The 228,675-nt window shown below is 42.1% G+C and carries 236 protein-coding genes, 21 tRNA genes, 12 rRNA genes, 1 other RNA gene, 1 pseudogene, 1 riboswitch and 3 other annotated features (1 of these 275 only partly in view); of the genes and pseudogenes, 232 read left to right on the plus strand and 39 right to left on the minus strand.

The features are described 5' to 3' along the window. Positions 1–517: the 5' portion of a YaaC family protein gene (locus NSQ11_RS00065; protein WP_025206586.1), read on the minus strand. The gene continues 452 nt to the left of window position 1, outside the view; only the first 517 of its 969 coding nucleotides appear in the window; its start codon is at positions 515–517; its stop codon lies beyond the left edge, outside the window. 121 nt (positions 518–638) lie between these two features. Between NSQ11_RS00065 and guaB the strand changes: the two genes are divergently transcribed. Together guaB and NSQ11_RS00075 are read left to right on the plus strand one after the other, a co-directional pair. After that, the gene (gene guaB / locus NSQ11_RS00070) at positions 639–2,105 is read left to right on the plus strand and encodes an IMP dehydrogenase (RefSeq protein WP_008342039.1); all 1,467 of its coding nucleotides are present in this window, start codon (positions 639–641) and stop codon (positions 2,103–2,105) included. 160 nt (positions 2,106–2,265) lie between these two features. After that, positions 2,266–3,591 (plus strand): D-alanyl-D-alanine carboxypeptidase family protein, encoded by a 1,326-nt coding sequence (locus NSQ11_RS00075; RefSeq protein ID WP_008342036.1) that lies wholly within the window; start codon positions 2,266–2,268, stop codon positions 3,589–3,591. 42 nt (positions 3,592–3,633) lie between these two features. Here the strand turns inward: NSQ11_RS00075 and NSQ11_RS00080 are convergent, their stop codons facing one another. Beyond that, a complete protein-coding gene (locus NSQ11_RS00080; RefSeq protein ID WP_008342034.1) occupies positions 3,634–5,112 on the minus strand; it encodes a PLP-dependent aminotransferase family protein in 1,479 nt (492 codons plus the stop codon). Positions 5,113–5,357: 245 nt separating this feature from the next. Between NSQ11_RS00080 and pdxS the strand changes: the two genes are divergently transcribed. The 5 genes from pdxS (at position 5,358) to NSQ11_RS00105 (ending at position 9,599) form a co-directional block, all read left to right on the plus strand. Then, entirely contained in the window at positions 5,358–6,242 is an 885-nt protein-coding gene (gene pdxS, locus NSQ11_RS00085) for a pyridoxal 5'-phosphate synthase lyase subunit PdxS (RefSeq protein ID WP_008342033.1), read from the plus strand. A 20-nt stretch (positions 6,243–6,262) separates the two neighbouring features. Continuing rightward, the gene (gene pdxT, locus NSQ11_RS00090; protein WP_116307718.1) at positions 6,263–6,853 is read left to right on the plus strand and encodes a pyridoxal 5'-phosphate synthase glutaminase subunit PdxT; all 591 of its coding nucleotides are present in this window, start codon (positions 6,263–6,265) and stop codon (positions 6,851–6,853) included. Positions 6,854–6,906: 53 nt separating this feature from the next. Continuing rightward, positions 6,907–7,122: a binding site (T-box leader), on the plus strand. Positions 7,123–7,170: 48 nt separating this feature from the next. After that, the gene (serS, locus tag NSQ11_RS00095) at positions 7,171–8,445 is read left to right on the plus strand and encodes a serine--tRNA ligase (protein ID WP_008342028.1); all 1,275 of its coding nucleotides are present in this window, start codon (positions 7,171–7,173) and stop codon (positions 8,443–8,445) included. Between the two features lie 101 nt (positions 8,446–8,546). Continuing rightward, the gene (locus NSQ11_RS00100; RefSeq protein ID WP_007496062.1) at positions 8,547–9,374 is read left to right on the plus strand and encodes a methyl-accepting chemotaxis protein; all 828 of its coding nucleotides are present in this window, start codon (positions 8,547–8,549) and stop codon (positions 9,372–9,374) included. Between the two features lie 132 nt (positions 9,375–9,506). After that, positions 9,507–9,599 (plus strand) — tRNA-Ser (locus tag NSQ11_RS00105). Positions 9,600–9,684: 85 nt separating this feature from the next. On the opposite strand, the gene NSQ11_RS00110 is transcribed toward NSQ11_RS00105, so the two are convergent. The 4 genes from NSQ11_RS00110 to NSQ11_RS00125 form a co-directional block, all read right to left on the minus strand. Further along, positions 9,685–10,344 (minus strand): deoxynucleoside kinase, encoded by a 660-nt coding sequence (locus NSQ11_RS00110; RefSeq protein WP_024719578.1) that lies wholly within the window; start codon positions 10,342–10,344, stop codon positions 9,685–9,687. Next, positions 10,341–10,964: a deoxynucleoside kinase gene (locus NSQ11_RS00115; protein ID WP_017366700.1), complete on the minus strand. Its 624-nt coding sequence runs from the start codon at positions 10,962–10,964 to the stop codon at positions 10,341–10,343. Before NSQ11_RS00115 ends, NSQ11_RS00110 begins: the two co-directional genes overlap by 4 nt. Positions 10,965–11,043: 79 nt before the next feature. Further along, positions 11,044–12,345, minus strand: coding sequence for a glycoside hydrolase family 18 protein (locus tag NSQ11_RS00120; RefSeq protein WP_216099606.1), 1,302 nt, complete (start codon positions 12,343–12,345; stop codon positions 11,044–11,046). Between the two features lie 45 nt (positions 12,346–12,390). Next, entirely contained in the window at positions 12,391–12,945 is a 555-nt protein-coding gene (locus NSQ11_RS00125) for an isochorismatase family cysteine hydrolase (RefSeq protein WP_041091587.1), read from the minus strand. A gap of 79 nt (positions 12,946–13,024) precedes the next feature. On the opposite strand from NSQ11_RS00125, the gene tadA reads away from it, so the two are divergent. The 25 genes from tadA to rsmI all read left to right on the plus strand — a co-directional run bounded on the left by tadA (position 13,025) and on the right by rsmI (position 32,019). Continuing rightward, positions 13,025–13,501: a tRNA adenosine(34) deaminase TadA gene (tadA, locus tag NSQ11_RS00130; RefSeq protein WP_008342015.1), complete on the plus strand. Its 477-nt coding sequence runs from the start codon at positions 13,025–13,027 to the stop codon at positions 13,499–13,501. 76 nt (positions 13,502–13,577) lie between these two features. Further along, positions 13,578–13,842: signal recognition particle sRNA large type (ffs, locus tag NSQ11_RS00135), an RNA gene on the plus strand. Between the two features lie 330 nt (positions 13,843–14,172). Continuing rightward, complete coding sequence (dnaX, locus tag NSQ11_RS00140) at positions 14,173–15,885, plus strand: DNA polymerase III subunit gamma/tau (protein ID WP_058214430.1); 1,713 nt, start codon at positions 14,173–14,175, stop codon at positions 15,883–15,885. Between the two features lie 25 nt (positions 15,886–15,910). Continuing rightward, positions 15,911–16,234, plus strand: coding sequence for a YbaB/EbfC family nucleoid-associated protein (locus tag NSQ11_RS00145; RefSeq protein WP_008342011.1), 324 nt, complete (start codon positions 15,911–15,913; stop codon positions 16,232–16,234). 15 nt (positions 16,235–16,249) lie between these two features. Continuing rightward, positions 16,250–16,846, plus strand: coding sequence for a recombination protein RecR (gene recR / locus NSQ11_RS00150; protein WP_003218094.1), 597 nt, complete (start codon positions 16,250–16,252; stop codon positions 16,844–16,846). 18 nt (positions 16,847–16,864) lie between these two features. Beyond that, positions 16,865–17,089 carry a YaaL family protein gene (locus tag NSQ11_RS00155; protein ID WP_008342008.1) on the plus strand — a complete coding sequence of 75 codons (225 nt, stop codon included), beginning with the start codon at positions 16,865–16,867 and terminating at the stop codon, positions 17,087–17,089. Between the two features lie 66 nt (positions 17,090–17,155). Then, the gene (locus tag NSQ11_RS00160) at positions 17,156–17,419 is read left to right on the plus strand and encodes a pro-sigmaK processing inhibitor BofA family protein (RefSeq protein ID WP_008342006.1); all 264 of its coding nucleotides are present in this window, start codon (positions 17,156–17,158) and stop codon (positions 17,417–17,419) included. Between the two features lie 274 nt (positions 17,420–17,693). Further along, positions 17,694–19,242, plus strand: a 16S ribosomal RNA gene (locus NSQ11_RS00165). A 95-nt stretch (positions 19,243–19,337) separates the two neighbouring features. Next, positions 19,338–19,414 (plus strand) — tRNA-Ile (locus tag NSQ11_RS00170). A 14-nt stretch (positions 19,415–19,428) separates the two neighbouring features. Further along, positions 19,429–19,504, plus strand: a tRNA-Ala gene (locus tag NSQ11_RS00175). A gap of 98 nt (positions 19,505–19,602) precedes the next feature. After that, a 23S ribosomal RNA gene (locus tag NSQ11_RS00180) occupies positions 19,603–22,533 on the plus strand. Positions 22,534–22,594: 61 nt separating this feature from the next. Beyond that, positions 22,595–22,710, plus strand: a 5S ribosomal RNA gene (gene rrf, locus NSQ11_RS00185). The 16S, 23S and 5S rRNA genes sit together here with 2 tRNA genes alongside, the layout of an rRNA operon. 170 nt (positions 22,711–22,880) lie before the next feature. Continuing rightward, positions 22,881–23,072, plus strand: a complete 192-nt coding sequence (locus tag NSQ11_RS00190; RefSeq protein ID WP_060831988.1) for a sigma factor G inhibitor Gin — start codon at positions 22,881–22,883, stop codon at positions 23,070–23,072. Between the two features lie 128 nt (positions 23,073–23,200). Continuing rightward, complete coding sequence (locus tag NSQ11_RS00195; protein ID WP_138824857.1) at positions 23,201–23,815, plus strand: 5-bromo-4-chloroindolyl phosphate hydrolysis family protein; 615 nt, start codon at positions 23,201–23,203, stop codon at positions 23,813–23,815. A 21-nt stretch (positions 23,816–23,836) separates the two neighbouring features. Then, on the plus strand, positions 23,837–24,898 hold the full coding sequence (locus NSQ11_RS00200) for a toxic anion resistance protein (RefSeq protein WP_138824859.1): 1,062 nt from the start codon (positions 23,837–23,839) through the stop codon (positions 24,896–24,898). A gap of 77 nt (positions 24,899–24,975) precedes the next feature. Further along, the gene (locus NSQ11_RS00205; RefSeq protein ID WP_035391566.1) at positions 24,976–26,382 is read left to right on the plus strand and encodes an aminotransferase class I/II-fold pyridoxal phosphate-dependent enzyme; all 1,407 of its coding nucleotides are present in this window, start codon (positions 24,976–24,978) and stop codon (positions 26,380–26,382) included. Then, on the plus strand, positions 26,379–27,017 hold the full coding sequence (gene tmk, locus NSQ11_RS00210) for a dTMP kinase (RefSeq protein ID WP_007496237.1): 639 nt from the start codon (positions 26,379–26,381) through the stop codon (positions 27,015–27,017). The genes NSQ11_RS00205 and tmk overlap by 4 nt, the downstream gene beginning before the upstream one ends. 79 nt (positions 27,018–27,096) lie before the next feature. Then, entirely contained in the window at positions 27,097–27,426 is a 330-nt protein-coding gene (locus tag NSQ11_RS00215; protein ID WP_012008640.1) for a cyclic-di-AMP receptor, read from the plus strand. A gap of 12 nt (positions 27,427–27,438) precedes the next feature. Continuing rightward, positions 27,439–27,879 carry a YaaR family protein gene (locus NSQ11_RS00220; protein ID WP_035391564.1) on the plus strand — a complete coding sequence of 147 codons (441 nt, stop codon included), beginning with the start codon at positions 27,439–27,441 and terminating at the stop codon, positions 27,877–27,879. Positions 27,880–27,890: 11 nt separating this feature from the next. After that, on the plus strand, positions 27,891–28,880 hold the full coding sequence (holB, locus tag NSQ11_RS00225; RefSeq protein WP_007496231.1) for a DNA polymerase III subunit delta': 990 nt from the start codon (positions 27,891–27,893) through the stop codon (positions 28,878–28,880). A gap of 2 nt (positions 28,881–28,882) precedes the next feature. Next, positions 28,883–29,710: a stage 0 sporulation family protein gene (locus NSQ11_RS00230; RefSeq protein ID WP_007496230.1), complete on the plus strand. Its 828-nt coding sequence runs from the start codon at positions 28,883–28,885 to the stop codon at positions 29,708–29,710. Positions 29,711–29,724: 14 nt separating this feature from the next. Next, on the plus strand, positions 29,725–30,078 hold the full coding sequence (gene yabA, locus NSQ11_RS00235) for a DNA replication initiation control protein YabA (protein ID WP_007496228.1): 354 nt from the start codon (positions 29,725–29,727) through the stop codon (positions 30,076–30,078). Between the two features lie 55 nt (positions 30,079–30,133). Continuing rightward, positions 30,134–30,877: a tRNA1(Val) (adenine(37)-N6)-methyltransferase gene (locus tag NSQ11_RS00240; protein WP_017359328.1), complete on the plus strand. Its 744-nt coding sequence runs from the start codon at positions 30,134–30,136 to the stop codon at positions 30,875–30,877. Beyond that, positions 30,864–31,163, plus strand: coding sequence for a GIY-YIG nuclease family protein (locus NSQ11_RS00245; RefSeq protein ID WP_035391562.1), 300 nt, complete (start codon positions 30,864–30,866; stop codon positions 31,161–31,163). Before NSQ11_RS00240 ends, NSQ11_RS00245 begins: the two co-directional genes overlap by 14 nt. After that, positions 31,138–32,019, plus strand: coding sequence for a 16S rRNA (cytidine(1402)-2'-O)-methyltransferase (gene rsmI, locus NSQ11_RS00250; protein WP_008341890.1), 882 nt, complete (start codon positions 31,138–31,140; stop codon positions 32,017–32,019). The genes NSQ11_RS00245 and rsmI overlap by 26 nt, the downstream gene beginning before the upstream one ends. Positions 32,020–32,063: 44 nt before the next feature. Here the strand turns inward: rsmI and NSQ11_RS00255 are convergent, their stop codons facing one another. Beyond that, positions 32,064–32,354, minus strand: a complete 291-nt coding sequence (locus tag NSQ11_RS00255) for an AbrB/MazE/SpoVT family DNA-binding domain-containing protein (RefSeq protein WP_087975202.1) — start codon at positions 32,352–32,354, stop codon at positions 32,064–32,066. Between the two features lie 519 nt (positions 32,355–32,873). On the opposite strand from NSQ11_RS00255, the gene metG reads away from it, so the two are divergent. From metG to NSQ11_RS00925, 134 genes are all read left to right on the plus strand, one after another. Next, on the plus strand, positions 32,874–34,874 hold the full coding sequence (gene metG / locus NSQ11_RS00260) for a methionine--tRNA ligase (protein ID WP_008341884.1): 2,001 nt from the start codon (positions 32,874–32,876) through the stop codon (positions 34,872–34,874). An 81-nt stretch (positions 34,875–34,955) separates the two neighbouring features. Further along, positions 34,956–35,723, plus strand: a complete 768-nt coding sequence (locus tag NSQ11_RS00265) for a TatD family hydrolase (RefSeq protein ID WP_017359325.1) — start codon at positions 34,956–34,958, stop codon at positions 35,721–35,723. A 244-nt stretch (positions 35,724–35,967) separates the two neighbouring features. Beyond that, positions 35,968–37,170 (plus strand): G5 and 3D domain-containing protein, encoded by a 1,203-nt coding sequence (locus NSQ11_RS00270; protein ID WP_017359324.1) that lies wholly within the window; start codon positions 35,968–35,970, stop codon positions 37,168–37,170. Positions 37,171–37,330: 160 nt separating this feature from the next. Then, positions 37,331–37,891: a ribonuclease M5 gene (gene rnmV / locus NSQ11_RS00275; protein WP_008341876.1), complete on the plus strand. Its 561-nt coding sequence runs from the start codon at positions 37,331–37,333 to the stop codon at positions 37,889–37,891. Continuing rightward, positions 37,884–38,762, plus strand: coding sequence for a 16S rRNA (adenine(1518)-N(6)/adenine(1519)-N(6))-dimethyltransferase RsmA (gene rsmA / locus NSQ11_RS00280; protein ID WP_008341873.1), 879 nt, complete (start codon positions 37,884–37,886; stop codon positions 38,760–38,762). The genes rnmV and rsmA overlap by 8 nt, the downstream gene beginning before the upstream one ends. Positions 38,763–38,896: 134 nt before the next feature. Beyond that, positions 38,897–39,781, plus strand: a complete 885-nt coding sequence (gene yabG / locus NSQ11_RS00285; protein ID WP_007496216.1) for a sporulation peptidase YabG — start codon at positions 38,897–38,899, stop codon at positions 39,779–39,781. 213 nt (positions 39,782–39,994) lie between these two features. Continuing rightward, on the plus strand, positions 39,995–40,252 hold the full coding sequence (locus tag NSQ11_RS00290; protein ID WP_003217979.1) for a Veg family protein: 258 nt from the start codon (positions 39,995–39,997) through the stop codon (positions 40,250–40,252). Positions 40,253–40,414: 162 nt separating this feature from the next. Further along, positions 40,415–40,600 (plus strand): small, acid-soluble spore protein, alpha/beta type, encoded by a 186-nt coding sequence (locus NSQ11_RS00295; protein WP_017366434.1) that lies wholly within the window; start codon positions 40,415–40,417, stop codon positions 40,598–40,600. A gap of 147 nt (positions 40,601–40,747) precedes the next feature. Next, positions 40,748–41,617 carry a 4-(cytidine 5'-diphospho)-2-C-methyl-D-erythritol kinase gene (ispE, locus tag NSQ11_RS00300; protein WP_017359321.1) on the plus strand — a complete coding sequence of 290 codons (870 nt, stop codon included), beginning with the start codon at positions 40,748–40,750 and terminating at the stop codon, positions 41,615–41,617. Between the two features lie 55 nt (positions 41,618–41,672). Next, a complete protein-coding gene (gene purR, locus NSQ11_RS00305; RefSeq protein ID WP_007496210.1) occupies positions 41,673–42,506 on the plus strand; it encodes a pur operon repressor in 834 nt (277 codons plus the stop codon). Between the two features lie 38 nt (positions 42,507–42,544). Beyond that, on the plus strand, positions 42,545–42,922 hold the full coding sequence (gene ridA, locus NSQ11_RS00310; protein ID WP_008341860.1) for a 2-iminobutanoate/2-iminopropanoate deaminase: 378 nt from the start codon (positions 42,545–42,547) through the stop codon (positions 42,920–42,922). 224 nt (positions 42,923–43,146) lie between these two features. After that, positions 43,147–43,443 carry a septation regulator SpoVG gene (gene spoVG / locus NSQ11_RS00315; RefSeq protein ID WP_008357439.1) on the plus strand — a complete coding sequence of 99 codons (297 nt, stop codon included), beginning with the start codon at positions 43,147–43,149 and terminating at the stop codon, positions 43,441–43,443. Positions 43,444–43,641: 198 nt separating this feature from the next. Beyond that, positions 43,642–45,012, plus strand: coding sequence for a bifunctional UDP-N-acetylglucosamine diphosphorylase/glucosamine-1-phosphate N-acetyltransferase GlmU (gene glmU, locus NSQ11_RS00320; protein ID WP_039962487.1), 1,371 nt, complete (start codon positions 43,642–43,644; stop codon positions 45,010–45,012). A 22-nt stretch (positions 45,013–45,034) separates the two neighbouring features. Continuing rightward, the gene (locus NSQ11_RS00325; protein WP_003217907.1) at positions 45,035–45,988 is read left to right on the plus strand and encodes a ribose-phosphate diphosphokinase; all 954 of its coding nucleotides are present in this window, start codon (positions 45,035–45,037) and stop codon (positions 45,986–45,988) included. A gap of 138 nt (positions 45,989–46,126) precedes the next feature. After that, on the plus strand, positions 46,127–46,753 hold the full coding sequence (locus tag NSQ11_RS00330) for a 50S ribosomal protein L25/general stress protein Ctc (protein ID WP_008341853.1): 627 nt from the start codon (positions 46,127–46,129) through the stop codon (positions 46,751–46,753). 140 nt (positions 46,754–46,893) lie between these two features. Next, a complete protein-coding gene (pth, locus tag NSQ11_RS00335; protein ID WP_007496201.1) occupies positions 46,894–47,460 on the plus strand; it encodes an aminoacyl-tRNA hydrolase in 567 nt (188 codons plus the stop codon). A 55-nt stretch (positions 47,461–47,515) separates the two neighbouring features. Next, positions 47,516–47,746 carry an anti-sigma-F factor Fin family protein gene (locus NSQ11_RS00340; protein WP_003217967.1) on the plus strand — a complete coding sequence of 77 codons (231 nt, stop codon included), beginning with the start codon at positions 47,516–47,518 and terminating at the stop codon, positions 47,744–47,746. A 67-nt stretch (positions 47,747–47,813) separates the two neighbouring features. Next, positions 47,814–51,347: a transcription-repair coupling factor gene (gene mfd, locus NSQ11_RS00345; protein ID WP_178929433.1), complete on the plus strand. Its 3,534-nt coding sequence runs from the start codon at positions 47,814–47,816 to the stop codon at positions 51,345–51,347. A gap of 139 nt (positions 51,348–51,486) precedes the next feature. Continuing rightward, on the plus strand, positions 51,487–52,023 hold the full coding sequence (spoVT, locus tag NSQ11_RS00350) for a stage V sporulation protein T (RefSeq protein ID WP_007496196.1): 537 nt from the start codon (positions 51,487–51,489) through the stop codon (positions 52,021–52,023). Positions 52,024–52,225: 202 nt separating this feature from the next. Then, positions 52,226–53,830, plus strand: a complete 1,605-nt coding sequence (locus tag NSQ11_RS00355) for a polysaccharide biosynthesis protein (protein ID WP_216099588.1) — start codon at positions 52,226–52,228, stop codon at positions 53,828–53,830. Next, the gene (gene mazG, locus NSQ11_RS00360; protein ID WP_216099587.1) at positions 53,820–55,304 is read left to right on the plus strand and encodes a nucleoside triphosphate pyrophosphohydrolase; all 1,485 of its coding nucleotides are present in this window, start codon (positions 53,820–53,822) and stop codon (positions 55,302–55,304) included. Before NSQ11_RS00355 ends, mazG begins: the two co-directional genes overlap by 11 nt. Further along, on the plus strand, positions 55,301–55,561 hold the full coding sequence (locus tag NSQ11_RS00365; protein WP_008341839.1) for an RNA-binding S4 domain-containing protein: 261 nt from the start codon (positions 55,301–55,303) through the stop codon (positions 55,559–55,561). Before mazG ends, NSQ11_RS00365 begins: the two co-directional genes overlap by 4 nt. 74 nt (positions 55,562–55,635) lie before the next feature. Then, the gene (gene yabP, locus NSQ11_RS00370; RefSeq protein WP_007496190.1) at positions 55,636–55,944 is read left to right on the plus strand and encodes a sporulation protein YabP; all 309 of its coding nucleotides are present in this window, start codon (positions 55,636–55,638) and stop codon (positions 55,942–55,944) included. Further along, a complete protein-coding gene (gene yabQ, locus NSQ11_RS00375; protein WP_007496188.1) occupies positions 55,941–56,579 on the plus strand; it encodes a spore cortex biosynthesis protein YabQ in 639 nt (212 codons plus the stop codon). The genes yabP and yabQ overlap by 4 nt, the downstream gene beginning before the upstream one ends. Positions 56,580–56,597: 18 nt before the next feature. Continuing rightward, positions 56,598–56,972 carry a septum formation initiator family protein gene (locus NSQ11_RS00380; protein ID WP_007496186.1) on the plus strand — a complete coding sequence of 125 codons (375 nt, stop codon included), beginning with the start codon at positions 56,598–56,600 and terminating at the stop codon, positions 56,970–56,972. 82 nt (positions 56,973–57,054) lie between these two features. Further along, positions 57,055–57,453: a S1 domain-containing RNA-binding protein gene (locus NSQ11_RS00385; protein WP_003217901.1), complete on the plus strand. Its 399-nt coding sequence runs from the start codon at positions 57,055–57,057 to the stop codon at positions 57,451–57,453. A 179-nt stretch (positions 57,454–57,632) separates the two neighbouring features. Then, a tRNA-Met gene (locus NSQ11_RS00390) sits at positions 57,633–57,706 on the plus strand. Between the two features lie 25 nt (positions 57,707–57,731). After that, positions 57,732–57,803: transfer RNA gene (locus NSQ11_RS00395), tRNA-Glu, on the plus strand. A 205-nt stretch (positions 57,804–58,008) separates the two neighbouring features. Beyond that, positions 58,009–60,492, plus strand: coding sequence for a stage II sporulation protein E (gene spoIIE / locus NSQ11_RS00400; RefSeq protein WP_342501203.1), 2,484 nt, complete (start codon positions 58,009–58,011; stop codon positions 60,490–60,492). Positions 60,493–60,568: 76 nt separating this feature from the next. Further along, on the plus strand, positions 60,569–61,303 hold the full coding sequence (locus NSQ11_RS00405; RefSeq protein ID WP_008341829.1) for a VWA domain-containing protein: 735 nt from the start codon (positions 60,569–60,571) through the stop codon (positions 61,301–61,303). Beyond that, a complete protein-coding gene (locus NSQ11_RS00410) occupies positions 61,287–62,297 on the plus strand; it encodes a protein kinase (protein ID WP_080987768.1) in 1,011 nt (336 codons plus the stop codon). Before NSQ11_RS00405 ends, NSQ11_RS00410 begins: the two co-directional genes overlap by 17 nt. Positions 62,298–62,393: 96 nt before the next feature. Continuing rightward, positions 62,394–63,797 (plus strand): tRNA lysidine(34) synthetase TilS, encoded by a 1,404-nt coding sequence (gene tilS / locus NSQ11_RS00415; RefSeq protein WP_080964625.1) that lies wholly within the window; start codon positions 62,394–62,396, stop codon positions 63,795–63,797. Positions 63,798–63,812: 15 nt separating this feature from the next. Continuing rightward, positions 63,813–64,352, plus strand: coding sequence for a hypoxanthine phosphoribosyltransferase (gene hpt, locus NSQ11_RS00420; protein ID WP_007496175.1), 540 nt, complete (start codon positions 63,813–63,815; stop codon positions 64,350–64,352). Positions 64,353–64,447: 95 nt separating this feature from the next. Continuing rightward, positions 64,448–66,352 carry an ATP-dependent zinc metalloprotease FtsH gene (ftsH, locus tag NSQ11_RS00425; RefSeq protein WP_008341822.1) on the plus strand — a complete coding sequence of 635 codons (1,905 nt, stop codon included), beginning with the start codon at positions 64,448–64,450 and terminating at the stop codon, positions 66,350–66,352. A 163-nt stretch (positions 66,353–66,515) separates the two neighbouring features. Then, a complete protein-coding gene (locus NSQ11_RS00430; protein WP_008341820.1) occupies positions 66,516–67,292 on the plus strand; it encodes a type III pantothenate kinase in 777 nt (258 codons plus the stop codon). Between the two features lie 15 nt (positions 67,293–67,307). After that, positions 67,308–68,183 carry an Hsp33 family molecular chaperone HslO gene (gene hslO, locus NSQ11_RS00435; RefSeq protein ID WP_007496169.1) on the plus strand — a complete coding sequence of 292 codons (876 nt, stop codon included), beginning with the start codon at positions 67,308–67,310 and terminating at the stop codon, positions 68,181–68,183. Between the two features lie 52 nt (positions 68,184–68,235). Continuing rightward, the gene (locus tag NSQ11_RS00440) at positions 68,236–69,138 is read left to right on the plus strand and encodes a peptidyl-prolyl cis-trans isomerase (protein WP_025206605.1); all 903 of its coding nucleotides are present in this window, start codon (positions 68,236–68,238) and stop codon (positions 69,136–69,138) included. 77 nt (positions 69,139–69,215) lie between these two features. Further along, entirely contained in the window at positions 69,216–70,139 is a 924-nt protein-coding gene (gene cysK / locus NSQ11_RS00445; RefSeq protein ID WP_017359310.1) for a cysteine synthase A, read from the plus strand. 124 nt (positions 70,140–70,263) lie between these two features. Beyond that, positions 70,264–71,682: an anthranilate synthase component I family protein gene (locus tag NSQ11_RS00450; RefSeq protein ID WP_342501204.1), complete on the plus strand. Its 1,419-nt coding sequence runs from the start codon at positions 70,264–70,266 to the stop codon at positions 71,680–71,682. A 13-nt stretch (positions 71,683–71,695) separates the two neighbouring features. After that, a complete protein-coding gene (pabA, locus tag NSQ11_RS00455; protein WP_025206607.1) occupies positions 71,696–72,289 on the plus strand; it encodes an aminodeoxychorismate/anthranilate synthase component II in 594 nt (197 codons plus the stop codon). Then, positions 72,286–73,134, plus strand: a complete 849-nt coding sequence (gene pabC, locus NSQ11_RS00460) for an aminodeoxychorismate lyase (protein ID WP_025206608.1) — start codon at positions 72,286–72,288, stop codon at positions 73,132–73,134. The genes pabA and pabC overlap by 4 nt, the downstream gene beginning before the upstream one ends. A gap of 9 nt (positions 73,135–73,143) precedes the next feature. After that, entirely contained in the window at positions 73,144–74,001 is an 858-nt protein-coding gene (folP, locus tag NSQ11_RS00465; protein ID WP_008341807.1) for a dihydropteroate synthase, read from the plus strand. Further along, positions 73,994–74,356: a dihydroneopterin aldolase gene (gene folB / locus NSQ11_RS00470; RefSeq protein ID WP_025206609.1), complete on the plus strand. Its 363-nt coding sequence runs from the start codon at positions 73,994–73,996 to the stop codon at positions 74,354–74,356. Before folP ends, folB begins: the two co-directional genes overlap by 8 nt. Then, positions 74,353–74,856 carry a 2-amino-4-hydroxy-6-hydroxymethyldihydropteridine diphosphokinase gene (folK, locus tag NSQ11_RS00475; RefSeq protein WP_025206610.1) on the plus strand — a complete coding sequence of 168 codons (504 nt, stop codon included), beginning with the start codon at positions 74,353–74,355 and terminating at the stop codon, positions 74,854–74,856. The genes folB and folK overlap by 4 nt, the downstream gene beginning before the upstream one ends. Next, positions 74,808–75,041 carry a helix-turn-helix transcriptional regulator gene (locus NSQ11_RS00480; RefSeq protein WP_008341798.1) on the plus strand — a complete coding sequence of 78 codons (234 nt, stop codon included), beginning with the start codon at positions 74,808–74,810 and terminating at the stop codon, positions 75,039–75,041. The genes folK and NSQ11_RS00480 overlap by 49 nt, the downstream gene beginning before the upstream one ends. Continuing rightward, a complete protein-coding gene (dusB, locus tag NSQ11_RS00485; RefSeq protein ID WP_008341796.1) occupies positions 75,034–76,035 on the plus strand; it encodes a tRNA dihydrouridine synthase DusB in 1,002 nt (333 codons plus the stop codon). Before NSQ11_RS00480 ends, dusB begins: the two co-directional genes overlap by 8 nt. Positions 76,036–76,125: 90 nt before the next feature. After that, positions 76,126–77,625, plus strand: a complete 1,500-nt coding sequence (lysS, locus tag NSQ11_RS00490) for a lysine--tRNA ligase (RefSeq protein WP_024719373.1) — start codon at positions 76,126–76,128, stop codon at positions 77,623–77,625. Between the two features lie 344 nt (positions 77,626–77,969). Further along, a 16S ribosomal RNA gene (locus NSQ11_RS00495) occupies positions 77,970–79,518 on the plus strand. Between the two features lie 182 nt (positions 79,519–79,700). Beyond that, a 23S ribosomal RNA gene (locus NSQ11_RS00500) occupies positions 79,701–82,631 on the plus strand. Between the two features lie 61 nt (positions 82,632–82,692). Continuing rightward, positions 82,693–82,808: ribosomal RNA gene (gene rrf, locus NSQ11_RS00505) — 5S ribosomal RNA — on the plus strand. A 769-nt stretch (positions 82,809–83,577) separates the two neighbouring features. Further along, positions 83,578–83,653 (plus strand) — tRNA-Val (locus NSQ11_RS00510). 33 nt (positions 83,654–83,686) lie between these two features. Then, positions 83,687–83,762 (plus strand) — tRNA-Thr (locus NSQ11_RS00515). A gap of 37 nt (positions 83,763–83,799) precedes the next feature. Further along, positions 83,800–83,875: transfer RNA gene (locus tag NSQ11_RS00520), tRNA-Lys, on the plus strand. A 7-nt stretch (positions 83,876–83,882) separates the two neighbouring features. Beyond that, positions 83,883–83,965: transfer RNA gene (locus tag NSQ11_RS00525), tRNA-Leu, on the plus strand. A gap of 30 nt (positions 83,966–83,995) precedes the next feature. After that, a tRNA-Gly gene (locus tag NSQ11_RS00530) sits at positions 83,996–84,067 on the plus strand. 12 nt (positions 84,068–84,079) lie between these two features. Next, a tRNA-Leu gene (locus NSQ11_RS00535) sits at positions 84,080–84,165 on the plus strand. An 11-nt stretch (positions 84,166–84,176) separates the two neighbouring features. Further along, positions 84,177–84,253: transfer RNA gene (locus NSQ11_RS00540), tRNA-Arg, on the plus strand. Between the two features lie 7 nt (positions 84,254–84,260). Beyond that, positions 84,261–84,337: transfer RNA gene (locus NSQ11_RS00545), tRNA-Pro, on the plus strand. An 8-nt stretch (positions 84,338–84,345) separates the two neighbouring features. Then, positions 84,346–84,421, plus strand: a tRNA-Ala gene (locus NSQ11_RS00550). Between the two features lie 127 nt (positions 84,422–84,548). Next, a 16S ribosomal RNA gene (locus NSQ11_RS00555) occupies positions 84,549–86,097 on the plus strand. A gap of 182 nt (positions 86,098–86,279) precedes the next feature. Continuing rightward, positions 86,280–89,210 (plus strand): 23S ribosomal RNA (locus NSQ11_RS00560). A gap of 61 nt (positions 89,211–89,271) precedes the next feature. Then, positions 89,272–89,387 (plus strand): 5S ribosomal RNA (rrf, locus tag NSQ11_RS00565). A 177-nt stretch (positions 89,388–89,564) separates the two neighbouring features. Beyond that, positions 89,565–90,029 carry a CtsR family transcriptional regulator gene (locus NSQ11_RS00570; protein WP_035391577.1) on the plus strand — a complete coding sequence of 155 codons (465 nt, stop codon included), beginning with the start codon at positions 89,565–89,567 and terminating at the stop codon, positions 90,027–90,029. A gap of 14 nt (positions 90,030–90,043) precedes the next feature. Then, positions 90,044–90,601 (plus strand): UvrB/UvrC motif-containing protein, encoded by a 558-nt coding sequence (locus tag NSQ11_RS00575; RefSeq protein ID WP_007496258.1) that lies wholly within the window; start codon positions 90,044–90,046, stop codon positions 90,599–90,601. Positions 90,602–90,605: 4 nt separating this feature from the next. Then, positions 90,606–91,697 carry a protein arginine kinase gene (locus NSQ11_RS00580; RefSeq protein ID WP_008345444.1) on the plus strand — a complete coding sequence of 364 codons (1,092 nt, stop codon included), beginning with the start codon at positions 90,606–90,608 and terminating at the stop codon, positions 91,695–91,697. After that, a complete protein-coding gene (clpC, locus tag NSQ11_RS00585) occupies positions 91,694–94,129 on the plus strand; it encodes an ATP-dependent protease ATP-binding subunit ClpC (protein ID WP_017359159.1) in 2,436 nt (811 codons plus the stop codon). The genes NSQ11_RS00580 and clpC overlap by 4 nt, the downstream gene beginning before the upstream one ends. Positions 94,130–94,222: 93 nt before the next feature. Continuing rightward, positions 94,223–95,602 (plus strand): DNA repair protein RadA, encoded by a 1,380-nt coding sequence (gene radA, locus NSQ11_RS00590; RefSeq protein WP_017359160.1) that lies wholly within the window; start codon positions 94,223–94,225, stop codon positions 95,600–95,602. A gap of 2 nt (positions 95,603–95,604) precedes the next feature. Continuing rightward, positions 95,605–96,684: a DNA integrity scanning diadenylate cyclase DisA gene (gene disA / locus NSQ11_RS00595; RefSeq protein ID WP_007496267.1), complete on the plus strand. Its 1,080-nt coding sequence runs from the start codon at positions 95,605–95,607 to the stop codon at positions 96,682–96,684. Between the two features lie 153 nt (positions 96,685–96,837). Further along, complete coding sequence (locus NSQ11_RS00600; RefSeq protein ID WP_003217214.1) at positions 96,838–97,938, plus strand: PIN/TRAM domain-containing protein; 1,101 nt, start codon at positions 96,838–96,840, stop codon at positions 97,936–97,938. A 13-nt stretch (positions 97,939–97,951) separates the two neighbouring features. After that, on the plus strand, positions 97,952–98,641 hold the full coding sequence (gene ispD / locus NSQ11_RS00605; RefSeq protein ID WP_008345432.1) for a 2-C-methyl-D-erythritol 4-phosphate cytidylyltransferase: 690 nt from the start codon (positions 97,952–97,954) through the stop codon (positions 98,639–98,641). 3 nt (positions 98,642–98,644) lie between these two features. Next, positions 98,645–99,121, plus strand: coding sequence for a 2-C-methyl-D-erythritol 2,4-cyclodiphosphate synthase (gene ispF / locus NSQ11_RS00610; RefSeq protein WP_007496273.1), 477 nt, complete (start codon positions 98,645–98,647; stop codon positions 99,119–99,121). A gap of 94 nt (positions 99,122–99,215) precedes the next feature. Continuing rightward, positions 99,216–100,667, plus strand: coding sequence for a glutamate--tRNA ligase (gltX, locus tag NSQ11_RS00615; protein WP_007496275.1), 1,452 nt, complete (start codon positions 99,216–99,218; stop codon positions 100,665–100,667). Next, positions 100,668–100,897: a binding site (T-box leader), on the plus strand. 81 nt (positions 100,898–100,978) lie between these two features. Next, complete coding sequence (gene cysE / locus NSQ11_RS00620) at positions 100,979–101,632, plus strand: serine O-acetyltransferase (RefSeq protein WP_017366453.1); 654 nt, start codon at positions 100,979–100,981, stop codon at positions 101,630–101,632. Then, entirely contained in the window at positions 101,629–103,029 is a 1,401-nt protein-coding gene (gene cysS / locus NSQ11_RS00625) for a cysteine--tRNA ligase (protein WP_008345429.1), read from the plus strand. The genes cysE and cysS overlap by 4 nt, the downstream gene beginning before the upstream one ends. 3 nt (positions 103,030–103,032) lie before the next feature. After that, positions 103,033–103,464: a Mini-ribonuclease 3 gene (locus NSQ11_RS00630; RefSeq protein ID WP_046342446.1), complete on the plus strand. Its 432-nt coding sequence runs from the start codon at positions 103,033–103,035 to the stop codon at positions 103,462–103,464. After that, positions 103,448–104,197, plus strand: coding sequence for a 23S rRNA (guanosine(2251)-2'-O)-methyltransferase RlmB (gene rlmB / locus NSQ11_RS00635; RefSeq protein ID WP_008345427.1), 750 nt, complete (start codon positions 103,448–103,450; stop codon positions 104,195–104,197). Before NSQ11_RS00630 ends, rlmB begins: the two co-directional genes overlap by 17 nt. Before the next feature lie 2 nt (positions 104,198–104,199). After that, on the plus strand, positions 104,200–104,712 hold the full coding sequence (gene rae1 / locus NSQ11_RS00640; protein ID WP_007496285.1) for a ribosome-dependent mRNA decay endonuclease Rae1/YacP: 513 nt from the start codon (positions 104,200–104,202) through the stop codon (positions 104,710–104,712). A 63-nt stretch (positions 104,713–104,775) separates the two neighbouring features. After that, positions 104,776–105,432, plus strand: a complete 657-nt coding sequence (sigH, locus tag NSQ11_RS00645; RefSeq protein ID WP_008345424.1) for an RNA polymerase sporulation sigma factor SigH — start codon at positions 104,776–104,778, stop codon at positions 105,430–105,432. 76 nt (positions 105,433–105,508) lie between these two features. Then, positions 105,509–105,658, plus strand: coding sequence for a 50S ribosomal protein L33 (rpmG, locus tag NSQ11_RS00650; protein WP_008356502.1), 150 nt, complete (start codon positions 105,509–105,511; stop codon positions 105,656–105,658). A 34-nt stretch (positions 105,659–105,692) separates the two neighbouring features. Further along, positions 105,693–105,869, plus strand: a complete 177-nt coding sequence (gene secE / locus NSQ11_RS00655; RefSeq protein ID WP_008345422.1) for a preprotein translocase subunit SecE — start codon at positions 105,693–105,695, stop codon at positions 105,867–105,869. Positions 105,870–106,040: 171 nt separating this feature from the next. After that, complete coding sequence (gene nusG, locus NSQ11_RS00660) at positions 106,041–106,574, plus strand: transcription termination/antitermination protein NusG (protein ID WP_003217197.1); 534 nt, start codon at positions 106,041–106,043, stop codon at positions 106,572–106,574. Positions 106,575–106,745: 171 nt separating this feature from the next. Beyond that, on the plus strand, positions 106,746–107,171 hold the full coding sequence (gene rplK / locus NSQ11_RS00665) for a 50S ribosomal protein L11 (protein WP_003216956.1): 426 nt from the start codon (positions 106,746–106,748) through the stop codon (positions 107,169–107,171). Positions 107,172–107,270: 99 nt separating this feature from the next. Then, entirely contained in the window at positions 107,271–107,969 is a 699-nt protein-coding gene (gene rplA / locus NSQ11_RS00670; protein WP_007496292.1) for a 50S ribosomal protein L1, read from the plus strand. Between the two features lie 46 nt (positions 107,970–108,015). Further along, positions 108,016–108,156 (plus strand) — a sequence feature (ribosomal protein L10 leader region). A 69-nt stretch (positions 108,157–108,225) separates the two neighbouring features. Then, complete coding sequence (gene rplJ, locus NSQ11_RS00675; RefSeq protein WP_007496293.1) at positions 108,226–108,726, plus strand: 50S ribosomal protein L10; 501 nt, start codon at positions 108,226–108,228, stop codon at positions 108,724–108,726. Positions 108,727–108,768: 42 nt separating this feature from the next. After that, positions 108,769–109,134 (plus strand): 50S ribosomal protein L7/L12, encoded by a 366-nt coding sequence (gene rplL / locus NSQ11_RS00680; RefSeq protein WP_008345418.1) that lies wholly within the window; start codon positions 108,769–108,771, stop codon positions 109,132–109,134. A gap of 96 nt (positions 109,135–109,230) precedes the next feature. Beyond that, the gene (locus tag NSQ11_RS00685; protein WP_216099572.1) at positions 109,231–109,836 is read left to right on the plus strand and encodes a class I SAM-dependent methyltransferase; all 606 of its coding nucleotides are present in this window, start codon (positions 109,231–109,233) and stop codon (positions 109,834–109,836) included. A gap of 255 nt (positions 109,837–110,091) precedes the next feature. Then, the gene (gene rpoB / locus NSQ11_RS00690) at positions 110,092–113,673 is read left to right on the plus strand and encodes a DNA-directed RNA polymerase subunit beta (RefSeq protein ID WP_007496297.1); all 3,582 of its coding nucleotides are present in this window, start codon (positions 110,092–110,094) and stop codon (positions 113,671–113,673) included. A 61-nt stretch (positions 113,674–113,734) separates the two neighbouring features. After that, positions 113,735–117,334, plus strand: coding sequence for a DNA-directed RNA polymerase subunit beta' (gene rpoC / locus NSQ11_RS00695; protein WP_007496298.1), 3,600 nt, complete (start codon positions 113,735–113,737; stop codon positions 117,332–117,334). Between the two features lie 146 nt (positions 117,335–117,480). Further along, positions 117,481–117,729, plus strand: coding sequence for a 50S ribosomal protein L7ae-like protein (locus NSQ11_RS00700; protein ID WP_008345416.1), 249 nt, complete (start codon positions 117,481–117,483; stop codon positions 117,727–117,729). 113 nt (positions 117,730–117,842) lie between these two features. Then, complete coding sequence (gene rpsL, locus NSQ11_RS00705; RefSeq protein ID WP_003216962.1) at positions 117,843–118,262, plus strand: 30S ribosomal protein S12; 420 nt, start codon at positions 117,843–117,845, stop codon at positions 118,260–118,262. Between the two features lie 121 nt (positions 118,263–118,383). Then, positions 118,384–118,854 (plus strand): 30S ribosomal protein S7, encoded by a 471-nt coding sequence (rpsG, locus tag NSQ11_RS00710; protein WP_003216884.1) that lies wholly within the window; start codon positions 118,384–118,386, stop codon positions 118,852–118,854. A gap of 54 nt (positions 118,855–118,908) precedes the next feature. Further along, positions 118,909–120,987 carry an elongation factor G gene (gene fusA / locus NSQ11_RS00715; RefSeq protein ID WP_007496301.1) on the plus strand — a complete coding sequence of 693 codons (2,079 nt, stop codon included), beginning with the start codon at positions 118,909–118,911 and terminating at the stop codon, positions 120,985–120,987. Between the two features lie 117 nt (positions 120,988–121,104). Continuing rightward, positions 121,105–122,295, plus strand: a complete 1,191-nt coding sequence (tuf, locus tag NSQ11_RS00720; protein WP_007496302.1) for an elongation factor Tu — start codon at positions 121,105–121,107, stop codon at positions 122,293–122,295. Between the two features lie 109 nt (positions 122,296–122,404). Beyond that, positions 122,405–123,364, plus strand: a complete 960-nt coding sequence (locus NSQ11_RS00725) for an alpha/beta hydrolase (RefSeq protein ID WP_342501205.1) — start codon at positions 122,405–122,407, stop codon at positions 123,362–123,364. 218 nt (positions 123,365–123,582) lie between these two features. After that, the gene (gene rpsJ, locus NSQ11_RS00730; RefSeq protein ID WP_003156464.1) at positions 123,583–123,891 is read left to right on the plus strand and encodes a 30S ribosomal protein S10; all 309 of its coding nucleotides are present in this window, start codon (positions 123,583–123,585) and stop codon (positions 123,889–123,891) included. A 37-nt stretch (positions 123,892–123,928) separates the two neighbouring features. Further along, complete coding sequence (gene rplC, locus NSQ11_RS00735) at positions 123,929–124,558, plus strand: 50S ribosomal protein L3 (RefSeq protein WP_007496311.1); 630 nt, start codon at positions 123,929–123,931, stop codon at positions 124,556–124,558. A gap of 27 nt (positions 124,559–124,585) precedes the next feature. Next, the gene (gene rplD, locus NSQ11_RS00740) at positions 124,586–125,209 is read left to right on the plus strand and encodes a 50S ribosomal protein L4 (RefSeq protein WP_007496312.1); all 624 of its coding nucleotides are present in this window, start codon (positions 124,586–124,588) and stop codon (positions 125,207–125,209) included. Continuing rightward, the gene (gene rplW / locus NSQ11_RS00745; protein WP_003217016.1) at positions 125,209–125,496 is read left to right on the plus strand and encodes a 50S ribosomal protein L23; all 288 of its coding nucleotides are present in this window, start codon (positions 125,209–125,211) and stop codon (positions 125,494–125,496) included. Before rplD ends, rplW begins: the two co-directional genes overlap by 1 nt. A 28-nt stretch (positions 125,497–125,524) precedes the next feature. After that, positions 125,525–126,358 (plus strand): 50S ribosomal protein L2, encoded by an 834-nt coding sequence (gene rplB, locus NSQ11_RS00750; RefSeq protein ID WP_007496314.1) that lies wholly within the window; start codon positions 125,525–125,527, stop codon positions 126,356–126,358. 57 nt (positions 126,359–126,415) lie between these two features. Beyond that, positions 126,416–126,694 carry a 30S ribosomal protein S19 gene (gene rpsS, locus NSQ11_RS00755; RefSeq protein WP_003216920.1) on the plus strand — a complete coding sequence of 93 codons (279 nt, stop codon included), beginning with the start codon at positions 126,416–126,418 and terminating at the stop codon, positions 126,692–126,694. Positions 126,695–126,711: 17 nt separating this feature from the next. Further along, positions 126,712–127,053: a 50S ribosomal protein L22 gene (gene rplV / locus NSQ11_RS00760; protein ID WP_007496316.1), complete on the plus strand. Its 342-nt coding sequence runs from the start codon at positions 126,712–126,714 to the stop codon at positions 127,051–127,053. Between the two features lie 3 nt (positions 127,054–127,056). Continuing rightward, positions 127,057–127,713 (plus strand): 30S ribosomal protein S3, encoded by a 657-nt coding sequence (gene rpsC / locus NSQ11_RS00765; protein ID WP_003217241.1) that lies wholly within the window; start codon positions 127,057–127,059, stop codon positions 127,711–127,713. Between the two features lies 1 nt (position 127,714). Further along, the gene (gene rplP / locus NSQ11_RS00770) at positions 127,715–128,149 is read left to right on the plus strand and encodes a 50S ribosomal protein L16 (protein ID WP_003225801.1); all 435 of its coding nucleotides are present in this window, start codon (positions 127,715–127,717) and stop codon (positions 128,147–128,149) included. Further along, entirely contained in the window at positions 128,139–128,339 is a 201-nt protein-coding gene (gene rpmC, locus NSQ11_RS00775) for a 50S ribosomal protein L29 (protein ID WP_003217155.1), read from the plus strand. Before rplP ends, rpmC begins: the two co-directional genes overlap by 11 nt. Positions 128,340–128,364: 25 nt before the next feature. Next, positions 128,365–128,628, plus strand: a complete 264-nt coding sequence (gene rpsQ, locus NSQ11_RS00780) for a 30S ribosomal protein S17 (protein ID WP_003216906.1) — start codon at positions 128,365–128,367, stop codon at positions 128,626–128,628. A gap of 39 nt (positions 128,629–128,667) precedes the next feature. Beyond that, a complete protein-coding gene (gene rplN, locus NSQ11_RS00785) occupies positions 128,668–129,036 on the plus strand; it encodes a 50S ribosomal protein L14 (protein WP_003216882.1) in 369 nt (122 codons plus the stop codon). A gap of 35 nt (positions 129,037–129,071) precedes the next feature. Further along, a complete protein-coding gene (gene rplX, locus NSQ11_RS00790; protein ID WP_007496325.1) occupies positions 129,072–129,383 on the plus strand; it encodes a 50S ribosomal protein L24 in 312 nt (103 codons plus the stop codon). A 25-nt stretch (positions 129,384–129,408) separates the two neighbouring features. After that, on the plus strand, positions 129,409–129,948 hold the full coding sequence (gene rplE / locus NSQ11_RS00795; protein WP_003217159.1) for a 50S ribosomal protein L5: 540 nt from the start codon (positions 129,409–129,411) through the stop codon (positions 129,946–129,948). 22 nt (positions 129,949–129,970) lie between these two features. After that, entirely contained in the window at positions 129,971–130,156 is a 186-nt protein-coding gene (rpsN, locus tag NSQ11_RS00800; protein WP_008356542.1) for a 30S ribosomal protein S14, read from the plus strand. Positions 130,157–130,187: 31 nt separating this feature from the next. Further along, complete coding sequence (gene rpsH, locus NSQ11_RS00805; RefSeq protein WP_007496327.1) at positions 130,188–130,586, plus strand: 30S ribosomal protein S8; 399 nt, start codon at positions 130,188–130,190, stop codon at positions 130,584–130,586. A gap of 31 nt (positions 130,587–130,617) precedes the next feature. Beyond that, the gene (gene rplF / locus NSQ11_RS00810) at positions 130,618–131,154 is read left to right on the plus strand and encodes a 50S ribosomal protein L6 (RefSeq protein ID WP_008345395.1); all 537 of its coding nucleotides are present in this window, start codon (positions 130,618–130,620) and stop codon (positions 131,152–131,154) included. Positions 131,155–131,186: 32 nt separating this feature from the next. After that, entirely contained in the window at positions 131,187–131,549 is a 363-nt protein-coding gene (gene rplR, locus NSQ11_RS00815) for a 50S ribosomal protein L18 (protein WP_003216951.1), read from the plus strand. A 24-nt stretch (positions 131,550–131,573) separates the two neighbouring features. Then, positions 131,574–132,074 carry a 30S ribosomal protein S5 gene (rpsE, locus tag NSQ11_RS00820; RefSeq protein WP_007496332.1) on the plus strand — a complete coding sequence of 167 codons (501 nt, stop codon included), beginning with the start codon at positions 131,574–131,576 and terminating at the stop codon, positions 132,072–132,074. A gap of 13 nt (positions 132,075–132,087) precedes the next feature. Next, positions 132,088–132,270 (plus strand): 50S ribosomal protein L30, encoded by a 183-nt coding sequence (gene rpmD, locus NSQ11_RS00825; protein ID WP_003217067.1) that lies wholly within the window; start codon positions 132,088–132,090, stop codon positions 132,268–132,270. 30 nt (positions 132,271–132,300) lie between these two features. After that, entirely contained in the window at positions 132,301–132,741 is a 441-nt protein-coding gene (gene rplO / locus NSQ11_RS00830) for a 50S ribosomal protein L15 (RefSeq protein ID WP_003216888.1), read from the plus strand. Between the two features lies 1 nt (position 132,742). Beyond that, on the plus strand, positions 132,743–134,035 hold the full coding sequence (secY, locus tag NSQ11_RS00835; protein ID WP_007496334.1) for a preprotein translocase subunit SecY: 1,293 nt from the start codon (positions 132,743–132,745) through the stop codon (positions 134,033–134,035). A 55-nt stretch (positions 134,036–134,090) separates the two neighbouring features. Further along, positions 134,091–134,744: an adenylate kinase gene (locus NSQ11_RS00840; protein ID WP_007496336.1), complete on the plus strand. Its 654-nt coding sequence runs from the start codon at positions 134,091–134,093 to the stop codon at positions 134,742–134,744. Continuing rightward, entirely contained in the window at positions 134,741–135,487 is a 747-nt protein-coding gene (gene map / locus NSQ11_RS00845) for a type I methionyl aminopeptidase (protein WP_017359166.1), read from the plus strand. The genes NSQ11_RS00840 and map overlap by 4 nt, the downstream gene beginning before the upstream one ends. Positions 135,488–135,797: 310 nt before the next feature. Further along, the gene (gene infA, locus NSQ11_RS00850; RefSeq protein WP_003217190.1) at positions 135,798–136,016 is read left to right on the plus strand and encodes a translation initiation factor IF-1; all 219 of its coding nucleotides are present in this window, start codon (positions 135,798–135,800) and stop codon (positions 136,014–136,016) included. A 31-nt stretch (positions 136,017–136,047) separates the two neighbouring features. After that, entirely contained in the window at positions 136,048–136,161 is a 114-nt protein-coding gene (gene rpmJ, locus NSQ11_RS00855; RefSeq protein ID WP_003156543.1) for a 50S ribosomal protein L36, read from the plus strand. A gap of 21 nt (positions 136,162–136,182) precedes the next feature. After that, complete coding sequence (gene rpsM, locus NSQ11_RS00860; RefSeq protein ID WP_003217023.1) at positions 136,183–136,548, plus strand: 30S ribosomal protein S13; 366 nt, start codon at positions 136,183–136,185, stop codon at positions 136,546–136,548. Between the two features lie 20 nt (positions 136,549–136,568). Beyond that, positions 136,569–136,964, plus strand: coding sequence for a 30S ribosomal protein S11 (gene rpsK, locus NSQ11_RS00865; RefSeq protein ID WP_003217231.1), 396 nt, complete (start codon positions 136,569–136,571; stop codon positions 136,962–136,964). Between the two features lie 175 nt (positions 136,965–137,139). Next, entirely contained in the window at positions 137,140–138,084 is a 945-nt protein-coding gene (locus NSQ11_RS00870) for a DNA-directed RNA polymerase subunit alpha (RefSeq protein ID WP_003217009.1), read from the plus strand. A gap of 75 nt (positions 138,085–138,159) precedes the next feature. Further along, on the plus strand, positions 138,160–138,522 hold the full coding sequence (gene rplQ, locus NSQ11_RS00875; RefSeq protein ID WP_003216944.1) for a 50S ribosomal protein L17: 363 nt from the start codon (positions 138,160–138,162) through the stop codon (positions 138,520–138,522). Between the two features lie 124 nt (positions 138,523–138,646). Next, positions 138,647–139,489 (plus strand): energy-coupling factor ABC transporter ATP-binding protein, encoded by an 843-nt coding sequence (locus NSQ11_RS00880; RefSeq protein WP_008345218.1) that lies wholly within the window; start codon positions 138,647–138,649, stop codon positions 139,487–139,489. Further along, positions 139,465–140,334 carry an energy-coupling factor ABC transporter ATP-binding protein gene (locus NSQ11_RS00885; protein WP_007496346.1) on the plus strand — a complete coding sequence of 290 codons (870 nt, stop codon included), beginning with the start codon at positions 139,465–139,467 and terminating at the stop codon, positions 140,332–140,334. The genes NSQ11_RS00880 and NSQ11_RS00885 overlap by 25 nt, the downstream gene beginning before the upstream one ends. Beyond that, positions 140,331–141,128 carry an energy-coupling factor transporter transmembrane protein EcfT gene (locus NSQ11_RS00890; protein ID WP_008345215.1) on the plus strand — a complete coding sequence of 266 codons (798 nt, stop codon included), beginning with the start codon at positions 140,331–140,333 and terminating at the stop codon, positions 141,126–141,128. The genes NSQ11_RS00885 and NSQ11_RS00890 overlap by 4 nt, the downstream gene beginning before the upstream one ends. Before the next feature lie 11 nt (positions 141,129–141,139). Beyond that, the gene (gene truA / locus NSQ11_RS00895) at positions 141,140–141,883 is read left to right on the plus strand and encodes a tRNA pseudouridine(38-40) synthase TruA (RefSeq protein WP_108611655.1); all 744 of its coding nucleotides are present in this window, start codon (positions 141,140–141,142) and stop codon (positions 141,881–141,883) included. A 164-nt stretch (positions 141,884–142,047) separates the two neighbouring features. Continuing rightward, complete coding sequence (rplM, locus tag NSQ11_RS00900) at positions 142,048–142,485, plus strand: 50S ribosomal protein L13 (protein ID WP_003217042.1); 438 nt, start codon at positions 142,048–142,050, stop codon at positions 142,483–142,485. A 20-nt stretch (positions 142,486–142,505) separates the two neighbouring features. After that, positions 142,506–142,898 (plus strand): 30S ribosomal protein S9, encoded by a 393-nt coding sequence (gene rpsI / locus NSQ11_RS00905; RefSeq protein ID WP_007496354.1) that lies wholly within the window; start codon positions 142,506–142,508, stop codon positions 142,896–142,898. A gap of 472 nt (positions 142,899–143,370) precedes the next feature. Then, a complete protein-coding gene (locus NSQ11_RS00910) occupies positions 143,371–143,652 on the plus strand; it encodes a hypothetical protein (RefSeq protein WP_048240159.1) in 282 nt (93 codons plus the stop codon). Between the two features lie 60 nt (positions 143,653–143,712). Further along, positions 143,713–144,384: a DUF5819 family protein gene (locus tag NSQ11_RS00915; protein ID WP_076822525.1), complete on the plus strand. Its 672-nt coding sequence runs from the start codon at positions 143,713–143,715 to the stop codon at positions 144,382–144,384. Between the two features lie 23 nt (positions 144,385–144,407). Next, the gene (locus NSQ11_RS00920; RefSeq protein ID WP_076822528.1) at positions 144,408–145,718 is read left to right on the plus strand and encodes a DCC1-like thiol-disulfide oxidoreductase family protein; all 1,311 of its coding nucleotides are present in this window, start codon (positions 144,408–144,410) and stop codon (positions 145,716–145,718) included. Between the two features lie 11 nt (positions 145,719–145,729). Beyond that, complete coding sequence (locus NSQ11_RS00925; RefSeq protein ID WP_076822530.1) at positions 145,730–146,809, plus strand: serine hydrolase; 1,080 nt, start codon at positions 145,730–145,732, stop codon at positions 146,807–146,809. A gap of 65 nt (positions 146,810–146,874) precedes the next feature. Here NSQ11_RS00925 and NSQ11_RS00930 read toward each other — a convergent pair. Beyond that, positions 146,875–147,114 (minus strand): annotated as a pseudogene (locus NSQ11_RS00930) (DUF4825 domain-containing protein); the annotation flags it as partial. A gap of 184 nt (positions 147,115–147,298) precedes the next feature. On the opposite strand from NSQ11_RS00930, the gene NSQ11_RS00935 reads away from it, so the two are divergent. The 3 genes from NSQ11_RS00935 to NSQ11_RS00945 all read left to right on the plus strand — a co-directional run bounded on the left by NSQ11_RS00935 (position 147,299) and on the right by NSQ11_RS00945 (position 149,676). Next, complete coding sequence (locus NSQ11_RS00935; RefSeq protein WP_046342462.1) at positions 147,299–147,742, plus strand: YbaK family protein; 444 nt, start codon at positions 147,299–147,301, stop codon at positions 147,740–147,742. A 58-nt stretch (positions 147,743–147,800) separates the two neighbouring features. Continuing rightward, positions 147,801–148,514, plus strand: a complete 714-nt coding sequence (cwlD, locus tag NSQ11_RS00940) for an N-acetylmuramoyl-L-alanine amidase CwlD (protein ID WP_046526520.1) — start codon at positions 147,801–147,803, stop codon at positions 148,512–148,514. Between the two features lie 103 nt (positions 148,515–148,617). Further along, complete coding sequence (locus NSQ11_RS00945; RefSeq protein ID WP_007496365.1) at positions 148,618–149,676, plus strand: Mrp/NBP35 family ATP-binding protein; 1,059 nt, start codon at positions 148,618–148,620, stop codon at positions 149,674–149,676. A 38-nt stretch (positions 149,677–149,714) separates the two neighbouring features. On the opposite strand, the gene gerD is transcribed toward NSQ11_RS00945, so the two are convergent. Then, positions 149,715–150,293, minus strand: coding sequence for a spore germination lipoprotein GerD (gene gerD / locus NSQ11_RS00950; protein ID WP_007496366.1), 579 nt, complete (start codon positions 150,291–150,293; stop codon positions 149,715–149,717). 90 nt (positions 150,294–150,383) lie between these two features. On the opposite strand from gerD, the gene NSQ11_RS00955 reads away from it, so the two are divergent. Further along, complete coding sequence (locus NSQ11_RS00955; RefSeq protein ID WP_008345196.1) at positions 150,384–150,986, plus strand: KinB-signaling pathway activation protein; 603 nt, start codon at positions 150,384–150,386, stop codon at positions 150,984–150,986. Here the strand turns inward: NSQ11_RS00955 and pdaB are convergent. Beyond that, positions 150,979–151,743 carry a polysaccharide deacetylase family sporulation protein PdaB gene (gene pdaB, locus NSQ11_RS00960; protein WP_017366469.1) on the minus strand — a complete coding sequence of 255 codons (765 nt, stop codon included), beginning with the start codon at positions 151,741–151,743 and terminating at the stop codon, positions 150,979–150,981. The two genes, NSQ11_RS00955 and pdaB, sit on opposite strands and share 8 nt — an antisense overlap. A 377-nt stretch (positions 151,744–152,120) precedes the next feature. Here pdaB and NSQ11_RS00965 point away from each other — a divergent pair. The 5 genes from NSQ11_RS00965 to NSQ11_RS00985 all read left to right on the plus strand — a co-directional run bounded on the left by NSQ11_RS00965 (position 152,121) and on the right by NSQ11_RS00985 (position 157,151). Continuing rightward, positions 152,121–153,669: ribosomal RNA gene (locus NSQ11_RS00965) — 16S ribosomal RNA — on the plus strand. Between the two features lie 182 nt (positions 153,670–153,851). After that, positions 153,852–156,782: ribosomal RNA gene (locus NSQ11_RS00970) — 23S ribosomal RNA — on the plus strand. Between the two features lie 61 nt (positions 156,783–156,843). Then, positions 156,844–156,959, plus strand: a 5S ribosomal RNA gene (gene rrf / locus NSQ11_RS00975). 43 nt (positions 156,960–157,002) lie between these two features. After that, positions 157,003–157,077 (plus strand) — tRNA-Asn (locus NSQ11_RS00980). Position 157,078: 1 nt separating this feature from the next. Continuing rightward, a tRNA-Thr gene (locus tag NSQ11_RS00985) sits at positions 157,079–157,151 on the plus strand. 93 nt (positions 157,152–157,244) lie between these two features. Here NSQ11_RS00985 and NSQ11_RS00990 read toward each other — a convergent pair. Further along, a complete protein-coding gene (locus tag NSQ11_RS00990) occupies positions 157,245–157,433 on the minus strand; it encodes a tyrosine-type recombinase/integrase (protein WP_129548439.1) in 189 nt (62 codons plus the stop codon). A 554-nt stretch (positions 157,434–157,987) separates the two neighbouring features. Here NSQ11_RS00990 and NSQ11_RS00995 point away from each other — a divergent pair. The 4 genes from NSQ11_RS00995 to NSQ11_RS01010 all read left to right on the plus strand — a co-directional run bounded on the left by NSQ11_RS00995 (position 157,988) and on the right by NSQ11_RS01010 (position 161,921). Then, entirely contained in the window at positions 157,988–158,110 is a 123-nt protein-coding gene (locus tag NSQ11_RS00995) for a hypothetical protein (RefSeq protein WP_342501206.1), read from the plus strand. Positions 158,111–158,159: 49 nt separating this feature from the next. Further along, positions 158,160–159,125 (plus strand): flagellin Hag, encoded by a 966-nt coding sequence (gene hag, locus NSQ11_RS01000; RefSeq protein WP_017358869.1) that lies wholly within the window; start codon positions 158,160–158,162, stop codon positions 159,123–159,125. A gap of 330 nt (positions 159,126–159,455) precedes the next feature. Further along, positions 159,456–160,895: a SulP family inorganic anion transporter gene (locus NSQ11_RS01005; protein ID WP_335357928.1), complete on the plus strand. Its 1,440-nt coding sequence runs from the start codon at positions 159,456–159,458 to the stop codon at positions 160,893–160,895. 60 nt (positions 160,896–160,955) lie between these two features. After that, positions 160,956–161,921, plus strand: coding sequence for a bile acid:sodium symporter family protein (locus NSQ11_RS01010; RefSeq protein ID WP_224562963.1), 966 nt, complete (start codon positions 160,956–160,958; stop codon positions 161,919–161,921). Between the two features lie 38 nt (positions 161,922–161,959). On the opposite strand, the gene NSQ11_RS01015 is transcribed toward NSQ11_RS01010, so the two are convergent. From NSQ11_RS01015 to murQ, 6 genes are read right to left on the minus strand one after another with little or no spacing between them, the layout of a single operon-like run. After that, positions 161,960–163,207, minus strand: a complete 1,248-nt coding sequence (locus NSQ11_RS01015) for a DUF1343 domain-containing protein (protein WP_017358872.1) — start codon at positions 163,205–163,207, stop codon at positions 161,960–161,962. A gap of 11 nt (positions 163,208–163,218) precedes the next feature. Further along, positions 163,219–165,138: a glycoside hydrolase family 3 protein gene (locus tag NSQ11_RS01020; protein WP_017358873.1), complete on the minus strand. Its 1,920-nt coding sequence runs from the start codon at positions 165,136–165,138 to the stop codon at positions 163,219–163,221. A gap of 13 nt (positions 165,139–165,151) precedes the next feature. Continuing rightward, positions 165,152–166,507, minus strand: a complete 1,356-nt coding sequence (gene pbp4b, locus NSQ11_RS01025) for a penicillin binding protein PBP4B (protein WP_216943092.1) — start codon at positions 166,505–166,507, stop codon at positions 165,152–165,154. Positions 166,508–166,519: 12 nt separating this feature from the next. Beyond that, positions 166,520–167,899 (minus strand): PTS transporter subunit EIIC, encoded by a 1,380-nt coding sequence (locus NSQ11_RS01030; protein WP_008344031.1) that lies wholly within the window; start codon positions 167,897–167,899, stop codon positions 166,520–166,522. After that, on the minus strand, positions 167,896–168,765 hold the full coding sequence (locus NSQ11_RS01035; protein WP_007498558.1) for a MurR/RpiR family transcriptional regulator: 870 nt from the start codon (positions 168,763–168,765) through the stop codon (positions 167,896–167,898). Before NSQ11_RS01035 ends, NSQ11_RS01030 begins: the two co-directional genes overlap by 4 nt. Positions 168,766–168,777: 12 nt before the next feature. Then, the gene (murQ, locus tag NSQ11_RS01040) at positions 168,778–169,689 is read right to left on the minus strand and encodes an N-acetylmuramic acid 6-phosphate etherase (protein WP_249476522.1); all 912 of its coding nucleotides are present in this window, start codon (positions 169,687–169,689) and stop codon (positions 168,778–168,780) included. Positions 169,690–169,909: 220 nt separating this feature from the next. On the opposite strand from murQ, the gene NSQ11_RS01045 reads away from it, so the two are divergent. The 22 genes from NSQ11_RS01045 to NSQ11_RS01150 all read left to right on the plus strand — a co-directional run bounded on the left by NSQ11_RS01045 (position 169,910) and on the right by NSQ11_RS01150 (position 187,409). Next, positions 169,910–169,984: transfer RNA gene (locus NSQ11_RS01045), tRNA-Glu, on the plus strand. A 6-nt stretch (positions 169,985–169,990) separates the two neighbouring features. Further along, a tRNA-Val gene (locus NSQ11_RS01050) sits at positions 169,991–170,066 on the plus strand. Positions 170,067–170,069: 3 nt separating this feature from the next. Next, a tRNA-Thr gene (locus NSQ11_RS01055) sits at positions 170,070–170,142 on the plus strand. Between the two features lie 28 nt (positions 170,143–170,170). Continuing rightward, a tRNA-Tyr gene (locus tag NSQ11_RS01060) sits at positions 170,171–170,255 on the plus strand. A gap of 4 nt (positions 170,256–170,259) precedes the next feature. After that, a tRNA-Gln gene (locus NSQ11_RS01065) sits at positions 170,260–170,331 on the plus strand. Positions 170,332–170,468: 137 nt separating this feature from the next. Next, positions 170,469–171,380, plus strand: a complete 912-nt coding sequence (rocF, locus tag NSQ11_RS01070) for an arginase (protein ID WP_342501207.1) — start codon at positions 170,469–170,471, stop codon at positions 171,378–171,380. A gap of 185 nt (positions 171,381–171,565) precedes the next feature. Then, positions 171,566–172,129: an RNA polymerase sigma factor SigW gene (gene sigW / locus NSQ11_RS01075; protein ID WP_007498553.1), complete on the plus strand. Its 564-nt coding sequence runs from the start codon at positions 171,566–171,568 to the stop codon at positions 172,127–172,129. A gap of 14 nt (positions 172,130–172,143) precedes the next feature. After that, positions 172,144–172,770, plus strand: a complete 627-nt coding sequence (gene rsiW, locus NSQ11_RS01080) for an anti-sigma-W factor RsiW (protein ID WP_008344028.1) — start codon at positions 172,144–172,146, stop codon at positions 172,768–172,770. Between the two features lie 203 nt (positions 172,771–172,973). Next, positions 172,974–173,795 (plus strand): diadenylate cyclase CdaA, encoded by an 822-nt coding sequence (gene cdaA / locus NSQ11_RS01085; protein ID WP_008344027.1) that lies wholly within the window; start codon positions 172,974–172,976, stop codon positions 173,793–173,795. Further along, positions 173,788–175,194, plus strand: a complete 1,407-nt coding sequence (locus NSQ11_RS01090) for a YbbR-like domain-containing protein (RefSeq protein ID WP_035704327.1) — start codon at positions 173,788–173,790, stop codon at positions 175,192–175,194. Before cdaA ends, NSQ11_RS01090 begins: the two co-directional genes overlap by 8 nt. Positions 175,195–175,219: 25 nt before the next feature. Beyond that, the gene (gene glmM, locus NSQ11_RS01095) at positions 175,220–176,566 is read left to right on the plus strand and encodes a phosphoglucosamine mutase (RefSeq protein WP_008360584.1); all 1,347 of its coding nucleotides are present in this window, start codon (positions 175,220–175,222) and stop codon (positions 176,564–176,566) included. A gap of 579 nt (positions 176,567–177,145) precedes the next feature. Continuing rightward, a complete protein-coding gene (gene glmS, locus NSQ11_RS01100) occupies positions 177,146–178,948 on the plus strand; it encodes a glutamine--fructose-6-phosphate transaminase (isomerizing) (protein WP_342501208.1) in 1,803 nt (600 codons plus the stop codon). Positions 178,949–179,064: 116 nt separating this feature from the next. Continuing rightward, entirely contained in the window at positions 179,065–179,865 is an 801-nt protein-coding gene (locus tag NSQ11_RS01105) for a hypothetical protein (protein WP_017366477.1), read from the plus strand. A gap of 530 nt (positions 179,866–180,395) precedes the next feature. After that, on the plus strand, positions 180,396–180,752 hold the full coding sequence (locus NSQ11_RS01110) for a DUF2200 domain-containing protein (RefSeq protein WP_026050037.1): 357 nt from the start codon (positions 180,396–180,398) through the stop codon (positions 180,750–180,752). Between the two features lie 160 nt (positions 180,753–180,912). Continuing rightward, a complete protein-coding gene (locus tag NSQ11_RS01115) occupies positions 180,913–181,104 on the plus strand; it encodes a PLD nuclease N-terminal domain-containing protein (protein ID WP_003217265.1) in 192 nt (63 codons plus the stop codon). A gap of 14 nt (positions 181,105–181,118) precedes the next feature. Then, on the plus strand, positions 181,119–182,036 hold the full coding sequence (locus tag NSQ11_RS01120; RefSeq protein ID WP_017366479.1) for an ABC transporter ATP-binding protein: 918 nt from the start codon (positions 181,119–181,121) through the stop codon (positions 182,034–182,036). Next, positions 182,033–182,797, plus strand: coding sequence for an ABC transporter permease subunit (locus NSQ11_RS01125; RefSeq protein WP_129548047.1), 765 nt, complete (start codon positions 182,033–182,035; stop codon positions 182,795–182,797). Before NSQ11_RS01120 ends, NSQ11_RS01125 begins: the two co-directional genes overlap by 4 nt. A 155-nt stretch (positions 182,798–182,952) precedes the next feature. After that, positions 182,953–183,672, plus strand: a complete 720-nt coding sequence (locus NSQ11_RS01130) for an ABC transporter ATP-binding protein (RefSeq protein ID WP_048001369.1) — start codon at positions 182,953–182,955, stop codon at positions 183,670–183,672. Further along, positions 183,641–186,106 (plus strand): FtsX-like permease family protein, encoded by a 2,466-nt coding sequence (locus NSQ11_RS01135; RefSeq protein WP_335358135.1) that lies wholly within the window; start codon positions 183,641–183,643, stop codon positions 186,104–186,106. The genes NSQ11_RS01130 and NSQ11_RS01135 overlap by 32 nt, the downstream gene beginning before the upstream one ends. 5 nt (positions 186,107–186,111) lie before the next feature. Then, positions 186,112–186,624 carry a PadR family transcriptional regulator gene (locus NSQ11_RS01140; protein WP_007498534.1) on the plus strand — a complete coding sequence of 171 codons (513 nt, stop codon included), beginning with the start codon at positions 186,112–186,114 and terminating at the stop codon, positions 186,622–186,624. A 126-nt stretch (positions 186,625–186,750) separates the two neighbouring features. Continuing rightward, positions 186,751–187,143, plus strand: a complete 393-nt coding sequence (locus tag NSQ11_RS01145) for a RidA family protein (RefSeq protein ID WP_017358886.1) — start codon at positions 186,751–186,753, stop codon at positions 187,141–187,143. 71 nt (positions 187,144–187,214) lie between these two features. Continuing rightward, the gene (locus NSQ11_RS01150; protein ID WP_076822548.1) at positions 187,215–187,409 is read left to right on the plus strand and encodes a hypothetical protein; all 195 of its coding nucleotides are present in this window, start codon (positions 187,215–187,217) and stop codon (positions 187,407–187,409) included. Positions 187,410–187,474: 65 nt separating this feature from the next. Here NSQ11_RS01150 and NSQ11_RS01155 read toward each other — a convergent pair whose 3' ends face one another. The 5 genes from NSQ11_RS01155 to NSQ11_RS01175 all read right to left on the minus strand — a co-directional run bounded on the left by NSQ11_RS01155 (position 187,475) and on the right by NSQ11_RS01175 (position 191,637). After that, positions 187,475–188,995 carry a PH domain-containing protein gene (locus tag NSQ11_RS01155; protein ID WP_342501209.1) on the minus strand — a complete coding sequence of 507 codons (1,521 nt, stop codon included), beginning with the start codon at positions 188,993–188,995 and terminating at the stop codon, positions 187,475–187,477. Continuing rightward, the gene (locus NSQ11_RS01160; RefSeq protein ID WP_017358889.1) at positions 188,996–189,517 is read right to left on the minus strand and encodes a PH domain-containing protein; all 522 of its coding nucleotides are present in this window, start codon (positions 189,515–189,517) and stop codon (positions 188,996–188,998) included. A 68-nt stretch (positions 189,518–189,585) separates the two neighbouring features. After that, positions 189,586–190,506 carry an ABC transporter ATP-binding protein gene (locus tag NSQ11_RS01165; protein WP_035390643.1) on the minus strand — a complete coding sequence of 307 codons (921 nt, stop codon included), beginning with the start codon at positions 190,504–190,506 and terminating at the stop codon, positions 189,586–189,588. Beyond that, on the minus strand, positions 190,506–191,195 hold the full coding sequence (locus NSQ11_RS01170; protein WP_017358891.1) for an ABC transporter permease subunit: 690 nt from the start codon (positions 191,193–191,195) through the stop codon (positions 190,506–190,508). Before NSQ11_RS01170 ends, NSQ11_RS01165 begins: the two co-directional genes overlap by 1 nt. Positions 191,196–191,208: 13 nt before the next feature. Further along, a complete protein-coding gene (locus tag NSQ11_RS01175; protein ID WP_017358892.1) occupies positions 191,209–191,637 on the minus strand; it encodes a DUF4064 domain-containing protein in 429 nt (142 codons plus the stop codon). Positions 191,638–191,827: 190 nt separating this feature from the next. Here NSQ11_RS01175 and NSQ11_RS01180 point away from each other — a divergent pair, with 190 nt between their 5' ends. Continuing rightward, positions 191,828–192,124, plus strand: a complete 297-nt coding sequence (locus tag NSQ11_RS01180) for a DUF2089 family protein (protein WP_017358893.1) — start codon at positions 191,828–191,830, stop codon at positions 192,122–192,124. Next, positions 192,125–192,418 carry a hypothetical protein gene (locus NSQ11_RS01185; protein ID WP_017358894.1) on the plus strand — a complete coding sequence of 98 codons (294 nt, stop codon included), beginning with the start codon at positions 192,125–192,127 and terminating at the stop codon, positions 192,416–192,418. A 102-nt stretch (positions 192,419–192,520) separates the two neighbouring features. Here the strand turns inward: NSQ11_RS01185 and NSQ11_RS01190 are convergent, their stop codons facing one another. From NSQ11_RS01190 to NSQ11_RS01215, 6 genes are read right to left on the minus strand one after another with little or no spacing between them, the layout of a single operon-like run. Beyond that, positions 192,521–192,670, minus strand: a complete 150-nt coding sequence (locus tag NSQ11_RS01190; RefSeq protein WP_017358895.1) for an aureocin A53 family class IId bacteriocin — start codon at positions 192,668–192,670, stop codon at positions 192,521–192,523. A 25-nt stretch (positions 192,671–192,695) separates the two neighbouring features. Further along, positions 192,696–192,845, minus strand: a complete 150-nt coding sequence (locus NSQ11_RS01195) for an aureocin A53 family class IId bacteriocin (protein WP_017358896.1) — start codon at positions 192,843–192,845, stop codon at positions 192,696–192,698. 43 nt (positions 192,846–192,888) lie between these two features. Continuing rightward, positions 192,889–193,038: an aureocin A53 family class IId bacteriocin gene (locus NSQ11_RS01200; protein ID WP_035390639.1), complete on the minus strand. Its 150-nt coding sequence runs from the start codon at positions 193,036–193,038 to the stop codon at positions 192,889–192,891. Positions 193,039–193,080: 42 nt separating this feature from the next. Beyond that, entirely contained in the window at positions 193,081–193,230 is a 150-nt protein-coding gene (locus NSQ11_RS01205) for an aureocin A53 family class IId bacteriocin (RefSeq protein ID WP_035390638.1), read from the minus strand. Positions 193,231–193,272: 42 nt separating this feature from the next. Then, complete coding sequence (locus NSQ11_RS01210; protein ID WP_035390639.1) at positions 193,273–193,422, minus strand: aureocin A53 family class IId bacteriocin; 150 nt, start codon at positions 193,420–193,422, stop codon at positions 193,273–193,275. A gap of 42 nt (positions 193,423–193,464) precedes the next feature. Continuing rightward, positions 193,465–193,614, minus strand: coding sequence for an aureocin A53 family class IId bacteriocin (locus NSQ11_RS01215; protein WP_035390638.1), 150 nt, complete (start codon positions 193,612–193,614; stop codon positions 193,465–193,467). Positions 193,615–193,988: 374 nt separating this feature from the next. On the opposite strand from NSQ11_RS01215, the gene NSQ11_RS01220 reads away from it, so the two are divergent. The 12 genes from NSQ11_RS01220 to NSQ11_RS01275 all read left to right on the plus strand — a co-directional run bounded on the left by NSQ11_RS01220 (position 193,989) and on the right by NSQ11_RS01275 (position 203,670). After that, entirely contained in the window at positions 193,989–195,116 is a 1,128-nt protein-coding gene (locus tag NSQ11_RS01220; RefSeq protein ID WP_035390637.1) for a DUF418 domain-containing protein, read from the plus strand. A gap of 173 nt (positions 195,117–195,289) precedes the next feature. After that, on the plus strand, positions 195,290–195,661 hold the full coding sequence (locus NSQ11_RS01225; RefSeq protein ID WP_008343911.1) for a GntR family transcriptional regulator: 372 nt from the start codon (positions 195,290–195,292) through the stop codon (positions 195,659–195,661). Positions 195,662–195,666: 5 nt separating this feature from the next. Then, positions 195,667–196,542, plus strand: coding sequence for an ABC transporter ATP-binding protein (locus NSQ11_RS01230; RefSeq protein WP_048001365.1), 876 nt, complete (start codon positions 195,667–195,669; stop codon positions 196,540–196,542). Beyond that, positions 196,526–197,131, plus strand: coding sequence for an ABC-2 transporter permease (locus tag NSQ11_RS01235; protein WP_035702971.1), 606 nt, complete (start codon positions 196,526–196,528; stop codon positions 197,129–197,131). The genes NSQ11_RS01230 and NSQ11_RS01235 overlap by 17 nt, the downstream gene beginning before the upstream one ends. Positions 197,132–197,315: 184 nt before the next feature. Further along, positions 197,316–197,534, plus strand: coding sequence for a helix-turn-helix transcriptional regulator (locus NSQ11_RS01240; protein WP_048001364.1), 219 nt, complete (start codon positions 197,316–197,318; stop codon positions 197,532–197,534). Next, positions 197,531–197,830 carry a hypothetical protein gene (locus tag NSQ11_RS01245; protein WP_048001363.1) on the plus strand — a complete coding sequence of 100 codons (300 nt, stop codon included), beginning with the start codon at positions 197,531–197,533 and terminating at the stop codon, positions 197,828–197,830. Before NSQ11_RS01240 ends, NSQ11_RS01245 begins: the two co-directional genes overlap by 4 nt. Positions 197,831–197,885: 55 nt before the next feature. Continuing rightward, positions 197,886–198,830, plus strand: a complete 945-nt coding sequence (locus tag NSQ11_RS01250) for an alpha/beta hydrolase (RefSeq protein ID WP_057078677.1) — start codon at positions 197,886–197,888, stop codon at positions 198,828–198,830. A 93-nt stretch (positions 198,831–198,923) separates the two neighbouring features. Beyond that, complete coding sequence (locus NSQ11_RS01255) at positions 198,924–199,814, plus strand: AraC family transcriptional regulator (RefSeq protein WP_057078675.1); 891 nt, start codon at positions 198,924–198,926, stop codon at positions 199,812–199,814. A 129-nt stretch (positions 199,815–199,943) separates the two neighbouring features. After that, the gene (locus NSQ11_RS01260) at positions 199,944–200,576 is read left to right on the plus strand and encodes a TetR/AcrR family transcriptional regulator (protein ID WP_335357984.1); all 633 of its coding nucleotides are present in this window, start codon (positions 199,944–199,946) and stop codon (positions 200,574–200,576) included. 28 nt (positions 200,577–200,604) lie between these two features. Beyond that, positions 200,605–201,276, plus strand: coding sequence for a hypothetical protein (locus NSQ11_RS01265; protein ID WP_048001360.1), 672 nt, complete (start codon positions 200,605–200,607; stop codon positions 201,274–201,276). A gap of 27 nt (positions 201,277–201,303) precedes the next feature. Continuing rightward, the gene (locus tag NSQ11_RS01270; protein ID WP_048001359.1) at positions 201,304–202,062 is read left to right on the plus strand and encodes a DUF4097 family beta strand repeat-containing protein; all 759 of its coding nucleotides are present in this window, start codon (positions 201,304–201,306) and stop codon (positions 202,060–202,062) included. A gap of 219 nt (positions 202,063–202,281) precedes the next feature. Then, positions 202,282–203,670 carry an amino acid permease gene (locus tag NSQ11_RS01275; protein WP_048001358.1) on the plus strand — a complete coding sequence of 463 codons (1,389 nt, stop codon included), beginning with the start codon at positions 202,282–202,284 and terminating at the stop codon, positions 203,668–203,670. 38 nt (positions 203,671–203,708) lie between these two features. Here the strand turns inward: NSQ11_RS01275 and NSQ11_RS01280 are convergent, their stop codons facing one another. The 5 genes from NSQ11_RS01280 to fabF form a co-directional block, all read right to left on the minus strand. Beyond that, positions 203,709–204,590, minus strand: a complete 882-nt coding sequence (locus NSQ11_RS01280) for a glycerophosphodiester phosphodiesterase (protein WP_017358710.1) — start codon at positions 204,588–204,590, stop codon at positions 203,709–203,711. A gap of 92 nt (positions 204,591–204,682) precedes the next feature. Then, complete coding sequence (gene glpT, locus NSQ11_RS01285) at positions 204,683–206,017, minus strand: glycerol-3-phosphate transporter (RefSeq protein WP_008343899.1); 1,335 nt, start codon at positions 206,015–206,017, stop codon at positions 204,683–204,685. Positions 206,018–206,235: 218 nt separating this feature from the next. Then, positions 206,236–207,006, minus strand: a complete 771-nt coding sequence (locus NSQ11_RS01290; protein WP_017358711.1) for a SurA N-terminal domain-containing protein — start codon at positions 207,004–207,006, stop codon at positions 206,236–206,238. A 152-nt stretch (positions 207,007–207,158) separates the two neighbouring features. After that, positions 207,159–209,222, minus strand: a complete 2,064-nt coding sequence (locus NSQ11_RS01295) for a thioredoxin domain-containing protein (protein ID WP_342501210.1) — start codon at positions 209,220–209,222, stop codon at positions 207,159–207,161. Positions 209,223–209,383: 161 nt separating this feature from the next. Next, entirely contained in the window at positions 209,384–210,616 is a 1,233-nt protein-coding gene (gene fabF, locus NSQ11_RS01300; RefSeq protein WP_216099401.1) for a beta-ketoacyl-ACP synthase II, read from the minus strand. Positions 210,617–210,719: 103 nt separating this feature from the next. Here fabF and NSQ11_RS01305 point away from each other — a divergent pair, with 103 nt between their 5' ends. Further along, a complete protein-coding gene (locus tag NSQ11_RS01305) occupies positions 210,720–211,556 on the plus strand; it encodes a helix-turn-helix transcriptional regulator (protein WP_025206654.1) in 837 nt (278 codons plus the stop codon). A gap of 361 nt (positions 211,557–211,917) precedes the next feature. Here the strand turns inward: NSQ11_RS01305 and NSQ11_RS01310 are convergent, their stop codons facing one another. Beyond that, on the minus strand, positions 211,918–212,424 hold the full coding sequence (locus tag NSQ11_RS01310) for a hypothetical protein (protein WP_099496266.1): 507 nt from the start codon (positions 212,422–212,424) through the stop codon (positions 211,918–211,920). 119 nt (positions 212,425–212,543) lie between these two features. Here NSQ11_RS01310 and NSQ11_RS01315 point away from each other — a divergent pair, with 119 nt between their 5' ends. From NSQ11_RS01315 to NSQ11_RS01360, 10 genes are all read left to right on the plus strand, one after another. Next, the gene (locus NSQ11_RS01315) at positions 212,544–212,858 is read left to right on the plus strand and encodes a metalloregulator ArsR/SmtB family transcription factor (protein WP_008343888.1); all 315 of its coding nucleotides are present in this window, start codon (positions 212,544–212,546) and stop codon (positions 212,856–212,858) included. 83 nt (positions 212,859–212,941) lie between these two features. Then, positions 212,942–213,370 (plus strand): DMT family transporter, encoded by a 429-nt coding sequence (locus tag NSQ11_RS01320; protein ID WP_008343887.1) that lies wholly within the window; start codon positions 212,942–212,944, stop codon positions 213,368–213,370. A gap of 13 nt (positions 213,371–213,383) precedes the next feature. Then, complete coding sequence (locus NSQ11_RS01325; protein ID WP_035390624.1) at positions 213,384–213,848, plus strand: DMT family transporter; 465 nt, start codon at positions 213,384–213,386, stop codon at positions 213,846–213,848. A gap of 122 nt (positions 213,849–213,970) precedes the next feature. Continuing rightward, positions 213,971–214,231: a metal-sensitive transcriptional regulator gene (locus NSQ11_RS01330; RefSeq protein WP_003217059.1), complete on the plus strand. Its 261-nt coding sequence runs from the start codon at positions 213,971–213,973 to the stop codon at positions 214,229–214,231. Between the two features lie 125 nt (positions 214,232–214,356). Then, positions 214,357–214,839 carry a DsrE/DsrF/DrsH-like family protein gene (locus NSQ11_RS01335; RefSeq protein WP_052320710.1) on the plus strand — a complete coding sequence of 161 codons (483 nt, stop codon included), beginning with the start codon at positions 214,357–214,359 and terminating at the stop codon, positions 214,837–214,839. Positions 214,840–214,853: 14 nt separating this feature from the next. Continuing rightward, complete coding sequence (locus tag NSQ11_RS01340) at positions 214,854–215,210, plus strand: rhodanese-like domain-containing protein (RefSeq protein ID WP_079919416.1); 357 nt, start codon at positions 214,854–214,856, stop codon at positions 215,208–215,210. Between the two features lie 53 nt (positions 215,211–215,263). Further along, a complete protein-coding gene (locus tag NSQ11_RS01345; protein ID WP_241511698.1) occupies positions 215,264–215,824 on the plus strand; it encodes a sulfurtransferase TusA family protein in 561 nt (186 codons plus the stop codon). A 15-nt stretch (positions 215,825–215,839) separates the two neighbouring features. Next, positions 215,840–216,967 (plus strand): MBL fold metallo-hydrolase, encoded by a 1,128-nt coding sequence (locus tag NSQ11_RS01350; RefSeq protein WP_079919412.1) that lies wholly within the window; start codon positions 215,840–215,842, stop codon positions 216,965–216,967. 34 nt (positions 216,968–217,001) lie between these two features. Next, positions 217,002–217,232 carry a sulfurtransferase TusA family protein gene (locus NSQ11_RS01355; protein WP_008343881.1) on the plus strand — a complete coding sequence of 77 codons (231 nt, stop codon included), beginning with the start codon at positions 217,002–217,004 and terminating at the stop codon, positions 217,230–217,232. A gap of 58 nt (positions 217,233–217,290) precedes the next feature. Further along, complete coding sequence (locus NSQ11_RS01360; RefSeq protein WP_058214104.1) at positions 217,291–218,067, plus strand: sulfite exporter TauE/SafE family protein; 777 nt, start codon at positions 217,291–217,293, stop codon at positions 218,065–218,067. Between the two features lie 52 nt (positions 218,068–218,119). Here NSQ11_RS01360 and NSQ11_RS01365 read toward each other — a convergent pair whose 3' ends face one another. Next, positions 218,120–218,296, minus strand: a complete 177-nt coding sequence (locus NSQ11_RS01365; protein WP_017358723.1) for a hypothetical protein — start codon at positions 218,294–218,296, stop codon at positions 218,120–218,122. Positions 218,297–218,471: 175 nt separating this feature from the next. Next, entirely contained in the window at positions 218,472–219,905 is a 1,434-nt protein-coding gene (gene proS / locus NSQ11_RS01370) for a proline--tRNA ligase (protein WP_035703007.1), read from the minus strand. A gap of 400 nt (positions 219,906–220,305) precedes the next feature. Continuing rightward, a riboswitch (purine riboswitch) is annotated at positions 220,306–220,405 on the plus strand. A 77-nt stretch (positions 220,406–220,482) separates the two neighbouring features. On the opposite strand from proS, the gene NSQ11_RS01375 reads away from it, so the two are divergent. After that, complete coding sequence (locus NSQ11_RS01375; protein ID WP_342501211.1) at positions 220,483–221,655, plus strand: MFS transporter; 1,173 nt, start codon at positions 220,483–220,485, stop codon at positions 221,653–221,655. Positions 221,656–221,708: 53 nt separating this feature from the next. Here NSQ11_RS01375 and NSQ11_RS01380 read toward each other — a convergent pair whose 3' ends face one another. Together NSQ11_RS01380 and NSQ11_RS01385 are read right to left on the minus strand one after the other, a co-directional pair. Continuing rightward, positions 221,709–222,086, minus strand: coding sequence for a hotdog domain-containing protein (locus NSQ11_RS01380; RefSeq protein WP_008343876.1), 378 nt, complete (start codon positions 222,084–222,086; stop codon positions 221,709–221,711). Positions 222,087–222,224: 138 nt separating this feature from the next. Further along, complete coding sequence (locus tag NSQ11_RS01385; protein WP_272511951.1) at positions 222,225–222,992, minus strand: GNAT family N-acetyltransferase; 768 nt, start codon at positions 222,990–222,992, stop codon at positions 222,225–222,227. A gap of 207 nt (positions 222,993–223,199) precedes the next feature. On the opposite strand from NSQ11_RS01385, the gene NSQ11_RS01390 reads away from it, so the two are divergent. From NSQ11_RS01390 to NSQ11_RS01405, 4 genes are all read left to right on the plus strand, one after another. After that, a complete protein-coding gene (locus NSQ11_RS01390) occupies positions 223,200–223,658 on the plus strand; it encodes a MarR family transcriptional regulator (protein WP_017366520.1) in 459 nt (152 codons plus the stop codon). Positions 223,659–224,006: 348 nt separating this feature from the next. Next, positions 224,007–224,468 (plus strand): DUF523 domain-containing protein, encoded by a 462-nt coding sequence (locus tag NSQ11_RS01395; RefSeq protein WP_342501212.1) that lies wholly within the window; start codon positions 224,007–224,009, stop codon positions 224,466–224,468. Positions 224,469–224,497: 29 nt separating this feature from the next. Then, on the plus strand, positions 224,498–224,914 hold the full coding sequence (locus NSQ11_RS01400) for a DUF5301 domain-containing protein (RefSeq protein ID WP_213406352.1): 417 nt from the start codon (positions 224,498–224,500) through the stop codon (positions 224,912–224,914). A 297-nt stretch (positions 224,915–225,211) separates the two neighbouring features. Continuing rightward, entirely contained in the window at positions 225,212–226,039 is an 828-nt protein-coding gene (locus NSQ11_RS01405; protein ID WP_342501213.1) for an aldo/keto reductase, read from the plus strand. A 50-nt stretch (positions 226,040–226,089) separates the two neighbouring features. Here the strand turns inward: NSQ11_RS01405 and NSQ11_RS01410 are convergent, their stop codons facing one another. Next, on the minus strand, positions 226,090–227,172 hold the full coding sequence (locus NSQ11_RS01410; protein ID WP_035390603.1) for an iron-containing alcohol dehydrogenase family protein: 1,083 nt from the start codon (positions 227,170–227,172) through the stop codon (positions 226,090–226,092). A gap of 199 nt (positions 227,173–227,371) precedes the next feature. Here NSQ11_RS01410 and NSQ11_RS01415 point away from each other — a divergent pair, with 199 nt between their 5' ends. Continuing rightward, positions 227,372–228,340 carry a rhodanese-related sulfurtransferase gene (locus NSQ11_RS01415; protein ID WP_007498459.1) on the plus strand — a complete coding sequence of 323 codons (969 nt, stop codon included), beginning with the start codon at positions 227,372–227,374 and terminating at the stop codon, positions 228,338–228,340. Positions 228,341–228,675 lie beyond the last annotated feature (335 nt).

Here is a 228,675-nt window from a genome sequence, read left to right on the forward strand (position 1 = left end):
CTACTTTCACTAAAGTAGAGGGTTGTTTTTGAAACTCCAGAATATGACCCATTTCAGGTATTTTTGAAAGGAGTTTGATCATCGTAAATCGCTCATCTTCAAGACCATTTAAATGAAATAAGTGCTTTAATACATGCATACATAATCCGTTTCGCTGAATCTTGACTTCATCCTCACTAAAGCGATAATGTTGCTTCTTTCTTTTTCTTGAGGTGACACCATGAGCTAAGACAGAGGTTTGAGAAGGATAGTCGGGATCCACTGTCAGCAAACATGCCTTTAACAGCTGTGCCATTCCATAAAACAATAAAATCGGTTTTAGTTCAAGTGGAGCTGATGCAGCTTGGTCATAAAATGTATGACCGTGCTTTAAAAAGTAAATAAATCGTTCACAGTTTTTATAGGCCTGCTGGTTTGCCTCCTGAATGTTCCGTTTCTCGTACTGTTGAAATAGAAACTTTTGGGAAGTTTCAAGTGAGTAAAAACGTTTTAAATCCTTCCATCCTGAACTTTTCATCTTCTTCCTCAACTCTCTTTATATTTTCTAAAAATTGCAACTGTTTGTTGCTTCCTTGACATGCTGTTTCCTAGTTGATAATCTACATATAATATTTTGCCGAAAAGAGGGGGATTTACTAATGTGGGAAAGTAAATTTTCAAAAGAAGGTTTGACGTTTGACGATGTGTTGCTTGTTCCAGCAAAGTCTGAGGTGCTTCCGCGTGATGTCAATTTATCAGTTGAGTTAACAAGCACTTTAAAGCTGAACATTCCAATTATTAGTGCAGGAATGGATACTGTGACGGAATCACAAATGGCGATTGCAATGGCACGTCAAGGTGGTCTTGGAATCATCCATAAGAACATGTCTATTGAGCAGCAAGCTGAACAAGTGGACAAAGTAAAACGTTCAGAGCGTGGTGTTATTACAAATCCATTTTTCTTAACACCGGATCATCAAGTATTCGATGCAGAACATTTAATGGGTAAATATCGTATTTCTGGTGTACCGATTGTTAATAACGAACAAGATCAAAAGCTTGTTGGGATTATTACGAACCGTGACCTTCGTTTTATTTCGGATTATTCAATGAAGATTAGCGACGTGATGACAAAAGAGGAACTTGTGACAGCTTCTGTTGGAACAACATTAGAAGAAGCTGAAAAAATCCTTCAGCAATATAAAATTGAAAAATTACCTCTTTTAGATGACGAAGGAACATTAAAAGGTCTCATCACCATCAAAGATATTGAAAAAGTGATCGAATTCCCTAACTCCTCTAAAGATGCACATGGCCGTTTAATTGTTGGTGCCGCTGTAGGTGTCACTGGCGATACAATGACTCGTGTGAAAAAATTAGTAGAAGCCAATGTTGATGTGATCGTCATTGATACAGCACACGGTCATTCTCAAGGTGTTCTAGACACTGTATCGAAAATCCGTGAAACGTATCCTTCTCTTAACATCATTGCTGGTAACGTTGCAACAGCTGAAGCAACAAAAGCATTGTTTGAGGCTGGAGCAGATATTGTAAAAGTGGGTATTGGACCAGGATCGATTTGTACAACACGTGTTGTTGCAGGGGTCGGTGTACCACAAATCACAGCGATTTATGACTGTGCAACAGAAGCAAGAAAACATGGTAAATCTATTATTGCAGATGGTGGAATTAAATATTCAGGTGATATCGTGAAAGCATTAGCTTCTGGTGGACATGCTGTTATGCTGGGAAGCCTGCTTGCTGGTACATCTGAAAGCCCAGGAGAAACAGAAATTTTCCAAGGTAGACGTTTCAAAGTATATCGTGGTATGGGTTCTGTTGCTGCAATGGAAAAAGGAAGTAAAGATCGTTACTTCCAAGAAGATAATAAAAAATTCGTTCCAGAAGGTATCGAAGGACGTACACCGTATAAAGGACCAGTTGTTGACACTGTTTACCAACTCGTTGGCGGTATTCGCTCTGGTATGGGCTACTGTGGAACACAGGACTTACGTACTCTTAGAGAAGAAGCACAATTCATTCGCATGACAGGTGCAGGTCTTCGTGAGAGCCATCCACATGATGTACAAATTACAAAAGAATCACCAAACTACACAATTTCTTGATAAATTGTGACAATCAAATTACATTTGACAGGGTCTATGACTCTGTCTATTTTTTTTGTCTTTATTGTGATAAAATTTATACTGTTGTGTCGAAATAAGCCCTTGTGGATTAAATATATATGAAAAACGTCGAAAAAAGATGAATACGGAGGTATGACGATTGAACAGCAAGATGTTGAAACAGCTTATGGTCTCTATCCTTGCATTGGCATTGATTGTTACTGCATTTACCCCAATGTCCAAAGCAAAAGCGGCTGAAGATCCATTCAATGTGAATGCGAAAGCAGCCATCCTTATTGAAGCTTCTACAGGTAAAATTCTTTATAGTAAAAATGCAGAACAAAGACTGCCTATTGCAAGTATGGCAAAGATGATGACAGAGTATCTATTACTAGAGGCGATTGCTGAAGGCAAAGTGAAATGGGATCAAACATATACGCCAGATGATTACGTGTACGAAATTTCTCAGGACCGCAGTTTATCCAATGTTCCATTGAGAAAAGATGGTTCGTATACTGTCAAAGAACTTTATCAAGCAACGGCTATTTATTCAGCAAACGCAGCAGCAATTGGTCTAGCAGAGGTAATCGCTGGATCAGAATCAAAGTTTGTTGAAAAAATGAATGCAAAAGCAAAAGAACTTGGCTTAACCAATTACAAATTCGTGAATGCAACTGGATTAGAAAATAAAGACTTACATGGCAAACAGCCAAAAGGTACGGGACCTGATGAAGAAAGCGAAGTTTCCGCAAAGGATATGGCTTTGCTTGCACAGCATCTCATCAAAGATCATCCAGAAATTCTTGAAACAGCAAGCATCGCGAAAACAAAGTTCAGAGAAGGCACAGATGACGAAATGGACATGCCAAACTGGAACTTTATGCTTAAAGGACTTGTGAAAGAATATGAAGGCGTAGACGGTCTGAAAACGGGCTCTACTGATTCAGCTGGTTCTAGCTTCACAGGTACAGCAAAACGTGGTGACATGCGTGTGATCGCAGTTGTCCTGAATGCTAAAGGGAATCTTCATACAGCTCGTTTTGATGTGGCGAAAAAATTGTTCGATTATGCCTTTAAAAACTTCACGATGAAAGAAATGTACAAAAAAGGCCAACAAATCAAAGGACATGAAAACATCGAAGTCGATAAAGGGAAAGATAAAGAAGTACCCGTCGTGACGAAAGAAGCTTTCTCTGTACCGGTTAAAAATGGTGACGAGAAGAGCTATAAAGCGAAAGTAAATATTGATAAAAAGAACCTAGAAGCTCCTATTAAAAAAGGAACGAAGGTTGGCATGCTGACGACTTCTTATTCTGGTGATGAGAAGGACTACGGCTATTTGAGTAAAGACCAATCAGGTGTTGAGCTTGTGACGAAAACAGGTGATGAAAAAGCAAACTGGTTCATCCTTGCAATGCGTGGTGTAGGTGGATTCTTCGCTGGCATTTGGGGCGGAATCGTCGACACAGTAAAAGGTTGGTTCTAATAAAAAAACTGCTCTCTATATGTGAGAGCAGTTTTTTTATCGTTAAAAGAAAAGAGATTGTTTGTGGTTTTGAGGTGTAGACAAGGCCTGCTGAAAAATACCACATAACTTTTCCATACCTTCCGTCAGTGCCTTTTCATTCACATAAGAAAAACTCAGACGTATATAATTCTGCTTCGGCTCCCCAGGATAGCAGACAGAGCCAGGCAGGAAGGTGATTTGTTGCTTCCGTGCCTCATGTAATAGGGCACGTGTATCGACCCAGGAAGGAAAGCTAAGCCACAAATTGAGCCCGCCCTGTGGGATTTGCCAGGTGACGTCCTTTGGCGCATGCTTTGTCAACACATCCATCATCAAATCGCGTCTCACCTTCAAGGCAGTTCTTAATTTTTTCGTATGATCGATCATTTTCTTGGAAGTGAGAAACGGTAAGATCGCCTTTTGGGTGAGAAGCGGGCTCCCTAAATCATTATTGGCTTTTGCAGCTAATAAACGGTTAAATATAGAGCCTGACGCTGTAATAATTCCAATTCTGCATCCTGGAGCCAGTGTCTTGCTTAATCCTCGTAAATATATGACGTGTCCATCGTGATCTAGGCTTTTAATGGGTGCCGGCGGTTTCTTTTCAAAATAAAGCTCACGATAAGGATCATCCTCTACAATGAGACAATCAATGCTTTGTGCCAGTAAAAGCAGCTGTTTTCTTCGTTTCATCGACATACTGGCGCCTGTAGGACTGTGAAAAGTAGGAATGGTATAGATGAGCTTTGGTTTATATTTATCACAAATGCTTTGAAGCTGTTTCATGTTCATTCCTTCATGGTCGACAGGAACCGTAATAATTCGTGCCCCTCTCCCCATAAAGACATCAATTGCGCCTGGATAGGTGGGCGCCTCCATGACAACTACATCATCCGGCCCGATAAATGTACGTGCTACTAAATCAAGCCCTTGCTGAGAACCGCTAGTGACAAGGATATTTTCAGGAGTAGAAGGGACATCTAATTTTTCTAGAAATGATTGAATGACCTGACGAAGCTGAAGGTCACCTTGTATTTCTCCGTATTTTGACATGATTTGAGGATGCCGGGCCAGGACATGCTGCATTTCTTTTTCTAAATACCGGTTAGGTAAAAGACCAGGATCAATCATAGAGGAAGAAAGATTAATGGCTTCTTCGACATAGTGATACTGAGCGAATTGAGACCTTGGTAAATAATCAGGGATCGATAACTGCCAATCGAAAGAAGTAGATGACTGAACCGGGATGTCAGTTTGCTCATGCTGCTCATTCACAAACGTACCTTTTCCTTGTACAGTCGTTAAAAATCCGTCGTCCTTAAGCCGTGTATAGGCTTTTGCTGCTGTGACAAGACTTACATTCAGCTGTTTCGCTAGATCACGTACAGTCGGCAGCTTATCGCCTTGCTGAAGCAGACCTGATTGAATGTGATCAACGATGGAAAAGTAAATCTGATTCGAAAGAGATGTATCTGAATGTCGATGGATATCAATATGCATGAAAATCCTCCAATGGGTGTGGAATTGTTATAGATGTTTCGAATTGTTATAGATGTATTATAACATGTTAATAACACTTAAAAGAGGGAATGATGCTTTTTTAACTATGAAACTTTGATATATAAGGGTTTCTTCTTTTTTATGAGCTAATTGAATTGTTATACTATTCTCTTTATTGTTATACTCTAACGCTTGTATGATAAAGGTGTTGAATTAATCGAATAGACAAATGGGAGGAAACAATTGTGAGCAATAAGGGAACTGAACGAGTAAAACGTGGAATGGCAGAAATGCAAAAAGGTGGCGTCATTATGGATGTCGTCAATGCTGAGCAGGCAAAAATCGCAGAAGAAGCAGGCGCAGTGGCAGTAATGGCACTAGAACGAGTACCAGCTGACATCCGTGCAGCAGGCGGTGTTGCCCGTATGGCAGACCCAAGAATCGTAGAAGAAGTACAAAATGCAGTAACGATTCCAGTCATGGCAAAAGCACGTATCGGTCACATCGTGGAAGCTCGTGTTCTTGAAGCACTTGGTGTTGATTATATTGATGAGAGTGAAGTGCTGACGCCCGCAGATGAGGAATTCCATTTAAATAAAAATGAATACACGGTTCCTTTCGTATGTGGCTGCCGTGATCTAGGTGAGGCGACTCGTCGTATTGCAGAAGGTGCATCTATGCTTCGTACAAAAGGTGAGCCTGGTACAGGAAATATTGTAGAAGCTGTTCGTCATATGAGAAAGGTCAATGCTCAAATTCGTAAAGTGGCGGCAATGAGTGAAGATGAATTGATGACAGAAGCCAAGAATCTGGGCGCACCTTATGAATTATTGCTTCAAATTAAAAAAGAAGGCAAATTGCCAGTTGTAAACTTTGCAGCTGGAGGTGTTGCGACACCAGCAGATGCAGCACTCATGATGCAGCTTGGAGCAGATGGTGTATTTGTCGGCTCTGGTATCTTCAAATCAGACAATCCAGCTAAATTTGCAAAAGCGATCGTAGAAGCAACGACTCATTTCACAGATTACCGTCTAATTGCAGAGCTTTCTAAAGAGCTTGGAACAGCGATGAAAGGAATTGAAATTTCAAATCTATTGCCAGAAGAGCGTATGCAAGAGCGTGGCTGGTAATTAAGGGAGCGCAAACGAACATGCTAACAATTGGTGTACTAGGGCTTCAAGGAGCGGTGAGAGAGCATATTCAATCGATTGAAGCGTGTGGCGCAGCGGGAAAGATCATCAAGCGGGTAGAGGAGTTAGAAATTGTTGACGGTCTCATTATCCCTGGTGGTGAAAGTACGACGATGAGAAGACTCATGGATACGTACCAATTCATTGAACCGATTAAAGCGTTCGCTGCTCAAGGTAAACCGATATTTGGGACTTGTGCCGGTTTGATTATGCTGGCAAAGCATATAGAAGATCGAGAAGATGCTCATCTTGGACTGTTAAATGTATCTGTTGCACGTAATTCGTTTGGCAGACAGGTAGACAGCTTTGAAGCAGATGTAGAAGTGAAAGGACTGGATGCGCCGTTTACAGGTGTGTTCATCCGTGCCCCACATATCATCAGCGCAAATGAGAGCGTAGAGGTCATGGCTGAGTATGACGGCAGGATTGTGATGGCGAAAGAAAACAATATCTTAGGTTGTTCTTTTCATCCAGAGCTGACAGATGACCATCGGTTAACACAGCTGTTTGTTGAGATGGTGGAGTCCTATAAAACGAAGCTTGCTGTATAAAACGGTTGAAAAGAGATAAAACTTATAGTACATTAAAATCACAATCAAAGATCGAAAAAGCGTTGACGGGAAATAGTAAGAAGCCCCTCTTTCTCAGAGAGCCGATGGTTGGTGAGAATCGGTGAAAGATGCATTCTGAATCCATCCTTGAGCGAAATGCTGAAACATGAAGTAAGCATTTACGGTGATGCCGTTACAGAGGAAAGAGGAAAGCATGCTTTTGGCGTGTTTTCAATCAGGGTGGCAACGCGAGAGCTCTCGTCCCTTTCATGGGATGAGGGCTCTTTTTATTTTTCGATAAAAAAGGAGTGTTACACATGCTGGATATTAAACAACTGCGCACGGATTTTGATCAAATCAAAGAAAAATTAGCCCATCGAGGCGAAGATTTAGCGGATTTTGATAAGTTTGGTGAACTGGATCAAAAAAGAAGAGAATTAATCGGCAAAACAGAAGTATTAAAGAGCCGAAGAAATGAAGTATCACAGCAAGTGGCTGTTCTAAAAAGAGAAAAGAAAGACGCCGATCACATTATTCAAGAAATGCGTGAGGTAGGCGATGAGATTAAGAAGTTAGATGATGAATTAAGAACAGTAGAGGAAAGCCTGCAAACCATCCTATTCTCAATTCCAAACATCCCTCATGACTCTGTACCAGTCGGTGAAACAGAAGATGACAACATTGAAGTGAGAAAATGGGGCGAACAGCCAGCCTTCTCATTTGAACCAAAGCCGCATTGGGATGTAGCGGATGAGCTGAAAATTTTGGATTTTGAACGTGCAGGAAAAGTGACAGGAAGCCGTTTCGTTTTTTATAAAGGGCTAGGCGCACGGTTAGAGCGTGCACTTTATAACTTTATGTTGGATTTACACGTAGATGAATTTGGTTTTACTGAAGTACTACCACCTTATATGGTCAACAGAGCAAGCATGACAGGAACCGGACAGCTTCCAAAGTTTGAAGAGGATGCTTTTAAAATTCGAGAAGAAGATTATTTCCTCATTCCAACGGCTGAAGTGCCAATTACGAACATGCACCGTGACGAAATTCTTGAAGGAGAGCAGCTGCCAATCAATTATGCAGCATTTAGTGCTTGCTTTAGATCAGAAGCTGGTTCTGCCGGCAGAGATACGCGCGGACTCATCCGTCAGCACCAATTTAACAAAGTAGAGCTTGTGAAATTTGTCAGACCAGAAGATTCTTATGAAGAATTAGAGAAACTAACAAACCAAGCAGAAAAAGTTCTTCAATTATTGAACCTGCCATACCGTGTCATGAGTATGTGTACAGGAGATTTAGGCTTTACGGCTGCGAAGAAATATGATATCGAAGTATGGATTCCAAGCCAAAATACGTATCGTGAAATTTCTTCTTGCAGTAACTTTGAAGCGTTCCAAGCGAGACGAGCAAACATTCGTTTCCGCCCTGAGCCTAAAGCCAAGCCAGAACACGTCCACACATTAAATGGATCTGGTTTAGCAGTAGGAAGAACTGTTGCAGCCATTTTAGAAAACTATCAACAAGAGGATGGAACAGTGATCATTCCTGAGGTGTTACGTCCTTATATGGGAAATAAAGAAGTGATAAAATAAGATGCCGTCATGGCATCTTATTCTTTTTACCTAAACTTCTACAGCTTTTCTAAAATAAGCCGATAAAAGAACTAAAAGCATCTAGGAAAGAAGGAATAACCTTGAATAGGCTTGACTATTATGTTGAAATGGCTCAATTACTCAGAAAAGTTCTAGATGAAAGTGTCCTTTTCGGCATCACTGATACAGAAAAGGTACTTTGCTATTATCCATCGACCACAGTAGATTTTGGCATTAAAGTAGGGGACGCTTTAAACCCAGAGGACCAAAACGTGGCGACGACATTAAGAGGACAAGAATATGATGGGCATTTGCCAGAGTCTTTATATGGTTATGAAATTGCTGTAAAAGGTTATCCGATTTTTGATGAAGATAGAAAAGTGATTGGCTCCTTTTTAGTGGCTTTTTCACATCATCGTGAGAAGAAATTAAGCGGCTATATGGAACATATCAATAAAGTAGCGAAAGAGTTACAAGGTGGAATTGAGCAAATTGCTGCTCATTCTCAAGAACTGGCTGCGACAAGCTTAGAAATTAGTGAGCAGGCCGGAAGAGCAGAAGAGAAATCCGCAAATATTGAAGAAGTCGTCAAAACTATTGGCGGTATTGCGAGACAAACAAACCTGTTAGGACTCAATGCTGCAATTGAAGCGGCAAGAGCAGGTGAAAATGGAAAAGGCTTTGCTGTTGTTGCAGACGAGGTACGTAAGTTATCAGATGGATCAAAGGAAGCAGCTGAAACCATTAATGCATTTTTAAAAGAAATCCAAGACAGCATTGGCACTTTATCTGAAAATATCTCACAAATCAGCAGTTCAACAAACGAACAAGCTAAACAAGTGACAGACTTTACAAAGATTATTGAGTCATTAAATGATTTTAAAGAAGAGATGAATACTTTTATTGAAGAAATTAGACAGGATACGTAATAGATGAAGAGCAGCCGATAATCGGCTGCTTTTTATAGGCTAAACATCATACCAAAATCAAATGTTGAAAATTTTTTCGAAAAGATGTTGACTTAAAATAAGATGATATGATATATTAATTCTTGTCGATACGGAGGAATACCCAAGTCCGGCTGAAGGGATCGGTCTTGAAAACCGACAGGGGTGTCAAAGCCCGCGGGGGTTCGAATCCCTCTTCCTCCGCCATATTGATTTTACCTTAGTTGAATTGAAACGCATAAAAATTGGAAATTGTCAAACCGCTGCATTCGAGAAATGCAGCGGTTTTTTTTTATTTTGTGTTAGAGCGATTTTTTTGAATAACAGAAGCAATTTCATGAAGAATTGGATCAAGTGAGCTTTCATCATGAAGTAAGTCATAATCTTCAATGTTAATTTTAATCACAGGGCACAGATCAAATTGTTCAATCCATTCTGTATATCGAGTGTACATTTCTTCCCAATATGCTCGATCGGTTTGAGTTTCCATCTCTCTCCCGCGCTCTTCAATACGATGTAATATATGATCTAAATCCCCATGTAAGTAGATAAGGACATCTGGGTGAGGGAAGTAAGGTGTCATCACCATCGCCTCAAATAGACTCGTATACGTTTCATAGTCTACCTCTGACATGGTACCTTTGTCTGCGTGCATTTTAGCAAAAATACCAGTGTCCTCATAAATGGACCGATCTTGTACATAACCTCCACCAGACTCGAAGATTCGTTTCTGCTCCTTAAAACGTTCAGCTAGAAAATAGACCTGTAAATGAAAGCTCCATCTTTGGAAATCTGAATAAAAAGGCTCTAAGTATGGATTATCATCTACTTTTTCGAGAGAAGTTTGAAACCCTAGCTTGTCCGCTATTGTTTTCGTCATGGTCGATTTTCCGACACCAACTGTCCCTGCAATTGTAATGACAGCATCCTTTGGTATTTCAATATTTTTCATAGTACTTGCTCCTTTATGTTCTGTACAATTTGCTGGTAATCTTGCTGTGAGGAAACGAAGTCTGTATGATCGCCTTCAATTGTAATGATAGGAAGACCTGGGTCAGTTTGTTTTAAATGCTCGATGGCTAACTCATAATCTTCAATCAGAGTTTTTAAATAAGCTGGATCAATGTCTTCTTCAAAAGATCGGCCTCTCATCTTTATTCTATCAAGCAAGGTGGGAAGGCTGGCTTTTATATAGATCATGGCATTTGGTTTAGGAAGATCATCTGTCAGCAAGTGATAGATCTTTCTGTATTTATCCATGTGCTTTTTAGATAAGGTTCTTTCTGCAAAGATCATATTTTTATAGACATGATAATCAGTGACAATCGGCTGCTGTTTTTTGACATAATTCTCTTCAATAGATTCTAACTGTTTAAACCGATTGCATAGAAAGAACATCTCAAGCTGAAAGCTCCATTGTTCCATATCTTCATAAAATTTATCTAAGAATGGATTTTCTTCTACAATTTCTTTTACTAAAGGAAATTGAAATTCCTTTGAAAGCATTGTAGCCAAGGTTGTTTTTCCGGCTCCAATTGGGCCTTCCACTGCAATAAAAGGGGCAGGATACATAGGCGTTCTCCTCTATCTATAAAGTTGTCAAACCAATGTATATTGTACCATACCCCTTCTGAGAGATAGAGCGTATGAATTACGATGTCGTTCTTTTTTCAATATTAAATTGATCTGATAACAACAACCAGTTTTGTGGGAAGGATAGACCTAATTTCCAGTAAGCAATTCCATTTAGGTTTAACTCTTTAATGAGATTAAATTTGGCTTGAATGGATCTTGCATCTTCAAACCAAACCTCGTGTTCTTTGTTGTTAGCATCTGTATAACGGAAATAAGGTGCTTGTGCTGTTTCGTCATATAAAATGGATACATTATTCTCTCTAGCAATGGCGATCGCTTGTTGAGGGCTGACGGCTTTGGCGATAGGGCCTCCTTGAACATAAGGGAGTGTCCAATCATATCCATATAAATTCTGCCCCATCACAATTTTATTGGCAGGTATGACAGTCAGTGCATATTCAATGACTTGGCGGACAGGGCCGATCGGAGAGACGGCTTGTGCAGGCCCGCCGCTGTAGCCCCACTCATAAGTCATTAGCACAACATGATCAACAATCTTTCCAATTGCTTCATAGTCATGCGCCTCATACCATTTTCCTTTCTGTTCACTGCTTGTTTTAGGAGCGAGTGCCACAGAAATAGTCCAACCCTGTTGATGAAAACGAGTTGTTGCTTCTCTTAAAAATTGAAGGTAGGCTTCTTTATCAACAGGGCGTAAATATTCAAAGTCAAAATGGATTTCTTTTAATTGATACTTTTGAGCAACGCGGACGATTTCATTTAATAATGTCGTTTTGACAGATTGATTTGTTAAAAGGATTCGCCCGAGTTCATCACTAAATTTATCATTCTCTAGATTTGTGACTACCATGGATAAAACCGTTCTGCTTTGAGCGGCAATCTGAGGCAATTGATCTAATGGTGGCTCGCGAAGTGTTCCGTCTCTTTGCGCTTGAAAACTAAAAGCGCCGAGATGTGTTAAGTATGGAGATGCCTCTCTGGCTGCTTGCTTTAAATTTTCGCTGACTTGGTTTCCGCGTGGTTCTATATAAGCATTAGAATTTATATTTCTTTTCGGTCTTTGTGGAATATAAAGCAAGAAGCGAATAGGCAATATAGCTTCAGGTCGAATCCGATTCACACGTGCCAATTCTTCTACCGAAATTTGAAATCTTCTTCCAATTTGATAAAGTGTATCATTATGTTTGACCTCATAAAATTGACCTCTAATAGGGATGACAATTGTTTGTCCAACGACTAGTTGATTTGGTGTTTCGATGTCGTTGGTCCGAATGATTTCATTTACCGTTGTTTTAAAACGCATGGCAATCTCATTTAACGTATCTCCTCTTTTGACAACATAAATTTGAATGGTCAACGCCCCCTTTGTTATTGCTAACAATTTATGAGGGTGATGGATAAATCATGTTTGATTTTCATCCGTGATCTCTTTAGTGGTTGTGATTTTGGCGAGAAGAACGTTCTCCATCATCGTTAAAGCGTACTCGTTGTCCCTATCATCATTTGAAGCAATACAATCTTTAGGTACAGTGAGGTTGTACTCTCGCATGTAAGCGTCATTTGCAGTGAACAGGACACAGATGTTTCCGGCAATTCCAGTTAAAATAAGTTCTTGCACACCTAATTCATTTAGGAGTGTCTCTAGTGCTGTTCCGTAAAAAGCAGAGTGCTTAGGTTTAATTAAGAAATAATCATCTTTAGATGGTGCCATTTGCTCTAAAATAGGGGCACTTCTTTCGTTTTTACATGTTTCCATAACAGCTTTGATATCAGCCTTCCAGAGTCCATAGTGGTCGTTGATATAGATAATTGGCCAATTTTTCTTGAAAGCGTGTTGTTTAAGGGCTAAAATTTTATTGGTCATTTGCTCTGTTTTTTCAGCGAGCACATGTCCCATTTCGAAATCAAAATTATTGATCATGTCAATAATAAGCAGTGCCTTTTGTTGTTTTGGCAAATCAAGACCCCCTTTAAAAGATTGTGATAATATGTTAACCTCAATATCCTTTAAAAAAACATGAAAAGAGAGCCGTGCTATGACGAAAGATGAACAGTTTATGCAAGAAGCTATTTCTGAAGCTTTGAAAGCAAAACAAATAGGAGAAGTTCCAATCGGTGCCGTCATCGTTGTTGATGATCAAATTGTAAGCCGTGCTCACAATTTAAGGGAAAGTGAACAGCGATCAATTGCTCATGCGGAATTACTTGCTATTGATGAAGCGTGTAAAATGACTGGTAGCTGGCGTTTAGAAGATGCTGTACTTTATGTTACACTCGAACCGTGCCCAATGTGTGCAGGCGCTATTGTACTTTCAAGAGTGAAAAAGGTCGTTTTTGGTGCCTATGATCCTAAAGGTGGATGTGCTGGTACTTTAATGAATTTATTGGACGATGAGCGGTTCAATCATCAGTCTGAAGTCATTGGCGGTGTGCTTGAAAATGAGTGTGGTGAGCTGTTAAGTCAGTTCTTTCGAGACCTCCGTCAGCGGAAGAAGCAGGCGAAAAGTAAATGAATGGATGTCGTTTGCAATTTTATCACTTAGAAGGTATACTTATGTCTGCGTCACCAACAATTTAATATTCATTTTGCCGTGCTAAGCGGGGAGGTAGCGGTGCCCTGTACTCGCAATCCGCTCTAGCGAGGCCGAATCCCTTCTCAAGGTTCGTTTACTTCAAGGTCTGCCTTAAATAAGTGGTGTTGACGTCTGGGTCCTGCGCAATGGGAATTCATGAACCATGTCAGGTCCGGAAGGAAGCAGCATTAAGTGAAACCTCTCATGTGCCGCAGGGTTGCCTGGGCCGAGCTAACTGTTTAAGTAACGCTTGGGGTAGCGAATCGACAGAAGGTGCACGGTAAATCAATATTAAATGTAACTCATCTAGTTTATCTAGGTGAGTTTTTTGTTGCTATTGAAAGAATATATCAGTTGTTTTGTTTATACAAATAGTAAAAAAGCCATTTTCGGGTGAGGTATTTTTGAAGCAATTCATAAAGGGAACAAATGTTCTTGTTGATCTGACAGACATTTTCAGAAAGCAGGAAAACACGTTTTTTAATCAAGAAAAGTAAAAAGTTTTTAAAGGAAATGCCCTTTTTCGTTTATTAGAAAATAAAGGTGTACTTTTGAATTGATCGTTGCATCATGTATAATGAACATGATGATAAATGGAGGAGGGCGTATTTGTGAGTTATCAAGCTTTATACCGAGTGTTCAGACCTCAAGTTTTTGAGGATGTTGTTGGACAAGAACACATCACAAAAACGTTGCAAAATGCCCTTTTGCAGAAAAAGTTTTCTCATGCTTACTTATTTTCAGGTCCTAGAGGAACAGGTAAAACAAGTGCTGCCAAGATTTTTGCGAAAGCAGTGAACTGTGAAAAGTCACCTGTTAGTGAGCCGTGTAATGAGTGTGATGCCTGTAGAGGGATTACGACCGGTTCGATTTCAGACGTGATTGAAATAGATGCTGCCTCAAATAACGGGGTAGATGAAATTCGGGATATACGTGATAAAGTGAAATTTGCTCCTTCAGCGGTTACATATAAGGTTTATATTATAGATGAGGTACATATGCTCTCTATCGGGGCATTTAATGCACTTCTTAAAACCCTAGAGGAACCACCTGCTCATTGTATCTTTATTTTGGCTACCACAGAGCCTCATAAGATTCCTCTTACCATCATATCAAGATGTCAGAGATTTGATTTTAAACGGATCACGACAAAAGATATTGTTGGACGAATGGAGAAAATTGTAGATGCAGAAAGCCTGAATATACAAGAGGGTTCACTCGAGATTATTGCTAGTGCGGCAGATGGAGGCATGCGTGACGCACTCAGTCTCCTTGACCAAGCGATCTCATTTAGTGGTGAACAGCTCACAATTGATGATGCACTGCTCATTACAGGTGCTGTATCTCAGCATTTCATTAGTCAGCTTGCTGAAGCCATTTTTGAGCAAAATATTGCGATAGCGCTGGATACGTTAAATGAATTGCTTCAACAGGGGAAAGATGCCGCGAAATTAATAGAGGATATGATCTTCTACTTTAGAGATATGCTTCTTTACAAAACAGCACCGGATCTTGAAGGTGTCCTTGAAAAAGTCAAAGTCGACGATAAGTTTGTGGCTCTTTCAGAACGTGTGGCACCTCAGTTTCTTTATGAAACGATTGAAGTGTTGAATAAAAGCCATCAGGAAATGAAATGGACAAACCATCCTAGAATTTTCTTTGAAGTAGCTGTGGTTAAGCTCTGTCAGTCAACGGTTGGTGCTGTATCATCTCCGGCTGATTCCGACCTAACAGCGTTAACGAATAAAATAGACAGGCTGGAACAGGAGCTATCTAGGCTAAAAGCTGAGGGTGTTCCAATGACTCAGTCTCAGAGTCCTCAAGCAAAAACGGAAGCACCTCGACCTCAAACGAGTAATAAAAATGGTTATCGTGCACCTGTCGGTCGAATTCATGAGATTTTAAAAGAAGCGAAGCGGCCGGAGCTAGAAAAAATAAAAGGCAAATGGGGAGAGCTTCTTGCCCAATTAAAACAGCAAAATAAGGTATCTCACGCTGCGCTATTAACAGATAGTGAACCAGTTGCGGCGGCAACTCATGCCTTTGTTTTAAAATTCAAATTTGAAATACATTGTAAGATGGTGGCCGAAGATAAAAGTGGTGTTCGAACCAATCTTGAGCAACTGCTAGAATCTATGCTAGGAAAAAGAGTGGAATTAGTTGGCGTTCCTGACGCTCAATGGGGTAAAATAAGAGAAGAATTTTTAAGAGATCATCAGCCTGAAGAACAAGCAGATGGTCAGGCAGCTTCTGCTGAAGAAGATCCATTAATTGCAGAAGCAAAGAAGTTAGTAGGAACCGATTTAATTGAAATTAAAGATTAACAATTTGAAAGAGAGTGGTGTTCATATGCGCGGTGGAATGGGAAATATGCAAAAAATGATGAAACAAATGCAAAAAATGCAGAAGGATATGGCTAAGGCTCAAGAAGAGCTTGCAGAAAAAGTCCTTGAAGGTACGGCAGGTGGCGGCATGGTCACTGTAAAAGTAAATGGACAAAAAGAAGTCGTTGATGTGGCGATTAATGAAGAAGTTGTTGATCCTGAAGACATCGATATGCTTCAAGACCTTGTACTTGCAGCAACAAATGATGCATTGAAAAAAGTTGATGAACTAACGAATGAAACAATGGGTCAATTCACAAAAGGAATGAACATGCCAGGTTTATTCTAGGAGGAATAACTGAAGATGCAATATCCTGAACCAATATCAAAGCTGATTGATAGCTTTATGAAATTGCCAGGAATCGGACCTAAAACTGCGGTCCGTCTGGCTTTTTTTGTTCTTAGTATGCAAGAAGATGTCGTGCTGGATTTTGCGAAGGCACTTGTTAATGCAAAGCGTAATTTAACTTATTGTTCTGTTTGCGGACATATCACCGACCAGGATCCTTGCTATATTTGTGAAGATACAAGAAGAGATCAATCTGTGATCTGTGTCGTGCAGGATCCAAAAGATGTGATCGCAATGGAAAAAATGAAAGAATACAACGGCTTATATCATGTGCTTCATGGTGCTATTTCACCAATGGACGGAATTGGGCCAGAGGATATTAAAATTCCTGACCTATTAAAAAGATTGCAAGACGATCAAGTCACAGAGGTCATTCTTGCAACCAATCCAAACATTGAGGGAGAAGCGACAGCCATGTATATCTCTAGATTGTTGAAACCATCAGGAATTAAACTCTCTCGCATTGCTCACGGACTCCCAGTAGGTGGAGATTTAGAGTATGCGGATGAAGTCACACTTTCTAAGGCTCTAGAAGGCAGACGTGAGATGTAGGAAGGAGAAGTACGGTACATGGGTTTTCTTCGCAGAAAATCAATTCGAAAAGAATTCGATGAGATATTAATTCAACAGCTTTTTAAGCAAAAGGAAGAATGGAACAGACAAAAAAAGCTTGTCGCAAATAGCGTTGAGCCTTCACCGGACATTCTATTCGAATTAAAGCTTGCTCAAGCGAAGTACTTTTTCTATCTGAGAGAAGCGAAAAAGAGAAATTTACGTTTAAACAACTGGAGATAGCAGGTCTATTTTCCATAATCCTCTCATATGCTTGTACTATTCATATGAAGAGGAGATGAGAGGATTATGGAACCTGTTATTGTGATTGGTTCAATTTTGTTAGCTGTTTTATTGTTGTTTATGTCAGGTGTTCAAGCGAATCCATTCAAATGGTTAGGGCTTATTGGAGTTAAGTTTGTCGCAGGTGCTCTTTTTTTATTTTGTCTCAATTTATTCGGTGAGAGTTTAGGGCTTCATGTTTCCATTAACCCTGTAACGAGTGGAATTAGTGGTTTGTTGGGCATTCCAGGTGTAGCAGCTTTAGTCGTAATTGAAAAGTTTATTATTTAATGCAAAATATTGTTGACTTTGATTATATATGGTGGTAAATTAATATACGTCGCTGATGACGAAGAAACGAAAAAACATAATAACAAAAAAGTTGTTGACACTAACAACTTGGACGTGATAAGATGTTCTAGTCGCTTCTGAAGCGGTAAACAAGTTCTTTGAAAACTAAACAAGACAAAACGTACCTGTTAATTCGAGTTTTTATAAAAAAATCCTATGATACATCATAGGTAGTCAGTCAAACTGGCGAAAAGCAAAACTTCGGTTTTGTACTTTTTCGGAGAGTTTGATCCTGGCTCAGGACGAACGCTGGCGGCGTGCCTAATACATGCAAGTCGAGCGGACAGAAGGGAGCTTGCTCCCGGATGTTAGCGGCGGACGGGTGAGTAACACGTGGGTAACCTGCCTGTAAGACTGGGATAACTCCGGGAAACCGGAGCTAATACCGGATAGTTCCTTGAACCGCATGGTTCAAGGATGAAAGACGGTTTCGGCTGTCACTTACAGATGGACCCGCGGCGCATTAGCTAGTTGGTGAGGTAACGGCTCACCAAGGCGACGATGCGTAGCCGACCTGAGAGGGTGATCGGCCACACTGGGACTGAGACACGGCCCAGACTCCTACGGGAGGCAGCAGTAGGGAATCTTCCGCAATGGACGAAAGTCTGACGGAGCAACGCCGCGTGAGTGATGAAGGTTTTCGGATCGTAAAGCTCTGTTGTTAGGGAAGAACAAGTGCAAGAGTAACTGCTTGCACCTTGACGGTACCTAACCAGAAAGCCACGGCTAACTACGTGCCAGCAGCCGCGGTAATACGTAGGTGGCAAGCGTTGTCCGGAATTATTGGGCGTAAAGGGCTCGCAGGCGGTTTCTTAAGTCTGATGTGAAAGCCCCCGGCTCAACCGGGGAGGGTCATTGGAAACTGGGAAACTTGAGTGCAGAAGAGGAGAGTGGAATTCCACGTGTAGCGGTGAAATGCGTAGAGATGTGGAGGAACACCAGTGGCGAAGGCGACTCTCTGGTCTGTAACTGACGCTGAGGAGCGAAAGCGTGGGGAGCGAACAGGATTAGATACCCTGGTAGTCCACGCCGTAAACGATGAGTGCTAAGTGTTAGGGGGTTTCCGCCCCTTAGTGCTGCAGCTAACGCATTAAGCACTCCGCCTGGGGAGTACGGTCGCAAGACTGAAACTCAAAGGAATTGACGGGGGCCCGCACAAGCGGTGGAGCATGTGGTTTAATTCGAAGCAACGCGAAGAACCTTACCAGGTCTTGACATCCTCTGACAACCCTAGAGATAGGGCTTTCCCTTCGGGGACAGAGTGACAGGTGGTGCATGGTTGTCGTCAGCTCGTGTCGTGAGATGTTGGGTTAAGTCCCGCAACGAGCGCAACCCTTGATCTTAGTTGCCAGCATTCAGTTGGGCACTCTAAGGTGACTGCCGGTGACAAACCGGAGGAAGGTGGGGATGACGTCAAATCATCATGCCCCTTATGACCTGGGCTACACACGTGCTACAATGGACAGAACAAAGGGCTGCGAGACCGCAAGGTTTAGCCAATCCCACAAATCTGTTCTCAGTTCGGATCGCAGTCTGCAACTCGACTGCGTGAAGCTGGAATCGCTAGTAATCGCGGATCAGCATGCCGCGGTGAATACGTTCCCGGGCCTTGTACACACCGCCCGTCACACCACGAGAGTTTGCAACACCCGAAGTCGGTGAGGTAACCTTTATGGAGCCAGCCGCCGAAGGTGGGGCAGATGATTGGGGTGAAGTCGTAACAAGGTAGCCGTATCGGAAGGTGCGGCTGGATCACCTCCTTTCTAAGGATATATGGAGCAGCGTATGTTTTCGTCTTGTTTAGTTTTGAAGGAACTTGCAAAAGATCCTACAACATCATATCTTCGATATGAAAGATGGGCCTGTAGCTCAGCTGGTTAGAGCGCACGCCTGATAAGCGTGAGGTCGGTGGTTCGAGTCCACTCAGGCCCACCATCTTCTATTAAATCGGGGCCTTAGCTCAGCTGGGAGAGCGCCTGCCTTGCACGCAGGAGGTCAGCGGTTCGATCCCGCTAGGCTCCACCAACGTGTTCTTTGAAAACTAGATAACAATAAGTAATACATTCACATTGAATGCAATGCAAAGTTCATCACACATAGTGATTCTTTCTAAAGTAAGAAATGGTTAAGTTAGAAAGGGCGCACGGTGGATGCCTTGGCACTAGGAGCCGATGAAGGACGGGACGAACACCGATATGCTTCGGGGAGCTGTAAGCAAGCTTTGATCCGGAGATTTCCGAATGGGGAAACCCACTGCTCGTAATGGAGTAGTATCCATACTTGAATACATAGAGTATGAGAAGGCATACCCGGGGAACTGAAACATCTAAGTACCCGGAGGAAGAGAAAGCAAATGCGATTCCCTGAGTAGCGGCGAGCGAAACGGGAACAGCCCAAACCAAGAGGCTTGCCTCTTGGGGTTGTAGGACACTCTATACGGAGTTACAAAGGAACGATATAAGCGAAGAGGTCTGGAAAGGCCCGCCAAAGAAGGTAACAGCCCTGTAACTGAAATGTTGTTCTCTCCAGAGTGGATCCTGAGTACGGCGGAACACGTGAAATTCCGTCGGAATCCGGGAGGACCATCTCCCAAGGCTAAATACTCCCTAGTGACCGATAGTGAACCAGTACCGTGAGGGAAAGGTGAAAAGCACCCCGGAAGGGGAGTGAAATAGATCCTGAAACCGTGTGCCTACAAGTAGTCAGAGCCCGTTAACGGGTGATGGCGTGCCTTTTGTAGAATGAACCGGCGAGTTACGATCCCGTGCAAGGTTAAGCAGAAGATGCGGAGCCGCAGCGAAAGCGAGTCTGAATAGGGCGCATGAGTACGTGGTCGTAGACCCGAAACCAGGTGATCTACCCATGTCCAGGGTGAAGTTCAGGTAACACTGAATGGAGGCCCGAACCCACGCACGTTGAAAAGTGCGGGGATGAGGTGTGGGTAGGGGTGAAATGCCAATCGAACCTGGAGATAGCTGGTTCTCTCCGAAATAGCTTTAGGGCTAGCCTCAAGGTAAGAGTCTCGGAGGTAGAGCACTGATTGGACTAGGGGCCCCTACCGGGTTACCGAATTCAGTCAAACTCCGAATGCCGATGACTTATCCTTGGGAGTCAGACTGCGAGTGATAAGATCCGTAGTCGAAAGGGAAACAGCCCAGACCGCCAGCTAAGGTCCCAAAGTATACGTTAAGTGGAAAAGGATGTGGAGTTGCTTAGACAACCAGGATGTTGGCTTAGAAGCAGCCACCATTTAAAGAGTGCGTAATAGCTCACTGGTCGAGTGACTCTGCGCCGAAAATGTACCGGGGCTAAACGTATCACCGAAGCTGCGGACTGTTCTTACGAACAGTGGTAGGAGAGCGTTCTAAGTGCAGTGAAGTCAGACCGGAAGGACTGGTGGAGCGCTTAGAAGTGAGAATGCCGGTATGAGTAGCGAAAGACGGGTGAGAATCCCGTCCACCGAATGCCTAAGGTTTCCTGAGGAAGGCTCGTCCGCTCAGGGTTAGTCGGGACCTAAGCCGAGGCCGAAAGGCGTAGGCGATGGACAACAGGTTGATATTCCTGTACCACCTCCTCACCATTTGAGCAATGGGGGGACGCAGGAGGATAGGGTAAGCGCGGTATTGGATATCCGCGTCCAAGCAGTTAGGCTGGGAAATAGGCAAATCCGTTTCCCGTGAAGGCTGAGCTGTGATGGCGAGCGAAATTTAGTAGCGAAGTTCCTGATTCCACACTGCCAAGAAAAGCCTCTAGCGAGGTGAGAGGTGCCCGTACCGCAAACCGACACAGGTAGGCGAGGAGAGAATCCTAAGGTGATCGAGAGAACTCTCGTTAAGGAACTCGGCAAAATGACCCCGTAACTTCGGGAGAAGGGGTGCTTCTTAGGGTGTTAAAGCCCCGAGAAGCCGCAGTGAATAGGCCCAGGCGACTGTTTAGCAAAAACACAGGTCTCTGCGAAGCCGTAAGGCGAAGTATAGGGGCTGACGCCTGCCCGGTGCTGGAAGGTTAAGAGGAGCGCTTAGCGTAAGCGAAGGTGCGAATTGAAGCCCCAGTAAACGGCGGCCGTAACTATAACGGTCCTAAGGTAGCGAAATTCCTTGTCGGGTAAGTTCCGACCCGCACGAAAGGCGCAACGATCTGGGCACTGTCTCAACGAGAGACTCGGTGAAATTATAGTACCTGTGAAGATGCAGGTTACCCGCGACAGGACGGAAAGACCCCGTGGAGCTTTACTGCAGCCTGATATTGAATGTTGGTACAGCTTGTACAGGATAGGTAGGAGCCTTGGAAACCGGAGCGCTAGCTTCGGTGGAGGCATCGGTGGGATACTACCCTGGCTGTATTGACCTTCTAACCCGCTGCCCTTATCGGGCAGGGAGACAGTGTCAGGTGGGCAGTTTGACTGGGGCGGTCGCCTCCTAAAATGTAACGGAGGCGCCCAAAGGTTCCCTCAGAATGGTTGGAAATCATTCGCAGAGTGTAAAGGCACAAGGGAGCTTGACTGCGAGACCTACAAGTCGAGCAGGGACGAAAGTCGGGCTTAGTGATCCGGTGGTTCCGCATGGAAGGGCCATCGCTCAACGGATAAAAGCTACCCCGGGGATAACAGGCTTATCTCCCCCAAGAGTCCACATCGACGGGGAGGTTTGGCACCTCGATGTCGGCTCATCGCATCCTGGGGCTGTAGTCGGTCCCAAGGGTTGGGCTGTTCGCCCATTAAAGCGGTACGCGAGCTGGGTTCAGAACGTCGTGAGACAGTTCGGTCCCTATCCGTCGCGGGCGCAGGAAATTTGAGAGGAGCTGTCCTTAGTACGAGAGGACCGGGATGGACGCACCGCTGGTGTACCAGTTGTTCTGCCAAGGGCATCGCTGGGTAGCTATGTGCGGACGGGATAAGTGCTGAAAGCATCTAAGCATGAAGCCCCCCTCAAGATGAGATTTCCCATTCCGCAAGGAAGTAAGATCCCTGAAAGATGATCAGGTTGATAGGTCTGAGGTGGAAGCGTGGTGACACGTGGAGCTGACAGATACTAATAGATCGAGGACTTAACCTATATTCTAATGTGAAAAATGAACGTTGTTATCTAGTTTTGAGAGAACATTCTCTCCATCAGGTTTGGTGGCGATAGCGAAGAGGTCACACCCGTTCCCATACCGAACACGGAAGTTAAGCTCTTCAGCGCCGATGGTAGTTGGGGGTTTCCCCCTGTGAGAGTAGGACGCCGCCAAGCTTTTCAAAGGATCAGTTCCAATCGGAACTGGTCTTTTTTGTATTTTAAAAAAGGAACAAACACTCGATCTGGCATGGATACATATACTAAACTATCATCTGAAACATTCTTAATTTTGTATACAATTGAAAGCGCTAGGGCATACTGAAGCTATAAGTGGAGGTGTCACAATGAGCAAAAAAGAGCGAGAAGCAATTTGTTTGATTTGTGAAGAGAAAAAAACAAAGGGAATTTATTTATATCATCAGTTTTTATGTCGAGATTGTGAACAGAAGTTAATTTCTACATCAACCTCGGATCCTAGTTATGCTGATTATGTAAGAAAGCTTAAAAATCTTCATACGCCGCCTTTGTATTCATAGACCATTAGATGGTCTTTTTTTATGGGCAATCGGGGATTAGGCCTGTTTTTTGGAACTTAGTTTGGACATCAACCGTAATAAATAATAAGATAAACAGAGAGCCTGATTATTCATAGGAGTCGATGAACATGAAATCAATTTTTTACACATTTGTATGGGCCGTTCTCTCTACTCTTTTTTCGCTGGTGATTTTAACTGTCAGTATTGGTGTTTTCCATCATCATGTTGGATTGTCGATACTGTATGCGATGATTGGGTGGGGTGTGATGTTTGCAGGAAGCCGATGGGCTGCCTTCCAGTTGTTTTTGAAGAAACACGGACTGTCTCGCAGTGATTATGTATATATTAAACAGCACTTAAAAGAAGCTGGGCAAAAGCTGGTTCGTTTGAAGAGAGCTTTATTTGCTGTGAAGAACGTACAGACGATCAAGCATAATTATGAAATTCTTCGGCTTGCACGACGCATCTATACGATAACAAAAAAGGAACCGAACCGGTTTTATGATGCACAGCGGTTTTATTTTGAGAGTTTGGATTCTGTTGTTGAATTAACTGAGAAATATGCACTGCTGTATAATCAGCCGAATCGTAGCCATGAGCTTGAAATGACATTAAGCCAAACTCGAGTCACGCTGACTGAACTGCAAAAGCAATTAACGAATGATTTACAGCAAGTTTTAGGAAGAGATATAGAAGCACTTCATATTGAACTTGAAGTGGCCGATAAAATGATTAAAAAATAGACATGAAAGGAGTCAAACTCGATGAAACCAGAAGATCCAGTCATACCACTAGCCCCATCTACTACAGATCTTCCGTTTCGGGTGTTTGATACCTTATCTGATGAGGAAAAGCAGGAGGCGCTACAGCGAGCTGAGAAGATCCCTGGCCATCCACAAAAACTGCTTTTCTATGGCACACGTGTGCAGGAACGATTGTTAGAACAATCAAAACAAATGATGCAATATGTGGAGAAAAAAGATATTGAGCAAATCGGAGATGTTCTCGAGTCCTTTTTACAGCAACTGCATTTAGTGGAGCCAGAGGATTTATTGCCAAAGAAGCGGGGCTTTTTTTCAAGGTTGTTTCAGCGAGAAAAGCGTTCGACTCAGGAGATCATATCTCGTTTTAAACAAGCGGAAGCACAGATAGAAAGATTGTCAGCAAGGCTTCGTTACGCAAGAGGCGTGCTAATTTCGGACCATAAGTTATTAGAGCGTTTATTTGAAGAAAATCAATCATACTTTCAAGAGATGACGTTACAGGTTGCAGCAGTTGAAGCAAAATTGACGCTGTTAGAGCAACATGCCCTAACAGAATCACATTCACATGATCGGAGATTAGAGGAACAATTGATGAGTCGGGAAGTCGATGAAGAAGAATATATGGAGAGATTAAAAGAACGTAAGTATGATTTGTTGTTGAGCCGTCAAATCGCACTGCAATGTAATGCCCAAATTCGAATGATTCAGCATACAAACCATACTTTAGCCAATCATATTCAATCAACTGTTTCCGCATCAATTCCTTTATGGATCAACCAAATGTCGATTGCGTTCAATCATATTCAGCAGCGAGCCAATTCAGCGCTTGAGCAGCGTATCCAGCAAACATATGAACAGGTATCGAAGCAGCAAGGACAGCTGCTTGAAGATGCATCCTTAACGCCTATAGATACGTTGAAAAAAGTTCAGCGCCAATTGGCCGAAACATTGCGGGAAACGTTGCAGGTAAAAGAACATGGGAGCCAAGAACGAGCTCAATTAAAAAGTAGCATGCATGAGGCAGAGCAGAAGCTGGTGAATCATAAACCAATAAAGGAATGAGAATCCATCTTTCAGTTCACTTGTTTGAACGTTATAATAGATGTAAGATATCGTTTAAGTGAAAAGGGTCGATTTGTTTGAAAACACCTTTATATACAGCATTATCACAACATGCGGAAAAGAAGCCCTATTCTTTTCACGTTCCGGGACATCACAATGGAGATGTCTTTTTTGATGAGGCACGGTCCTATTATGCATCCATTCTTCAGCTGGATGTAACAGAACTTGAAGGTCTAGATGATCTTCACCATCCGACTGGGGTGATTCAAGAGGCAGAGGGTTTATTGGCAAAGCTATATGGAGCTAAACAAAGTTATTTCCTTGTAAATGGCACAACCGTTGGCAATTTGGCGATGGTGATGTCTGCGTGTCAGGCTGGGGAGGGCATTTTCGTTCAGCGAAATTGTCATAAGTCTGTGTTCCATGCGATTGAGCTTGCGGGAGCGACGCCTATTATGCTAGAAACCGAGAGTGATCCGCACTTGCACGTCCCAACTCATGTGACGGAGGAAACAGTCAAACAAGCTATGGCGACACATCCTAACTGCCGGGCAATCGTTTTGACATATCCGAACTACTACGGACATGCAGCTGATTTATCAGGACTCATTCAAATGTGTCATGAAGCTGGCATCATTGTATTAGTTGATGAGGCACATGGTGCTCATTTTGTATTAGGCGGTGCCTTTCCTCCTTCTGCCCTTTCCTATGGAGCAGACGTGGTGGTACAATCAGCACATAAAACCCTTCCGGCAATGACGATGGGGTCTTATCTCCATCTTCAAGGAGACCGAATGGATGTGAAGCGGATAAAGACGTTATTAACGATGCTTCAAAGCAGTTCACCTTCCTATCCAATTATGGCTTCGTTAGATGTGGCGAGAGCTTATGTGGAGGAGTTGAAGGGAAAAGGGTTAATGGACGAAATCATGAGAGACTTGGCAAATCTGAAAGCACAGTTCAATATGATCTCCAATCTCGAAGTGGTTGAGTCTGACTCTTTACCTATGGATCCATTAAAATGTGTCATTCGTTCAACAAAAGGGCTGACAGGCTATGAACTCAAAAAGGTGCTTGAGTCGGTGGAGGTTCACCCAGAACTTGCGGATGAACATCAAGTCTTACTCGTTTTTGGTCTAGGACAGAAAAAGGACGTTCCTTTTACAGCTATAGAGCAGGCTCTTCAGCAAAGTGATTCATTGCTTGTAAAAAAAGAGCCTCAAACGGGAACGCTCTTCTTAGAGCACGATCAGCAGAAGCGAGATGTAGAAGCTGTTCCATTCGAAAAAGCAGCTGGCCGGATTAGTGCAGAATCGGTCATTCCCTATCCGCCTGGCATTCCTTTGATGATTAAAGGAGAACCGATTGAATCAGATCAAATTGCGACGTTAAGCCGTTTGCTTGGGCATCAAGTTCATGTGCAAGCAAGTCAGGTGATTCACCAGAGAAAATTATATGTTTATATAGAAGAGGAGACACTATGAGCGGTATGTTTATTACGTTTGAAGGGCCTGAGGGTGCTGGAAAAACGACAGTGATTCGAAAAGTGTACGAAGAAATGGAACGTCAAGGCTATGCAGTGATGGCGACACGTGAGCCCGGAGGCATTGACATTGCAGAGCAAATTCGTGAAGTGATTTTAAATGAAAAAAATACAAAAATGGACGCAAAAACAGAGGCACTGCTTTATGCAGCAGCTAGAAGGCAGCATTTGGCTGAAAAAGTAGAACCGGCATTGAAGCGGGGGGAAACTGTTTTATGTGATCGTTTTGTCGACAGCTCCCTTGCTTATCAGGGCTATGCGAGAGGGCTTGGGATTGAAGAAGTCAAATCCATTAATGATTTCGCCATTGATGGCACGATGCCACAAATGACCATTTACTTTTCCATTACACCAGAGGAAGGTCTAAAGCGAATTGATGCCAATCAAGGAAGAGAAAAAAATCGATTAGACATGGAAACACTGAATTTTCATCAAATGGTCAGAGAAGGATATGAGCTTCTGATTGCGCAATCACCAGAACGATTCCGTGTAGTAGATGCGTCTCAGCCTGTTCAGGATGTCTTTAATGAAGTGTTTCAACTGATTCAGGACACATTAAAGAAAAATCAAATATGACCTCATTCCCAATCGTTGTTATAATATAGAGGAAGACATCGGCATGTCACCTGTGCCTAAAATGAAGGAGGCCATTCAAATGAAATTAATTGTTGCCGTTGTACAGGATCAAGATAGCAGCAAGTTATTGAAAATATTGACCGAACATCAATTCGGCGTGACAAAATTAGCTTCGACTGGTGGATTTCTAAAGTCTGGGAATACGACTTTTATCATTGGTTGCGATGATGTCCGAGTGGATAAAGCGTTACAGCTAATCAAGGAAAATTGCCGCAAACGTGATCAAATGATCGCGCCTGTATCACCAATGGGTGGAAATGCAGATTCATATGTACCATACCCTGTTGAGGTTGAAGTTGGTGGAGCTACCGTTTTTATTCTGCCAGTTGAACAATTTCATCAATTTTAAGGATGGGTTGCTGTGAAAATTAATCAAGATATGCGGCTGCTTTTAGAAAAGCGTGAACTTCAAGCGATGAAAGGAAGCCAAACTTCAGCATCGTTTAAATCATCGATGGAGACACAAAGCGGTAAACTGCGTTTAGAGCAGCTGACAGTCATGCTGAGCGATATCGAAGTCTTCGGCAAGAAACTGACAAAGTCACGAAACCTTAAAGATTTGGCTAGGTTTAAAGGACTTGTGAAACGCTTTGTAAAAGAAACAGTCGATAATGGATTAAATATAGAGACATCAAGGAGCTTTGACATTTATGGCAACACGCGAACACTCGCTTTAGTCAAAGCATTAGATGAAAAGCTGATTGAGTTAACAGAGGATATGATGAATCAGGAGAAACCCTCGATTGATTTGCTTGAACGTATTGGAGAAATAAAAGGTTTATTGATTAACCTTTACACATAGAGAGTGATAACATGGCAATTAGCTGGGATGACATGAATGAGTTGCAGCCGCGCGTCATGCGGCTGATTTTTAATAGTATTGATAAAGACCGACTGGCTCATGCTTACTTATTCGAAGGAAAAAAAGGGACAGGAAAGCTAGATGCTGCGATGCTTTTAGCGAAGAGCTTTTTTTGTTTGGAAGCAGGAGTGAAACCATGTGAGTCCTGTCAAAACTGCAAAAGAATTCAGTCTGGCAACCATCCAGATTTACATCTAGTGCAGCCTGACGGTCAATCAATTAAGAAGGCACAAGTGCAGGCTTTGCAGGAGGAATTTACAAAAGCAGGCGTAGAATCGCATCGGAAAATGTATATCATTCTCCATGCGGACAAAATGACGGTCAATGCTGCGAACAGTTTATTAAAGTTCCTAGAGGAGCCCAACCGGGAAACGATGGCAGTTTTAATCACTGAACAATCGCATAAAATGCTGGATACGATTATTTCAAGATGTCAGATGCTTAGCTTTCAGCCGCTGCAGCCGCAATCTTTGGAGCAGCAGCTTTTACAAGAAGGCGTGTCTCAGGACCTCGCAAGGCTTTTGTCGAATTTAACCAATAATTTAGCAGAAGCACTCGAATTAAGTCGAAATGATCAGTTTGCAGAGTCTAGAGCGAAAGTGATAAAATTGTATGAAGTCTTACACCAGCGAAAAGAACATGCATTTTTTTATATACAAGATCAATGGATGCCTTTTTTCAAAGAGAAAGACCTTCAAGAAACTGGTCTTGATATGCTTTTATTTATATATCGTGATGTATTGTCGATTCAAATAGGAAATGAAGATAAAGTCATTTATCAAGACTTATTCCAGACAATGAAGCAGCACGCGCTGCATTCCACACAGCAGATGGTGACGAATCAGATCCTTGCTGTATTAGAAGCGAAAAAGAGACTTCAATCCAACGTGAATGCCCAAGGGCTAATGGAGCAATTGGTGTTGATGTTGCAGGAGGGATAAGCTTGTACAACGTAATTGGTGTTCGCTTTAAAAAAGCGGGCAAAATCTATTATTTCGATCCTAATGGATTTCATATAGAAAATGATAGTTGTGTCATTGTAGAAACGGTTAGAGGTGTTGAGTACGGGCAAGTGGTCATCGCCAATAAAAAAGTAGATGAACACGATGTGGTTCTCCCTTTGCGTAAGGTGATTCGCGTCGCAGACGAACGAGACCGGCTCATCGTTGAGGAGAACAAAGAAGCAGCGATGGCAGCCTTTGACACATGTCTTCAGAAAGTAAGTGAACATGGCCTGGAAATGAAGCTGGTGGATGTCGAATTTACATTCGACCGCAACAAGGTCATCTTCTATTTTACAGCGGATGGCAGAGTAGATTTCCGTGAGCTGGTCAAGGATCTTGCATCTATTTTTAAGACGAGAATTGAACTTCGTCAAATCGGTGTAAGAGACGAGGCAAAAATGCTAGGCGGCATTGGTCCGTGTGGACGTATGCTTTGCTGTTCAACTTTCTTAGGAGATTTTGAACCTGTGTCCATTAAAATGGCAAAAGATCAAAACCTCTCGTTAAACCCTACCAAAATTTCAGGGCTTTGCGGCCGTTTAATGTGCTGCTTGAAATATGAGAATGATGAGTACGAAACAGCAAAAGAACAATTACCGGACATCGGTGAAACGATTCAGACGTCTAATGGCTCTGCAAAGGTAGTAGGGCTTAATATTTTAGAACGAATTTTGCAAGTTGAATTAACCGGGCAAGAAAAAGTGATAGAATATACTTGGGAAGAATTATTACAAGAAGGCGTTGTATCTGCACAAACAACTGAGTAACGAGGTGTGCCACCTTGGATAAAAAGGAACTATTTGATACGGTGATTAATTTAGAAGAACAAATCGGTTCTCTTTATCGCCAGCTAGGTGATTTGAAAAATCATATCGGTGAAGTGATTGAAGAAAATCATCAGCTGCAGATGGAGAATCAGCACTTGCGTGAACGTCTGGATCAATCCGATCGAGATAAATCGTCTGAGGCAGAGCATGATTCTGCCCAGAAGCCAAGTCATTCTGATATAGGAGAAGGTCATGATAACCTAGCTCGTTTATATCAGGAGGGCTTCCATATTTGTAATGTACATTATGGGAGCATTCGGAAAGAGGGAGACTGTTTGTTCTGTCTGTCATTTTTAAATAAAAAATGAGAAAAGGCTTCCGCTGAATCGGGAGCCTTTTTCACAGGAAAAGAAAGGATACATCATGGTTTCGTTAAGAGAAGATGAACGTTTAGACTACTTGCTTGCAGAAGATATGAAAATTATTCAAAGTAAAACGGTGTTCGCCTTTTCATTGGATGCAGTGTTATTAGCAAAATTTGCGTATGTGCCGATTCAAAAAGGGGAGATTATTGATCTTTGTACGGGAAATGGCATCGTTCCATTGCTGCTTTCGACGAGATCTAAAGCCTCTATTACAGGGGTTGAAATTCAAGAACGTCTGTTTGATATGGCAAAGAGAAGTGTGGCGCATAATCAACTGGAGCAGCAGATTGAGTTGATCCATGGTGATTTAAATGATATGCCTAAACGGTACGGAAACCACAAAGTAGACGTGATTACTTGTAATCCGCCATATTTTAAGACTCCTTCTAAGGATGAAATCAATGAAAATGAGTATTTGGCGATTGCACGTCATGAGATTCATTGTACATTAGAAGATGTCATTCGTGTTTCTTCCACTTTGCTAAAGCAAGGAGGCAAACTGGCAATGGTTCATCGCCCTGGACGGCTGCTTGAGATTGTTGAAATGATGAAGAAATATCGAATTGAGCCAAAACGAATTCAATTTGTATATCCGAAACAGGGAAAAGAAGCGAATACCATTTTAGTGGAAGGGATGAAAGATGGAAAACCGGATTTGAAAATCCTCCCGCCGCTTTTTGTTTATGGAGAAGACCAAGAGTATACAAAAGAAATCAGGACGATACTGTATGGAGAAGCATAGTCATTATTTCTATGTATTGAAATGTGCAGATGGCAGTTTGTACGCTGGGTATACAAATAACTTACAAAAAAGGCTGACTGCCCATAATAGTGGGAAGGGTGCAAAGTATACGAGAGCTAGACGGCCGGTGGAACTCTATTACCACGAATGCTTTTTAACCAAAAGAGAAGCCATGCAACAGGAATATCGTTTCAAAACGTGGACACGTCGAAAAAAGGACATGTATATAGAAGAAAAGCGAATCAAAAAGGAGGCGGCACATGAAAAAGACACAAAAAAGCTTTGATGGTCAATCAGAAATGGGTATTCTTTATCTCGTACCAACCCCGATTGGAAACTTAGAAGATATGACATTTCGAGCGATACAAACGTTAAAAGATGTAGACTATATTGCCGCAGAAGATACGAGACAAACGAAAAAGCTTTGTCATGTCTATGAAATTGATACCCCATTAACGAGTTATCATGAACATAACAAAGATAGCAGTGGTCACAAGTTAATCGAATGGTTAAAAGAAGGAAAGAACATTGCACTCGTGAGCGATGCCGGTTTACCGACGATCTCTGATCCAGGAGCCGAAGTGGTTCGAGACTTTACGAACATCGGAGGCTATGTCATTCCGTTACCTGGTGCAAACGCAGCACTTACGGCGCTCATTGCGTCAGGAATCGCACCACAGCCATTTTTCTTTTACGGTTTTCTTGATCGTCAAAAAAAGGAAAAGAAAAAACAGCTGGAAGCATTGAAGAAACGCCAAGAAACAATTATTTTCTATGAAGCGCCCCATCGGTTAAAAGAAACGCTGACTGTGATGAAAGAGGTGTGGGGGAACCGGAATATTGCCATTACGAGAGAACTGACAAAGAAATTTGAAGAGTTTATTCGTGGAGATTTAGAATACGCGCTGACTTGGGTGACAGAACAACAAATCCGTGGTGAGTTCTGTCTCGTCGTACAAGGAAATGATCAGGATGAAGAAGAACTGAATGAAGAAGCTTGGTGGAATTCTTTATCTGAAAAAGAGCACGTGATCCATTACATAGAGGAAGGGTTAACGTCAAAAGAGGCCATTAAACGTACTGCGGTCGAACGTGGTGTGCCAAAGCGGACGATCTATGATGCGTATCATATTGAACAATAAAGAAAGGTTCTTGCAAACGGTGCAAGAACCTTTTTATATAAAACTTATTTTTGTGATTGAAGTTGGTTTTGGATTTCGTTAATGATTTGCTCTGCACCTTCACGGCTAAGAACTAATTTACCATTAGCAAGTTTAAGGTTATCGTCTGATACTTCACCTGTTACTTGGCAAGTCATGTTTGGTTTATATTTTTTTAGGATAATTTTTTCATCATCAACATAAATTTCCAAAGCGTCTTTTTCTGCGATTCCTAACGTACGGCGAAGCTCGATTGGAATCACCACGCGTCCTAATTCGTCAACTTTACGTACAATACCTGTAGATTTCATCTTCATTCTCCTCCCAAAAAGTTCTTATTCTTAATATAATATTATCTTCGTCATTATTCGACAAATTCCTTACATTCCTAGCATAACAAGGTTTCCATAAATCGTCAATCATTTTGTTTACTATTGTTTGTAAAATATGACTCTTAAAGTCAAAGGACCTTGAAACTACCGGTGTATAAGGATTTTTCAGAATTTATCTATAAAAATATGAAAAATGACGATAACAGATTAACAAGACTTTTGCCCTAATTTAGCCAATTGTAAATCTGGAAATAGATTTCATACGACAATATTCGACAAAATGTCGAGCGGTTTGTCGTTTTTTTCGAAAAACTCATCTTTTTCGTTCATTTCAATCTGTTCTATGTATATATGCTTGATCTTAAAGGCTAAGATGGTATCATAGAGAAAGCACAAGTGCAAAACATAATGAAATGATCTGACACATTTTAATGAAGTATGATGACCGCTCTCGTCCATTGGGCGGGAGTTTTTGACATTTACACACAAGCAGGAGGTTCCGACATGCCGGAAAAGAAAAAAACGTTTTATCTGACTACACCAATTTACTATCCGAGCGGAAAATTACATATTGGACATGCTTATACGACAGTGGCAGGGGATGCCATGGCTCGATATAAACGTCTGCAAGGCTATGATGTGATGTATTTAACGGGTACTGATGAGCACGGACAAAAAATTCAGCAAAAAGCTGAAGAACAAAATATTACACCGATTGAGTATTTAGATCCGGTCGTTGCTGACATTAAATCATTATGGAAGAAACTCGACATTTCCAACGATGATTTCATTCGTACAACGGAAAAAAGACATACGAAAATCATTGAACAAGTCTTCCAAAAGCTGCTTGATCAAGGAGATATTTATTTAGATCAATATGAGGGCTGGTACAGTATTCCTGATGAAACATTCTATACGGAAACACAGCTTGTTGATGTTGAGCGAAATGAGAAAGGGGAAGTCATTGGAGGGAAAAGCCCAGACAGTGGACACCCTGTTGAATTGATTAAAGAGGAATCATATTTCTTCCGTATGAGTAAGTATGCAGATCGCTTACTAGACTATTACGAAAAGAACCCGTCGTTCATTCAGCCTGAATCAAGAAAGAATGAAATGATTAATAACTTCATTAAACCGGGGTTAGAGGATTTAGCTGTATCAAGAACAACCTTTGATTGGGGCATTAAAGTACCTAATAATCCGAAGCACGTCATCTATGTATGGATTGATGCGTTATTCAACTACTTAACAGCGATTGGCTACGGAACCGATCAAGATGAAAAATATAAAAAATATTGGCCTGCCAACGTACATCTAGTTGGGAAAGAAATTGTACGATTCCATACAATTTACTGGCCAATTATGCTGATGGCACTTGATCTGCCGTTGCCAAAACAAATTTTTGCACATGGCTGGCTACTCATGAAAGATGGCAAAATGTCTAAATCAAAAGGGAACGTAGTAGATCCTGTTACGTTAATTGATCGCTATGGTCTTGATGCTCTTCGTTATTACCTGCTACGCGAAGTACCATTTGGTGCAGACGGTGTGTTTACACCAGAAGGATTCGTGGAACGTGTAAACTATGACCTTGCCAATGATTTAGGAAACTTGCTTAATCGTACAGTGGCGATGGTGCAAAAATACTTCGACGGTACATTAAGCAGCTATAAGGGACCAGTCAATGAGTTTGATGAGGAACTAAAAGCTGTAGCTGAACAAACGGTGAAAGCCTATGAAGAAGCGATGGAAAACCTCGAATTCTCGGTGGCTCTTTCAAATGTTTGGACATTAATCAGCAGAACGAATAAATATATTGATCAAACAGCTCCTTGGGTGTTAGCAAAGGATGAAACAAAACGAAAAGAACTGCATTCTGTGATGTACCATTTAGCAGAATCACTTCGAATCACAGCTGTATTGTTAACACCATTCTTAACAAAAACACCTGAGAAAATCTTCTTCCAGCTTGGAATTGAAGAAGAGAAACTCAAAAGCTGGGAAAGTATTCTTTCTTTCGGTGCGATCCAAAAAGCGACGGTACAAAAAGGTGAGCCATTGTTCCCTCGTTTAGAGGTTGAAGAAGAAGTGGCATACATTAAAGAGAAGATGCAGGGAAGTGCGCCTAAGGTAGAAGAAGAGACAGTTGAAATAGAAGAAACTGAATTACCTGAGCTGGGTGCCGAAATCGCCTTCGATGATTTTTCGAAAGTTGACCTTCGTGTAGCACAAGTATTGGAAGCAGCACCAGTGAAAAAGGCTGACCGTCTCTTAAAGCTTCAGCTTGATTTTGGATTTGAAAAGAGACAAATTGTCTCAGGGATTGCCAAGCATTATCAACCAGAAGAATTGGTAGGGAAGAAGCTCGTCTGCGTAGCGAATCTCACACCAGTTAAACTAAGAGGGGAAATTTCCCAGGGAATGATTTTAACTGGAGAAACTGGTGGTAAATTGCAGGTTCTTGAAGTAGATCAATCTCTAGCAAATGGAACGAAAATTTTATAATTTAACAAAGGTGTTCCACGTGTAACATTTCGTCGAACACCTTTTGTTTTTCAGAAGAATTGTCGAAAGGAGCAATCAACCATGTTATTTGATACACATGCCCACTTAAATGCTGAACAATATAATGAAGACTTAGAGCAGGTGATTGAAAGAGCCAAAAGTGAAAAAGTAGAGAAGATTGTAGTGGTCGGGTTTGATCGTCCAACCATTACGAGAGCGATGGAGCTAATTGAAGCATATGATTTTATGTATGCAGCCATCGGCTGGCATCCTGTTGATGCCATTGATATGACAGATGAAGATTTGGCTTGGATCAAAGAATTATCTCAGCATGAAAAGGTTGTTGCCATTGGAGAAATGGGTCTAGATTACTATTGGGACAAGTCGCCAAAAGATGTGCAAAAAGAAGTCTTTAGACGTCAAATTGCTCTTGCAAAAGAAGTGAATCTGCCAATTATCATTCATAACCGTGACGCTACGGAAGATGTAGTGACGATCTTAAAAGAAGAAGGAGCGGCAGAAGTCGGAGGAATTATGCACTGCTTTACTGGCAGCCTCGAAATTGCAAAAGCGTGTATGGAAATGAACTTTTATATCTCATTCGGTGGACCTGTGACATTTAAAAATGCGAAAAAACCGAAAGAAGTTGTAAAGGATATTCCAAGTGATCGTCTTCTGATTGAGACAGACTGCCCGTATTTAACTCCAGCGCCATTTAGAGGGAAACGAAATGAGCCGAGCTATGTGAAATATATCGCAGAACAAATTGCTGAATTGCGAGAAATAAGCTTTGAAGAGCTTGCTGCATTGACAACAGAAAATGCGAAAAAAGTTTTCCGTATAAACTGACAGTATATGATGTCAATCCTTGTTTAAGCTTGTCCAATTATGAAACATAACGAAAAAGTTCTACACGTTTGCGCCTCTTCATAGGATAAGTTGTCGATAAGTCTTTCTTCCCTTCCTTCCAAAAATCTCCCATAATAGGTTTACAATCGAGCATTTTTGTACAGTGGGTGGAAGGGTTGACAGGTTTTGAGATACTCTATATAATCTCTCCGAGGAGAAGGAGGCGTTTTTCATCGTACAAAAAATGAAAAATCTGTTTTCTGTCAAGCTAGGAAAAGGCAAGGTTTTATTTCTAGTCGCTTGCTTGCTTTTAGCTGGAACTGGGACGGCTTACGGTGCGCATGAGCTCACCAAGCAGTCTATTACCATTTCAATCAATGGCAAAGAGAAGACAATTCGTACACATGAAGAGACAGTAGCACAGCTGCTTTCAGACCTTGGAATAAGGACCAGGGCGGAGGATCATATCTCTCCAAGTCTAAATACAAAGATTCAAGACAACATGAACATTGTGTATGATGCGGCTATACCGGTTCATCTCACCCTAGATGGGAAAGAGAAAACGATATGGACAACAGATCAGACGGTTGGAGCATTATTGAAGAATGAGAAGATAGATATTGGGAAGCACGATCAAGTAACTCCAGGAAAGAATGACAAGATTAAAAAGAATATGGATCTTGTGGTTCAGCAGGCATTCCAGGTCAGCTTAAACGATGGAGGAAAGGATAAGAAAGTGTGGACCACTTCGACTACGGTCGCTGACTTTTTAAAGCAACAAGAGCTGAAGCTCAAGAAGCACGATAAGATCAAACCTGCGTTACATAGTCACCTTTCTAAAAAAAGCGCAGATGTGAAGATCACTCGGGTGGAAAAAGTCACCGATGTAGTGGAAGAGAAAATTGCTTTTGATACCAAACATAAAAAGGATCGATCTCTTGAAAAAGGAAAAGAGAAGGTGCTTGAAAAAGGTGAAGAAGGTAAATTAAAGAAGCACTATGCCATTGTGAAAGAAAACGGCAAAGTGGTGTCTAAAGAATTAATTAAAGAGGTTACTGCAAAAGACAGTAAGGATCGTTTAGTGGCCGTTGGTACACAAGTGTCCAAGAAGGAACCTAAAGCGTCACCTGCGGTTTCAAGAAGTAATGAATCTTCAGGAAAAGAGTTCTATGTGACGTCTACAGCCTATACAGCGAGCTGTGCTGGATGTACGGGCAGAACGTCTACAGGCTTTAATTTAAAAGCAAATCCAGGTGCAAAGGTCATAGCAGTAGATCCGAGTGTCATTCCGCTGGGCTCTAAAGTGTATGTGGAAGGCTATGGGTATGCCGTTGCATCAGACACTGGATCTGCTATAAAAGGGAATAAAATTGATGTGTTCGTCCCAAGTAAGTCGGCAGCTTATCAATGGGGAAATAAACGAGTGAAAATTAGAGTGCTCAAATAAACACATCAAATCATTTATATGAACAGAGGGCTTTGCGCACCCTCTGTTTTTTTGGTTATAATAGAAGCACTGTTTTCTAATTAATTAGACGCAAAAGCAGCATGGAAGGTTTCATTTTTTGACAAAAAAATGTAGATTGTTTTTGCAAGCGGAGGAATACATGAAAATCAAAGAAATCATTGTGGTGGAGGGTCGTGACGACACTGCTAGAGTAAAGATGGCAGTTGATGCAGATACGATTGAAACGAATGGATCTGCCATTGGCGATACAGTCATTCAACAAGTGCGTCTTGCTCAGGAGACGAGGGGGGTTATCATTTTAACTGATCCTGATTTCCCTGGGGAAAAGATCCGTAAAACCATCGCAGAGGCTGTCCCTGGCTGTAAGCACGCCTTTTTACCAAAACACCTTGCGAAAGCGAAGCGGGACAAAGGAATTGGTGTTGAGCATGCTTCCTTGGATAGTATTCGAGAATGCCTTGCTCATGTCCATGAGGAAATGGAAGAATCAGAAAGCGAGATTACGTTAGACGATTTATTTGACGCAGGCCTTATCGGAGGCGAAGCATCAAAACGCCGCCGCGAACGATTAGGTGTGCTTTTAAATATAGGATATACAAATGCGAAGCAGCTGCAAAAGCGTCTTCACATGTTCCAAATAACGAAAGAGGATTTTATTGCGGCCTTAAAGACCGTCATGCAGGAGGAAGCCGATGAATAAAGATATTGCGACGCCCATCAGAACGAAGGAAATACTGAAGAAGTACGGTTTCTCTTTTAAAAAGAGCTTAGGGCAAAACTTTTTAATTGATACGAATATTTTAGATCGCATTGTCGATCATGCAGAGATTACGGATGAGACAGGTGTGATTGAAATTGGCCCTGGTATCGGTGCGTTGACTGAACAGCTCGCTAAACGGGCAAAGAAAGTCACGGCTTTTGAAATCGACCAGCGCCTATTGCCGATTTTAAACGATACGCTTTCTCCATACGATAATGTCACCATTATACATCAAGACGTATTGAAGGCAGATGTAAGAAAGGTGATTGAAGAACAGTTTGCTGACTGTAAAGAAGTAATGGTCGTAGCAAACCTTCCTTACTATGTGACGACACCAATTATTATGAAATTGCTTGAAGAAAACCTTCCATTGAAAGGAATCGTTGTCATGCTGCAAAAAGAAGTAGCAGATCGCATGGCTGCTGTTCCTTCATCAAAAGAATACAACTCTTTGTCGATTGCAGTGCAATTTTATACAGAAGCGAAGACGGTCATGGTTGTGCCGAAAACGGTTTTCGTCCCACAACCAAATGTGGATTCAGCGGTAATCAAACTAACTGTTCGTGAAACGCCTGCGGTCTCAGTAGACAATGATACGTTTTTCTTTCAACTGATTCGTGCGAGTTTTGGCCAGCGCCGGAAGACATTGATGAATAATTTGATGAACAATCTGCCAGATGGCAAGAAACATAAAGCGATCATTGAAGAAGCCCTTGTAACAGCTGAGGTTGATGGGAAACGCCGTGGTGAATCATTATCAATCGATGAATTTGCCCGTTTGTCCAATGTTTTACACAAAGCCCTTTCATAAGGGCTTTTTTCTTTTGGTTTTCACCACTTCATCTGTTCAGGCATAGGCTAGAAAGAACAACACACCTGAAAGAAGAACAAGTGTAGCGTAAGACGATACCAACAGGATAAGAGCCTGATTGTGGAGTGAAAAGCATGCAATTTCAAATAGGAGATATGGTGACGAGGGCATCCTATCAGATGGATATTATGTTTCGTATCATTCGAATTGATGAGACAGACCAGCACGAAGCCACCGCCATTTTGCATGGGAATGAAGTGAGGCTGATCGCCGATGCGAAGATGTCAGATTTGGTCTTGATTCAAAAAGAGGAGCAACTGACAAGAGAGAAAGACGATGAACGGAAAATTAACGAATCGCTCGACTTACTCAGGCAAGATTATCAGCTGCTTCGTGAAAAACAAGAGTATTATACGTCTGGACAATATCAGCATCAGGAGCAGTATTTTCATATGCCCGGAAAGGTTCTGCATTTAGATGGAGATGCTTCATACTTAAAGAAATGCTTAGATGTATATGAAAGAATTGGTGTACCTGTGTATGGTGTGCATTGCCACGAGAAGAAAATGCCAAGCATGATTGATTCATTAATTGATCAATACCGGCCTGATATTTTGGTCATCACAGGACATGATGCGTATTCTAAACAAAAGGGCGGTGTACACGATATCGGTGCATATCGTCATTCTCGTCATTTCGTTGAAACGGTTCAAAAGGCAAGAAGGAAGGTTCCGCATTTAGATCAGCTCGTGATCTTTGCAGGTGCCTGCCAATCTCATTTTGAATCATTAATTCAAGCAGGTGCTAATTTTGCAAGCTCACCCTCACGTGTCAACATTCATGCACTTGACCCCGTCTATATTGTTGCCAAGATCAGCTTCACTCCATTTGTAGATCGAATCAACGTGTGGGATGTGCTCCGAAATACACTGACGAGAGAAAAAGGTCTCGGAGGGATTGAAACAAGGGGTGTTTTAAGGGTAGGTATGCCATATAAAAGAGACCATGAATCGACATAACCCGACTGATTTCAGTCTGGTTTTTTTTATGCTCAAAAAGAAATTTCATATGAATACATAATTCACCGGAATTTGAGAAAAATAGGGAGGAGAAAAGGTAGAAGTTTGTCAAAATTATTTTGTTGACAATGGCTCGTGTTGGTTGATATAATTTAATTTTTATTTGACAAAAATGGGCCGTTGTTGTATAATTATCTCAGTGAGGTGGATGCAATGGCGAAGACTTTGTCCGACATCAAAAGATCGCTTGATGGTAACTTAGGTAAACGTTTGACGTTAAAGGCTAACGGAGGCCGCCGAAAAACAATTGAGCGTTCGGGCATTTTAGCTGAAACGTACCCTTCTGTTTTTGTGATTCAATTAGATCAAGATGAGAATTCGTTTGAAAGAGTTTCTTACAGTTATGCAGATATACTGACTGAGACGGTCGAATTAACGTTCGATGATACCGCTAGCTCAGTCGCCTATTAATGGGCAGTGAACTTTTTGTTTACTGCTTTTTGTTTTGCCTTTTTTTCTGTATGGGAGGCTGTCCATTATTTGAAAGGGGTAAAAGGCGGGAATCGATGCAAAATAAGAAAGCCACAAAGGAGTGGCGATGATTCGAATTCTCGACCAAAGGGGCTGTTTCGTTTGGGTAGACGCCGAGGCATTATGTCAGATGAGTTCAAATACGAGCTGGCGAAGGATCTTGGATTTTATGATACCGTCAAAAATGGAGGCTGGGGAGAGATTCGTGCGCGTGACGCAGGAAATATGGTCAAACGTGCCATTGAATTAGCTCAACAGCACATGGCTCAAGAAGAGAATCAACGATAAAGAAATGATCAGGGATACCTCGGGTGTCTCTGGTCTTTTTTGCTTGAAAAAGTGAGTGTGCTGGGGGCAAAAGCCAATATTCATCAGATCCATCAAATGTGATACAATATTGATACTTATGTTTAGATGGAGAAGTAGGTGAAATGTTTGCGTATTTTAGAAAAAGCACCGGCAAAAATTAATCTCTCACTTGATGTTCATGGAAAAAGACCGGATGGATACCACGAAGTGGAGATGGTGATGACAACAATAGATCTTGCAGATCGACTAGAGCTGACGGAGCTGGACAAAGACGAAATCCGTGTATCATCTCATAATCGTTTTGTGCCAGATGATCAACGGAATTTGGCTTATCAGGCAGCTAAATTATTAAAAACAAGATTCGGTATTCAAAAAGGCGTATCGATTGTCATCACAAAAGCAATTCCCGTCGCAGCAGGTTTAGCTGGAGGCAGCAGTGATGCCGCAGCAGCGCTTCGCGGCTTAAACCGTTTGTGGAAGTTAAATCTCACGTTAGATGAACTAGCTGAGCTTGGAGCGGAGATCGGCTCAGATGTCTCTTTTTGTGTACACGGAGGGACGGCGCTAGCGACAGGACGTGGAGAGAAACTAAAGCATATTGCGACACCGCCGCATTGCTGGGTGATTTTAGCGAAGCCGGTGATAGGGGTATCTACAGCTGAGGTCTACAGACAATATGACGCAAGCAAAGTAGAACACCCAAATGTACAGCGTATGATTGAAGCAATTGAAGCGAAAGATTATAAAGAGATGTGCGGCTCACTCGGTAACGTGTTGGAATCTGTGACATTAAAGATGTATCCGGAAGTCGATATGATTAAGAGACAGATGAAGCGTTTCGGAGCAGATGCTGTATTAATGAGCGGCAGCGGGCCAACTGTATTTGGCTTGATTCAATATGAATCGAAGGTACAAAGAATATATAACGGACTGAGAGGATTTTGTGATCAGGTTTACGCTGTCCGCATGATCGGCGAACAAAATACCCTTGATTAAATCCGTATATTAAGTTATATTATTCATAAATTATTCGGGTTCTGGGGGTAAGTTCATGAAGTTTCGTCGAAGCGGCAGATTGGTGGACTTAACAAATTATTTGTTAACCCACCCGCACGTACTAGTACCTTTAACTTTTTTTGCAGAGCGATATCAATCTGCAAAGTCCTCTATTAGTGAAGACTTAACGATTATCAAACAGACCTTCGAACAGCAGGGAATAGGGACTTTACTTACTGTACCTGGCGCTGCTGGCGGAGTGAAATATATTCCAAAGATTCATTTAAAAGAAGCAGACGAAGTCGTAAACGATATCGGAGAGGCATTATCAACTCCTGAACGTGTGCTTCCTGGCGGTTATTTATATTTAACTGATGTTTTAGGAAATCCATCGATTCTTGCGAAAATCGGTAAGCTTTTTGCGACCATTTTTTCGGATCGACCGATTGATGTTGTCATGACTGTTGCGACGAAAGGTATTCCGATTGCCTATTCTGTTGCAGGTTATTTAAATGTGCCTGTTGTGATCGTTAGAAAAGATAATAAGGTAACTGAAGGATCAACTGTGAGTATTAATTATGCATCAGGTTCTTCTAACCGAATTCAAACCATGTCACTTGCAAAGCGGAGCTTAGATAAAGGATCCAATGTGTTGATTATTGATGACTTTATGAAAGCAGGCGGAACCATTAATGGCATGATGAATCTTCTAGAGGAATTTAATGCAAATGTTGCAGGGATCGGTGTTTTATTAGAAGATGAAGGCGTAGATGAACGTCTTGTCGATGAATATGTATCACTTTTAAAGCTTTCAACCATTGATATGAAGCAGAAAATCATTGAGATTAATGAAGGTAATTTCCACGAGTTTTTTCATTCGAAAGCTTAAGTTTTGATCAAACATGTATTTGAATGGGAGAGATTGATATGACAAAAGTTGTTCAAACCAAAAACGCGCCAGCAGCCATTGGACCTTACTCTCAAGGGATTATCGTCAATAACATGTTTTACAGCTCAGGGCAGATTCCATTAACGCCAGCTGGAGATTTTGTGAATGGAGATATTAAAGAACAAACACATCAAGTGTTTCATAATCTTAAAGCCGTCCTTGAAGCAGCGGGTGCTTCCTTTGAAACAGTCGTGAAAGCAACGGTTTTCATTAAAGATATGGAACAATTCGCTGAAGTGAATGAAGTGTACGGTGAATACTTCCATACACATAAGCCAGCTCGTTCATGTGTAGAAGTAGCCAGACTTCCAAAAGATGCACTTGTAGAAATTGAAGTTGTGGCATTAGTGAAATAAACAGACCATCTCTTTGGAGGCCGTTTGGTTTCATTATATGTATGAAAAGGCATCGGCATGATGTCTTTTTTTACGCAACCGATGTAAGCGCCGTCATAAAAATGACAAAAAATGTATAAATATCCCGATATTTCAAAAAAAGTTTAAAAAAAGAGCAGGAGAATCACCACAATCGTTGAATACCTAATTAATGCTTTTATATTGGGAAAAGGTGGTGAACTACTGTGGAAGTTACTGACGTAAGATTACGCCGCGTGAATACCGATGGTCGCATGAGGGCGATTGCATCCATCACGCTGGACCACGAATTTGTTGTTCATGATATTCGTGTGATTGATGGAAACAATGGCTTGTTTGTTGCAATGCCTAGCAAACGTACGCCTGATGGAGAGTTTCGCGACATTGCACATCCAATTAATTCAAGCACTCGGGGTAAAATCCAAGATGCTGTTTTAAATGAGTATCATCGCTTAGGCGAAGAGGAAGAGACAATTGAATATGAAGAAGCTGGAGCTTCTTAAAGATATGTGAACCTAAAAAGACAGCTTTAAGAGAAAATGAATGTTTTCTTTTAAATGCTGTCTTTTTTGCGTTTTTCCTCATGATTCTTTTAAGTTTCAACCATTAGAAAATTAATGTACTTCCTCTTGTATCCTTGAAATCAGTCCTTATTTAGGATATATTTTTCTATGGATAATAGGGATATTGGAGGCCAATCAATGGATAAGCGGTTCGCAGTGATTTTAGCAGCGGGAAAAGGAACAAGAATGAAGTCAAAGTTATACAAAGTACTTCATCCAGTTTGCGGAAAGCCAATGGTCGAGCATGTGGCAGATCAAGCGTTAAAGCTATCTTTAGCCAAGCTTGTGACGATTGTCGGTCATGGAGCTGAGGACGTCAAGGAGCAGCTTGGGGACAGAAGTGAATATGCACTTCAAGAAGAACAGCTGGGAACAGCACATGCCGTCAAACAAGCTAAATCGTTCCTCGCGCAGGAAAAGGGAACAACCATTGTCATTTGTGGAGATACACCATTATTGACAGCGGAAACAATGGAAGCCATGTTAAACGAGCATCAAAAACAACAAGCGAAAGTGACGATTTTGACAGCACACGCGGATGATCCAACAGGTTATGGACGTATTATTCGTGATGAAACAGGTGCTGTAGTAAAAATCGTCGAGCATAAAGATGCAAATGATGCTGAACGTCAAGTGAATGAAATTAATACTGGAACCTATTGCTTTTCAAATGAAGATCTCTTCCGTGTGATTGAGCAAGTGTCAAATGAAAATGCACAAGGTGAATACTATTTGCCAGATGTCATTGAAATTCTAAAGAATGAAGGACAGACGGTTGCAGCGTATCAAACACCGCATTTTGAAGAAACACTTGGAGTCAATGATCGTATCGCTCTATCACAAGCAGAGCAATTCATGAAGCGACGTATTAATCATCAGCATATGAAGAATGGTGTAACCTTGATTGATCCTGAGAACACGTATATCTCGCCAGATGCAGTCATCGGTGAAGATACAATGATTTATCCTGGGACGGTCATCAAAGGGAATGTAAAGATTGGTGCAGATGCCACAATCGGTCCGAACACTGAAATTGTTGATAGCGTAATTGGAGATCGGACAGTCATTAAGCAGTCTGTTGTCTGTGATAGTGAAGTTGGAGTAGATGTGACAATTGGACCGTTTGCTCATATTCGCCCGTTGTCGAAAATTGGCGATGAAGTGAAGATCGGAAATTTTGTCGAAATCAAGAAAACAGTTTTCGGTGACCGAAGCAAAGCGTCTCATCTTAGCTATATTGGAGATGCAGAGGTCGGAGCGGATGTAAACCTTGGTTGTGGATCCATTACAGTTAATTATGATGGGAAGAACAAATTCTTAACGAAGATTGAAGATGGCGCATTTATTGGCTGCAATTCAAATCTCGTTGCACCAGTCACTGTCGGAAAAGGGGCATATGTTGCAGCCGGTTCAACGGTTACAGAAGATGTACCGCAGGATGCATTGTCTATTGCTAGAGCAAGACAAGTCAATAAAGAAGATTATGTGAAAAATATTCATAAAAAATAATCCAAATACCCGGAGGTTTACCATGTCTAATCGTTATGCTGATGCGAATTTAAAGATATTCTCTTTGAATTCAAACCCTGAACTTGCCAAAGAAATTGCCGATCGAATCGGAGTTGATGTAGGAAAGAGCTCTGTTAAACGTTTTAGTGACGGTGAAGTCCAAATCAATATTGAAGAAAGTATCCGCGGCTGTGATTGTTATGTTATTCAATCTACTAGTGCGCCAGTCAATGAGCACATTATGGAGCTACTCATTATGGTAGATGCACTAAAACGCGCTTCTGCGAAAACGGTCAATATTGTCATCCCTTATTACGGATATGCACGTCAAGATCGTAAGGCGAAACCTCGTGAGCCAATCACGGCGAAGCTTTTTGCGAACTTACTTGAAACAGCAGGTGCTACACGTGTCATTGCACTTGATCTTCATGCGCCGCAAATCCAAGGTTTCTTTGATATTCCAATCGATAACTTAATGGCTGTGCCAATCTTAACAAACTATTTTGAACAGAAAAACTTGAATGATATCGTTGTTGTGTCTCCTGACCACGGTGGTGTTACGCGTGCGCGCAAAATGGCGGACCGCCTGAAAGCACCAATCGCAATTATCGACAAACGTCGTCCGAAGCCGAACGTGGCTGAAGTGATGAACATCATTGGGAACATTGAAGGCAAAACGGCGATTCTCATCGATGATATCATTGATACAGCTGGTACGATTACACTTGCTGCAAATGCACTTGTGGAAAATGGAGCGGCTGAAGTCTATGCTTGTTGTACTCACCCAGTATTGTCTGGACCAGCAGTAGAACGTATTACAAACTCTAAAATTAAAGAATTAGTTGTGACAAACAGTATTCACCTAACAGATGACAAGAAAGTTGGAAAATTCATTCCGCTTTCAGTTGGGCCTTTGCTTGCAGAAGCCATCATCCGTGTACATGAAGAAGAATCTGTGAGCTACCTTTTCAGCTAATTTTCTGATTGAAAAAAGCCCTAGGCATCCGCTTGGGGTCTTTTTGCTGTGATAAATGAAAGGCAAACATGTTTAAAATGATTCAGTTATGGGTATTTATGAAAGTAGTGACAAAAAAGAAATAGGATGGTGCTGAATATGGCAACTTTAAAAGCAAATAAAAGAACTGATTTCAAACGTTCCACACTGCAAAAAATCCGTCATTCAGGACACGTTCCTGGTGTCATATACGGAAAAAATACAGACAACCTTGCTGTTTCATTAGACAGTATTGATTTATTAAAGACATTACGTGATGAAGGAAAAAACACAATCATCACATTAGACGTTGGCGGAGAAACAAAATCTGTGATGGTAACAGAACTGCAAACAGATCCGTTGAAAAATGAGCTAGTCCACGCTGATTTCCAAGTGGTTGACTTACAGCGAGAAATTGACGCAGATGTACCTGTACAACTCATTGGCGAATCCAAAGGTGTAAAGGATGGCGGTGTGCTTCAGCAGCCACTATTTGAGCTATCCATTACAGCGAAACCAAAGGATATCCCGCAAAATATTGAAGCTGATATTACAAACTTAGAAGTAAATGACGTACTAACAGTTGGTGATCTGTCTGTTCAGTCTACGTATCAAATTAATAATGATCCAGAAGAAGTTGTTGCTTCGATCTTACCGCCTCAGCAATCAGAGGTTCCAGAGCCAGATAGTGAAGAGGAAACGCAAGAGCCTGAGGCCATTAAAGAAAAAGATGACAGCGAAGAATAACTGGTCAATTAGAGACGTAACCCTCCCGCGGTTACGTCTTTTGTGCTAGAATGAAAAGAATTCATACGTTTTGCATGAGGCAATCACATTGGCTCATTTTTTAGGCGTGTGCATGTGCGACAAAGGAGGTTATTGGTTTCATGATTGCGTTCGTTGGATTGGGTAATCCAGGAAAAGAATATGAAAAAACAAGACATAACGTCGGGTTTATGACAATAGATGAACTATCAAAAAAATGGGATATCCCATTAAATCAATCAAAATTCCATGGACAATATGGAACTGGGTTTGTTTCGGGGCAAAAGGTTCTACTTGTGAAGCCTCTTACATATATGAACTTATCGGGGGAATGTGTGCGTCCGCTGATGGATTACTATGATATACCCCTTGAACATTTGAAGGTCATCTATGATGATCTTGATTTGCCAACGGGACGGATTCGTTTGCGTACAAAAGGAAGTGCAGGCGGACATAACGGAATCAAATCGTTGATTCAGCATTTAGGTTCACCAGAGTTTGACAGATTCCGTATCGGCATTGGCCGTCCACAAAACGGCATGAAGGTCGTCGATTACGTACTAGGACGCTTCTCAGAGGAAGAACAGCCTGATATCTCATCTGCTATTCAAGCATCTGTTGAAGCTTGTGAAGCGGCTTTAACAAAGCCATTTTTAGAAGTGATGAATGATTTTAACAAGAAGGTATAAGAATGATAAGCAAAGCACATACTGATCATAAAATCTCAGCATGGGAGGATCACGTATGGCTTTGCACTATTACTGCCGGCACTGTGGTGTAAAGGTTGGCAGTCTAGATGAATCCGCTGTCCAAAGTGAAGCACTTGGATTTCATCACTTAACAAATGAGGAAAGAAACGATATGATTTCTTATAGGGAAAATGGTGATTTACATGTACAAACCATTTGTGAGGATTGCCAAGAGGCGCTCGAAAGAAATCCTGATTACCATCAGTATCATACCTTTATTCAATAAAAAGCTTTGGTGTAGATAATAGACCAAAGCGTTTTTCTGTTTTAAACAAGCAGGGAGGAGGAGCCAAATGAAAAATATACAATCATTTATCAAACAAAGTGATGATTTTCAGTCCATTTTTAACGGACTAAAAGAAGGGTTAAAAGAACAGCTGCTCGCCGGACTATCAGGCTCCGTCAGATCTTTATTTACAGCCGCCATATCAGACGAATTAAAGCGGCCGATGTTTATTGTGACACATAACTTATATCAAGCGCAGAAGGTCACAGATGATCTAGCAAGTGTGATGCCAGATCGTTCGGTCCTTCTTTATCCTGTCAATGAACTCATTGCATCTGAAATTGCTGTGGCAAGCCCGGAGCTTAGAGCGCAGCGTCTTGATGTATTGAATCGTCTCGCGAATGGAGAAAATCCGATTGTCGTGACCCCAGCAGCTGCAGTGCGTAGAATGCTTCCTCCTGTTGAGCTCTGGAAGGAGAGTCAGATCCATTTAAAGGTTGGTGAAGAAATTGATTTGGAGGCGTTTTCAAAACAACTTGTGCAAATCGGTTATGACCGGACGTCCATGGTCGCTGCGCCCGGAGACTTTAGTGTGCGCGGAGGAATCATTGACATTTATGCGTTAACGGAAGACCACCCGATCCGTATTGAGCTGTTTGATACAGAAGTGGATTCTATTCGGTCCTTCCACTCTGACACGCAGCGTTCATTGGAAACACTTCAAGAAATCAAGATTGGCCCGGCGAAAGAGCTGATTGTAAGAGGGCCTGAACGAGTGAGAGCGATTGAACAGCTTGACGAAGGTCTTGCCAGTAGCTTAAAGAAATTCAACTCGGATAAACAAAAAGAACTGCTCCATCAGAATATTTCTGCTGATCGTGAGAAGCTGCTAGAAGGTATTGTGACACAAGAAATGACGAAGTATCTGTCCTATTTCTATGAAAAGCCTGCTAGTTTGCTAGATTATACATCGCAGGATACGATAATCATTCTAGATGAAATCAGCAGAATTCAGGAGATGGAAGAACAGCTTGAACAGGAAGAAGCAGATTGGACAATTAGTCTGCTGGAAGAAGGAAATATCCTGCATGATCTAGTCCTTTCCTTCCCATTTCAAGAGCTGTTCAATCAGCAATCGAGATCGATTCTGTACTATTCCTTATTTTTGAGACATGTTCAGCAGACCAATCCACAAAATATCGTCAATGTATCTAGTAAGCAAATGCAGAATTTCCACGGCCAGATGAATGTGCTTGCAAGTGAAATTGAACGCTACAAAAAGCAGAATTATACGGTTGTCTTTTTAGGTGCGGATGAAGAGCGGACAGAGAAGTTGTCATCTGTCTTGCATGATTATGACATTGAAGCAGCTCTTGCTAAACCTGATGCTGAGCTTGTCAGCGGGCAAGTATATATTTTACAAGGTGAGCTGCAAACCGGTTTTGAACTACCTTTATCCAAAATTGCAGTCATTACAGAGGGTGAACTTTTCAAGAAACGTGTGAAGAAGCAGGCACGGAAGCAAAAGCTGACAAACGCAGAGCGAATCAAAAGCTATTCAGAGCTGCAAGTGGGCGATTATGTGGTGCACATTAACCACGGGATCGGTAAGTATTTAGGAATTGAAACGCTTGAAATTGGCGGCATTCATAAAGATTATTTAAATATTCATTATCAAGGAAGCGACAAGCTTTATGTCCCTGTTGAACAAATTGATCAGGTGCAGAAGTATGTAGGGTCAGAAGGAAAAGAACCAAAGCTATACAAACTAGGCGGTAGCGACTGGAAACGTGTGAAGAAAAAAGTAGAATCATCTGTGCAGGACATTGCAGATGATCTGATTAAGCTGTACGCAGAACGTGAAGCAAGCAAAGGGTATGCCTTCTCGCCTGACCATGAAATGCAGCGCCAGTTTGAATCTGCATTCCCTTACCAAGAAACAGACGATCAAATTCGCTCGATTCATGAAATCAAGCAAGACATGGAGCGGGAGCGCCCGATGGATCGTCTGCTTTGTGGAGATGTGGGCTATGGAAAAACAGAGGTGGCGATTCGAGCGGCCTTCAAAGCCATTGCTGACGGGAAGCAGGTGGCACTGCTTGTACCAACAACGATCTTAGCGCAGCAGCATTTTGACACGATTATGGACAGATTCCAAGACTATCCTGTTAAAATCGCTCAGCTTAGCCGCTTCCGTACACGAAAAGAAACAACAGAAACCTTAAAAGGGCTGAAAAATGGAACGATTGATATGGTCATTGGAACGCATCGTCTTCTTTCAAAAGACATTGTGTACAAGGATTTAGGACTGTTAATTATCGATGAAGAGCAGCGCTTTGGTGTGACGCATAAAGAGAAAATTAAGCAAATGAAAGCCAATATTGATGTGCTGACGTTAACGGCAACGCCAATTCCTCGTACGCTTCATATGTCGATGCTTGGCGTACGTGACTTATCTGTTATTGAAACGCCACCTGAGAACCGTTTCCCAGTTCAAACCTATGTTGTCGAGTACAATGGTGCGTTAGTTAGAGAAGCCATTGAGCGAGAACTGGCAAGAGGCGGTCAAGTGTACTTCCTTTATAACCGAGTGGAGGATATTGAACGAAAAGCAGATGAAATCTCGATGCTTGTTCCAGACGCAAAAGTAAGCTACGCACACGGGAAAATGAGTGAGAACGAGCTGGAATCCGTGATGATTAATTTCCTAGAAGGTGAATCGGATGTACTCGTCAGTACAACCATTATCGAAACGGGCGTAGACATTCCAAATGTGAACACGCTCATTGTTCACGATGCTGATAAAATGGGGCTTTCGCAGCTGTACCAGTTAAGAGGACGAGTTGGGCGCTCGAATCGTGTGGCCTATGCTTATTTCACTTATCGAAAAGATAAAGTGCTTTCTGAAGTTGCAGAGAAAAGGCTTCAAGCCATTAAAGAATTCACTGAGCTCGGATCAGGCTTTAAGATTGCGATGCGTGACTTAACGATTCGAGGAGCAGGAAATTTACTTGGTGCACAGCAACATGGATTTATTGATTCTGTTGGATTCGACCTTTACTCTCAAATGCTGAAAGAAGCCATTGAAGAAAGAAGAGGCGATACGACTGCTCAAGAAAAATTTGAGCCGGAAATTGATCTCCAAATTGATGCCTACATTCCAGATAGCTATATTTCTGATGGCAAACAAAAGATCGAGATGTATAAACAGTTTAGAGCGATTGGATCAATAGAAGAGCGGAAAGAGCTTCAAGATGAAATGATTGACCGATTCGGAGAATATCCGCAAGAAGTGGCTGATTTGTTCACGATTGCGACGATGAAGGTGTACGCTGTGCAGGAACGTGTCGAGTTGATCAAGATGGAGAAAGGCATTGTCCGACTCACTCTCGATGAAAAAGCAAGCAGCGACATCGATGGTCAAAAATTATTTGAGCTTGGCAGTCAATATGGACGTGATATCGGTCTTGGCATGGAAGGCAGCAAGCTGATTATTTCTGTCCAAACAAAAGGCAAGAAAACGGAGGAGTGGCTTGAAGTCGTTCTTCGTATGCTTCGAGGTCTTCAAGATGTGAAAAAAGAAACCATTCCATCTTCATAAAATTTTGTTGGTCTCTCGTGTATATTACGTTTGATGTGACGGATACTAATCTCAGGGTCAAGTGGTGAATGTTGCATAAAGTGGACGCTTTTGTTCCATTCACCCAACACATCATCAAACGAAAGAGAGGCAGCAGTGAATGAAAGCAACTGGAATTGTACGCCGCATCGATGATCTAGGTAGAGTGGTTATACCGAAGGAGATTCGCAGAACATTGCGCATCCGGGAAGGAGATCCACTTGAGATTTTTGTCGACCGCGATGGAGAAGTCATTTTGAAGAAGTATTCACCGATTAGTGAGCTAGGAGACTTTGCGAAGGAATATGCTGATGCTTTATTCGACAGTTTGGGTCATTCTATTCTCATCTGTGATCGTGATACGTATATTGCTGTATCCGGCAGTTCAAAAAAAGAGTACTTAAACAAATCCATTAGCGATTTACTTGAACGAACAATGGATCAGCGTAATTCTGTATTAGAGGACAGCAAGAAAGAAATTCAGCTTGTGGATGGTATTGATGATGATGTATCAGCTTATACCATTGCACCTATTGTTGCAAACGGAGATCCAATTGGCGCCGTCGTCTTATTTTCTAAAGAGCGTTCAATGGGAGAAGTGGAGCATAAAGCGGCAGAAACGGCAGCTGGCTTCTTAGCCCGTCAAATGGAACATTAGGTCTAATAATTCTATATCATCTTGATAAAAAAAGAATGCCGATGAAATCATCTGATTTTGTCGGCGTTTTTTATATGGAATGAAACAAAATAATGAATGTATCGTCTACTCCTTAGAAAGAAACGGCTCGCCAGTCACGTATGATATAATGAGTGCGTTTAAATGCAGGTATATTTTTTGATTGAACATAAAGGAGTCATCCATGAAAAATGCTGTGAATCAGCCGCATTGGCTTTTCCAAGGTGCGGTGATTTTAACCATCGCAGGCTTGTTATCAAAGGTACTGAGTGCCGTATATCGTGTCCCTTTTCAAAATATCGTAGGAGACACAGGTTTTTATATTTATCAGCAGGTCTATCCCTTTCTTGGCATTGCGATCATGCTCGGCACCACTGGTTTTCCTGTGATGGTGTCCAAGCTCCTGAGCGAGCATGGTGAGGAGAATCGCCGAATCATTACAAAGGTATCCTTGGTGTATATCACTTTGCTGAGCTTGTTCTTATTTCTTTGTTTATACATAGGAGCAGGCACAATTGCGAATCTCATGGCGGACAGTCAATTAATGCTTCTCATCCAGATGAGTTCGTTTGTGTTTCTATTTCTGCCGCTTACCGTGATGCTGAGGGGTGTTTTTCAGAGTGATGGGCTGATGCTCCCCACTGCGGTCTCTCAATTGGCTGAGCAGCTCATTAGAGTAGGCGTCCTGCTTGTTTTATCTTTCTATTTTGTGAGACATGGCTATTCACTTTATGAAACAGGAGCGGGTGCGGTGTTCTCTTCTATAGCTGGAAGTGCGGCTTCACTCCTTTTGCTTCTTTTCCTTTGGCTGACCTATCGGAAGCGGTTGTCAGCGAGCAAGACATTAAAACAGGCTACACTGCGGAAAAAAGATGTGCTGAAGAGTTTGGTGCTGTATACATTGACGATTTGTGTGAGTGGATTGCTGATCCTATGGATGCAAATGATCGATGCTTTTCACCTGTATGCGCTACTGCGCAGTGAGGGACTGAGTGAAGCAGCTGCAAAGGCGGCAAAAGGCGTATATGACCGAGGTCAGCCGTTCCTGCAGCTCGGGACGGTGTTTGCAATTAGTATTGGGACGTCTCTTGTTCCGTTTTTGTCGTCGGCCTTAAGAAAAGGGCAGCATGAAGCAATTCGTGAAAAAGTACGTACATCGTTTAAGGCAACATCGGTGCTGGGGATTGGTTCAGCTGTCGGGCTTATATGTATTTTATCGTCTGTGAACATTATGCTTTTTCGTAATGACTTAGGGACAGATGCGCTGCAAATATTTTGCATATCCATTGCCTTCACATCAATGGCGATTACGCAAACCGCTTTACTTCAGGGTCTGGGACATACCGTGTACCCAGCTGTTGTGGTCCTGATCAGTGTACTGGTGAAATGGGGGCTGACGCTGGTTCTTGTCCCGTTATTCGGCATTTATGGAGCCGCATGGTCGACTGTTTGTGGGTTTCTCGCCGCCGCTGCGCTCAATGCGGTGTATTTGAAGCATAAAGGGTGGATTTCAATAAGAGAGCTATTCCCAGTGAAAATTCTTTTATCAGCAGCATTCATGGCTGTCGTTTTAATTGGATATCAGGCATTGTTTTCTTGGGTCATTCCCTTTGAGAAACGTCCGTTTTCTGTTTTAGAGAGCCTGACTTCAGTTTTTATTGGTGGTTTCGCCTTTTTATATAGTATTCTTAAGCTAGACGTATTTACGGAAGAGGAATGGAGACTCATTCCATTAGGAGAAAAGATTTTATATTTTAAACAGATGAGAGGGAATCGAAATGGCAGGTAAGATTACAGTCGTTGGTCTTGGGGCAGGCGACATGGATCAGCTGACGCTCGGTGTATATAAGCAGCTGAAGCAGGCGAAAGAAGTATACATGAGAACGCAGGATCATCCACTCACCGCAGAATTGATGCAGGAGGTCCCGTCTCTGACCTTTTTTGATGAGATATATGAAAAGCATGATCAGTTTGATGCAGTGTATGAGGAAATCACAGACATTCTCTTCCAAGAGGCTGAGGGGAAAGATATTGTGTATGCAGTACCAGGTCACCCGTTTGTAGCGGAAAAGACAGTGCAGCTTCTTGTTTCACAACAGAAGGAGCGCGGGGTTGAGGTGTACGTCGCTGGTGGACAAAGCTTTTTGGATGCGACGTTTAATTCCTTACAGATTGACCCAATTGAAGGGCTGCAATTCGTTGACGCAGGGGATATGAGAGCGGATGATCTGAAGTTGACCCAGCATGTGCTGATCTGTCAGGTATATGATCAGATGACAGCCTCGAATGTGAAGCTGACCCTCATGGAAAAGCTACCTGACGATTATGAAGTCTTTATCGTAACGGCAGCTGGAAGCAGTCAGGAACAGATTACAGGTGTTCCTTTATTTGAACTTGATCGAGATGTGTCGATAAATAACTTAACGAGTGTTTATGTGCCTCCAATCCAAGATGAAAAGCTACTCTATCAACAATTTGACACTTTCCGTGAAGTCATTCGTACATTAAGAGGTCCTGGCGGCTGTCCTTGGGATCAAAAACAAACGAATGAGTCGCTCAAACCATATTTAATTGAAGAATGTTATGAGCTGCTGGAAGCCATAGATGAAGACGATCCAGATCATATGGTTGAAGAACTCGGAGATGTACTGCTGCAAGTTTTACTCCATGCCCAAATTGGTGAAGATGATGGTTACTTCTCAATGGATGACGTCATCCAGCATGTCACAGAAAAAATGATTCGACGACATCCGCATGTGTTTGGTGATACGGATGTGTCTGAAGCATCAGATGTCGTCGCCAACTGGGAAAAAATCAAGCAGCAGGAAAAACCGGAGCGTGCAGCTTCTATTTTGCAATCCATTCCAACGACTCTTCCAGCTTTAACAAAAGCCTATAAGCTCCAAAAGAAAGCAGCAAAAGTGGGCTTCGACTGGACAGAAGTAGAGGATATTTGGAACAAATACGAAGAAGAAAAGCAGGAATTCCTTGTGGAAGTGGCAGATAAGACGGGTGAAGGTGCAACAAAGCAAATGAAGGATGAATTTGGGGATCTTTTGTTTGTTCTCGTCAACATTGGAAGATTTTATCATCTAGAGCCTGAAACCGCCCTCTCTTCTGCAAACACAAAATTCATGCGGCGCTTTCAGCATATTGAACAAAAAGCAAAGGACATAGGGCGTTCACTAGAGGACTTGACCTTAGAAGAAATGGACGATCTGTGGAACGATGCCAAACGCATAGAAAGAGGTGAACTTACATGAGACTAGATAAATTCTTAAAAGTGTCTCGTTTAATCAAAAGAAGAACATTGGCAAAAGAAGTAGCCGATCAAGGGAGAATTTCCATTAATGGCACGCAGGCGAAAGCCAGCTCTGACGTGAAAGAAGGGGACGAGCTTCAAATCCGCTTTGGTCAAAAGCTTGTGACTGTTCAAGTCAACGAGTTAAAAGACACCACCAAAAAAGAAGAAGCTGCTGGCATGTATACCGTGCTAAAAGAAGAAAAAACAGCAGAATAGGGCTTGTTCTAAATGTCCCGCCTGTCACATACAATGCAGTAACAATGCAAGTATGAGATATGGGGGATGTATAAATGAATCAATATTATAATCAACCTCAAGGCACGAAGTTGTCATCAGAAGCCGAGCATCATGTCACAATGCGCAACAGAAAGCATTTAGATATTACCGGGGTCAAACAGGTCGAGAGCTTTGATAATGAAGAATTTCTGCTTGAGACTGTCATGGGAGTCCTCGCCATTCGCGGAGAAAATCTGCAAATGAAAAACTTAGATGTAGAAAAGGGCGTTGTGTCCATTAAAGGGCGTGTCTTTGACTTAATCTATGTAGATGAGCAGCATGGGGAGAAAGCTAAAGGATTTTTTAGCAAGCTGTTTAAATGACACTGACGGTCCAGTTTTATACGATGCTTTCGATGGCGGCGATGGGCATCTGGCTGGGCGCATCGCTGGATACGTACAAGCTGTTTGTGAACCGGGAAAAAACAGCAAAATGGCTGCTGGTCATTCACGACCTCCTTTTTTGGGTGGTGCAGGGTCTCTTATTCTTTTATGTCCTGCTGCTGACCAATGAGGGAGAATTCAGGCTTTATATTTTTCTAGCTGTTGCTCTAGGTTTCTCGATGTACCAGGCATTGATGAAACAGCTGTATATGAACATCCTCAAGTTTGTGATGAGGTGTATTTATCAGACTGTTCTCTTCCTGAAAAGGCTGATCATGTCGATGGTTTTCCAGCCCATTCGCTGGATCGTCGGTTTGATCATAAGTGCTCTTCTGTTCTTGTTCCACTCGCTCTTACGCCTTGTTCGTTTTGCGTTTCGACTCGTGTGGAAGGTGCTGTATATTGTTTGTTATCCGCTTATTTGGTTACTCAATGTGACCATTATTCATCGAATTCCCGAAAAATGGCGAACATCAATGAGGTTGTTTTTCTCAAAAGGAGCAGGAATTTTACAAGGGATCAAGAAATTATCTCGTACCATGAAAACGAAATGGAAACAATTCTGGACAAAGTAAGAGAGGAGGCCTTCATCCTTGAACGAGAGAAAAAGAAATATCGCACAAATTCAAAATGATTATCAAAAACAAATGGAACAGCAAGCGCAGCGCCTAAAACGCAAACGCCGGGGACTCCTTAGAAGGCTTACCGTGTTTGGAGTCATTGTGCTCATGTTTGCTGTTTTGGTAACAAGTGCCCTCTGGTCGCAATCGTCTGCATTGAAAGAAAAAGAAGAGAAGAAGGTTGCGCTTGAAAAAGAATTGAAGCAATTACAAACAAAGCAGGAAGATATTTCTGATGAAATCAAAAAGCTGAAAAGCAAAGAATACGTACTCGAACTGGCACGACGGGACTATTATATGTCTAAAAAAGGCGAAAAAATCTTTGATGTGGGCAATAAGAGCGATTAGCCTTGTTGACACTTAAAATTCAGTTTATGTATAATTGAACAAATGAGATTTTTTTATAAGTCTAAGGAGGAGCACTTTTTTTATGTCGATTGAAGTTGGCAGCAAGTTACAAGGGAAAGTTACGGGCATTACAAATTTTGGAGCTTTTGTGGAGTTGCCAGGCGGTTCAACTGGTCTCGTTCATATCAGTGAGGTAGCCGATAACTATGTAAAAGATATTAATGAGCATTTAAAAGTCGGTGAACAAGTTGAAGTGAAAGTGATTAACGTTGAAAAAGACGGTAAAATCGGCTTGTCCATTAAAAAAGCAAAAGATCGTCCTCAACAACAACAATCAAGACCGAGCAGAAATGATTTCCGTCCGAAGGAATCGTTTGAGCAAAAAATGAACAAATTCTTAAAAGATAGCGAAGATCGCTTAACATCTTTAAAACGTAACACGGAATCAAAACGTGGGGGGCGCGGAGCAAGAAGAGGTTAACTTGTTGCTGCTTTCTATATATTTTTCACAACAAAGCATCTGCTGTTTAGCGGGTGCTTTTTTTAAATACAAATTCAACGTTTTTTGTGCATTTGCCATTTAATTTAAAACTTTCTATTGACGGACAAGCGAATCCTTTGTATTATAGTTCTTGTGCTTCTTAGCGCATTTTACATTATGGCGGTGTAGCTCAGCTGGCTAGAGCGTACGGTTCATACCCGTGAGGTCGGGGGTTCGATCCCCTCCGCCGCTATCCTTTTAAAAAGAACAATAAGCAAGGCCCGTTGGTCAAGCGGTTAAGACACCGCCCTTTCACGGCGGTAACACGGGTTCGAATCCCGTACGGGTCATCTTCAAAACAGCTTTCTATAGGAAAGCTGTTTTTTTTTGTGCTTTCGTAAAATTCTGATGAAAGACATCGACTTTCAAGAAAGTATGCATCTTTGGCAAATAAAGCGTCGAACGTTTTATGGAAACGACAACTTCTTTTGACAAAATTTCTTTTTCACCTTCGCTATAATGACAAGCAACGAATATCAGGTGGGGGATGAAAAGATGGAAAAACTAGAAAGAAGAACTGATTTAACGGGAGCCGGGTTTGAAAGAATCAGTGCAGGGTTAAAAAAGATGAAAAACCTGTTTCTTCATCATACGCATTCTCTTTTTTTCTATAAAGGGTTTATTTATGTTGTTCTGGGCTTTTTATTGGGACGAGCCTTTATCTTATCTGAAATTATGCCGTTTGCATTGCCTTTCTTTGGGTCCATGCTGCTCATTAAAAGGGATAAAGCGATGCTTGCTTGTCTTGCTTTACTCGCTGGGGCGATGACGATATCACCTCAAAATGCATTATTCGTGTTTGCGTCATTGATCGTGTTCCTTCTCATGTTAAAGGTCGTTTCATTCATCATCAAAGACCCGGTGAAAACATTACCGGTTGTAATTGTGCTCTCAATGCTGATGACGAGGGGAGCTTTTGTATACCTCGAGCAGGGTGCGGTTCAAAGCTATGACTATGTGATGGCAGGGGTTGAAGCTGGACTTGCCTTCATTTTGACACTGATTTTTCTTCAAAGTTTGCCGATTTTTACAGTCAGGAAAATCAAACACTCCTTAAAGGTTGAAGAAATTATTTGCTTTATGATATTAATCGCTTCAGTTTTAACAGGTCTGGCTGGGATCACATTTCAAGGAATGCAGGCAGAGCATATTTTGTCACGATATGTAGTGCTGAGCTTTGCCTTTATTGGAGGAGCGAGTATTGGTTGTACAGTGGGTGTTGTAACTGGATTAATTCTTGGTCTCGCCAACATCGGCAACCTTTATCAGATGAGTCTGCTTGCCTTTTCGGGCTTATTAGGAGGATTACTAAAAGAGGGGAAAAAAGCAGGAGCCGCCATCGGCTTGATTGTGGGTTCTTTACTAATCTCCCTCTACGGTGAAGGGTCAGCAGGGCTAATGACAACGCTATATGAATCACTCATCGCAGTTGCACTGTTTTTGCTCACGCCACAGTCAGTAACGTCCAAGGTGGCAAAATATATTCCTGGTACGGTAGAGCATGTACAGGAACAGCAGCAATATGCCAGAAAAGTACGAGACGTGACAGCAAAAAAGGTAGATCAATTCTCTAATGTATTTCATGCGCTGTCTGAGAGTTTTGCGACATTTTACGATTCCATTCCTGAGGAGAAGAAGCAGGAAGAGGATGTAGATCTTTTTTTAAGTACGATCACAGAACGTTCCTGTCAAACGTGCTATAAGAAAAATAAATGCTGGGTGCAGAACTTTGATACAACCTATGAACTCATGAAACAAGTTATGCATGAATCTGATGAAAAAACGTACGAGCATAACCGGAAGTTGAAAAAGAAATTCAGTCAGCACTGCTCAAAATCAAAGCATGTAGAAGAATTGATTGAAGAGGAGATAGCTTACTATAAAGCAAATCAGACCTTAAAGAAAAAGGTCCAAGACAGCAGGCGCCTTGTGGCCGAACAACTTATGGGTGTCTCACAAGTCATGGAGGATTTTTCCCGGGAAATAAAACGAGAAAGAGAGCAGCATTTTATTCAGGAAGAGCAGATGATAGAAGCACTTCAGAACTTTGGAATTGAAATTCAGCAAGTTGAAATTTATAGCTTAGAACAGGGAAATGTTGATATAGAGATGAGAATTCCCTATTGCCAAGGTCATGGGGAATGCGAAAAAATCATCGCTCCAATGCTCTCGGATATTTTAGAAGAACAAGTTTTAGTCAAAGCAGAGCAGTGTGCGGAGCATCCAACAGGTTATTGTCATGTTGTATTCGGTTCTGCAAAATCGTATCGAGTGTCTACAGGTGTAGCACATGCAGCGAAAGGTGGAGGATTAGTATCTGGAGACAGCTACAGCATGATGGAGCTGGGTGCAGGTAAATATGCCGCAGCTATTAGTGATGGGATGGGAAATGGAGCAAGAGCCCATTTTGAAAGCAATGAAACGATCAAGCTGTTAGAAAAAATCTTGGCGTCTGGTATTGATGAAAAAGTAGCGATTAAAACGATTAATAGCATTTTATCTCTACGGACAACGGATGAAGTCTACTCTACATTAGACTTATCCATTATTGATTTACAGGATGCGAGCTGTAAATTCCTCAAGATTGGCTCCACCCCAAGTTTTATTAAACGTGGTGATCAAGTGATGAAGGTACAGGCCAGCAACTTGCCTATTGGCATTATTGATGAATTTGAAGTAGAAGTGGTGAGTGAACAGATGAAGGCAGGAGATCTCCTTATCATGATGAGCGACGGTATCTTTGAAGGACCAAAGCATATCGAAAATCATGATTTGTGGGTCAAACGAAAAATGAAGAGCTTTAAAACAGAAGATCCGCAAGAGATTGCTGATTTATTAATGGAGGAGGTCATTCGCACAAGAGCAGGTCAAATTGATGACGATATGACGGTTGTCGTCATTAGGCTCGACCACAATACACCAAAATGGGCATCCATTCCGACAGGTACATTCTATCTTCAGAAACAAGAGATTTCTTGAAATATCGTATAATATGAATTTCTTCTGGCGATGATGGGGATATAAGCATTCAGTTACAATCCCAGGAGGAATGAAGATGCGAAAAGGTCACGTAAACCAAATCTTACTGATTACAGATGGCTGCTCAAATCATGGGGAAGACCCACTTGCGATTGCCGCATTGGCAAAGGAGCAAGGGATCACAGTCAATGTCATTGGCATTATGGAAGAGAACAGACACGATCATGAAGCGATGAAAGAAGTAGAGGGGATTGCTCTAGCAGGCGGAGGCATTCATCAGGTTGTCTACGTTCAGCAATTGTCTCAAACCGTACAAATGGTGACAAAAAAGGCGATGACGCAAACGTTACAAGGTGTTGTGAATAAAGAATTGCAGCAAATTCTTGGCAAAGATACTGAAATTGAAGAACTTCCCCCAGATAAGCGTGGAGAAGTGATGGAGGTTGTGGACGAGCTCGGTGAGACGGTTCATCTTCAAGTGCTTGTGCTTGTGGATACGAGTGCAAGTATGAAACCGAAGCTGCCAACGGTCAAAGAAGCACTCATCGATCTCTCTATTAGTCTAAATTCGAGAATTGGTGAAAATCAGTTTGGGATGTGTGTATTTCCCGGGAAAAACTCAGATGCAGAAATTGTGTTGAACTGGACGCCGCGGTTCGATTCGTTATCATCAATTTTCCCGAAGCTGACAACAGGAGGAATTACACCGACAGGACCAGCAATTCGAGAAGCACTCCAGCATTTCAAATCAGTTCGTTCACGAAAAGGGCTGCTTGAAGCGAAGGAAGAACATGATGAATTCGGCTTCTAACATCCCATTAGGTACAATGATAAAGGGAAAGTGGCATCAACAACATTACCGCATTGTAAAAGAGCTGGGAAAAGGGGCGAACGGTGTGGTTTATCTGGCCGAATCGTCAAAGGGGCAAGTGGCCCTTAAAGTGAGTGATGACAGTATGCTCATTGCATCTGAAGTCAATGTATTAAAATCCTTTTCAAAGGCTCCTGTGAAAACCATGGGGCCTTCTTTTTATGATATGGATGATGCTCTTTATCCTGGTATGTCAGAGAAACGGTCGTTTTATGTCATGGAGTATGTCAGAGGACCATTGCTGCTTGAATTTGTGAAACAAAAAGGCGATGAATGGATCGTCGTTCTCATGATTCAACTGTTGTCTAACCTTGCTCACTTACATAAGGAAGGCTGGATCTTCGGTGACTTGAAGCCTGATAATCTCATCGTTTCAGGCCCCCCAGCTACGATTCGATGTATTGATGTTGGAGGAACAACGAAGGCGGGAAGGGCGATTAAGGAATACACCGAGTTTTTTGACCGCGGCTACTGGGGCTTCGGTACAAGAAAAGCAGAACCTTCTTATGATCTATTTGCTTTAAGTATGGTCATGGTGAACTGTGCCTATAAAAAAGAATTTAAAAAAGGGGCAGAACCAGAAAAGCAGCTTTATCGGGCGATTGAAGGACATCCTTTATTAAAGCGATATGAGAGGGTGTTAAAAGCGGCTCTCCAAGGCAAATATCAATCAGCGGCAGACATGAAAAGCGCGATGCTGAAAGAAGGACAATTGCTTGCTTCAAGAAAATCACAACAAAAGAAGCCATCACAGCAAAATAGGCAAAAGCCAGCTGTTCCCCAACATCAACAGGCCGCACCTTCACGATCAAGAGTTGCTGCTGCGAAAAGAACATCAGTACGCAAAAAATCAGGCGGGCTTTTTGAAACCATTCTCATCTTATGCAGTGTGCTCGCTCTTTACTGTGCTTATGTGGTTTTATTCCTATTATAGAGCTGTAAAAAAGCAGGCTTCTTCTTTGCTTGGAGCTAATGAAAGTGATAGGATATGTATATCTTTAAATTACCTGCTCTTTGTGAGGAGGAAGTTGTGAATAGAATTGAATCTTTTTTGAAAAAACATGATGTTTTCCTTGAAAATACGACAGTCATTGTCGGGGTTTCTGGCGGACCAGATTCTATGCTCTTGCTGCATGAACTAAACAAACGTCGAAAAGGTTCCTTTCAGCTGATTGCAGCCCATGTAGATCACATGTTCAGAGGAGAAGAATCCTTTGCTGATTTGGCATTTGTTGAAGCGTACTGTAAAGAGCATGAGATCCTTTTTGAATCGGCTCGTATACAGGTCACCCAATATGCAAAAGAAAACCGCTTAAACAAACAGGCAGCTGCAAGAGAGTGCAGATATGCTTTCTTTCGTCAATTGATGGAACAGTACAACGCTCAATTTATAGCGCTTGCACATCATGGAGACGATCAAGTAGAAACAATGGTGATGAGGCTGACAAGAGGGACTGTTGGAATAGGACTCGCAGGTATGCAAGCAAAGCGCCCTTTTCAAGAAGGGTGGCTGATTCGTCCGCTGATTGGATATTCTAAGGATGATGTACTCACTTCTTGCGAAAAAGAACAAGTTCCTTATGTCATTGATCAAAGCAATCACACCGATGACTACTTGAGAAACCGGATCAGAAGACACGTTCTTCCCGTGTTAAAAGAAGAGGCACCTCATGTGCATGAAAGCTTTCAGTTTGTAAGTGACATGCTGACTGAGGATGAGCAGTACTTGCAGGCATTAACAAAGGATCAAATGCATCAAGTCATTACGAATCAAACGCCTAAGCAAATTGAGATCAAAACGAAGCCTTTGCTTGACCTGCCTTTGCCTTTACAAAGAAGAGGCATTCAACTAATATTAAACTATCTTTATGAAAACACTCAATCAGCGTTTTCAAACCAGCATATTCTAGGGACTTTGGACTGGTTATCTCATACTGATCAACCGTCTGGATCATTAGATTTGCCAAAAGGTTTACAAGCTGTCAAATCTTATGATCACTGTATGTTTACCTTTGAACGATCGCTTGTCATAGATCAGTCATATACTCATCATTTAAAAGGTGAGCTTGGCGAGGAACTTTTTCTCCCGAATGGACAGTCTATCTTGGTATCAAATCATGTTCCGAAGGATGCACGGAACGGAAACCATTTTTTCTTGCTTCAAAAAGATCATGTTCGTCTTCCTTTGATCATTCGCTCACGAAAAAACGGTGATCGAATCAAACTAAAAGGGATGAATGGATCAAAAAAGGTGAAAGATATATTTATTGATAAAAAAGTGCCTCTTGCAGAAAGAGACAGCTGGCCGATCGTCACTGACTCGGATCATCAAATCATCTGGATCCCAGGTCTGAAAAAATCCGTTTTTGAAGAAATTGATATGACAAACAGCGATCTCATTGTATTACAATATAGACAGCACGAAAATTTGTAGGGGGCAAGCAAAAGCATGAAACAAGATATTGAAAAGATTTTGATCTCAGAAGAAGAGATCCAGCTAAAAGTGAAGGAACTGGGTGCAACATTAACCAGCGATTATGATGGTAAATTTCCCCTGGCTATTGGTGTTTTGAAAGGGGCTCTTCCATTCATGGCAGACCTGATCAAACACATTGATACATATTTAGAGCTTGATTTTATGGATGTATCTAGCTACGGAAAGTCTACCGTATCTTCTGGAGAAGTGAAGATCATCAAAGATCTAGATACTTCTGTTGAAGGAAGAGATATTCTAATTATGGAAGATATCATCGACAGTGGGTTAACTTTGAGTTATCTGGTAGAGCTTTTCCGATACCGTAAAGCAAACTCCATTAAAATTGTGACATTGCTTGATAAACCAAGCGGCCGCAAAGCAGACATCAAAGCAGATTATGTTGGGTTTGAAGTACCAGATGCATTTGTTGTTGGCTATGGATTGGATTTTGCCGAACGTTACCGAAACCTCCCGTATATTGGAGTGTTAAAACCATCTGTTTACGAAGGCTAATGAGCACACGTTTACATGAGGTTATTGGTTGTGTTGGAATGATTTTCTATGATACTATTGAACATAGTTGTGCTTACTGTGGGAGGAGGTAAGGAATGAATCGGGTTTTTCGTAATACGATTTTTTATATACTTATTTTATTACTTGTGATAGGGGTTGTCAGTTGGTTAGGATCCCCTAATCAAAAGCCTGAGAACATGTCTTACAGCAAATTTTCGCAAAATTTAAGTGCGGGAAAAGTGGAGAGTATCTCCATCCAGCCTGTAAGAGGGGTTTATGAAATTCGTGGTCAATTAGATGGCGCGAAGAAAGATGAATACTTCATTACCCACGTTCCAGACGGTCAAGGTGTTGACCAGATTTACAGTGCACTGAAGAATACAGATGTAAAAGTAGAACCAGCACCTGAAACAAATGGATGGCTGCAAGTTCTGACAACCATCATTCCATTCATCATCATCTTTATCCTGTTCTTCTTCTTATTGAACCAAGCTCAAGGCGGTGGAAGCCGTGTCATGAACTTTGGTAAGAGTAAGGCGAAGCTTTACACAGAAGAGAAGAAACGTGTGAAATTTAAAGATGTTGCCGGTGCGGATGAAGAAAAACAAGAGCTCGTAGAAGTGGTTGAATTCTTAAAAGATCCACGTAAATTTGCGGAGCTTGGCGCAAGAATCCCTAAAGGGGTTTTACTAGTAGGACCTCCAGGTACAGGTAAAACATTGCTTGCGAGAGCATCTGCGGGAGAAGCAGGCGTTCCTTTCTTCAGCATCAGTGGTTCTGACTTCGTCGAGATGTTCGTCGGTGTCGGTGCATCACGTGTACGTGATTTGTTTGAAAATGCGAAAAAGAATGCACCTTGCTTAATCTTTATTGATGAGATTGATGCAGTGGGTCGTCAGCGTGGAGCAGGTCTTGGCGGTGGTCATGATGAGCGTGAACAAACGCTTAACCAGCTTCTTGTTGAAATGGATGGTTTTAGTGCCAACGAAGGGATTATCATCATTGCTGCAACGAACCGTGCAGATATCCTAGATCCTGCATTGCTGCGTCCGGGACGTTTTGACCGTCAAATTACGGTTGACCGCCCAGATGTCATTGGCCGTGAAGAAGTACTGAAGGTTCATGCGAAAAACAAACCGCTTGATGATACAGTCAACTTGAAAGCCATTGCAAGCAGAACACCAGGTTTCTCTGGGGCAGATCTTGAGAACTTACTAAACGAAGCAGCGCTTGTTGCTGCCCGTCAAAACAAAAAGAAAATTGATATGCGTGATATCGACGAAGCAACTGACCGTGTCATTGCTGGACCGGCTAAGAAAAGCCGTGTCATTTCGAAGAAAGAACGCAATATCGTGGCGTACCATGAAGCAGGTCATACCGTCATTGGGCTTATCCTTGACGAAGCAGACATGGTGCATAAAGTAACGATCGTTCCTCGTGGTCAGGCAGGCGGATATGCGGTCATGCTTCCAAGAGAAGACCGTTATTTCCAAACGAAACCAGAGCTTCTTGATAAAATCGTCGGCTTGCTTGGCGGTCGTGTTGCAGAGGAAATTACGTTTGGTGAAGTAAGTACAGGCGCTCACAACGACTTCCAGCGTGCAACAGGCATTGCAAGAAGAATGGTCACAGAGTTCGGTATGTCTGATAAACTTGGTCCACTTCAATTCGGTCAATCACAAGGAGGTCAAGTATTCCTTGGCCGTGATTTCAACAATGAGCCGAATTATAGTGAAGCGATCGCTTACGAAATTGACCAAGAAGTTCAGCGCTTCATCAAAGAAAGCTACGAACGTGCGAAACAAATTCTCACTGAGAATAAAGATAAGCTAGAAATCATCGCACAAGCTCTTCTAGAAGTGGAAACATTAGATGCTGAACAAATTAAATCTCTTTACGAAACTGGAAAGCTTCCAGAGCGTGTATACGCAGATGACGAAGAGAAAAACGATGATGTGAAAGTGAACATCAAGAAAAAAGAAGAAGATGAGGAGATCTAATCTCTTTCTATAAAAAGCTGTCGGGCTCACCGGCAGCTTTTTTTATTTCGATTCATGAATGGATCGGTTTCGAATTGTTTACAAATGGAACTCAATTCGTGTATGGTATGATAGAAAGTCGAAAAATGCTCTTTTTGAGACACTATTCAAAGTGGTGATGAAGTTGTTACTCGTGATAGATGTAGGAAACACAAATACCGTTTTAGGTGTTTATCATAATGGCGATTTGAACTACCATTGGCGGATTGAAACAAGCCGTCATAAAACAGAAGATGAATTTGGTATGGCAATCCGATCCTTATTTGACTATGTAGGGCTAATGTTTGACCAGATAGAAGGGATTATCATTTCTTCTGTTGTCCCGCCAATGATGTTTGCTCTGGAAAGAATGTGCGAAAAGTATTTTCACATTACTCCTCAAATCGTTGGGCCTGGCATGAAGACTGGATTAAACATTATGTGTGATAATCCAAAGGAAGTCGGCGCTGATCGAATTGTGAACGCAGTGGCGGCCATTCACCTGTATGGGGCGCCTCTCATTGTGGTAGACTTTGGAACGGCCACAACCTACTGCTATATCAATGAACAAAAACAATACATGGGTGGGGCGATTGCACCTGGTATTACCATCTCAACAGAGGCTTTATATACAAGAGCGGCAAAACTGCCGAGAATTGAAATTGTCCGTCCAGATCACATTGTTGGAAAAAATACCATCAGTGCGATGCAATCCGGCATCCTTTATGGATATGTTGGTCAAGTCGAGGGCATAGTGAAACGGATGAAGCAGCAAGCCAAACAAACACCGAAAGTCATTGCAACAGGCGGTTTGTCTACATTGATTGGAAATGAATCAGACTGTATTGATATTGTCGATCCGTTCCTCACATTAAAAGGACTTCAATTAATTTATGAACGCAATCGTGTCGGTGTATTATAGGAGGGTTTAATCAAAATGGATTATTTAGTTAAAGCGTTAGCATATGACGGGAAAGTCCGTGCGTATGCTGCGAACACAACAGATACAATCAACGAAGCGCAGAGAAGACACCATACGTGGCCAACTGCTTCAGCTGCAATCGGCAGAACCATGACAGCGACTGTCATGATGGGAGCCATGCTGAAAGGCGAGAATAAATTAACTGTCAAAATTGAAGGCGGTGGGCCGATCGGAGCCATCATTGCGGATGGAAACGCAAAAGGTCAGGTGCGCGGATATGTCTCAAACCCACAAGTTCACTTTGATTTAAATGAACATGGGAAGCTGGACGTTAGACGTGCTGTTGGAACATCTGGAACGTTAAGTGTTGTCAAAGATATCGGACTGAAAGACCACTTTACAGGGCAAACGGAAATTGTCTCAGGTGAAATTGGAGATGACTTTACTTATTACCTGGTCTCCTCTGAACAAGTGCCATCCTCTGTAGGTGTGGGTGTTCTTGTCAATCCAGACAACTCGATCCTTGCAGCAGGCGGTTTCATCATTCAATTGCTGCCTGGAACAGAAGATGCAGTCATCGAAAGACTCGAAAAGAGATTATCAACCATTGAACCGATCTCTAAACTGATTGAAAAAGGGATGACTCCTGAAGAAATTTTAGAAGAAGTGCTCGGTGAAAAACCTCAAATCTTAGAAACTGTACCTGTCGAATTTTCTTGTAACTGCTCAAAAGAACGGTTTGCCAACGGTATTATCAGCCTAGGGAAAGCCGAAATTGAGGATATGATTGAACAAGACGGACAAGCAGAAGCTCAATGCCATTTTTGTAACGAAACGTATGTATTTACAAAAGAAGAGCTAGAAGAGCTACGTGAAGAAATAACCCGCTAAGCTCTAAGCAGCGGGTTTTCTTTTTAGAATGGAAAGGAGACGAAAGATGAGACTGAAAGCAAGAGTGGTATGGACATTTATCCTTGTTCTGCTCATGATTAATGCCGTGGTCATTGCATATGTATTAACAAAGTCACAAATGTCGCAGGCTTCTTCAAATGGGAAGAGCGGTGAAGAAATTGCTTCTATTGGGAAAGAGAAAGTCACACGTCAAGAATGGTTAAAGAAAATGGAAGACCGCTACGGAAAGGCAACACTTGAACAAATGATTAATCAGAAGGTAGTCAATCAGCTTGCGAAAGAAAACAAGCTGGAGGTATCTTCAAAGGAGATCAATCGTGAGCTGCTGATGCTGAAAGCGGTATCTAATAATTTCTACGAAGACGGTCATACAAGTGAAAAGGAATGGAAAGAGCAGATTCGTTATCAAATTTTATTAGAACAGCTTCTAACGAGAGATGCGGTCGTTTCTGAAAAAGAAGCCAAATCCTTTTATGAAAAAAATAAAGACTTGTATCAATATGATGACTCATACCGAATTCGCCACATTGTTGTGAAAACAAAAGACGAGGCACAAAGTGTATTAAAAGATTTAAAGGGCGGATCTAGTTTCGAAGCTGTAGCAGCTGAGCGATCCACCGATCGATATACCTCTCCTTACGGCGGAGATCTTGGATTTGTCACAGAAGAGCAAGAAAGCATTCCAGCCCTATACATACAAGAAGCCCAAAAGCTTCAGCCAGATGAATGGACGAAAGAGCCGATCGAGATCAAAAATGGTTATGCCATCATACAATTAAAAGAAAAATTAAATGGCCGCTCTTTCTCTTATGAAGAAGTCAAAGATCAGATCAAAAGGCAGATCGCCATGGAAGATCTGGGTGAAAAGGCGAATGTCAAAACCCTGTGGAAAGAAGCAAAAGTCACATGGTTTTACGATGGAGAGCAGGACTAAAAGCATTGACAAAATTTTTCGAAATTGATAATTTAATATTAATACAATAAAATTACTCGGAGATAGAGGTGTTAGTGATGGCTCGTATTGCAAATTCAGTTTTTGAACTAATAGGAAATACACCAGTCGTTAAATTAAACCGTTTAGTAGATGAAGACAGTGCGGATGTCTACTTGAAACTTGAATATATGAATCCAGGCAGCAGTGTAAAAGATCGTATTGCGTTAGCGATGATCGAAGATGCTGAAGCAAAAGGTACATTAAAAGCTGGTGACACACTCATTGAGCCAACAAGCGGAAACACAGGAATCGGTCTTGCGATGGTCGCGGCTGCAAAAGGAATCAATGCGATTTTAGTTATGCCGGATACAATGAGTCAGGAGCGCCGCAACCTTTTACGCGCTTACGGTGCAGAGCTTGTCTTAACACCGGGTGCAGAAGGAATGAAAGGTGCCATCAAAAAAGCAGAAGAATTAGCGGAAGAGCACGGATACTTCATGCCTCAGCAGTTCAGCAATGAAGCCAATGCTGAGATTCACCGCCGCACAACAGGGAAAGAGATTCTTGAACAGTTTGACGGCGAACTTGATGCATTTATTGCAGGAGTTGGTACGGGTGGTACGATTACAGGTGCTGGTGAAGTCCTGAAAGAAGCCATTCCATCTATTCAGCTTTATGCGGTAGAACCAACAGATTCTCCTGTACTATCAGGCGGGAAACCAGGTCCGCATAAAATTCAAGGCATCGGAGCAGGGTTTGTTCCATCTATCTTGAACACAGAAGTATATGACGGCATTATCCAAGTGAAAAACGAAGATGCATTTGAACTTGCAAGAAAGGCAGCGAAAGAAGAAGGAATCCTTGGTGGTATATCTTCAGGAGCAGCCATTTATGCAGCGCTTCAAACAGCGAAGAAGCTTGGTAAAGGGAAAAAGGTTCTAGCGATTATTCCAAGTAACGGTGAACGTTACCTTAGTACGCCGCTTTATCAATTTGATTAAACAATACACCCCAGCATTTGCTGGGGTTTTTTCATGAATTCTGAAGATGGAAAGCAAATACTATTTTCTAATTAAAATGGATTGCATTACAATAAGATTAATGAAAATGAAAAAGGATGATAACATGACACAACGTAGGCCGATGGGCATCAAAATTCCTTTTACGAAAGAAGCATTCTTGAAACGATACGAACAATTAACGGCTCATGAATCACATCACGTTCTTCTTGAAAGTGCACGTGGCGGAGAATACAGTATTGCCGGCATTCATCCGATCGCTAAAGCGAAAGGGAAGGACGGGATGACCACCATCCATTATCAGAATGAGGTGTTGTTCAAAGAGGGAGATCCTTTTAGGGCATTTGCTGATTGGTTTCAAACCCTACAAACCGAAACGAACGATGAATATCCTGACTTCCAAGGTGGAGCGATTGGATTTTTAAGCTATGATTACGCAAGATATATCGAGCATTTTAAAATGCTGTCCATCGATGATTTGAAGACGCCTGATTTGTATTTCCTCGTATTCAATGATGTCGCTGTCTTTGATCATAATAAAGGCGTCCTCTGGCTGATGACTCATACAGAAGGAGACGAACCTGTCAGTGAAGTTCATCAAAGACTCGAAGAATTAAAGCAAAGCTGGACAAGCACATCAGAAGAGTCAGCACATTCATCTGTCAACGTGTCTTCTTCGGAATGTGTACCTGCTGCACCTTTTACTGAAGAAGCTTTCGGGGAAGCTGTAGAAACGATTAAACAATATATCGCGAACGGTGATGTGTTCCAAGTGAACCTATCCATTAGACAAGATGAACAGCTTCATACCCACCCATATCATTTATACAAAACATTACGTCACGTGAATCCATCTCCATATATGTCATATCTGCACACGCCAGATTTCCAAATTGTCTGTGGATCTCCAGAGCTGCTTATTAAGAAAAAAGGCATTCAGCTCGAAACAAGACCGATCGCTGGCACAAGATCAAGAGGCAAGGATGATGTGGAAGATCAAGCGCTGGCAAAAGAACTCATTGAAGATGAAAAAGAACGCGCAGAACATGTGATGCTCGTTGATCTTGAGCGGAATGATCTTGGACGAGTGTCTACTTATGGCTCAGTCAAGGTGAACGAGTTTATGGCCATTGAGAAATATTCACACGTGATGCACATTGTATCAAATGTCCAAGGGGAGCTGCGTGATGATTGTGATGCGGTAGATGTCATGAGAGCTGTATTCCCAGGCGGCACGATTACAGGTGCGCCAAAAGTGAGAACAATGGAAATCATAGAAGAACTTGAGCCAACAAGGCGTGGGCTTTATACTGGATCTATAGGCTGGTTTGGATTCAATCAAGATATGCATTTTAATATCGTCATTCGTACGGCTTATTGTACAGGGGGCAGAGCCTTCATGCAGTCAGGTGCAGGCATTGTCATCGATTCTGTACCAAAGCACGAATACAAAGAATCGATTAAAAAAGCCTATGCAGTGAAAAAAGCATTACAGTTGAGCAAAGAAGAGACTATTTTGAGTTAGAGGTGAGCAGAGTATGATATTAATGATTGATAATTACGATTCATTTACGTACAACCTGGTCCAGTATTTAGGTGAGCTTGGGGAAGAACTGATTGTAAAACGAAACGATCAAGTCACTATTCAAGAAATCGAAGAGCTCAAGCCAGACTTTCTGATGATTTCTCCAGGACCTTGCAGTCCGGATGAAGCAGGAATTAGTATGGAAGCGATCAAACATTTTGCTGGGAGGATTCCGATCTTCGGTGTCTGTTTAGGTCATCAATCCATTGCACAAGTATTTGGTGGAGATGTCATTCGTGCGGAGCGGTTAATGCATGGGAAAACATCAGAGATTGAACACGACGGCAAAGGTGTCTTCACGGGACTACAAAATCCGCTCGTCGCCACGAGATATCATTCATTAATTGTTAAAGACGAGACGCTGCCGGAGTGCTTTGTCAGAACAGCGAGAACAAAGGAAGGCGAACTCATGGCCATTCGCCATAAAGAACTTCCGATTGAAAGTGTTCAATTCCATCCAGAATCGATTATGACGTCCTTCGGTAAGGAAATGCTCAGAAATTTCATTGAAACCTATCGTAAAAAGGGGAATGAAGTAAACGCATGATCATTTACCTGAACGGTCAGTATATAGAGGAGAAAGACGCGACTCTTTCTCCTTTTGATCATGGTTTTCTATATGGCATCGGTGTATTCGAAACATTTACCTCTCTAGCAGGACAAGTCTTCTTGTTAGACTGGCATCTTGAAAGGCTCAATCAATCATTGCGTGACCTTTGCATCGAATCCACAATAGAGAAACCATTTGTACTCGACATCATTCATACATTATTCAAACAAAATCAAATAACGGGCGGTCATGCGAGAATCCGCTTCAATGTTTCTGCGGGCAGAGGCAATGGATTTTCTGCAGACCCTTATGAGGAGCCTGTTGTTTTTGTGATGATCTCCCCATTCCGGCCAGAATCAATAGTAGATGAAAAACAGGGAATCATTCTTGATACAAGAAGAAACACACCGGAAGGTCCAAGACGGCTCAAGTCGCATCATTACATGAACAACCTGCTGGCGAAAAGAGAAGTAGGGAACGATCCGTCTGTAGAAGGGATCTTTTTAACAAAAGAAGACGATGTGGCAGAAGGAATTACATCAAATCTATTTTGGCGAAAAAAAGATGTGATCTATACACCTTCACTTGATACCGGCATTTTAAACGGGGTTACCCGTCGATATTGTATCGAAACGCTGCAAGCTTCGGGGATCCCACTAATAGAAGGAAGATATCCACTCTCACACTTGCTCTCAGCTGATGAGGCGTGGATGACCAATTCGGTTCAGGGAATTGTGCCTTTTAAAAATATCGGAGACAACGTCCTGCAAAACCACAACCGAACGATTTCGACCAAGCTGAGAACAGAATATACAAAAGCACGTCTAGAACATAAAGAGTAGGTGGACACAATGACACAACAATTGATAAAACAGCCTAAAATCATACAAGCCAAGCACCATACCCTTAGTTATGAAGAAAAGACATTGGTCATGGGCATTTTAAATGTCACACCGGACTCTTTTTCAGATGGAGGAAAATTCAATCAAATGGATAAAGCGCTGGCTCATGCAGCGCAGCTCATAGAAGATGGGGCGCATATTATTGATATTGGCGGTGAATCGACTCGGCCGGGGGCGGCACTTGTCTCAGAGCAAGAGGAGCTTTCAAGGGTCATTCCTGTCATTGAGAAGATCACAAAAGAATTGGACATACCTATTTCTATTGATACGTATAAAGCCCCTGTCGCAGATGAGGCAGTGAAAGCAGGAGCCTCAATCATTAATGATGTATGGGGGGCGAAAGCTGATCCTCAAATGGCGCATGTGGCAGCGAAGCACAACGTGCCAATCATCTTAATGCACAATCGACCAGAGCGGAATTACACCCATCTGATTTCAGATATGATTGCAGATCTGAAAGAAAGTGTTCAAATTGTAAAACAAGCGGGTGTCCGTGATGACATGATTATATTAGACCCTGGTGTAGGATTTGCGAAAAATAAAACTGACAACCTCATGGTCATGAATGAACTTGAACATTTTTGCCACCTTGGGTATCCGCTGCTGCTAGCAACATCCCGCAAACGATTCATCGGTGCAGTTTTAGATCTGCCGCCTGAAGAACGTACTGAAGGAACGGGTGCGACGGTCTGTCTTGGGATTCAAAAGGGCAGCGCGATGGTCCGAGTGCACGATGTAAAAGAAATCGCAAGAATGGCAAAAATGATGGATGCCATGCTGAATAAAGGAGGCGCTTATCATCGATAAAATATATGTAAACGGAATGGAATTTTACGGCTATCACGGTGTATTTGCAGAAGAGAATAAACTAGGCCAGCGCTTTCGTGTGGACCTAACAGCTTCACTTGATTTAAGTAAGGCAGGACAAACGGATGACCTAAATGAGACCATCAACTATGCTGAGCTCTACAACATCTGCAAAAATATTGTAGAAGGGGATCCGGTGAACCTCGTTGAAACGCTGACAGAAAGAATTGCAAACCAAGTGTTAAAGGACTTTCCGACAGTTCAAGAATGTACAGTAAAAGTAATCAAACCAGATCCGCCAATTCCAGGACACTATCAGTCCGTTGCTATTGAAATGACGAGATCACGCACATGAACAATACAGCATATATCGCTTTAGGCTCAAACATAGGAAAAAAGGAAACCTACTTAAAAGAAGCTGTCAAAAAACTTCACGAACATCCAGGTGTTCAAGTTGAATCCATTTCATCTATATATGAGACAACACCTGTAGGTTACGAGAATCAGGATGACTTCTTGAACATGGCTGTGAAGATTTCCACCTCGCTTCGTCCTGAAGAACTTCTATCACTGACTCAGGACATTGAGCAGGAGTTGGGCAGAACAAGAGAAGTGAGATGGGGTCCACGGACAGCTGACCTTGACATTTTACTTTATAATCGTGAAAATATTGAAACAGAACAACTTGTAGTGCCGCATCCTAGAATGTACGAACGTTTATTCGTTCTTGTTCCGATGAGTGAGATTTGCCCAGAAATCGGCGAAGCCCAGATAAACGCCGTAACAGACCAAGAAGGTGTAAGCATATGGAAAAAGACATGTGGGGTAGAAGAATTCGTGCATACCGAAAGCTAAAAGGGTATACTCAGGAAGGGTTCGCCAAAAGACTGGGCATCTCTGTCTCTGTCTTAGGGGAAATTGAGCGAGGCAATCGATTACCAACAAACCAAATGGTTGGTCAAATAGCAGATGCTTTAAATATAACGGTGGAAGAACTTTCACCAATTCTTGAAGAAGAAAGGAGGGGACATGATGTTTAAAATCGGAGATATCGAAATTAAAAACAAAGTAGTGCTCGCACCAATGGCTGGTGTGTGTAACTCTGCTTTCAGACTCACGGTGAAAGAGTTTGGAGCGGGCTTAGTCTGCGCTGAAATGGTCAGTGACAAAGCGATCTTGATTAATAATGCCAGAACGATGGGCATGCTGTACATTGATGAACGTGAAAAACCGTTGAGCCTTCAGATATTTGGGGGAGAAAAGGATACGCTCGTAGAAGCGGCCAAGTTTGTAGACCAGAATACAACGGCGGACATTATTGATATTAATATGGGATGTCCTGTACCAAAGATCACGAAATGTGACGCAGGAGCGAAATGGCTGCTGGATCCTAACAAGATTTACGAAATGGTATCTGCAGTCGTAGAAGCTGTAGATAAACCTGTTACTGTGAAAATGAGAATGGGCTGGGACGAAGACCATATCTTCGCTATCGACAATGCCCGTGCTGTTGAACGAGCAGGTGGACAAGCGGTTGCGCTTCACGGACGGACACGTGTGCAGATGTACGAAGGAACAGCGAATTGGGATATTATAAAAGAGGTCAAACAATCTGTTTCCATTCCAGTCATCGGCAATGGAGATGTCAAAACCCCTCAGGATGCAAAACGTATGCTTGATGAAACGGGTGCAGATGCTGTCATGATCGGAAGAGCCGCACTAGGAAACCCGTGGATGATTTACCGGACGGTTCATTATTTAGAAACGGGTGAACTAAAAGAAGAGCCTAATGTGCGTGAGAAAATGTCTGTGTGCAAACTTCACTTAGACAGACTCATAGACCTGAAAGGCGAGCATGTGGCTGTCAGAGAAATGAGAAAACATGCAGCATGGTACTTAAAAGGTGTCCGAGGCAATGCAGATGTAAGAAATCAAATCAATCAAAGTGAAACGAGAGCGGAGCTTGTAAAAGTTCTAGATGACTTTACGATCGAAGCCGAGGCAAAAGAGCTTCAAAGAATAAAAGTAGGATAAGACTATCTTTCTTTTTGTAGCTCACTGCTAGTGCACGTACTGGCAGTTTTTCTGCTTTTCTCTGCAAAATACATTATTGGAGTGATATAAATGAGTAATGAAGGGCTTAATAACGAAGAATTAAATGATCAATTCCAAGTAAGACGTGACAAAATGAATAAAATGAGAGAAGAGGGTATCGATCCATTCGGTGAACGATATGACCGTTCTCATCAATCTGCACAAATTATTGCTGAATATGACGAGTTTTCAAAAGAAGACTTAGAAGAAAAAGCAGCTCAAGTAACAATTGCTGGCCGTATGATGACAAAGCGTGGAAAAGGGAAAGCTGGCTTTGCACACATCCAAGACTTAGAAGGACAAATTCAAATCTATGTACGTAAAGATAGTGTAGGAGAAGAAGCTTACGAATTATTTAAAAGCTCGGACCTAGGCGATATTATCGGTGTGACGGGAACCGTATTTAAAACGAATGTAGGAGAACTTTCAATTAAAGCGACTAGCTTTGAGGTTCTTACAAAAGCACTTCGCCCGCTCCCTGATAAATATCACGGACTAAAAGATGTAGAACAACGCTATCGTCAGCGTTACCTTGACTTGATTGTCAATCCAGAAAGTAAGCAGACGTTCATCATGCGAAGCAAAATCATTCAATCAATGAGAAGATACTTAGATTCAAAAGGATACCTAGAAGTTGAAACACCAACAATGCATAGCATCCCTGGTGGTGCATCAGCTCGTCCTTTCATTACTCATCACAATGCACTTGATATGCCGCTTTATATGCGTATTGCGATCGAGCTGCATTTAAAACGTCTAATTGTCGGTGGTCTAGAGAAAGTATACGAGATTGGTCGCGTATTCCGTAATGAAGGAGTCTCAACTCGTCATAACCCGGAATTTACTATGATTGAACTGTATGAAGCATATGCAGACTATAAAGACATCATGAACCTAACGGAAAACTTGATTGCTCATATTGCCCAAGAAGTACTAGGAACAACAACGATTCAATATGGAGAAGATCAAATTGATCTAAAACCTGAATGGAAGAGACTCCATATGGTTGAAGCAGTCAAAGAAGCAACAGGTGTAGACTTCTGGCAGGAGATGTCTGTAGAAGAAGCAAAACAGCATGCTGCTGATCACGATGTTGAAATCACAAAAAATATGACAGTAGGTCATATTATCAATGAGTTCTTCGAGCAAAAAGTAGAAGAAACACTGGTTCAGCCTACTTTTATTTACGGGCACCCAGTCGAGATTTCTCCATTAGCTAAGAAAAATCCTGAAGACCCGCGCTTCACGGACCGCTTTGAGCTATTCATCGTACGCCGCGAGCATGCAAATGCATTCACCGAGCTGAATGATCCAATCGACCAAAGAGAACGTTTTGAAGCTCAATTAAAAGAACGTGAAGAAGGAAATGACGAAGCGCATCTCATGGATGACGATTTTGTTGAAGCATTAGAATATGGCATGCCGCCAACAGGTGGACTAGGAATCGGTATCGACCGATTAATCATGCTGCTAACAAATTCTCCATCAATCAGAGATGTACTGCTTTTCCCGCAAATGAGAAACCGTTAATATATCAACAAAAGCGCCATTTGATCTGTGGCGCTTTTTATTTTTCATAAAATGAAACTTTTTTCAAAAAAACTATTGCAAGAAAAGAATCCAGATGGTATATTATTATTCGTTGCCGCAAAACAGCAACGAGGTTGAAAAAAGAAAATGAAAAAAGTTCTTGACTTCAACCAAAGCGAAGTGTTAAGATATTAAAGTCGCTTACGAGCGATAACGAAAATGATCTTTGAAAACTAAACAAGACAAAACGTACCTGTTAATTCGAGTTTTTATAAAAAATCCTATGATACATCATAGGTAGTCAGTCAAACGCTGACGAAAAAACAAAACTTCGGTTTTGTACTTTTTCGGAGAGTTTGATCCTGGCTCAGGACGAACGCTGGCGGCGTGCCTAATACATGCAAGTCGAGCGGACAGAAGGGAGCTTGCTCCCGGATGTTAGCGGCGGACGGGTGAGTAACACGTGGGTAACCTGCCTGTAAGACTGGGATAACTCCGGGAAACCGGAGCTAATACCGGATAGTTCCTTGAACCGCATGGTTCAAGGATGAAAGACGGTTTCGGCTGTCACTTACAGATGGACCCGCGGCGCATTAGCTAGTTGGTGAGGTAACGGCTCACCAAGGCGACGATGCGTAGCCGACCTGAGAGGGTGATCGGCCACACTGGGACTGAGACACGGCCCAGACTCCTACGGGAGGCAGCAGTAGGGAATCTTCCGCAATGGACGAAAGTCTGACGGAGCAACGCCGCGTGAGTGATGAAGGTTTTCGGATCGTAAAGCTCTGTTGTTAGGGAAGAACAAGTGCAAGAGTAACTGCTTGCACCTTGACGGTACCTAACCAGAAAGCCACGGCTAACTACGTGCCAGCAGCCGCGGTAATACGTAGGTGGCAAGCGTTGTCCGGAATTATTGGGCGTAAAGGGCTCGCAGGCGGTTTCTTAAGTCTGATGTGAAAGCCCCCGGCTCAACCGGGGAGGGTCATTGGAAACTGGGAAACTTGAGTGCAGAAGAGGAGAGTGGAATTCCACGTGTAGCGGTGAAATGCGTAGAGATGTGGAGGAACACCAGTGGCGAAGGCGACTCTCTGGTCTGTAACTGACGCTGAGGAGCGAAAGCGTGGGGAGCGAACAGGATTAGATACCCTGGTAGTCCACGCCGTAAACGATGAGTGCTAAGTGTTAGGGGGTTTCCGCCCCTTAGTGCTGCAGCTAACGCATTAAGCACTCCGCCTGGGGAGTACGGTCGCAAGACTGAAACTCAAAGGAATTGACGGGGGCCCGCACAAGCGGTGGAGCATGTGGTTTAATTCGAAGCAACGCGAAGAACCTTACCAGGTCTTGACATCCTCTGACAACCCTAGAGATAGGGCTTTCCCTTCGGGGACAGAGTGACAGGTGGTGCATGGTTGTCGTCAGCTCGTGTCGTGAGATGTTGGGTTAAGTCCCGCAACGAGCGCAACCCTTGATCTTAGTTGCCAGCATTCAGTTGGGCACTCTAAGGTGACTGCCGGTGACAAACCGGAGGAAGGTGGGGATGACGTCAAATCATCATGCCCCTTATGACCTGGGCTACACACGTGCTACAATGGACAGAACAAAGGGCTGCGAGACCGCAAGGTTTAGCCAATCCCACAAATCTGTTCTCAGTTCGGATCGCAGTCTGCAACTCGACTGCGTGAAGCTGGAATCGCTAGTAATCGCGGATCAGCATGCCGCGGTGAATACGTTCCCGGGCCTTGTACACACCGCCCGTCACACCACGAGAGTTTGCAACACCCGAAGTCGGTGAGGTAACCTTTATGGAGCCAGCCGCCGAAGGTGGGGCAGATGATTGGGGTGAAGTCGTAACAAGGTAGCCGTATCGGAAGGTGCGGCTGGATCACCTCCTTTCTAAGGATATATGGAGCAGCGTACGTTTTTCGTCTTGTTTAGTTTTGAAGGATCATTCCTTCAAACATGTCTCTAGCGAGACAGGATTGTTCTTTGAAAACTAGATAACAATAAGTAATACATTCACATTGAATGCAATGCAAAGTTCATCACACATAGTGATTCTTTCTAAAGTAAGAAATGGTTAAGTTAGAAAGGGCGCACGGTGGATGCCTTGGCACTAGGAGCCGATGAAGGACGGGACGAACACCGATATGCTTCGGGGAGCTGTAAGCAAGCTTTGATCCGGAGATTTCCGAATGGGGAAACCCACTGCTCGTAATGGAGTAGTATCCATACTTGAATACATAGAGTATGAGAAGGCATACCCGGGGAACTGAAACATCTAAGTACCCGGAGGAAGAGAAAGCAAATGCGATTCCCTGAGTAGCGGCGAGCGAAACGGGAACAGCCCAAACCAAGAGGCTTGCCTCTTGGGGTTGTAGGACACTCTATACGGAGTTACAAAGGAACGATATAAGCGAAGAGGTCTGGAAAGGCCCGCCAAAGAAGGTAACAGCCCTGTAACTGAAATGTTGTTCTCTCCAGAGTGGATCCTGAGTACGGCGGAACACGTGAAATTCCGTCGGAATCCGGGAGGACCATCTCCCAAGGCTAAATACTCCCTAGTGACCGATAGTGAACCAGTACCGTGAGGGAAAGGTGAAAAGCACCCCGGAAGGGGAGTGAAATAGATCCTGAAACCGTGTGCCTACAAGTAGTCAGAGCCCGTTAACGGGTGATGGCGTGCCTTTTGTAGAATGAACCGGCGAGTTACGATCCCGTGCAAGGTTAAGCAGAAGATGCGGAGCCGCAGCGAAAGCGAGTCTGAATAGGGCGCATGAGTACGTGGTCGTAGACCCGAAACCAGGTGATCTACCCATGTCCAGGGTGAAGTTCAGGTAACACTGAATGGAGGCCCGAACCCACGCACGTTGAAAAGTGCGGGGATGAGGTGTGGGTAGGGGTGAAATGCCAATCGAACCTGGAGATAGCTGGTTCTCTCCGAAATAGCTTTAGGGCTAGCCTCAAGGTAAGAGTCTCGGAGGTAGAGCACTGATTGGACTAGGGGCCCCTACCGGGTTACCGAATTCAGTCAAACTCCGAATGCCGATGACTTATCCTTGGGAGTCAGACTGCGAGTGATAAGATCCGTAGTCGAAAGGGAAACAGCCCAGACCGCCAGCTAAGGTCCCAAAGTATACGTTAAGTGGAAAAGGATGTGGAGTTGCTTAGACAACCAGGATGTTGGCTTAGAAGCAGCCACCATTTAAAGAGTGCGTAATAGCTCACTGGTCGAGTGACTCTGCGCCGAAAATGTACCGGGGCTAAACGTATCACCGAAGCTGCGGACTGTTCTTACGAACAGTGGTAGGAGAGCGTTCTAAGTGCAGTGAAGTCAGACCGGAAGGACTGGTGGAGCGCTTAGAAGTGAGAATGCCGGTATGAGTAGCGAAAGACGGGTGAGAATCCCGTCCACCGAATGCCTAAGGTTTCCTGAGGAAGGCTCGTCCGCTCAGGGTTAGTCGGGACCTAAGCCGAGGCCGAAAGGCGTAGGCGATGGACAACAGGTTGATATTCCTGTACCACCTCCTCACCATTTGAGCAATGGGGGGACGCAGGAGGATAGGGTAAGCGCGGTATTGGATATCCGCGTCCAAGCAGTTAGGCTGGGAAATAGGCAAATCCGTTTCCCGTGAAGGCTGAGCTGTGATGGCGAGCGAAATTTAGTAGCGAAGTTCCTGATTCCACACTGCCAAGAAAAGCCTCTAGCGAGGTGAGAGGTGCCCGTACCGCAAACCGACACAGGTAGGCGAGGAGAGAATCCTAAGGTGATCGAGAGAACTCTCGTTAAGGAACTCGGCAAAATGACCCCGTAACTTCGGGAGAAGGGGTGCTTCTTAGGGTGTTAAAGCCCCGAGAAGCCGCAGTGAATAGGCCCAGGCGACTGTTTAGCAAAAACACAGGTCTCTGCGAAGCCGTAAGGCGAAGTATAGGGGCTGACGCCTGCCCGGTGCTGGAAGGTTAAGAGGAGCGCTTAGCGTAAGCGAAGGTGCGAATTGAAGCCCCAGTAAACGGCGGCCGTAACTATAACGGTCCTAAGGTAGCGAAATTCCTTGTCGGGTAAGTTCCGACCCGCACGAAAGGCGCAACGATCTGGGCACTGTCTCAACGAGAGACTCGGTGAAATTATAGTACCTGTGAAGATGCAGGTTACCCGCGACAGGACGGAAAGACCCCGTGGAGCTTTACTGCAGCCTGATATTGAATGTTGGTACAGCTTGTACAGGATAGGTAGGAGCCTTGGAAACCGGAGCGCTAGCTTCGGTGGAGGCATCGGTGGGATACTACCCTGGCTGTATTGACCTTCTAACCCGCTGCCCTTATCGGGCAGGGAGACAGTGTCAGGTGGGCAGTTTGACTGGGGCGGTCGCCTCCTAAAATGTAACGGAGGCGCCCAAAGGTTCCCTCAGAATGGTTGGAAATCATTCGCAGAGTGTAAAGGCACAAGGGAGCTTGACTGCGAGACCTACAAGTCGAGCAGGGACGAAAGTCGGGCTTAGTGATCCGGTGGTTCCGCATGGAAGGGCCATCGCTCAACGGATAAAAGCTACCCCGGGGATAACAGGCTTATCTCCCCCAAGAGTCCACATCGACGGGGAGGTTTGGCACCTCGATGTCGGCTCATCGCATCCTGGGGCTGTAGTCGGTCCCAAGGGTTGGGCTGTTCGCCCATTAAAGCGGTACGCGAGCTGGGTTCAGAACGTCGTGAGACAGTTCGGTCCCTATCCGTCGCGGGCGCAGGAAATTTGAGAGGAGCTGTCCTTAGTACGAGAGGACCGGGATGGACGCACCGCTGGTGTACCAGTTGTTCTGCCAAGGGCATCGCTGGGTAGCTATGTGCGGACGGGATAAGTGCTGAAAGCATCTAAGCATGAAGCCCCCCTCAAGATGAGATTTCCCATTCCGCAAGGAAGTAAGATCCCTGAAAGATGATCAGGTTGATAGGTCTGAGGTGGAAGCGTGGTGACACGTGGAGCTGACAGATACTAATAGATCGAGGACTTAACCTATATTCTAATGTGAAAAATGAACATTGTTATCTAGTTTTGAGAGAACATTCTCTCCATCAGGTTTGGTGGCGATAGCGAAGAGGTCACACCCGTTCCCATACCGAACACGGAAGTTAAGCTCTTCAGCGCCGATGGTAGTTGGGGGTTTCCCCCTGTGAGAGTAGGACGCCGCCAAGCTTTTCAAAGGATCAGTTCCAATCGGAACTGATCCTTTTTTGTGTTTCAATAAATGATATATCTATTTATATTGAAAATAGTGGTCTTTCACTACATTCTCAATAACTCATTCATTTCATCCCCTTCACTGGAATTCTAGACATTCTATAATATTCTTATCATCCAATCTCGTCGCTCGCTCATCTTGCTAAGAGTCAACATATCTAAAAAGGATCTTCTCCTCTGGCAACCATATGTAGCGAACTGCGCTTGCTGCTAGATCATTGAAACCTACATAAGAGAGCAAAGGGCATCTTGGATTGCTAATGAGAGAGAAGAGGAAGATTTGAGTTAAGCACTACAATGTTTGATGAAGCAAAGGAACATTGAGACGAATTTTTGAAAAATGACCATGATCAATTTAATATAAAGCAATTATACAAAAATGGTTTCTCTGAAAAATAAAATAATAAAAAAATTCGTTTCTAAATGCACGTTATCTGAGGATATAAGGAATAAAACAAACATTTTTCAGCTTTAAAAGAGCTGTTTTTACATTGAAAAAGCGCTATTAATGCCCTTTTTAACAAAAAAACATAAAAAAATGAAAAAAAGACTTTTAAAATGAAGAGACAAGTGGTAAACTTCTTTAGGTGCCTTAACGAAAAGGTTTGAAAAAACAGATTTAAAATAAATTCAAAAATTATTTTAAAAAAGTCTTTACAAACAATATCTTATCGTTATATAATACTATTTGTCAGATCGAGAGACATTCGAAACGACACAATATGGAGGATTAGCTCAGCTGGGAGAGCATCTGCCTTACAAGCAGAGGGTCGGCGGTTCGAGCCCGTCATCCTCCACCATATTTATTCTTACATAATGTTAGGATAGATAAAGCCGGTGTAGCTCAACTGGTAGAGCAACTGACTTGTAATCAGTAGGTTGGGGGTTCAAGTCCTCTTGCCGGCACCACTTTCATATGGTAAGATAGACAAGTCGCTTTAAAAGCGAGCCATTAGCTCAGTTGGTAGAGCATCTGACTTTTAATCAGAGGGTCGAAGGTTCGAGTCCTTCATGGCTCACCATTTTCATGCGGGTGTGGCGGAATTGGCAGACGCGCTAGACTTAGGATCTAGTGTCTTTATGACGTGGGGGTTCAAGTCCCTTCACCCGCATTGCCAAATAACATAAAGAAATCCTGTAATGCGGAAGTAGTTCAGTGGTAGAACACCACCTTGCCAAGGTGGGGGTCGCGGGTTCGAATCCCGTCTTCCGCTTATACCATCCACGCCGGGGTGGTGGAATTGGCAGACACACAGGACTTAAAATCCTGCGGTAGGTGACTACCGTGCCGGTTCAAGTCCGGCCCTCGGCATTATAAAATAAGCGCCCGTAGCTCAATTGGATAGAGCGTTTGACTACGGATCAAAAGGTTAGGGGTTCGACTCCTCTCGGGCGCGCCATTAAGATCGGGAAGTAGCTCAGCTTGGTAGAGCACTTGGTTTGGGACCAAGGGGTCGCAGGTTCGAATCCTGTCTTCCCGACCATCTTTTATGGGGCCTTAGCTCAGCTGGGAGAGCGCCTGCCTTGCACGCAGGAGGTCAGCGGTTCGATCCCGCTAGGCTCCACCAATATGATCTTTGAAAACTAAACAAGACAAAACGTACCTGTTAATTCGAGTTTTTATAAAAAAATCCTATGATACATCATAGGTAGTCAGTCAAACGCTGACGAAAAACAAAACTTCGGTTTTGTACTTTTTCGGAGAGTTTGATCCTGGCTCAGGACGAACGCTGGCGGCGTGCCTAATACATGCAAGTCGAGCGGACAGAAGGGAGCTTGCTCCCGGATGTTAGCGGCGGACGGGTGAGTAACACGTGGGTAACCTGCCTGTAAGACTGGGATAACTCCGGGAAACCGGAGCTAATACCGGATAGTTCCTTGAACCGCATGGTTCAAGGATGAAAGACGGTTTCGGCTGTCACTTACAGATGGACCCGCGGCGCATTAGCTAGTTGGTGAGGTAACGGCTCACCAAGGCGACGATGCGTAGCCGACCTGAGAGGGTGATCGGCCACACTGGGACTGAGACACGGCCCAGACTCCTACGGGAGGCAGCAGTAGGGAATCTTCCGCAATGGACGAAAGTCTGACGGAGCAACGCCGCGTGAGTGATGAAGGTTTTCGGATCGTAAAGCTCTGTTGTTAGGGAAGAACAAGTGCAAGAGTAACTGCTTGCACCTTGACGGTACCTAACCAGAAAGCCACGGCTAACTACGTGCCAGCAGCCGCGGTAATACGTAGGTGGCAAGCGTTGTCCGGAATTATTGGGCGTAAAGGGCTCGCAGGCGGTTTCTTAAGTCTGATGTGAAAGCCCCCGGCTCAACCGGGGAGGGTCATTGGAAACTGGGAAACTTGAGTGCAGAAGAGGAGAGTGGAATTCCACGTGTAGCGGTGAAATGCGTAGAGATGTGGAGGAACACCAGTGGCGAAGGCGACTCTCTGGTCTGTAACTGACGCTGAGGAGCGAAAGCGTGGGGAGCGAACAGGATTAGATACCCTGGTAGTCCACGCCGTAAACGATGAGTGCTAAGTGTTAGGGGGTTTCCGCCCCTTAGTGCTGCAGCTAACGCATTAAGCACTCCGCCTGGGGAGTACGGTCGCAAGACTGAAACTCAAAGGAATTGACGGGGGCCCGCACAAGCGGTGGAGCATGTGGTTTAATTCGAAGCAACGCGAAGAACCTTACCAGGTCTTGACATCCTCTGACAACCCTAGAGATAGGGCTTTCCCTTCGGGGACAGAGTGACAGGTGGTGCATGGTTGTCGTCAGCTCGTGTCGTGAGATGTTGGGTTAAGTCCCGCAACGAGCGCAACCCTTGATCTTAGTTGCCAGCATTCAGTTGGGCACTCTAAGGTGACTGCCGGTGACAAACCGGAGGAAGGTGGGGATGACGTCAAATCATCATGCCCCTTATGACCTGGGCTACACACGTGCTACAATGGACAGAACAAAGGGCTGCGAGACCGCAAGGTTTAGCCAATCCCACAAATCTGTTCTCAGTTCGGATCGCAGTCTGCAACTCGACTGCGTGAAGCTGGAATCGCTAGTAATCGCGGATCAGCATGCCGCGGTGAATACGTTCCCGGGCCTTGTACACACCGCCCGTCACACCACGAGAGTTTGCAACACCCGAAGTCGGTGAGGTAACCTTTATGGAGCCAGCCGCCGAAGGTGGGGCAGATGATTGGGGTGAAGTCGTAACAAGGTAGCCGTATCGGAAGGTGCGGCTGGATCACCTCCTTTCTAAGGATATATGGAGCAGCGTACGTTTTTCGTCTTGTTTAGTTTTGAAGGATCATTCCTTCAAACATGTCTCTAGCGAGACAGGATTGTTCTTTGAAAACTAGATAACAATAAGTAATACATTCACATTGAATGCAATGCAAAGTTCATCACACATAGTGATTCTTTCTAAAGTAAGAAATGGTTAAGTTAGAAAGGGCGCACGGTGGATGCCTTGGCACTAGGAGCCGATGAAGGACGGGACGAACACCGATATGCTTCGGGGAGCTGTAAGCAAGCTTTGATCCGGAGATTTCCGAATGGGGAAACCCACTGCTCGTAATGGAGTAGTATCCATACTTGAATACATAGAGTATGAGAAGGCATACCCGGGGAACTGAAACATCTAAGTACCCGGAGGAAGAGAAAGCAAATGCGATTCCCTGAGTAGCGGCGAGCGAAACGGGAACAGCCCAAACCAAGAGGCTTGCCTCTTGGGGTTGTAGGACACTCTATACGGAGTTACAAAGGAACGATATAAGCGAAGAGGTCTGGAAAGGCCCGCCAAAGAAGGTAACAGCCCTGTAACTGAAATGTTGTTCTCTCCAGAGTGGATCCTGAGTACGGCGGAACACGTGAAATTCCGTCGGAATCCGGGAGGACCATCTCCCAAGGCTAAATACTCCCTAGTGACCGATAGTGAACCAGTACCGTGAGGGAAAGGTGAAAAGCACCCCGGAAGGGGAGTGAAATAGATCCTGAAACCGTGTGCCTACAAGTAGTCAGAGCCCGTTAACGGGTGATGGCGTGCCTTTTGTAGAATGAACCGGCGAGTTACGATCCCGTGCAAGGTTAAGCAGAAGATGCGGAGCCGCAGCGAAAGCGAGTCTGAATAGGGCGCATGAGTACGTGGTCGTAGACCCGAAACCAGGTGATCTACCCATGTCCAGGGTGAAGTTCAGGTAACACTGAATGGAGGCCCGAACCCACGCACGTTGAAAAGTGCGGGGATGAGGTGTGGGTAGGGGTGAAATGCCAATCGAACCTGGAGATAGCTGGTTCTCTCCGAAATAGCTTTAGGGCTAGCCTCAAGGTAAGAGTCTCGGAGGTAGAGCACTGATTGGACTAGGGGCCCCTACCGGGTTACCGAATTCAGTCAAACTCCGAATGCCGATGACTTATCCTTGGGAGTCAGACTGCGAGTGATAAGATCCGTAGTCGAAAGGGAAACAGCCCAGACCGCCAGCTAAGGTCCCAAAGTATACGTTAAGTGGAAAAGGATGTGGAGTTGCTTAGACAACCAGGATGTTGGCTTAGAAGCAGCCACCATTTAAAGAGTGCGTAATAGCTCACTGGTCGAGTGACTCTGCGCCGAAAATGTACCGGGGCTAAACGTATCACCGAAGCTGCGGACTGTTCTTACGAACAGTGGTAGGAGAGCGTTCTAAGTGCAGTGAAGTCAGACCGGAAGGACTGGTGGAGCGCTTAGAAGTGAGAATGCCGGTATGAGTAGCGAAAGACGGGTGAGAATCCCGTCCACCGAATGCCTAAGGTTTCCTGAGGAAGGCTCGTCCGCTCAGGGTTAGTCGGGACCTAAGCCGAGGCCGAAAGGCGTAGGCGATGGACAACAGGTTGATATTCCTGTACCACCTCCTCACCATTTGAGCAATGGGGGGACGCAGGAGGATAGGGTAAGCGCGGTATTGGATATCCGCGTCCAAGCAGTTAGGCTGGGAAATAGGCAAATCCGTTTCCCGTGAAGGCTGAGCTGTGATGGCGAGCGAAATTTAGTAGCGAAGTTCCTGATTCCACACTGCCAAGAAAAGCCTCTAGCGAGGTGAGAGGTGCCCGTACCGCAAACCGACACAGGTAGGCGAGGAGAGAATCCTAAGGTGATCGAGAGAACTCTCGTTAAGGAACTCGGCAAAATGACCCCGTAACTTCGGGAGAAGGGGTGCTTCTTAGGGTGTTAAAGCCCCGAGAAGCCGCAGTGAATAGGCCCAGGCGACTGTTTAGCAAAAACACAGGTCTCTGCGAAGCCGTAAGGCGAAGTATAGGGGCTGACGCCTGCCCGGTGCTGGAAGGTTAAGAGGAGCGCTTAGCGTAAGCGAAGGTGCGAATTGAAGCCCCAGTAAACGGCGGCCGTAACTATAACGGTCCTAAGGTAGCGAAATTCCTTGTCGGGTAAGTTCCGACCCGCACGAAAGGCGCAACGATCTGGGCACTGTCTCAACGAGAGACTCGGTGAAATTATAGTACCTGTGAAGATGCAGGTTACCCGCGACAGGACGGAAAGACCCCGTGGAGCTTTACTGCAGCCTGATATTGAATGTTGGTACAGCTTGTACAGGATAGGTAGGAGCCTTGGAAACCGGAGCGCTAGCTTCGGTGGAGGCATCGGTGGGATACTACCCTGGCTGTATTGACCTTCTAACCCGCTGCCCTTATCGGGCAGGGAGACAGTGTCAGGTGGGCAGTTTGACTGGGGCGGTCGCCTCCTAAAATGTAACGGAGGCGCCCAAAGGTTCCCTCAGAATGGTTGGAAATCATTCGCAGAGTGTAAAGGCACAAGGGAGCTTGACTGCGAGACCTACAAGTCGAGCAGGGACGAAAGTCGGGCTTAGTGATCCGGTGGTTCCGCATGGAAGGGCCATCGCTCAACGGATAAAAGCTACCCCGGGGATAACAGGCTTATCTCCCCCAAGAGTCCACATCGACGGGGAGGTTTGGCACCTCGATGTCGGCTCATCGCATCCTGGGGCTGTAGTCGGTCCCAAGGGTTGGGCTGTTCGCCCATTAAAGCGGTACGCGAGCTGGGTTCAGAACGTCGTGAGACAGTTCGGTCCCTATCCGTCGCGGGCGCAGGAAATTTGAGAGGAGCTGTCCTTAGTACGAGAGGACCGGGATGGACGCACCGCTGGTGTACCAGTTGTTCTGCCAAGGGCATCGCTGGGTAGCTATGTGCGGACGGGATAAGTGCTGAAAGCATCTAAGCATGAAGCCCCCCTCAAGATGAGATTTCCCATTCCGCAAGGAAGTAAGATCCCTGAAAGATGATCAGGTTGATAGGTCTGAGGTGGAAGCGTGGTGACACGTGGAGCTGACAGATACTAATAGATCGAGGACTTAACCTATATTCTAATGTGAAAAATGAACATTGTTATCTAGTTTTGAGAGAACATTCTCTCCATCAGGTTTGGTGGCGATAGCGAAGAGGTCACACCCGTTCCCATACCGAACACGGAAGTTAAGCTCTTCAGCGCCGATGGTAGTTGGGGGTTTCCCCCTGTGAGAGTAGGACGCCGCCAAGCTTTTCAAAGGATCAGTTCCAATCGGAACTGGTCTTTTTTGTGTTTTTGGGATGTTTGGCACCAGATAAATGTGGAAATAATATTGTTAGTTGAGCGATTATCTTGAAAAATCGATCGAAAAAATTTATAGTAAGATTAAAGTCAAATATAGTCAAAGTCAATGGAGGAGGAGGCGGAGTGGCACAAAATATTTCTGATATCATCGAGCAGTATTTGAAGGAAGTCTTGGATCAGAATGGTCGAGAAATATTAGAAATTAAACGCAATGAAATTGCAGATAAGTTTCAATGCGTACCTTCACAAATTAACTATGTTATCAATACACGCTTTACGAGCGAAAGAGGTTATATCGTCGAAAGTAAGCGTGGCGGTGGTGGCTATATCCGTATCATTAAAGTCAAAATAAATGATGAAGTCGATTTATTGAACAACATTATTTCCCAAATATATCATCGTTTATCACAGGCTGCATCTGATCATATCATCATGCGTCTTGTTGAGAACAACATTTTATCCGAAAGAGAAGCAAAGATGATGATTAGTGTCATGGACCGTTCTGTTTTACACATTGATTTACCTGAACGAGATGAACTGCGGGCTCGGATGATGAAAGCGATGTTAAATGCTTTGAAATTAAAGTAAAGCGGGTGAAAAGATTGATTTGTCAAGAATGCAATGAGAGACCAGCCACTTTTCACTTTACGAAAGTAATAAATGGAGAAAAACAAGAAATGCACATATGTGAACAATGTGCAAAAGAAAACAGTGATTCATATGCTATGAGTGGAAACCAAGGTTTCTCGATTCACAACTTATTATCAGGCTTATTGAATATTGATCCTAGCTTTACCACAAGTGCGAATAAAGGATCATCTATTTTTCAAGAGGCAAGAGAAGTGGATCAATGTCCTAAGTGTGGCTTAACTTTTCAGCAATTCAGGAAAACAGGCCGTTTTGGCTGTGCAGAATGTTATCGAACCTTTGATCAGTATTTAAATCCTGTTTTAAGGAAAGTCCATAGTGGAAATACAGTCCATAATGGAAAAGTCCCTAAACGGATTGCCGGCAGTCTGCATGTTCGCCGGAAACTTGAGTTAATGCAGCAAGAACTGAAGCAGCTGATTGAACAGGAAGAGTTTGAAAAAGCAGCGGAAGTTCGAGATCAAATTCGTGCGTTAGAGCATGAGCAATCTCAGCAGAGGGAGGGAGATTAACGACATGTCGCTCCAGCATTTTATTCAAGACGCATTAAGTCAATGGATGAAACAGAAAGGACCAGAAAGTGACATTGTTCTAAGCAGTCGTATTCGGCTGGCACGCAATCTAGAGCATGTTCGTTTCCCAACTCAGTTTTCTCAAGAGGAGGCTGAAGCTGTTCTTCAGCAATTCGAGCAAAAGTTTGCGAGCCAGGAAGTGAAGGACATTGGAAACTTTGTTCTGATTCGAATGAATGACACGCAGCCTTTGGCTAAAAGGGTACTTGTTGAAAAGCATTTGATTAGCCCCAATTTAGCAGAATCAAGATTTGGCGGCTGTTTGCTTTCAGAAAATGAAGAAATCAGTGTCATGCTGAATGAGGAAGACCATATTCGTATTCAATGCTTGTTCCCAGGATTTCAGCTGGCTAATGCACTAAAAGCAGCTAACCAAATAGATGACTGGATTGAAGAGCAAGTGGATTATGCGTTTTCTGAAAAGCGAGGATACTTAACGAGCTGTCCGACCAATGTAGGTACAGGTATTAGGGCTTCAGTCATGATGCACTTACCAGCATTAGCCCTGACAAGACAAATGAATCGCATTATTCCTGCAATTAATCAATTAGGTCTTGTGGTCAGAGGAATTTATGGTGAGGGTAGCGAAGCAATAGGAAACATCTTTCAAATTTCAAATCAAATGACACTGGGTCAATCAGAAGAAGATATTGTAGATGACTTGAATAGTGTGACGGCGCAGCTCATTGAACAAGAGCGATCTGCACGTAAGGCATTATATCAGACGTCTAAAATTGAACTTGAAGACAGAGTGTACCGTTCCTTGGGGATTTTGGCTAATTGTCGCATGATTGAATCTAAGGAAACGGCTAAGTGTTTGTCAGATGTGCGACTTGGAATTGATTTAGGTATCATTAAGGGGCTTTCAAGTAATATACTGAATGAACTCATGATTTTGACACAGCCTGGCTTCCTTCAGCAATATTCAGGAGGAGCCTTGGAACCAAATGAAAGAGATATAAAACGAGCAGCAATTATTAGAGAAAGGCTGCGCTTAGAAATGCATAGGAATGGACAGGAGGATGAAACGATATGATGTTTGGAAGATTCACTGAAAGAGCTCAAAAGGTATTAGCACTTGCACAAGAAGAAGCCATTCGCCTAGGCCATAAGAACATCGGAACAGAGCATATTTTACTTGGTCTTGTACGTGAAGGTGAGGGCATTGCCGCAAAAGCCTTAGAAGCACTGGGCCTTGTTTCAGATAAAATCCAAAAAGAAGTCGAGAGCTTGATTGGAAGAGGGCAAGAGGTGTCTCAAGCTATTCCTCATTACACACCTAGAGCGAAGAAGGTTACGGAGCTTTCTATGGATGAAGCGAGAAAGCTTGGTCATTCCTATGTAGGGACAGAACATATTCTTTTAGGTCTTATTCGTGAGGGAGAGGGTGTAGCTGCCCGTGTCTTAAATAACCTCGGAGTAAGCTTAAATAAAGCACGCCAGCAAGTATTGCAGCTTCTAGGCAGCAATGAAACGGGTGCATCTGCGGCAGGATCTAATAGCAATGCCAATACACCAACTTTAGATAGCTTGGCAAGAGACTTAACGGCTATTGCGAAAGAGGACAGCTTGGACCCTGTGATTGGCCGTAGCAAAGAAATTCAGCGTGTCATTGAGGTGTTAAGTAGAAGAACAAAGAATAACCCTGTGCTGATTGGAGAGCCTGGTGTTGGTAAAACAGCGATCGCAGAAGGCCTCGCACAGCAAATTATTCACAACGAAGTGCCTGAAATTTTGCGTGATAAACGAGTCATGACACTTGATATGGGAACCGTTGTAGCGGGAACGAAATATCGTGGTGAATTCGAGGATCGTTTGAAAAAAGTCATGGACGAAATCCGTCAGGCTGGAAATATCATTCTCTTCATTGATGAGCTTCATACACTGATTGGTGCAGGAGGAGCAGAGGGTGCGATTGATGCCTCTAATATTCTAAAACCATCTTTAGCACGTGGTGAGCTTCAATGTATCGGGGCAACAACGTTAGATGAGTACCGTAAATATATTGAAAAAGATGCTGCACTTGAACGTCGATTCCAGCCAATTCAAGTGGACCAGCCATCTGTTGATGAAAGTATTCAAATTTTAAGAGGGCTTAGAGACCGTTATGAAGCACATCACCGTGTGTCTATTACAGATGAAGCCATTGAGGCGGCGGTAAAGCTTTCTGATCGTTATATCTCTGATCGTTTCCTTCCAGATAAGGCGATTGACTTAATTGATGAGGCGGGTTCAAAAGTTCGTTTACGTTCTTTCACAACACCGCCTAATCTAAAGGAACTTGAGCAAAAGCTGGATGAAGTACGCAAGGAAAAGGATGCAGCTGTTCAAAGTCAAGAATTTGAAAAAGCCGCTTCTCTTCGTGATACGGAGCAACGTTTGCGTGAAAAGGTAGAAGTGACGAAGAAATCTTGGAAAGAAAAGCAGGGACAAGAGAATTCAGAGGTTTCTGTGGATGATATCGCAATGGTTGTTTCTAGCTGGACGGGAGTACCTGTTTCGAAAATTGCTCAAACAGAAACAGATAAGCTTCTAAACATGGAACAATTGCTCCACTCTCGCGTCATTGGACAGGATGAAGCAGTTGTTGCTGTTGCAAAAGCTGTAAGACGTGCCCGTGCTGGACTAAAAGATCCGAAACGTCCGATTGGCTCCTTTATTTTCTTAGGGCCAACAGGTGTTGGTAAGACTGAGCTTGCAAGAGCACTCGCCGAGTCTATCTTCGGTGATGAAGAAGCGATGATTCGTATTGATATGTCTGAGTACATGGAAAAACACTCGACTTCAAGACTTGTTGGATCACCTCCAGGCTATGTGGGCTATGATGAGGGCGGTCAGCTGACTGAAAAGGTGAGAAGAAAGCCGTATTCTGTCGTGCTTCTAGATGAGATTGAAAAGGCACACCCTGATGTGTTTAACATCTTACTTCAAGTATTAGAAGATGGTCGTCTCACTGATTCTAAAGGTCGTACTGTTGACTTTAGAAATACGATTTTGATTATGACTTCAAACGTTGGAGCTAGTGAGCTGAAGCGCAATAAATATGTTGGCTTTAACGTGCAGGATGAAAGTCAAAATTACAAAGATATGAAAGGCAAAGTAATGGGTGAGTTGAAACGTGCGTTTAGACCGGAGTTCATCAACCGTATTGATGAAATCATTGTCTTCCACTCACTCGAAAAGAAACATCTAAAAGAGATTGTGTCTCTCATGTCTGATCAATTGACAAAACGACTAAAAGAGCAGGACCTTTCAATTGAATTGACGGAAGCAGCAAAAGCCAAGATTGCCGACGAAGGCGTAGATCTTGAGTATGGTGCTCGTCCGTTAAGAAGAGCGATTCAAAAGCACGTCGAGGATCGACTTTCTGAGGAATTGCTGAAAGGCAATATTGAAAAGGGCCAACATATCGTATTAGATGTAGAGAATGGAGAAATTGTCGTAAAAGCAACGGCTGCTACGAACTAATATAGTAAGAAAAAAGTGTGAGGCATACCAGTAAGTTGGATGCCTCCCTTTACTTATTTTCTGACCAGTATAAGGAGTTGTATTCTTCAATCTATGGCTAAGTCAAAATCAAAATTTATATGCCAATCGTGCGGTTATGAGTCAGCCAAATGGATGGGGAAATGTCCCGGCTGCGGCACTTGGAACAGTATGACAGAAGAGGTCGTTCGTAAAGAGCCGGCAAATCGTCGAAGTGCGTTTAATCATTCTGTTCAAACCATTCAAAAACCTTCACCTATATCTGCAATTGAAACATCCGAAGAACCCCGAATTAAAACGAATTTAGAAGAATTTAACCGAGTATTAGGAAGTGGAATTGTCAAAGGTTCACTCGTTCTTATTGGCGGTGATCCTGGGATTGGGAAGTCCACACTATTATTACAAGTTTCAGCACAGCTATCAGATCAAAATCAGAATGTGTTATACATATCTGGTGAGGAATCAATCAAACAAACGAAGCTTAGGGCGGACCGTCTCGGTATTGAAAGTGCCTCTTTACATGTTTTGGCTGAAACCGATATGGAGTATATAACGTCTGCTATACAAGAGATGAAACCCGCTTTTGTTGTGGTCGATTCAATTCAAACCGTTTATCAAAGCGATATCACGTCAGCTCCTGGATCTGTTTCTCAGGTGAGGGAATGCACTGCCCAGCTGATGAAAATTGCCAAGACGAATGGTATTCCTATTTTTATCGTTGGTCACGTGACGAAAGAAGGCTCGATTGCTGGGCCGCGCCTTTTAGAGCATATGGTGGATACAGTTCTTTATTTTGAAGGGGAGCGCCATCATACGTTTCGTATTTTACGGGCAGTGAAAAACCGTTTTGGTTCAACGAATGAATTAGGAATTTTTGAAATGAGAGAGGAAGGGCTCACAGAGGTATTAAACCCATCAGAAATCTTCTTAGAAGAGCGGTCAGCAGGTGTATCTGGATCGTGTGTTGTTGCCTCAATGGAAGGAACAAGACCTGTTCTAGTGGAGATACAAGCACTTATTTCACCGACGAGCTTTGGGAATCCACGGAGAATGGCTACTGGCCTTGATCATAACCGAGTGTCATTGCTTATGGCCGTTTTAGAAAAACGGGTAGGGCTGCTGCTGCAAAACCAAGATGCCTATTTAAAGGTCGCAGGTGGTGTGAAACTTGATGAACCAGCGATTGACTTGGCTATTGCCGTTAGTATTGCATCAAGCTTTAAAGATGCAGCGCCGCATCAAGCAGATTGCTTTATAGGAGAAGTGGGTCTGACGGGAGAAGTCAGAAGAGTATCAAGAATTGAACAGCGTGTGCAGGAAGCTGCTAAACTAGGATTTAAGCGAATGTTTATTCCTCAGGCGAATATAGATGGATGGAAAAAACCGAGAGGGATTGAGTTAGTCGGTGTAGAAAATGTAGCAGAGGCACTTCGTATTTCACTAGGGGGATCATAGAAATGGAAAAAGAGAAAAAAGGAGCGAGAGAAGTCGATCTCTTAGATATTGTCCAGTTTGTGGCACCGGGGACACCCCTGCGGGCAGGGATTGAAAACGTCCTAAGAGCCAATACTGGAGGGCTCATTGTTGTTGGTTATAACGATAAAGTGAAAAGTGTGGTAGATGGAGGATTTCATATTAATTCTGCATTCTCCCCAGCACATTTATATGAATTGGCGAAGATGGATGGGGCGATTATTTTAAGTGACTCTGGTCAAAAAATCTTGTATGCGAATACACAGCTCATGCCGGATGCAACCATTCATTCATCAGAAACAGGCATGAGACACCGAACGGCTGAACGTGTAGCAAAGCAGACAGGTTGCTTAATCATTGCCATTTCTGAACGTCGGAACGTCATTACCTTATACCAAGGGAATCGACGATATACGCTGAAAGATATTGGTTTTATTTTGACGAAGGCCAACCAAGCGATACAAACACTTGAGAAATATAAAACCATTTTAGATCATGCCATTTCTGCGTTAAGCGCCTTAGAATTTGAAGAGCTTGTGACCTTTGGTGATGTATTATCCGTGCTACATCGTTATGAAATGGTACTTAGAATTAAAAATGAAATCAATATGTATATCAAAGAGCTTGGGACAGAAGGACACTTGATCCGTCTGCAAGTCAATGAGCTGATTACAGATATGGAGCAGGAAGCGGCATTATTTATTAAAGATTACGTGAAAGAAAAGATCAAAGATCCATATGTACTGCTGAAACAGCTCCAAGATATGTCGAGCTTTGAACTTTTAGATGACTCTATTTTGTACAAGTTACTCGGCTATCCAGCATCTACAAATATTGACGAATATGTGTACACTAGAGGTTACAGATTACTTCATAAAATCCCTAGACTGCCTATGCCAATCGTTGAAAACGTGGTCGAAGCATTTGGTGTGCTAGATCGAATTATGGAAGCGGATGTACAAGATTTGGATGAAGTAGAAGGAATTGGAGAAGTAAGAGCGAAAAAGATAAAAAAAGGATTAAAAAGACTGCAAGAAAAACATTATATCGACCGTCAGCTATAAAAAGAGAAATTTTTCTTAAATACGGTTAAAAATGGATGAATATGGGTATATTAATGATGGTTTTGTTTTCTGTTCATGATGATAGGAAACTTAAGCATATATCAATGTCAGATGAAGGTGGATTGACAGATGAAAAATAAAGGAGGTGAAGGTATGTTAAAAAGAATCGTTCAGGCGTTTTTTATCATTTTCGGTGCAGTTGTAGGGATTTTTATCATTCCAGAGTTATTTCTGCTGTTAAATGTGAAGGACATACCTTTCATAACAAATGCTTACTCTTCAGCACTAATAGGAGCCGCTGTGTTCTTTATCATTGGTAAATGGTGCACAGGCTATGTGGTTAATTGGGTGAAATGGATCGAGGATTCTCTATTGAAGGCGCCTCTTCCTGATCTTATATCTGGAAGTTTCGGTTTAGTATTTGGACTTATTCTAGCATATCTTATTGTAAACGTGATCCCGCTAAACAATATCCCATATCATATTTTTGGTACCATTATTCCGATTTTCCTGGCTTTCTTTTTAGGATACCTTGGATTTCAGGTAGGGTTTAAGAAGAAGGATGAAATGATGGGGTTGTTCTCCCGATCTGCAAAGGTCACAAAGAAAAAAGGAGCAGCTGATGATGAACCTGAAATAGAAGATAAAAAGCTGAAAATTTTAGACACAAGTGTTATCATTGATGGAAGAATCGCAGATATTTGTCAAACTGGATTCCTAGAAGGTGTGATGGTCATTCCTCAATTTGTACTCGAGGAATTACAACATATTGCAGACTCTTCTGATGTATTAAAGAGAAATAGAGGCCGAAGAGGTCTTGATATTTTAAATCGTATCCAAAAAGAACTGGATATTAAAGTTGAAATTTACGAAGGTGACTTTGAAGATATTCAAGAGGTTGACAGCAAGCTTGTGAAACTCGCTAAGTTAACTTCAGGTGTTGTTGTGACAAATGATTTTAATTTAAATAAAGTATGCGAACTTCAAAAAGTAGCAGTGTTAAACATCAATGATCTAGCCAATGCAGTCAAACCGGTTGTACTGCCTGGGGAAGAAATGAAGGTACAGGTCATCAAAGATGGGAAAGAGCATAACCAAGGTGTTGCTTACTTAGATGACGGTACGATGATTGTGGTCGAAGAAGGACGCAATTATATTGGAAAAGACATTGATGTGCTCGTCACGAGTGTGCTGCAAACTGCTGCTGGAAGAATGATTTTTGCGAAGCCAAAACTTCTGGAGAAGGCGCTCTAAAGGGAGAACGAACATGTATTATGAAGTAGTTATTCCGGCTGCGGGGCAGGGGAAGCGAATGAAGGCCGGCCGCAATAAACTTTTTATTGAATTGAAAAGAATGCCGGTCATCATCCACACACTGAAGGTGTTTGACGCTCATTCACAATGCAGACGCATGATCTTAGCGATCAATGAAGAAGAGCGTCGTGACTTTGAAAGGCTACTGAAGGTACACGCTTTTCAAACGCCTGTTTCACTTGTCACTGGCGGTGAAGAACGGCAGCAAAGTGTATACGAAGGATTGAAGGCTGTGCAAGATGCGGACATCGTGCTTGTTCATGATGGCGCAAGGCCTTTTATTAAGCATACACAGATTGACTTGCTCGTTAAAGCAGCGATTGAAAAAGGCTCCGCAGTCGTAGCGGTACCAGTGAAAGACACAATCAAACGCGTTCAAGAAGGCAAAGTGGAACAAACCATTGAACGTCAGAGCTTGTGGGCAGTCCAGACCCCACAAGCTTTTCGTCATTCTATTTTAAAAGAAGCGCATGAACATGCGGAGCGGACAGGCTTTCTTGGAACAGATGACGCCAGTCTTGTGGAACAATTACACGGTGAGAGTGTGTATATTGTCCAAGGAGACTATACCAATATTAAACTGACAACACCGGATGATTTATTGGTTGCCAAGGCAATTATGGATGCGGAAAGAGGGTACTAGAACATGTTTAGAATAGGACAAGGTTTTGATGTGCATCAATTAACAGAGGGAAGACCTCTTATTATTGGCGGTGTGACGATCCCTTATGAAAAGGGTCTACTTGGGCATTCAGATGCGGATGTACTGCTTCATACTGTGGCGGATGCCTGCCTAGGTGCGATTGCAGAAGGAGATATCGGCAGACATTTCCCAGACACGGATCCGGAGTTTAAAGATGCAGACTCTTTTAAATTACTTCAGCACGTGTGGGCGCTTGTAAAAGAAAAAGGCTATACACTGGTGAATATCGATTGCACCATCATGGCGCAAAAACCAAAGATGGCACCATACATTCAGCCAATGTGTGAGAAAATCGCAGAAGCTCTTGAGGCAGATGTCACACAGGTGAATGTCAAAGCAACAACGACAGAGAAACTTGGATTTACAGGAAGAGGCGAAGGAATTGCCTCTCAGGCGACAGTGCTTCTTCAGAAAAAGTAAAATCCGTTTTGATGAGAATGGGTTTTGATGATAAAATACGTTTATAAAAAATTGGTGTCAGACAACATGATGCAGATGAAAGGAAGTTAAACTCATGGGAAATGAAGTGCGTGTTCGTTATGCACCGAGTCCAACTGGTCATTTACATATTGGGAATGCTAGAACGGCTCTTTTCAACTATTTGTTCGCACGCAGCCAAGGCGGCAAATTTATTATTCGAATCGAGGATACGGATCAAAAGCGTAATGTAGAAGGCGGAGAAGAAAGTCAGCTTCGCCACCTGCAGTGGCTCGGAATTGATTGGGATGAGAGCATTGATAAAGATGGGGGCTACGGTCCTTACAGACAATCAGAGCGTAATGATATTTACAAAAAATATTATGACGAGCTGCTAGAGAAAGACTTGGCGTATAAGTGCTATTGTACGGCTGAAGAACTAGAAGAAGAGCGTGAAGCACAAATTGCCCGCAGTGAAATGCCGCGATACTCTGGTAAATGCAGTCATTTATCAAAAGAAGAAGAGGACAAGCTGATTGCTGAAGGAAGAGAGCCAAGCATCCGCTTCCGAGTGCCTAAAGGAGAAATCATAAAATTTGACGATATGGTCAAAGGCGAGATTTCATTTGAAACAGACGGCATCGGTGACTTTGTTATTGTGAAGAAAGATGGTACGCCAACGTATAACTTCGCTGTAGCGGTGGATGATCATTTGATGAAAATGACTCACATTCTTCGTGGTGAGGATCACATCTCGAATACACCTAAACAAATTATGGTCTTCAATGCATTTGGCTGGGATGTTCCGCTGTTCGGACATATGACGCTGATTGTAAACGAGAATCGCAAGAAATTAAGTAAGCGTGATGAATCAATTATCCAGTTCATCGAACAGTATAAGAACTTGGGCTATTTACCAGAAGCTTTGTTTAACTTCATTGCACTACTTGGATGGTCTCCAGTTGGCGAAGAGGAACTATTTACAAAAGAGCAGTTCATCGATATTTTCGATGTCAATCGACTTTCTAAGTCACCAGCTCTCTTCGATATGCATAAACTAAAATGGGTGAATAACCAATACGTAAAAGCACTTGATCTTGATCAAGTTGTGGCACTTACACTTCCACATCTTCAAAAGGCAGGCAAGGTAAGCGAGCAGCTGACAGAAGAAGAAAACACGTGGGTGCGCAAACTCATTTCTCTATACCACGAGCAATTGAGCTACGGAGCAGAAATTGTTGAGTTAACAGAGTTGTTCTTTAAGGAACAAATTGAGTATAATCAAGAGGCAAAGGAAGTTCTTGCAGAAGAGCAAGTACCAGAAGTGATGGCTTCGTTTGCAGGTCAGCTTGAACGTCTTGAGTCTTTCACACCTGATGAAATCAAAGCTGCCATTAAAGCGGTACAAAAAGAAACAGGGCATAAAGGTAAGAAACTATTCATGCCAATTCGTGTGGCTGTCACTGGACAAACGCATGGCCCAGAGCTTCCGCAAAGTATTGAACTACTAGGTAAAGAGACGGTATTAAACCGCATTAAACAAATATAAGGAAAATCGTTGCGAGGGAGAAGTACAATGTTATCGTCCATCACAGAAAGAGTCTTCACCGGCTGAAAGAGACTTATGGGCAGACGTTGGAAATGCACCCTCAAGACCCTTGAGGAACACGTATGTTAGTATGCAAGGGCGGTACCCTCCGTTATGGGATGAAGTTGAGAAGGCTGCGAAATGAGGGCTTTCTAAACAGAGTGGAACCGCGTTTTCAAAACGTCTCTGTCATATGGCAGAGGCGTTTTTTATTTGTCCAAAAAAGAGAGCAAGTCCTAAGAGAGATTGATGGGGAAGAACGGGGGGAGCATGTGTTTTTCAAAATGCTGAAAGAAGATATTGATACTGTGTTTGATCAAGATCCTGCTGCTAGAAGCTATCTTGAAGTAGTGCTAACCTATTCAGGGCTTCATGCGATTTGGGCTCATCGTGTTGCGCATGCATTTTACAAGCGTAAGCTGTATTTTCTTGCGCGGATCATTTCTCAGGTCAGCCGGTTTTTCACAGGGGTTGAGATTCACCCAGCAGCAACCATCGGCCGGCGGTTCTTTATTGATCACGGCATGGGCGTCGTGATTGGGGAAACATGTGAAATTGGCGATAACGTCACTGTTTTCCAAGGCGTGACATTAGGGGGAACAGGGAAAGAAAAGGGAAAGCGGCATCCAACTATTTTGGACGATGCGCTGATTGCGACTGGTGCTAAGGTGCTCGGTTCTATTACCGTAGGAAAAGGGTCCAAGATTGGTGCGGGGTCTGTTGTGTTAAAAGACGTACCAGACCATTCTACTGTTGTAGGTATACCTGGGCGAGTGGTCGTTCAAAATGGAAAGAAAATCAATCGTGATCTCAATCATCAAGATTTGCCAGATCCAGTTTCTGATCGTTTCAAAGAATTGGAGCGAGAAATGGAAAAGCTAAAACGTGAGCTGGCTTCATTGAGCAGAAAGGAAGAACAATCATGACAATCAATATTTATAATACATTGACACGTAAGAAGGAAGAGTTTGTCCCGCTTGAACCAGGAAAGGTCAAAATGTATGTATGCGGACCAACCGTGTATAACTACATTCATATCGGGAATGCAAGACCGGCCATTGTATATGATACGGTACGTAAGTATTTAGAATATAGCGGCTATGATGTGAATTTCGTATCCAACTTTACTGATGTGGATGATAAACTCATCAAAGCAGCAAATGAATTAGGCGAGGATGTCCCAACGATTGCTGATCGATTTATCCAAGCATACTTTGAGGACGTCAGTGCATTAGGCTGCAAAAAAGCAGACCTTCACCCGCGAGTGACAGAAAATATGGATGATATCATTGCGTTTATCGCCACATTGATTGAAAAAGGCTACGCCTATGAAGCAGATGGTGACGTGTATTACAGCACACGCTCATTTGAAGGCTACGGAAAACTGTCTCACCAATCGATTGATGAATTAAAGACAGGTGCCCGTATTCGTGTAGGTGAAAAGAAAAGGGATGCACTCGACTTTGCATTATGGAAGGCCGCAAAGGATCAGGAGATTTCTTGGGATAGCCCGTGGGGAGAAGGGCGGCCAGGCTGGCACATCGAGTGCTCTGCGATGGTCAAAAAGTATTTAGGCGATACGATTGACATTCATGCTGGCGGACAGGATTTAACGTTCCCTCATCACGAGAATGAGATTGCTCAATCTGAGGCTTTGACAGGAAAACCTTTTGCGAAGTATTGGATGCATAACGGGTATATTAATATTGAGAATGAAAAAATGTCAAAATCACTTGGGAACTTTGTGCTCGTACATGACATTATTAAAGAACAAGATCCAGATGTGCTTCGTTTCTTTATGCTGTCGGTTCACTATCGTCATCCAATCAATTACTCCATTGACTTATTGGAAAGTACAAAGAGTGCATTTAACAGACTCAAAACATCTTATTCAAATCTACATCATCGCCTTGAGAGCAGTACCAATTTAACAGAGGATAACACGGAATGGCTGACAAAGATTGAAGAGCAGCGTGCGACATTTATTTCTGAAATGAATGATGACTTCAATACGGCAAATGCCATCTCTGTTTTATTTGAACTAGCGAAACAAGCGAATTACTATATGGAAAATGATCATACTTCCGAGGAAGTGATCAAGGCATTTATTGGCTTGTTCCAAGAAATCACATCCGTCCTCGGCTTCTCACTAGAAGAAAAGCACACGCTTGACGAAGAGGTAGAAGCATTAATTGAGAAGCGGAATGAAGCTAGAAGGAATCGTGACTTCGCATTGTCTGATCAAATTCGTGACCAGTTAAAGAGCATGAATATTGTATTGGAGGACACTCCTCAAGGTACGCGCTGGAAAAGAGGAGAATAGGTCATGTTGAATTTTGAAAAGCTGAAAGACGGAAAACAGTTGAACGGACTTGCGCTTGCTTATATGGGTGATGCCATTTTTGAAGTATACGTGAGGCATCACCTCCTCCAAATGGGGGCGACCAAACCAAATGAGCTTCATAAACGTGCAAGTAAGATCGTTTCAGCTAAATCTCAGGCCGCTATTTTATTTGAGCTTCAGCAGAAGGGCTTTTTCACAGAAGCGGAAGAAGCGGTGCTGAAAAGAGGAAGAAATGCAAAATCAGGCACAGTGCCTAAAAACACAGACGTTCAAACGTATCGTTATAGTACAGCGTTTGAAGCGCTCATGGGTTATTTATTTATCGAGAAGCAGGACGAACGCTTAGAAGAGTTGATTAGTCAGGCGATTGAAATCGGAACGTCAGGGAGGAAGACAAATGAGTCAGCAACATGATTATGTGATTGGGAAAAATGCAGTGATTGAAACACTGAAGTCAGATCGGGAGTTATACAAGCTCTGGATGGCAGAAAACACTGTAAAAGGACAAGCCCAGCAGGTCATTGAACTCGCGAAAAAGCAAAATATCACCATTCAGTATGTTCCGAGGAAAAAGCTTGATCAGATGGTAACAGGTCAGCACCAGGGAATCGTTGCACAAGTAGCAGCATATGAATATGCAGAATTGGACGATCTGTATCAAATTGCTGAAAAGCGGAATGAACAACCATTTTTCATCATCTTAGATGAAATTGAAGATCCGCACAATTTAGGGTCGATCATGCGTACGGCCGATGCTGTTGGTGCACATGGAATCGTCATTCCAAAACGACGAGCGGTAGGCTTGACGACAACTGTTGCGAAAGCATCTACTGGAGCCATTGAACATATCCCGGTCGCAAAAGTAACCAATCTTTCCAGAGCTCTTGATGAAATGAAAGAAAGAGGAATCTGGGTCGCAGGAACAGATGCATCTGCGAAGCAGGACTACAGACAATTTGACGGCACGATGCCTCTCGCTCTTGTCATCGGCAGTGAAGGAAAAGGAATTGGCCGATTGATTAAGGAAAAATGTGATTTCTTGATTAAATTGCCAATGGCCGGGCAGGTCACTTCATTAAATGCATCAGTTGCCGCTAGTCTATTGATGTATGAAGTGTATCGAAAACGTTATCCGTTAGGAGAATAGAGATGGACATCCTCTTAGTCGATGGATACAACATGATAGGTGCATGGCCTCGTTTGCAGCACTTAAAAGAAAACAGCTTTGAAGAAGCCAGAGACGTGCTGATTCAACATTTAGCAGAATATCAAGCATATACAGGGTATCGAGTCATTGTCGTATTCGATGCCCATATGGTCAAAGGAATCGAAAAGAAGCGGACAAACCACCGAGTAGAGGTCATCTTTACAAGAGAAAATGAAACGGCTGATGAGCGGATTGAAAAACTGGCACAAGACTTGAATAACATTCGGACGCAAATTCATGTGGCGACCTCTGATTATACAGAACAATGGGCAATTTTTGGACAGGGTGCACTTCGTAAGTCAGCACGAGAGCTCTTAAGAGAGATAGAAGTGATTGAACGAAAGATTGAAACACGTGTCAAAAAGATTACTTCTGATAAACCAGCATCCAAAATTGAATTGTCAGAAGATGTATTGAAAACGTTTGAAAAATGGCGGCGGGGAAACTTGGAATAGCTTGACGATATTTCAACCATTATTGTATAATATTTCTATCTAGGTGCGGTCGGGGGGATCGAAGTGAATCTAAACAACAGCAAGGGTAAGTCCATCAGAGAGCAATTTTGCCAGTTGGAAGATGAACAAGTCATTGAAAGGGTTCATGTCGGAGATAGTGATGCGCTAGATTATTTAATAACGAAATACCGCAATTTTGTACGTGCGAAAGCAAGATCTTATTTCTTGATTGGAGCGGATCGAGAGGACATTGTCCAAGAGGGGATGATCGGACTTTATAAGTCTATCCGCGATTTCAGAGAGGACAAGCTTACTTCATTTAAGGCTTTTGCAGAATTATGTATTACCCGCCAAATTATCACCGCAATTAAAACAGCTACTCGCCAAAAACATATCCCGTTAAATTCCTATGTATCATTAGACAAGCCGATATACGATGAAGAATCGGACAGAACATTATTGGACGTCATTTCCGGTGCTAAAGCGCTTAACCCAGAAGATTTAATCATTAGCAAAGAAGAATTTGATGATATTGAAATGAAAATGGGTGAATTACTAAGCGAGCTGGAAAGAAAGGTACTTGTGCTTTATCTTGATGGTAGGTCCTATCAGGAGATTTCTGAAGATTTAAACCGTCATGTGAAATCAATTGATAACGCACTCCAAAGAGTAAAGAGAAAATTAGAGAAATATTTAGAGCTGCGCGAGATCAGTCTCTAATCAAACCTATATTGACAGCTTTTTCGACACTGTGATAAGGTACTAAGGAAATGATGTCGAGAAAATAGGTGTAAATATGAGGAAAAAGATTACTCTAGCCTGTAAAGACTGCGGAAGCCGCAATTATACGACAATGAAAAGTGTTGCTTCAGCAGCTGAAAGATTAGAAGTTAAGAAATATTGCAAGACTTGTAATTCACATAAAACACATTTAGAAACGAAGTAGGATTTGCGTTCTTTAATCTGTGGAGGTCTTTTACATGCGTATTATCAGTTTCTTAAAAAGTGTCGGGAAAGAAATGAAAAAGGTCAGCTGGCCAAAGAAAAACGAAATGGTCCGCTACACGATCACTGTTATTTTAACAGTCGTATTTTTTGCCATCTTTTTCTCTTTTCTTGATATAGGAATCTCACAATTAATCGAATTAATTCATTAATACTTGAATAATGGTCTGCTGAACGTGCTATAATAGATCATAATATGACTTGCCAAAAAACCCGTTTTACGGGTTTTTTCAATTGCTTGAAAATATTTACCGGTACTCGAGATTCGTCAAATAGACATTACGAAATGTGGGGAGGGAAGGACTAAATAGTCCTGAACGAAAATGGAAAAGAATTGGTATGTTGTGCATACGTACTCTGGCTATGAGAACAAAGTGAAAGCGAACTTGGAAAAGCGTGTTGAATCAATGGGCATGCAGGATAAAATTTTCCGCGTTGTTGTACCAGAAGAAGAAGAAACGGACATTAAAAACGGTAAGAAAAAAGTAGTGAAAAAGAAAGTATTCCCTGGATATGTGTTAGTAGAAATCGTCATGACTGACGATTCTTGGTATGTCGTTCGTAATACACCAGGTGTGACAGGATTCGTTGGATCAGCTGGATCAGGCTCTAAGCCGACAGCGTTATTACCTGGCGAAGCAGAAACCATTCTGAAGAGAATGGGGCTTGAAGAGCGCAAGACAGAAATCGACTTTGAACTTAAAGAAACAGTCAAGGTCATCGATGGACCATTTGCTAACTTCACAGGCTCTATCGAAGAGATTGATTATGATAAAAGCAAAGTCAAAGTATTCGTTAATATGTTTGGTAGAGAAACTCCTGTGGAACTTGAGTTCACACAGATCGATAAATTGTAATTTAAAAGAGCTTGAAATGAGTGTATAGAAGTGGTAATATAGCAAAGGTACGTCTTGAGTTCGCTCAAGATCGCTAGCTAGTTATTTCGTCATTCATATAAAGAATGAAGTTGTTGAGTGGGAGGGGGATTCCCCTATTACCACATCACGGACTTTAAGGAGGTGTGTCTCGTGGCTAAAAAAGTAGTTAAAGTTGTTAAATTGCAAATTCCTGCTGGAAAAGCTAACCCAGCTCCACCAGTTGGACCTGCACTAGGTCAAGCCGGTGTTAATATCATGGGATTCTGTAAGGAGTTTAACGCTCGTACAGCTGACCAAGCTGGTCTTATCATTCCTGTTGAAATTTCGGTTTTTGAAGACCGTTCATTTACATTTATTACTAAAACTCCACCTGCTGCAGTTTTACTTAAAAAAGCAGCTGGTATTGAGTCTGGTTCTGGTGAACCTAACCGTAATAAAGTGGCAACTGTTAAGCGTGATAAAGTACGCGAAATCGCGGAAACAAAAATGCCTGACTTAAACGCTGCTAGCGTTGAATCAGCTATGCGCATGGTTGAAGGTACTGCACGCAGTATGGGTATTGTCATCGAAGATTAATTTTTTGTCTTGTTGGGTTGCGAGTTTGGTTTTGACAAGTTCGCAACCCTTATTCGTGGGAGGTTATTCCGCTAAAACCACATAAGGAGGATTTTTATAATGGCTAAAAAAGGTAAAAAGTATGTAGAAGCTGCTAAGCTAATCGAACGTACTAAAGCGTATGATGTAGCTGAAGCTGTTTCTCTTACAAAAAAAGCAAATACAGCGAAATTTGATGCGACTGTAGAAGTTGCTTTTCGTTTGGGCGTAGACCCTCGTAAAAACGATCAACAAATCCGCGGTGCAGTTGTACTTCCTAACGGAACTGGTAAAACTCAACGCGTTCTTGTGTTCGCTAAAGGCGAAAAAGCAAAAGAAGCAGAAGCTGCTGGAGCAGACTACGTTGGAGATTCTGATTACATCACTAAAATCCAACAAGGCTGGTTCGAATTCGATGTAATCGTTGCGACACCTGACATGATGGGTGAAGTTGGTAAGATCGGTCGTGTACTTGGACCAAAAGGTCTTATGCCAAACCCTAAAACAGGAACTGTAACTTTCGAAGTAGAAAAAGCAATCAATGAAATCAAAGCTGGTAAAGTAGAATACCGCGTTGATAAAGCTGGTAACATCCACGCGCCAATCGGAAAGGTTTCTTTCGAGGACGAAAAGCTTGTTGAGAACTTTGCAACAATCTATGACACAATCCTTAAAGCAAAACCTGCAGCGGCTAAAGGTGTATACGTGAAAAACGTTTCTGTTACATCTACTATGGGCCCTGGCGTGAAAGTGGACCCATCTTCTTTCTCTGCAAAATAATTCTTGACTTGTCACAACCGTTTTGATAATATCAAAATGTTGTAAAATAGAATAATCATTTATACCGTAGACAGCAGGGGCCTTATGGCTTAATTAACCCGCCGAGGTGTATATGTCACAGTCTTACGTTAACGTATGCTTGTATATACAGCCTCCATGTCTTAATGGAGGCTTTTTATATGGAGAACCGTTCGTTAGGAACGTGATGGCCTGATCGGTATAAGTGTTACACAAAGAATGTACAGGAGGTGTAACCATGAGCAATGCAATCGATACTAAAAAAGTTGTCGTTGATGAAATTACTTCTAAATTTAAAGACAGTTTGTCTACTGTAATCGTAGATTACCGCGGTCTTTCAGTTTCTGAAGTGACTGAACTTCGTAAACAGCTTCGTGATGCTGGCGTAGAATTCAAAGTTTACAAAAATACTTTGACTCGCCGTGCAGTTGAACAAGTTGAACTAACGGGTTTAAACGATTTCTTAACAGGTCCAAACGCTATCGCATTCAGTAACGAAGATGTTATCGCACCTGCGAAAATCATCAACGAATTTGCGAAAAGCCACGAAGCTTTAGAAATCAAAGCTGGTGTTATCGAAGGAAACGTAGCGACTGTAGAAGAAGTGAAGGCTCTTGCGGAACTTCCGTCTCGCGAAGGCTTACTATCTATGTTGCTTAGCGTTCTTCAAGCTCCAGTTCGTAACCTTGCTCTTGCTACTAAAGCAGTTGCAGATCAAAAAGAAGAACAAGGCGCTTAATGCGTACTTGACGTAAAAAACTTAAAAATGGAGGAATTACAAATGGCTTTAAATATCGAAGAAATCATTGCTTCAGTTAAAGAAGCAACTGTACTTGAGTTAAACGACTTAGTAAAAGCAATCGAAGAAGAATTTGGCGTAACTGCTGCTGCTCCTGTAGCTGTAGCTGCTGGTGGCGGTGCTGCTGCTGAAGAAAAAACTGATTTTGATCTAGTACTTGCTGGTGCTGGAGACCAAAAAATCAAAGTTATCAAAGTGGTTCGTGAAATCACTGGTCTTGGCTTGAAAGAAGCTAAAGAACTTGTTGACAACACTCCAAAACCACTTAAAGAAGGTATTGCTAAAGAAGAAGCTGAAGAACTTAAAGCTAAGCTTGAAGAAGTTGGCGCTTCTGTAGAAGTTAAGTAATCTTCGCCTAATCTTTTGGGAAAGCTCGCTTTTACTGGCGGGCTTTTTCTTTTCTTATCTCCTGAAACGATTGAATCCAGAGGAGGTCCATTCACCATGAGTGACCACTATTATACGGAAAAGCCATCAGTGAAAAGCAATAAACAGACATGGGACTTCACCTTGAGAAACCGTAGCTTTACTTTTACAAGTGACAGTGGAGTGTTTTCTAAGAAAGAAGTCGACTATGGTTCGAGGCTTTTAATTGAAGCTTTTGAAGAACCTGACTTGGATGGCGACGTCTTAGATGTCGGTTGCGGTTATGGACCGATCGGCTTATCGTTAGCAAACGAAATGACAGACCGCACCATTCATATGATTGATGTGAACGAAAGAGCAGTCGAACTTTCAAAGGAAAACGCTAAGCATAATCGCATTGATAATGTCCGCATCTATCAAAGTGATTTGTTCTCGAATGTTCATTCATCAGCTGCTTTTGCCTCTATACTGACCAATCCCCCAATACGGGCAGGGAAGAAAGTAGTACATGCGATCTTTGAAAAAAGTGCTGATCATTTATTGCCGGAAGGTGAGTTGTGGGTGGTTATTCAGAAAAAACAAGGTGGACCATCTGCGATTGAGAAATTAGAGCAGCTTTTTGGAGAAGTGACGGTCGTTATGAAAAAAAAGGGCTACTATATTATCAAAGCTAAAAAAGTTTGACGCAGTTTCCTAGCTGTGTTAACATTATAAAATGCCAATGTGTATATTTTGCTTGATAGGCTTAAAAAACAACTATTTTGTATAAATTATGCATACTTGGGAAAACTAATAAAATCGGTATTTGTTTTTGGATGTGGTTTTCTTATTTTAGAAACCCTTTTTTCTTTTGTCTTGTAAAAGTATTTCTTTACTGACATTTGAAAGACAGAAATACTTTTTACACATATAATACGCATGATTTGAGGGGTGAATCAGTTGACAGGTCAACTAGTTCAGTATGGACGACACCGCCAGCGCAGAAGCTACGCACGCATAAGCGAAGTGTTAGAATTACCAAATCTCATTGAAATTCAAACCTCTTCTTATCAGTGGTTTCTTGATGAGGGTCTTAGAGAGATGTTTCAAGATATATCCCCAATTGAGGATTTTACTGGTAACCTTTCTCTTGAATTCATTGATTACAGCCTAGGGGATCCTAAGTATCCTGTAGCAGAATCAAAAGAACGTGATGTAACTTACTCTGCTCCACTAAGAGTAAAAGTTCGTTTAATTAACAAAGAAACTGGAGAAGTAAAAGACCAAGATGTGTTTATGGGTGATTTCCCAATCATGACAGACACAGGTACTTTTATCATTAATGGTGCGGAACGTGTAATCGTTTCTCAGTTAGTACGTTCTCCAAGTGTATATTTCAGTGGTAAAGTAGACAAAAACGGTAAAAAAGGTTTTACTGCGACTGTCATTCCAAACCGTGGCGCATGGTTAGAATACGAAACTGATGCGAAGGATGTAGTCTATGTACGCATCGATCGCACACGTAAGTTGCCGGTTACGGTTCTTTTGCGTGCTCTCGGCTTCAGCTCTGATCAAGAGATTCTTGACCTCATTGGCGAGAATGAATACTTACGCAACACGTTGGAAAAAGACAATACAGAGAATGCCGATAAAGCACTTCTCGAAATCTACGAGCGTCTTCGTCCCGGAGAGCCGCCAACTGTTGAAAATGCGAAAAGCTTGCTAGACTCTCGCTTCTTTGATCCGAAGAGATATGACTTAGCAAATGTTGGACGCTACAAGATTAATAAGAAGCTTCATATTAAAAATAGACTATTCAATCAAAAATTGGCTGAAACGCTAGTTGATCCTGAAACAGGTGAAATCCTAGCAGAAAAAGGTCAAATTTTAGATAGAAGAGTGCTTGATAAAGTTCTTCCATACTTAGAAAACGGCATCGGATTTAGAAAGCTTTATCCAAACGGTGGCGTAGTAGAGGATGAAGTAGAACTTCAATCTATCAAGATTTATGCACCAACTGATCAAGAAGGCGAGCAAGTGATCAACGTGATTGGTAATGCATATGTAGAGGAAGCTGTGAAGAATATCACGCCTTCTGACATCATTGCTTCAATCAGTTACTTCTTTAACCTGCTTCATGGAGTAGGTGACACAGATGATATCGATCACCTTGGTAACCGTCGTCTGCGTTCTGTAGGTGAACTTCTGCAAAACCAATTCCGTATTGGTTTAAGTAGAATGGAGCGTGTTGTTCGTGAAAGAATGTCGATTCAAGACACGAACACGATCACACCTCAGCAGCTGATCAACATCCGTCCTGTGATCGCTTCTATCAAAGAGTTCTTTGGTAGCTCTCAGCTTTCTCAGTTCATGGATCAAACAAACCCGCTTGCTGAATTGACACACAAACGTCGTCTATCAGCGCTTGGACCGGGTGGTTTGACACGTGAGCGTGCAGGAATGGAAGTTCGTGACGTTCACTATTCTCACTATGGTCGTATGTGTCCGATTGAAACACCAGAGGGTCCAAACATTGGTTTGATCAACTCTCTATCTTCATTTGCGAAAGTGAATCGCTTCGGCTTTATTGAAACACCTTACCGCCGGGTTGACCCTGAAACAGGTAAAGTGACACCTAGAATCGATTACTTAACTGCTGATGAAGAGGATAACTACGTTGTAGCACAAGCGAACGCTATATTAGGTGAAGATGGTTCGTTTATCGATGATAATATCATTGCTCGTTTTAGAGGGGAAAACACAGTTGTCCCTCGAAACCGCGTTGACTACATGGATGTTTCGCCAAAGCAGGTTGTTTCTGCGGCGACAGCATGTATCCCATTCTTAGAAAACGATGACTCTAACCGTGCTCTAATGGGAGCAAACATGCAACGTCAGGCTGTGCCTTTGATGCAGCCGGAATCACCGATTGTTGGTACAGGTATGGAGTATGTATCAGGTAAAGACTCTGGTGCTGCTGTGATCTGCCGTTACCCAGGTGTTGTAGAACGTGTTGAAGCGAAGAATATTTGGGTTCGCCGTTATGAAGACGTTGACGGACAACAAGTCAAAGGAAACCTAGACAAATACAGCTTGCTGAAATTTGTCCGCTCTAACCAAGGGACTTGCTACAACCAGCGCCCAATTGTAAGTGTTGGAGATGAAGTCGTCAAAGGAGAAATTCTTGCAGACGGTCCTTCTATGGAAAAAGGTGAATTGGCTCTAGGACGTAACGTCATGGTCGGCTTCATGACTTGGGACGGTTACAACTATGAGGATGCGATCATTATGAGTGAGCGCCTTGTAAAAGATGACGTCTACACTTCTATTCATATTGAAGAATATGAATCAGAAGCTCGTGATACAAAGCTTGGACCAGAAGAAATTACACGTGATATTCCAAACGTTGGGGAAGATGCTTTACGCAACCTTGACGAGCGTGGAATCATCCGTATTGGTGCAGAAGTAAAAGACGGAGACCTTCTTGTCGGGAAAGTAACGCCTAAAGGTGTAACAGAACTAACAGCTGAAGAACGTCTATTACATGCAATCTTCGGTGAAAAGGCTCGTGAAGTACGTGATACGTCTCTACGTGTACCACACGGCGGCGGCGGAATCATCCACGATGTCAAAGTCTTTAACCGTGAAGATGGAGATGAATTACCACCAGGTGTTAACCAGTTAGTTCGCGTATACATCGTTCAGAAGCGTAAAATTTCTGAAGGTGACAAAATGGCCGGACGACATGGTAACAAAGGGGTTATCTCTAAAATCCTTCCAGAAGAAGATATGCCGTATCTTCCAGACGGAACACCGATTGATATCATGTTAAACCCTCTAGGGGTACCATCTCGTATGAATATCGGTCAGGTACTTGAGCTTCATATGGGTATGGCTGCACGTTACCTAGGCATCCACATTGCGTCACCAGTATTTGATGGTGCTCGTGAGGAAGATGTTTGGGAAACGCTTGAAGAAGCAGGTATGTCCCGTGATGCGAAAACAGTCCTTTATGATGGTCGAACTGGTGAACCATTCGACAACCGTGTATCTGTTGGAATCATGTATATGATCAAACTGGCTCACATGGTTGACGATAAACTTCACGCACGTTCAACTGGACCATACTCACTTGTTACGCAGCAGCCACTGGGCGGTAAAGCACAGTTTGGTGGACAGCGTTTCGGAGAGATGGAAGTATGGGCACTTGAAGCTTACGGTGCAGCATATACACTTCAAGAAATCTTAACTGTAAAATCGGATGACGTTGTGGGTCGTGTGAAAACATACGAAGCGATCGTCAAAGGGGATAACGTACCTGAACCAGGTGTCCCTGAATCATTCAAAGTATTAATTAAAGAACTTCAAAGTTTAGGTATGGATGTGAAAATTCTATCTGGCGATGAAGAAGAGATAGAAATGAGAGATTTAGAAGACGATGAGGAAACGAAGAAAGCAGACGGATTAGCGTTATCTAATGACGAAGATGCTGCAGACCTCGCACCTGTCGATCTTGAACGTGACGCAGTCACAAAAGAATAGCAGAAACGATTAGAGCAAGTGACTAGGGTATAACCCGAAGATTAAAAGGGAGGTAGGCCCCTTGCTAGATGTGAACAATTTTGAGTATATGAACATCGGTCTCGCATCACCTGATAAAATCCGTTCTTGGTCTTTTGGTGAAGTGAAAAAGCCTGAAACGATTAACTATCGTACACTGAAACCGGAAAAAGATGGTCTCTTTTGTGAACGTATCTTCGGACCGCAAAAAGACTGGGAATGTCATTGTGGAAAGTATAAACGCGTTCGTTATAAGGGTGTTGTATGTGACCGTTGTGGTGTAGAAGTAACACGGGCAAAAGTCCGTCGTGAGAGAATGGGGCATATCGAACTGGCTGCCCCAGTTTCCCACATTTGGTATTTCAAAGGTATCCCAAGCCGTATGGGTCTTGTTCTAGATATGTCACCACGTGCGTTAGAAGAAGTGATTTACTTCGCTTCTTACGTCGTGACTGATCCGGGCAACACACCGCTTGAGAAGAAACAACTTCTTTCTGAGAAAGAATTCCGTGCTTATTTAGATAAATACGGTAACACCTTCCAAGCAGCTATGGGTGCAGAAGCAATTAACAAACTTCTTCAAGATATCGATCTTGTGAAAGAAGTAGATACACTCAAAGAAGAGCTAAAAACAGCTCAAGGACAGCGTCGTACACGTGCGATCAAACGCCTTGAAGTGTTGGAAGCTTTCCGTAACTCAGGAAACAAACCGTCTTGGATGATCCTTGATGTACTTCCGGTTATTCCACCAGAATTACGTCCAATGGTTCAGCTTGATGGCGGACGTTTTGCTACTTCTGACTTGAACGACCTTTATCGTCGTGTCATCAACCGTAACAATCGTCTGAAACGTTTATTAGATCTTGGCGCGCCAAGCATCATCGTTCAGAACGAGAAGCGTATGCTTCAAGAAGCTGTCGATGCCTTGATTGATAATGGACGTAGAGGCCGACCAGTAACAGGACCAGGAAATAGACCATTGAAATCTCTTTCTCACATGCTGAAAGGGAAACAAGGGCGTTTCCGTCAAAACTTGCTTGGTAAACGTGTTGACTATTCTGGACGTTCCGTTATCGTCGTTGGACCACATTTGAAAATGTATCAGTGTGGACTTCCGAAAGAAATGGCTCTTGAACTATTCAAACCATTCGTGATGAAGGAGCTTGTTGAAAAAGGATTAGCTCACAACATTAAGAGTGCGAAACGTAAGATTGAGCGCGTGCAGCCGGAAGTTTGGGATGTTTTAGAATCAGTGATTCGTGAGCATCCAGTCTTACTAAACCGTGCACCAACTCTTCACAGACTTGGTATTCAAGCGTTTGAACCTACACTTGTGGAAGGACGCGCAATTCGTCTGCATCCACTTGTATGTACTGCCTACAACGCTGACTTTGATGGTGACCAAATGGCGGTTCACGTACCATTATCTGCTGAAGCTCAAGCTGAAGCTCGTATCTTAATGCTTGCTGCTCAAAACATTTTGAACCCGAAAGATGGAAAACCTGTTGTTACGCCATCTCAGGATATGGTGCTAGGTAACTACTACCTTACACTTGAGCGTAAAGGTGCTATCGGAGAAGGTATGGTCTTCAAAGATACGAATGAAGCCCTTCTAGCTTATCAAAATGGGTATGTGCATCTTCATACACGTGTAGCTGTTGCAGCTAACTCGTTGAAGAATGTGACATTCACTGATGAACAGCGTTCTAAATTGTTGATTACAACAGTTGGAAAACTAATCTTTAACGAAATCTTACCGGAATCATTCCCATACATGAATGAACCGACTAAGAGCAATATTGAAGAAAAAACGCCTGACCGCTTCTTCCTTGAAAAAGGTGAAGATGTCAAAGCTGCGATCGAGAAACAAGAAATCAATGCGCCGTTCAAAAAAGGTATTTTAGGTAAAATCATTGCGGAAATCTTTAAGAGATTCCATATCACTGAGACATCTAAAATGCTTGACCGCATGAAAAATCTTGGTTTCAAATACTCTACTAAAGCGGGTATTACGGTTGGGGTGTCTGATATCGTCGTATTAGATGATAAACAGAAGATCCTCGAAGAAGCACAAGCAAAAGTAGATAACGTCATGAAGCAATTCAGACGTGGTTTGATTACTGAAGAAGAGCGTTATGAGAGAGTCATTTCGATCTGGAGTTCTTCTAAAGATGTCATCCAAGGTAAACTGATGAAGTCCCTTGATGAAGTCAACCCTATCTACATGATGAGTGACTCTGGAGCGCGTGGTAACGCATCTAACTTCACTCAGCTGGCTGGTATGCGTGGTCTGATGGCCAACCCGGCTGGACGTATCATTGAACTTCCGATTAAATCTAGTTTCCGTGAAGGTTTAACAGTATTGGAATACTTTATTTCCACTCACGGAGCGCGTAAAGGTCTTGCCGATACAGCTCTTAAAACAGCTGACTCAGGTTACCTCACGCGTCGTCTCGTTGACGTTGCACAGGATGTTATCATCCGTGAAACAGATTGCGGTACAGACCGTGGAATCTTGGCGAAGTCCATTAAAGAAGGAAATGAAATTATTGAGAAACTTGAAGAACGTCTGATTGGACGTTTTGCAAGAAAACCAATTGTTCATCCTGAAACGGGAGAAGTCATTGTTGGCGAAAACGAACTAATTGATGAAGATAAAGCACTTGAAGTAGTTGAAGCAGGAATCGAGGAAGTATGGATCCGTTCTGCATTTACATGTAACACGCCTCATGGTGTATGTAAACGATGCTACGGCCGTAACCTTGCAACTGGTACTGACGTTGAAGTCGGTGAAGCAGTTGGAATCATCGCTGCACAATCGATCGGTGAGCCAGGAACACAGCTTACAATGCGTACGTTCCACACCGGTGGGGTAGCAGGAGACGATATCACTCAAGGTTTACCTCGTATCCAAGAGTTATTTGAAGCGCGTAATCCGAAAGGGCAGGCAACCATTTCTGAAATTGATGGTGTCGTTGCTGAAATTAACGATGTTCGTGACAAGCAACAGGAAATTGTGGTTCAAGGCGAAGTTGAAACTCGCTCTTACACAGCTCCTTACAATGCACGTCTGAAAGTTGTTGAAGGTGACAAAGTCACTCGTGGTCAAGTACTGACAGAAGGTTCAATCGATCCGAAAGAACTTCTTAAAGTAACTGATATGACAGCTGTTCAAGAATATCTGCTTCATGAAGTACAAAAAGTATACCGTATGCAAGGGGTAGAAATCGGAGATAAGCACGTAGAAGTAATGGTTCGCCAAATGCTTCGTAAAGTGCGTGTCGCTGATGCAGGGGATACAGATGTATTACCAGGCACACTTCTTGATGTACACCAATTCACAGAAGCGAACAAAAAAGTACTATTCGAAGGCAAACGTCCTGCAACAGGCCGTCCAGTTCTTCTTGGTATTACAAAAGCATCGCTTGAAACAGACTCATTCTTGTCTGCAGCATCCTTCCAAGAAACGACTCGTGTCCTAACAGATGCGGCGATCAAAGGAAAACGTGATGAACTGCTTGGCTTGAAAGAGAATGTCATCATCGGTAAACTTGTTCCTGCTGGAACTGGAATGCCAAACTACCGTAAAGTTAAGCCGGTTTCACAAGTGCAGCCGTCTGACGATATGGTTCCTGTAGAGTAATCTTTCTCTTAAGATTTCTATAAAAATCATCAGAAAATGGTGAAGGATGTCAAGATAATCTGTCAAACGATATTGACATCCTTCTGCCATGATGATAATATAACCAAGGTGCTCAAAATAAAACCTGTTACTTTGGAGGATATTCGATGTCTTATGATAAAGTATCACAGGCTCAATCCATTATTATTGGTACGAAGCAAACAGTAAAAGCTCTGAAACGAGATTCAGTGAAGGAAATCGTCGTAGCGAAAGATGCTGATCCTGCTTTAACCGCTAGTGTAATGAAACTAGCGCAAGAGAAGGGTGTAGACATTTTAGTGGTAGATTCCATGAAAAAGCTCGGCAAGGCCTGCGGAATTGAAGTTGGGGCAGCAGCTGTTGCCATTATGTTATAGCGTACTTGTTTTGTTTTTGCATGCTTAAAATGCAAAAACATTGTTTTTTGCCTTTTGATGAACCACCTGGGTATGTGGGTTATAAAAAAAGTAATGAAGGGAGGAATAACAACATGCCTACAATTAATCAGCTAATACGCAAAGGACGCGTGAGTAAAGTTGAAAACTCAAAGTCTCCTGCACTTAACAAAGGATACAACAGTTTCAAAAAAGAGCACACTAACGTAACATCTCCACAGAAGCGCGGGGTTTGTACTCGTGTCGGTACAATGACACCGAAAAAACCAAACTCAGCACTACGTAAATATGCTCGTGTACGTTTGTCTAACCTGATTGAGGTAACAGCTTACATTCCTGGTATCGGACATAACCTACAAGAGCACAGTGTAGTACTTATCCGTGGCGGACGTGTAAAAGACTTACCGGGTGTACGTTACCACATCGTTCGTGGTGCGCTTGATACTGCCGGAGTTGACGGTCGTATGCAAGGACGTTCTAAATACGGAACAAAACGCCCTAAACAAAGCAAATAATATAAACAAACATAAGGGTTTTTAGAAGTTGAGTTCAGATCAGTGGAGTCAGGCAGCTGACAATGAAATTGAGATGAAAGACAGATAGAAATCCTTTTAAAAGAGAAGGGAGGCTATTCAGATGCCACGTAAAGGTCCTGTAGCAAAAAGAGACGTTTTGCCAGATCCAATTTACAATTCTAAACTTGTATCTCGTTTGATCAACAAAATGATGATCGACGGTAAAAGAGGAAAGTCACAAACTATTCTCTACAAGTCATTTGATATCATCAAAGAACGTACTGGTAATGAAGCGATGGAGGTTTTCGAACAAGCCTTGAAAAACATCATGCCAGTTCTTGAAGTTAAAGCACGTCGTGTAGGTGGAGCTAACTACCAAGTTCCTGTAGAAGTTCGCCCAGACCGTCGTACGACTTTAGGTCTTCGCTGGTTAGTAAACTATGCTCGTCTTCGTGGAGAAAAAACGATGGAAGAGCGTCTTGCTAACGAAATCCTTGACGCAGCTAACAACACTGGTGCTGCTGTTAAGAAACGTGAAGATACACACAAAATGGCAGAAGCGAACAAAGCATTCGCTCACTACCGCTGGTAGGATTTATACCAAACTAAAAAAACTATTCCCTAATAAGGAAGGAGAAATTACCCAATGGCAAGAGAGTTCTCCTTAGACAAAACTCGTAATATTGGTATCATGGCTCACATCGATGCCGGTAAAACGACAACGACTGAGCGTATCTTGTACTACACTGGTCGTATCCATAAAATTGGTGAAACTCACGAAGGAGCTTCACAAATGGACTGGATGGAGCAGGAGCAAGAACGTGGTATTACAATCACTTCTGCTGCTACTACAGCACAATGGAAAGGTTACCGTGTAAACATCATTGATACACCAGGACACGTAGACTTCACTGTTGAAGTTGAACGTTCTTTGCGTGTACTTGATGGTGCGGTTGCTGTTCTTGATGCACAATCAGGTGTAGAGCCTCAAACTGAAACAGTTTGGCGCCAAGCAACAACTTACGGAGTACCTCGTATCGTATTCGTTAACAAAATGGATAAAACCGGTGCGGACTTCCTTTACTCTGTAAGCACATTAAGAGATCGTCTTCAAGCGAACGCTCATGCAATTCAATTGCCGATCGGCGCTGAAGATCAATTCGAAGGAATCATCGACCTTGTAGAAAACGTAGCATACTTCTACGAAGATGACCTTGGAACTCGCTCTGATGCACAAGAAATCCCTGCTGAGTATAAAGACAAAGCTGAAGAGCTTCGCAGCAGCTTGATTGAAGCTGTCGCTGAGCTTGATGAAGAGCTTATGGAAAAATACCTTGAGGGTGAAGAAATCACAATTCCTGAATTGAAAGCTGCAATCCGTAAAGGAACTTTGAATGTTGAATTCTACCCAGTTCTTGTTGGATCTGCTTTCAAAAACAAAGGTGTTCAGCTTGTACTTGACGCTGTGCTTGACTACCTTCCTGCACCAACTGATGTTGCTGCAATCAAAGGTACATTGCCAGATACAAATGAAGAGGTTGTACGTGAGTCTACTGATGACGCACCATTCGCAGCTCTTGCATTTAAAGTTATGACTGACCCTTATGTTGGGAAACTAACTTTCTTCCGCGTATACTCTGGAACACTTGATTCTGGTTCTTACGTGAAGAACTCTTCTAAGAACAAGCGTGAGCGTGTTGGACGTATCCTTCAAATGCACGCAAACAGCCGTGAAGAAATCTCTACTGTATATGCAGGGGATATCGCAGCAGCTGTTGGTCTTAAAGATACATCTACTGGTGATACTCTTTGTGACGAGAAAAATCTTGTTATCCTTGAGTCTATGGAATTCCCAGAGCCAGTTATCGATGTAGCTATCGAGCCTAAATCTAAGGCTGACCAAGATAAAATGGGTATCGCTTTAGCTAAACTAGCTGAAGAGGATCCAACTTTCCGTACACAAACAAACACTGAAACTGGTCAAACGATCATCTCTGGTATGGGTGAGCTTCACCTTGATATCATTGTTGACCGTATGAAGCGTGAGTTCAAGGTTGAAGCTAACGTAGGAGCTCCTCAAGTTGCGTACCGTGAAACATTCCGTTCTAGTGCAAAAGTTGAAGGTAAATTCGTACGTCAGTCTGGTGGACGCGGTCAGTTCGGACACGTTTGGATCGAATTCGAACCAAACGAAGAAGGCGCAGGCTTCGAATTCACAAATGCAATCGTCGGTGGGGTTGTTCCACGTGAATACATTCCAGCAATTCAAGCAGGTCTTGAAGATTCATTAGAAAATGGTGTATTAGCTGGATTCCCATTAATCGACATCAAAGCAAAATTATTCGATGGATCTTACCACGATGTTGACTCTAACGAAATGGCGTTTAAAATTGCTGCATCTATGGCATTGAAAAATGCTGTCAGCAAATGTAACCCAGTTCTACTTGAGCCAATGATGAAAGTAGAAGTCGTTATCCCAGAAGAATACATGGGAGACATCATGGGTGATATCACATCTCGTCGTGGACGTGTAGAAGGTATGGAAGCTCGCGGTAACGCTCAAGTTGTTCGCGCTATGGTTCCACTTTCTGAAATGTTCGGATATGCAACTGCACTCCGTTCTAACACACAAGGACGCGGTACTTTCACTATGCACATGGATCACTACGAAGAAGTGCCTAAGAGCATCAGTGAAGAAATCATCAAAAAAAATAAAGGTGAATAATTGATTTTGCCTTTAAACTAAAGTATAACTACTATTGAAGATCAGAAAGTGAGAGGTAACTCTTCACTTTCTATCACTCATACCAAATACAATGAACCTTTAAGGAGGATTTTTAGAATGGCTAAAGAAAAATTCGACCGTTCCAAATCGCATGCTAACATTGGTACAATTGGACACGTTGACCATGGTAAAACAACTCTAACTGCTGCTATCTCAACAGTTCTTCATAAGAAATCTGGTAAAGGTACAGCTATGGCTTATGACCAAATCGATGGTGCTCCAGAAGAGCGCGAGCGTGGAATCACAATCTCAACTGCACACGTTGAGTATGAAACTGAAACTCGTCACTATGCACACGTAGACTGCCCAGGACACGCTGACTATGTTAAAAACATGATCACTGGTGCTGCTCAAATGGACGGCGCGATCTTAGTAGTATCTGCTGCTGATGGTCCAATGCCACAAACACGTGAGCACATCCTACTTTCTCGTAACGTAGGTGTTCCTTACATCGTAGTATTCCTTAACAAATGTGACATGGTTGACGATGAAGAGTTACTTGAACTTGTTGAAATGGAAGTTCGTGACCTTCTTTCTGACTATGACTTCCCTGGTGACGATGTACCAGTTATCAAAGGTTCTGCTCTTAAAGCTCTTGAAGGTGATGCTGATTACGAAGCAAAAATCTTCGAACTTATGGATGCGGTTGATGAGTACATCCCAACTCCAGAGCGTGACACTGAGAAGCCATTCATGATGCCAGTTGAGGACGTATTCTCAATCACTGGTCGTGGAACAGTTGCTACTGGTCGTGTTGAGCGTGGACAAGTTAAAGTCGGTGACGAAGTTGAAATCATCGGTCTTCAAGAAGAAAACGGTAAAACAACTGTTACAGGTGTTGAAATGTTCCGTAAACTTCTTGACTATGCTGAAGCTGGTGACAACATCGGTGCACTACTTCGTGGTGTATCTCGTGAAGATATCCAACGTGGTCAAGTACTTGCTAAACCAGGTACAATCACTCCACATAGCCGTTTCAAAGCTGAAGTTTATGTACTTTCTAAAGAAGAGGGTGGACGTCATACTCCATTCTTCACTAACTACCGTCCGCAGTTCTACTTCCGTACAACTGACGTAACTGGTATCGTACATCTTCCAGAAGGTACTGAAATGGTAATGCCTGGCGATAACACTGAGATGGAAGTTGAACTTATCTCTACTATCGCTATCGAAGAAGGAACTCGTTTCTCTATCCGTGAGGGTGGACGTACTGTAGGTTCTGGCGTCGTTTCTACTATCATTAAGTAATAACAGTTAAAAAGAGACTCCTTGCAAAAGGGTCTCTTTTTTTGCTTTTCCAGTGCATAACGGCTACTATAAGCTATAGAATCTAAATGGAACCGAGAGGATCACTGGAATGGCGAAGACAATGTTGAAAAAGTGGCTGATTGGCGGGCTTGATCAATGGATTATGATAAAAGAAGATCAAGCAAAAAAAACAAAACCTGTTTTATTATTTTTACACGGTGGCCCTGGCTCAGCTCAAATGAGTTATATCGATTCCTTTCATAAGGAACTTGATCAAGACTTCACTGTTGTTCATTGGGACCAGCGCGGTGCAGGACTGTCTTATCAAAAAAACATTCCTGAGTCTTCTATGACCATTGGGCAATTCGTAGAGGATACGATTGAGCTTACAGAAAAACTGCTTTCTTATAATGATCAAACGAAAATATACATTGCGGGTTATTCATGGGGATCATTAATTGCGATACAAGCTGTACATAAACGACCAGATTTGTATCATGCCTATTATGGAATTAGTCAGGTGGTTGATGTATTAAAAGAGGATATTGTATCGTACGAACTTCTTCTAAAAAAATATCAAGGCAAGCATTTCATCACTAGATGTCTAAGATTGCTGACACCACCCCCTTGGAAACGCACCTCTGCTCATGCTTTGTTCTCTCTATACAAAGAGTTCGCAAAAGTAGGGCTCACGCATAGGTGGAAGCCACTTTTTCAAATGCTGTATGCATTTCTTGTTAGTAAGCATTATCAGCTAAAAGATAAGTGGAAATTCCTTATGGGACAGAAGTATAGCCAGGATTTGCTGTGGGACGAGCTAATGAACGAAAGCATTCAATACCGAGTTTCTTCTATATTAATACCCTGCTACTTTATCATCGGGGAACATGACATGATTACACCAGCTGCTGTATCAAAACCATATGTTGATCAACTTACAGCACCAATAAAAGAGTGGTTTACTTTTAAAGAATCTGCGCATTCTCCGCATATTGAAGAGCCAGAAGAATTTATTCGTATCGTCAGGAAGACAGCTACACATCATCTTCAGGGAAAGCTTGATTTATAGGCTGAACCCCTGTATAATATGAAAAGTGTGCAAATCATAAATTTATCCGATTTATTATTGCAACACGCAGGCCAATTTGGTACAATAGTGCATGTTGGTCTTTGACTGCGATGAAGTGAGAGGTTGCTGACACACCCGGCCGCTTTGCCATGGCAAGGTGATCAGGTTTTTCTCACGGAGAACTGTCTAACGTAAGTAGGCGAAAAGGAGGGAAAATAATGGCAAAACAAAAAATTCGTATTCGTTTAAAAGCATATGATCATAGAATTCTTGATCAATCTGCTGAGAAGATTGTTGAAACGGCTAAGCGTTCTGGTGCTAGTGTATCTGGTCCAATCCCGCTTCCAACTGAAAAATCAGTTTACACAATCCTTCGTGCGGTGCATAAGTACAAAGATTCTCGTGAGCAATTCGAGATGCGTACTCACAAACGTCTAATCGACATCGTGAATCCAACTCCGCAAACAGTTGATGCACTTATGCGTTTAGATTTACCATCCGGTGTAGATATCGAAATCAAACTTTAATTCAAATAGAAAACACATATTATAGGAGGTGTGACGAATGACCAAAGGAATCTTAGGTAGAAAAATTGGTATGACGCAAGTATTCGCAGAAAACGGTGATCTTATCCCTGTAACTGTTGTTGAGGCTGCTGCTAACGTTGTTCTTCAGAAGAAGACTACTGACACGGATGGCTATGAAGCAATCCAAATCGGTTTTGACGACAAACGTGAGAAGCTTTCTAACAAACCAGAGAAAGGCCACGTTGCTAAAGCGGAAACTGCTCCTAAGCGCTTCGTAAAAGAATTACGCGGTGTGGAGTTAGATGCGTATGAAGTTGGTCAGGAAGTCAAAGTTGATATTTTCGCAAATGGAGATATCGTAGATGTAACAGGAACATCAAAAGGTAAAGGATTCCAAGGGGCTATCAAACGCCACGGACAATCACGCGGACCAATGACTCACGGTTCACGTTACCACCGTCGTCCTGGTTCAATGGGACCTGTTGATCCAAACCGAGTATTCAAAGGTAAACTTCTTCCAGGACGTATGGGCGGAGAGCAAATCACTGTCCAAAATCTTGAGATCGTTAAAGTTGATGCAGAACGCAATCTTCTTTTGATCAAAGGTAACGTACCAGGAGCTAAAAAATCTCTAGTAACTGTAAAGAGTGCAGTTAAAACTAAATAACTCTCTTAGGAAAGGAGGAAACAAGTCATGCCAAAAGTAGCATTATTTAACCAAAACGGTTCTACTAACGGTGAAATCGAATTAAACGCTTCTGTGTTTGGAATTGAGCCAAACGAAAGCGTAGTATTCGATGCTATTCTTATGCAAAGAGCTTCCTTACGTCAAGGAACTCACAAAGTAAAAACTCGTTCTGAAGTACGTGGCGGAGGTCGCAAACCTTGGAGACAGAAGGGTACAGGTCGTGCTCGTCAAGGTTCTATCCGTTCACCACAATGGCGCGGAGGCGGTATCGTATTCGGTCCAACACCACGCAGCTATTCTTATAAATTACCTAAAAAAGTTCGCCGCTTGGCTATCAAGTCAGTATTGTCTTCTAAAGTAATCGACAACAACATCATCGTTCTTGAAGATCTTACTCTTGATGCAGTGAAAACGAAAGAATTCGCAGGCATCCTTAAAGGGTTATCTGTTGAGAAGAAAGCGTTGATCGTCACTGCGGATGCAAACGAAACAGTTGCTTTATCTGCTCGTAACATCCCTGGAGTAACAGTTGTTGAAGCTAACGGTATCAACGTTCTTGACGTTGTCAACCACGACAAACTTCTGATCACTAAAGCAGCGGTTGAAAAAGTAGAGGAGGGACTTGCATAATGAAAGATCCTCGTGATGTTCTAAAGCGCCCTATCATTACTGAACGTTCTGCTGATCTAATGACAGAGAAGAAGTACACGTTCGAAGTTGATGTCAGAGCTAACAAGACAGAAGTGAAAGACGCTGTTGAAGAGATCTTTGGAGTGAAAGTTGAGAAAGTCAACGTTCAAAACTACAAAGGTAAATCAAAACGCGTTGGACGCTACACTGGTATGACTAGCCGTCGCAGAAAAGCGATCGTGAAATTAACTGCTGACAGCAAAGAAATCGAAATTTTTGAAGCGTAAATCTTAAAAAGAAGGAGGGAAATTCAAAATGGCGATTAAAAAGTATAAACCAACCAGTAATGGTCGTCGTGGCATGACTACTTCAGATTTTGCTGAAATCACGACTGACAAACCAGAAAAATCGTTGCTTGCACCGCTTCACAGAAAAGGCGGACGTAACAACCAAGGTAGATTGACTGTTCGTCATCAAGGTGGCGGTCACAAACGTCAATACCGTATCATCGACTTTAAGCGTGATAAAGACGGTATACCTGGACGCGTTGCTACAATCGAGTATGATCCAAACCGTTCAGCGAACATCGCTCTTGTAAACTATGCAGATGGTGAGAAACGTTACATTCTTGCTCCGAAAGGAATCCAAGTTGGTACTGAAGTTACTTCTGGACCAGAAGCTGACATCAAACCAGGTAATGCTCTTCCACTTATCAACATCCCAGTTGGTACAGTTGTGCATAACATTGAATTAAAACCAGGTAAAGGTGGACAATTAGTTCGTTCTGCTGGTACTTCTGCTCAAGTTCTAGGTAAAGAAGGTAAATACGTTCTTGTACGTTTGAACTCTGGTGAAGTACGCATGATCCTTTCTGCTTGCCGTGCGACTATCGGTCAAGTTGGAAACGAACAACACGAACTAATCAACATCGGTAAAGCTGGACGTTCTCGCTGGAAAGGCGTACGCCCAACAGTTCGTGGTTCTGTAATGAACCCTAACGATCACCCACACGGCGGTGGTGAAGGACGCGCTCCAATCGGACGTAAATCACCAATGTCTCCATGGGGTAAACCGACTCTTGGATTCAAGACTCGTAAGAAAACCAACAAGTCTGATAAATTCATTGTACGTCGTCGTAAAAACAAGTAACGGGGTTGTCTACGGTTCATTTAGGACCGTAGTTCAATCACGAAGGGAGGTTCCACAATGGCTCGCAGCTTAAAAAAAGGACCATTTGTTGATGATCATTTGATGGCTAAAGTCGAGAAATTGAATGAAACTGACAAAAAGCAAGTCGTAAAAACTTGGTCTCGTCGTTCTACAATTTTCCCACAATTCATCGGTCACACAATCGCTGTCTATGACGGACGCAAACATGTACCTGTTTTCATTTCTGAAGATATGGTAGGTCACAAATTGGGCGAATTCGCACCAAGCCGTACTTACAAAGGTCATGCTAGTGACGATAAAAAAACAAGACGCTAATGAGAGGAGGCTTTTAAATGCAAGCTAAAGCTGTCGCAAGAACAGTCCGTATTGCTCCTCGTAAAGCACGTCTAGTAATGGACCTGATCCGAGGTAAGCAAGTAGGAGAAGCAGTTTCTATCTTAAACCTTACACCTAAGGCTGCTTCACCAATTATTGAAAAAGTATTAAAATCTGCTATCGCAAATGCTGAGCACAACTACGAGTTGGACGCTAACAGCCTAGTGATTACTCAAGCATTCGTTGACGAAGGTCCAACACTTAAGAGATTCCGTCCACGTGCTATGGGTCGTGCGAGCGCAATTAACAAACGTACTAGCCACATTACAATCGTTGTATCAGAAAAGAAGGAGGGATAATCCGTGGGTCAAAAGGTAAATCCAGTAGGTCTTCGTATTGGCGTCATTCGTGATTGGGAATCTAAATGGTTCGCAGGAAAAGATTACGCTGACTTCTTACATGAAGACTTGAAAATCCGTGAATTCATCAGCAAGCGTTTGTCTGACGCGTCTGTTTCTAAAGTAGAAATCGAACGTGCTGCAAACCGCGTAAATATCACAATCCACACGGCTAAACCAGGTATGGTAATTGGTAAAGGCGGATCTGAAGTTGAAGCACTTCGTAAAGCTCTTAACAGCCTAACTGGCAAACGTGTACACATCAACATTCTTGAAATCAAGAGAGCAGATCTTGATGCTCAGCTAGTTGCTGAAAACATCGCTCGTCAACTTGAAAATCGTATTTCATTCCGTCGTGCACAAAAACAAACAATCCAACGCACAATGCGTGCTGGAGCACAAGGAATCAAAACAATGGTTTCTGGTCGTCTTGGCGGTGCAGATATTGCTCGTTCTGAATATTACAGTGAAGGTACTGTTCCATTGCACACACTTCGTGCTGACATCGACTATGCTACTGCTGAAGCTGATACTACTTATGGTAAGCTTGGCGTAAAAGTATGGATCTATCGTGGAGAAGTCCTTCCAACTAAGAAGAATACTGCGGAAGGAGGAAAATAATATGTTATTGCCAAAACGCGTGAAGTATCGCAGAGAACATCGTGGAAAAATGCGTGGTCGTGCAAAAGGCGGTACTGAAGTACATTTCGGTGAGTTCGGTATCCAAGCTCTTGAAGCTTCTTGGATCACTAACCGTCAAATCGAAGCTGCTCGTATTGCTATGACTCGTTACATGAAACGTGGCGGTAAAGTTTGGATCAAAATTTTCCCTTCTAAGCCATACACAGCTAAACCTCTAGAGGTCCGCATGGGTTCCGGTAAAGGTGCTCCAGAAGGCTGGGTAGCTGTAGTAAAACCGGGCAAAGTTTTATTTGAAATTTCTGGTGTGTCTGAAGAAGTTGCTCGTGAAGCTCTTCGTCTTGCATCTCACAAATTGCCAATTAAAACGAAGTTCGTAAAACGTGAAGAAATTGGTGGTGAATCAAATGAAAGCTAATGAAATTCGTGACCTTACCACTGCTGAAATTGAACAAAAAGTAAAGTCTCTTAAAGAAGAACTTTTCAATCTTCGTTTCCAATTAGCGACTGGGCAGCTTGAAAACACTGCTCGCATTCGTGAAGTGCGTAAATCAATCGCACGCATGAAAACTGTGATTCGTCAAAGAGAAATCGCTGCTAATAAATAATAATTAGAGGGGAGGCCCCGCAAACATGAGCGAACGTAACCAACGTAAAGTGTATCAAGGTCGTGTTGTTTCTGACAAAATGGATAAAACCATCACTGTTGTAGTTGAAACATACAAAAAGCATTCACTTTATGGCAAACGTGTAAGATACTCTAAAAAGTTCAAAGCACATGATGAAAACAACCAAGCAAAAATCGGAGACATCGTAAAGGTCATGGAAACTCGTCCATTATCTGCGACTAAACGCTTTCGTCTAGTTGAAGTTGTCGAAGAAGCTGTTATTATCTAATAAAGTTCGGATTTCTTTTTCCGAAGGGAGGTAACATTAATGATTCAACAGGAGACTCGTTTAAAAGTAGCTGACAACTCTGGCGCACGCGAAGTACTAACGATTAAAGTTCTTGGTGGCTCTGGACGTAAAACGGCTAACATCGGTGATGTCATTGTTTGTACGGTTAAACAAGCAACACCAGGAGGCGTTGTCAAAAAAGGTGAAGTTGTGAAAGCAGTTATCGTTCGTACTAAGAGCGGAGCTCGCAGAAACGATGGATCTTACATCAGTTTTGATGAAAATGCATGTGTCATCATCCGTGACGACAAGAGCCCACGTGGAACTCGTATCTTCGGACCAGTAGCACGTGAACTTCGTGAAAATAACTATATGAAAATTGTTTCTTTAGCACCAGAAGTACTTTAATGAATACAATCCGCGACTCAAGGAGGTGCGATTAAATGCATGTTAAAAAGGGCGATAAAGTAGTGGTTATCTCTGGTAAAGATAAAGGTAAACAAGGTGTCATCCTTGCTGCTTTCCCTAAAAAGGACCGTGTTTTAGTAGAAGGTATTAACCTTGTGAAAAAACACTCTAAACCAACCCAAGCTAACCCTCAAGGCGGAATTTCTGAACAAGAAGCGCCGATCCACGTATCAAACGTAATGCCGCTTGATCCTAAAACGGGTGAAGTGACACGTATTGGATATAAAGTTGAGGACGGAAAGAAAGTCCGTGTAGCGAAAAAATCTGGGCAAGTTCTAGATAAATAGTAAATAAGGAAGGGAGGTCTTTCTCATGAACCGCCTTAAAGAAAAGTATGTAAAAGAAATTACACCTGCATTAGTTTCTAAGTTTGAATACAAATCAGTAATGCAAGTGCCAAAAATCGAAAAAATCGTGATCAACATGGGTGTTGGTGACGCCGTTCAAAACGCTAAAGCAATCGATACTGCTGTTGAAGAATTAACGTTTATCGCTGGTCAAAAACCTGTCGTTACTCGTGCGAAGAAGTCTATTGCTGGATTCCGTCTACGTGAAGGAATGCCAATCGGTGCGAAAGTAACACTTCGCGGAGAGCGCATGTACGATTTCCTTGATAAACTTATTTCTGTATCTTTACCACGTGTACGTGACTTCCGCGGGATTTCTAAGAAATCTTTCGACGGTCGTGGAAACTACACGCTTGGTATTAAAGAACAGTTAATCTTCCCAGAAATTGATTACGATAAAGTAACAAAAGTCCGCGGTATGGATATCGTTATCGTTACGACTGCCAACACGGACGAAGAAGCACGTGAGTTATTAACTCAAGTAGGTATGCCGTTCCAGAAATAATCAATGAAAGGGAGGCGAAATCGTGGCTAAAAAGTCTATGATTGCGAAACAACAACGCAAACAAAAGTTTAAAGTTCAAGAGTATACGCGCTGCGAACGTTGTGGACGTCCACATTCAGTAATTCGCAAGTTTAAACTTTGCCGTATTTGTTTCCGCGAACTTGCATATAAAGGACAAATTCCTGGCGTTAAAAAAGCCAGCTGGTAATCCCCATAAATGGGAAGGAGGTTATTAAATAATGGTTATGACAGATCCGATTGCAGATTTGCTGACTCGTATTCGCAATGCGAACATGGTACGTCATGAGAAGCTAGAAGTACCGGCTTCAAAAATCAAAAGAGAAATTGCTGAAATCTTAAAGCGTGAAGGTTTTATCCGTGACGTTGAGTACGTCGAAGACAGCAAACAAGGAATTATCCGTTTGTTCCTTAAATACGGCCAAAACAACGAACGTGTTATCACTGGTCTTAAAAGAATCAGTAAACCTGGTTTACGCGTATATGCGAAATCAAATGAAGTACCACGTGTACTTAACGGACTTGGAATCGCAATTATTTCTACATCACAAGGTGTTTTATCGGACAAAGAAGCCCGTGCTAAACAAGCTGGTGGAGAAGTACTTGCTTACGTATGGTAAAAAAAGTTTAAGATGAATGGAGGTGCTTGGTATGTCTCGTATAGGTAAAAAGCTAATCGAGATCCCTTCAGGAGTAACTGTGACAAACAACGATAACACAGTGACAGTAAAGGGACCAAAAGGTGAACTAACTCGTGCATTTCACCCTGATATGGAAATTAAAATTGAGGACAACGTCTTAACTGTAAGCCGTCCGTCTGAAAATAAAGAACACCGTGCATTACATGGTACAACACGTAGCTTAATTGCAAACATGGTTGAAGGTGTATCTAAAGGTTTCGAAAGAGGTTTAGAACTAATCGGTGTCGGTTACCGTGCAGCTAAATCTGGAAACAAACTTGTTCTTAACGTTGGATACTCTCACCCAGTTGAAATCGTTCCTGAGGCTGGAGTTGAAGTAGAAGTTCCATCTCAAACGAAAGTAATCGTTAAAGGTATCGATAAAGAGCGTGTAGGAGCTCTAGCTTCTAACATCCGCGCTGTCCGTGCTCCAGAGCCTTACAAAGGTAAAGGAATTCGTTACGAAGGTGAATTCGTTCGCCGTAAAGAAGGAAAAACTGGTAAGTAAGATCGCTTAATGTGAAGAAAGGAGTGACTCGGATGATTACGAAAACTAGCAAAAACGCTACTCGTCTTAAAAGACACGCTCGTGTTCGTGCGAAACTTTCAGGTACTGCTGAAAGACCTCGCCTTAACGTTTTCCGTTCTAACAAGAACATCTACGCTCAAGTAATTGATGATGTTAACGGTGTAACACTTGTAAGTGCTTCTACTCTTGATAAAGAGTTAAAGATCGAGAATAGTTCTGACGCTGCAGCTGCTACTAAAGTTGGCGAACTTGTTGCAAAACGTGCTGTTGAAAAAGGCATCTCTAACGTGGTATTTGACCGCGGAGGATACTTATATCATGGACGTGTAAAAGCTCTAGCTGAAGCTGCTCGTGAGGCTGGACTTAAATTTTAATAAAAGAAGGAGGGACACATCCGAATGAGTCGTATTGACCCAAGCAAATTAGAGTTAGAAGAACGCTTAGTTACGGTTAACCGGGTAGCGAAAGTTGTTAAAGGTGGACGTCGTTTCCGTTTTGCAGCTTTAGTTGTTGTCGGTGACAAAAACGGTCATGTAGGATTCGGTACTGGTAAAGCACAAGAAGTACCAGAAGCGATCCGCAAAGCTGTTGAAGACGCGAAAAAGAATTTAATTGAAGTACCAATGGTTGGAACTACAATTCCACATGAAATCATCGGTCGATTCGGTGCAGGAAACGTTCTATTGAAGCCTGCTTCAGAAGGTACAGGAGTTATCGCTGGAGGCCCAGTGCGTGCGGTACTTGAGCTTGCTGGTCTAGCTGATATCCTTTCTAAATCTCTAGGTTCTAATACACCGATCAACATGATCCGCGCAACACTTCAAGGTTTAAGTGAACTTAAACGTGCTGAAGATGTAGCGAAGCTTCGTGGAAAATCTGTAGAAGACCTGTTAGGATAAGGAGGGAACAATAATGGCAAATAAATTAGAAATTACCCTCAAACGCAGTGTAATCGGTCGCCCAGAAGATCAGCGTGTCACTGTTCGTACTCTTGGTCTAAAGAAAACAAACCAAACAGTCGTACATGAAGACAATGCAGCGATCCGCGGCATGATTAACAAGGTGTCTCATTTAGTTTCTGTTAAAGAACAATAAAACATTTTTAATCGATAAGGAGGTGCCCAAATGAAACTTCATGAATTGAAGCCTTCAGAAGGTTCACGTAAAGTACGCAACCGTGTTGGTCGTGGTATTGGATCAGGTAACGGTAAAACTTCTGGTAAAGGTCATAAAGGTCAAAACGCTCGTTCTGGCGGCGGTGTACGCCCTGGATTCGAAGGTGGTCAAATGCCTTTATTCCAACGCCTTCCAAAACGTGGTTTTACAAACATCAACCGTAAAGATTACGCGGTAATCAACTTAGACAGATTAAACAGTTTTGACGAAGGAACGGAAGTCACTCCTGAACTTCTTCTAGAGACTGGTGCAATAAGCAAGTTAAAAGCAGGAGTAAAAATTCTTGGCAACGGTAAATTAGAAAAAAAATTAACTGTAAAAGCCAATAAATTCTCTGCTTCTGCTAAAGAAGCGATTGAAGCTGCTGGCGGTACAGCCGAGGTGATCTAACTTGTTTAAGACAATCTCCAATTTTATGCGCGTGAAAGATATACGGAATAAGATTATATTTACACTTTTAATGTTAGTCGTCTTTCGTATAGGTGCTTTCATCCCTGTGCCTAATGTGAACGCCGAAGTTCTCCAGGCACAGGATCAAATGAGTGTTTTCGGAATCCTCAACACGTTTGGGGGCGGGGCACTTTTCCAATTCTCCATTCTTGCAATGGGGATTATGCCGTATATCACTGCTTCGATCATCATCCAGCTCTTGCAGATGGATGTTGTACCGAAGTTTACTGAGTGGTCAAAGCAAGGAGAGGTTGGCCGCCGAAAATTAGCACAATTCACAAGGTATTTTACAATTGTTCTAGGATTTATCCAGGCGTTAGGAATGTCATATGGATTTAACAATATGGCAGGAGGCATGCTGATTGAAAACCCAGGTGTTTCAACGTATCTCTTAATTGCGGTCGTACTCACTGCGGGAACAGCATTTTTAATGTGGCTGGGAGAGCAGATTACTGCTCACGGTGTTGGTAACGGTATTTCGATTATTATCTTTGCCGGTATCATCGCAGGTATCCCTCAAACATTAAAGCAAGTGTACGCTCAGCAATTTGTAGGTGGAGATGGACAGCTGTTCATGCAAATCCTGAAAATTGCCCTTATTGTGATTGCTATTCTTGTCATTGTTATCGGTGTTATTTACATTCAAATGGCAGTGAGAAAGATTGCGATTCAATATTCAAAAGGAACTGGCCGTGCACAAATGTCTGCTAGTCAAGCAACGCACCTTCCATTGAAAGTGAATCCAGCAGGGGTGATTCCAGTCATCTTTGCCGTTTCGTTCATTATTACTCCGCAGACGATCGCATCGTTCTTCGGAACAAATAATGTGACAACCTGGATAACTAACAACTTTGACTATACTAAGCCAATCGGTATGACGATTTATGTAGCACTGATTGTTGCTTTCACATATTTTTATGCCTTTGTCCAAGTAAACCCTGAACAAATGGCTGAAAATCTGCAAAAGCAGGGTGGCTATATCCCGGGAGTTCGTCCAGGGAAAATGACTCAAGATAGAATTACGAGCATTTTGTACCGACTCACGTTTGTGGGCGCCATTTTCTTAGCCGTGATTTCAATACTTCCTATCTTTTTCATTCAATTCGCTGGATTACCTTCCGCTGCACAAATTGGCGGCACAAGTCTTCTCATTGTTGTAGGTGTTGCACTTGAAACAATGAAACAGCTTGAAAGCCAATTAGTGAAACGAAACTACCGTGGATTTATGAAATAAAACAGAGGGCTGGGCTCCTGCCCAACCTCTCTAAGTAAGGAAGGGGAAATCCGAAATGAACTTAGTCTTAATGGGGCTTCCGGGTGCTGGTAAAGGCACTCAGGCAGAACGAATTGTTGATGATTATGGGATCCCTCATATCTCAACAGGAGATATGTTCCGTGCTGCTATGAAAGAGGAGACACAACTTGGACTCGAAGCAAAATCCTTTATCGATAAAGGAGAGCTTGTTCCTGATGAGGTCACAATCGGTATTGTTAGAGAAAGACTTGGCAAGAATGATTGTGAACAAGGTTTTCTTCTGGACGGATTTCCGCGAACTGTCGCTCAGGCTGAAGCTTTAGAAGACATTCTAAAGGACCTTGGCAGAACGATTGATTATGTCATTAATATTAAAGTCGATAAAGATGCTTTGATGGAGCGTCTGACTGGCCGAAGAATTTGCAAAGATTGCGGAGCAACATATCATTTAGTATTCAATCCACCTGCGAAAGAAAATGTTTGTGACAAGTGTGGAGGCGAGCTTTATCAACGTGCAGATGATAATGCAGAAACCGTTTCGACAAGACTTGAAGTGAACTTAAAGCAGACTGAACCTTTACTGAATTTCTATTCAGAAAAAGGATATCTTGCAAACATTGATGGTGCGAAGCACATTAACGATGTTTACGCTGATATTAAGGACCTGCTTGGGGGATTAAATAAATGATTATCTGTAAAACTCCTCGCGAGCTTGAGATTATGAGAGAAGCTGGACGCATTGTCGCACTGACTCATGAAGAGCTGAAGAAACACATAAAACCAGGTATTTCGACAAAAGAATTGGATCAAATTGCCGAACGTTTTATTACAAAGCAGGGTGCAATCCCATCTTTTAAAGGGTATAATGGTTTTCGCGGGAGCATTTGCGTTTCGGTGAATGAAGAACTCGTTCACGGTATTCCTGGTAAACGGGTTTTACGTGATGGAGACATCATTAGTATCGATATCGGCGCAAAGTTAAATGGCTATCATGGTGACTCTGCTTGGACTTATCCAGTTGGGGTAATCAGTGATGAGGACCGCAAACTACTGGAAGTCACAGAGGAATCTCTATATAAGGGCTTACAGGAAGCAAAGCCAGGTGAACGTCTGTCAAACATTTCCCATGCCATACAAACGTATGTTGAAGATGAGAATTTCTCAGTTGTTAGAGAATATGTTGGACATGGGGTCGGACAGGATCTTCATGAGGACCCTCAAATTCCTCATTATGGTCCGCCGAACAAAGGCCCACGGCTCAAACCTGGAATGGTGTTGGCCATCGAACCGATGGTGAACGCAGGCAGCCGATATGTGAAAACACTGGCTGATAACTGGACGGTTGTAACGGTTGATGGGAAAAAGTGTGCTCACTTTGAGCATACGATTGCGATTACAGATACAGGTTTTGATATACTGACTAAGATTTAGGTCTTCACTGAAGCCTTTCAGGCCCAAATCGGGCAGGTTGTCTGTATAGTCCAAGGAAAGAACAAGATCAGTATACAGTTGTCATCGGCGTGTTCGATGGCTGCCATGTACTAATCGCAGACGGAGAAAAGCGTAAATTCATTCTCCTAAGAAAAAATATCAATCATTTAACCTTTTATGATTGCGTATCTCCGGAAGTTCAGAACAGTATATTCAAAACAGGTCGGGTGATAGATGGACAATTGAGAACATCTCATTTGGACATTTATCAGAGAGCAAGTTACTGATTTGAAGAAGGGAGAACACTTGAATGGCGAAAGACGATGTAATTGAAGTGGAAGGTACTGTAGCAGAAACTTTGCCAAATGCAATGTTCAAAGTTGAACTAGAGAATGGTCATACAGTTTTGGCTCATGTATCAGGAAAAATCCGTATGCACTTCATTCGCATTTTACCTGGAGACAAAGTTACGGTAGAATTATCTCCATATGACTTAACTCGTGGTAGAATTACGTACCGTTACAAATAAAGCAACTCCGGAAGAAGGAGGTTGGAAACACATGAAAGTGAGACCATCTGTTAAACCTATCTGTGAAAAATGTAAAGTGATTCGCAGAAAAGGAAAAGTAATGGTGATCTGTGAAAACCCAAAACATAAACAAAAACAAGGCTAATAACAAGGAGGTGCCCAAATCATGGCTCGTATTGCTGGTGTAGATATTCCACGTGATAAGCGTGTTGTCATTTCTTTAACATATGTTTTTGGAATTGGTCGTACGACGGCTCAACAAGTCCTTAAAGAAGCAGGTGTTTCTGAAGACACTCGCGTTCGCGATCTAACTGAAGACGAACTAGGTAAAATCCGTGATATCATTGACAAACTTAAAGTAGAAGGTGACCTTCGTCGTGAAGTTTCACTTAACATTAAGCGTCTAATTGAAATCGGAAGCTACCGCGGAATCCGTCATCGTAGAGGACTTCCTGTTCGTGGACAAAACACAAAAAACAACGCGCGCACTCGTAAAGGTCCGCGTCGTACTGTAGCTAACAAGAAAAAATAAGTAAAGGAGGTAGTTAAAGAATGGCTGCTGCTCGTAAACAAAATACGCGTAAACGTCGCGTGAAAAAGAATATTGAAGCTGGAATCGCTCATATCCGTTCCACTTTCAACAACACGATTGTAACGATTACTGATGTTCATGGAAACGCAATTTCTTGGTCAAGTGCTGGTGCATTAGGATTCAGAGGTTCTCGTAAATCTACTCCTTTCGCTGCACAAATGGCTGCTGAAACTGCTGCTAAAGGTTCTATCGAACATGGTCTTAAAACACTTGAAGTAACTGTTAAAGGTCCTGGTTCTGGTCGTGAAGCTGCAATTCGTGCGCTTCAAGCTGCAGGTCTTGAAGTTACTGCAATCAGAGACGTAACTCCAGTTCCTCATAACGGATGCCGTCCACCAAAACGTCGCCGCGTGTAATTTGTTTGTATAGATTTTGTGTCCCTGTCAATAATGGGTTATGATACAGTTATTTATGAGACGAATACACGACTCGTTGCCTGAGCACATACGGGACTAAACAATGAGGAATTTCGGATGGAATCTCATATGATTCTATTCGAGGTTTCGACGTTTTGAAGGAGGGTTTTATTAGATGATCGAAATTGAAAAACCAAAAATCGAAACGGTTGAAATCAGCGACGATGCCAAGTATGGCAAGTTTGTCGTAGAGCCACTTGAGCGTGGATATGGTACCACTTTAGGGAACTCCCTTCGTCGTATCCTTTTATCCTCACTTCCTGGTGCAGCTGTAACATCGATCCAGATAGATGGTGTCTTACACGAATTCTCAACGATCGAAGGCGTGGTTGAAGATGTTACAACGATTATCTTAAACATTAAAAAGCTTGCACTCAAAATCTACTCTGAAGAAGAGAAGACGCTTGAAATTGATGTACAAGATGAAGGAACTGTAACAGCTGCTGATATTACACACGACAGCGATATTGAAATCTTAAATCCAGATCTTCACATCGCAACTCTTGGCAAAAATGCGAGCTTCCGTGTTCGTTTGACTGCACAAAGAGGTCGCGGGTATAATCCTGCTGATGCAAACAAAAGAGACGATCAGCCTATCGGCGTGATTCCGATCGACTCAATCTATACACCTGTATCTCGTGTAACTTATCAAGTGGAGAACACCCGTGTTGGGCAAATCACAAACTATGATAAATTAACACTAGATGTATGGACTGATGGAAGCACAGGACCGAAAGAAGCGATCGCTCTAGGTTCTAAGATTTTAACTGAACACCTAAATATTTTCGTTGGGTTAACTGACGAAGCTCAGCATGCAGAAATCATGGTTGAAAAAGAAGAAGACCAAAAAGAAAAAGTGCTTGAAATGACAATTGAAGAGCTTGATCTTTCTGTTCGTTCTTACAACTGTTTGAAGCGTGCGGGTATTAACACTGTTCAAGAGCTTGCTAACAAGACAGAAGAGGATATGATGAAAGTTCGTAACCTTGGACGTAAATCTCTTGAAGAAGTGAAAGCGAAACTAGAAGAACTTGGACTGGGTCTTCGTAAAGACGATTGACTAGTTTCATTGTGAACTAGGATTTTCGTGTGTTTTTTATTCATACAGCATCTCTAATTAAGGAGGGGACATCACATGGCATACAGAAAGCTAGGACGCACTAGTGCACAACGTAAAGCAATGCTTCGTGACCTAACGACTGATTTGATCATCAACGAACGCATCGAAACAACTGAAACACGTGCGAAAGAACTTCGCTCTGTAGTTGAAAAAATGATCACTCTTGGCAAACGCGGAGATCTTCATGCTCGCCGTCAAGCTGCAGCTTACATTCGTAACGAAGTAGCTAACGCTGAAACAAACCAAGATGCACTTCAAAAATTATTCGCTGACGTTGCAACTCGCTACGAAGATCGCCAAGGTGGATACACTCGTATCATGAAGCTTGGACCTCGTCGCGGCGATGGCGCACCAATGGCTGTCATTGAATTAGTTTAATCACATATCGTGTATCTAAGAAAGGGCGGGACAGTTCATAACTGGATCTATGCCCTTTTTTAGATACTACGGCTTTTTAGCAATAGGCAAAGTAGAGGTTGAGCTGAGAGGAGGTCCGGTAGAGATGGAGAAGACATTAATTGACGTAAAAGACATTGTATTTCGTTATCACAAAGATGCGGACAAGCCCGCTTTAGACCAAGTGTCATTGCATGTGAATCAAAATGAATGGCTTGCCATTGTTGGCCACAACGGTTCAGGTAAATCCACACTTGCCCGTGTACTGAATGGGCTCATTTTACCGGATGCAGGAACGGTCAAGGTTGGTGAGATTGAGCTGAAAGAAGAAAGTGTTTGGGATATTCGCAAAAAGGTCGGCATGGTCTTTCAAAACCCAGACAACCAATTCGTTGGCTCAACGGTTCGTGATGATGTGGCTTTTGGTTTAGAAAATAACGGGGTTGAGCGGGAATTGATGATAGAGCGTGTAGATTGGGCTGTCAAACAGGTCAATATGCAGGAGTTTCTTGATCAAGAGCCGCACCATCTATCAGGCGGGCAAAAGCAGAGAGTAGCGATCGCTGGTGTACTTGCCGCAAGCCCTGACATCATGATCTTGGATGAAGCAACATCAATGCTTGATCCGATTGGCCGTGAAGAAGTGTTAGAAACCGTCAGACTACTGAAGGAACAAGGAACGGTCACGGTCATTTCCATCACACATGATTTAGACGAGGCTGCGAAGGCAGACCGCGTTATTGTGATGAATGGCGGGAAGAAATTTGCCGAGGGAACACCAGAGGAAGTATTTGAACTAGATGAACAGCTGGTTCAGATTGGACTTGATCTGCCATTTTCCTACCGGTTGAGTAAGCAATTGAAGCAGCAAGGTGTGCCGCTTGCAAATGCCCATTTGACACAAGAAGGATTGGTGAAAGAGCTATGGACATTACGATCAAAGAATTAGAGCATCGTTATCAAATGAAAACGCCGTTTGAGCGTCTCGCTTTGTATGATGTCAATGCTTCCATCAAAGAAGGCAGCTATGTTGCTGTCATCGGTCATACGGGTTCTGGCAAGTCGACATTGTTGCAACATTTAAATGGACTGCTCAAACCAACAAAGGGGAGCATTGCGCTTGGAGATACGGTCTTACAAGCCAATAAGAAGCAGAAGGAACTGAAATCTCTTCGCAAAAAGGTAGGTATCGTGTTTCAGTTTCCTGAACACCAGCTCTTTGAGGAGACGATTCTGAAGGATATCTGTTTTGGTCCGATGAATTTCGGCGTTCCAAAAGAAAAGGCAGAAGCCAAGGCTAAAGAGATGCTGAAGCTTGTAGGCCTTCCTGAATCCTTGTTATCTCGATCACCCTTTGAATTAAGCGGTGGTCAAATGAGACGTGTGGCGATTGCAGGTGTACTAGCGATGGAGCCAGAAGTGCTTGTGCTTGACGAGCCGACTGCGGGATTAGATCCACGCGGACGTAAAGAAATCATGGACATGTTCTATGAGCTTCATCAAAAAGCCAACCTGACGACGATCCTTGTGACACACAGTATGGAAGATGCCGCTCATTATGCGGATCAAATGATTGTGATGCACAAAGGAACAGTGAAGGCGACAGGTACGCCGAGGGAGCTATTTGCCAATCGTACAGACATGTCTTCTTTCGGACTGGACCTCCCGGAAACGATCAAATTCCAGCAGGCTGTCGAAGAAAAGCTGGGGATGACGTTTCCAAGACCGCTTCTGACCATGGATGAAATGGCAGAAGCCTTAACAGCTTTATATCAGGAGGACACGACATCATGATGGATAGTATGATTATCGGCAAATATGTGCCGGGTACATCTTTTGTCCATCGTCTTGATCCAAGGACAAAGCTGTTATCAATTTTCTTTTTTGTCTTTATTGTCTTTTTTGCGAATAACTACATCACTTACGGGCTTTTAGGTGTCTTCACTATTCTTGTGGTGATGGTGTCTCAGGTGCCGCTGTACTTTATTCTCAAAGGAATGAAACCCATCCTTTGGATTGTTCTGTTTACCTTTATTCTGCATATCTTCATGACAAAGGATGGCGCTTTGCTCTTTCACTTTGGTTTTCTGAATATTTATGAAGAAGGTCTAAAACAGGGGATTTTCATTTCACTCCGTTTTGTCTATCTCATCATGATGACAACACTTCTGACGTTGACCACAACACCTATTGAAGTGACAGACGGTATGGAGAAGCTGCTGCATCCTTTCCGTAAAATCAAGCTGCCTGTTCATGAGCTTGCTCTTATGATGTCTATCTCTCTTCGATTTATTCCGACTTTACTCGAAGAAACAGACAAAATCATGAAAGCACAAATGGCAAGAGGTGTTGATTTTACAAGCGGACCCGTGAAAGATCGTTTAAAAGCGATTGTCCCATTGCTTGTCCCGCTTTTCGTCAGTGCGTTTAAGCGTGCGGAGGAATTGGCGACCGCTATGGAAGCGAGAGGCTACCGTGGGGGAGAAGGTCGTACGAAATACCGTCAGCTTGTCTGGGGAATGAAAGACACGTTCACGCTGCTTCTATTCATCCTGTTAACAGCACTCCTTGTGCTGCTTAGAAATTAGGTGATGCCTAGATGAAAGTAAAATGTACCGTATCATACGATGGGACACATTTTAAAGGGTATCAAGTGCAACCAGGACAGCGAACCATTCAGACGGAGATTGAATCTGCCCTTGCTAGAATGCATAAACAAGACGAACTGATTCCGATTGTGGCTTCCGGCCGGACAGACAGTGGCGTTCACGCAAAGGGGCAGGTCATCCATTTTGACACCCCGCTTGCCATCCCGATGGAAAGATGGCCTTTTGCCCTCAACAGCTTGCTGCCAGATGACATTCGTGTTCTAAAGGCTGAAGAAGTGGATGAATCGTTTCATGCACGTTTTAGTGTCGTTTCGAAGGAGTACCGTTATAAGGTCTCAACGGAAACGCACCAAAATGTGTTCACTAGACAGTATGCCTGTCATTATCCTTACCGGCTTGATGCAGACAAAATGAGAGAAGCTGCTGGGCACCTGATTGGCACACACGATTTCACAAGCTTTTGTGCGTCCAATACAGAGGTTCAGGACAAGGTGAGGGAGATTTATGCCCTTGAGTGGAAAAACGTCTCAGACGGGCTTGAAATGCGTGTGAGAGGGAATGGCTTTTTATACAACATGGTGCGAATTATAGCCGGCACGTTACTTGAAATTGGTTCTGGTAAATTTCACCCTGAGGAGATAAAAGCCATGCTTGCCGCCCGAAATCGCGAAGCGGCAGGCAAGACTGCGCCCAGTCACGGACTGTATTTATGGGAAGTTTTCTATGACAACTAAACCAGGTGTAACATGTTCTTGACACAGGAAGCAGAAAGTTATAAGATATCATATGGTATGTATTTCAACCCCACAAATAAGCCCCGGAAGACTTATCTGTGTTTTGAAATAGAACGTAGCATTTGATTCAGGAAAATTCATTGATTTATTTAGGAGGGAAACTCATGCGTACAACACCAATGGCGAACGCAAGCACAATTGAGCGCAAATGGCTAGTGGTTGATGCGGCAGGCAAGACTCTAGGTCGTCTTTCTACTGAAGTAGCATCACTTTTGCGCGGTAAGCACAAACCAACTTATACACCACACGTTGACACAGGTGATCACGTGATCATCATCAATGCTGAGAAAATCGAATTAACTGGTAAGAAATTGACGGACAAAATTTACTACCGTCATACGATGCACCCAGGTGGTTTGAAACAAAGAACTGCTCTTGAGATGCGTACAAACTACCCTGAAAAAATGTTGGAGCTTGCTATCAAAGGTATGCTTCCAAAGGGTCCACTAGGTCGTCAAATGTTCAAAAAATTAAATGTGTACCGTGGTTCTGAGCATCCACATCAAGCACAACAACCTGAAGTTTACGAACTTCGCGGTTAATTATAAGGGAGGTTAACAATTTGGCACAGGTTCAATATTACGGTACAGGTCGTCGTAAAAGTTCTGTAGCGCGCGTTCGCTTAGTTCCAGGTGAAGGCCGTATCGTCGTTAATAATCGTGAAATTACTGAATACATTCCATTCGCTGCTTTAATCGAAGACGTGAAACAGCCTTTGAACATCACAGAAACAGCTAACAGCTACGATGTTCTTGTAAATGTTCACGGTGGTGGATTCTCTGGTCAAGCTGGAGCAATTCGTCACGGTATCTCTCGTGCTCTTCTAGAAGTAGATCCTGAGTACCGTACACCACTTAAACGTGCTGGACTTCTTACTCGTGACTCTCGTATGAAAGAGCGTAAGAAATACGGTCTTAAAGGCGCACGTAGAGCTCCTCAGTTCTCGAAGCGTTAATTATCAATTTATCAATGTTCCAAGACTCTTTTCACTTTTGTGGAAAGGGTCTTTTTTATTCTTTAAAAGTGGATAAGTTGAATCATTCAAAAAAATAAAGAAACAGATCAGTATTGAAAGTTAAGCGGGTACGAAAAACAGAGCCCGGCCTTTTGGAATAACTGGAAAAGAGGGAGTTGGGGATATAAGAACTTCTGTATCGAATTTGAATATAGAATTGTCCTATATAATGCTGTATTAATCTTATGAGAAGTTATATTAAAAATATTAACTGAAATAAAAGCAGGATAAATTACCAGTATTTTATAAAAATACTATATTTTGTTGACACCCCTTGGAAAATATTCTAGTATATAGGATGTGTTCTAAAAGGGTTATTTGTTTAGTAAAAATCCTAAATATCTCTTTTATTAATGAGCTCTAGAAATACTAAACAAGTTCTTTTGGAAATATTAACTAAGGGGGTGTAAAGGTGAAAAAAGTTGTATTATCTCTGCTAACAGTCGGAATGATTTTATGTGGATTTTCTTCTTTTTATTCAGCTTCTTCTCTCGAACCAAACAAGGTAGTTTTAGAGGAGAATCCTGAAGTCAATGGCGTTGAAACAGCTAGTAAAACAAGAGCTGTTGTTGAAGGCGTTAAATTCTGGGGGAAAGAAGCGTTAAAAATGTTCTTCAATAATGGAGGAATGGGTAGTCCTGGAAAAGACGAGTATGTAGCTACTAAAGACTTAGAATCAGCATTCGACAATTAATAAAAGAAGAATAGATGAACGTTCATCTATTCTTCTTTAGATACAAAGACAGGTGGGAAAATGAGTAAATTCAAAAAAATAAATATTAAGATAGTTATAATATTAATGTTAACGTTGGTTTTTTTTATACATAATATATTAATCATTATCTCTTCTGGTCCAACAAATCCATTATCCGCTAAATATTCAAACATAGCAAAGACTTATACTTCGTCTATATTCTCTCAAAATTGGCACCTTTTTGCTCCGGACCCTATAAGAAATAATGTGAATCTTTATATACAGGTATCTAATAATCCAAACAATACTGATAGTAGTGAATGGTTAAATATATCTACACCTCTAAATGAAGCAGGTAAAAAAATGTTTTCGCCGTTTAATAGAACATCTAGACTTGTTTCAGGAATTTTCTTAGATATGAGAGGTGAAAATTTAGCAGATGACCTTTTTTATAAATATGTCGAGGAGAAAAATAGAACAGCACCAGAAGATCCTATAAACAAATTATATGAGGAGAAAAAAAAGGAAACAAGGAAAATAGCTGAAGAGAACCTATTTAAATTTGTTTCGTTCTATATAAAAAAATATACCTCCACTGATAAAACTTTTTTTAGAGTGAGAATAATTTCAAAAGACACAGTTCCTTTTTCTAAAAGGAATACAAAAGACTATGAACCAAAAACTCTTCATAGTGAAACAACAGAATGGAATAAAATTTCAGAGTACTACTGAGTATATTGAGATGTGGTGGAATAATGCAGAGGTTACAAAATAAAATAATTGTTTTCTTTACAGAGGATAGATTTAGTATTGCTACGAGTATCCTAAGAATTATATTTGGTGTTATTATTTTATTTAACTATATGATCTTATATAGTCAGCGTCATTTTCTATTCTCGGAACAAGGGTACAATACTCTAATTGGAAATACGCTTTCACTATATAGTTTATCAAACTCTATTATCTATTTTGATGTATTATACCATCTCGGTATAATAGTTGCTGTATTATATACAGTTGGTTTTATGGGAAGATGGAGCAGTGTATTAAATTACTTATTGTATTTTTCTTTAAATGAAAGATTTTACCATATTGGTGATGGTGGAGATAACATAATGATTATAGCGCTTTTTTTCCTTATGTTCACAAATTCCACGAAATACTTTACTTTAACAAATAAAAAGCAGAGTATTAAGACTAATGAATTGTCACTAATTCTTCATAATTTTGCAGTGTACTTTATATTAGCACAGGTTTTAATATTGTATCTCCTCTCTGCTACTTATCAATTAATGGGGGAATCATGGAATTCAGGGGTAGCAATATATTATATATCTCAAATAGAATCATTATCTACTAAAATATTTCAACTACTTCACACGGATTTTATTTACCTTGGTGTGATTTTAACTTATGCAAGTATTTATGTTAAATTTGCATTTGTATTTCTTGTGTTTAATCGGAGAACTAAATTATTAGCCGTCTGTTTAATAAGTATTTTCCATCTAGCCATTGGTATAGGGATGGGACTGTACACATTTTCACTTATAATGATTTCATTAGAGCTATTATTCTTCACTAATGATGATTATAGATTCTTTTATCGGAAGATTTCGACTTTAACTAGAGAGATTAAGAGAGTTTCTTTAGTTTGTACGGAAAGTTTTTCAAAGAAATATTTAAGCAATTTTAAGCATATGGTTTATTATGATGGAGATTGCAAGTTTTGCATATCCACTATTAGAAGACTGAAAAAATATGATTGGTTTCATTTAATTGTATTTATTAACTTTAGAAAGGCTGAAGTGTTTGGGAATATTGCTAAAGAAGATTTGGAGAAGAGAATGCATAGTTGGAATATCAACAAAAAGGAAAATATTTTTAATGGAGTGGACTCTTTTATTCAAATAAGTAAACGTCTTATTCCTCTTTGGTTTTTATTACCTTTTTTGTATGTCTCTAAATGGCTCGGTATAGGAAATTTATCATATGATTATATAGCATCGAGGAGAAGTGTAATTCCTTCAGGAAAGTGTAATAACGATAGTTGCTATATAAAAGATTAAAGAGGGATGATATGTTAATATTAATTATTGTGTCAATTATTTTTATATTGTTAATTTACATCTCAATAGACATTTTCCTTTATCGTAAAAATAAAAAGAAAAACATTTATGATTTGCTGAATTTTTTAGAAAAAAATAAAAAAGATTTATCAGTAACAATTATAGAAAATGATGTGAAGACATTAGAGTACAATGGTGACGTAAAAGTCCCTTTGGCTAGTACTGTAAAGCTAATAGTTGCTTATCATTTTGTAAAGGCAATAACCATGGGAAAACTGAAGCCTGATGAAGAAGTGAGTTTAAGTGATGTTGACAGGTTTTACATAGCTAGAACAGATGGAGGTGCTCATAAAGCCTGGATAAACATATCCGGCATTAAAAATAAAGTAACACTTTTGGATATTGCAAAAGGTATGATGCAATTTAGTTCCAATGCTTGCACCGATTTTTTAATGGATAAGATAGGTCTTAATAACATCAACGAAGGTATGTCTAAGTTAGACATAATAGATCATGATGATATATTTCCACTTACCCCTAATATGTTAACGCCGTCTTTTGTATTAGCTTCTAAAAGAGCTTCGTTAAAAAAAATTAAAACAATGTCTGATGATGATTATCGAAGGCTTATTTCTGAGATTTTTGAACTCATGAAGAACAACAATAAAGGAAAAATTGACCTTGAGAAAAGACTATTTAAGAAAAAGCTTTTGGGGTTCAAAATGCAATCAATTTTGACACAGAAATTGACTTATTCAACAACTAACGAATATTCAAAGTTAATGCTACGCTTTTATAAAGATTTGTTAACTGTAAAAGAGAAGGAAATGTTTGATGACATTTTGTTTGGCAGAAACTTAATAGAGGAAAAAGATCATTGTTTTTGGTTTAAAAGTGGAGCAACTCCTTTTGTTTTAACGTCTGCTTTATTTAAAGGAAGTAGTGATAATTCGATAGCAATATCACTTTTTATAAACGATAAGCGTGCATCTAATTCTTATTGGATACAAAATATATTTAATGATTTTGTGATAATGTTGGCAAAGGATAAAAAGTTCAGAGAAAAACTGATACTCTCGCTGAAAGATTAACTATGCCGTTAAATCGAATATTTTTTGAAAACAGAGGGGCAACTCCCCTCTGTTTTTTCATTTCTTTATTGGGGAAATTTGTACACAGCTTGGTGTTTCTCCTTTAAATTGACTACACCCTCGACAAGATCTTTTTCCCAAAGCGCTGGGTAGATTTTGTAATCCTTAAAAGTGTGAGGCAGCATCTTCTCTAGTATCTGTCTTTTAAACGTGACGGCTGGCTCGTCTTTAGAGCTCATCCTAAGTGTCACTTGCTCTACATTATCGACAAGAATAAAAAGTGCGATTGCGTTGTATAAATACGTTTTTTCGACCGTGTCCTTTTAATCAAACCAGAAGGCGTCTGTATAGCCGGCATTTTCTTTTTCTCCATACGTGACGTCTAATACTTTTCCATTCTGATTGTTCACAGGCCGCCATTTCCATTTACTGAACTGCATGTTTTGTTCAAACCAACGAACAATACAAAGAAAAAAAGGAGTTCAGTCCATGGCAGAAGTTCTTTCATTTTATCAATTGAAAACAAAACGAGATGTCACGCTTGAAAAGAAGCTGTTGCGTACATTGTCTCTTCAACAGGTGACGATCGCTTCCGAGAAATTCACGAGGAAGCTGTTCCCATTTGCAGATGATCCAGCTGGGATTATGAGTGATGGCTGTATTGATTTCGCCATTGAGGCTTTTTTAGCAGGTGGGAGATACGGTGAGTCGAGTAAGTATGGTGAATCATTCGATGATATAAAAAAGCGGTCAGTTCATGAAGAAGATGAGCTGGTTGAGGAGCTAGCAGGGTGTTTGCAATCGTGGGGGAATATGTTCCGAATGGAGCGTAAGATGTCGTGTCTGTATCCATTTGCGAAGGAATTTTTAAGCATATGGTGGCAGGAAGGCTTTCGGGAATCAGAAAAAAGGCATAAGCTTCGACTGCACTAAGCATATTTCCAGCCCTTGTCCCATATCTATAAAATAATGGTGTATGGGAGGGACAGGGATGAAAAGAAAGCTGAAATGGACAGGGTTTTTAATCGGGTTTATTGTCCTCTTATTCTTATTCAGATTTCAGTTTCTAAATGATGATTCGTGGAAATCGTGGAACTTGCCTTTGAGCGGCAAGATCATCTATTTAGATCCGGGTCACGGCGGTCCAGATGGCGGTGCTGTTGGCGGCGAGTTGCTCGAAAAAGAGATTGCACTGGATGTGTCCATGAAGATAAGAGACTATTTGCAGGAGCAGGGAGCGCTTGTTCTCATGACCCGGGAAGATGACTCTGATTTATCATCAAAGAATACAAAGAGTTATGCCCGAAAGAAAGCGGAGGATTTGAGAAACCGTGTGAAAGTCATCAATGAGTCTGAAGCAGATCTCTATTTAAGTATTCATTTAAATGCGATCCCATCGAACAAATGGAGCGGGGCACAGACGTTCTTTTACGGAAAGTATGAAGAGAATGAAAAAGCAGCGAAGTTCATTCAAGATGAATTGCGCAACAACCTTGAAAACACAGATCGCAAGGCGAAGCGAATCAATGGGATTTATTTAATGCAAAATGTCACGAAGCCAGGAGCGCTTGTCGAAATCGGATTTTTATCGAATCCAAAAGAGGCTGGTCAGCTGGCGACTCCTAAATATCAGGATCAAATTGCTGCTTCGATTTATAAAGGCATTCTCAGATATTTAACAGAGCAAAAAGAGCCGCCTGAATAAGGGGCTTTTTCCTGTTTATCGCAGGCAAAGAGGACAGACATTGTAAGGATATGTATGATATACTTGGATTGTAAACGAATTCAATAAAGGGTGAGGTTCTGCTATGATCGGACAAGATGATGTGAGAAAACTAGTTGGGAAGATGGACGAACCTTTCCTTCATATACCGCTTGGTGAGCTGGATGCCATCAAGGAAATCAGCCTAAAGCCTGAAAAAGAACATGTGAGCTTAAAAGTGGCGATTGCCAAGACAGGCACTGCTGAGCAGATGAAGCTGCAGCAAGACATCGTACAAGCTTTAAAAGCAGCGGGCGCGAACACTGTAGGACTTCGTTTTGAAGAACTGCCTCAAGAAACGCTTGAAAAGTTTATGCCGTCCCAGGATGAGGAAGAAAATTTGCTCAACTCTAAAAATCCGCCTGTGTTCTTAGCGATTGCGAGTGGAAAAGGCGGCGTTGGGAAATCAACTGTTTCCGTTAACCTGGCTGTGGCACTGGCTCGTCTAGGGAAAAAAGTGGGACTGATCGATGCTGATATTTACGGCTTTAGCGTACCGGATATGATGGGAATCACCGTCAGACCGACAGTTAAAGGGGAAAAGATTATTCCTGTGGAACGCTTTGGCGTCAAAGTGATTTCAATGGGCTTTTTTGTTGAAGAAAACGCACCGGTCATTTGGAGAGGACCGATGCTTGGTAAAATGCTAAATAACTTCTTCCACGAAGTAGAGTGGGGAGAATTAGATTACTTACTATTAGACCTTCCGCCTGGAACAGGTGATGTAGCACTTGATATTCATACGATGCTTCCGAGCTGTAAAGAAATCATTGTGACGACACCGCATCCAACAGCGGCTTTCGTTGCTGCTAGAGCAGGCGCAATGGCACTGCAAACAGATCACGAGGTGCTAGGGGTCGTTGAGAATATGAGTTACTATGAAAGCAAAAAAACAGGTGAGAAGGAATATGTCTTTGGAAAAGGCGGCGGGGACAAGCTGGCGGAGGAGCTGCGTGTATCAGTTCTTGGTCAAATCCCTTTAAGACAGCCTGATTGGAATGAGGACGATTTTGCACCTTCTGTCTATGATGCGAGTCATCCGACAGGGGAAGTGTATCAACACATTGCCAATAAAGTCATTGAACAATTAGCAGTAAAAGCATAATGAAATCCCGAGTGGACCTTGTGCCACTCGGGTGATGTTTAACTGCCGCTTCCTTGTGAACCGGAATCATTGCTGCTTTCAGAGACTGCTTTTTTTAGCTCATCTTCGAATTTCTTCTTATAGAGAGGGCTGCTTAATGTTTCTGTGATGACTTTCTCTAAGTGCTTTCTGAACTCTTTGCTTTTGACCAGTTCACCGTATTTCTTTTCCATTTCAGGATCCTTGAGAATATCCATCATCATCTGTTGATAGTCAGGGTCCTTCATCAATTGTTTTAACATCTTTTCATGCTGTTGCTGCATGGATTTTGCGAAAGTCTCGGCAAATTTAGAATCCTCAAAGACCTTCTTCCAGAACTCTTTGCCTTTATCAGAAGTTAGTGTTTTCTCTATTGTTTTTTTCACAGTTTGTTCATCCATTACCAAAGCTTCATTCATTGCCTCGTCATTTAATAACTGTTGAATGGCCTTTTTACCGTCATCTGTTTTCAAAATATCGACGACCATTTTTTTCGTTTCGTCATAGTCCATATTAGATGAGGATTGGGTTTTGGGAGCACAAGCTGTTAGAGATAAAAGAAGAAAACAGCTCATTATACGCAAGATGCCTTTTGACATACTGTGGCTCCTTTCGTTACATGTCTTACTTTTAATATGAATGTTTCACGTGAATTTATACATAACAAAAATAGGGGTTGGGTCAATTCAATGAAAAGTCGGGATTTAGTTCGTTTTTTCTTCTCTGTGCTGGCTGTTGGAGCGGTCATTACAAGCGTGGTAGGTTTTGCGCTGGAGTGGGGGAAATATCAGAAGCTGTTTGTATCGTTTGAGATTTTAGAGATTGCGTCTGTGTTATTTTGGTTTATTGGTGTGGGGATGATCTTTAGTGTAATCAGTCAGATGGGGTTTGTTGTCTTTTTGACAGTGCACCGGTTTGCGCTGGAGATTTTCAGGTCGCATTCTTTATGGAATACCATTCAGTTATTCCTTGTGATTTTCGTGCTGTTTGATTTAGCTTATTTGCGGTTTTTGTTTTTCGGGGAGAATGAATCATTTCTTCCATACTTGTGGCTGCCTGTTTTTATCGGTGTGTTTGCATTGATCGTGTCTTATTTTAAACAGCAGCAGTCCTCTAAGAAAACATTTATTTCTGCAATGTTTCTCATGGTCGTCATCACGTCGTTAGAATGGTTTCCGGCGCTTAGAGTCAATGAAGAGGACTGGCTATATTTAATGCTATTTCCGCTATTAGGTTGTAATGCGTTTCAGTTATTAGCTATGCCGCGGTTTTCAAAAGCAAAAGCTACTTAACCTCAGTTGACTTTGTTTTTGTATTAGAGATAAGCTCGCCAACCGTGACGTTTCTTAAATTTTTGTCTTTTAAGTGTTTTAAAATGGCTGGTAAGGCTTGAGCGGTTTGGGTGGCTGAATCTGAGGCGTGAAGGAGAATAATGTCTCCGCTTTTCATTCGATCATTTACATTATGAACAATCTGGTCGACGCCCGGGTTCAGCCAATCTTGAGAATTGATGCTGTAATGGACAACGGTATAGCCATACTGTGTTGCAATTTTCAATACCGTTTCATTAAATTGCCCAGTTGGCGGTCTTAATAATTGAATGTCTTCCAGTCCAAGCTTTTGGAATGTATTTTGTGCACGGACAAGATCTCGCTTAATTTCGTTTTCTTCAAGCTGGCTATAATTTTTATATGCATAGCCAAGGCTGCCAATTTGATGGCCATCCTCTTTAATCCTTTTCACGATATCTGGGTGACGCTCAGCCCAAGAAGCAGACAGAAAGAAAGTGGCGTTCTTTATATCGTACTCTCGGAGGACATTTAAAATAGGAACAGCCTTCTCGTCTCCCCAGCCAATATTAAATGTAAGGGATGCGTGTTTTGATGAGGTCTCTCCTTTATAAATTGCTCGGGGCCCTTGTTCTGTTTTAAATACCGACAGCGGCGGTGCCTTTTGTACATAAAAAAAGGTTGCAGCTGCAAGGGCTGCTACAAGAATAATGACTACTTGCTTCAGCCGTTTAATAGGCAACACATATAATCGACTCAATTCAAACACTCCTGCCTTGTCCAAGATTGTTACTTGATTGTATGCAGGACAAGGGTTTAACATGCACGATAAAACTATTTTAAAAAAAGTTCTGAAAAGGCGTTGACTAACAGAATGTTTTCGTGATATATTATTAATCGTCGCTGACACACAGTGACAAACACAAACGCTTCGGGAAATAAACTTGAAAAAAGTTGTTGACATAAGATGAAGCGAAATGTTATATTATTAAAGCCGCTAAGAACGGCGAAGATGATCTTTGAAAACTAAACAAGACAAAACGTACCTGTTAATTCGAGTTTTTATAAAAAAATCCTATGATACATCATAGGTAGTCAGTCAAACGCTGACGAAAAACAAAACTTCGGTTTTGTACTTTTTCGGAGAGTTTGATCCTGGCTCAGGACGAACGCTGGCGGCGTGCCTAATACATGCAAGTCGAGCGGACAGAAGGGAGCTTGCTCCCGGATGTTAGCGGCGGACGGGTGAGTAACACGTGGGTAACCTGCCTGTAAGACTGGGATAACTCCGGGAAACCGGAGCTAATACCGGATAGTTCCTTGAACCGCATGGTTCAAGGATGAAAGACGGTTTCGGCTGTCACTTACAGATGGACCCGCGGCGCATTAGCTAGTTGGTGAGGTAACGGCTCACCAAGGCGACGATGCGTAGCCGACCTGAGAGGGTGATCGGCCACACTGGGACTGAGACACGGCCCAGACTCCTACGGGAGGCAGCAGTAGGGAATCTTCCGCAATGGACGAAAGTCTGACGGAGCAACGCCGCGTGAGTGATGAAGGTTTTCGGATCGTAAAGCTCTGTTGTTAGGGAAGAACAAGTGCAAGAGTAACTGCTTGCACCTTGACGGTACCTAACCAGAAAGCCACGGCTAACTACGTGCCAGCAGCCGCGGTAATACGTAGGTGGCAAGCGTTGTCCGGAATTATTGGGCGTAAAGGGCTCGCAGGCGGTTTCTTAAGTCTGATGTGAAAGCCCCCGGCTCAACCGGGGAGGGTCATTGGAAACTGGGAAACTTGAGTGCAGAAGAGGAGAGTGGAATTCCACGTGTAGCGGTGAAATGCGTAGAGATGTGGAGGAACACCAGTGGCGAAGGCGACTCTCTGGTCTGTAACTGACGCTGAGGAGCGAAAGCGTGGGGAGCGAACAGGATTAGATACCCTGGTAGTCCACGCCGTAAACGATGAGTGCTAAGTGTTAGGGGGTTTCCGCCCCTTAGTGCTGCAGCTAACGCATTAAGCACTCCGCCTGGGGAGTACGGTCGCAAGACTGAAACTCAAAGGAATTGACGGGGGCCCGCACAAGCGGTGGAGCATGTGGTTTAATTCGAAGCAACGCGAAGAACCTTACCAGGTCTTGACATCCTCTGACAACCCTAGAGATAGGGCTTTCCCTTCGGGGACAGAGTGACAGGTGGTGCATGGTTGTCGTCAGCTCGTGTCGTGAGATGTTGGGTTAAGTCCCGCAACGAGCGCAACCCTTGATCTTAGTTGCCAGCATTCAGTTGGGCACTCTAAGGTGACTGCCGGTGACAAACCGGAGGAAGGTGGGGATGACGTCAAATCATCATGCCCCTTATGACCTGGGCTACACACGTGCTACAATGGACAGAACAAAGGGCTGCGAGACCGCAAGGTTTAGCCAATCCCACAAATCTGTTCTCAGTTCGGATCGCAGTCTGCAACTCGACTGCGTGAAGCTGGAATCGCTAGTAATCGCGGATCAGCATGCCGCGGTGAATACGTTCCCGGGCCTTGTACACACCGCCCGTCACACCACGAGAGTTTGCAACACCCGAAGTCGGTGAGGTAACCTTTATGGAGCCAGCCGCCGAAGGTGGGGCAGATGATTGGGGTGAAGTCGTAACAAGGTAGCCGTATCGGAAGGTGCGGCTGGATCACCTCCTTTCTAAGGATATATGGAGCAGCGTACGTTTTTCGTCTTGTTTAGTTTTGAAGGATCATTCCTTCAAACATGTCTCTAGCGAGACAGGATTGTTCTTTGAAAACTAGATAACAATAAGTAATACATTCACATTGAATGCAATGCAAAGTTCATCACACATAGTGATTCTTTCTAAAGTAAGAAATGGTTAAGTTAGAAAGGGCGCACGGTGGATGCCTTGGCACTAGGAGCCGATGAAGGACGGGACGAACACCGATATGCTTCGGGGAGCTGTAAGCAAGCTTTGATCCGGAGATTTCCGAATGGGGAAACCCACTGCTCGTAATGGAGTAGTATCCATACTTGAATACATAGAGTATGAGAAGGCATACCCGGGGAACTGAAACATCTAAGTACCCGGAGGAAGAGAAAGCAAATGCGATTCCCTGAGTAGCGGCGAGCGAAACGGGAACAGCCCAAACCAAGAGGCTTGCCTCTTGGGGTTGTAGGACACTCTATACGGAGTTACAAAGGAACGATATAAGCGAAGAGGTCTGGAAAGGCCCGCCAAAGAAGGTAACAGCCCTGTAACTGAAATGTTGTTCTCTCCAGAGTGGATCCTGAGTACGGCGGAACACGTGAAATTCCGTCGGAATCCGGGAGGACCATCTCCCAAGGCTAAATACTCCCTAGTGACCGATAGTGAACCAGTACCGTGAGGGAAAGGTGAAAAGCACCCCGGAAGGGGAGTGAAATAGATCCTGAAACCGTGTGCCTACAAGTAGTCAGAGCCCGTTAACGGGTGATGGCGTGCCTTTTGTAGAATGAACCGGCGAGTTACGATCCCGTGCAAGGTTAAGCAGAAGATGCGGAGCCGCAGCGAAAGCGAGTCTGAATAGGGCGCATGAGTACGTGGTCGTAGACCCGAAACCAGGTGATCTACCCATGTCCAGGGTGAAGTTCAGGTAACACTGAATGGAGGCCCGAACCCACGCACGTTGAAAAGTGCGGGGATGAGGTGTGGGTAGGGGTGAAATGCCAATCGAACCTGGAGATAGCTGGTTCTCTCCGAAATAGCTTTAGGGCTAGCCTCAAGGTAAGAGTCTCGGAGGTAGAGCACTGATTGGACTAGGGGCCCCTACCGGGTTACCGAATTCAGTCAAACTCCGAATGCCGATGACTTATCCTTGGGAGTCAGACTGCGAGTGATAAGATCCGTAGTCGAAAGGGAAACAGCCCAGACCGCCAGCTAAGGTCCCAAAGTATACGTTAAGTGGAAAAGGATGTGGAGTTGCTTAGACAACCAGGATGTTGGCTTAGAAGCAGCCACCATTTAAAGAGTGCGTAATAGCTCACTGGTCGAGTGACTCTGCGCCGAAAATGTACCGGGGCTAAACGTATCACCGAAGCTGCGGACTGTTCTTACGAACAGTGGTAGGAGAGCGTTCTAAGTGCAGTGAAGTCAGACCGGAAGGACTGGTGGAGCGCTTAGAAGTGAGAATGCCGGTATGAGTAGCGAAAGACGGGTGAGAATCCCGTCCACCGAATGCCTAAGGTTTCCTGAGGAAGGCTCGTCCGCTCAGGGTTAGTCGGGACCTAAGCCGAGGCCGAAAGGCGTAGGCGATGGACAACAGGTTGATATTCCTGTACCACCTCCTCACCATTTGAGCAATGGGGGGACGCAGGAGGATAGGGTAAGCGCGGTATTGGATATCCGCGTCCAAGCAGTTAGGCTGGGAAATAGGCAAATCCGTTTCCCGTGAAGGCTGAGCTGTGATGGCGAGCGAAATTTAGTAGCGAAGTTCCTGATTCCACACTGCCAAGAAAAGCCTCTAGCGAGGTGAGAGGTGCCCGTACCGCAAACCGACACAGGTAGGCGAGGAGAGAATCCTAAGGTGATCGAGAGAACTCTCGTTAAGGAACTCGGCAAAATGACCCCGTAACTTCGGGAGAAGGGGTGCTTCTTAGGGTGTTAAAGCCCCGAGAAGCCGCAGTGAATAGGCCCAGGCGACTGTTTAGCAAAAACACAGGTCTCTGCGAAGCCGTAAGGCGAAGTATAGGGGCTGACGCCTGCCCGGTGCTGGAAGGTTAAGAGGAGCGCTTAGCGTAAGCGAAGGTGCGAATTGAAGCCCCAGTAAACGGCGGCCGTAACTATAACGGTCCTAAGGTAGCGAAATTCCTTGTCGGGTAAGTTCCGACCCGCACGAAAGGCGCAACGATCTGGGCACTGTCTCAACGAGAGACTCGGTGAAATTATAGTACCTGTGAAGATGCAGGTTACCCGCGACAGGACGGAAAGACCCCGTGGAGCTTTACTGCAGCCTGATATTGAATGTTGGTACAGCTTGTACAGGATAGGTAGGAGCCTTGGAAACCGGAGCGCTAGCTTCGGTGGAGGCATCGGTGGGATACTACCCTGGCTGTATTGACCTTCTAACCCGCTGCCCTTATCGGGCAGGGAGACAGTGTCAGGTGGGCAGTTTGACTGGGGCGGTCGCCTCCTAAAATGTAACGGAGGCGCCCAAAGGTTCCCTCAGAATGGTTGGAAATCATTCGCAGAGTGTAAAGGCACAAGGGAGCTTGACTGCGAGACCTACAAGTCGAGCAGGGACGAAAGTCGGGCTTAGTGATCCGGTGGTTCCGCATGGAAGGGCCATCGCTCAACGGATAAAAGCTACCCCGGGGATAACAGGCTTATCTCCCCCAAGAGTCCACATCGACGGGGAGGTTTGGCACCTCGATGTCGGCTCATCGCATCCTGGGGCTGTAGTCGGTCCCAAGGGTTGGGCTGTTCGCCCATTAAAGCGGTACGCGAGCTGGGTTCAGAACGTCGTGAGACAGTTCGGTCCCTATCCGTCGCGGGCGCAGGAAATTTGAGAGGAGCTGTCCTTAGTACGAGAGGACCGGGATGGACGCACCGCTGGTGTACCAGTTGTTCTGCCAAGGGCATCGCTGGGTAGCTATGTGCGGACGGGATAAGTGCTGAAAGCATCTAAGCATGAAGCCCCCCTCAAGATGAGATTTCCCATTCCGCAAGGAAGTAAGATCCCTGAAAGATGATCAGGTTGATAGGTCTGAGGTGGAAGCGTGGTGACACGTGGAGCTGACAGATACTAATAGATCGAGGACTTAACCTATATTCTAATGTGAAAAATGAACGTTGTTATCTAGTTTTGAGAGAACATTCTCTCCATCAGGTTTGGTGGCGATAGCGAAGAGGTCACACCCGTTCCCATACCGAACACGGAAGTTAAGCTCTTCAGCGCCGATGGTAGTTGGGGGTTTCCCCCTGTGAGAGTAGGACGCCGCCAAGCTTTTTGTTTATATCCTTCCAATGGAAGAAGTTACTTTATCCATTCCGCAGTAGCTCAGTGGTAGAGCTATCGGCTGTTAACCGATCGGTCGTAGGTTCGAGTCCTACCTGCGGAGCCATGCTTCCATAGCTCAGTAGGTAGAGCACTTCCATGGTAAGGAAGAGGTCAGCGGTTCGAGCCCGCTTGGAAGCTTTCCTCTAAATATTGTTCTGACAAGGTTTCTCGATGATGAGAAGGCTTTTTTTTATGTCTTTTTTAATTGCTTGGGATCGAATTGGGATCGGATCACTTAGCTTGCAATAGATTTGAAATTGCATCTGCAACCAAAGTGTCTGCTTCTTTGAATGCATGCGTATAAGTTTCAAGCGTGGTTTTTACATTTGCATGCCCTAAACGTTGAGATACAGACTTAATATTAAAGCCAGGTATTTTTCCAATTTGGTTAATTAACATTGTAGAATGAGTATGACACATATCATGCAAATGAATTTTCTTATATCGTGCTTTTTTGCGAATCGCTCCCACTATTTATTTAAATATAAAAAGGTAGTTGAGAACGTACAATGCTAATTCGTCTAGTTGATGACAGAGCAAGGCATTCCATTGGTCAACGTTGTGCCATATAAAAGATGGAACGGTTCGAAGATAAAAGCAGCTCTTCAAAAAGCATTGAAAAAGTGAAAAAGGTAAAGCCTCTGATCATAGAGAACAGGGGCTTTTTTTGATGTTATTTTTCATCGTTCTTTTTTTGAAGTGAATCCTTCTCTCAAAAACCTTTTTCTTTCTCTGTTACTTTATCGAGTGATTCTAGGGTATACGAAAAAGTGTTGTTTCCACACAATTTTACACTAATTATGTTTCTCCTCCTGAAAATGTAGTTGATAGAATTTCATCTTCCTTTTATGCATTTTAAATGTGTCGAATTTGTGAAATAAACAATTTCCACAAACTAAAATATGTGGTAGGTCTGTCTATAGTAGGTAACACAATACTCTTTGTTATGGTGAGCATTAATAGAAGGAGATTTCATGATTATTGCCATAACTGTTGTTACATATGGTAGTAAAGTTAGAGAGCCAAAAGGTGATCTGTATGACTACTATACACATGCCTTAGAAATCGGAAATTCTAAGGAAGAGCTTCTCATCTAAATGGACTTTGTAGACAAGCTCGAAAAAAATTACATGGAGGTAATAGGAAATGAGAATTAACCACAATATCGCGGCACTTAACACATTAAACCGTTTGTCTGCAAACAACGGTGCGAGCCAAAAGAACATGGAGAAACTTTCTTCTGGTCTTAAAATCAACCGTGCAGGAGATGACGCAGCAGGTCTTGCAATCTCTGAAAAAATGCGTGGACAAATTCGCGGATTAGAAATGGCTTCAAAAAACGCACAGGACGGTATCTCTCTTATCCAAACAGCTGAGGGGGCATTGACTGAAACTCACTCAATCCTTCAACGTGTTCGTGAATTAGTCGTTCAAGCTGGAAATACTGGTACACAGGATAAAGAGTCTGACCTTCAATCTATCCAAGATGAAATTAAAGCTTTACAAGAAGAAGTAGATGGAATTTCAAATCGTACAGAGTTTAACGGTAAAAAATTATTAGATGGTTCGTTTAAAGGAACCCCAGGAACACCAGCAATTCCGCCGACAGATCCAGATGATCCAGATACAGGTACACCTGCAGTTCCAGCAAGTGGTAATGCTTTAGTGTTCCAAATCGGTGCTAATGCAACTCAACAAATCTCAGTTCATATTGATAAAATGAGTACAGATGCATTGGGAGTGAAAGGTGCTAATGGAATTGTAGCGAATCAAGCGATTAAAGACATCGATGTAAGAAAGTTTGCTGATAATGCAGCAGATGCTACTGATGTTGGTTTTGATACTCAACTAAGTATTGTTGATGCAGCTATTAACCAAGTATCTGCTCAACGTGGAAAACTTGGTGCAGTACAAAACCGTCTAGAGCACACGATTAACAACTTGGGTGCATCTGCTGAAAACTTAACTGCTGCTGAGTCTCGTATTCGTGACGTTGACATGGCGAAAGAAATGAGTGAGTTCACAAAGAACAACATTCTTTCTCAAGCGTCTCAAGCTATGCTTGCACAAGCGAATCAACAGCCGCAAAATGTACTTCAATTATTACGTTAATCAACCAAAAGCCCCTTTTATATAGGGGCTTTTGTTGTTTGCTTTAAATGTTGGACATGCTCAGTGACAAATAGACTCAAGAATGGAATAAATCGATTGGTAAGTAAGCTTTGTATCAATTTTCTACACATTCCTTCTTTTTGTGCTTGATTCCTTAGTTCCTTTCTTATATTCTTACTAAAGTGATGATTATCCTCTCTAACAAAAGACTCTGTACGTTCCTCTTTTTCCCCGAAATTGAATGGTTATTGTTTGTTCCTTTCTGTATCTCCGGGTTTTATTCGCCTTCTTTTTCCTTGTACGGTATGTATATAAAAAGGAGTAGATGGTTTGAAAGATTTATTTGTAAAGCAAGAATGGTTTGGATATGTGCGTCAGGATGTGCTGGCGGGTATTTTAGTGGCTCTGGCTTTAATTCCTGAGGCGATTGCGTTTTCGATTATTGCGGGCGTTGATCCAAAGATTGGGTTGTATGCTTCGTTTTGTATTGCCATTGTCATTTCGTTTGTTGGTGGACGGCCAGGTATGATTTCGGCCGCTACAGGGGCTATGGCTCTGGTTATGGTTAATTTGGTAGCCGATCATGGATTGCAGTACTTGTTTGCGGCTACGATTTTAACAGGCCTGATTCAAATTGTGTTTGGAATGTGTCGTGTTTCTCGTCTGATGAAATTTATTCCGAGGTCTGTGATGGTTGGTTTTGTTAATGCATTGGCAATTATGATCTTCATGGCACAGCTGCCGCATTTCGTTGGGGAATCCATGGCTATGTATGTCATGACAGGTGGAGCATTGTTGATCATTTATGTATTGCCGATGGTCACAAAAGTTATTCCCTCTCCACTTATTGCAATTATTGTGATGACGATGATTGCTGTATTTGGGCATATTGATGTCAGAACGGTTGGAGACATGGGAGAGCTGCCTAGCTCTTTGCCAGTTTTTCTTATCCCAAATGTACCGTTTAACTGGGAAACACTTGCTATCATTTTTCCTTATTCCTTAGCACTTGCGATGGTTGGTTTACTTGAATCTTTATTAACAGCACAGATTGTAGATGATATGACGGAAACGTCTAGTCGTAAAAATAAGGAAGCGAGAGGCCAAGGAATTGCCAATGTGGTGGCAGGATTTTTTGGCGGTATGGCTGGCTGTGCGATGATTGGTCAATCTGTGATTAATACAAAGGCAGGGGGACGAGGCAGGCTTTCTACCTTTGTTGCTGGTGCATTTTTAATGGTATTGATTTTTGTGCTCGGTGATGTGGTTGTTCAAATTCCGATGGCTGCTCTTGTGGCTGTCATGATCATGGTTTCTATTGGTACCTTTGATTGGAGTTCATTCCAGCAGCTGAAAAAGAACCCAAAAACAGATTCTCTTGTGATGCTTGTCACGGTCGTGACGGTGGTGTTCACTCATGATTTATCAAAGGGTGTTTTTGCAGGTGTTCTTCTTAGTGCGGTATTCTTTGTAGCAAAAATATCGAAGCTTCATATTACGTCTACAGAAAGCCAAGCAGGGACTTGGATTTATCGAATAAAAGGCCAAATTTTCTTTGCTTCTGTGACTGATTTCATCCAAGCGTTCGATCAGAAAAAAGATCTCCAAGCTGTTGTCATTGATTTGTCTGAAGCGCGTATATGGGATGAATCAGGTGTGGCCGCGATAGAACGTGTGAAGGACAAATATCGTACAGCTGGTGTAGAGGTGGACGTAGTTGGAATGGATACGTCTAGTCAAAAGCTTGTGAAACAAGTGATTGGATCTTAAAAGACTTTTCTGTTTGTTACAATAAAACAAGGAAGAAAGTGAAGGATGGAGGTGGCCGGCATGCTTGTCCGTTTGAATCAGGTGCTCGGCCGGATGATGCCGCTCATTACGCCTGTCAGCGTGCTATCTGGTGTATTATTGGCGGCGTATTTAAAAGATTTCACCTTTTTGGTGCCTTGGGTGTTTGCTGTGATGACATTTTCAGGGAGCTTGTCATCTACTTTTTCAGCTTTAAAACATACGGTGATGCATCCATTGCCTTTGATTTTATCGTTTATGATTTTGCATGTGTTGATGCCCCTTTATGCATGGTCAGCAGGGCATTTGATATTTGCGGGCGATTCTATGACGATCACCGGTTTGACGCTTGCGATGGTGATTCCGACAGGTGTGTCTAGTTTAATATGGGCGGCAATGTATAAAGGGAATGTGGGGTTAACGTTATCTATCATATTAATTGATACATTGCTTTCGCCATTGATTGTGCCAGTAAGCTTGTCAATCTTCGTTGGTACACAGGTCCATATGGACATGGTGGCGATCATGAAAGGACTATTCGGTATGGTGGTGCTGCCCTCTATTTTAGGGATGCTCGTTCGTCAGTATGCAAAGCCATCGGTGACAAAAGCAATGAGTCAGACCTTGGCTCCTTTTTCAAAATTAGGCTTGTTTGTTGTCGTATCGATTAACAGTTCTGTTGTCGCCCCATATTTGCGTGAACTGGATGCTGCATTTTTTAGCAAAGCAGCGACTGTCTTTTTCATTGCAATGAGTGGGTATGCTTTTGCGTGGTTGATTGGAAAGGCGATGAAATGTACCCAAGGAGAAATTGTGGCGATTGTGTATACGGGCGGTATGCGGAACATTAGCGCGGGTGCTGTGCTTGCCATTAGCTTTTTCCCGCCTGCTGTTGCTGTTCCTGTCGTGATTGGCATGCTGTTTCAGCAAGTGCTTGCAGCCTTGTTTGGCTTTTTACTTCATCGTTTCGAGCTGAAAGTACCTGCTGTGACTAAGTCTTTATCATGAAAAAACCTCCATCCTTTAAGGTGGAGGTTTTTTTGCGATTAATAGATGAGGTATTTTTTTCGTTTCTTTTCGAACGTTTTCAGGTCATGGTGGTATTGTTTCATGATGTGTTTGATGGAAGTGCCTTTATTGATTTCTTCTTTGATCCAGCTATTCCCGATGAGTTTATCAAAGCTGCCTGTTTGTAGGAATTGAAAGTCATTAGGATACAAGTCATGTATTGCTTTGATGATAGATAGACCTGTTTTGACTGCTTCGAATGATTTTCGGTCTGTGACATAAAGCTGTACCCCGTGAGACAAAGTCCCGGCATGTTTTGAAAAGGTAGGGGTAAATGAGACAGGTCTAAATTGAACGCCTTTTAGTTTTAACCCATTTAAATGATCTGCTAGCTCATTGCTATTGATATATGGGGCGCCAATGAGTTCGAACGGTTTTGTTGTTCCTCTGCCTTCAGAAACGTTTGTGCCTTCGATTAATCCTGTTGCTGGGTAGACAAAGGTACTATCAACGGTCGGCATGTTAGGTGAAGGGAGGACGAACGGCAGCTTCGTGTCATCGAACGTCATGGATCGTTTCCAATGTTTCATTTTGATCACTTTTACATCAGCGTTGATATGAAACTCTTTGTTAAACATGTATGCAAGTTCTCCAGTTGTCATCCCATGTCTTAATGGGATGGGATAGAGACCTACAAATGAGGCATGTTCTGGCTCTAATACGGGTCCTTCTACTTTTAGTCCGCCTATTGGGTTTGGACGATCTAAGACAACAAATGGAATGTTGTTTTCCTTAGCCGCTTCCATTGCATACGCCATCGTGTAAATATAGGTGTAATAACGAGCACCAACGTCTTGAATATCAAATAGCAGGACATCTACATTTTTGAGCATTTCAGGAGTTGGCTTTCTTGTTTTTCCATAAAGAGAGTAAACAGGCAGGCCTGTTTTTTCGTCAGTATACGATTCGACGCCTTCTCCTGCTTGTGCATCACCACGGACGCCATGTTCAGGCCCATACAAGGCAGTCAGTTTGATATCGGGGTGTTCAAATAGCAGATCGACACTGCTTTTCATGTTTGCATCAATGCCTGTAGGATTCGTAATAAGCCCTACTTTTTTCCCTTTAAGCCAAGAGAGGTTACTTGAGAGTAATGTTTCGATACCTGTTTTGACTGTTGCTTTTTTTCCTTTTGTATCTGTTCGTTCTGAATCTGCGGGGGAGGCGGCGGTCAATGTGCTGATCATGAGAATGCTAGCGAGTATCAAGCTTGCTGTCTTTTTCAAGAGAATCCCTCCTATTTGATCTGTTTGCCTTTTAAATTGAGTCCATAGCCAAATGGGTAAAGGGTTTGATTAGGATGAGTGACTGATGGGATAGCGACGGGCAATTTTCCTTTAGGTGAGGCCGCTCCAAAAATCACTTCTAGTCCCGCAGGAATATTGGGTTGATTGAATTGTCCATTTGAGTAGCCTTTAAAACCGTACACAGCCAGTAAGGCGTCGGCTTCCTCGAAATTTGCAGCATCATATGGGTTTCTAAGACTCATGATGACCAATTTTTTGTTTTGTGCTGCTGCTTCATTCATGACAGCACGAGGGAAGGCCGTTGCCCATTTTTTCGGATCCTGTACACCGTCATCAATGACGCCATCATTCACAGCCGGGTCATTTTGGACAACGTAAGAGCCGGTAATGACATAGTCAGCATTTTGAATGAGTTTGGCTGTTTCTTTGGAGAAGCTCTTATCTGCAAATGCGTATGATTGGATACGCACAGGTTTGATCTTTTTTTGTTTGATTAGTGATTCAATTGTGACGGACATTGCTTTTGTTTGATCTTCGTATGGTGCCATGAGTACGATTTTGTCATTCTTTTTAGGCTTAAAAGGCAAGGTTTTGTCGTTGTTTTTAAGGAGAGTGATTCCTTCACGTGCCATTTTTTGTTCTGCTTTTCGGTGCGACTTTTGACCAACGAGCTGTGTGGCTTTTTTGATTTTCTTCTCAAGGCTTACTGATTTATTGGCGGAAATGATGCCGCGTTTGATCTTTAATTGAAGGATTTTTTCGACAGATTGATTGATCTGAGATATCGGGATTTCTTTTGTGAGAACTGCTCTTTTTAAAGCATTGAACACATTCTCTAGGTTTTTTTCTGTCTTTAAGGACGTGACAGGTGCTGGCATGAGGGCAATGTCGACGCCTGCTTTAATAGCCATTACCACAGCTTCTTCCTGTCCGAAGTTATCTGCAATCGCTTTCATATTGAGGGCGTCTGTTACAACCACTCCTTGAAAGCCCATGTCTTCTTTTAATAAGTTTGTGATGACTTTTTTTGATAAGGTTGCTGGAACCATAATGTCCTCGCCATCTTTTTTGCTTTTATACGTTGTGTCATCAATGGCTGGGAATTGAACATGAGCGGTCATGACCATATCTGCCCCTGCGTTGATTGCTTGTTGAAATGGATACAGCTCCACCTTTTTAAGACGATCTAGATCATGTTCGACAAGCGGAAGACCGTAGTGACTATCAACAGCTGTATCACCATGTCCCGGGAAATGCTTTAATGTGGAAATGGTCTTTTCCTTTTGAAGTCCTTTCATGGTTTGCAGACCAAGTCTCGTGACAAGTTCAGGGTCAGAGCTAAAGGAACGGACACCGATGACGGGGTTATTCGGGTTATTATTTACATCAAGAACAGGAGAGAAATTTGTATTGATACCTAGAGCGTTTAATTCTTTACCGATGATTTTACCAGTGTCATAAGCATTTTTCTCACTTCGAGAGGCACCAATCGACATATTTCCTGGGAAATGTGTTCCCTTTTGTAGTCTTGTGACGATTCCGCCTTCTTGATCAATGGAAATGAGTAAAGGAATGTTGGGTGATGCTTGTTGAAATTCATGTGTGAGTTTGACGGTTTGTTTCGTATCAACGACATTTTCTGCAAATAAGATGACACCGCCTAAATGATATTTCTCTACAAGGTGAGAAACTTCTTTATTCATTTTTGTGAAGCCTGTAGGAGCGGATTCACCTTCTGCTTGCCAATTGCGAAAGTCTGGCATGAGCATTTGGCCAATTTTTTCATCCAAGGACATGTCCTGAACCATTTGTTTGGCAGTTGGGAGAGGGGCGGAGCTCACCTTTTCCGTTGGAATGGAAGAGGTGAGCAGGGCCAAAACGAGTGCAGCGGGGAACAGAGCTTTTAACATCAAATTCCTCCTTTTACTTAAAAGATTCGTAGATTGCGGTCATGATGCTTCCATAAGTACCAGTTGGGAAAAGGTCACCTTCAAATTGATTTGGGTTGACTTCAGGTGAAACGACGGGTGAATGTTTTTTATTTGTTAGCAAGACGACGCCTAGATTGTGTTTTGGATCAATCAGTGTCATCGTTCCTGTCCAGCCTGTGTGTCCGTACGCTTCTTTACTTGCGTATTTCCCAAACATCCATTCCATGTCAGTATTGCCGTTTTTCCGCCAGCCTAGCCCGTAAGTTGGGTTCGTGTCTGATGATTCCGTAAAGAGATCGATAGAAGCTTGGTCAAAGATGGTTGTTTTCCCATAGCCTCCTTTATTGAGCATCAGCTGAAGCAGTACGGCCATATCTGATGTATTAGAGAAAAGTCCAGCATGTCCGGAGACACCTGCCATTGAGTAATAGGCTTTCTCATCGTGGACTTCACCTAGCAAGGTATACCTGCGAATGTTTTCAAAATCAATGACACCATCTCTTGTATTGCCTAGACGCTCGGTTGCTGCAAAATGCTTTGGCTTGAATCCCTTTTTCAGCGGATTGAACATGGTCTGTTTGAGACCAAGCGGTCGATAAATCATCGACTCTACATATTGATCAAGTGGCATACCGGTTTTTTTCTCAATGATCATGCCTAACAGCATGTAATCAATATCACTATAAATATGCTGAGTGCCTGGCTTGTATTGCAGAGGTACCTTTGGCAGCCATTTCATGGTTGTTTGTCTATCTTGAGAGAAAAAAGAGCCCGCTTGCTCTTTGCTATAAAATAAAACACTGGAAGGCAGTCCGGCAGAATGGGTGAGAAGATCCTTGACTCGAAGCTGATCTTTGCCGGTTACCTTTGCATCTGGTTCATCTTGAAAGTCGGGCAGGATGGTTTGTATTTTTTCATTTACATCTAGTTTTTGTTCATATACTAGCTTTTGCAGGGCATAGTTGGTGGCATACATTTTTGTATTGGATGCCAAATCGAACAGTGTGCTCTTTTTCATTTTCTTATAGAATTTGAGTTCTGTTGTCCCTTTATATTTTTGTCTGTAGCCATAGGCTTTTTGATGGACGATCTGACCATCCTTGATAATGATGAGTGCTGCCCCTGGAAACCCTGCTTTGATATCGTTTTGAATCATGTGATCAACCTTCCTAAGCTGCCTAGAAGAAAAACCTACTTGTTCCGGTCGTTTTGCTTTTTTTAAGACGGGATATTCTTCAGGTGCTGTTTTAGACAAAGACGATACAGGATGGGAGCTAGTTGCAAATGTTTGTACTGGTAACCCTAGGAGCATGAACAGACTTGTGATGATGAGAAAATATTTCTTCAAGAGCTAGACCTCCTATTGCTTATTTTCCTCGAATTCAACAGCCATATCATCATGAAATCCAAATAAGTATGTGAAGATAAATCCAGCGACATATGCAATAAAGAGTCCTATTAAGTAAAGTAGCATTTGATGTGTGTGAACGATAAAGGTTAATGGGAGACCTGATACCCCGATTGCTTTAGTGGCGATTTGGAAATAGGCTTGAAATGCTCCGCCGATTCCAGCGCCGAGACAAGCGGTGAGGAAGGGTCTTCCGAGCGGGAGTGTGACACCGAAAATGAGCGGTTCTCCAATTCCAAGCATTCCTGAAGGAAGTCCGCCTGCAATGGCTCTTTTCAGCTTTTTCTTTTTTGTTTTCATATAAATGGCAAAGGCAGCACCGACCTGTCCTGCGCCTCCCATAGCGAGGATTGGCAGAAGCGGGTCATCTCCAATTGAATTAATCAGTTCCATATGAATAGGTGTTAGGCCTTGGTGAAGTCCAGTGACAACAAGAGGAAGGAAGGTCGCACCAAGAACAAATCCGGCAAAAATACCGCCAATGTTTAATAGATAAGTAAGTCCAGAGGTGATGGCATCAGATATAAATCCGCCGACTGGCATGAAGATAACGTACGTGAAAATGCCTGTAATGAGTAGTGTGATGGTTGGTGTGACGATGATATCGAGTGATTGCGGGACGAAGCGTCTGATCCGTGTCTCAACAAGTGCCATAAAAATAGCTGCAAGAAGAACACCGATGAGTCCGCCTCTGCCTGGTAGAATATTAGTGCCAAATAACATAATATCAGCGGCAGCTGGGTTAATGATGAGAATACCTGCTAATGCGCCTAATGCAGGAGAGCCACCAAATTCTTTTGCGGCGTTTGTTCCTACTAATATACCGAGATAAGCAAACAAGCCTGAGCCTATAACGGTTAGGATAATCGCAGCTTGAGATTTTTCATCGAGCCAGCCTGCTTGCACGACCGCTTTTGTAATACCCGTTATAAGACCCGATGCAACGAGTGCTGGAATAATGGGAATGAAAATGCTGGCGATCCGCCGTAAGAACAGCTTGAATGGTGTGCGGTTCTTTTGTGAAATGGCTTGTTTGTTTTTCTGTGCTTCGTTGTTTAAGTCATATGAACCTGAGGCGTTGAGCAGCTGTTCAAACGCACTTGATACTTGGTTGACAACACCTGTGCCTAAAATGATTTGCAGTGTTTCCGCTTCGACGACGCCAATGACGCCATCGAGTTCTTTGATCGCGGTGGTTTGCACTTTTTCACGATCAATGGGTGTAATTCGGAGACGTGTCATACAATGTGTGTGGGAAGAGATGTTTTCAGAACCACCACAGAGTGAAAGGATTTCTTTCGCCAACTGCTGATATTTTTTTTGATGACTCATGTTGAATCCCCCTTTGTTTTTCGTTTCATGGAGCGGATGGCATGCCTTGTTTTGTCAATATATTGTGCTGTCTGTTCATATTGACGGGAGGCTAAACTGAGGAACAAGACATCGATTAAATAGAGCTGTGCCATTCTAGAGGAAGTGGCAGCACTGCGAAAAGGTGCTTCATTGGAACCGGACGTTGATAGATGGACATCACACAATGCAGAAACGCTTGTATGCCCTGGATGCGTTAAAGCAATGGTTTTCACTTCATTTTCTTTTGCGAGCTGAAGGGCTTGGATGATGTCTAATGTTTCTCCTGAGAAGGATATACCGAACACAATGTCATTCTTTCCAGCATTTGCGATGACCGTAGATGCGATGTGCATGTCAGTGAAGGCAGTGGCTGCATAATTGATTCTGAGAAATTTCTGCTGGGCATCAGCTGCGACGATGCCAGATGCACCCACACCGATAAAATGGATTTGGTTTGCATTCAGCAGCAGTTGAACAGCTTTTTCTAAAGCTTCTACATTTAAAATAGAGGCTGTATCTTTGATCGATTGAATGGTGTTTCCTGCTGTCTTTTGAATAATGGATTGAAGTGGTTCATCTTGTTCGATATCCCGGTAGCCTTGTTTATCAGTGTGCATTAAGTCTCCAGCGATCCGCATTTTCAAATCGTGATAGCCATCCAGCCCGAGAGACTTACAGAGGCGGATGACGGCAGAGCTGCTTGCACCGGCAGCCTGACTGATTTCATGCACTGTGCTTTTAATGACTTTGTCAGGATGGGCAAGGATATAGTCTGCAATGATTTTTTCAGATTGGGGAAGCTTTGATTTCATTGTGTGTAGTAGGGTGAGTCCGCCTGCTGACATGAGTTTCCTCCTTTAAGATTGATGACGTAAGATGGCTTTGGCGATGTGACCATCTGCTTTGTTGAGCAGGTCTTTGGCTGTCTTTTTATCTGTTTTGGTTTGGAGCATGACGATGGCTGTTTTAACTTCTAAATCGGCTGCTTCAAGGGCTTTTACGGCTTGTTCGTAGGAAGCATTGGTCACATGCTGAATGATGGTGATGGCGCGTTCTTTTAGTTTATGATTGCTTACTTTTACATCTACCATCAGGTTTTCATATACTTTGCCTTGTCTGATCATGACAGAGGTGGAAAGCATATTTAAAATCATTTTATGAGCGGATGCGGCTTTCATTCGTGTTGACCCAGTGATGGCTTCTGGTCCTACGACGACTTCAATGGCGCAGTCTGCTAGTTCGCTAATCTCTGCTTGTTCATTGCAGCTGAGGGCTACTGTTTTTGCTCCAATGGTTTTAGCATAGTTTAAAGCGCCAATGATATAGGGTGTTCTACCGCTCGCCGCGATGCCGACAACTGTATCTTTTGATGTCAGGTGGATGTGTTCTAAATCTTTTTGACCAGCTTCTTCACTGTCTTCCACATCTTCTGCTGCATGTGAAAAGGCAGAGTCTCCACCGGCCATGATGCCTACGATGACATCAGGTGAAATGCTATAGGTAGGTGGACATTCGACCGCATCCATTACCCCAATTCTGCCGCTTGTTCCAGCGCCTAGATAAATGAGTCTGCCCCCATTCGAGATGGATTCAAAGGCAAAGTCACTTGCTGTCTTTACGTCTGGAAGGACACGGTTGACGGCTTGAGCGACCTTCATATCTTCCGCATTTATCATTTGGAGTATTTCTAGCGGGCTTGCTTGTGAAATTCCCATGGTGTTAGGGTTTCTTGATTCTGTTGTCAAAGAACGCAGTTGAGATGGCTGCATGTGACATACCTCCTTATTTCTTCATTTTCAGTATATTGAGTATGACATGAAATTTCAATATTATATTTAAATACTGAAATTATATTTCAGTCGAAATGTTGTGCTGATGAGGGTTGAATAGTTAGAAAATAAAAAAAATAAAAATCCCCTTTACAAAAGGGGGACAACCTGTATATAATAACTTTTGTCAGCTTCACGGAAACAGTAAACTTGACAAACTGGCCCGTTGGTCAAGCGGTTAAGACACCGCCCTTTCACGGCGGTAACACGGGTTCGAATCCCGTACGGGTCACCATCATGTGGAGGATTAGCTCAGCTGGGAGAGCATCTGCCTTACAAGCAGAGGGTCGGCGGTTCGAGCCCGTCATCCTCCACCATATGCCGGTGTAGCTCAACTGGTAGAGCAACTGACTTGTAATCAGTAGGTTGGGGGTTCAAGTCCTCTTGCCGGCACTGTTTTTCTTTTATCAATTCCATATGTGGAGGGGTAGCGAAGTGGCTAAACGCGGCGGACTGTAAATCCGCTCCCTCCGGGTTCGGCGGTTCGAATCCGCCCCCCTCCACCATTTTTGGGCTATAGCCAAGCGGTAAGGCAACGGACTTTGACTCCGTCATGCGTTGGTTCGAATCCAGCTAGCCCAGTTAAGACACCTTTTTTAAAAAGGTGTCTTTTTTTTATTTTGACGATTGGAATGTATAACTATTCAAAATATTGTTGAGTTGAGTCAAAAGGTACCGAGAAAGTAAAATATAAGCATGAACGGAAAGGGGATGTACATATGGGAGATCGAAAGAAGGTCACGATTGTCGGGGTGCCGATGGATCTCGGTCAAATGAGAAGAGGCGTTGATATGGGGCCGAGTGCCATTCGCTGTGCTGGCGTAAAAGAAAAATTGGAATCGCTTTCATTTGGTGTCGAGGATTTAGGGGATATTCCTGTTGAGCAAAGGGATGATGAGAAAGGTCTCTATACAAGTGAAAAACTGAAAAACTTAACGGAGAATGCTGGCGCAAACCAGCTTCTTGCTGAAAAGGTTAGCAGTATTGTGCAGTCCGGTTCGTTTCCGCTGATTTTAGGCGGGGATCATAGCATTGCAATTGGTACACTAGCCGGTGTAGCCAAGCATTATGAAAATTTGGGTGTCATTTGGTATGATGCACACGGTGATTTAAATACAGAGGAAACCTCTCCTTCTGGGAATATTCATGGGATGCCACTTGCTGTCAGTCTCGGTCTTGGGCATGCTGATCTAACGAATATTGGCGGTTATGCGCCAAAAGTAAAGCCTGAGAATGTGATCTTGATTGGTGCTCGTTCTTTAGATGAAGGAGAGCGGGCATTGATTAGAGAAAAAGGCATTAAAGTGTATACGATGCATGAAATTGATCGATTAGGGATGACGAGAGTAATGGAGGAAGCCATTGCGTATTTAAAAGAAAGAACAGATGGTGTTCATTTGTCGCTTGATTTAGACGGCCTTGATCCAGCGGAGTGCCCTGGCGTGGGAACGCCGGTTGCTGGCGGCATCAGTTATAGAGAGAGTCATCTTGCAATGGAGCTTTTAGAGGAAGCAGGGATTTTGACATCTGCTGAGTTTGTTGAGGTGAATCCGGTATTAGATGAGAAAAATAAAACAGCAGAAGCGGCAGTTGCATTAATTGGTTCTTTAATGGGTGAAAAGCTATTATAGAGCGGGACTTGTTCCCGTTCTTTTTTTAATTTTGGGGAAATTTAAGGATATGTTAAGGTTTTTACCGGCTGATAAGCGTAACATGCTGTCAAAAATTTGTTACACTATTTTTTAGAGGAGAATGAAACCTTTTGGAACGAGGTTCGTATACATAAAGACCGGTGAAGGCAGAGGTTGAATATACTATGGAAACAATGATTAAAAAGAGAATTAAGCAAGTGAAAAAAGGCGACCAGAACGCATTTGCAGACATCGTAGACCTGTATAAAGACAAAATTTATCAGCTGTGCTATCGTATGCTTGGGAATGCACATGAAGCAGAAGATATTGCGCAGGAGGCGTTTATTCGTGCCTATGTGAATATTGAGAGCTTTGATGTGAATCGTAAGTTTTCCACGTGGCTGTACCGCATTGCAACCAACCTGACCATCGACCGTATTCGTAAAAAAAAGCCGGATTATTATTTAGATGCAGAGGTGGCAGGGACAGAAGGACTGAATATGTATTCTCAAATTGCGGCTGACGGCATTTTGCCAGAGGACGAGGTGGTGTCGCTTGAATTATCGAGCACCATTCAGCAAAAAATTTTAAGATTACCCGATAAATATCGCTCGGTCATCGTATTAAAGTATATTGATGAACTCTCGTTAAAAGAAATTAGTGAGATTCTGAATATACCAGTTGGTACGGTGAAAACGAGAATACACAGGGGTAGAGAGGCTCTCCGGAAACAGTTGAGAGACCTTTGAGTGAGGTGATTTTGATGAGCTGTCAGGAAAAAATCGTCCTGCTTATGCATCAGTATTTAGACGGGGACATAGAGCCCGAAGATGAAAAAGAATTAAAGAGCCATCTGCAATCGTGTGAGGAATGCCGTACTCATTTTCAGCAAATTGAGAAATCCATCGCGCTCGTGCAGAGTACATCTCATATAGAAGCACCATCTGATTTCACTGCAAAGGTGATGGCAGGTCTTCCAAAGGAGAAAAAGCGTGTGTCGATTCAAAGATGGATCAAAGCTCATCCGCTAATGGTCGCCGCTGCCCTCTTTGTCATATTGATGGGAGGCAGTCTGTTTACAAGCTGGAATACGGATCATAATTTCAGTGTGTCAAAGCAGCCGAATCTCGTGGTTGAAAATGATACAGTGACGGTACCTAAAGGGGAAACCGTCAAAGGTGATGTCACTGTGAAAAATGGCAAGCTGATTGTAGAAGGCAAGGTTGATGGAAACGTAACAGTCGTCAATGGAGAACAGCTGACTGCTTCTGCCGGACAAGTCACTGGTCAAATCAATGAAATTAATGAAGTGTTTGATTGGGTTTGGTACAAAATGAAGTCTACAGCACAAGATGTGATGCGGGTCATTGGGCCAGAGGAGCAAAAGTAAATCAAACAGTTTGAGAGCAGTCTCTAGGGGACTGCTCTTTTTCTATTGATGGACAGACTTGAATGCCAGCCAGATATGGCAACTATTTTCCTTGCTGAAACAAAATGTGGTATAATAGCCACGCTATGTACTTACACATAGGCTCTTTTTTTATAAAAAATGAATCGAACGAAGAATAACTGAAAATTCTGGAGGACGAGGAAATGGCTTTAGGGGATATTCCTTTTTTGCAGTACCTCGGTAATGCTGTTGATATTCTCGTTGTTTGGTATGTGATATATAAATTAATGATGGTCATCCGCGGAACAAAAGCGGTTCAGCTTTTAAAGGGAATTGTCGTCATTGTTCTCGTCAGGATGGGGAGTGCGTATCTCGGTCTTAACACACTTCAATGGCTGATGGATCAAGCGATTACGTGGGGGTTCCTTGCGATCATTATTATTTTTCAGCCAGAGCTAAGGAGAGCGCTTGAACAGCTTGGGCGCGGCCGTTTCTTCTCTAGAAGCGGAACACCTGTAGAGGAACAGCAGCAGAAAACGATCGAGGCAATTACAAAAGCAATTAACTATATGGCAAAACGAAGAATAGGCGCGCTGTTAACGATTGAGCGCGATACTGGGATGAATGATTACATAGAGACCGGAATTCCTTTAAATGCAAAGGTGAGTTCTGAGCTGCTGATTAATATCTTCATTCCGAATACACCGCTTCATGACGGCGCTGTGATTATGAAGCGTGATGAGATTGCAGCTGCAGCGTGTTATTTACCGCTGTCTGAAAGTCCTTTTATCTCTAAGGAGCTCGGTACACGTCACCGCGCGGCAGTTGGTATTAGTGAAGTAACGGACAGTTTAACCGTCATCGTCTCCGAGGAGACAGGCGGCATTAGTGTCGCAAGAAATGGTGATCTCCATCGAGAATTGACAGAAGAAGCGCTTGAAGAAATGCTGATTGCTGAGTTTAGTAAGAACAGCAAAGATGCTTCCTCGACCAAATGGTATTGGAGGGGCAAGAAAAATGGATAAGATTTTGAATAATCGCTGGGCCGTTAAGTTTCTTGCATTGGTCTTCGCTTTATTGCTGTATGGTGCAGTCAATTCAGCGCAAGCGCCCACGCCGAAAAAAATCGGTGAATCCTTTTTCCCAACATCGACAACAGACGAAGCAACCTTAACGGACATTCCTGTTAAAGCATATTATGACGACGAAAAGTATGTAGTCACTGGTGTGCCGCAGACAGTCAATGTCACGATTAAAGGATCAACTAGTGCTGTGAAAACAGCAAGACAAACGAAAAATTTTGAAATTTACGCAGATATGCAAAACCTGACGACAGGTACACATAAAGTCGAATTGAAGGCAAGAGATGTATCGAAAGGAATCACGTTAACGATTAATCCGTCTGTGACGACTGTGACGATACAAGAAAAAACGACAGCTGAATTCCCTGTTGAAACGGAATTTTATAATCAAAATAAAATCAAAGACGGCTATTCACCAGAGCAGCCTATTGTGAATCCGAAAAATGTCACGGTTACTGGCTCAAAAGACGTGATCGACAAAATTTCTGTCATTAAAGCATTTGTGAACTTAGAGGATGTCGATCAGCAAATTGAGAAAGAAGCGAAGCTCACTGTGTATGATAGCAGCGGGAATGAGCTACCAGTCGAAGTGAGTCCGTCTGTGGTAGATATTACGGTCCCGATTACGAGTCCAAGCAAGAAAGTTCCGTTTAAGATTGAGCGGACGGGCAGCTTGCCAGATGGGATCAGTATCTCAAGCATCGAGACAAGCCCAAGTGAGGTGACAGTCTACGGTTCTCAAAAGGTGCTGGATGCACTTGATTTTATTGACGGCGTTAAGCTCGACCTAAGCAAGATTAAAGATGATACAGAGATTGATGCCGACATTCCACTGCCAGATGGTGTGAAAAAGGTATCGCCTGAAACCGTTAAGATCAAAGTGAAGGTTGCAACAGCTGAAGAAAAAAAGATCGATAATGTCCCAATTTCTGTCGTGGGTCTGAGCAAGGATCTTAGCTCTGCATTTGTGAGTCCGTCTTCTGGGCGTCTCACACTAACAGCAAAAGGATCAAAGAGTGCAATTGATAAACTAAAGGCTTCAGATATTGAAGCCTATATCAATGTCGGGGACTTAAACGAAGGAACACATGAGGTCAAAGTACAAGTGAATGGCCCTCAAAATGTGACATGGACATTATCTAGATCGAAGGTCAAAGTGAAACTGACTTCTACTGATACAGAAGATCAGCCGGCTTCTACGAATGATCGGAAAGATCAATCATCCGATGATGATCAGGAAGAGAAGAGTCAAAAGGAATCAACACAAGATAAAGCAAAAAAAGAATCGAGTCAAAGACAGCGGGTCAAAGAAGATAATAAAGAGGACGCAGCGTCCTCTTGAATGGTAAAAAAGGAGCGATTGAAACATGGGCAAGTACTTTGGAACTGATGGTGTAAGGGGTGTGGCTAATAGCGAATTAACGCCAGAGCTCGCATTTAAAATTGGGAGATTTGGCGGCTATGTGCTCACGAAGGATAAAGAACGTCCAAAGGTACTCGTTGGACGAGACACGCGTGTATCTGGTCATATGTTAGAAGGAGCACTCGTAGCAGGCTTACTTTCAATTGGGGCTGAAGTCATGCGTTTAGGTGTGATCTCAACACCTGGTGTGTCTTATTTAACGAAAGCAATGGATGCAGAAGCAGGTGTCATGATTTCAGCTTCGCATAACCCAGTTCAAGACAACGGAATTAAATTTTTCGGCGGTGACGGTTTTAAACTGTCAGATGAACAGGAGAATGAAATCGAGCAGCTGATGGATCAGCCGGTCGATCAATTGCCACGCCCAGTTGGAGCGGACCTTGGAACAGTAAATGACTACTTTGAAGGCGGTCAGAAATACTTGCAATTCTTGAAACAGACAGCAGACGAGGATTTCACAGGTATTCACGTAGCGCTTGACTGTGCACATGGTGCAACATCTTCTCTTGCAACACATTTATTTGCAGATTTAGATGCAGATGTGTCAACAATGGGAACATCACCAAACGGATTGAATATCAACGATGGCGTAGGTTCTACTCATCCAGAGGCACTTTCTGCTTTTGTGAAAGAAAAAGGAGCGGATATTGGTCTTGCGTTTGATGGTGACGGCGACCGCTTAATTGCAGTCGATGAAAAAGGTGATATTGTAGACGGCGATCAAATTATGTACATATGCGCACGTTATCTAAAGGGTGAAGGCCGATTGAAGGATGACACGGTCGTGTCAACGGTCATGAGTAACCTTGGTTTCTATAAAGCGCTTGAGAAGCAAGGCATTAAGAGCATTCAAACCGCTGTTGGTGACCGCTATGTGGTCGAAGCGATGAAAAAGGATGGCTATAATGTCGGAGGCGAGCAGTCAGGCCACTTGATTTTCCTTGATTATAATACGACAGGTGACGGCATGCTTTCTGCGATCATGCTGGTGAATACACTAAAAGCAACAGGAAAAACATTGTCAGAGCTTGCAGCTGAAATGGAGAAATTCCCGCAACTTCTAGTGAATGTGAAGGTATCTGATAAGTATAAAGTGGAAGAAAATGAAAAAGTAAAAGCTGTGATCCAAGAGGTTGAAAAAGAGATGAACGGTGACGGACGTATCCTTGTCCGTCCATCTGGAACAGAGCCGCTTGTACGTGTCATGGCAGAGGCGAAAACAAAAGAGCTGTGTGATGAATACGTGGCTCGCATTACGGCTGTTGTCAAAGAAGAAATGGGTATTGAGTAATTGATCAAAGCAAATCGCTAAGCAGCGGTTTGCTTTTTTTTCGAATAAACGTCATAAGAGGAAAGTTCTATACGAATGATATAAGCGAGGGCAATTTGCTGCTTGCTTTCATACATAAGAGAGCACATCAAAGGTAGAACGTGACAAGCCTCATCGCATATAGTGTAGGGAGGTCTTACTTTCTCACATGAAAGGGATCACCCGCTAAATTGTGATTGACGGAGGTCAGACCTTATAGTACAATCATCCTTGTGTTACTGGATTTTTATTCTAGCAGGAAAGGCAGGGTAGATGTTCAGCCACTCTTATAATTATAGCGCCCGAACTAAGCGATCGAACGAGACAGATGCTTAGTTGACGAGGATGGAGGTTATCGAATTTTTCGGCGGATGCCTCCCGGCTGATCAAATATAGAGATCACAGCCGTAAGTGTTTCTTTAAAGCAAAGAGGTGACTCTTTGTACAAAGGGAATACACATGATCTCCCAAATTAAACATGTAGAGAGGGACGAAGAAATGTCCCTTCTATTTTAGTAGGCTTTCTTTGTCCCTTTCACATGATCGGGAGGAAGAATATTTATGTGTGGAATCGTAGGTTATATTGGTCAGAATGATGCGAAGGAAATCTTATTAAAAGGTTTAGAGAAGCTTGAGTACCGTGGGTATGACTCAGCAGGTATCGCTGTGGCAAGCGAAGAAGGCGTGCATGTGTTCAAAGAAAAAGGACGTATCGCTGAGCTTCGTGAAGTCGTTGATGCAAACGTGGCATCTTCAGCAGGAATTGGACATACACGCTGGGCAACACACGGTGTACCAAGCCATCTAAATGCGCATCCGCATCAAAGTGCTTCTGGCCGTTTTACGCTTGTTCATAACGGTGTCATCGAGAACTATGTACAATTGACACGCGAATATTTACAAGACGTCACACTAAAAAGCGACACAGATACAGAGGTTGTTGTTCAAGTCATCGAACAATTTGTGAATAGAGGTCTTGATACAGAGGAAGCTTTCCGTCAAACGCTTCTTCAACTAAAAGGCTCTTACGCAATTGCCCTTTTCGATAACGAAAACAAAGAAACAATCTATGTGGCGAAAAACAAAAGCCCATTATTGGTTGGTTTCGGCGAAGATTTCAACGTTGTGGCTTCTGACGCAATGGCGATGCTTCAAGTAACAAACGAATATGCGGAATTAATGGATAAAGAAATGGTCATTGTCACAAAAGACGAGGTTATCATCAAAAACCTTGACGGTGATATCATGACACGTCCTTCTTATATCGCTGAGCTGGATGCAAGCGACATTGAGAAAGGCACATATCCTCACTACATGTTAAAAGAAACGGATGAGCAGCCGCTTGTTATGCGCAAAATCATCCAAGAATATCAAGACGAAAACGGCAAGTTGTCAGTCGCTGGCGATATCGCAAGCGCAGTAGCAGAAGCAGACCGCATTTACATCGTGGCTTGTGGAACGAGCTACCATGCTGGACTTGTTGGTAAACAATACATTGAAGACTGGGCGAAAGTACCTGTAGAAGTCCATGTAGCAAGTGAATTCTCTTACAACATGCCGCTTCTATCGAAAAAGCCATTGTTCATCTTCCTTTCTCAATCTGGAGAGACTGCGGACAGCCGTGCTGTACTTGTTCAAGTCAAAGAGCTTGGTCATAAAGCATTAACGATCACAAACGTACCAGGATCTACGCTTTCTCGTGAAGCAGACTTCACATTGCTTCTTCATGCAGGACCAGAAATCGCAGTGGCTTCAACAAAGGCTTACACAGCGCAAATCGCTGTTCTTGCGATCCTTGCATCCGTTGCAGCTGAATTAAATGGTCAATCTCTTGACTTCGACCTTGTGAAAGAGCTTGGAATTGTAGCAAACGCAATGGAAGCCCTTGTCGATCAAAAGGATGAAATGGAACAAATCGCTCGTGATTTCTTTACAGTGACACGTAACGCATTCTTTATCGGAAGAGGACTTGATTACTATGTGTGCCTTGAAGGTTCACTCAAACTAAAAGAGATCTCTTACATCCAAGCAGAAGGATTTGCTGGCGGAGAACTGAAACACGGCACCATTGCTTTAATTGAAGAAGGCACACCGGTCATTGCCCTTGCAACGCAAGAGCACGTAAACCTCAGCATTCGCGGTAACGTCAAAGAAGTCGTTGCACGCGGCGCAAACCCATGTGTCATCTCACTAAAAGGCCTAGAAGACGAAGGCGACCGTTTCGTCCTTCCAGCTGTACACCCAGCACTTGCACCACTTGCATCTGTTGTCCCATTACAGCTAATCGCTTACTACGCAGCCCTTCACCGCGGGTGTGATGTGGATAAACCACGTAACCTTGCGAAGAGTGTGACGGTGGAGTAGGTTTCAATAAAATCGGAGTTCGAATAGTAAAGTTGTTTAAATATGGAATTTTGGCACCCGTTCGCTTATAATTAAAATAAGAGAGCGGGTGTTTTTTTTATTTTAGGAGGAAAATAATGGTTAATACTAGACAAAGATTGAATAAGAGAAGAAAAACTTTAAATGAAATTCAAAATCTAGTTAATAATGCTGCTAACTTACTAATAATACATTATTCTTGCGAAAGTTTTTATCATATTAAAGACGGACGCACTCCTAGAATAACGTCAATTGCAGTTCGTTATTTTCATACAGGTCAAACAGAAACTTTTTCTATTCATAAAGTAGCTGAAAAAAAAGGATTTTTAGCAGAAATTGAAGCGAGGTATGACGAGTTAGAAAAGGTAATGTTAACTGAATTTTATAAGTTCATAAAAACTCATCTGAATTACAATTGGGTTCATTGGAACATGAGAGATATTAATTATGGCTTTCAAGCTATAGATCATAGATTTAGTGTATTGGGTGGTAAGCCAATTTCAATACCAGATTCTCAAAAGTTTGATTTAGCAAGAAAACTAGTTGATATTTATGCAGATTATGCCGATCATCCGAGGTTAGAAAAATTAATAGATTTAAACAATATAACTAAAAAAGATTTTTTAACGGGCGCAGAAGAAGCGAAAGCTTTTGAAGAATTAAAGTATGTTGAGTTACATCGTTCAACGCTTAGGAAAGTAGATATTTTTCATGCCATACTTGAAAGAGTTATTGATAAGAGTTTGAAAACTAAAAGTAAATGGCATCATATTTATGGATTTACACCACAAGGAATATTCGAGTCTATAAAAGATCATTGGATATTTGCGCTAATTTCTATAGGAGTAGGTGCAGCGTTATCAGCAGTATTTGGTATTGTGTTTCTAGAATTTTTGTAAAGGTAGGTAATCTACATGAAAAACGTCAAACAGTGGAACTAAAAACAAAAATCTCTAGTTGTATTAAAAAAGTTGAGGGCAAGGTGAACTTGCTCTTTACAAGTCCTTGTTAACAATTCAAGATGCACTTTCTCGAGGACGTGTGCATCGTTTCGGTGTTTGAAAGCATCGAGTGAACACATTTATTTTCGTATTTAATAAGAAATTTTCAACTAGTATTTCAGTAGAAAGTATTAATAAACGACATTAAGCTTTCAAAAAAGATGAAGGAAATAAAAAGGTATATATGATTGTTTATAGATAGAGCATAAAAGGACTTGTAAATTTTATGACTGTGAACAGCGTAGGTTAAGAAATTTAGGTAGAACGTCTATTTTAGAGCTTTAAAAAGAGCTAATCATGCTATCTCCTTCAAATGTTTAATACTGAGACTGCACCAAAATAAAAGGAATAGACATTTTATATAGTGGGAGTAGAAACTTTTGAAGACCTGGCAATATCAATATGTAACGAAAGAAGAGAGCAGATACATGACCAAACCTAAAATCTACACAATGAGCTTCGCAAAAGTCTATCCTCTCTATATCGCAAAGGCAGAGAGAAAGGGTCGAACGAAGGCTGAGGTTGATACGATTATTTGTTGGTTAACGGGGTACAGTCCAGAAGAGCTACAGGAACAGATAGATAAACAGATAGACATTGAAACCTTCTTTGCTGAGGCTCCTGAGCTTCATCCTTCCCGCAGTTTAATTAAAGGAGTCATCTGTGGTGTAAGGGTAGAGGACATTGAGGAAGAAACCATGAAAAATATTCGGTATCTAGATAAGCTGATTGATGAGTTAGCCAAGGGAAAGAAAATGGAAAAGATTTTGCGAGATTCGTCATGAACATCACAATCAAGCCCAGTGAATAACCTTCACTGGGCTTTTTTATATTTATAGACCATTCGACCAATAAAAATAAAATCCATTTGAACGAATTCTCTCTTCATGTCGTCAAAAGAAGTAATACCAAAACAAATTGACGTTTGAAAAGGGAGTGCCGTGTATGGATATGAAGATGATTTTACCTCTTATTTTGCTACAAGCGATTTTAATGGTGATTGGTTTGTTTGATTTGTTGAAAAGAGATCCGTCGAGAATCAGGGGAGAAGTGAAGTGGGTTTGGGCTTTGGTGATTGTGTTTGTGGCGAGTGCCGGTCCTATTGCGTATTTCATTTTTGGTCGTAAACAATCTTAGTAGGGGGGATTCGCTTGAATATGTTGGAGTGTCAAGGCCTGACGAAATCGTATGGACGGCATGAAGTGTTAAAAGATGTCTCGTTTTCTGTTGGGGAGGTTGGATGTGTTGGCTTTTTAGGAGCCAATGGAGCGGGGAAGACAACGACGATCCGGATTTTGACGGGGCTTGCTCGTCCTACGTCTGGCGTTGTGAAGGTGGCAGGTTTTGATGTCACAAAGGACATGGATCAAATCAGTCAGGTGATTGGGTACTGTCCGCAGCATCCTGCATTTTATCAGGATATGACGGGGCAGGAATGGATGCATTGGGTTGGCGGATTATTTCATTTAGAGAAACACACCATTCGTTCCAAAACAGAGGAGCTGTTGAAGCTTTGCCGTGTGTATGAGGCGAAGGATCGCGTTATTGGCAGCTATAGTGGAGGCATGAAGCAGAGGCTTGCCATTGCACAGGCGCTGATCAATAGCCCACAGGTTCTGATCCTAGATGAACCTGTGTCGGCACTTGATCCTATGGGGAGAAAAGACATCCTGACTTTGATTGAGCGTCTAAAGCATGAGATGCTGATCTTTATGTCGACCCATATTTTAGATGACATTGAACGTGTGGCTGATCATATTATCATGATCAACAGCGGCAAAATTGAGATGTCCTCTTCAATGAAACAGATCAAAGAAGACTATATCCAGCCCGTGATTGAATTTCAATTAGAACAACAGAATACGAAACTAGTGGCTTTGTTAAAAGAACGGGATTGGGTGGAGGAATGTATTGAGACAGGAGGCACTTATCAGGTGCGAGTCAACAATCAACATACGGCATTGAAGGAGCTGCCGGGTCTCATCACTGAAACTGGCGGTGTTCTTATCCAATATCGATTATCTAAGCTGACGCTTGAAGATATTTTCATGAAGGTTGTGACGGCATGATGATGTTGAAAAAGGAATTTAGGGAGTTATTCACTAGTTATAAAATCTTATTTGTGCCGATCATTTTTACGATTTTAATGATTACACAGCCTATTACGCTCAAAATGCTGCCGGATCTTTTATCGAATTCGGCTAATTTACCTGAAGGGTCTACATTTTATATACCAGAGCCTAGTGCTGGAGAGGCTTTAGCCAGTGCTTTGAGTAAATTTGATTCGCTTGGCGTGTTTATCCTCATTATGATCGTGATGGGGACAATTGCTGGAGAGCGTGCCTCTGGGGTGACGGCGATGATTATGGTGAAACCGATCAGTCGAATGAGTTATTATGCCTCAAAAATATGTGCCTATGCCTGTTTAACTTTGTTTAGTTTGGTAGTGGCGGTGCTTGCTTCCGTTTATTATGTGGACATCCAATTTGGGCATGTAGATTGGGGCAATGTGTTAAAAGGAACGCTTTTGTATTATCCAAACCTACTGCTCATTGTGGTGTCGACCATTTGTGCATCGGCGTTCTTTAAGCGCTCAGTGACTGCGGGCGGCGTTTCCCTTTTGCTCAACCTCATCCTGTTTACCGTTCCTTCGTTTTATGAGGATATATTAGGGAAGTTTGCACCTAAAGGCGTCACAAGTGCGGCTGAGGAGATGATTCATAGAGGGACTTATTCGGATCAGGCACTTACAAGCTTTCTAGGTGTATCGGTATTGATTGGTTTCTTTTTTCTCATCGGATGGTTTCTTTTTAGAAAACAAGAATTATAGCATGGTGTACCCTTTGGATATGAAAATCCAGAGGGTTTTTTATGTATTTAGTAAGTAATAAATAAGATATAAATACATATTATCATGATTTAAATGTTGAAATAATATATACTTAGTATATAATTACTCCGTAAAGGGATGGGAGGAGTTTGTAGATGATTCAGATCAAGAATGTGAAGAAGGAATTCTTTCAAGGCCAGGAGCGGACTGAGGTGTTGAGGGGCGTTGATTTGACGGTAGAAGAAGGGGAGTTTGTAGCGGTGATGGGACCGAGTGGTTCTGGAAAAAGTACATTACTTCAGCTGTTAGGCGGGCTTGATCTGCCTACTGATGGAGAGATTTTGATAGATGAGCATCAGTTGAGTGAGATGAATGAGAAAGAGAGAACGATTTTCCGCCGAAAACAGATTGGGTTTGTGTTTCAAAATTATCAGCTGCTGCCTACATTAACTGTCGAAGAAAATGTGGCGTTTCCGCTGCATGCAGATGGACGTTTAACAAAGGAGAATCAACAGACGGTTGTAGAGCTGTTAGAGGCTGTTGGCTTGAATGGACTTGGGCGGAAACGGGCTAGTTTGCTGAGCGGCGGGCAGCAGCAGCGTGTAGCGATTGCAAGAGCTCTAGTCAATCAGCCGTCAGTGTTGTTAGCAGATGAGCCGACGGGGAACTTGGACCGGCATAGAGCGGAGGATATTTTGGCGTTAATGTGCAAGTTCAATCGAGAAAGCAAGCAGACGATTATCATGGTGACGCATGATATTTTCGCAGCAGGATTTGCGGATCGAATCATCCTTTTTAAAGACGGTGTTATTGATCAAGTGATCTCTAGAAAGGATGATGATTATGCTCAGTATGTGGCGAATTTCATGGCGTAACATGATTCAGCATAAAAAGCGGTTCGCCATTTCTGTCTTAGGCATCATGGTGGGAATTGCTTTTGTCACGTCGATGCTCATTGCCGATCGAACGACAAATGATGTGTTTCATTACTATGAGCAAATGTATGTAGCTGATGCAGATTATTGGGTGTTGAGTGATGATCATACGTATGATGAGGAACAGATCTCCTCCATTTTAAAGCATCCTGATGTGACAGGATCATTATTAGCGCTGGATAAACAGACGTTTTTTGATGTAGAAGGTGATCACTCTCTTAACCAACGGGCGGTGCGAATTACCGGAGTACAAGATCAAACGAGCTCTTTACTGAAGCTGCCTGTGATTGAAGGGCGTTTGGATAATCAGGGGTTGGTCATACCAGATGTTGTGGCGAAGCTGCTGAATAAAAAAGTGGGAGATACCATTCGTTTTTCTGATTTGGGCGAAGCGAAGGTATCTGCCATTGTGGAATATACACAGCTGCTTTCAAGTCCAAGTGACTGGGAGGGTGCAGAATCATCGAGTTTTCGTGTGATGGCGCCGCTTGATTTATTGAGAGACTGGACGGGACTCGATCATCAGCTTTCTTATATGAGATTTAAGACGAATGATGGCGGAGAGCAGCTCTTTCAATCTTTACAGAAAGAGTTCAAGGATGCCGATGTTTTTGTCCAGCCTGTGGTGGCGGATGACCGGCAAAGTAATGACATTGGCGGGTTGTACACGTTCTTTTACCTCATCGCAGGGCTGTCGATGTTTATGAGTGGTTTTATTGTGTTTAATATGATTTATACGAGTGTGATGGAACGGAAAAAGGAATTTGCGATTATGAAGAGCTTTGGTTATACGCAGGGCTCTGTTTCAAAGCTGATGTTGATTGAGGTTTTGATCTTGGCATGTATTGGAACAGCCATTGGGGTGCCGATTGGCGTTTGGCTTGGAGATGTGTTCATGCAAACACTGCTTGGTGTGTTCGCTTTTGATATGGTGTATTCGTTAAATTGGCAAGTGCCTGTTGTAATAGCAGTGATCATTGGTATTGTGTTCCCTGTGCTGTTTTCGTTATTTCCGATCTATCATGCAGGGAAAACGTCTGTGCTGCTGACTTTAAAATCCACTACCCAAACTTCTACACCGAAAAAACAATCCGTCATTAGAGCGGTGATAGGGATAGGATTGCTTTCATTTGTATGGGTGGATCATCCGGCTGCTTATCTTGGCATTTTAGCCAGCATGGTTCTGTTATTCCCATTTTTTCTGCTCTTTTTGAACCGGTTGTTGGCGCCTTTTTTGAAGTTTGTCTTTGGTTACCCGGGCCATCTATCCTCGCAGCATGTTACGCAGCAACTGAATCGAAATGCCAATACGGCGGCGATTCTAGCTGTTGGGATTGCTGTGATCTTGCTTTTAAGTGCGGTCATTGAATCGGCTCCAGATGGCTATGAAAAAGAGATCCGTCAAACGTACGGCGGTGATCTCAGGGTTACCTCTGAAGCGCCATGGACGAAAGCGGATCAAGAAAAGCTGTCATCCTATGAGTCTGTTGAGCGGGTGGAACCGATGATGGAAGCGGCTCCTTTGACATGGGAAACGGCCCATGGAGAGAAAAGACAATTTTCTATCATCGGTGTGGATGAGAAAGGACCTTCTTTTATAGAAGGTGACAATAAAGGCGATTTGTATCAACGATTATCAGAAACGCCTTCTATCGTGTTAGGAGAGCGTGCGTTTGATGAATGGGGTGGGCGTATTGGAGAGAGTGTGTATCTCAATGCACCTTCTGGCCGGCAGCAGTTACAAGTCATTGATGTGGTCAAGACTTCTCATCATTCGGGTTATGTGGCATTTGTCGATCAGACATTTTTACAAGAGGATTTAGGGTGGACGCAGCCCCTTGATATCCTGCTTACGTTAAAAGACAAAGGTGCCGGTGAGACTTTACGAGATCAGCTATGGGAAGACTTTGGGCAGCGGCTTTCAAAGGTGAAAACAGTAGAGGATGAGATTAAATCAACGACATCGGCTTTCACTGGTATGAACGAGTTAATTTCTATGATGCTCATTTTCATTATGGGGCTCGCGAGCATTGGAACAGCCAATACACTGCTGATGAATACGCTTGAACGTACATCTGAGATTGGCACCATGCGGGCGCTGGGGCTGACAAAGCAGCAGGTGAGAAAAATGATCGTCGGAGAAGGTGTGCTCATTGGGTTAACAGGTGTGATTGGCGGCATTTTATTTGGTGTGATTCTTCTATATATTTCAAGCCAATCTGATTGGCTGGGTGGATTTGTTTCATTCCAATTGCCGTTTGTGCATCTAATGCTGGCAGTGATCGCAGGAATTGCACTCAGTTTAGCGGCTTCATGGATTTCTAGTGCGACAGCGAGTAAAATAGAGATGATATCATCTCTCAAAGAAGGTTAAATCATATGTCAGTGAAATACGGAATTTTAACATCGCTCTGTCAGCAGCAACATCATGGATATGAATTAAAGCTAGAGCTGGAGTCATTGCTCGGAATAAAAGGAAAAATCAACCCGGGTCAAATCTACACGACGCTTGATCGGTTAATTCGTGATCAATTGGTGACAGCAGTGGGAATAGATGACCAAGATCGAAAGTTGTACGACGTGACGGAAGAAGGCAGACAAGAGCTGGAATCATGGCTGTTGGCACCTGTTCCATATCATGCTGCAAAGGATGATTTTCACTTTAAATGGGGCTGTGCACGGAAAATCAGATTTCATCAAGAAAAAGAAATGCTTCAGCAGCAGAAAGCCGTCATCATGAAAGATGTGATGGAACTCACGAAGCTAAAAACGGAATGTCTTGTGCAAGGTGATGAGAGTCGGTACTTATTGATTTCTGGCACGCTGCTTCATTTAGAGGCGGATTTGAATTGGATTCATCAAATTGAGCATCGGAGCGGGTCATCATTTTAGAGAGGTCTTTCTTTTGAAGAAAGGTCTTTTTTTTGGCTTCGTTCGGAGCATATGCAGATAGGATGGGAAGAAAGTTTGGTATGATAGGTGGAAATTGATTGTATTTTCAGAAAAGGGGTTTGATCAATGAAAACATCACGTAATCCTGAGACCATTCATGCGCCAGTTGCACCGTACATCCATCAAATAGAGACAACAGGGCCGCAGCGGTGGTTAACCTTATCAGGGCAAGTGGGGATGGAAGTCGATGGGACCATCCCAGCGAGCCCGATGGAACAGCTCGAGCTAGCGTTAGAGAATGTAAAACGCAATGTAGAAGCGGCAGATATGAAAGTGGAAGATATAACGAAGCTTGTGTTTTATTTGGTAGGTGAGTTTGATGCTGAGAGTAGAAAACGAATCATGGGTCAGTTTTTAGGAGATCACCTGCCTTGTATGACGATGATTTATGTGGTGGCTTTGGCTTCACCTGCTTTAAAGGTCGAGGTGGATGCTTGGGCTTGTCGGGATATGGATTGATGAAATGATTGTTTATATCAGTTGAATATGCTAAAAATGGTATAAAAGAGTGTTAATAAAGAGGTGGTTTTTTGTTTCAATCAAACCAAGAATTGAAAAAAATAGTGGTCTTTTATGCAGGTGTGGGAGCTGTTTTGCTGATTCTCATGATGTTGACATGGCTGCCGATTTCTGCAGACTGGGAGTTGCCGTTGATTTTGTTTGGATTGGGGATTTTGTTTTATGTGAAGCGTGTGCTTTGGAAGGATGAAAAAGGTAAGGGCTAAAATGTTTAGCCCTTTTTTACGTAATCAAAGTTTCAACTTAAGTCATTGCCTGAATTTGATTTAAATTATGTTGGTTTCTGAACAGTAAATAGATTTAATGAATGATCATTAGGTATGTTGATAGAAGTTTGTTCTGCTATTCCTTTTGAATACCAATCACAATAATTTTCGGCTATTTCTTTTGGTAAATCATGCATGATAGTTGTTTTTGTTGGTTTTGCTCTGTTAACTATTTTAATTGAAGCCAACCCTAATTTCCTTTGGATAAGTGTTTCTGAGATTATTAATCTTTCTATATTATATTTGTGTGTTATGAGAAGTCTATCTGTTAGGCCGCCTTTTTTTATTTGCAAATAATGATCATTACAACTGTAGGAGCTGTACAAACTGCTAAACAATTGAATGAGTAAAAATACAACACTTATGAATATTGAAATATACCATAAGTCATTTCTGAAAAATAAAAGAAGAGCTGGCGTTAAACACCAAAATATGACTGATCTAAATAATTTAGGTATGATAGAATACCATGGTATTCTCTTCATATTGGTCTCTAGTCTAATGCTAGGAAAGATATCTGAAATTAATTTATTTGCCAAATTTTTATTTATAAAAGGAAATAATATATTTGGTGATTTTACATTTTCGTCATTAACTTCAGTCGAACTGATGATTTTTACTTTCACAATAGAAAGTAATTTTTGTATAAAACTGCTAGTGAAGTATAACGCTTCAATCTTTTCTTTTGGGATAGAGAAGTCAGTAATATTCAATTTACCTTTTTCGATGTACAGTCTAGTTTTGTCCGAAGATAATTTAAATCCTCCATATTGCAAGTATGTCTTTAAAATTCCATATAGAATAGACAATATAATAAGTAAAAAAACACTCAGAATAATTGTTATTGGAGAGGATTTTACAAATGAAATCAAACTATCTATATACTTTTCTAAAGACAAAAATTGATTGATTTCTGAGTAAGCAGAATAGAGAAGAAGTAGAAAGAAAAGTAATCTTAAAGATGTAAGGGAAGCAATAGATATCTCCTTCATTTGGATTTCATAATGAAGTTTCTGAGCACTTTGTTGTATAGGTCTTTCAAATTCACTTTCTACATTAGCATTGATACTGCCTTTTTCTGTAAGGTGCTTTTTTATGCTCAAAGCTTCTGAAGTTGTAATCATATGTAATTTTACTACGTGGTCATTATTGCTTGATCCTACATCAATTAACAAAGAGGTAAGGTCAAAAAAACGATGAAAAAAAGTAGATGTTTGATTCACGCCTTGAATACTGTTAATTGGAAAATGTCTTTTTACAGTAATGAACCTACCCTTTTCTAAATATAACTCCTCTTCGCTTAGGTCATAACCAAAATGTTTCCACTCTAATAATATAGTAATGACCTTGTAAATTATAAAAATAACAATAATTAAAAAACCTAATTTAGAGAATATTGATATGGATGAAAAACCAAATAATACTGATAAAAAAATACAGAAGAAGATGAAACCTTTAATCGATTTTAATAATTCAAATAGCATCCATAATGGATGTAATCTTTTTAGGCGACTATTAGTTTCCATTTATAGAGAGCTTTCCTTTCTAATCTCATTCTTTTTGGTTTGATTATCAGTAATATGCGCTATATAATCACGAATATCTGAAGCTTCTTTTTCTGGAATGCAAGGTATTTCATGTACATAGCCAATCGTACCAATCTTAATAGAAGATAGTTTATATTTTTTTAATAAGGGACCTTGATATGTATCTACAAAATATACTTTATTCATAGGAATTATTAGGTGTTTCCTTCTGAAAATTCCTCCATGCTTTAATTGAATCATATTTATATCTATTTCATAGCGCCAAGTTTTTTGTTTGTAAATAGGGACTAACATGAGTTCTACAATAGCTGATATAATTAAAATAGCCATAAGGCTATAAATAAGCCAAACAATCCATTCTGACCAACTATAATAGTTGTGTAGAACTAAAAGGACAACTAAAACGCTAGTTGATATAATAAAATTTATAAAGTCAACTATCCGCCAAACCTTAATCGCATCTTTAGAAATTTTTTTTGAGGGCTCCTTCAATTGATACAAATATAATCCTCCTTATCCTTTGTAGATTTAGTACCACTTGGATACTAAATCTACTTTTTATAGGATTCTTAATTATTATCTCCAATATTAAGAAATATTTCTTCTAATGATGGCTCATCGACTTCTATTCTAAATACATCAATGTTTTTAGAAATAAAAAGCTTGTTGATTAATGGTATAGATGATTCATCTTCAATGGTTATTTGAGATGATAGTTCACTGATTTCATTTTTTATAGAAAGACTCTTAAGGTCTACTTTTAATGACTCAATCTGTGCAATTGAAGCAACACTATGCTTTATATAAACCGTCATATTCTTTTTGTATGCTGTTCTTAACTCTTTCATACTTCCTTTAATTTGAATGACACCTTTGTTCATAATAGCAACTTCATCACATAATTTCTCAACTTCATCTAAATTGTGTGAGGTTAGAAATACGGTAGTACCGTTTGTGGCGATTTCTTTAATAATAGAATGGATATTTAATACTGAATTTGCATCTACCCCTGAAGTCGGTTCATCTAAAAAAATTAAATCAGGTTTATTTAATAATGCTTGGGCGATCCCTAGTTTTTTTTTCATTCCAAATGAAAAATTTTTAGTCTTTAACTTAGCTGCATCTTTTAACTCAACTTTATCTAGAAGTTCAATTAAATCTTCTTGTTTTAAATCTAATTTCAATATTTGACTAAAGTATTTTAAATGATCTAGTGCGGTCATGTTTTCATAGAATGTAGAATAATCAGGGAGAACCCCTATTTTACCCCAGATTGATTTTTGTTGATTCTTTTTATAGCCCAATACTTCATAAAGTCCTTCAGTTGGTTCAATTATACCTGTAATCATATTTATAAATGTTGATTTACCGGCACCGTTCTTCCCTAGAAAACCAAATATTGTGCCTTTATCGATTGATAAGTTCATTTTATCAACAACAATTTTATTTCCATATCTCTTTGTTAGATTGGTCGTTTTGAGTGCATACACTATAAATCCCTCTTTCTAAAAAGCATTAAACTTACAATTATAAATAAAATTGGGAAAAGGATGACTATATATGTAAAAGCAGTCTGCTCTTGAGTGAAATAATAATAGGGTGTGATATAACTAATCATTTTAATGATAATATTATTTGACCCAATGCTAATCATACCGATAACAGGTAAAATAATCGACAATGTAATACCTAGAAACATTGTAATAGATGGGTTTGAAATGATAGTGGATAGTAATAGAGTTAACCCTAAGAAGTAAGAAATAAATACAATACATTGTATTAATTCTAGAAAATAAAAAGTGTTTGAAAACGGGATAATTAATATTAAGGAAATTGTTAAACATACAATCCAAAAAAGAAGATTACCTAAAAACTTTCCTAATAATATGTTATTTCTAGATGTTTTCGTCACCAAAAATCGAACAGTACGAGAGTATACCTCTTTATTGATTACATTATGGGCTAGACTGGTGACAAATAGTGGGGCAGCAATGAAAAGTAATACCATTAATCCACCCACATATGCATTATCACCTAGACCTAAAGATTTCAATTGGTCACTAAATTGGCTAAGGATTTTTGCCGTACCGGTTGTAATTCCAATTAGGACAATAATAATTAGGATAGAGCGTATACTTTTAAACAGTGCTTTGAATTCATTCAAACCAATTGCAAACATAGTTTCACCTCTTTTAGAATGACTGATCTGTCCCGTTTCTTGCTTTTTTATCTTTCACAATTATAGTAATTCCAGCAATTAGATACGCAATGCCGCCAAGTATGCCTAAAAAGATTGTTAATAAGGAGCCTAAAATAGAGGTAGTTATTAATAGAATACCGGCAGAGCGTGCTCTGTTTTTTAATAATATTAATGAAAAAATTCCTGCTAGTATGCTCAATATCGTTATTGCGATCATATATAAAGAACCATTGGCAAGGATGTTAATTACTTGTTCCGGTGTGATATCTTGTACGTTTTCTTCATCAATAAAGTCTTGGATTAGTTTGTTAGTATCATTGTTATTTTTTGTTCCTTCATAAAACATAAAGCTTCCAATAAGTAAGGCTGTGAATAAAATAACACCTATAATAGTAAAAGTCTTTTCTAAAGTACGTTTCATGCTTAACCTCCACAAAATACAATTTATTGGTTAAATAACCTAAACTTACAATAACATATTTTGGATAGATTTTTCCATATAAATTTTAAAAAATTTTAAAAAAAATAAACATTATTCATTTTTTTATTCATTTTTGGATTACATTTATTATTTCTGTGTTATAATAATAAAAAAGCGGGGTGGCTGATATATGGAGAAAGATATTCCAACATGGATTTTATCTGTAGATTCTGAGGACAGAGAATTTATAAGAAAATTTATACTTAGTTCAGGTTCATTAAAACAAATGGCGAAAGATTATGATGTTTCTTATCCAACAGTTAGAACCCGATTAGACAGAATCATTCAATTGATTAGATTAAATGAAACTTTAGAGCAAGAAACTCTAATTAAATATGTAAAGAAACTCGCGATTGAGGAAAAAATTAGTTTAGAAGTTGCCAAAAACATTATTGAAAAATATAAAGCAGAAAGGGATGGAGATTAAATGAATGAATTAATGTATTTTATTTTAGTAGTTGTCGTTTTTGCAGTTCAGTATTTCCTTTCAACAAGAAACAACCTTTTGTGGGGAGCTTTAATCCCGATCGTCTTTATCGCTGGAATGTCATGGTTTTATTTCGAAAATAAAGTAAGTAATAATATAGGTTTTCTTATTATCACGCTAGTTGGATTAGCTCTTTTAATTGAAGAGTGGAACCGCGGTCGTAGAATGCTCCACAAAAAAAGAGTCAAAGAAATTGAAAAGATGAAAACACAAGACATCACTATAAAAAAATAATCACAAAAATTATGATTTTTAGGTTTTAAATGTTTGATTTTTGGCTATAATAAAACAATAGGGATAGAGTGTATACACTATCCCTATTGGGCTAACGAACAACTAGCCATTGATGATGCTGTCAATTTTATCACTGATCCATTGGAACGTTGCACCGTTCTTGATCCAGTTGATAACAGTTGATTTGTTAGCCCAAGCCCATTTAGCGGCTTTAGTACCAAGTTGAGCAACAAGTCTTAAGAAAGCTACCATTATTTATTTCACCTCCTGAATTCGTTTAGCCTGCTAAAGCTCGGATAATTTGGTTTGAAATCCATTTAAAAGAAAAGCCTTGTCCTATCCATTCAAGTACCTTTTTTTTGTTAGCCCAAGCCCAAATCGCCTGTTTAGCTGTAAGTTGAGCAACAAGTTGTAAGAAAGTTGCCATTCTTTTCACCTCCACCAAACTACTTGGAAAGATAATCTCAGAATTAGCCGTTGATGATGCTGTCAATTTTATCACTGATCCATTGGAACGTTGCACCGTTCTTGATCCAGTTAATAACAGTTGATTTGTTGTCCCAAGCCCATTTAGCTGCTTTAGTACCAAGCTGAGCAACAAGTTTTAAGAAAGCTACCATATTCTTTTCACCTCCAAAATTCCACTTTTAAAAAATTCAGAATTAGCCATTGATAATGCTGTCAATTTTATCGCTGATCCATTGGAACGTTGCACCGTTCTTGATCCAGTTAATAACAGTTGATTTGTTATCCCAAGCCCATTTAGCTGCTTTAGTACCAAGCTGAGCAACAAGTCTTAAGAAAGCTACCATATTCTTTTCACCTCCAAAATTCCACTTTTAAAAAATTCAGAATTAGCCATTGATAATGCTGTCAATCTTATCACTGATCCATTGGAACGTTGCACCGTTCTTGATCCAGTTGATAACAGTTGATTTGTTGTCCCAAGCCCATTTAGCTGCTTTAGTACCAAGTTGAGCAACAAGTTTTAAGAAAGCTACCATATTCTTTTCACCTCCAAAATTCCACTTTTAAAAAATTCAGAATTAGCCATTGATAATGCTGTCAATTTTATCACTGATCCATTGGAACGTTGCACCGTTCTTGATCCAGTTAATAACAGTTGATTTGTTGTCCCAAGCCCATTTAGCGGCTTTAGTACCAAGCTGAGCAACAAGTCTTAAGAAAGCTACCATTGTTTTCACCTCCTGCTAATTTATGTATTAAATATTAAAACAAAATAAGTTTAAACACAACAATATTTTCATATTTTTTCATATTTTACATTAAATTGAAACTAACGAACTATAATTTCTGGGTTTTTCAATATAATTCACCTTCATATAGTAAAAAGGACTTTGTTTTATAGAAATGCGAGTAAGAACTTTAAATTATGTATATTAATTAATCTAATGGTTGTTTAAATTTTAAGGTATATAATTATTTCTAGTCTACAGATTCGATAAACAATGAATTTAGGGTTTTATAACATTCAGGATTATATAACTTTTCTTATATAAATGAGTTATTATATATAGATGTATTTATACTTTCCGAAGGAGCGGTCGTGTTGAAGGGATCTAGGGTTGAGTTTATTGATAGTTTACGTGGTTTTAGTTTATTAGGTATTTTGATTGTGAATATGCTTAATTTTCAATATGATTATGATTTTGAGAAGATGTTTGATCCGAGCATATGGGGACAGGAGTTTGGGGTATATGTGACGGAGATCTTGTTCCAGGGGTCATTTTATCCGATTTTCTCCTTTTTGTTTGGGTATTCTTTTATCAAACTGATTGAATCCACTAAGGCCAAGGGGCTGAATACGAATGCCATCGTCGTTCGCCGCGGCTTTGGTCTTATTGTGCTTGGGATGCTGCATTACATATTCATTTGGAATGGTGATATTCTCTTATATTATGGAGCATGTACGTTTTTCTTGATGATGTTTTTGAGCAGCCGGATCAAAACAGTGTTTATATGGTCGGGTATTTTAGGTGCCGTATCTTTAGTGATTTATCCAACTCTAATGAATTTTATTTATGGAAATTCTGAATTATTAACAAATGTATATGGGACTGGTACATATGGCGATATTGTGTTGAGCCGGATTACAATTGAAGATGATATGGTCATCGTCTCCATCATTATGGCAATTGTAACACTTACTCTGACACCAATTTTAAGTCTTCTCTATGCTCCTATCATGATCGGTCCATTTGCACTGCTTGGCATGGCGATCGGGAAAAAAGGTCATCTGACAGAAGAAGATCGAGGCATGGCTTATCGTAAAGGCTGGGTTTGGATGATTATCATCGGGCTCGCTTTAAAATGTGCGACGTTCAGTGATGCTCCTTGGAGTGAAATGGTGCTGACGTTAGGAGCCTATGTCCTGACGATCGGTTATATTCAAGCTTTTATTGTCTTTTACTATTCAAAGGCTGCACAAGGGTTGAAACGTCTGCTTGCAGGACTTGGCCGATTGTCTTTATCAAACTATTTAGCACAATCTATTATTTGTACAACGATTTTCTATTCTTACGGACTTGGGTTATTCGGACAAATGGGCTCAATGTTTGGACTGCTACTTGCTGTTGGACTTTACACAGCACAGCTGTTCATCAGCTATCTCTATTTGAAAAAGTGGAGAAGAGGGCCTGTGGAATGGCTTATGGGAAAATGGGTATATTGGAGATAAATTGATTTGTTGAGGAACCGCATGGCTGAAGAGCTGTGCGGTTTTTTAGTTGGATCGCATTCAAAAAAGTTCATAAAAGGAGTTGAATATTTTTTCAGTGTGTATATAATGTATATATAGTGTATATACAATATTTCATTGCGAATACCAGTACAGAAAAAAGAGGTTTTTATATGCAAATTACGATTTCTAACCATTCTAAGGAGCCTATCTATGAGCAAATTACGACGCAAATCAAATCGTTGATCTTAACGGGTGAGCTTGCAGAAGGTGCGGGACTGCCGTCTATCCGAAAGCTGGCGAAGGATTTACAAATCAGCGTCATCACAACAAAACGTGCATATGAAGAGTTAGAGAAGGCAGGATTTATTTATTCGATTGTCGGTAAGGGATCATTTGTTGCCGAGCAAAACCTAGAGGTCATGAGAGAGAAAAAATTGAAGGTGATTGAGGAACAGCTTGGAGCGGTTGTTACAAACGGCAAGGAATTAGGCTTATCTTTTGATGAATTGCAGCAGTTATTAAAGTTCTTGTATGAGGAGTGAGATGAGTGGAGCACGTGATTGAATTCAAAGGAGTATCAAAACGGTTCAAAGACTTTTCTGTGCAGAATCTTGATTTACAGGTCAAAAAGGGCTTTGTTACTGGGTTTATTGGAGAAAATGGAGCCGGTAAGTCGACCACGATTAAAATGATCATGAATTTGTTAAAACCAGATTCTGGTGAGATTAAAATTTTTGGATTAGATTATCGTACGCATGAAAAAGAGATTAAGGAACGAATTGGCTTTGTTTACGATGCTAACGTTTTTTTCCCAGGATTGAGTTTAAAAGACATCAAACGTATTGTGGCACCTGCCTATAAACGCTGGGATGATAGGCTATTTTATCAATATATTGAACAGTTTGGCTTGCCGCTTCATAAAGCGATTAAAACATTTTCAAAAGGGATGCAGATGAAGGCATCGCTTGCGATTGCGCTGTCGCACCATGCAGAGCTGATTATCATGGATGAACCAACTGCTGGTTTAGATCCGGTCTTTAGAAGAGAGCTGCTCGGCACGTTACAAGAATTGATGATTGATGGAAATCGAACGATTTTTTTCTCAACGCATATGACGACTGATTTAGATCGCATTGCGGATTATATTGCGTTTATACAAAATGGAAGATTGGTCTTTCAACAGTCGATTCATGAGGTGGCGGAGAATTATGTGCTGGTGAAGGGGAGCCTGGATTTGCTGGATCGAGACACAGAAAAGGCGTTTATCCATATTCAGCGTACGGCAGCCGGATTTGAAGCATTAACAGATCGGATTGATGAGGTGAAACTTATTTTTGGGGATGCTGTTGTGATTGAACCGGCGTCGCTTGAGGATATCATGTTTTATTTGAAAGGCGGGGTTGCGCATGTTTCATTTAATTAAGCGTGATGTGATTTTGCAAAAGAAGCAGTTACTTATTTTTATTCCGTTTATCTTATTTTTCATTTTCATGGATGTCCATCCAGTATTAACGTTTCTAGTCGCTAGTGTCTTCATTCCATTTAACACATATGCTTATGATGAGAAGGCAGAAACGAATATTCTATTAAATTCCTTGCCCTATACACGTAAAGAAATTATCGCATCACGTTATCTTGGCGCCATTTTCTATATGAGTATTGCGATCGTGCTGACAAGTGCTGCATTATTTGTGTTTGGGAAGCTGTTTTCGCTGTCAGATATTGCGATTGGCAGCGGGTTGTTTTTATTGTTCGCAGCATGTACGTTTCCATTGTTTTATATCTTAAAGCCTGGTTATATCACAACGGCAGTGATCATTGGCTTTATCGTATTATCTGCTATGGGACCGCCTGTTGTTCTCTATTTAGCAGAGCAATTCAGTGGGATCACTGATTTTATCATGAATTTATCGATCCCTATTGTATATACGGGGTCAACTGTACTGATTATGCTCATCTACTTGCTATCTTGGGGATTTTCTACTGCGATTTACCAGAGGAAAGTGTTTTAAATCAGATGATCACATCATTTATAGAGAATCATTCATTTTGAGGTAGGCCTTTCAAAATGGATGATTCTTTTTTGCATCCGGTGAAATTGACATCCTGCAGAAAACAGGTTATTGTTATTTAACATAATGTTAATTATTTTTAACATTATGTTAAATAAAACATCCTTTAAGAAAGGAATCTGAAATGGAAATTAAAAATAGAATGAAAGTATTACGGGCAGAAAGAGACTGGACACAAAAGGATTTGGCAGAGAAGTTAGGTGTGACTCGTCAAACTGTGGCAGCGATTGAAAATGGTAAATATTCTTTGTCTTTAAAACTAGCATTTCAAATTGCGAGAACATTTGAAGTAGATTTATATGACGTTTTTCAAGAGGTCGACAAGGAGGAACAACAGCGATGATGACAACGATCATACTTTATTCTCTGATTATCCTTTCTATCTTAAGTACGGTCTTTCAATTTAAGAAAAGCCGTGAATATAAACAGGATGAACGGGGTCAATTTATTTTAGCGAAAGCTGGAAGTTTTTCAATTGTAGGTGTGGCATTAGCCTATATATTGGTGGCTGTCATTCAAGTTTTTGTTCATGAATTATCATCTCCAACGGAATGGTTTTATATAGCGATTACGTTTATGTATGTATCAAGTGTTTGCGCAAATACAATTGGCATTATCTATTGTGAAAGAAAATACTAATCTTTTATCTGCGGATGCAAGCTAGGGTACTTCATCATGAAGGGAAGAAAAAATAATGAAAAAATTACTGAAAATAATGCTGATTGCTCTATGTACCATTCTGACTGTCTTGGTTGTATTTGTAGCCAGTGTTTATGTTGTGAATCTAATTAGTAATGAAAGAGAACAGGGGAAAATAGAAGCTTATGGGCAAAAGGTCTTGGTGGATGGGAAGCAGATGAATGTGCTCATTCAAGGCGATGGGAAAGAAACGATTGTCCTTCTACCAGGGTATGGAACTGCTTCACCCGTGCTTGATTTTAAACCGTTAGTCAAGGAGTTATCGCCATATTATAGAGTCGTTGTGATTGAACCGTTTGGTTATGGTTTAAGTGACGACACAGATAAAGTAAGGACAAGTCAAAACATTGTGGATGAGATTCATGAATGTTTGCAGAAACTCAACATTAAAAAATATACGCTCATGGGTCATTCGATTTCTGGCATCTATGGATTAGAATATGTGAATCAATATGAAAAAGAAGTCCAAGCCTTTGTTGGCATTGATACGAGTGTTCCTAAACAGGAAACGGATGAATTGCCAGTCTCCAGCTTACAGTTGCTTCATCAATCCGGCTTTTACAGATTGATAGTGAAAATGAATCCAGAACAACTGGTGATGCCTAAAGTAGATGATCAAACGAAGGCTCAGATTAAAATGCTGACTTTCCGAAATTTTTTGGATGAAAGCCAAGCTAGTGAGGCAGAAAACTTTAGAAACAATTTTAAAAACGCTCAACGTCTACATTTCCCTAAGAAGCTTCCTGTTGCTTTCTATCTAGCGGATCAAACGGAGAAAGAAACACCAAACTGGAAACCAATGCATGAAGAGCTGCTGAAAAATGTAGACCACGGAAAAATCGTTACTTTCAAAGGCGGCCATTATTTGCATCATACGAAATCAAAAGAAATCGCAGATGATGTGAGGGAGTTTCTATCGAACAACGAGCGCTCACGTTAGCGTTTTTCCTCCTCAGCTGGACAGATGAAACATCGCAATTTTGATCAAAACGAGTGAACTGATTTGTTTTATGATCAAGAAGAGGTGAGGGAGATGATGTATAGTCGGGTGACGCAAGAGGTGATTTCTTATTTGGAGTCGCATTTGATGGATGAACTGTCGCTGAGACAGGTGCCTGAGAAAGTAGGATATTCACATTTTCATTTGCTGCGTGTGTTTAAACGAGAAACCGGGCTGTCGATGGGGGAATATGTGCGGAAACGAAGATTAGCTACGGCTGCACAGCTTCTTTTGTATACGGATCAGGGGATTTTAGACATCGCTTTTTCGTTACAATTCCAATCGCAGGAAGCCTTTACGCGTGCTTTTAAGCATCTGTATTCCTTACCTCCCGGAATGTACAGGTCCATGATGAGAGACATGCAAATGAAAAAGGAGGAAGATTCGATGACATTACATGAAGCAGTACCTGGCTGGGGTTTGAGTGGTTCACATCCGCATATGTATGAGATGGGTGTTGATACAGCAGAATTTCATACGGGAAAGCAATCAGGTGTTTTATCATCTAAAGAAGGCGTACAAGAAGGACAGTTTGCGACGATGATGCAGGGGTTTCAAGCAAAAGAGTATGCAGGTAAGCGGTTGAAGCTCTCTGCTTTCTTGAAAACAGAGAATGTATCTTCAGCAGGAATTTGGATGCGGGTAGATGACGGAAAGGGTGATACGGTGCAGTTTGATAATATGCAGAATCGACCTGTGACAGATTCTACGGAATGGAATCAATATGCCATCGTATTAGATGTTCCTACGCGCAGTGAATCCATTCATTTTGGAGTGTTACTCAGCGGTCATGGAACAGTCTGGGCTGACGGTTTTCGATTTGAGGAAGTGGATGAGAAAACACCTACGACGAATATGGAGGAGGCCTCGGCTCTGCCAGATGTGCCGATGAATTTGCATTTTGAGCTTGAGGAGACCGTGTGAGCGGTCTTTTTTTGTTGTATACAAATCTGCATGAACCGTTTATAATGAAAAATATAAATAAACATACCGACGGTCGGTATGTAAAAGGAGGCGTTTGAACTGGCGCGAAATAAGTATCCAGAAAAGACGGTGCAGCAAATTTTGGACGTGTCGACAAGGTTGTTTCAGGAAAAGGGATTTGAAAAGACAAGTTTGCAAGATATTATCCATGAATTGAATATGTCTAAAGGGGCTATTTATCATCATTTTAAATCGAAGGATGAAATATTACGCGGCGTGATGGATCGGCAGTTTCGTTATGCAACCGAGAAGCTTGAGGAGTTAATTGAGCATACGGAGGCAGCTCATGCGAAAGAGAAGCTGCAGCTTATCCTGGAGCAGCTTGTGGCAGACCCGCAGTCTCATTCGATTGATGGGATCTTGGTTGATCAGATGAAAAATCCGCAATTTGTGATTGAAGGCATGAAGACAGGTGTCAATCAGGATGCTTTGAGAATCAAACAGTTAATCATTGAAGGGATTGAAGATGGTTCGATGGAAACTGAGTTTCCTGGTGAAGTGGCAGAAGTATTTCTGCTTCTTGTGAATATATGGTTGAATCCCACATTGTTTGTACGCAATCATGAAGAAACGGTCCAGCGTTTGTGTTTTTTAAAGCAGATGATGAAGGGGCTTGGCGTGGATATTGTGAGTGATCTATTTATTCAAAAGGTGACAGCGCACTATGCTGAAATTGGCGGGTATGATCTGCCCGAAAGATAAAGAATGCCAACTGATAGGAGGATGACGTATGATTCATTTTATGAAGGTTGAGCTAAGAAAAGGTCACATGAAGCAGTATATTCAAGCTAGTTTCATCGCGAGTATTGTGCTGCTAGTATTCATCTATTTTATTGCGTTTGCTGCAAAAATTGAACGCGAACCGGGTTTTCAGCAATATACGAATATTTATTTGTTAACGAGTACAGTATGGATGATCTTTTTTTCTATCATCACAGCTATGCTGTATTGGCGTGTAGGCAAGACTGTTTATCAGGAACGCACATCCAATTCAGTGAGATTCCTTTCTCATATGATATGGATGGTGTGCCTTTCAACGTTTGCGATGATGTGCAGTATCATTCCTTCGTTTGTTGTGTTTAGTGTGACTGAAATGTTTTTCCCTATAGTTCACGATACGTTGACGGCAGGTGCTCTATTGCAATTGATGAAAACGTACTTTGTGTTTATTGGGTGTGTCCATGCGATTGGGATGATTGCGATGAGAATAGGGTTGAGGAAGAAATCTGTTTTGATGACCGTCCTGACTGCAATTGTTTTATGTGCTGTTTTAGGAAATGTATCGCTCGCCATTTATGGCAATGATCAAATGAGCCTCATCCTGTCAGGAGTGATGATTGCAGCAGTCCTCATTGTGATCTTGGAATTGTGGAGCCGCATCGGCCGGATGCAAACGAGGTAATTCATGATGGGAAAAGGAGGGAGACATGTGAAGCATACGGTTCGAATTGAAGAAGTCATAGCGCAACTTTCTTTAAACTGGCTGGTGGGAGATGTTCGCCTTCATCACCATGATCATCCTTATGTATTGATAAAGCAGACCACCAATCATGTATTCCCCCATCGGTATTTACTGCATCATCAGGTGCGGGGAGACAGGCTGGTGATTCAAGATAAAAGAAAACGAGCGATCAGCTTGGGGCTTCATCTTCATCAAACGAATTTGGAGATTTACCTCCCTCAGGCACAGTTACAGTCCTTGTCTATTCATTGTAAAGGAGCAAATCTACTTTTGGATGGACTGAAGGTGAAGGAGGCTGACTGCCAATTGATTTCTGGAAAGTCCATGTTTACGGGAGAAATCAAGCATCTGCGCTTGCAGACAGTGGGTGGACTTATCTCTAGTCAACAGCTCAACACGCAGACATTGAGCCTGCGTACTACTTCGTCAAAAGTGGAGATGGTAGGTGCTTTTTCAGATATTGATCTGAATTTAATAGGCAGAAGGGTACAGATACATTCAAAGGCCATGCTGCATTCGCTCAAATCGACGTCAACTGGATCATCTGTCAAAGTGGCAATTCCGGAAAATGATGGATTTATTTGTTATGTGAAGAAAAGATCAGGTACTTTTCACAATGACTTTCCTTGTGTTGATGATCAGGATAGAATGGTTTATAAAAATGGAGGGAAAAGCTTTGAGGTCGATATAAGGGGAGGTTCTTTTCTATTAAGTGATGGTCATTGAAGCGATGATGATCCTCTGATTCGATATATCAATATAAAATAATTTGAATATCTTTTTATGTCAGAATATTTTGTTAATAGTGTTTTCCTCAAAAAAACAATTGTTTTTTAAGGGTAGATTTATTATGATAATATACATCGAAAGATTGAAGATTTTGAATCAGAATGAAAATTCTGATTTTTTATTTTTTATGTTGTTTGTTGATGAGGGGGAATAGAAGTGGCTCAAAAGGAATTAAAGAGAGGGTTAAGTGCTCGTCATATTCAAATGATTGCGCTTGGCGGCACAATTGGTGTTGGCTTATTTATGGGGTCAGCTAAAGCCATTCAATGGACAGGTCCATCGGTTCTTCTAGCGTACGCAGTGTGTGGTATTTTTATCTTTTTTATTATGCGTGCGATGGGAGAAATGTTGTATCTTGAACCGAGTACGGGATCGTTTGCTACATTTGGGCATCAATATATTCATCCGCTTGCGGGGTATATGACAGCTTGGAGTAACTGGTTCCAGTGGGTCATTGTTGGAATGTCTGAGATTATCGCCGTAGGTGCTTATATGAAATATTGGTTCCCGGAGTTACCGGCGTGGATTCCCGGATTAATCGCCATGATCATTTTAGGTGCGGCCAACTTGATTTCGGTGAAGTCATTCGGTGAGTTTGAATTCTGGTTTGCGATGATCAAGATTGTGACGATTATTCTAATGATCATTGCAGGTTTAGGCATTATTTTCTTTGGGTTTGGCAATGGTGGAACAGCGATTGGTTTGTCTAACCTTTGGGCGCACGGCGGATTCTTTACAGGTGGATTTAGCGGTTTCTTGTTTGCATTGTCCCTAGTGATTGCTGCCTATCAAGGGGTAGAGCTCATTGGGATTACTGCAGGTGAGGCGCAAAATCCACAAAAGACGCTGACAAATGCCATCAAAAGCATCATCTGGCGTATTTTGATTTTCTATATCGGTGCGATCTTTGTCATCGTGACGGTGTATCCGTGGGATCAGCTGAATACGCTCGGCAGTCCATTTGTGGCGACGTTTGCGAAAATTGGAATTACGGCAGCAGCAGGTATTATTAACTTTGTTGTCATTACAGCAGCGATGTCCGGCTGTAATAGTGGAATCTTCAGTGCGGGACGTATGCTTTATACATTAGGTGTGAATGGACAGGCACCTGCTTTCTTCACAAAAATTTCGAAGAATGGTGTACCGTATTTTGGGACATTTGCTGTGCTGATTGGTTTAGCGGTTGGGGTGGTCTTAAATTACGTTTCGCCGCCAAACATTTTCGTTTATGTGTATAGTGCGAGTGTCCTTCCTGGTATGGTGCCTTGGTTTGTCATTTTGATTAGTCATATTGGCTTCAGAAAAGCGAAGGGGGCAGCGCTTGATCAGCATCCATTTAAGATGCCGCTAGCACCAGTTTCTAATTATCTTACGATTGGCTTCTTATTGATGGTTCTTGTGTTTATGCTCATTAATCAGGATACGCGTATTTCTCTTATTGTGGGGATTGTTTTCTTGATTGTTGTAGCGCTTAGCTTCTTCATATTTGGGATTGGAAAGAGAAAACCGATCCAAACTGCTCCATCTAATCAAACGGTGGAATAATCAAAAGCCTTGCGGAACAACCGCAAGGCTTTTGTCGTTTACAGAGAAGCTTTGACACGCTGAAAGACATCTGGAAAGTTGGTGAAAAGACCGGTGACGCCGTATTGCAGAAGACGTGTCATGTCTGCTTCGCTGTTTACCGTATATGGGTGAAGGAGGAGTCCGTGGCTTCTGACCTGCTGTACATTTTCAAGTGTCAAAGCTCTAAAATTCGGTCCGACCCCCACTGCATACGATTTGATGAAGTCGAGCTGATCATCTGTAATAGACGTCATTTGCGCTCTATCTAATAGCTGTACTTTTGGAAGCCGAGGGGCGAGTTTCTGCAATTTTAATAGACTTTCTTGGCTGAAAGATTGGATGATGACCTGCCCTTTTCTCGTATGTTTTCCAAGAAGATGATGTTTCTTTAAGACGGCCAATAGTTTTTCTTCCATTTGCGGATAGATGTCTGGTTTTTTGGTTTCAATATAATAATTTTCTCGTTTACCGAAGTAGCGTAATACCTCATCTAATGTGAGGACTTGCTGTCCAATAAAGTGGGCATTTTGTTTGTCGGGGTTGGCTTCGTTAAACCATGCACCGGCATCAAGCTGTTTGATTTCGGCAAGTGTGAGGTCTTTGACCCAGCCGGTTCCGTTTGTCGTCCGGTCAACCGTTTCATCGTGCATGACGATGAGGTGTCCATCCTTTGTCATTTGAAGGTCGAGTTCGAGGTAATCTGCATTCATCTTTGTGGCGAGCTTGTAGGAAGCTAGGGTATGCTCTGGGGCATACCCTGATGCTCCGCGGTGTGCAACGGTTAAAATGCGATCTGGAGATAAAAGATGTTCATGTGCCGATATGGTGGTCGGCACCCAACCAAAAGACAGTAAAGCAAAAGAGAGTAACACGAAAGCAAGTAATCTACTTTTCTTCATATTTTATCCTCCTTTTACGGTAACTGCCTCCATCATAAGAAATAGATGTAAAGGGCATGTTGGGCGGAGATGAATCTTTTATGTGATTTTCATTAAGCTTGCTCTACGCGCTTTCCTGTATTCCATGTCATGGCGAGGAACACAATCGCAAGGATACAAGAACCAACTAGTAAAATGAAACCTCCTGTCCAGTCATAGTGATCGACGACGACGCCCATCATGGCATTAGCAAAAGCAGAGCCACCAATATATCCAAAGAATCCTGTCAACCCGGCAGCAGTGCCAGCGGCTTTTTTCGGAGCGAGATCAATGGCTTGCAGTCCAATGAGCATGACGGGTCCGTAAATTAAAAACCCGATGCTGATGAGGGCAATGTTATCAACCATTGGATTGCCAGCAGGGTTTAACCAGTACACAAGAACCGCAATTAATACGCCAATCATAAAGAGGACGCCAGCAGGTGCGCGGCGGCTTCTAAAGAAGCGGTCACTAATCCACCCGCACAATAATGTACCAGGGATGCCTGCATATTCATAAAGGAAATAAGACCAGCGTGAATGCTCTGGTGAGAATCCTTTTGCTTCTGTTAAATAGGTAGGTGCCCAGTCTACGACCCCATAACGGACAAAGTACACAAAGACGTTGGCAATGGCGATATACCAAAGGAATTTGTTGTTGAGTACATATTTAAACAAAATCTCTTTTACGGTTAATTCTTTTTCTTGATCTTCATATTGTTGTGCCGGATAGTCATTTCGGTATTCTTCAATTGGCGGAAGACCAGCGGATTGCGGGGTGTCCCGTACGAGAAGAATGATGACGAAGGAGACGATAATGGCAATGATGGCAGGGAAGAAAAAGATACTTTTCCACGTCGCAAACAAAACAATTCCTAATGTAATAAGCGGTGCAAGAATCCCCCCGCCGATATTGTGAGCGACGTTCCAAATGGACATTTTCGTTCCACGTTCACTCACCGAAAACCAATGTGCCATCGTTCGTCCGCATGGCGGCCACCCCATTCCTTGAAACCAGCCGTTTAAGAACATGAATAAAAACATGATCCATACACTGGATGTCACCCATGGAAATGAGACAAATAGAATATTGATAAGAGCTGATAGAAAAAGTCCAGCGGCTAAAAAGTATCTTGGGTTACACCGGTCTGAGATCATCCCCATAATGAATTTACTAAAGCCATAAGCGATAGAAACAGCCGCCAGTACAAAGCCTAATTCACTTTTTGTGAACCCCTCTTCCTGTAAATAAGGGATGGCAAATGCGAAATTTTTGCGCAGCAAATAGTAGCCCGCATATCCGATAAAGATTCCCAAAAAGACTTGCAGCCGCAGCCGTTTATAGGTTTCGTCTGTTTTGGCATCATCGAGCCTGTCGATATGCGGAGCTGGTTTAAACCATTTGAACATAAACATCCTCCTCTTGTAGATATGACTAAAACAAAAGTACGAGATCTGTCTTTGATCTTGTACTTTTTCAGAGACAAAAGAATTGATAACGCTTTCTTTTGTACTCCCATCATATCGGATGGAGAAGATGTTTATGATGAGGCTTTTGTCATTATTTTGGAAAAACAGTTCATGAAGTGATGAAAAAAATCCGCACAATGGCGGATTTTTAATAGTGGTTAAATCGATACATCAATTTTGGCAGATTTCTTTAGTTGATCAATTTCTTTTTGTACTTCTTTTTGCTTTTCTTGAGATTCTAACTGCTTCTTGATTTGTGATTTGACGTCTTTGAAATCAGGTGCTTTTTGTTTTTGTTTTTTCATTTGTTCGGCGTATTGGTCATAGTACGCTTTGACGTCTTTTTCAGACACAGAGGCTGATTTAATTTCTTTGTCGACATATTGGCTGTATTTGATGCTGTCGGCAATATCACTTTTCAGCTGATCCATTGTCAGTCCGCTCTTTTTGAGTGCTTCTTCAAATTGAGCATTGTCTTTAAATTGTTTCTTTTCTTCTTTTAGCTGCTTATCGACTTGCTTGTCAGAGGCTTTATAGCCCTTCTTCTCAGCATCTTGCAGGATGAGCTCTTGACCTACTAGCGCATCAATGGTTTGCTTTTTGACAGCTTTTGCGCCTTCTTTAGATGTTGGGTCTTGTCCAGACTGCTGAAGTTGACCTTGAATGGTTGATAGGGCGCTATTGTATTCACTTCCTGTGATTTTATCTTTGTTGACGGTCGCAACGACCTTTTGATCATCAATTTTTTGTGCGTCTAATTTCTTTTGCATCTCTTCCATTTGCTTTTGCTGCTCTTTTTGGTCAGCCTGTGTTGTTTCCTTGCTGTTGGCTGAATCGTTTTGCTTATCCTGTTTTGCATCGTTTGATGAGCAGGCTGCAAGCCCCACTGATAACAGACAAGCAATGAGTGTATATGATACTTTTTTCAATTATTTTCTCTCCCTTCGGTATGAGAACATCTAGTGCGCATTCTAACCGTTTTAGAGGAAAAATAAAACCGTATAGACGAATTGTTAGCGGATTGACATGTTTTTTATCTGTTTGTCCTCATTTTGTCTTCTCATAGTCATCATATGACAGCTCAAGTTTGGAATAATTGTTCCATCGCTTCGTCGAGATTGGTGATCGGCTGGCGGCAGCTGTAGTTTTCACAAATATAGACCGTCGTGCTGTCGTTGATCGTTTTGTAATCTTTTGCAAAAGGTGCGAGCCTTGCTAATTCTTGCCCTGTTTCGGCAGTTAAAATGAGATCAAATGGCATGAATCGTTTTTGCAATGCTTGTAGAAGCTGTTCTTTTTGCGGATCGCCCTTTTTCCCGAGAATAATGATTTCTCGTTTGACGGCATATTGGCTTAATAGTCCTTGTAAAAAGGCGGTATGTCCGCTTGGATAGGAAGAGACATCGACGTAAAAGGCGCTGAACATCTTCTCTAGTGTTTCGATCCAGTCTTGACGTCCGATCATTCTGCTTAGTTTCAGAAGCTGTTGGAGTGCAGTACTGTTACCAGACGGCATGGCCCCGTCGTATACTTCTTTTTCCCGAACGATAAGCGTTTCTGCATCTGAGCCTGAGAAGAAAAAGCCCCCGATTTGCTCATCCCAAAACAGTTCAAACATATTTTCAGCAACGGCTCTGGCTTTTGTCAGCCAATCTAGGTCAAAGGTCGCTTCGTATAAAGACATATACGCTGTGAGCATGTGCGCATAATCCTCGATAAAGCCTAGATGCTTTACGTCCCCTTCTCTGAAGCGGACCATGAGGCGTCCCTGTTGGATGAGGTGTGTTTCGAGAAAAGACATCGCCTGTTTTGCCATGCGGATGGCCTCTTTTTCATGAAAGACACTCCCTGCTTTGGCAAGTGCGGAGATCATCAGCGCATTCCACGAGGTGAGTACCTTGTCATCGATTAGCGGTGTAGGTCGCTGCTGTCTTACAGTGAGTAAAATGCGTCGAGCGGATTGCAGTTTGGAATGAAGGGTTTTGTCGTCGATTGAATATGCTGCTTTGATGTCATCAAATGAGGTGGAAATGGTATGAGGGATGTTCTGTCCTTCAAAATTTCCTTCCTCTGTGATGTGGTAGACCGCACAAAATAAAGTGCCGAGGTCATCACCTAAATGGGTCATGATCTCCTCTTTTGTCCAAACGTAATATTGCCCTTCTTTTCCTTCTGAATCGGCATCGATTGCGGAATAAAAAGAGCCGTCACGATTCATCATGTCTCGTTTAATAAATTGAATGAGGTCTTGGACAAGCTTTTCGTACTCATGGTGTTGAGTGATTTGATAGGCTTCGGTGTAGGCATCTATCAGCAAGGCGTTATCGTACAGCATCTTTTCGAAATGCGGCACAAGCCATTTTTCATCGGTTGAATACCGAGTAAATCCAGAACCAATATGATCATAAATACCGCCGTTTGCCATACCGTTTAACGTTTTTGTGACAGCATATAACGCATTTTCTTGCCATGTCCATTCAAAATAACGCATGAGAAACGTGAGCATATGAGGTGCGGGAAATTTAGGCGCAGAACCGAAGCCGCCATACAGCGTATCAAAGCTGCTCATGAGCTGATAATAGGCTTTGTGAATCGACTCCTGAGTGAGCGTATTTTCTGTCTGCCCTGCTGCCTTGATCCGCAAATTATTTGTTGCCTTTTCTGCCAATGATTCAATATGATCTCGGTCGTTGTGATACGCATCCATCAATTGCGTCAGTGCTTCAATGAAGCCAGGACGGCCGTAAGCACTTCTTTTTGGAAAATAAGTCCCCGCATAAAACGGCTTTTGATCAGGCGTGACAAACACGTTGAGCGGCCAGCCGCCTTGTCCAGTCATCATCTGACAAACGGACATATACATCGAGTCAATGTCCGGACGCTCCTCACGATCGACTTTGATTGAAATGAAATGCTCGTTTAGGATGTCAGCGACTTGTTGATCTTCAAAGCTTTCGTGTGCCATGACGTGGCACCAGTGGCAAGTGGCGTAGCCGATGCTGACAAGCACCGGTTTATTTTCACGTTTCGCTTTGTCGAATGCTTCTTGCCCCCACGGGTACCAGTGAACTGGGTTGTGGGCGTGCTGAAGGAGATAGGGTGATTTTTCCGTGATGAGTGGGTTGGGTGTTTGGTTGTTTGGCATGGAATCACCGTCCTTTCTAAATGTTTTTAGTATTTTCTTTTCTCTATTTAATATATCAGATTGTTGATGCCCGTCATCATTTGTCTGTGAGGTATTCCCAAAATGAAAAAAACAAGGGTTATAAACCCTTGATCGATTCATTATTTCACTTTTTAACTACATCAATCGTAATGTTTTAACAAGATGGCTGAATTATGTCCTCCAAAACCAAAAGAATTGGATAGCCCATATTTCAATGGAAGCTGTCTCGCTTCTAATACAACATCTAAATTGCAATCTGGATCTTGTTTCTCTACATTAATAGTTGGCGGAATCATTCCTCGTCTCAAACTTTCTACTAAAGCAATCGCTTCTACTCCGCCGGCAGCACCAAACATGTGCCCAGTCATTGACTTGTTCGCCGTTGTTGGAATTTCACCTGAACGTTCACCAAATAATTTCTTAATCGCAAGAACTTCTGAACGATCACCTACTTGTGTACTTGTTGCATGAGCACTAATAACATCGATTTCACTTGTTGATATATCTGCACTTCTCAATGCTTTCTTCATGGCTAAGTAGGCACCCCTACCTTCTGGGTGTGAAGCGACCATATGATGTGCATCTGAACTAGCCCCGTATCCCACTACTTCACATAATATCGGCGCATCTCTAAGAATTGCGTTGTCTAATGATTCTAATACTAAGATACCTGCGCCTTCACTCATCACAAAGCCATCTCTATCTGTATCGAATGGGCGGCTGGCTCGACTTGGGTCTTGGTTTCTAGTAGATAGTGCATGTGCGTTTCCAAAGCTAGCCAAAGATATCTGATTGACGGCAGCTTCTGCTCCACCGGCAAATATAATATCTGCTTCATCGTTTCGGATCGCATTGAAAGCTTCACCAATTGAGGTGTTCCCAATAGAACAAGCTGTGACCGGTGACAATGATGGCCCTTGTGCGCCTAATTTTATGCTGATTTGGGCCGCAGCTGCATTTGAAATCATCATGGGGACAAGGCTGGGGCTTACTCTCGATGGACCTCGTTTATCTAATACATTCACCTGATCTACAAGCGATTGTATGCCCCCGATTCCTGATCCAACATATACGCCTAAACGTTCAAGATCTACTTGATCTAACTGTAATTGTGAATGTTCTAATGCTTGTTCGGCTGCTGCTAACGCAAACTGACTAAAACGATCTAATCGTTTTGCTTCTTTTCTCCCTAATATTTCATCTGCATCGAAATCACGAACGATTCCAGCTATTTTTGTTTTATAATCAGTCGTATCAAAAGAATCAATGTGAGATATTCCCGATTGTCCTTTAACGAGTTGATTCCAAAAGCTATCTATATCATTTCCTAGTGGAGAAATAACTCCCATTCCAGTAATGACAACTCTTTTCATGATCATTCCCTCCTTGTTTTTATTAACTTTAGCCATTGTGTTATCCTATTACAAGTTGTTGTTTATCCTAGTATAATGAATAATATTTTAAAAGGAGACCTTAATGAAACCTGAAACAAGACTTCAAGCATTATCAGAATTTCTAAAAAACCAACGTTCAAAAATCACGCCTCAAATGGTTGGTTTACCTGTAGGAACCCGCCGAAGAACACCAGGACTCAGAAGAGAAGAAGTGGCTCAACTAGCCGGTGTGAGTCTTACTTGGTATACATGGTTAGAGCAAGGCAGAGATATAAAAGTATCTACTTCGGTATTAGATGCTATTTCTAGTGCATTACAATTAAATAACGATGAAAGGAGATATTTGTACGCTTTAGCATTAGAGGAAGGTGTGAAACAATCCTATATCATTGAGAATGAGAAGGAAATCAGTCCGGCTTTAGTGAAAATTTTGCAGGAGCTTCGTTATTGTCCAACGATTATATCTGATAGAAGAAGTCAGATTGTTGGGTGGAATCAAGCAGCAGCTAATGTATTTTTGGACTTTGAACAGATCATCCCGGCAGAAAGGAATATCATACGCTTACTATTCGCAAGAAAGGAATTTAAAAGTTTAGCCGTGAATTGGGAGCATTTTGTAAGAGGATATATCGCCATATTTAGAACGTATTATGGACAGTATGTGGCAGACGACTGGTATGAACAATTTATAGAAGAGATGGAGCAGGCATATCCTGAGTTTCGTAAAATATGGAATGAAAATGAGATCAGCTATGCACCTGAAGTATTAATTGAATTTCGTCATGCTAAGGCAGGTAAAATGTTGTTTAATCTCACTTCATTACAAGTGTATGGGGATACTGATTTAAGATGCAGTGTCTATACACCCGTTGAGGATACTGAAACTGAGCTTAAGTTAAAACGTTTAATTGAAGGCTAGCTATTGTTTGGAGAGAAGAATAGATTTGAGGTATCCTTCCATGTTCAGAAAGTAAATAAATTAGGTATTTATGATAGAAATTATTTTTTTACTTCTTAAAACTTAATCATGACATTTAGCTTCTTTGGGTATTGCTGATTGAGACATGCCGTCTATTCGCTTATCTAGTTCAAATAATATGAAAAAGTTTATGATGATTTGAAGAGAGGTAATTGAGGAAATTTTGGTTCCTTCAACTACCTCCGTGTTACATTTATATTCGCTTTTCTATTCATAACTTCAATTGATCTTTGCTTAACCAAGGTTACGCTTCTACAATCTCTAATAACACAGCATTTTGATGTAACTTGTCAATTCTCCTCTACCTCTTCACCAGTACATATTGTAAGTTTTCTAATTCAAACATATCAATCAGTTCATCGATCCCTTTAAAATCGATATGTTTTCCAAACCGTTTTGTGCTTAGGTCAATTTCTACATCCAATTGATCGTCCTTTTCTTTCATTTCGAGTTCATTTAGACAAGAATAGATTTCGATGGTTTCTCCTTTTGACAGCTCTTTTTCAATGAATTTAAAAAGTGCACGAAGAGAATGAATGATGTCTAATTCATAAACAAAAGGGTGCGTGAATTTGTTTCTTACCGCTTCATTGACGGGATCTAGATAATCAATGTGAATGCCTTCGAAATCCTCTTCTGTTTCAAATACTTCTATCAAAAGATCTTCTTTTTGATAGATTTTGGGCTTTTTTTGTTTTTTATCAAACATGTTGATATTGAGTTCAGAGAATGGTTTATAGGTAGGATTTTGACCAATGGTACCAAGCGGCAGTTCTTTGTTTGATCCAATATAATGCTGTAAAGTCATGGGTTACCCTCATTTCTTGAAATATCCCCTTTTAGCGTTGATTATTTCCTTTTTACCAATTTAGAGATAAATATGCAACGGCTTGACATATCGGTATTTCTAGATATACAATGTCTGCCATGGAACCTATTGATGTGTTTAAGGCATTATCGAATGAAACAAGGTTGAATATTTTAAAGTGGCTTAAGGAACCAGAGAAGCATTTTCCTAAGCAAGGCGCTCATTTACCGAAGGAGGTTAGTTATAAGGGGGGCGTTTGTGTTGGGGATATTCAAGAAAAGGCGCAAATTTCTCAATCAACGGTCTCTAGCTACTTACATTTGATGCAAAAGGCTGGTCTGCTCGAATCGGTACGGCATGGGCAATGGACATACTATAGACGAAATGAAGAATTTATCCAACAGATCGGACAATATATGAAAACAGAGATCTAAAGGATGTGTGATTTCTGTTTTTTTCTATTCTATATATCTGTTTATCTAGATATATAAATATATGAATTGAAGGAGATTTGATGATGCGTTTGATTTTTTATGTACTTGCGCTATTAGCGGGTGCGGCACTTAGTTTTGAAGGAGCCATCTATGCGGAACTTGGGAAGTCGATCGGACAGTTAGAAACGAGTTTTTATAACTTTTTTGTCGGTTCAATTATCATGGGGCTATTGTGGCTCTTTTTTGGCAAAGGTGACCTTTCCTATACGTTGAAGGCACCGAAATGGTCGCTACTTGGCGGAGCGATGGGGGTTGTGTATTTAACGTCTATTGTGGTGAGTGTTCCATTTGTTGGTGTGGGGGTAACGATGGTTGCTGTCATTATTGGTCAGCTGCTGATGAGTATGGTGATTGAGCATTTTGGCTGGCTAGGGAGTCAGAGAACGAGAGTAAACAAAGAGAAGGTATTTGCGGTCATTTCGATGATCATTGCCCTTATTCTTATTCATTAGGAGGAAAGTCGATATGGCATTATTGTTAATTTTATTTACTTTCATCGGAGGCATTACGTTAAGTGCGCAATCTTCCATAAACGGTACGTTTAGCAGGAGAGCAGGTACGATTGAAACGACCTTTTTGACCTTTTTAACGGGTACGATGTTTTTGACCATTCTGATTTTATTCTTTGGGAGCGGACATCTGTTGAATCTCTTGCATGCACCAAAGTGGCAGTTGAGTGCGGCTTTTCTTGGAACGGCTTATTTAATCCTGACAGTGGTCGCTGTTCCGAAAATCGGTGTCATTGCTGCAAATATTGCGGGGATTGCTGGGCAGCTTGTCATTGGAATGGTCATCGATCATTTTGGCTGGTTCCATAGCCTAATGATTTCACTTGATCTCAAACGCATATTGGCCTTATTTTTTATGCTGATCGCTCTTTATTTTATTTACAAAGGAAATAAGCGCTCTAGAGAGGAAGCGAGTGCTTAAAGAGAACGGGCTGCTGTGACATTTGCTCTCAGCAGCTCTTTTATACTGATTCATCATGTTTGACTAAATACCTATCAGGGTATACTATCTGATCATAGGGAAAAGAGAAAGGAGTGTTAAACGTGGAGTATAATCAGCAGATGAAGAATCGTCTTCGCCGGATTGAAGGGCAGATTAAAGGGGTTCTTGCGATGATGGAGCAGGGAAAGGATTGCCGCGAGGTGGTGACGCAGCTATCTGCATCTCGTAATGCGATTGATCGGGCGATGGGTGTGATTGTGAGTACAAACCTTGAACAATGTGTCCGTGAAAGTCTTGAGCAAGGCAAGGATACAGAGGGGCTTGTCAAAGAAGCGGTTGAGCTCTTGGTGAAAAGCCGGTAAGAAATTCCTCAGCCTTTGGAGGTTGACGAATTTTTTTACTTGTTATAATATACCCTTACCGGTATGTGTATATATTTTTTGTTTTCAATATACCCCCACGGGTAATTTATATAAGGAGGATCATGATGGAGGAACAGAAAAAACGAACAACAATTGTTTTATTTAGTGGAGATTATGATAAAGCGATGGCCGCTTATATTATTGCAAATGGCGCAGCAGCTTATGATCACGAGGTGACTATTTTTCATACTTTTTGGGGGCTGAATGCCTTGCGTCAGGAAGAGATGGTGCCACTGAAGAAGGGATTTTTAGAAAAAATGTTTGGCAAAATGATGCCGCGCGGCGCTGATCGAATGGGGCTGTCAAAGATGAATTTTGCAGGAATGGGACCGAAGATGATCAAGCATGTGATCAACAAACACAATGCCATGACCCTGCCGCAGCTCATTGATATGGCGAAGGAACAAGACATCAACCTCGTGGCATGTACGATGACGATGGATCTTTTAGGGCTACAGGAGAACGAGTTACTAGCAGACATTCAATATGCAGGTGTGGCAGCGTATTTAGCAGAGGCAGAAATCGGGAATGTGAACTTATTTATCTAGGGAGGTGTTCATACATGATTCAAACGCTTTTGCTCATCATTGTGCTCGCTTTGCTTGTGAGCCGTTTTCTTCCTGTACGGGGTGTGAAACAAATGGACGCAGCTCATCTGAAACCTAAATTGCATAGTCGGCATCAACAGCTGATAGACGTGCGATCACCTTTAGAGTTTCAAACAAATCATATAAAAGGATTTCAAAATATCCCCTTACCACAGTTAAGGAATCGAGCGCATGAGCTTGAGAAAAACAAAGAAATTTATGTGATCTGCCAAAGCGGGATGAGAAGTATGCAGGCGGCTAAATTATTAAAAAAACAGGGATTTACCCACATTACGAATATCAAGGGTGGCATGAATGCTTGGCGATTATAGGTATAAATAGGCTTTAAAATATACCCCCACCCCTATAAAAAGGAGGAAAAACAATGCAGCAACCAACAGCAATTCTAGATGCAAAAGGATTGGCATGCCCAATGCCCATTGTCAAAACGAAAAAACAAATGAATGAGCTCTTGCCAGGAGATGTGCTTGAAGTGCAAGCAACCGATAAAGGGTCTACAGCGGATTTAGCAGCTTGGTCAAAAAGCGCCGGTCATGAATTTTTAGGAACGAAAGTAGAAGGACCGGTGCTTCATCATTTGATTCGTAAAGGCGGAGCGAAACAGGAGGAGGAGCAGTCAATGATTTCGGAAATGTCGTTGAACATGTTTCAACAGAAGGTAAAAGAAGATCAGCCATTGTTTATTTTAGATGTACGAGAGCCGGATGAATATGAAGCGGGTCATATTCCAGGAGCTGTTCACATCCCTCTTGGCGAGGTGGAACAACGTGCTGAAGAATTGAACCGAGAGACGCTCATTTACCTCATCTGTCATTCAGGCAGAAGGAGTGAATTAGCCGCACAAAAGTTAAAAGAAAAAGGATTTCATCAATTGATCAATGTAGTGCCAGGTATGAACAGCTGGACAGGAGAGATTGAAAAATAGGAGCTGAATGAAACGATGACTGTAAAAGCAATGACAGCAGAACAGTTAACAAAAAAGATCATCAACAAAGAGCCGATCTTTTTGTTGGATGTACGAAACGAATCAGATGTGCAGGACTGGAAAATTGAAGGGAAAGCCGTTGAATATTTAAATGTGCCTTACTTTGAGCTTCTTGATGGCGTAGAGGATATGGTGGAGAACATACCGGATGACCTAGATGTACTGGTCGTTTGTGCGAAAGAAGGCTCCTCTATTATGGTGGCAGAGATGCTGTCAGAGGCAGGCAGAGCGGCCCGTTATTTGCAAGGCGGCATGAAGGCATGGAGTGAGCATTTAGAGCCAGTGAAGATCGGTGATTTAACTGGCGGTGGAGAGTTGTACCAATTTGTGCGAATGGGCAAGGGGTGCTTGTCCTATATGATCATGTCGAATGGGGAAGCTGCGATTATTGATGCAGCTAGAATGACGGAGGTCTATACGCAATTTGCTAAAAAGCATCATGTCACAGTGACGCATGTGTTTGATACGCACCTCCATGCGGACCATATATCTGGCGGGAAAAAGCTGTCTGAACTGACTGGTGCTATCTATTGGCTACCGCCAAAAGACGCCGAAGAGGTGACATTTGATTACAAACACCTTGAAGAAGGACAGCGTGTGACGATTGGAGCGACGGAGATTGATATTCATGCCCTTTATTCACCGGGCCATACGATTGGTTCAACCTCTTTTATCGTAGACGGCCGTTACCTCCTTTCAGGTGATATTTTGTTCATTGATTCGATCGGACGACCTGACCTAGCCGGTATGGCGGAGGACTGGGTAGGTGATTTGAGAGAAACCCTTTATACACGATATACGGCGCTTTCGGCAGAATTGATTGTGCTGCCTGCACATTTTATGATCGTGGATGAGCTTAATGAAGACGGAAGCGTTTGGAAGGAGCTAGGCGCTTTGTTTGAAGAAAATCACGGGCTGAACATTGAAGATGAAGACGTATTTAGACAAATGGTCACGCAGGATCTCCCTGCACAGCCAAACGCTTATCAAGACATTCGGTCTACCAATATGGGGAAGCTGAATCCAGACGAGGAAGCGCAGCGAGACATGGAAATTGGTCCAAACCGTTGTGCGATTCGATAATGTTCAATAAAATAAAGAAGCGAGGGATGATCAGATGACATCAGATCACATTTTAGACGTAACCGGGCTTGCATGCCCAATGCCGATTATTCGGACGAAGAAAAAAATGAACGACTTGGCAGAAGGTCAAGTATTAGAAATACATGCAACAGATAAAGGGGCCAAAGCTGATTTGGCTGCATGGGCTAAGTCAAGCGGACATGAATTGATCACACAGACGGATGAAGGACATGTGCTGAAGTTCTGGGTGAGAAAAGGGTCCTAAAGGGGAGAGGGGTATCTATGAGGGAGCCCCTTTTCCTTTTGCAAAGGAGGAGACCAGCGTGGATTTTGCATTTTTCATTACTTTATTTATCATCGGGTTTATTGGTTCCTTCTTATCAGGAATGGTCGGAATAGGAGGGTCGGTGATCAACTATCCCATGCTGCTTTATATCCCGCCTCTTGTCGGAGTGATGGCATTATCGGCACACGAGGTTTCAGGGATTGGTGCCATTCAAGTCCTATTTTCGACACTCGGCGGTGTGCTGGCGTATCGAAAAAGCGGATTTTTACATCGACCATTGATTTTATATATGGGGAGCAGTATATTGGCAGGGAGTTTATTAGGCAGCTATTTATCACATTTCCTTCCAGAGAAAGGCATCAATGTAGTCTATGGTCTGCTTGCCATTGTCGCTGTCATTTTAATGCTTGTTCCGAAAAAAGGTCAGCAGGCAGAAGCGGATGGAGAGGTGACTTTTCATAAAGGACTGGCGGCTGGTATTGCCTTTGTGATCGGAAGTGTATCGGGTGTATTAGGTGCAGGCGGTGCCTTTATTTTAGTGCCGGTGATGCTATCGATTCTCAAAATCCCTGTGCGGATGACGATTGCCTCGTCTCTGGCGATTACGTTTCTCTCTGCAATCGGCGCATCGGCTGGGAAAGTGCTGACTGGTCAAGTCATGTTCATGCCTGCGCTTGTCTTAATGGCGGCCAGTTTAATTGCTGCGCCGATTGGGGCGAAAATTGGTCAGAAAATCAATGCCGTTTATTTGCAATGGGCGCTTGCCGTGATGATTACAGCCACAGCGATCAAAATCTGGGTAGATTTATTATAAGAAAAAGACCAACAACTGAGAGCAAGGGCTCTTTTCCATGTGTTGGTCTTTTTTATTTCATATCATCGTGCTCGATATACGTTTCAAGTGCAGGGTGGTACTCTTTTTGATAATGAAGATTGGGGCATGTTTTCACGACTTTGCCTTGCAAGGCATTGGACTTCGAGACATCTAATGCTGTTTTACATTTTGGACAGCGTTCGTTAAAAATTGAGAGCCAGCGCTTCATAGATCACCACTCCAGTTAAAGTCTTAAAAACCCATTATATTAATATGAATTATAGGGGATTGTGTGAAGGAGGTCAATGGATATTTGGCTCTTTTTAACAAAAAAGAAGCATCGTATAAGATGCTTCAGTGTATAGACAAACCCCTGCATTATTTGTCAAAAATTTAAAATATGATTAGTAGGCTTTTGCCCAGAACACCATATCAGAAGCAGGTTTCCCGCAGCAGACACATGTGTCAGAAACGGATTCTTGTTCAAACGGGATACAGCGTGATGTCGCCCCTGTTCTCTCTTTGATGTCGTTTTCGCAGTCTTCATCACCGCACCACATGGCTTTGATCAACCTGTTTTCTTCGGCAAGAAGCTGCTCGATGTCTTCGATTGTGTGGGCGTTTGATGTTTTTTCATGTAATCGTTCTTTAGCTTTTTCGTACATCGTCTGCTGAATGTCTTCAAGCGTGGACGTGATGGTTTGTTCAAGTGCATCTAACGTGACGGCTTGCTTTTCACCAGTGTCTCGTCTTGCGAGCATCACCTGTCCTTTTTCCATATCCTTTGGTCCTACTTCTACGCGTAATGGGATGCCCTGCATTTCGCATTCGTTGAATTTCCAGCCAGGCTGTTTATCACTTGCATCGATGTCAGCGCGTGCGATGCGTGCGAGTCGATCCTTTAATTCATAGGCATGATCGAGGACACCTTCTTTATGGGAAGCAATTGGCACAACACGTACTTGGGTTGGCGCAATGTTTGGCGGCAGGACAAGTCCTCTGTCATCGCCATGCACCATGATCATAGCGCCAATGATTCTTGTGGTGAAGCCCCATGATGTTTGCTGGACATGCTCTAGTTTTCCTTCGCGATTTAAAAATTCAATGCCAAACGCCTTGGCAAATCCGTTGCCGAAGAAGTGAGAAGTGGCGGTTTGCAGGGCTTTTCCGTCATGCATTAGACTTTCGACTGTATAGGTGAAGCGGGCGCCAGCGAATTTTTCTTTCTCTGTTTTCCTGCCTTTAATGACAGGGATCGCTAGAAGCTCTTCACAAATAGACGCATAGATATGAAGCATTCTTTCTGTTTCTTCAATCGCTTCTTGCTCAGTCTCGTGACAAGTGTGCCCTTCCTGCCAGAGGAATTCAAGGGTTCTAAGGAATGGACGTGTTGTCTTTTCCCAGCGGACGACATTGGCCCATTGGTTATATAGCTTAGGTAAATCACGATAGGAGTGAATGATGTTTTTATAATGCTCAGCGAACAGCACCTCAGACGTTGGTCTGACGCAGAGTCTTTCTTGTAATTCCGAATCACCGCCATGTGTCACCCACGCCACTTCAGGAGCAAAGCCTTCGATATGATCCTTTTCTTGCTGGAGCAGACTTTCTGGGATAAAGAGCGGCATATAGACATTCTCGTGACCCGTTTCTTTGATTTGACGATCAAGTTCGTCGCGAATATTTTCCCAAATTTTAAAACCGTATGGCTGAATGATCATACTGCCTCTAACGCTTGAATAATCGACGAGACGCGCCTTTGTGACAACATCTGTATACCACTGGGCAAAGTCGTCTTCCATGCTTGTAATTTTCTCAACAAATTGTTTCTTTGACATCGTCTTTTTCCTCCTTTTAAAAAAACAAAAAAGCTGTGCTTTAAGTTAGGGACCATTCCTGGTGGTACCACCCTAATTTAAAGCACAGCTTTACACTCGATCATGATAACGGTATGAACCGCTGTATGAAACAGAACTAAATCGGCAGGTTCACTTGAAGATGTCAGTAGGAACTTCTCAGCACCGTTCCCTCTCTGGTAAAGATCAATTCAAGCTACTATTCCAGATCTACGTTGATCCTTGTTCGTTGATTTTTCATCAGTTTACCTGTAAATGGGGGAGAAAGCAAGTTGGTCCGCAAGTTCATTTCATGCCCTTCTGAGGTCGTTTATGTCGCTGAGCCATTGGCAGACATTTTCTGTTTTTGCAGCTTGCACGTTATGTAAGGCTATGCTAATATATTTGAAGAAAAAAATAGACTTGTATAACCTCAATAATATGGTTTGAGGGTTTCTACCAGGATCCGATAAATCCTGATTACAAAAGTGCGCTTTCCTTTTTTGTAATCAGGGTTTTTTTGTTTGTCTGCACCCTGTATCAAAAGTGAAAGCCATGATATAGAGAAGGGATGTTAGACATGAACTGGAGAGTTTATTTATTAGCTGTTTCTACTTTTGCGGTTGGATTAGTTGAGCTTGTGGTCGGGGGCATTTTGCCAAGTTTAGCAGAGGATCTCAATGTGTCTCTTGCGACAGCTGGGCAGCTGATTACGGTATTTGCGATTGTGTATGCTATTTCAGCACCGGTGCTACTGACCGTCACAGCCAAAATCGAACGAAAGCGTCTGTATTTAATTGCATTATTGGTCTTTACATTAGGCAATGTATTCACATATTTTAGTTCCACCTTTGCCCTTGTCATGATCTCTAGGGTCTTGATTGCCATGAGTACGGCGCTTGTTGTGGTGTTATCACTAACGATTACGGCCAAGCTGGTGGAACCGGCGCATCGAGCGAAAGCATTAGGTCTGATTTTTATTGGGATTAGCTCATCACTTGTTCTCGGTGTACCGATCGGTATTTTTATTACAGAGAGCTTTGGCTGGAGAGTGATGTTTTTAGGAATCAGTATTCTGTCAGCCATATCCATGGTACTCATTTATTTTCTATTGGAGAAAATGCCTGTTGAAAAAGTCACACCACTTAAAGAACAAATTCGTTCTTTAGGGCATCCGAAAATTTTCAGTGCACATTTGATTAGTTTGTTCATGCTTGCTGGTCATTATATGCTGTATTCTTATTTCACGCCATTTCTGATGGAAGTTCTGCATATGACTCCGTTTTGGATTAGTATTTGTTATTTGGTCTTCGGGCTTGCGTCGATTGGCGGGAATGGATTTGGCGGCTGGCTGAGTGACAAACTAGGATCAGGAAAAGCCATTTTGCTGGTGACAATCGCGTTTGCCATTGTGATGTTTATCCTTCCTTATACAGCGGGAGTGTTTATGCTCTTTATGGTGATGGTTGTCCTATGGGGTGCTCTTAGCTGGGCACTGACACCTGCTTTGCAGAGCTATTTGATTCAAACAGACCCTGTGACGTCTGATATTCAGCAAAGTTTAAATACATCCGCTTTGCAAATTGGGATTTCCATTGGATCAGCAGTGGGTGGCGTCATGTTTACAATGACCGGTTCATCTGTTGATTTGGCTAAATTCGGTGCTGTTTTTGTGCTGATTGCCTTTAGCTGTGCAGTGATTTCATTAAAGAGACCGCCGCTTTATATGGATCGTCAGCATCATGCTGAATAGAAGGGAATAAGAACGTTTTCGTGTTAGTTAGCTGCCTCATCATAGGCAGCTTTTTATTTTTTGAAAACCACACCTTCACTTTTACCAGTAATGACTTCTTCTCCATGCTGATTGATATAACGGGAAAAAAGGTGGACACGATGGTATTTTTCAAGGGGTTCTACCTTGGTGACGGCCATCTGACAGGTAATGGTGTCACCTGTATAAACAGGGCGTATGAAGGTACATGTCATCTCTTGACCGATAAAATGAAACTGACCGCCAAGCTTCGTGGCTAGACTTGCTGTGAGAAAACCGTGTACCATGAGCCTGCCTTGATCATCTAGCTCGGTATGATGTTTGCCAAGATCACCTGTCATCTCGCCAAATTGAATCACATCTTCATGCGTATAGGTTTTGCTTGTTTGAAATTGATCGCCTGGTCGAACCATCTATTCATTCAGCTCCTTTTTTTAAATGTACCAAAGGAGTGAATGAATGTACATTCATTTTTGTGGTGAGATGTTAGAGGCAAAGAAGAGACAGGATGCCTTTCTTTGCCTTTGATACCTCAGAAAAAATGTCATCTTCTATTCAAAAATAACCATTTCTCCAATTGGATGAAATCCGGCACGCTGATAGATATGTTTGCCGTCATTTGAGGCTTGTAACATCACACACTTTTGTTTGTTATCTGTCTGGGTCAGAAGGTAATGAAACATGTCACTGCCAAGTCCTCTTCCGCGGTGTTCTGCCTTTGTGATGACATCATAAATACCGTAGCTGTCTGCTGTTTCAATCAATAAGCCCGTTGTGACCGGTTTGTTGAGTTCATATCCAACGAACATGCGGGTACTCGGGTGTAATCGTTCAATCGAAAAGCGCTGGAAATAGCTGTTTAAAGCGATTGCCTCAGGTGATCCTTCGAAAAGTTCGATAAATAAATGTTGATAATCGAGAAAGGTTTGATCGTCAGTCACTTCCTTGATCGTAAGCGATTGAGAGGTCCTTTGATCGATGTCGTTTGTATGTTCAAGCATCATGATGGTATTGCGTTCCACTTCTTGAAGCCCATATTTCTGCATGATATTCGACCAATCTGGGTGGAGCAGGCTTTGAGTGATCCATGTGCTGAATGCTAGCTGCTGTTGCTGCATTTGTTCGATGGCAGCTTCCACTTTTTGTTGATCTTGTATGTGCGCTGAAATGGGTAATAACAAATTGAACGTGTCAGTTGATATATGCGTGTTTGATAAAACGAAATCTTCTGTTGATAGGAACGATCCGTTGACAACAGAAGAAAACAAATTTATTTTTTCTTCTAACTGGCGAATGGCCATTTGCTGCTCTGTTTTCATTCTCTCACCTTCTTTTCTTAATTGAGGGTTACCTATCATAAATAATAGCAAAGAAAAGGAAATTGTGCCGTCTCTTGTAATCTAGTAAAAAAGTTCTTTTATTTATCAGGTCTGATGACCCATTCTTTTCCTCATCCCCACATTTCTTTTGACTCCTTTATTGATTATTAGTACCATTTTATTAACCAGTTAAGAGTGGAGGTTCAGATGGAAACAAACGAGCAGATTGTCTTAAAAGCGATTCAAGATTTGATTATGCATAGGGAAAAGAAACGGAACGATCCAACAGATCCACTGATTACCACGACTGATACACTCAAGCAAGATTGGACACTTACACAGCTTCATATTTTATCTATGATTCAAGCAAACCCTAACGAATCCAATAATACATTTCTTTCACAACAACTAAAACTATCAAAACCAGCCATTACAAAGGCTGTGAAAAAGCTCATCGAAAAAGGCATGGTCGACTATCGCCACCGGCAAGGTGACAAGAAATCCGTCTATTATTCACTCACAGAGGAAGGCACACAGCTTGCGGCACTGCATGATGAGCTTCATGAACAGGCAGTCTCCTCCTATTTAGAATTCCTCCATGAATTTAATGAAGACGAGCTACAGGTTATTGAGCGCTTCTTAAAGGCTTGGAAGGAAAAGATATAAATAACGGACCGAAAGCTTTCTATAAACTAGATGCTTTCGGTTTTTTTATGGTAAAATTAACATATATTGACGTTATTCGTGATGATGTTTGAGGGAGGGAGCCGTGTTGGTGAAAGAGATGATGGAGAATTTCAAAAAATCTATTTTTATCATGCCGTTCGTCGGATTGTTTGTCAGCTTGCTATTATTTGTTTATTTTTTTGGAGTGACAGGAGTTGAAGGGTCCATGTGGGCGGCTGTTTTGTATTGTGCTCTGCCCTTTCTGATGTACACGATACTCTGTTTGCCTTTATGGATTTATTTTAAAGTCAGCAAAAAACGTTCAATACATAGAAATGAGGAACATACATGATCGTTGTCAGCGCTTGTCTTGCGGGATTAAAGGTCCGTTATAATGGCAGCCATCGATTAGATCAACGTATCGAGGAGCTTGTGCAGGAAGGAAAGGCGGTAACAGTTTGCCCTGAGCTGCTTGGCGGTTTCTCTACACCAAGACCTCCCGCAGAAATTATTGGTGGAGATGGTCATGATGTCTTACGGGGGCTGGCTTCTGTTGTTGATGTTCATGGAACAGATGTGACAGAGATGTATGTAAATGGTGCACAAGACACGCTTAAGCAGGTTCAGACTCTTGGCGCAACATCCGTCGTGTTAAAAGAGTACAGCCCTTCTTGCGGAAGCCGGATGATCTATCGGGGAGAGTTTAACGGGAAGACAAAGGCTGGGGACGGTGTGACGTCTGCCTTGCTGAAACAGCATGGGATTCAAGTATTCTCTGAGGAGGATGATTGGACCTCGCTGTTTGTATAGGGATGGCGTGAATTGAAGGAGGAGTTAGGTTGAAGAAGTGGATCATTGGTTTAGTAGTCGTTATTTTCATCGGAATAGGTCTTTATTTTATGATCAATGCCAAAACATATGCTTTTGATGATGTGGTCTCGATTGATAAAGATAAAGTGACTTCCATTCAAATTGAGCATGATGATGAGCGCGTTGTGGTGGACAAGAAAGAGGATATTCAAAAGCTGCTGAAGAAATTTTCGGGTATTCAATTAAAGAAATTAACTGGATCTAAAAAAGAAACAAAAGAATCTTATTGGATCAGAGTGTACGAGAACGAAAAGCAAATGTATGGTCTGACTTTTTATGACCAAAGCTTTTTAGAGACGTATGATGGTTCTAAAACAAAAAATCGAATCAGTGAATACCAAATCGTTGATGCAAATCAAGTCGATATGGGACAATACATCAAATAAGATCATTCAGTCTATGAATGGTTTCAGCGTGTAGACAAACCCTCGCATTCTTTGTCAGTCCTGCGTGCCGGTGCTCACGAATGTGAAATTCGCTCCGCGCCAGTACTCGTCCTTCCTAGGGCTGCAAAGGTTTTCTATCACACTGAAAAGAAGACAAAGGGCTAAAATCAAGTTCATTTTAGCCCTTTGTCAACTATCTGAGATCATTCAGTCTATGAATGGTTTATCTTCATGCATGATCTTTCGCACATTCGGGTATAGTGCATGGTAAGCAAAAATGAAGCGGAGGTTTGTTTGATGAGTGGATTAACAGATACAGTCACATTAGCAAACGGAGTGAAAATGCCGAAGCTTGGCTTTGGTGTATGGCAAGTAAAAGATGGGGATGAGGCTGTAAATGCAGTCAAAGACGCACTTGAAGCTGGCTATCGCAGTATAGATACAGCAGCGGCCTATCAAAATGAAGAAGGTGTTGGCAAAGCCATTCAGCAATCAGGCATCTCTCGCGATGAGCTGTTCATTACGACAAAAGTGTGGAATAGTGATCAAGGGTATGAGTCAACGCTTGAAGCCTTTGAAACAAGTATGAACAAACTTGGATTGGATGTTTTGGATCTTTATTTAATCCATTGGCCGGTTGAAGGCAAATATAAAGAAACGTGGAAGGCGCTAGAAAAGCTTTATAAGGATGGCCGTGTGAAAGCCATTGGCGTGTGTAACTTCCATCAGCACCATTTAGAAGATTTATTAGAAGAGGCAGAAGTGGTGCCAATGGTCAATCAAATTGAACTGCATCCGAAGCTGACGCAAGAGCCTTTACGTGACTACTGCAAGGCAAAAGGCATTCATGTAGAAGCATGGTCGCCATTAGGCAGCGGAAAACTTCTTAACCATCCGGTGCTTCAAGATATTGCGAAAAAACATGAGAAGTCAGTGGCGCAAGTCATTCTTCGCTGGGACGTGCAGCATGGCATTATCACCATTCCGAAATCTGTGACGAAGAGCCGAATCATCGAAAACACAAACGTATTTGATTTCGAGTTGTCCGCCCATGAAATGAGTGTCATTGATCAGCTCAATGAAGATGAGCGCACGGGTCCAGACCCAGATAACTTCGATTTTTAATAAAAAGAAAGCACAGGCGGGATGCCTGTGCTTTTTATTTGCCCATATGTTCAAACCGTTTTTTGAGGCTGATAGGTCTCAATGATTTGAATGGCGTCGACAATTTGCTCTTTCGTATAGTCTCCAATCAAACAAAAGGTTTCATCTTTACGTGCAGCATGGTTTGCCACTGTATGTGCTGCTTCCTCTAGCTGAGCTGTGATGCCAAGCTCACGCATCGTTCTAGGTAATCCGAGTGTTTGATAGAGCTCAAGTAATTCTTCTACTTCCGTCATACGGTTTTCTGCGGCAAGCTGGACGAGAATGCCATAGGCCACTTTTTGTCCATGTAACACATGATGTGTTTCATCAATAAATGTTAATCCATTATGAACGGCATGGGCTCCTGCCATTCTGCCATAACGTCCTCCGTAGCCGCCGACTGTTCCGGCTAACGTAATGATCGTATCTGTTACATCTGCAAAGGCTTGAGAAAGCTGGCCTGTTTTTAAGCTGCTAACGGCTTCTTCACTATGAGTCAGAAGAATGTCACGAACGTACACTGCCTGCTTTAATGCAGCATGTACCATGAGCGGCAAGGTGCCTTTTGTGTTACGAATAATGGCTTCCGCTTCATACCATTTTGCCAGTGTATCCCCAATTCCGCTTTGGAGGTAGGAAAGAGGAGATGAAAGCAAAAAAGTATGATCAATTAACGTGAGATAGCTGGACCGCTTATGATAGTCGACCCTCATAAAATTTCCCTTGTCATCATAAATGACGCTGAGCGGTGTAGAAGCCGCACATGTCCCAGGAATCGTCGGCACCATGATCACTTCAATTTGGAGAGCGTCGGCAACAGACTTCGCTGTATCTAAAATCGTGCCGCCACCGATCCCGATGATCACATCTGAACTCTTGAGTTCTTCCGCAATTCGTGTGATCGCATTTGGTGAACTGTAACCTTTATGCTGAACAACAGGCCACTCGGATGGAAGCTTTGTGTACTGTGAAAAGGCTTGATATGAGTCATATCCTGTCACTATAGCTGGTGACTGAAAGGGAGTAACAAGTGACTCGATTTCATGATAAATCCCCTTTTGAGAAATAAACTGGTTAGGACCGCTTCTGACGATCTCTTCTGGCTGGATCATGGACTTATGCTCCTTTACGAAATCATATAGTTCTTAAATCATCTCATTTTACAGAAAGTTCTGTCAAATAATCGAACAGTATGAGACCATAGACCCTTCCGTTTTATGGAATTGAACTGCTGACATTGCCTTAAGGTATGTATTTCCTGTATGATATAAAATGGTATGTTTTGATTAAATTTAAGAGGTGTTTATATATATGGAAAAACAATATCGTGTATTACTTTACTATCAATATGTCCCCATTGAGGATCCAGAAACGTTTACAGCAGAGCATCTTGCATTCTGTAAGGAACTTGGTTTGTTAGGTCGTATTCTTGTTTCATCTGAAGGCATAAACGGAACCGTTTCTGGTACCATTGAGCAGACGGACAAGTACATGCAAGCATTGAAAGAAGATCCACGCTTTGCGTCCATGCCAATTAAAATTGACGAAGCAGATGGTCATGCGTTTAAGAAAATGCACGTCCGCCACCGAAATGAATTGGTGAATTTAAGTCTTGAAGATGATGTGAATCCGCTAGAATTAACGGGGAAACATCTCAGCCCAGTTGAATTTTACGAGCAAATGCAATCACCTGATACGGTCGTGATTGATGCACGTAATGATTATGAGTTTGATGTCGGTCACTTCAGAGGTGCTGTGCGCCCTGACATTGAGACATTCCGTGAATTGCCTGAGTGGATTCGTGACAACAAAGAGATTCTTGAAGGGAAAAAAATTCTGACGTATTGCACAGGCGGCGTACGCTGTGAGAAATTCTCAGGATGGTTAAAGCGTGAAGGCTTTGAAGATGTATCCCAGCTTGACGGTGGAATTGTCACGTACGGAAAAGACCCAGAAGTTCAAGGAAAGCTATGGGACGGTCAATGTTATGTGTTTGATAACCGCCTAACGGTTCCAGTCAATCAAACAGAGCACGTCGTGGTAGGAAAAGATTTCTTCACTGGCGAACCTTGCGAGCGTTATGTGAACTGTGCGAACCCTGCATGTAACCGCAAAATGATTGCAACAGAAGAAAGCGAGCATAAATATATGCGCAGCTGCAGCCATGAATGCCGCACAAGCGAACGTAACCTTTATGTGAAACAGCATAATTTGTCTGAGGAAGAAGTTCAAGAAAGACTAGCTGTCATTGAAAAAGAACAAGCAATCTCACAAGGATAAGAGGGTTTCCCTTTTATCCTTTTTTCTTTGGATGATATGTGTTCAGAGGGAAGAGGAAGTCATTTCCTCTTTCTTTTTTGTTTTGTTTTTTTCAAAATAAGGGTAAAGGTAGTTAATCAGTCTAATAGATTGAACAGTTGAAAAAGCGCTTTCTTTTGAAATAAGCATGTTCGACTATTTCAGAAAATGGAGAATTGAGAGATAATATAACAGGCAAAAAAATGAACAAAGATAAAAGTTCAGATCAGAAAGTATTTGCCAATGGAATGAAAGGTGAGCTGCTATAAAAGAAAGGCGCTTGCTCGACACATGCTCTGTATTTTAATCGAAAGGTG

The organism is Bacillus sp. FSL W7-1582 (genome assembly GCF_038593325.1).
GTDB lineage: Bacteria > Bacillota > Bacilli > Bacillales > Bacillaceae > Bacillus > Bacillus altitudinis.

What these genes read in the sequence shown, in the direction of transcription:
- guaB (WP_008342039.1), top strand. Translation starts at nt 639, where the DNA reads ATGTGGGAAAGTAAATTTTCAAAAGAAGGTTTGACGTTTGACGATGTG.
- NSQ11_RS00080 (WP_008342034.1), bottom strand. Translation starts at nt 5,112, where the DNA reads ATGCATATTGATATCCATCGACATTCAGATACATCTCTTTCGAATCAG.
- pdxT (WP_116307718.1), top strand. Translation starts at nt 6,263, where the DNA reads ATGCTAACAATTGGTGTACTAGGGCTTCAAGGAGCGGTGAGAGAGCAT.
- serS (WP_008342028.1), top strand. Translation starts at nt 7,171, where the DNA reads ATGCTGGATATTAAACAACTGCGCACGGATTTTGATCAAATCAAAGAA.
- NSQ11_RS00110 (WP_024719578.1), bottom strand. Translation starts at nt 10,344, where the DNA reads ATGAAAAATATTGAAATACCAAAGGATGCTGTCATTACAATTGCAGGG.
- NSQ11_RS00115 (WP_017366700.1), bottom strand. Translation starts at nt 10,964, where the DNA reads ATGTATCCTGCCCCTTTTATTGCAGTGGAAGGCCCAATTGGAGCCGGA.
- tadA (WP_008342015.1), top strand. Translation starts at nt 13,025, where the DNA reads ATGACGAAAGATGAACAGTTTATGCAAGAAGCTATTTCTGAAGCTTTG.
- NSQ11_RS00145 (WP_008342011.1), top strand. Translation starts at nt 15,911, where the DNA reads ATGCGCGGTGGAATGGGAAATATGCAAAAAATGATGAAACAAATGCAA.
- recR (WP_003218094.1), top strand. Translation starts at nt 16,250, where the DNA reads ATGCAATATCCTGAACCAATATCAAAGCTGATTGATAGCTTTATGAAA.
- NSQ11_RS00155 (WP_008342008.1), top strand. Translation starts at nt 16,865, where the DNA reads ATGGGTTTTCTTCGCAGAAAATCAATTCGAAAAGAATTCGATGAGATA.
- NSQ11_RS00160 (WP_008342006.1), top strand. Translation starts at nt 17,156, where the DNA reads ATGGAACCTGTTATTGTGATTGGTTCAATTTTGTTAGCTGTTTTATTG.
- NSQ11_RS00190 (WP_060831988.1), top strand. Translation starts at nt 22,881, where the DNA reads ATGAGCAAAAAAGAGCGAGAAGCAATTTGTTTGATTTGTGAAGAGAAA.
- NSQ11_RS00195 (WP_138824857.1), top strand. Translation starts at nt 23,201, where the DNA reads ATGAAATCAATTTTTTACACATTTGTATGGGCCGTTCTCTCTACTCTT.
- NSQ11_RS00200 (WP_138824859.1), top strand. Translation starts at nt 23,837, where the DNA reads ATGAAACCAGAAGATCCAGTCATACCACTAGCCCCATCTACTACAGAT.
- tmk (WP_007496237.1), top strand. Translation starts at nt 26,379, where the DNA reads ATGAGCGGTATGTTTATTACGTTTGAAGGGCCTGAGGGTGCTGGAAAA.
- NSQ11_RS00215 (WP_012008640.1), top strand. Translation starts at nt 27,097, where the DNA reads ATGAAATTAATTGTTGCCGTTGTACAGGATCAAGATAGCAGCAAGTTA.
- holB (WP_007496231.1), top strand. Translation starts at nt 27,891, where the DNA reads ATGGCAATTAGCTGGGATGACATGAATGAGTTGCAGCCGCGCGTCATG.
- NSQ11_RS00240 (WP_017359328.1), top strand. Translation starts at nt 30,134, where the DNA reads ATGGTTTCGTTAAGAGAAGATGAACGTTTAGACTACTTGCTTGCAGAA.
- NSQ11_RS00245 (WP_035391562.1), top strand. Translation starts at nt 30,864, where the DNA reads ATGGAGAAGCATAGTCATTATTTCTATGTATTGAAATGTGCAGATGGC.
- rsmI (WP_008341890.1), top strand. Translation starts at nt 31,138, where the DNA reads ATGAAAAAGACACAAAAAAGCTTTGATGGTCAATCAGAAATGGGTATT.
- NSQ11_RS00255 (WP_087975202.1), bottom strand. Translation starts at nt 32,354, where the DNA reads ATGAAGATGAAATCTACAGGTATTGTACGTAAAGTTGACGAATTAGGA.
- metG (WP_008341884.1), top strand. Translation starts at nt 32,874, where the DNA reads ATGCCGGAAAAGAAAAAAACGTTTTATCTGACTACACCAATTTACTAT.
- NSQ11_RS00265 (WP_017359325.1), top strand. Translation starts at nt 34,956, where the DNA reads ATGTTATTTGATACACATGCCCACTTAAATGCTGAACAATATAATGAA.
- NSQ11_RS00270 (WP_017359324.1), top strand. Translation starts at nt 35,968, where the DNA reads ATGAAAAATCTGTTTTCTGTCAAGCTAGGAAAAGGCAAGGTTTTATTT.
- rnmV (WP_008341876.1), top strand. Translation starts at nt 37,331, where the DNA reads ATGAAAATCAAAGAAATCATTGTGGTGGAGGGTCGTGACGACACTGCT.
- rsmA (WP_008341873.1), top strand. Translation starts at nt 37,884, where the DNA reads ATGAATAAAGATATTGCGACGCCCATCAGAACGAAGGAAATACTGAAG.
- yabG (WP_007496216.1), top strand. Translation starts at nt 38,897, where the DNA reads ATGCAATTTCAAATAGGAGATATGGTGACGAGGGCATCCTATCAGATG.
- NSQ11_RS00290 (WP_003217979.1), top strand. Translation starts at nt 39,995, where the DNA reads ATGGCGAAGACTTTGTCCGACATCAAAAGATCGCTTGATGGTAACTTA.
- purR (WP_007496210.1), top strand. Translation starts at nt 41,673, where the DNA reads ATGAAGTTTCGTCGAAGCGGCAGATTGGTGGACTTAACAAATTATTTG.
- ridA (WP_008341860.1), top strand. Translation starts at nt 42,545, where the DNA reads ATGACAAAAGTTGTTCAAACCAAAAACGCGCCAGCAGCCATTGGACCT.
- glmU (WP_039962487.1), top strand. Translation starts at nt 43,642, where the DNA reads ATGGATAAGCGGTTCGCAGTGATTTTAGCAGCGGGAAAAGGAACAAGA.
- NSQ11_RS00325 (WP_003217907.1), top strand. Translation starts at nt 45,035, where the DNA reads ATGTCTAATCGTTATGCTGATGCGAATTTAAAGATATTCTCTTTGAAT.
- NSQ11_RS00330 (WP_008341853.1), top strand. Translation starts at nt 46,127, where the DNA reads ATGGCAACTTTAAAAGCAAATAAAAGAACTGATTTCAAACGTTCCACA.
- pth (WP_007496201.1), top strand. Translation starts at nt 46,894, where the DNA reads ATGATTGCGTTCGTTGGATTGGGTAATCCAGGAAAAGAATATGAAAAA.
- NSQ11_RS00340 (WP_003217967.1), top strand. Translation starts at nt 47,516, where the DNA reads ATGGCTTTGCACTATTACTGCCGGCACTGTGGTGTAAAGGTTGGCAGT.
- mfd (WP_178929433.1), top strand. Translation starts at nt 47,814, where the DNA reads ATGAAAAATATACAATCATTTATCAAACAAAGTGATGATTTTCAGTCC.
- spoVT (WP_007496196.1), top strand. Translation starts at nt 51,487, where the DNA reads ATGAAAGCAACTGGAATTGTACGCCGCATCGATGATCTAGGTAGAGTG.
- NSQ11_RS00355 (WP_216099588.1), top strand. Translation starts at nt 52,226, where the DNA reads ATGAAAAATGCTGTGAATCAGCCGCATTGGCTTTTCCAAGGTGCGGTG.
- mazG (WP_216099587.1), top strand. Translation starts at nt 53,820, where the DNA reads ATGGCAGGTAAGATTACAGTCGTTGGTCTTGGGGCAGGCGACATGGAT.
- NSQ11_RS00365 (WP_008341839.1), top strand. Translation starts at nt 55,301, where the DNA reads ATGAGACTAGATAAATTCTTAAAAGTGTCTCGTTTAATCAAAAGAAGA.
- yabP (WP_007496190.1), top strand. Translation starts at nt 55,636, where the DNA reads ATGAATCAATATTATAATCAACCTCAAGGCACGAAGTTGTCATCAGAA.
- yabQ (WP_007496188.1), top strand. Translation starts at nt 55,941, where the DNA reads ATGACACTGACGGTCCAGTTTTATACGATGCTTTCGATGGCGGCGATG.
- NSQ11_RS00385 (WP_003217901.1), top strand. Translation starts at nt 57,055, where the DNA reads ATGTCGATTGAAGTTGGCAGCAAGTTACAAGGGAAAGTTACGGGCATT.
- spoIIE (WP_342501203.1), top strand. Translation starts at nt 58,009, where the DNA reads ATGGAAAAACTAGAAAGAAGAACTGATTTAACGGGAGCCGGGTTTGAA.
- NSQ11_RS00405 (WP_008341829.1), top strand. Translation starts at nt 60,569, where the DNA reads ATGCGAAAAGGTCACGTAAACCAAATCTTACTGATTACAGATGGCTGC.
- NSQ11_RS00410 (WP_080987768.1), top strand. Translation starts at nt 61,287, where the DNA reads ATGAATTCGGCTTCTAACATCCCATTAGGTACAATGATAAAGGGAAAG.
- hpt (WP_007496175.1), top strand. Translation starts at nt 63,813, where the DNA reads ATGAAACAAGATATTGAAAAGATTTTGATCTCAGAAGAAGAGATCCAG.
- ftsH (WP_008341822.1), top strand. Translation starts at nt 64,448, where the DNA reads ATGAATCGGGTTTTTCGTAATACGATTTTTTATATACTTATTTTATTA.
- hslO (WP_007496169.1), top strand. Translation starts at nt 67,308, where the DNA reads ATGGATTATTTAGTTAAAGCGTTAGCATATGACGGGAAAGTCCGTGCG.
- cysK (WP_017359310.1), top strand. Translation starts at nt 69,216, where the DNA reads ATGGCTCGTATTGCAAATTCAGTTTTTGAACTAATAGGAAATACACCA.
- NSQ11_RS00450 (WP_342501204.1), top strand. Translation starts at nt 70,264, where the DNA reads ATGACACAACGTAGGCCGATGGGCATCAAAATTCCTTTTACGAAAGAA.
- pabA (WP_025206607.1), top strand. Translation starts at nt 71,696, where the DNA reads ATGATATTAATGATTGATAATTACGATTCATTTACGTACAACCTGGTC.
- pabC (WP_025206608.1), top strand. Translation starts at nt 72,286, where the DNA reads ATGATCATTTACCTGAACGGTCAGTATATAGAGGAGAAAGACGCGACT.
- folP (WP_008341807.1), top strand. Translation starts at nt 73,144, where the DNA reads ATGACACAACAATTGATAAAACAGCCTAAAATCATACAAGCCAAGCAC.
- folK (WP_025206610.1), top strand. Translation starts at nt 74,353, where the DNA reads ATGAACAATACAGCATATATCGCTTTAGGCTCAAACATAGGAAAAAAG.
- NSQ11_RS00480 (WP_008341798.1), top strand. Translation starts at nt 74,808, where the DNA reads ATGGAAAAAGACATGTGGGGTAGAAGAATTCGTGCATACCGAAAGCTA.
- dusB (WP_008341796.1), top strand. Translation starts at nt 75,034, where the DNA reads ATGTTTAAAATCGGAGATATCGAAATTAAAAACAAAGTAGTGCTCGCA.
- lysS (WP_024719373.1), top strand. Translation starts at nt 76,126, where the DNA reads ATGAGTAATGAAGGGCTTAATAACGAAGAATTAAATGATCAATTCCAA.
- NSQ11_RS00580 (WP_008345444.1), top strand. Translation starts at nt 90,606, where the DNA reads ATGTCGCTCCAGCATTTTATTCAAGACGCATTAAGTCAATGGATGAAA.
- clpC (WP_017359159.1), top strand. Translation starts at nt 91,694, where the DNA reads ATGATGTTTGGAAGATTCACTGAAAGAGCTCAAAAGGTATTAGCACTT.
- radA (WP_017359160.1), top strand. Translation starts at nt 94,223, where the DNA reads ATGGCTAAGTCAAAATCAAAATTTATATGCCAATCGTGCGGTTATGAG.
- disA (WP_007496267.1), top strand. Translation starts at nt 95,605, where the DNA reads ATGGAAAAAGAGAAAAAAGGAGCGAGAGAAGTCGATCTCTTAGATATT.
- NSQ11_RS00600 (WP_003217214.1), top strand. Translation starts at nt 96,838, where the DNA reads ATGTTAAAAAGAATCGTTCAGGCGTTTTTTATCATTTTCGGTGCAGTT.
- ispD (WP_008345432.1), top strand. Translation starts at nt 97,952, where the DNA reads ATGTATTATGAAGTAGTTATTCCGGCTGCGGGGCAGGGGAAGCGAATG.
- ispF (WP_007496273.1), top strand. Translation starts at nt 98,645, where the DNA reads ATGTTTAGAATAGGACAAGGTTTTGATGTGCATCAATTAACAGAGGGA.
- gltX (WP_007496275.1), top strand. Translation starts at nt 99,216, where the DNA reads ATGGGAAATGAAGTGCGTGTTCGTTATGCACCGAGTCCAACTGGTCAT.
- cysS (WP_008345429.1), top strand. Translation starts at nt 101,629, where the DNA reads ATGACAATCAATATTTATAATACATTGACACGTAAGAAGGAAGAGTTT.
- NSQ11_RS00630 (WP_046342446.1), top strand. Translation starts at nt 103,033, where the DNA reads ATGTTGAATTTTGAAAAGCTGAAAGACGGAAAACAGTTGAACGGACTT.
- rlmB (WP_008345427.1), top strand. Translation starts at nt 103,448, where the DNA reads ATGAGTCAGCAACATGATTATGTGATTGGGAAAAATGCAGTGATTGAA.
- rae1 (WP_007496285.1), top strand. Translation starts at nt 104,200, where the DNA reads ATGGACATCCTCTTAGTCGATGGATACAACATGATAGGTGCATGGCCT.
- rpmG (WP_008356502.1), top strand. Translation starts at nt 105,509, where the DNA reads ATGAGGAAAAAGATTACTCTAGCCTGTAAAGACTGCGGAAGCCGCAAT.
- secE (WP_008345422.1), top strand. Translation starts at nt 105,693, where the DNA reads ATGCGTATTATCAGTTTCTTAAAAAGTGTCGGGAAAGAAATGAAAAAG.
- nusG (WP_003217197.1), top strand. Translation starts at nt 106,041, where the DNA reads ATGGAAAAGAATTGGTATGTTGTGCATACGTACTCTGGCTATGAGAAC.
- rplA (WP_007496292.1), top strand. Translation starts at nt 107,271, where the DNA reads ATGGCTAAAAAAGGTAAAAAGTATGTAGAAGCTGCTAAGCTAATCGAA.
- rplJ (WP_007496293.1), top strand. Translation starts at nt 108,226, where the DNA reads ATGAGCAATGCAATCGATACTAAAAAAGTTGTCGTTGATGAAATTACT.
- rplL (WP_008345418.1), top strand. Translation starts at nt 108,769, where the DNA reads ATGGCTTTAAATATCGAAGAAATCATTGCTTCAGTTAAAGAAGCAACT.
- NSQ11_RS00685 (WP_216099572.1), top strand. Translation starts at nt 109,231, where the DNA reads ATGAGTGACCACTATTATACGGAAAAGCCATCAGTGAAAAGCAATAAA.
- NSQ11_RS00700 (WP_008345416.1), top strand. Translation starts at nt 117,481, where the DNA reads ATGTCTTATGATAAAGTATCACAGGCTCAATCCATTATTATTGGTACG.
- rpsL (WP_003216962.1), top strand. Translation starts at nt 117,843, where the DNA reads ATGCCTACAATTAATCAGCTAATACGCAAAGGACGCGTGAGTAAAGTT.
- rpsG (WP_003216884.1), top strand. Translation starts at nt 118,384, where the DNA reads ATGCCACGTAAAGGTCCTGTAGCAAAAAGAGACGTTTTGCCAGATCCA.
- fusA (WP_007496301.1), top strand. Translation starts at nt 118,909, where the DNA reads ATGGCAAGAGAGTTCTCCTTAGACAAAACTCGTAATATTGGTATCATG.
- tuf (WP_007496302.1), top strand. Translation starts at nt 121,105, where the DNA reads ATGGCTAAAGAAAAATTCGACCGTTCCAAATCGCATGCTAACATTGGT.
- NSQ11_RS00725 (WP_342501205.1), top strand. Translation starts at nt 122,405, where the DNA reads ATGGCGAAGACAATGTTGAAAAAGTGGCTGATTGGCGGGCTTGATCAA.
- rpsJ (WP_003156464.1), top strand. Translation starts at nt 123,583, where the DNA reads ATGGCAAAACAAAAAATTCGTATTCGTTTAAAAGCATATGATCATAGA.
- rplC (WP_007496311.1), top strand. Translation starts at nt 123,929, where the DNA reads ATGACCAAAGGAATCTTAGGTAGAAAAATTGGTATGACGCAAGTATTC.
- rplD (WP_007496312.1), top strand. Translation starts at nt 124,586, where the DNA reads ATGCCAAAAGTAGCATTATTTAACCAAAACGGTTCTACTAACGGTGAA.
- rplW (WP_003217016.1), top strand. Translation starts at nt 125,209, where the DNA reads ATGAAAGATCCTCGTGATGTTCTAAAGCGCCCTATCATTACTGAACGT.
- rplB (WP_007496314.1), top strand. Translation starts at nt 125,525, where the DNA reads ATGGCGATTAAAAAGTATAAACCAACCAGTAATGGTCGTCGTGGCATG.
- rpsS (WP_003216920.1), top strand. Translation starts at nt 126,416, where the DNA reads ATGGCTCGCAGCTTAAAAAAAGGACCATTTGTTGATGATCATTTGATG.
- rplV (WP_007496316.1), top strand. Translation starts at nt 126,712, where the DNA reads ATGCAAGCTAAAGCTGTCGCAAGAACAGTCCGTATTGCTCCTCGTAAA.
- rplP (WP_003225801.1), top strand. Translation starts at nt 127,715, where the DNA reads ATGTTATTGCCAAAACGCGTGAAGTATCGCAGAGAACATCGTGGAAAA.
- rpmC (WP_003217155.1), top strand. Translation starts at nt 128,139, where the DNA reads ATGAAAGCTAATGAAATTCGTGACCTTACCACTGCTGAAATTGAACAA.
- rpsQ (WP_003216906.1), top strand. Translation starts at nt 128,365, where the DNA reads ATGAGCGAACGTAACCAACGTAAAGTGTATCAAGGTCGTGTTGTTTCT.
- rplN (WP_003216882.1), top strand. Translation starts at nt 128,668, where the DNA reads ATGATTCAACAGGAGACTCGTTTAAAAGTAGCTGACAACTCTGGCGCA.
- rplX (WP_007496325.1), top strand. Translation starts at nt 129,072, where the DNA reads ATGCATGTTAAAAAGGGCGATAAAGTAGTGGTTATCTCTGGTAAAGAT.
- rplE (WP_003217159.1), top strand. Translation starts at nt 129,409, where the DNA reads ATGAACCGCCTTAAAGAAAAGTATGTAAAAGAAATTACACCTGCATTA.
- rpsH (WP_007496327.1), top strand. Translation starts at nt 130,188, where the DNA reads ATGGTTATGACAGATCCGATTGCAGATTTGCTGACTCGTATTCGCAAT.
- rplF (WP_008345395.1), top strand. Translation starts at nt 130,618, where the DNA reads ATGTCTCGTATAGGTAAAAAGCTAATCGAGATCCCTTCAGGAGTAACT.
- rplR (WP_003216951.1), top strand. Translation starts at nt 131,187, where the DNA reads ATGATTACGAAAACTAGCAAAAACGCTACTCGTCTTAAAAGACACGCT.
- rpsE (WP_007496332.1), top strand. Translation starts at nt 131,574, where the DNA reads ATGAGTCGTATTGACCCAAGCAAATTAGAGTTAGAAGAACGCTTAGTT.
- rpmD (WP_003217067.1), top strand. Translation starts at nt 132,088, where the DNA reads ATGGCAAATAAATTAGAAATTACCCTCAAACGCAGTGTAATCGGTCGC.
- rplO (WP_003216888.1), top strand. Translation starts at nt 132,301, where the DNA reads ATGAAACTTCATGAATTGAAGCCTTCAGAAGGTTCACGTAAAGTACGC.
- NSQ11_RS00840 (WP_007496336.1), top strand. Translation starts at nt 134,091, where the DNA reads ATGAACTTAGTCTTAATGGGGCTTCCGGGTGCTGGTAAAGGCACTCAG.
- map (WP_017359166.1), top strand. Translation starts at nt 134,741, where the DNA reads ATGATTATCTGTAAAACTCCTCGCGAGCTTGAGATTATGAGAGAAGCT.
- infA (WP_003217190.1), top strand. Translation starts at nt 135,798, where the DNA reads ATGGCGAAAGACGATGTAATTGAAGTGGAAGGTACTGTAGCAGAAACT.
- rpmJ (WP_003156543.1), top strand. Translation starts at nt 136,048, where the DNA reads ATGAAAGTGAGACCATCTGTTAAACCTATCTGTGAAAAATGTAAAGTG.
- rpsM (WP_003217023.1), top strand. Translation starts at nt 136,183, where the DNA reads ATGGCTCGTATTGCTGGTGTAGATATTCCACGTGATAAGCGTGTTGTC.
- rpsK (WP_003217231.1), top strand. Translation starts at nt 136,569, where the DNA reads ATGGCTGCTGCTCGTAAACAAAATACGCGTAAACGTCGCGTGAAAAAG.
- NSQ11_RS00870 (WP_003217009.1), top strand. Translation starts at nt 137,140, where the DNA reads ATGATCGAAATTGAAAAACCAAAAATCGAAACGGTTGAAATCAGCGAC.
- rplQ (WP_003216944.1), top strand. Translation starts at nt 138,160, where the DNA reads ATGGCATACAGAAAGCTAGGACGCACTAGTGCACAACGTAAAGCAATG.
- NSQ11_RS00880 (WP_008345218.1), top strand. Translation starts at nt 138,647, where the DNA reads ATGGAGAAGACATTAATTGACGTAAAAGACATTGTATTTCGTTATCAC.
- NSQ11_RS00885 (WP_007496346.1), top strand. Translation starts at nt 139,465, where the DNA reads ATGGACATTACGATCAAAGAATTAGAGCATCGTTATCAAATGAAAACG.
- NSQ11_RS00890 (WP_008345215.1), top strand. Translation starts at nt 140,331, where the DNA reads ATGATGGATAGTATGATTATCGGCAAATATGTGCCGGGTACATCTTTT.
- truA (WP_108611655.1), top strand. Translation starts at nt 141,140, where the DNA reads ATGAAAGTAAAATGTACCGTATCATACGATGGGACACATTTTAAAGGG.
- rplM (WP_003217042.1), top strand. Translation starts at nt 142,048, where the DNA reads ATGCGTACAACACCAATGGCGAACGCAAGCACAATTGAGCGCAAATGG.
- NSQ11_RS00915 (WP_076822525.1), top strand. Translation starts at nt 143,713, where the DNA reads ATGAGTAAATTCAAAAAAATAAATATTAAGATAGTTATAATATTAATG.
- NSQ11_RS00920 (WP_076822528.1), top strand. Translation starts at nt 144,408, where the DNA reads ATGCAGAGGTTACAAAATAAAATAATTGTTTTCTTTACAGAGGATAGA.
- NSQ11_RS00925 (WP_076822530.1), top strand. Translation starts at nt 145,730, where the DNA reads ATGTTAATATTAATTATTGTGTCAATTATTTTTATATTGTTAATTTAC.
- NSQ11_RS00935 (WP_046342462.1), top strand. Translation starts at nt 147,299, where the DNA reads ATGGCAGAAGTTCTTTCATTTTATCAATTGAAAACAAAACGAGATGTC.
- cwlD (WP_046526520.1), top strand. Translation starts at nt 147,801, where the DNA reads ATGAAAAGAAAGCTGAAATGGACAGGGTTTTTAATCGGGTTTATTGTC.
- NSQ11_RS00945 (WP_007496365.1), top strand. Translation starts at nt 148,618, where the DNA reads ATGATCGGACAAGATGATGTGAGAAAACTAGTTGGGAAGATGGACGAA.
- gerD (WP_007496366.1), bottom strand. Translation starts at nt 150,293, where the DNA reads ATGTCAAAAGGCATCTTGCGTATAATGAGCTGTTTTCTTCTTTTATCT.
- NSQ11_RS00955 (WP_008345196.1), top strand. Translation starts at nt 150,384, where the DNA reads ATGAAAAGTCGGGATTTAGTTCGTTTTTTCTTCTCTGTGCTGGCTGTT.
- NSQ11_RS00990 (WP_129548439.1), bottom strand. Translation starts at nt 157,433, where the DNA reads ATGTGTCATACTCATTCTACAATGTTAATTAACCAAATTGGAAAAATA.
- NSQ11_RS00995 (WP_342501206.1), top strand. Translation starts at nt 157,988, where the DNA reads ATGATTATTGCCATAACTGTTGTTACATATGGTAGTAAAGTTAGAGAG.
- hag (WP_017358869.1), top strand. Translation starts at nt 158,160, where the DNA reads ATGAGAATTAACCACAATATCGCGGCACTTAACACATTAAACCGTTTG.
- NSQ11_RS01010 (WP_224562963.1), top strand. Translation starts at nt 160,956, where the DNA reads ATGCTTGTCCGTTTGAATCAGGTGCTCGGCCGGATGATGCCGCTCATT.
- NSQ11_RS01020 (WP_017358873.1), bottom strand. Translation starts at nt 165,138, where the DNA reads ATGTTAAAAGCTCTGTTCCCCGCTGCACTCGTTTTGGCCCTGCTCACC.
- NSQ11_RS01030 (WP_008344031.1), bottom strand. Translation starts at nt 167,899, where the DNA reads ATGAGTCATCAAAAAAAATATCAGCAGTTGGCGAAAGAAATCCTTTCA.
- NSQ11_RS01035 (WP_007498558.1), bottom strand. Translation starts at nt 168,765, where the DNA reads ATGTCAGCAGGCGGACTCACCCTACTACACACAATGAAATCAAAGCTT.
- murQ (WP_249476522.1), bottom strand. Translation starts at nt 169,689, where the DNA reads ATGCAGCCATCTCAACTGCGTTCTTTGACAACAGAATCAAGAAACCCT.
- rocF (WP_342501207.1), top strand. Translation starts at nt 170,469, where the DNA reads ATGGGAGATCGAAAGAAGGTCACGATTGTCGGGGTGCCGATGGATCTC.
- sigW (WP_007498553.1), top strand. Translation starts at nt 171,566, where the DNA reads ATGGAAACAATGATTAAAAAGAGAATTAAGCAAGTGAAAAAAGGCGAC.
- rsiW (WP_008344028.1), top strand. Translation starts at nt 172,144, where the DNA reads ATGAGCTGTCAGGAAAAAATCGTCCTGCTTATGCATCAGTATTTAGAC.
- cdaA (WP_008344027.1), top strand. Translation starts at nt 172,974, where the DNA reads ATGGCTTTAGGGGATATTCCTTTTTTGCAGTACCTCGGTAATGCTGTT.
- NSQ11_RS01090 (WP_035704327.1), top strand. Translation starts at nt 173,788, where the DNA reads ATGGATAAGATTTTGAATAATCGCTGGGCCGTTAAGTTTCTTGCATTG.
- glmM (WP_008360584.1), top strand. Translation starts at nt 175,220, where the DNA reads ATGGGCAAGTACTTTGGAACTGATGGTGTAAGGGGTGTGGCTAATAGC.
- glmS (WP_342501208.1), top strand. Translation starts at nt 177,146, where the DNA reads ATGTGTGGAATCGTAGGTTATATTGGTCAGAATGATGCGAAGGAAATC.
- NSQ11_RS01105 (WP_017366477.1), top strand. Translation starts at nt 179,065, where the DNA reads ATGGTTAATACTAGACAAAGATTGAATAAGAGAAGAAAAACTTTAAAT.
- NSQ11_RS01110 (WP_026050037.1), top strand. Translation starts at nt 180,396, where the DNA reads ATGACCAAACCTAAAATCTACACAATGAGCTTCGCAAAAGTCTATCCT.
- NSQ11_RS01115 (WP_003217265.1), top strand. Translation starts at nt 180,913, where the DNA reads ATGGATATGAAGATGATTTTACCTCTTATTTTGCTACAAGCGATTTTA.
- NSQ11_RS01125 (WP_129548047.1), top strand. Translation starts at nt 182,033, where the DNA reads ATGATGATGTTGAAAAAGGAATTTAGGGAGTTATTCACTAGTTATAAA.
- NSQ11_RS01130 (WP_048001369.1), top strand. Translation starts at nt 182,953, where the DNA reads ATGATTCAGATCAAGAATGTGAAGAAGGAATTCTTTCAAGGCCAGGAG.
- NSQ11_RS01135 (WP_335358135.1), top strand. Translation starts at nt 183,641, where the DNA reads ATGCTCAGTATGTGGCGAATTTCATGGCGTAACATGATTCAGCATAAA.
- NSQ11_RS01140 (WP_007498534.1), top strand. Translation starts at nt 186,112, where the DNA reads ATGTCAGTGAAATACGGAATTTTAACATCGCTCTGTCAGCAGCAACAT.
- NSQ11_RS01145 (WP_017358886.1), top strand. Translation starts at nt 186,751, where the DNA reads ATGAAAACATCACGTAATCCTGAGACCATTCATGCGCCAGTTGCACCG.
- NSQ11_RS01155 (WP_342501209.1), bottom strand. Translation starts at nt 188,995, where the DNA reads ATGGAAACTAATAGTCGCCTAAAAAGATTACATCCATTATGGATGCTA.
- NSQ11_RS01170 (WP_017358891.1), bottom strand. Translation starts at nt 191,195, where the DNA reads ATGTTTGCAATTGGTTTGAATGAATTCAAAGCACTGTTTAAAAGTATA.
- NSQ11_RS01175 (WP_017358892.1), bottom strand. Translation starts at nt 191,637, where the DNA reads ATGAAACGTACTTTAGAAAAGACTTTTACTATTATAGGTGTTATTTTA.
- NSQ11_RS01180 (WP_017358893.1), top strand. Translation starts at nt 191,828, where the DNA reads ATGGAGAAAGATATTCCAACATGGATTTTATCTGTAGATTCTGAGGAC.
- NSQ11_RS01185 (WP_017358894.1), top strand. Translation starts at nt 192,125, where the DNA reads ATGAATGAATTAATGTATTTTATTTTAGTAGTTGTCGTTTTTGCAGTT.
- NSQ11_RS01190 (WP_017358895.1), bottom strand. Translation starts at nt 192,670, where the DNA reads ATGGTAGCTTTCTTAAGACTTGTTGCTCAACTTGGTACTAAAGCCGCT.
- NSQ11_RS01195 (WP_017358896.1), bottom strand. Translation starts at nt 192,845, where the DNA reads ATGGCAACTTTCTTACAACTTGTTGCTCAACTTACAGCTAAACAGGCG.
- NSQ11_RS01200 (WP_035390639.1), bottom strand. Translation starts at nt 193,038, where the DNA reads ATGGTAGCTTTCTTAAAACTTGTTGCTCAGCTTGGTACTAAAGCAGCT.
- NSQ11_RS01205 (WP_035390638.1), bottom strand. Translation starts at nt 193,230, where the DNA reads ATGGTAGCTTTCTTAAGACTTGTTGCTCAGCTTGGTACTAAAGCAGCT.
- NSQ11_RS01210 (WP_035390639.1), bottom strand. Translation starts at nt 193,422, where the DNA reads ATGGTAGCTTTCTTAAAACTTGTTGCTCAACTTGGTACTAAAGCAGCT.
- NSQ11_RS01215 (WP_035390638.1), bottom strand. Translation starts at nt 193,614, where the DNA reads ATGGTAGCTTTCTTAAGACTTGTTGCTCAGCTTGGTACTAAAGCCGCT.
- NSQ11_RS01225 (WP_008343911.1), top strand. Translation starts at nt 195,290, where the DNA reads ATGCAAATTACGATTTCTAACCATTCTAAGGAGCCTATCTATGAGCAA.
- NSQ11_RS01235 (WP_035702971.1), top strand. Translation starts at nt 196,526, where the DNA reads ATGTTTCATTTAATTAAGCGTGATGTGATTTTGCAAAAGAAGCAGTTA.
- NSQ11_RS01240 (WP_048001364.1), top strand. Translation starts at nt 197,316, where the DNA reads ATGGAAATTAAAAATAGAATGAAAGTATTACGGGCAGAAAGAGACTGG.
- NSQ11_RS01245 (WP_048001363.1), top strand. Translation starts at nt 197,531, where the DNA reads ATGATGACAACGATCATACTTTATTCTCTGATTATCCTTTCTATCTTA.
- NSQ11_RS01250 (WP_057078677.1), top strand. Translation starts at nt 197,886, where the DNA reads ATGAAAAAATTACTGAAAATAATGCTGATTGCTCTATGTACCATTCTG.
- NSQ11_RS01255 (WP_057078675.1), top strand. Translation starts at nt 198,924, where the DNA reads ATGATGTATAGTCGGGTGACGCAAGAGGTGATTTCTTATTTGGAGTCG.
- NSQ11_RS01265 (WP_048001360.1), top strand. Translation starts at nt 200,605, where the DNA reads ATGATTCATTTTATGAAGGTTGAGCTAAGAAAAGGTCACATGAAGCAG.
- NSQ11_RS01280 (WP_017358710.1), bottom strand. Translation starts at nt 204,590, where the DNA reads ATGAAGAAAAGTAGATTACTTGCTTTCGTGTTACTCTCTTTTGCTTTA.
- glpT (WP_008343899.1), bottom strand. Translation starts at nt 206,017, where the DNA reads ATGTTCAAATGGTTTAAACCAGCTCCGCATATCGACAGGCTCGATGAT.
- NSQ11_RS01295 (WP_342501210.1), bottom strand. Translation starts at nt 209,222, where the DNA reads ATGCCAAACAACCAAACACCCAACCCACTCATCACGGAAAAATCACCC.
- fabF (WP_216099401.1), bottom strand. Translation starts at nt 210,616, where the DNA reads ATGAAAAGAGTTGTCATTACTGGAATGGGAGTTATTTCTCCACTAGGA.
- NSQ11_RS01305 (WP_025206654.1), top strand. Translation starts at nt 210,720, where the DNA reads ATGAAACCTGAAACAAGACTTCAAGCATTATCAGAATTTCTAAAAAAC.
- NSQ11_RS01310 (WP_099496266.1), bottom strand. Translation starts at nt 212,424, where the DNA reads ATGACTTTACAGCATTATATTGGATCAAACAAAGAACTGCCGCTTGGT.
- NSQ11_RS01315 (WP_008343888.1), top strand. Translation starts at nt 212,544, where the DNA reads ATGGAACCTATTGATGTGTTTAAGGCATTATCGAATGAAACAAGGTTG.
- NSQ11_RS01320 (WP_008343887.1), top strand. Translation starts at nt 212,942, where the DNA reads ATGCGTTTGATTTTTTATGTACTTGCGCTATTAGCGGGTGCGGCACTT.
- NSQ11_RS01325 (WP_035390624.1), top strand. Translation starts at nt 213,384, where the DNA reads ATGGCATTATTGTTAATTTTATTTACTTTCATCGGAGGCATTACGTTA.
- NSQ11_RS01335 (WP_052320710.1), top strand. Translation starts at nt 214,357, where the DNA reads ATGGAGGAACAGAAAAAACGAACAACAATTGTTTTATTTAGTGGAGAT.
- NSQ11_RS01340 (WP_079919416.1), top strand. Translation starts at nt 214,854, where the DNA reads ATGATTCAAACGCTTTTGCTCATCATTGTGCTCGCTTTGCTTGTGAGC.
- NSQ11_RS01345 (WP_241511698.1), top strand. Translation starts at nt 215,264, where the DNA reads ATGCAGCAACCAACAGCAATTCTAGATGCAAAAGGATTGGCATGCCCA.
- NSQ11_RS01350 (WP_079919412.1), top strand. Translation starts at nt 215,840, where the DNA reads ATGACTGTAAAAGCAATGACAGCAGAACAGTTAACAAAAAAGATCATC.
- NSQ11_RS01355 (WP_008343881.1), top strand. Translation starts at nt 217,002, where the DNA reads ATGACATCAGATCACATTTTAGACGTAACCGGGCTTGCATGCCCAATG.
- NSQ11_RS01365 (WP_017358723.1), bottom strand. Translation starts at nt 218,296, where the DNA reads ATGAAGCGCTGGCTCTCAATTTTTAACGAACGCTGTCCAAAATGTAAA.
- proS (WP_035703007.1), bottom strand. Translation starts at nt 219,905, where the DNA reads ATGTCAAAGAAACAATTTGTTGAGAAAATTACAAGCATGGAAGACGAC.
- NSQ11_RS01375 (WP_342501211.1), top strand. Translation starts at nt 220,483, where the DNA reads ATGAACTGGAGAGTTTATTTATTAGCTGTTTCTACTTTTGCGGTTGGA.
- NSQ11_RS01380 (WP_008343876.1), bottom strand. Translation starts at nt 222,086, where the DNA reads ATGGTTCGACCAGGCGATCAATTTCAAACAAGCAAAACCTATACGCAT.
- NSQ11_RS01385 (WP_272511951.1), bottom strand. Translation starts at nt 222,992, where the DNA reads ATGAAAACAGAGCAGCAAATGGCCATTCGCCAGTTAGAAGAAAAAATA.
- NSQ11_RS01390 (WP_017366520.1), top strand. Translation starts at nt 223,200, where the DNA reads ATGGAAACAAACGAGCAGATTGTCTTAAAAGCGATTCAAGATTTGATT.
- NSQ11_RS01395 (WP_342501212.1), top strand. Translation starts at nt 224,007, where the DNA reads ATGATCGTTGTCAGCGCTTGTCTTGCGGGATTAAAGGTCCGTTATAAT.
- NSQ11_RS01405 (WP_342501213.1), top strand. Translation starts at nt 225,212, where the DNA reads ATGAGTGGATTAACAGATACAGTCACATTAGCAAACGGAGTGAAAATG.
- NSQ11_RS01410 (WP_035390603.1), bottom strand. Translation starts at nt 227,172, where the DNA reads ATGATCCAGCCAGAAGAGATCGTCAGAAGCGGTCCTAACCAGTTTATT.
- NSQ11_RS01415 (WP_007498459.1), top strand. Translation starts at nt 227,372, where the DNA reads ATGGAAAAACAATATCGTGTATTACTTTACTATCAATATGTCCCCATT.